Raw genomic sequence first — 230,686 nt, 5'->3', positions numbered from 1 at the left:
CCGCTCCAGCGCCTCGCGCAGCTCCGCCTCCGCCAGCTGCTTCCGCTCCAGCTCCGCACGCAGCTCCGCCTCCGCCAGCTGCTTTCGCTCCAGCTCCTCGCGCAGCTCCGCCTCCGCCAGCTGCTTCAGCTCCAGCTCCTCGCGCAGCTCCGCTTCCGCCAGCTGCTTCAGCTCCAGCTCCTCGCGCAGCTCCGCCTCCGCCGACTGCTTCCGCTCCAGCGCCTCGCGCAGCTCCGCCTCCGCCAGCTGCTTCCGCTCCAGCTCCGCACGCAGCTCCGCCTCCGCCGACTGCTTCCGCTCCAGCTCCTCGCGCAGCTCCGCTTCCGCCGACTGCTTCCGCTCCAGCTCCTCGCGCAGCTCCGCTTCCGCCGACTGCTTCCGCTCCATTTCCGCACGCAGCTCCGCCTCCGCCAGCTGCTTCAGCTCCAGCTCCGCACGCAGCTCCGCTTCCGCCGACTGCTTCCGCTCCAGCTCCGCACGCAGCTCCGCCTCCGCCGACTGCTTCCGCTCCAGCTCCGCATGCAGCTCCGCCTCCGCCGACTGCTTCCGCTCCAGCTCCTCGCGCCATTCGCTTTCGGTCGCCTGCAGCAGCTCCAGCATCTCCAGCGTCTCGCGCTCCGACGCCTCGCGCTTCGCTAGCTGCTCGCGAAGCTCCGCTTCCGCCGCATGCCGGCGCTCGAGCTGCTGCCGAAGCGATAGCTCGCTCGCTTCCCGCTCCGCCAGCCGGGCTTTCCAAGCCTGCTCGGCGGCCTGCTGCTGCTCCAGCAGATCGGTCAGCTCCAGCTCCTTGAACGCCAGCTGATCCAGCTGCTCCGTATAGCTCTTCTCCGCTTCTTCGGCAAGCGCGATCCGCTCCGCGAGCGTGCGCTCCACCTCTTGCTGGCGCTCCGCCCAGCGCTTGCGCTCCTCCGCGAACTGCTCCGCTTGATCGGCCGCATCGCTCAGCTGCTCGATATAAGCCTGCTGCTCCTGCTGCAGCTGAGCGACGGAAGAACGGAGCGACTCTTCCTGCTCCAGCGCTTGGGAAATTTGCTCGTCCGCCAGCGCGAGCCGGTTCTCGAACGACTCCCTCGCCGCCGCAGCGTTCAGTTTCATCTCCTCGATTAAAGTCTCCAGCCGTACTCGTTCGTTCTCCCAGCCTTCGGCGTCCGACTTGCTGGCCTGCTCCAGCAGCTCAAGCTCCCTCTTCAGGAAGCCTTCTCTCTCGAGCGAAGCCAGCTCCAGCTCCGCCCGTTCGGCAGCCTTCTCTTCAATCCATGCCTGCTCCCGAAGCTCCCAGCTTTGTTGCCACTCTTGTTCGCGCTTCTCCCACTTCGCCTGCCATTCGCTCTCCAGCCTGCTCCGGGCTTCGTCCTTCTCGCCGGACAGCTTGCCCAGCGCGGCCTCGAGCTCCGTTGCGTGTTCGGCAACAAGAGCTTCCTTGCCGGCTATGTATTCGGCCGCCAGCAGCTCGAGCTCGGCGGCATGCTCCGCTACGAGCTGCTCCATCTCCGCCATATAGTGAAGGGAGAGCTTCTCCTTCTCCTCCGCAATGGCTGCCGTTAGCCGTTCGCGCTCCGCGTCGGCATCCGCCGCCAGTTGATCGCGCTCCGCAACCAGAGCCGCAATCGCCGAGTCCCGCTCCGCTACCAGCTCTGCAATCGCTTTGTCGCGCTCCTGCTCCAGCTTCGCAAGCTCCGTCTCAAGCCTGCTTTTCAGCTGAACGAGCTCCGTCTTCTTCTCCTGCGCCAGCTCTTCCCGCAGCCGCTCCGTCTCCCGTTCATGTTCCAGACGAGCTTCTCGCAGCTGTTCCTCCGCGCCCCGAGCCGCTTCCTCCGCTTCCGCCAGCAGCGCCTGGAAGCTCTCGTCAGCCTCGGCCAGCCGCTCCTCGAGCTGCTTCTCGGAACGCTCGCGCAGGTCGCGCAGCGACGCTTCCGCCTCAAGCTTCGTCTGCTGGAGCGTTTCGGAGAGCTCCTCGTAACGCCGCTTCTCGGCTTCGAGCTGCTGCTTGATTTCGATCGAGCGCGCTTCTTCCTCCTGAAGCCTCGCGATATCGCGGCGGAGACGGAATACATCCTCCGTTGTCTGCATGGCGCACAGCACCGCAAGCTTCTGGTTATCGAGCCGCGGATTCGCCTTCGCGAGCTTCTTCATGTTTTCGTCTATCGAGCTGGCCACCCGCCTCATATACTCGATGTTGGAATGACCTTTAATCTTATATTGAATGCCATATATGTCAACGGTTACAACGGTTTGTTCGCTATCCATCCAGTCATATCCTCCTATCGTCCAAGTTGCCGCCTCCTTCTCGCATCCGCGCCCGGGAACCCTTGTCCCTATGCCCTTCACGCGCGAAAAAAGCCGCATCGACGTTCGCTAGGAACTAATTCGATGCGGCTCCTTATGTTTCCTGCCTACTTACGCAATTCCGCGCCAAAAGATTGCTCGAGCTGCTGAACGACTTGGCCGTGCAGCGCGGTCACTTCTTCGTCCGTCAACGTGCGCTCCGCATGGCGGTAGACAAGGGAGATCGCGACGCTCTTCTTGCCCGCTCCGAGACGCTCGCCCGTATATACGTCGAATACGCGAACCGACTCAAGCAGCTCCCCTGCCGTCTTCCAAGCCGTGTCCGTCAAGCTTCCCGCTGCGACCGCGGAGTCGACGACGACGGCGATATCCCGCTCCATGGCCGGATACTTCGGGAGGGCCTTATATTCAATGACGCTGCTCGCTTCATCGTAAAGCTCATCCAGCCCGAGCTCGATCAGATAAGTGTCGGCCATATCCCACTCGACTTGCAGGGCGGGGTGCAGCTGTCCGACATAGCCGATAACGACCGCGCCGTGCGGCGTTCCAAGCGTAACGGATGCCGTTCTCCCTGGATGGAAATGCTCCGGCTGCGCCGCCGCGTAAGAAATCTTCGCGGTTAGGCCGAGCGCTTCGGCAATCGTCTCGACGATGCCTTTGGCGTCGTAGAAATCGTAGGCGACGGCTTTGGTATTCCAGCCGGCAGACGTCTTGTTGCCCGTGAGCAGCGCCGCGAAGCGATGCTTCTCCTGAGGCAGACGGGTCAGCTGCTCCTCGTCGGTATGGAACACGCTGCCGATTTCGAACATCGCCGCGGACTCGTTTTTGCGGTTGCGGTTGTAGACGGCCGTCTCGATCAGCTGCGCGATGAGCGTCGTGCGAAGCACGCTGCGCTCCTCGCTCATCGGCATCGCCAGGCGCACGGCCTTCACATTGCCCGTAAGCGCCGGGAACAACGACGTTCTCGCCGGGCTCGTGAAGGAATAGCTGATCACTTCATGCAGACCGGAGTCCGTCAGACGCTTGCGAAGCTCGCGGCGAATCGCCTGCTCCTTCGTGAGCGCTCCCGGAATGACGTCGCCGTGGATAAGCGTCGTCGGGATATTGTCGTAGCCGTGCAGGCGGGCGACTTCCTCGATCAGATCAACCGCGCGCGTAATGTCGCCGCGGCGCGTCGGTACGTCAACGACGAATTCGTCGTTCTCGTGCACGACGTAAGGGAATTGCAGGCGTCCGAAGATCGCTCGGACTTCCAGGCTGGAGAGATCCGTGCCCAGGTAGCCGTTGACGCGCTCCAGCGTTACCGATACCCGCTTCGGCTCCGCGGTGCCAGTCACCGCTTCCACGATGCCTTCCGTCGCAAGACCGTTCGCCAATTCCGCGATCAGCTTCGCCGCGCGGTTAAGCGCCGGAATGACGTTCGACGGATCCACTTCCTTCTCGAAGCGAATGCTGGACTCGGAGCGGAGTCCGAGCTGACGGGAGGTTTTGCGGACCGTGCCCCCGTCGAATTTAGCCGATTCGAGCAGGATGTTCACGGTCGACTCCGTCACTTCCGTGCTTGCGCCGCCCATAACGCCGGCAAGCGCGATCGGCTCGCTGCCGTCCGTAATGACGAGCATATGAGGCTCGAGCTTGCGCTCTTGATCGTCAAGCGTCACGATCGTCTCGCCTTCCTTGGCCATCCGGACCACAATACGGCCGCCCGGCACCTTGTCGGCGTCGAACGCGTGCAGCGGCTGTCCGTACTCCAGCATGACGAAGTTCGTCACGTCGACCACGTTGTTGATCGGGCGCACGCCGGCCGCGATAAGCCGGTTCTGCAGCCATTGCGGCGAAGGGCCGATCTTCACGTCCTTGATGTAGCGGGCGGAGTAATGCAGGCATTGTTCCTTCGCCTGAATCTCCACCGATACGTGATCCGCCGTCTTGTCGACCGTATGATGCACGGACTCGCTAGGGCGTTTCACCTCGCGTCCCGTCAGAGCGCCAACCTCGTAAGCGACGCCGAGCATGCTTAGGCAATCGGAACGGTTCGGCGTCAGGTCAAGCTCGAGCACCTCGTCCTCAATGCCGAGAACCGCGGCGATCGGCGTGCCGACCGGCGTTGCTTCCGGCAGCACGAGAATGCCTTCCTGCTGCTCCTTGGACAGCAGCTTGTCGTTCAAGCCAAGCTCCTTTGCGGAGCAGATCATGCCCTGCGATTCGACGCCGCGCAGCTTCGCGCGCTTGATTTTGAAATCGTCAGGAAGAACCGCGCCGATGACGGCAACGGGCACCTTCTGGCCGGCGTCCACGTTTTTCGCTCCGCATACGATCTGAAGCTCCTCGCCCGTGCCTACGTCGACCTTGCACACGTTCAGCTTATCGGCATCGGGATGCTTCTCCTTCGATTTCACATAGCCGACCACGACGCCCGTCACGCCTTTATTGCGCGACTCCACGCCGTCGATCTCGATGCCGCCGCGGGTCATAAGCTCCGCCAGCTCTTCGGCCGCGAGGCCGCTGAGCTCGATATATTCATTCAACCATTGATAGGATACCTTCATCTCTTCTCGTCCCTTCTCTCTATCGTCACATTCTCGCGAATTGGCCCAGGAAGCGCAGATCGTTCGTGTAGAAATGGCGGATGTCGTCGATGCCGTATTTGAGCAAAGCGATCCGCTCGACGCCCATGCCGAACGCGAAGCCGGTTACTTCCTCCGGATCGTAGCCGCCCATCTCGAGCACGCGAGGATGGACCATGCCGCAGCCGAGAATTTCGAGCCAGCCCGTCTGCTTGCACATCCGGCAGCCATGGCCGCCGCATTGCACGCACGTGACGTCAACCTCGGCGCTCGGCTCGGTGAACGGGAAGAAGCTTGGGCGAAGCCGAATTTGCGCCTGGGCGCCGAACATTTGCTGAACGAATTGCAGCAGCGTGCCCTTCAGGTCGCTCATCCGGATGCCTTTGCCGATGACAAGGCCTTCGATTTGATTGAACTGGAACGAGTGGGTCGCGTCGTCGTCGTCTCTCCGGTATACCTTGCCCGGGCAGATGACCTTCACTGGCGTCATTCCTTCCTTAGCCTTCATGGTGCGGACCTGAACGGGGGACGTATGCGTCCTCATCAGAATGTCTTCCGTTACGTAGAAGGAGTCCTGCATGTCGCGGGCCGGATGGTTCTTCGGCAGGTTCAGCGCTTCGAAGTTGTAGTAGTCCGTCTCGACCTCGGGACCTTCCGCGATGGAATAGCCGAGCCCTACGAAAATATCTTCAATCTCCTGAGCGACCTTGTTCAGCGGATGCAACGCGCCGGTCGGCAGCTTCTTGCCCGGCAGCGTCACGTCGATCGTCTCGGCGAGCAGACGGTTGTTCGTTTCGGCTTGCTGGAACGCAGCCGCCTTCTCCTCGATGACGGCTTCGATCGCCCCGCGCACGTCGTTCGCCACTTGGCCGATAATCGGACGCTCCTCGGCGCTAAGGCCGCCCATGCCGCGAAGAATTTCCGTCAAGGCGCCCTTTTTGCCCAAATATTTGACGCGCAGATCGTTCAGCGCCTGCGGCGACTCCACGCCCTGCAGCTCCTGCAGCGCTTCGCCGCGTAGTTCCTCCAGTCTTTCTTTCACATTCATCGCCTCCAAAATAATGTCTTCCAAAACACAAAAAAGGCTCTTCCTCCCCGAAGGGACGGAAGAACCGTGGTACCACCCTAATTTCAACCGCGCGGACAACCATCGTCTACGCGATCCTTAAGTCCCGGTAACGGCGGGAACCGTGTCACCCTACTTGCTCCGGGCCGTCGGGCCAAGGAGGTTCAGGAGCATGCTCCGGAGCGAATTCGGCAGTCCGGATTCAAGCAAGAACGCTCTCAATCTGCGGCGTTCTCTCCCTGTGCGATCGGATCTCTGCTTACTGTTCTCCATCGTTGCTTGTCGCAATATGTCTCAAACATTATTCCTATTATATGCAATGCGGTCCTCAGATGCAATACATGGCAATGGACTAGGCTAAGCCCCGACTGCTTAACGTTAGCTGTCGATTCTCATCATCATCTCTTCCAGCAGGCGGATCCGCGCGAAGGAAGCGCGGAGAAGGCCGATGCCGATTTCCGGATACAGCCGCACGAGCCTCGATACGTCATCGCCCGACAGCCGAAGCACCTTCGTGTCTCCGAGCAAGGATTGAGCCGTGACCGTCGAAGGCGTTCCGTCGAGCGCGGAGGTGACGCCGCAGACATCTCCAGGGCCGAGCACGCCTATCGTGCCCTCCCAGCCGGCGGCGGATACGCTCGTCAGCTCGATGTTTCCGTCCACGATAACGTACATGGAGGAATGAGGCTCGCCTCTGCGCAGCAGCGCTTCTTCGTCGGAAACGTTCTCCTCCGAAGCCACGTTGGCGATCAGACCGAGCTCCTCCAGAGACAGATCCGCAAAGTACGGAACCTGCTTTAGAAATACGACCTTATTCAATCGGCTCATCATAAGCCCCTCGTTCGACATGCTGCCGTTCCCTCCATTCTCGCTAAGCGCGGCCATGGCCATCTCGCGCCACCAATCATCGCTCTCTCGCAGTGCTTCCATCAGCTTTGCCTTCGCGTCAGCTTCCGCCAAACCGCCGACGACAGCATCGGAACGCTCGATGAAAGCCGCGATCGCTTGCGATAATCTCCGGTCGCCAAAGCCTTCCGCCAATACTTCCTGGGCGTTGCTGCGCGCCTCTTCGTCGCCCGATTCGATAGCCGTCCGAATATGGATGACCGCGTTTTCGTCCCCAAGCCTGGACTGAATGCTCCATAGGCCTCCGAACAAGGACCGGCGCGCCTCCTCCCAGCGCATGGACGCGAGCTGCGCCAGCTCCTCCCTTCCGAGCGCGCGCAGCGCTTCGGAATAAGCCGCGGCTTGCTCGAGCGCGGACAGGCGGGCAACGCCATCCGCCGCAAGGACCTCGCGCACCTCTTCCTCCTCCATCAGCATGGACAGCGAATGAACCGCTGCGCCAAAGTGTTTGGGCGACGCTTGCGGCAAGCTCTCCGTGAGAGGCTGGACGGCAGCCGGTCCGATATCGATGAACGCTTGCGTCGATACCGCCAGCATCTCCTCGTCCATAAACGCCAGTCCGTCGATCAGCACCGGCACAAGATCGGCGTGTCCGAGCCGGCCAAGACTCTCCGTCGCCGCCACTCTCGCCGCGGGGTGCAGGTCGCCGAGCATGTCCATGAGCTGCGGGATATACGCGTCCAGCTTTAAGTCCGCCACGACGCGGCACATATAAACCGCGGTCTCTCCCCCAACGCTCAAGATCCGTTCGATCACCTCGGCGCAAGCTTTGTAGCTCTGCTCGCGGTGAAACGAATACATCGCCTTAACGGCTTCGGCGACGACGCCGGGGTGCCGGTCAAGAAGCTTCTGGCGCAGGAAGAAGAACGCTTGCTCCTCCAGATGCTTCATCCGGGCAATCGCCTTCACCCCTTCCGCCCGCAGCTCGTCGTCGGGGTCCTCCAGGAAGCTAGCCACCTTCACGAGCGCCTGAAGATCGGCATGCTCCAAGTTCATCGCCTTGAGCGCTTCGATCCGTATCCGGTAATGGTCGTCATCCAGGAGCGGCAGCAGGTCGGGCAGATCCTTCGGATTCTGGAGGGGCCCGATAATTTGAAGCGCGATTTCTTTGGCCGAGGAAGACGGATGCTTCAGCATGCGCCTTGCCTCCGCCAGCGCGGCGCCGTTCCTGCCGATCTCCTCCATCGATTCGGCCATGTCCGCCGCGCTCATCGTGCTGACGCTGCGAACGAGCTCCCTTATGTACAAGCGGCGGCCGTACCAGGCTAGAGCGAGCAGGAAGCCCGCTCCGATCAATCCGATGAGCGACAGAATCGTCCAGGAAACGCCGAATCCGGCGTGCATGAACTGGAGACCCGCCCCAATGAGAATGCCGGCCGACGCCGCGATGCCTTGAGCTGCATACCGGTAGCTGTCCCGCTGCGCGAGCGGCAGCGTTTTAAAGAACAATTGGTAAGACGGCTCCGCGGTATAGTACAGCAGCAAATACAGCAGCATGTACCCGGCCGATACAATCGGCAGCGCGGCGGCGCCGTCGATGAACAGGACCGCCCCCGCAAACGACAGCACATATACGCCTGCAATCATCGTCAGCATATGGCTGGCTCCCAGCCTGGCCATCAGCTTCCCGGACACTAGCTGGAGCAAGAACGCGAGCACGAACAGGACAGTCGTCACGAGACCGAAAAAACGGCTGAACTGTTGCTCGGTTGCGTAGCTGGTTTTCGCCACGTTCAGAAACTCGTATTCCATGAGGAAGTACAAGCCCGGCATAAACGTCATGAGCAGAATGACGGTCAGCAGGAACGGCGAGCTCAGCGCCTGCTTGAATACCTTGCCCGCCGACGCTTCCTCATCCTGCGGCTTGGAGACTGAGGTAGTCAGCTTGAGCGACAGCGGCACCAGATAGGCCGAGATGACTTTTCTGTAGTTCGGCCAGGCGGCGAGCAGCAGCGCGCAGCCGGCTGCGTAGATCGCTTCCGGACCGAAAGCCAGGCTGATCAGCTGAGCCAGCAGGCCCGCCGCGACGCCGCCGAGCGTCGCCGAGCCGACGAACACCGGCATTAGCCGCTTGGCTTGCTGCGTCGGACATGCGTCGATCGCGAGACTCCACAGCAGAATCGTCTGCTGCCGGACGACGAAGCTCGACGCGATGAACAGCACCGGGTAGAACCAACGGATGTCCGCCCCCGCGATGGCGAATGCGATCAGCGCGGCCGCGCAGCCCGCAACGATGCCGATCAGCATGCCGTACATGACGCGCATCAGCTTGGGCTTCGGCAGCTTGGCCGCGAGCCAGGCGAGGAGCCATGCCTCCAGAGGCAGAATGATAGCTTCCGCCGCGTAGACATAGGGCAAATATTCGCTTCCGAAGCGCTGGTTGAACAACGTCATGAAGCTGTTATAGTTGAGCATCTCCGCGATGCCGCATACAAAAAAAACAGGTGCCATCAGGAGCAGCTTGCGCTGATCCTCCGGACGGGCACCTACTAAACGTAATATGGCATTCATAGTTTTATTTTTAAACCAGCTTACGATAATAGATTAACCGGTCTTCTCCTTCGTAATAATAATCCGGAATTCGGCCGATCAGCGTAAATCCCTGGCGCTCGAACATGCCTTGAATCGTCTTGTACTCCGGCAAATCGCAGCTGCATCCCTCGATATATCTGGCCTTAACCTCGGCCAAGTAACGGTACATCTCCTCCAGGAACCCGGCCGCGACGCCAAGCTTGCGGTAGTCGCGGTGAACGACAAGATATTCCCAGCGGTAGCCGCCCGTCTGCTGCTCGTTCTCCCCCATGACGTTGATTCCGATCACTTTGCCTTCCTCGTTCCGCGCGTACCAGAAGATGAATTCTCCGTCCGCCGCACGGAAGGGTAGCTCGCGGAAGTGCCGGAGCTCGCCGGGCGTATATCTCGTATCGTCGAAGGATTGGTCCGACATCATGAACGCGGAGACCTCCTCGGCATCCCTTCGCTCCGTCAGTCGTTCGATTTGATATTGCTTGACCAGCATGCTGCTTCTCTCCTTCATTATGTCATACGGCCAGCGTGCCGTTCCAGCCCTCCGACGAGCCGCTTTGGTAATATTCGTCGCATAGATAGAAATAGAGCTTGGCGGCTTTATCGAACCGATTGATTTTGATCACTTCGATGAACGTTTCCCTGGCGTCGAAGAACCGGCCTTCCTGGCAGAGCTCGATTCCTCTCTCGAACATCGCTTTCGTCCGATCCTTCAGCTGCCTCTCGTTGTCCGAGTCTCCCTCGTACACGTCGATAAGCTCCAGCGACTCTTCTTTGCCGCCGAACCCGATTCGTCCAAGATAACGGTGGCGAATTCGCTCCGGAGCGCGAAGCTGATCGAAGAACGACTTGGTGACTAAGATTGACGCGCCCATCGTCTCGGACAATCGCTCCAGAGCCGCGGTAACGTTCACGTCGTCCGATATGACGTTGCCTTCCATCCGTTGTTCTTCTCCGACGATGCCGAGCATGAGCGGGCCTTTATGAAGGGCCATCCCCAAATCGACCGGCGCGTATCCGGCCGCGCGCAAACTCTCGTTGTAGCCGACCAGCTCTCTTCGGATCGCGATGGCGGCGCGAATCGCGTCTTCGGCTCTTCTCGGGAACAACGCCATGAAGCCGGCTCCCAAATATTTGCTAATGAGTCCCTCTTCCGTTCGCACATAAGGACTGAACCGCTTCAGGAAGCCGTTCATGAAGTCGAAGTTTTGCTTCGGCGACAGCTGCTTGGAGAGCTGATTGAAGGAGCGGATGTTCGATACCATCACGGACATGTTGCCCTGCACTTGATCGCCGAGGTGAACCTCGGTTATTCCTTTTTTGCCGAGATACTTGAATATTTGCTGCGGCACGAACCGATGGGACGCTTCGCTGAACGTCGTTATATCCTTAATATAAGTCCGGATATGCTGGGCCATGAGGTTGAATTGCTCGCCCAAGTCGCCGACCTCGTCCTGCGACCGAATATGGACGCGAACGTCCCAGTTGCCGCTTGCCATCTCCATGACGCTGCGGCGCAGCTTGCGCAGCGATCGCAGGAGCCAGAAGGTGACGGCAAGCACCAGCGCAAGAATGATAAGGCTGATCAGGCCGATGTTCCGAAGAATGCTCTTGTATATCGTCTCGTTGGATTGATGAAGCACGTTCAGGTCCCTGCCCGTCTCGTAGACGCCGACGATCTCGCCGCCCGAATCGTAGATCGGCCCGATCGCGTACAACCATTTGCCGGTCGCGTCCTCCCATCGGTCTGAATACACTTCTCCGAAATCCGTTACGCGCACGCTTCCTTCGTTCGGCGGGTACGGCTTGAACATATTGACCCCGTCGTCATCGTCCATCATGACAAAAAATTCGCCGTTCTCGTATTTGTACAGCGTGCTGTACAGGCCTGACCGGACGGAAGGATCTTCGTTCTCGAACAGGAAATTCATCTTCGCTTGTATGGCGCGGTAATCTTCATTCATGTAATCTTCGGGAGACCCAAGCCTCTTCAGCTGATCTCCGTCGATCAACGCTTCCCCGTTGCGGGCGAGCAGCGTCAGCTGCCTCTGCATCTCGTCCTCCATGCGCGCGGAGAAGCTGTCGTAGATGAAATTCGAGAGCATGAACATCGAGATCACGAGAATCGGCACGATCGCGAACACCTGCTTGAAAAATAAAGAGATCCTCCTGCGCAGAGCATGCACGTAGAAGATGTGCAGCAAGAAGGCGACAGTCGCGGTAAGCAGCGCCGCCGCCGACCATACCATCCATCCCATGCGGTAGTCGGCTGCCCGGTATGAAAGCTTGGACGCGACCCTGGCGCTGTCTCCGTGCACGATGACAACCCGGTCGTCGAGCACGAGGTGCATGCCCCCGTCCGGACCAAGCGTCATATCCATCAGCTCCAGATACTCGGCGCCGTCCGATTTGACCGACAGCTCTTCCTCCGACAGCTCCGTTCTTAAGTCGCCGTAATCCGCGGCCTTGAAGCTGACCACCGCGTTCACGAGACGGTCGATGAAGTAGATCCGCCCGTCATGCAGAGCCAGCGATTCGGGGAAGTTGCGGTTCGTCCGGTCCGTTCCTTCCAGCGGATACGCTTTCTCGCTGGTTCCGTCCTGCAGAACGTGATAGATCGAGCCCCGTTTCGTCGAGTAGTAAATTTGTCCCGGCTCGTAGCCGGTAATTTCGGACAAATACCGGTTCTCGGGCAGCTTGAACCGGAATACCTCCTCCGGCTGTCCTCCGCTTAGCGCGATTCGGAACAAGCCGACGCTCGACTGCTCGTCAATATAGTAGTAGACATGCTCCCCGGCTGTCTGAAGCCCCTTCATTTGACCGACTCGCATATTGCTCCCGCTTCCCTGGAAGGCATACAGCAGGATGCCTTCTTCCGATTCGGGAGCGTATCGGTATAGACGCTCTTCAACAACGTATAATCCGTAATCGTCGAGCACCGTATCCAGCGCGACGACCGATCCGTCGGCCGCGGCGGCCACCTCCGTGAAGCCGTGGCTGCTGCCCTCTTCGACGGGCGCTTCCGTATGGCTGATCTCCACGTTCGCCTCGTCGAACTGTACGAGCTCCCGCCTCGAATCGGCGATCGCGACCAATCGGCCCTCCGCGTTCGACGCGGCTTTGGACAGGTAGCTCAGCGGCCGTTCCTTCTCGTACGGCGGCGTGGACAGCGCCTCGTGATTCGCATAGACAAACCATCCAAGCACGGCCGAGACGGCCAGAAGGAACATAACTAACGGGATCTTTCGCATGAACACCATCGCTTTCCGATTGCATGAATTTTCTATTTCTATAGTACTACATGTTCTTTCGATTATCACTCTTTTCTATTACAAGAAATATCGAATCGTAGCCGTTTCTGTAGGTTTTTGTTGTAGCCCGGGAGGGGCATATAGTACTATGATTAATAGCATATATTACTAGATTGGGAGAGGCGTCTTTTCGTCGGCTGCCCACGGAAAGGATCGTTATGGGACAACTTGTATGCGGCGGAGCCACTATGCAGTGCTCGTTCGGAGTGGCGCCAAGCACGCTGAACGTGCTGCCCGCGAACGGCGTCGTGACCTCGCTTCCGATTGCCAATATTATGGACAACAAGCCGTTGGTCAACATATTGCCGTTCGGCATGTGCAACTCCATGGCCAACCCCGTCGTTGCCGCGGCTACCGCTGCCAAGCTCGGCGTATTCACTCCTCAGCCTTGCGTTCCCGCCGTCGCCGCGCCTTGGGCCCCGGGTTCTCCTACCGTGCTCGTCGCGAACATGCCCGCCTTGAACAACTCATCCAAATGCATGTGCAATTGGGGCGGCGTCATCAGCATCGTGTACCCCGGTCAAGTAACGATACAGGTGCCTTGATATGATCGAACAACTGCTTAAGCCGATCTTCAAGCCGATCCAGCGCATAATTATAAGACCGATCAAGCGGGCCAAGACGCTGCCCAAACGTCTGCTCGTCATGCTTCGCAAGTTTTTGGTATCCGCCATTTTCAGCCCGCTGCGATCCTTGGACAATTACGTGCGGATCGGCAGCTATTATATCGCCAAGAAGCTGATCGCCTTAACCATCGTGCTGTCGCTCATCATTGTTTATTTCGGATTTGTTAACCCGCCCGGCTTCATCGACAAGCTATTTGGGCGAACGCCTCAGCTTGCGGCTGCCGAGGCTGCGGCCAGCGGATTTACCGGCATTGCCGACATTCGGAATTCCGACGGCAGCCTGTTGTACGAGGGCGGCATTGCGGACGGGCTGTATTCGGGTGAAGGCAAGCTGTATTACCCGAACGGCAAGCTGCGGTACAAGGGCGCCTTCGACAAAGGCTTTATGACGGGAGCCGGAGAGCTGTGGAACGAGGAAGGAATGCTGCTGTACCGCGGCGAGTTCGCGAACGACGCTTATAACGGAGCGGGCATTCTGTTCCATCCGGACGGCGCGACGAAAAAATACGAAGGCGCGTTTCTCGCAGGATTGTTCGAGGGCGCGGGGACACTGTACGCGGAGGACGGCAGCGCGCTTTATACCGGTGCGTTCGTACAAGGTCTCTATAACGGAGATGGCAGGCTGAAAGACAGCCAGGGAAATCCGGTCTACGAAGGAGCGTTCAGCTCCGGCATCTACGAGGGAGCCGGCAAGCTGTTCCATTCGGATGGCACGGTCAGCTACGAAGGCGGGTTCTCCGCCGGCAAGAGATCCGGCGCGGGCAAGGAGCTGTATCCGAACGGCTTCGTCCGGTATGAAGGCGAGTTTCTGCTTGATCGATATCATGGCGCGGGCTCGTTATATGGTGAAGACGGGAAGCTTGCCTATGCGGGTTCGTTCCTGAGCGGCGCAAAGAGCGGATCGGGCGAAGAATATACGAGCACCGGAGCTGTCCGGTATTCGGGACAATTCGAGAACGGCAGCTATCAGGGGATCGGCACGTTAAACGATGCGGACGGCGCGCCGGCTTACAAAGGCTTTTTCCGCGGCGGCGGCATTTGGGCCGAGGGCTTTCTAAGTCTGTCCCTGGCCAAGCTGCAGGAGACGCTGGGCGCGGCCGACCCTCCCGCTGCGCCGGAGGAGCCGATTGACCTGGAGCTGCCGGCCGTCGAAGCGCCGGTAGGCGAAGAGCCTGCCGCCGGTACTGACGGAGGCACGTCGAACGAAGGCGGAGGCTCATCTAACAACGCAGCGGCTCCAAGCGATGCCAGCGTGAACGAAGCGGCAAGCTCCGAGGGAGCATCCGGGGACAAGGGAGAGGTCCAAGCTTTGTCGGATTCTTCCGCGATTGATGAAGCCGGCGACCAGAGCGCGGCGGTTGAAGCTGGCACGAATGGGGACGCGCCAGAATCGGCTTCGGATGCACAGTCCGCCGCTGCCGCGGTCGACGAAGCGTCAGCCAACGACTTACCGGCCGATGAGTCATCGCTTCCATCCACCATGCAGTTAACCTACGGCTCCTATCAAATGTCGTTCAGCTTGACCGTGGATCCGGACAATCCGGAGGCCTATTACGTAGACAAGCTGGCGACCTGGAATACGGTCGTCATGCAGCAAACCTACAAACGTTTGACCGACGCCAACACCGTCTTCGTCCGGGAAGCGCTTGATAACGGCCGCACGAGCGTCGCATGCAAAGTCGGCAATACGCTGCTCACCTTCACATTTAACAAAGACAAGCCGGTGCGCCTCGAGATGAGCGTCATTCCGGACGAAACGGCTTAAGAAACAAAAGGGCTGCCCCAGTCATTTTGACCTTTGGGACAGCCCTTTTTCTCATCTTTTCAAAAGGATAGTTGAATGAGTAAGGACATTCATATTGTTGCAGGAACTCCAGAGTTGTATCTACTCTTACAACTGTGCAGCCGCCCTCTTCGCACTAAGTGCCTCGCCTCTCGCCCCATTAACGATCTGTCGTTTCGGTAAAGCAGTCGCGGGCACTTGGCGATGCAACATCGATCCGTCGTGTCGTTACCGGAGTTGCAGAAGTGTGCGATGGCGCAATAGCGATCCGTCATGTCGTTATCCGAGTTGCAGAGGTGTACGATGGCGCAATAGCGATCTGTCGTGTCGTTACCGGAGAGGCAGCGGCGTGCGTTGGCGCAATAACGATCCCTCGTGGCGTTATCGCGCCAATTGCCAGGCTCCGGCCGGTGCATGCAATGCGCATTCATACGGTTTATGAATGCATCGCCATAGTGTCAAAAAAGTGCCGGTTCAGGAGCTCATCCTGAACCGGCACTTCCCTATCTCGTGTTAATCTTCCAGCGACGACGCCGCTTCCGCCAGCTCGTTCTCGTAGCTGTCGTTCATGGCCGCCTGAGGCGCGGCGCCGAGGCTTTTGAACGCCCACCAGCGAACGGCGATGACGGACGCGGAAGACTCGCCGTCGTCCCGCAGCTTCATGCCGATCCGGAACGTGCCCTTCTCCGGATACACGATCGTCCCGAGCGTCACGTTCGGAATATCCGGCTCGAATTCCGTTCCCTTGAACACGTCGCTTTGGCCGTAGTATACCTTCTTCTTCGTGCCCGTGCCTGCCGAAGCGCCGGACTCGTCGGCTTCCTCCAGCCCGACGACGATCGAAACCTGACCTTCGCCGAGGCCGTGCGAGATTTCGTCCGACACGTAGTTTTTCTTGCCGCGGGAGAAGAAGAAGCCCCCCGACTTGCCGATCGATTCGAGCGCGACCTCCATCGTGCCTGTCGCGATCTCGTCGTACAAATGCTGCGGACGCGGAATGCCCAGCTTGAAATCGAATTCGTTGCGCTCCGGATGATATTTCACGTCGAGCGTCGGCTTCGCGTCGTACTCCAGGTCATGCGCTTCCGAGCTCGCATAGAACTGATGGGACGCCCCGTTTCCGCCCTTGCTGAGCAGGCGTTGAAGAAGGGACGTATTCTCGATGTATTCGCCGAACGGCATCCGGTCGACTTTCTCGATCATGTAGGTCGGCCCCATCTGCAGCAGGCTGATCTTGGCGAGGCATATGCTCTGGTCCGCAGAGCCTTCCACGGCTTGCTCCAGGCTGCGGTTGTGCCAGTCCTCGAGAATACGCTCGGCAACCGGCATCTCCACCACTTCGATGCTATGCTTCGCGCTGAAATCGATCGGGATCGCCGTATCGCCGATCGTCAGCTTAGCCTGCCTGGCCGGTATGGCCAGCTCGGCGTAGCCGCCTGCGGCAAGAGGCGCCTTCAGCTGGTATGTCAATTCGTATTCGGTATCCTGCGAGTCTCCAGGCTCTGCGAACGAGACGGCTCCATCGGTTTCACCCACGTAGGTGAAGCCTTTCGCATCAATGCTATAGTCGAAGGCGATCCTCGGCGTCTGAAGCGTTTTCTCCACGACCAGCTTCACGTCCACGACTTCCCCGGGGTTTACGTATTTCGGCATGCGCTGGGTAATTCTGACGTTATCGTTCTCGAATATCGTCACGACGCTCTCCATAAGCCGGACGAATTCGAAGGAAGAAGGCGCCGGCGCTTTCTCGTTCACGAACAGCCTGTACGATTCCAGCAGGCGGTTATATTCGCTCACCTCGTCGGAGCGCACGGATGAATTGCCGACGGAGTGGACAGGCTCTTTGCCTTTCTCGTCGTACGCTACGCAGAGATAAACGTTTTTCTTGTATTCGTTGTTCGTAAAGCCCTCAATCATGGACAGCTTCATCGTTACAGGAGCCGGAATAACGATTTCCCGTCCGATGTAATCGATCGCGACGCCCATCTCGACGGACACCGTCTTGTCGTCGACCGCGACGACCGACATGCCGGACAGTACGCCGCTGCCGAACATCAGCCGGTTCAGAAGCCTTCTTTTGTCGTTAAAATACTTCTGCTCGGATTCGAAATCGCGAACCGTCAGCAGCTTGCCATAGAAATAGCGGTTCCTCTCGAACGGGTAAAGCCTCGATTTCTTCACAACTACCACCCCTAATCTCGTAATGGAGCAAGCGCTGCTCCTTATCCTATCCGGTCATCCTGCCCGGTTACTCCAGCTCGGAATCCAGCTCCAGCCGCGTATGGACATCCATCCGCTTCTCCATGCCTACGTCGACGATAAGCGTATCGTTCGGCATGCTTCGGTCCGCGTTCAACGTCAGAATAGACGGCTCCGTCAGTACCGTATTAATGCCCAAATACGTATGTAAGTCCAAGTACATCCACGGCTGCAGCTGGACCAGCTTCGCCTCCGTGTAGGCAGGCTTCTGTTCCTCGAGCAGCTCCTCGATCACGACCCGCTGCTTCTCGGACGGAGCCTGCTCCGGTCTCAGCAGCACGGTGAAGGAATAAGGGTTATCGCCGTAAAGCTGCTCCATCAGCGTTCGAAGCTCCGCGTTGTCTCTCATTGCTTTCGTCTGAAACTGCTCCACGATGATAGGCTCCATCCCCGTGTACGTTTCGATCGTCTGGAGCATCCCGCGCTTCGTGCCGCGGTAGCGGTATAAATCATGCGCCGCATGAATGAACGCGCGGACTTGCTCGTCCGTCCAGGAGTCGTCGGCGGCCAGCCCCAGCCATGTCGCAAGCCACCTCAGATGCTCGCCTTCGGCTCGATGGGGATCGATGAATCGGCTCAAGTCGCCGATTTCCGTCTCCAGCTCGGAGAAAAGGGTCCCGAACATGGAGAGGTACCGTTCCAGGAAGTCCCGGCTCTCTTCATCCTCTTGATAGACCGCCGGCAAATAATTCAAATAAGTTTCCCGGGGAAAATACAGCCTTATCCTCTCGATGCTTGGCGTATGGCGTTCGGTGCCGATCCATTCAATCATGAGCCACAGATAACGGCCCTTGGCGCCTATGAACAAAGCATCCTTCGGATTCAGGATCGGAGCCGACCAGTTCGCCGATAGAGCCGCTAGCTTCCGTTTGAGCGAAACGCCTGCGTCTTCGATCCAATCGTCGAGCTTCCGGTACGTTCCTTCGATGACCGCATGGTCGTTATCGCTGCTGAAATACGAAAACCGAAGCTGCGTTCCTTCGGGGATGAAGCCGTCCAAAGTCAGCTTGTGCCACACCGTGCCGGTCTCGGTGCTGTCGAAAGCCCGGGACAGCCAAATGCCTTCCGGAACCCCCGTCTCCTCCATCCGCACCGTCTGCGGCTGCAGGTTCAGCAGCGTAATCGTCTCTCGTTCGCCGCTCAGGATATACAGCCGATCGGAGGCATCCGCGAGCAGCTGGTCGCATCCGCCCCGATAGCTCGTAATTTCGCCGAGCAGGCGGCCGCTCCGATCCAGCGTCAAGATGAACCGATCGTCTTCTTCGTCCTGGTCAAGCTCCGAGGCATCTCCCAGGTAGAGGGTCCCCCCGCTGTCCAGACACAAGCCGGAGTACGGCTTCGAAGGCAACCCGCCTGCCTGAATCGCTTCTCCGTTCCGCTGCATTGCGATAAGCCTGGCGAAGATCGAGTCGAATACGTGTATGTCTCCGTCCTTCGACACGGCAAGGAAATAGGCCCGGTTCAGATGTCTCAGCCTCACCCGTACGGGCTGGCGAAGGAGCGGATGCTTATGCACCCGGGACAGCTGGCCGCCGGCCGTGAATTGAAGGACGGCGAGGCTGCCTCCTTCGGGAATGGCGTCTCCCTCGTCCCCTGTCTCCGTATCGAGAGGCGTTAGAACATAAACCGACCTGTCGTCCGCCGCAACCGCCAGCGGATGGAAGGGCAGGCCGTCGATCGTCGCCCCATGCCTGGACCACATCGTCTGTCCGTTCCCCGCGTGAAAGGCGGACAATGCACCGTCCGGGTCCGCTGCGTACAGAATGGAATCCGATGCGGCCAGCCGTGTTCCATTCCCGAACAGGCCATGTCCTTGCGGGAACATCCGCTTATAATCCGCGCCCCTCCAATCATAGCTCCACAGATCGGCCCTTTCGTCGAGAAGATAGATACGTTCCCGGCCCGCGATCGCCATCTCCTTCACCTTCGACATGCCTTCCAGCTTATTCAATTCCAGTGTGGCGGCGATGCCGTACCTGCGCTCTCTGCGAATGCTGAAGCCGCTTAGCTCCGCAGACAGGTTATAAGCCGCCCCCTTGCTCCATTCCTTGTCGCCGCAAACGGTAAAATATGGACTATGCTCTCTCAGTCGGATACCTCCTTCCCATTCGTGAATGGATTTCTTCTATAGCCGCGTTCTGCTAATAAGCTCGATTTCGTGTTCGCCCGAGTAAACTAGACCGTGGGGCGGCAGCTGGATATCGCCGCCGGCGGTTTTCTTCGCCTGGGCGCCGTCCGCGTCCAACCACAAATCCTGCACGAAGACGACGCCGCTTGCTTTCGTGAGCGCATTGTAAATATCGCCTTTGTACACCGTCCGGCCGAACTCCCAGCCTTCTCTGCCGTCCCTGCCCCCCAACGGGCGAAGCAGCTCCTTCAGCAGCTCGGCAAGCTTCCGGCTGTCGTCCGCGTACTGAGGCTCGACGACGATGGCCGCATGAACGGTGATTCTCACGTACAAAGGCGGAATGACGTGCAATTCCGTGGCGATGAGCCGCCGCGAATCCAGATGATGTTGGACCGTGCGCAGGAATCCCGGACTCGGGGATGGCGTCTCCGTATGTCCGTAAGGCACGACCACGACGGAAATTTGCCCGTGCGCCTTCTCCCTCGGATAGTCCGATAGACCGGGTTTATAGAGAGGAATCGCCTTCACTCTCGCCACCTCTACGCCTGGCGTTTCCTTTGCGAGAATCTCGTAATCCTCTTCGGTAACGGCGCGGAACGTTTGCTTCAGCTCCATCTGCGCCCGGAGCAGCGTTTCCTGCAGCGTCTCGGCTTCGGACCCTCCGTGCGCGTAGAACGGATTGGATACGGCAACCGAAGCCGTGCGACCAGCCTTGCTTGCCCATTCCCGGATAAGTCCCGGCTTCACGTTCCCTCTCGCTCCGCCGCCGAGCTCGCATGCGATCAAGCCGATATTGGCGTCCGGGCTAGCTTCCGGTATAGCACCCTTCTCGCCGTTGCCGAACAGAATGACCCGTTTCTCCGGCATGTAGACGTAATGGCGGTCATAGGGGCCCGACCGGTCGAAATCCTCGACCGCGCTCCAATCCTCCCATCGGAGAGTGCCGTCGCGCTCTCGTCTAGCGACCTGCAGCCCCAAAGCCGTTTTCTTCCGGCAGGCCAAATCGTACGCCTCCACGGCTTGATTCGGCAGCCCGTTGCCGCTTCCTATGGCGCTGTAACGGTAAAATCCGGGAACGCTCGCGATGAGCCTCACTCGGGTACCCGGGGCAAGCGGCGGATCATCGGGGACGGACGCTAGCTTCACCGAGACCCCGTCGCCTCCCGGCCTCCGTTCGACTTCGAACTGGCCAAGAGGCAGCTCGGTCCAGCCTTGTTCGCCGCCGCCGATCTGTACCCGCATCTCCCCGTGCATAGCCAGATACGTATCGAGCACGAAGCTTTGTCCCGGCTCCCCCGTCGTTTCATATTCCATATATTCGCATAACGTATCCCGCTGGCTGGCCATGACGGTATGGAGCATAAGCCCGCTGATTCGAGGCGGCAGCTCGTAGCCGCCCTCCTCGATCGTGCAGCTGATCCAATATCTCGGCTTGTCGGCTGCCGGATGAACGACGACGCTCCTCATCGGCGCCCCAATCCGGAAGGCGAACGAGCCGCTAGTCGAGAAGTGGGCCGTCTCGTCTCTGACGACCTGAAGCGGCATCCACGAAGCCTTCGCCGCTTGCTCGTCCCAGCAATAAGCCTTCCACGACAGCCTGGCGGAAGGAATAAGCGACGCTAACTCGCCCTCTTCCGCCGCATCGTAAACATCGCGCAGCGACTCGTCATGCTTCAGCAGCTTGAACGTTAACGTAGCAAGCTCTCCCGGCTCCAGCTCCCGATCGAAGGATATGTACAGGCGCGCGCCGCGCTTCGCATCCGTTCCGAAAGGTTGGAAGGCTACATGAAGATGATCGCTCCATGCGGTTACGTCGTTCGCTTCCCGCTCGGTCCTGCAGATGATCCGGTCCAGAGCAAGCGGGTGAAGCCGTATCGAACGCTCCGTCTCGAACATCTGGTCCTCCGCCATCAGCTTGGTCCCTCGCGGAATATGAATGGCTTCCGTCACGCCGGAAAATTGGACGAGCGTGCGGGCCGATTCCGTATCGCGCGGCGCTACGCCAAGCAGATCCAGAAACTTGCGCTTATTGCGGTCCGGCACTCTGCTGATGTAGTAGCGCTGCATTTCCGTGAGCCACGCCAGCATTTCGAGCATCGTCATGCCGGGATCATGCGCGTTCTCGTCGGTCCACTCCGGCATGCGCTTCGGTATTATTTTGCGGGATTGCTGAACAATTTCCGCATACGTGCGGTCGTCCAGCGGCAATCTTGGGAGCATGATACCCCTCCTTCCTTCCGGATTTTAAGGATGCGGCGCGGGAATGGCCGTTATTTGATGGGTGCCGCTTATGACAAGCCCGTTCAACACCTCGCCCATGCGGGCGGGATCCCATTCCGCGCGGATGCCGTTTTCGATTTTGACGACGTGCACGTACAGTCTCTCGATATAGAGCAGGCCGCGGACGGCATGTAACTGCGAATGAAGAAGAGACAGATGGAGCGGCTCGCCGATCTCCCAGCCTTGTCCGTCCGTATTGCCGGACATGAAATTCAGAAACTGACGCAGCCTAAGCTCGCATGCCTTCTCGAGAGGCACCAGCCCAAGCGCCGACTCGGCCGCGACCGTCGCGTGAACGGATACCTCCAGATAAGCCGGCTCAATGACGCGAATCGCGCCGCCGACCGTAAGCAGGCTCGAAGCGCTTCTGTGCAGCTCGTCCTCGACGATTCGGCGTACTTCCGGGAATTCGGCCGCATGCTCGAGCCCGCCGTCCGTACAAGCCACGATGGTCATGAATCCGGGCGATTTCTCCAGCTGGCCGTTCCGATTGCTCAAGCATTTCACTTTCGCAATGCCCGGATGCGCCTCTCGCGCGATCCATTCGGCGTCTCTCGCCGTCACGGCGCGGCCGCGATGCTTGAGCTGCTGCGGCCCCCTGCGAAGCACAGCCTCCAGCGTCTCCGTATGGCTGCCTCCTACGGAAGGCTTCGGGTTGCTTACGCCGCTTATGAACGCGACCGGGCGCTGCATGCCCGTAATCTGGCCCGCCTCGACGCGGCCGGATGCGCCCGCCGTCAGCTTGAAGGAGATCCTGGCCATGCCGTCCCGTTCCCCGGAAGGCGCGCGCCCCCTTGTGCCATCTCCGAACTGCAGCAAGCCTCCCGCATGATCCGGACAATAATGACGGTCATTTGGCCCGGATTCCAGAAGCGAGGCGACGGGCTCCCATCTCACCCAGAAACGGAGTATATTCCCTTCGCCGTCTCTAACCGCCTCGTAACGCGACGGATTTGCTTCCATGAGATCGTGACATTCGGCAGTCGTGTGCAGCTCTCGCTCGTCGATCCATACCGTTTCCCCGGTGAACGCCGACGGGGTAATCGTCAAGAGACCGTTCTCCGGTATCACCCTCTCAAGCTCCACGCTCGCCTGCTGACTGACGGCGACCGCGTTCATATACAGACTGCCCGCGATCGGATGGTTCGGGTAAGCTTCGCTTAACCGCCGGTCGCGATTCACGACGCGTATCCAATATCTCTCGTGGCCGAACAGCCGGACCGGCACCATCGTCGCCGGTCCGGCCCACATCCAGTCCCCGCTTACGCCGAAGCCGCTCGTGCCGTCGGTCACCTTCAGCGGCGTCCAGGCGAACCGTCCGTTCTCCCAGCATAAGGCCTCCCATTCGAGCCATACGCCGTCCTGCTCCGCCGCGTAGCGCTGCAGAAGCTCGATATGCAGCCGGAGCGGACCCTTCGCCGGCGGGCTGTCGAACCCCAGATACGTGGACGGGTCGTCCGACGGGATCGGCTCGAATGGCTTGAATACGGATATGCCCTCCGATGCCGACAAGCTTCTATCCCGGTTATCCGCGTTATTTCTCGTGAAGACGTTGTCAGGCTCGAAGACGACCTGAGAGCTCGTCGCGTAGGACAATTTCGGATTCGCGAGCCAAGGAGACATATACTGAACGACGGGAGCGATGATCGGATCCGTCTGGATGACCCGGGCTCGAATCCAATATTGATAGGTACCGTTCACGAAGGTTTGCGTCATGTCATCCGGACATTGAAAGCTTATGGCGAACGATCTCGGGTGCTCCTCGGGCAGATCAGCGAAGAACTCCCCGTATTGCTCCCCGCCGGGAAGCGCGTTCCAGTTGCTGCCGTTCCAATATTCCCATAACACCTGCCTGATTCGAACGCGCGGCGGATCCTTCTCTTCGAATTCGTACGTCCGCATCAGCATCTTCCACTTGATCTCGGGATCGGGCGCCATGCGCAGCCGATTGCCCTTGGCGATCGCCGAGAACGTCAGCTCCAGCTTGCTCCGGCGCTTGCTGAACGCTTCCTCGCAGGACAGATAGAAAACGGAATACGGGACAAAATGTTCGCCGAACGGATAGAAGCCCTCCGGCATTAATTCGAGATCATTGAAGTAGAGCCCGTCCGGTTTAATCCGCTCCGAGTCGCCTGCGACGTCATGCGAGGCGCGAAGACGGATTTTGTCCATCTCGAGATGCCTCTTCAGCAGAGGCGATGCCTCTCCCGGCACGCTCTTCAGCGAGCATTTGATCCATCTGCCCTCGACTCCTTCGTGCTCCGTGAGCTCCAGCTTCCCCGCGATGCTCTTGTGCAGAATGATCGTATTGCCTGCAGCCGTAACGCTCTGGAACGGAAGCCACCTGCCTCCGGACGAGTATTGCCATTCCACGGCCGCCGAAGCAAGCGAAGCCGCGAGCTCGGGCTCCGAATATTTTTTTTCGGCGTGATGAACGTTTAGGAAGATCCGGCATGGCCGGTCCGTCAGCAGCTGATCGTCATGCCGCACGAACAAAGCATGCTCCTGCTCGTTGGGCATCGACGTCGTGTCGAAGAAAGGAATCGGGGCGGCCGCGCCGGCTTCCAGCCTATCGGCATAGGAGCGCGCGGCCGTCACGATTTCGTCGGTGACGGGATTCGCGTTCACGATCTCCATGAGCCTGGCGGGCGTTGCCGCAAGCGGCTCCTCCGTCTCGAACAAGAGCGGGTCGCCTCCGCTTGGGTTCGGAGCCGTGAGCGTGAATCCTTGCGGGATGTATACGGGCGCCGATGCCCCTTCGCTAAGCTTGAATACGACATTCGCTCTCGACGGACGGGGCGGCTTCAGCTTGACCTCGATCAGATCCAGGAAGGACAGCAAGTGATTCATCGGCGCGCCGTTCAGCCGCTGCACCGTATCCTCGAGCATCTCGCCCGCGATATAGGCGAGACTTGCCCCCGCGTCCGACTGCTCCAAGGAGAACCGCCATTCCGGCGTATAATGCGGAGCCAACTGTTTGAATTTGTCCATATACGTGGACAAGCTGTTTGTATTGATCTTCGGAGGCCTCACATCGCCCCTGCCACTGCCCGCTTGATTCATGATCGCTGCTCGCTCCCGTTATTTCGTGCCTTCCTCGAGATAGAAAGGATAGACCTGGTTGAACAAATTGTTGGTCGACCGGACCGCATACGTGACGTGAAGCCATACCTTGCCGTTCATGGACGGATCCGGCTTCGCCGTCACCTCCACGTCCTTGACTCTCGGCTCCCATTCGCGAATCGCGTTTTTCACTTCGCTGGCCATCAGCCGCAAAGACATGTCATCCATGGTGCCGAACACAAAGCCCCGCAAGTCGCAGCCGAAATCCGGCCTCATGAGGCGCTCGCCCTTCGGCGTGCGGATAATGATGCGGATAGCTTCCTCGATGTCCTCTTCCCCTTCCGACATCCGGATTCGGCCGGTCGTTTTGTCTACTTGGACGGGAAACTTCCATCCTCTGCCCAGAAAAGGCGCCGACATGACTTCACCCCTCTCGCGCGTTAATTGATTTTGACCAATGATCCTTTAAGCGAGATCAGCCCGTTCGACTTCAGCTCCATCATGCCGTTCGACTGCAGCGTCATGGAAGCCGACGCTTCTACCTTGACCTCCGTCCCTTTGATGGAGATGGTCTTCTGCCCGGTTATCGTGGCGTCTCCCGTTTTGGAGAGCTCGATCGAAGCGCCGGAAGCGGCCTTGACTGTCACTTTGCCGCCCGTCTCGTCCAGCGTCAGGGTCTGAAGCGTATCGGAAGTGGCCAGCTTGATCGTCTTATCCTTGTCGGAGATCGTCAGCGAATGGCCTTTGGTCGTCTTCACCGTTACGGTGCCTTCGCCGTTTTTGTCGTCGAACGTAATTTCGTGGCCGCTTCGCGTTTTGATTTTGCGGATGTCGTTTTTGTCGTTGCCCGCCGGCGGCATCTCCTTGGCGTTCCACAAGGAGCCGATGACGACGGGCTGATCGAATCGACCCATCAGGAAGGCGACCAACACTTCGTCATTCACCTCGGGGATAAACAGCGTGCCCATATCCTTGCCGCTCATGAGCGTCGCGATCCGGATCCAGTCCGTCTGCAGCGTGTCGTCGCGCTGCAGAAACTTCACCTTCACGCGGCCCTTCTTCTCGGGATCCTTGTTGTCGGTAACGACCGCGTTCCATACGCCCGACAGCTGCTCGGACTGCATGGAGCGATGATGATGGTCGAAGAAGCCGGGATAGTTCGGTCTCATATTTTATTCCCCTCCGCTTCGAATGACGTGATATAGCCTTCTTCCGCATCCAACCGATGGATGACCTTAACGAGCAGAAGCTGCTGGTCGAATGTCGCTGCGCCGATTCCCGTTATTTTGATCATGTCGCCTGCCTTGAGCTCCGGAACGCCCGTACACGAGCCGCTCCCGCGAACAAGGTCTCTCGCCGACCGGGAGAGCAAGGCTTTGGCCAGATTTTTGGCTTCATCCTGCGAATCCGCTTGCGTGTACACGATTTCCGTTTTCTTCGGCGTCAGAGCGGTCACATGGCTCGGGCCCGTCTTGCCGCCGCCGCTCCCTATCGCTTCGACCGTCGTCGACTCCCCGACGATGGCTTCCTTCTTATCGGTGTCGTAGCCCATCACCTTGACCGCGCCGATCTGTCCGGAGATGTCCGCCTGCAAGCTGAAGTGCCTGATGCTTTGGCCGTAATGCAGCAGCAAGGTCGGCTCGCCCGACGTGTTGATTTTCTGGAAGATCAGCTTGGCCCCCTGAACGTAAAAGCGGTAATCATGGTCATTCGCCAGGGACTGCACGAAATGATAATCGCTGACGCCGATTTGCTCGATGACCTTCTTCTGGATCACCGTATCGTCAACGGTAGCGCTCAGCGAGTAATCGCCCGCGATTTCCCGCACGACGTCGCTGGCCTTCGCTTTCGTCCACACCTTGGAATGGGCGGATTTCATCATGAGGATGGATTTGTCCATGGCCGTCACGATTGCATAGGGGCTTCCTTCGGCCGGGTATTCGATCGTATAACCCGTCACGATGCCCTCGAATACCAATCCCTTCTTATCGGCATACCCCATCTTCACCTGGAGATTGCCTCCTAGCTTAATGGTGCTGCCGATCCACTTAACCTCGGGCGGGTTCCATTCGAATATATTGATCAGGCAGATTCTCGCGATATCCGCTTCCGAATACGTGGACTGCTCGACTTCGACCCAGCCGATCGCCATTTGACCGGCGGAAGACGTGCCGTCGAACAGCAGCTCGCATTCCGGCGCGTTAAAGCCGTTGTATTTCGATTCCAGATCGGTATATTTTTGCGGCACCTGGGTCACTCCAATCTAGGAATCGTCAAGTTTCTTCCCGCCGCCAGCAACCTTGGATTATCGATGCCGTTGGCCTCCGCGATCGCGCGCCAGGCGCCCGGGTCCTCGTACTCCTCCGCGGCGATCGTCCAGAGCTGATCCCCCTGCTTAACCGTCTTGCGCTTCGTCCGGTCGGCGGATTGTCTCGGAATTTCCTGATACTGCTCTTTCATCGTCTGCGTGCTTTTCATTTCGATCCCTAAGCTCGCTCTAACCGGCTCTCCCGTCTCGAGAAACATCGTAAACCTCTGGCTGACGCTCGTCATGACGCCCTTAAAATCCAGAGATCCCCAAATGAATCGGCAAGAAGGAGGGGCATGAAGATCAGGGTCGACGTCAATGATGCTCACGACCTTCGAGGTATACGTGCGCACGTCGATTCCTTCCTCGTAGGAGTCGAAGAACAGATTAAGCGACAAGGTCGTCGTGTCGCCGCGAACAAACTGGAAGATCGGCGTCTGCAAGCCCGGCACCTCGTTCTCGGCATACTGATTGCCGACCTTCAGCTCGTAATCCGAAGGGTTGAATAACACGTCGAACACCTCCGTCTCGGTGCTCCGGTAGACCCAAAATTGCGCTTTGCTTAATGCCATCTCCATTCGGCCTCCTTTAGCCAGGCGACTGCCGCGCCGACATTCAATACCCTCTTCTCCGCTGCTCCAGCTTCATCTTGCGTTCCAGCGCCCTGTACACTTTGTCGGCGATGGCCTCGGGATTCAGCTGCGGCAGCTTCGCGATCATCTGCTGCAGCTTCTCGGGATCGAGCTCGCGCGGCGCTTCCACCTTCACCTCGCGCGTCTCCCGAGGCTGCGCGGCCGCTTGCGCCCGATGATGCATAAGCCCCGTCGGAGCGGAACGGTTCCACGCGGCGCTATCCGCAGCTCCCGCGAGCAGTGACTGCGCCTGCAGCATCGCTTCATGCGAAGCAGCCGAAGCGCTTCGGCTAGCCGACCCGTAATGAAGCTGCGCCGCCTGCACTGCGATGCTGCCAGGAATCGCTCCGTTTTGGTCCGCTGGTTCCGACGTACGACGTTGTTCTATAAAGGAACGCGCACCGGAGACAAGCGGCCGATGCCCAAGTCCCGGCATCGAACCTGCTGCCGTCTGACGCTGAACGAGCGGCGCGCTTATCGCACGCGACTTGGTCAGTCCACGGACAGGCGCGCCTGCTCCCGATAGCCCCGTTTCATTACGTTCGACAAAGCCCCGCCGCTGATGCAGAAGCTGGCCTCTCTCGTTCTCGGCAGTCTGCCGTGAAGAAAGCGGCTGCTCCCGGCCTTCAGGGCGTGACCGTTCGCCCCCTTCGCTTGCAGCGCCGCTCCATGCAGCACTGCCCGCCATATTCCCCGTTGTTATCATCGTGGCGCGTCTCTTGACGAGACCGACCATCGCCGGCGCCTTCGCCGGTTTGGAGCGTTTCTCCATGATGCCTGTCGTAAGCGAAAGCCTCCGTCCGCCAATTCCGCTTAAGCTTCTTGCTCCTCTCAGCACCAGCAGCCCTTCCAGGTTGCTTGCCGCTTGAATAGACGCCATCTTGTCGGACTTGCTTGGTGAGCCGGTTCCCTTGCGCTCCATCGCGGCGTTCAATGACTGGGGAATCACTTGCCGGACAGTGGCGGAAGTTTGACGAATGTCTGAATTGCCGCCCGTCTCGCCCCATTCCAGAGCTGCCTCGTCTATGCCTAACGCTGCTTTTCTCCAAATCAGACGCGCTGACTCGAAGCCTCTGCCTCTCAGCGATACTCTCGGCGCCGGCTGAATATCCGTTCCCCCCCGAACGGGAATCGATCGGCCGCGCCGCTCTTGTTTGTCTCCCGCACTCTCTGCCCGGCGGCTGTCGGAGCCTGGCATAACAGCTGCGGAGTCATCTATTATTTGTCGTGGCACAAGCCGTTTCGCGGCAATCGCCAGCCGTCCGGAAGAATGTCCGGCCTCCTGCTTGAAACGTTCCAAGAGGCTGCCGTTCATGACGTTCGTTCTCCAAGCCGGCAGTCTGCCGGCAAGACCCGAATTCCGCTTCACGATAAGATTGCCGTTTAACGCGGGCTTTCGTTCCTTCTTTGCTTCGTGTCGGGCGAATGAGGATTCATAGGAATGTGCTTCTTTTATCGTTCCGGCGAAAGACTCAGGAGCGCTTCCCTTCCGGCTAACATTCATGTTGGCCGATATATTGTCAGGCGCTGTAACCCCCTCTCCCGCCCCCTGCTCACGGCTGCCAGGGCTCTGACGGTCGTCGCGCCATTGGCGGGACTCCTCTATCGTAACGCCGCGCGTTCGCTCAGCCTCCGACCGATGCAGAGTCGGCTCCGCCTGAGGCCGCGTCGTTCCGGGCGGCCATTCAAGCTTCGTTTCTTTCCGGTGCTGCAAGATCGCGGCAGACCGGCGTTTCGCGGCGCGTCCGTTCGTTCTGTCTGCCTGATCCGATGGGCTCCTCCCGTCCCGTTCCGCATCCCATGGGCCGGCGCTTAGCTGACCGGCCGTCACGGCGCGGCCCTTAAACCGATGGACCGAGCTCGACTGCCATAGCGACGCCGTCTGCCAGGTCGCTGCCCAGCGCTCATGACGTCTTCCGCCTTCTGCTTCAGACGAGGCCGGGCTGGCCTGCGCCCTTCCGTCGATGACGTAACGGTCCGCTCCCGTCCTTGGACGTGACGCACTGTCTGCCCGCGAGAGTCTCTCCTCCGCTTGCTCGATCGATCGCCCGGCTGCTGCCGAATGCTCCGTTCCCGACTTCCGGCGGATCGCCATATCCTCCACCGGCTGGCCGGCGGGCGTCGGCTCGCGGTAAGCCGTTATCGGCTTTCCTTCGAGCAGGCCTGAAGAAGCAGCCTTCGCTTCACGACGCCGAAGCACCAGGCTGCCATACGTTCTTGCAGCTTTTGACCGCTGCACAACCGACGCTTTCCTTGGTGCTTCAGCGTAAGCCTCTTCTCCCGCTTCGGTGGGAGCTTCCAGAGTATCCTTATCCTGCGTTGCAGCCGTTTTTGGCGCATTCGCCGTCCGCATCGTCTCCGCCGCTTTGCGTTTATGCTCAGATCCGGTCGCTTCCGCTTTGCGTGCATGCTCCGATCGCGTTGCTCCGACATTGCTTGCTTGCTCCGATCGCGGAGCCGTCCCGGTCGCATCCGCGAGCGCGGCCAGACCATCAGCCGCGAGCCGCCGCGCCGCGTGGGCCAGCCTGCCGATCAAGCTGTCCGCGGATCGCTCGCGCGAGAATGACTTGCTTGTTGCCGCCGCAGCTTCCCCTGCCATTCTCGCTGTCCTCGTTCCCCTATGCGCCTTCGCGCTTGACGTATACTCGAGCACCAGCGGCTTCAATCTGATTCTGCTTCCTGTTTCTTTATGCGGCCGGGCCGCGTCTATATGGTTATCTTCTTGTCCGGAGCGGCGATTCTTTGGAAGCGCCGCGCCCAAGCTTGAAGGTTCTATTCGTTGTTCATTGGGCCTAACCCCTTGTTGTTTGACCGGCTCCAACAGCCGTTCCTGCAAACCTGCATGCTGGGTATTCCGCTTAACCAAATGTTGAATCTGCTCGATCGATGCCTCGGCAAGCCGCTTTCCGGCTTGTCCCGGCTGATTGTTGCGGCTGGATGAATCCACCCGATATTCCGACTTCTCCATCGATTCCGCTATGCGGACCGGTTCGGTAACCGCAAGCTCGATCGATCTTCTCTGCGCGTCCATAATATGAACGACATCTCGCAGCACGATCTTTTCCCGTTCTACCCTGACTAGCTCCCGAACGATGACCGGATGGTCAGTCCGCTCCTCGCGCGGCGGCTCCGGCCTTGTCGGCTTGTTAGGCAAAGGCTGCTCCTTGGGGGCCGTAACCTGTACGTTCACGCGATGATTGACGATGGACGGCGACGACTGGCGGCTGGCGTGCACCATACGGATCGCGCCCAACGCGCTCGGGCCTTTGCCGGACTTATACTTGTTCCATATGCCTCCGGCGAACGATTGCACGGAGACCGGCTCCGGCTTGTGCGTTCGGCCGGGCGACGCGCCTCGCTTCTCCACTCGCGCAGCCTCCCCCGCTTGCCTTCGTTATTTGTTATACCAAGTGAGGCCCGTATGGACGATTTCTACCGCTTCCACCGCCACCTCGTTCGATTGAGCCTGAAGATGCGGTCCAATCCACTTTACCGGGTAAGCATTATAGAAATTCCAGCGTCCCAGCTCTTTGCCATCCGTCTGCTGCAGCACGATCGCGCCCGACTTTCGCGCAATCGGACCTTCCATCGAGCTTGCGTACCAATTCCACAGCACCGGCGATTTCATCATGCCGCGACGCAGCTGTATATTGGGATACCGGATACCCTTCGGGAGCTTGTGAACGTAGCCGTTCAGTCCGCCCTCGCGGTACTCCTCCACTTCCGTCTCGGCTTCGATTCCCGTTACCTCCGAGAAGCCCGCGACGTAGATGCCGTCCAGCTCGACCCAGAAGTGAAAGGAGCTGGCAAGCCTGCGATGGGGCGCCGGCCCCTGACCGCCTATGACTACCATAACGTTACGTCACCTCTTCCCGAAAACGTCGAATACGTTATGCGATTTATCCGTATCGTCGTTCATTTTGCGGTTTATTTTTGAAATTTCGTCGCACCAGCGTCTGCGCTCCGCATGCTCCATGTTCATGATGTCGTCGTGACTCCAGTGGAAATAGTAGGCGATGAAGCCGGCTTCCTCGTACAACCGATCTGCGGGGTACGTTAGTAGCGGGCCTCCGTTAAGGACAAAAAATCGACGGCCACCTCATGCTCGTGATCGCACTTCGGACATACCGCGGCGACCCTCGGCGCTTCGAGGTCGTTAATCTGGCGGTATAAATTTTGCAAATAGGCCAGATCCGCCGTAAACAGCTTCTCGACCAGCCTCGTGTCGATATGCTTCAGATCTCCCAGCCTTGTCACGACCCGGGCCATCAGAATAACGGTCAGATAGCTGGGGTTCGATTGGACGCGGGGATCCTTCATCGGCAATATTTCGTCGGCGGCCGTTGCCAGCCTCATCGTTCCGCGGCGATGCAAATTCCCGTGCTCGTCCACGTAGCCGCGCGGCAGTTCAAAATCGTATTCCGTTTGGAACGCCATTCTTCATCACTCCATTGCCTAAGATGTTGGTGCAGTACGAGAAAACCTCTACCCTCGGCCGCTTCCGTAATGAGCGACCGCGGTATAGAGGCAAGGTTTAATCGCCGTCAGCAATTGGTTCCATCAAGCACGGAAAACAAGAGCGAAGCCAACCTCAGCCGTCGGCCATTTGCCCTTGTTTTCCGGATGGGTCCCGAGGCGCGCGCCTAGGAGGCGAGGCATCAGGACCCTGCAGCTTATCATTATGCCGTTCGTGTCAGACCTTCATGGGCAAATTCCAGCAGCTCGAGAGCTACCTCGTTGCCTACGCCGTTGAAGGAAGGCGCGGAATATTTAACCGGCCATGCTTCAATAACCTGCCAAGTCGCGACATCATTGCCTTCTTCGTCAAGCGCGATGATCGTAATCGTCTTGCGCTCGATCGTGCCCTCCACGCATTCCTGCAGCCACTCGTACAGCTCCATGGAATCGGTTGTGCCCCATTTCAGCGTAATGTTGCCGTACTTGGTCAGTCCAGGAAGCTTGCGCGGCGTCGTCAATTCGTTGCCTTCGCGGTACTCGATGACGTTAACCGACGCTTCGAAGCCCGTTACCTCGCTGAAACCGGCCTGTTCAAGACCTTCCACTTCTACGCGAAACCTATAATTGCGATATGGATCGTTGCGATCTCCAGCCATGGCTATCCCCTTCCGTTATCCGTTATCAATCGTTATTCCGAGCCGGTCTTCTGCGTAATTCTGAAGATGACGAACTCTGCCGGCTTCACCGGAGCTACGCCGATCTCGCAGATCAGACGGCCGTTGTCGATGTCGTCCTGCGTCATGGTGGAGCGGCCGATATTAATGTAGAACGCTTCGGACGGACTGCTGCCCGCGAGCGCGCCGTCGCGCCACACGCGCGTCAGGAACGCGTCGATCGTGCGTTGGACGCGGGCCCACAGCTGCTCCGTGTTCGGCTCGAATACGACCCAGTTCGACCCGTTCTTGATCGAGCCCTCCAGGAAGATGAACAGGCGGCGCACGTTAATGTATTTCCAGAGCGTATTGGACGAGCAAGTGCGGGCTCCCCATACGCGAATGCCCTGACCGGTGAAAGCGCGGATCAAGTTAACGCCAGCCGGATTCAGAATATCCTGTTCGCCGTTGTTGTACTGCACGTCCAAACCGACTACGCCGCGCAGCGTTTCGTTGGCGGGAGCCTTCTGCACGCCTCTCGTCGTATCCGATCTGGAGTAGATGCCGGCGATCGTGCCGGACGGCGGAATGAAGATGTTGCGCTTGTCCAGCGGATCGAACACTTGCAGCCATGGATTGTACAGCGCGCAATAGCTGGAATCGAACAGCTCGCGATGCGCCAGCACGTCCTGGACCTTCGTCGCCTCGCGCGGCAGATCGAGAATCGCGAAGCGGCTGCCGAGCGTCTCGCAATGCGCGACGAGCGACAACTGCACGTTCGGATCCGTCACGCCCGGGATCGCCATAATGCTCACCACGTCGTTGTCGATGAAAGACTGGATTCCCGTTCTTTGGCCCGGTCCCTCGTCTACCCCGATAAAGTCGGCGGCGGACAGGCTGGCCGCCGAACCGTCGCTGCCGCCCGACAACGCGAAGGATGCGCCGTTTGCGGCGATGCGCGCGAACGGAGCTTCCGCCCCCGCGGCTTGGCTTTGCACGGTCAAATCGATTAGGCTGGACTTGCCGATCAGCTTCTCGATGTAGTTAGGAGATTCAGGGTTGAGCGAAGCTTTCTCGTAGACTTCAACTTCATTGCCGTAGGCGACTTGCAGCGTGAATTCGCTGGTCTGAAGCACCTTAGCCGGAACCAGGTTCGTGTCCACAACCTCTCCGGACAGCGCTTCGGACAATTCGATTACGCCGTCATGAACGGATACGACAGTGCCGTACTGCTCGGAGGAGCCGTCCGTGAACAAGACCACGTCGCCCGGGTAGAAGCCGGAAGCGTTCTTGACCCGGTAACGCTTGCCGTCCAGCGCTTCGTAGATCGGCGTCTTGGCTTTGCTCGAAGGAGCGGCGGTCAGACGAATCTGATTGCCCCATGCTCCCGGGTTTTTCGCGCTGACCGAAAGTACGGCCTGATCGTCTCCGCTTTGCGCGGCTTTGGCATCCTCGGGCGCCACGCGCATGACATAACAGCGCGAACCTCCGTTTGCGAAAAACTGGTTAACCGCGTAAGCCAGGTAGCGATACGTTCCGAAAGCGTTTTCGGACAAATATGATCCGAATACTCTCCCGAAGTCGGCCGGGTTCGTAATCAGAACGGGCAGCCCCGCGACGGGCCCCCTTGCGGCAAGGCCGATAAATCCGGCCGTGCTCGTGCTTACTCCTTCAAGCGGCTTGGCGCCGCTTTCGAATTCTTCCACGTAGACGCCCGGCGATAAATACTCAGCCATGTGTGATCTCCTCTCTGAAACTAAATATGTATTAGGTGACATCGGGCTACGATAGTCCCGCGTCAGCCCCAAGACCGGAACCAAATGAACGCCGCGAGGGCATGGCCGAGCAGGCCGATTACCGGGGTCGGATCTCCTGCATGCGAATTCCGCAAGCATCGCCGTTCCTATTTATAGCAATCTCGTTTCCTATTATATCTTGAATATGTACACCTGACTACGAGACTTAGACATAAATTTTCAGTTATTCGACTTTTTTCTACATTCGCGGAAACCGCCGCCGCTTTACCGTCTCATGAGGCAAAGCACCGCGATATCGTCCGACTGGGGAGCGCCGTCCGCGAACATAAAGACGTCCATGAGCAAGGCGTCGATAATTTCCGCGCTGGAATACCCTTTGGTCTGCGACAGGAACGTCTGCAGGCGGCCCGCCGAATATTGCTCCTGGGCGGCGTTCTCCGCCTCGGTAATGCCGTCCGTGTAGACGACGAGCCGGTCGCCCTTCTCCAGCATCACCGTCTGATCGTGGTAAGCGAATTCCGGGAACGAGCCCAGCGGAATGCCCTTCTTCAGCTTGATCGGCAGCACGCCGCCGTCCGCTTTGACGACATAAGGCGTACAATGGCCGCCGTCGCTCAGCACGACTTCCCCGGTATCGATATGGAGCACGCCGCAGACGATCGTCGCGAACAATTGCGCGTTATCCGCGCACAGCTCGTCGTTCACCTTCTCCAGCAGCTCGCCCGGAGACAGCTCCGGCCCCATCTTTCCTTTGATAAGCGACAGCGTCATCGCCATGAACAGCGCAGCGGGAATGCCCTTATCGGATACGTCGCCAAGCGTGAAGAAGAGATGACTGTCATCGATTTTAAAAAAATTATAAAAGTCGCCGCCGACCTCCTTGGCCGACCGGAGCAGCGCGCAGACGTCGAACGGCTCGTTGGCCGAAGGCATCGTCGTCGGAAGAAAGCTCAGCTGTATGCTTCCCGCGATTTGCAGCTCGCTCTCGAGACGCTCCTTGAGCGCCGTCGCCGAATGCAGCTCGCCGACGGAACGCTCGAGCGCTTCGAACAGCATGGCATTATCCACCGCAAGCGCCAGCGGTTCCGCGAATCTAGCTAGCAGCTCCCGGTCCGCCGGGCTGAATGCCGCCCCATCCCGCTTACCGCCGACTTGCAGCACGCCCAGCCTCCGTCCCCGCGCCTCAATGGGAACCGCGAGCGCATCTCCGTTTCCGGCTAAGCCGTCATATCCGCCTTCGTCGCTCCCCGGCCCCAAGCGGATCGTTGCTCCGCCGGCCCTAACGAGCTGCTTCGCCGACGTCTCCGCCGATTCCAGCAGCTCTGCCTGTTTTAGCGAGGCATGCGCCTTGGTCGCATGCTCGAACAATTGCTCGGCCCGCTTAAGCCTAACGGCAAGTCTCCGATTGCGCAAGGCCGTGTACACCGCCAATCCCAAGCCTGCGGCCCCTACAATTAACGCGATTTCTGACAAGATGGGTCACGCCTTTCCGAATGTTAGGAGCTAGAGCGATTACGCCTCCGCTTGCAGCTTCTCGAGCGCTTCTTCCTTCGTGGACACGATGTCCAGGATTGTTGTAAAGCCCGACATTTCGAACACGTCGTATACCTGCTCCGTCAAGGAAGCGCACACCATTCTGCCCTTGGACGCGCGCAGCTTCTTAGCCGCCACGAGAATGACCCTGAGCCCTGCGCTGCTTATGTATTGAAGATTGCCGAAGTCGAACAGGAACCGCTGTTTGCCTTCCGACAACAGCTGTAAAAACGCGGTTTCCGCCACCGTCGCGTTGCCCCCGTCCAGCCTGCCCTCCAGCGGAATGATTGTAATTCCGTCTTGCTCCGTTGCCTGTATATTCATCTATGAACCTCCTGCTTCCTATTCCAATTAAGATAGTTGTTCCGCTCGCCTCGCTAGAATCGCTTGATCATGCGAACGCGATTCATGCCGCCCGCATGCTCGTATTGCACATCATCCATAATCTTCTGGACAAAAAAAATACCGAGCCCGCCAATAGGACGCTCCTCCAAATCCATGTCCAGCAAGGATAGAGGGTCATTGTCCGTCTCCAGCGGATTAAACGGCACGCCTCCGTCGCTGACGGAAATTTCCACGCTGTCCGACGTGGCCCGAACATCAACCTCGATTACATGCTCGCCGCCCTCCGGATATGCGTAATGAACAATATTGACGACAAGCTCTTCGCAAGCCAGCATCAAATTCATGACGGAACGGCCTGGCCACCCGAGGTCGGCTCCAAGCGCCTCAAGCCCCTCATTCAGGCGCGGGAGCTCGTCTATCCGATTATAAAGCCTTATTGCGCGCGCAATTGTGAATTGCGGATCATCCGACATTGACTACCCTCCGATATACTGACCGATTACTTCTTCGTAAGCGTCACCTTATTAGTTCTACGCATAGACAAACGATCCTGCCGTTTTTGTCGAATAAAACTTTATTATTCGTCATTTTTCGCGCACGGCATAGGCCGGAAGTGAGGATAACTTGCCACCCGCCAGAGGCCACAAAGCTTCGGTTGCCCGCTCTCCGTCGCGCGTTTCGACGCGCAGCTCGCCCTCGGCGGGCATCCTTCCGCGAAACGGCAGCACGATCCAGCCATCCGAGTCGCTGACGGCAGCGGCAGCCGGCGACAATAAAGCATGCCGCTTCCAACGGCCTTCGACGGGCCTGTCCAGACGAAGCCGGTATTGGCCTTCGCTCTCATAGGGATAAACCCGGAACCGTTCGACGGCGGTTCCGCTTTTGTCGCGGATCGCAATCAGGTCGCCGCTCTTCACGGTAGCGCCAGCCGGCAAATAACGAAGCTCCATGCTTCCTGGCGGCACTTCATCGTCCAAAATCCGTCCTCTTGCGGCCTGTTCGCCGTCGGCATAGGCGACGACCTCTACGCCGGACAACGGCCTTCCTTCCGCATCCGTCAGTCTGCGAACGATTCCGGTCGCGGAAGCGGCGGGCGAATACCGCCGTCCCGGCAGCAGGAAGAGGTCGACGACGGGGCTGCCCGCAGGCAATTCCGATAGATCAATCCGGCGGGAGCAGAATAAGTAGACATCGGATTCGACGGTCACCTCGCAGGCCTCGCCCTTCAAATCCATGAACGCCCAGCCGCCGTCCGATGTCCGAAGCGGCTTGATCCGGTCGTTCTCCCGAAGCTTGACCCGCAGCGCCGAACCGGACGCCGGAAGGCCGGTCCATACATCCAGAGTCCGAACCACCAGCGAGACGCGAGATACCATTGTAGATTCGATCATGCTCCAGCCCCCTATTCCTTCTCGCGCAGCGTAATGCGTCTCTCCACCACGCGCGAAGCGGGCTTGACGCGGCTCGATTCAAGCAGCAGGGGACCGATTCGGTACGCCAGCGAAAGCTTGTACGGAGCATCCCCGAACTGCCATAGGCGCATCATGTCCTCCATGCCGTAATTCAGAGGGGCTACGCGAAGCTCGCCGCTCTCGGCCAGCGAGCCTTCCAGATACGGCCCCCGCACGATGCTGTTGTCATATAGAATCTGGGCTGCCTTGCCGAGCAATCGATGCTCGTCCAGCGTCCGGGTAAGAATATCCGCATTGGAGTGAGCCGTAATCAGGCATTCCAAATCAATTGCACGGGGCGGGTATCGGAGAACGTCGCCCTCCAGCTTCATGTCCGTCCGTCTAGCTTCGTTATTCTCACGAACGGAGCAGACATAGAGGGAAATGAGCAGATCCCCCTTGTCCGCGGGGCTTGCCATCCCGATCAGCTCCGGCCGCGTCACCGGATCCGGCGTCATCTGCTCGCGCAGCAGCTTAAGCAGGCTTGCCCCCGCATCCGCGATGATGGTGTAGTTTCCCATTTCCTTTCACCTCCAGCCGAACAACCCCGCAGTCTCCCCGCCGGCATCGTCGGTCTATTTGTAAGGCCTGGCTCTCAAAAAAAATCCGTCATCTAATCTCCATAAGGCGCGAAGGCTTCCCGCATCGGAATTTTTCCGAGCTTCTGCAGCTCCGCCCTTGCCGCCCGAACCATATGGGACATCCCGATCGGCCTCCGCTCGCCCGCCGCGAGAAAGGCGGCCGCGAGCACAATGTTCTTGATATGGCCGCCGGACGCTTCGACGCGCTGCGCCAGGAACGGAAGATCAAGATCCTCGTCGAGCGGCGCGCCGGCCGGCAGCAGCGAACGAAATATCCGAACCCTGTCCTCGGCGTCGGGAAACGGAAACTTCACGATGATGCTCATCCGCCGCAGAAGCGCTTCATCCAAATTCTGCATCAGATTGGTCGCCAGAATCGTAACGCCGTCATAACCTTCGATCAGTTGCAGCAAATAAGCCGCTTCCATGTTCGCGTAGCGGTCATGCGCGTCCTTCACCTCCGTCCGCTTGCCGAACAGCGCGTCTCCTTCGTCGAAGAACAGAATCGCGCCGCTTTGCCGGGCCTCATCGAACAGCTCGCGCAGCCTCTGCTCCGTCTCGCCGATATACTTGCTCACGATTCGCGACAGGTCGACCCGGTACAGCTCGAGTCCTAGCTCTCCTGCGACAACCTCCGCCGCCATCGTCTTGCCCGTTCCGGGCGGACCGGCAAACAGCATATGCACGCCGGTTCCATAGGAAAGCTTGCCGCCGAATCCCCACTGGCCGAGTACCGTCTCCCGGTGCACGTAGCGGCTGCACGCTTCCCGGATCGTCTCCAGCGAGTCGGCCGGAATGATGAGATCGGACCAGCCTCTGCGGGCCTCGATGCGATCGGCGTGCCGCGCCAAGCGGTGGCGGAATTGGCCGCGGGCGGCCGCCGCCAGCTCCTCCCGGCGGGGCAGCCCGTCGCCGCGTTCCGCCGCAAGCACTAACGCCTGGCGCCACGCGGACGCGATCTGTCCCGGAGTGTGGGAGAACCGGGACGCAAGCTCGGACGCGAGCTCGTTATAATCCGGCGCTCCCGGGCTATTCGCGGCTTCGCCGAGCTCCGAGGCGTGGCTGCGCCAAAGCCCGGCTCGCGCCTCCGCTCCGGGCGGCGGCACCTCGCCGCTCCAATACGCGGCGCGATCGGGGAGCGGCAGCTCGCTCCCGCTTCTCCGTTCGAGCCCCGACCAGCCTATTAGAGGCCGCCGCGCAGATTCCGCGTACGCCTGCAGCGAGGACAGAAGCACCTCCCTGGGCAGCCGCTCCTTCCATAAGCCATCCTCTTCCGCGAACGCTATCGCGGCATCCGTTAATAGCGCCTCCCGGACGATGCTATCCATCTTGCCGCGCAGAAGCTCCGCTTCGGAGGGCAGCGCGGCCAGCGATACCATGAGCAGCCGCTGGCCGCGTCCAGCGGCGAGGCGGTGCAGGCACGACCGCTTGCCGCCTCCCCGCGCTCCCCACAAGCCGACGACCGGGACGCTTCCGGAAGGCCACCCGTCCAGAGCCTGCTTCATTCGGCTGTCCGCTCCAGCCGCCCCTTCCCCTTCGGGCTCCGGCGCCTCATGCGGCTCCCGCGACTCTACTACCCCTAACAACCGGCCATCCAGCGCTTCGGTTTCGAGCAGGAAGCTGACGACGCGCTCATCCAGCCGAAGCGGCGTTCTGAGCCCTTGGGCAGCCATTCCCTCGCCCGGCGGCCGAAGCAGCCAGCGGCGAAGCGAGCCTCCTTCGCCGAGCAGTCTGCGGCCAAGCTGCCGATCCGCCTCCGCGTCTCCCAGCAGCCGAAGCGCCAAATCCACCGTTGGCGCTTTCACCGTGGCGTCGTCGTTCAGATAAGCGAACCATTTCTCGTATTTGCGATCCCATTCCGCGGCCAGGCACAGCACCACGCACCGGTATTCCCATACCGTCAGCCGCATCGACTCGGCAAGCCTCATAAGCGGCGGCCCCATGCCTGCGGCGGCCCGTGTGCCGATCCGCTCCTCCGTTTCCCTCCGGAATGCCGTATAGGCTATCCAGGCGCGAGCCATCTGCTCATCCGGTGCGGCTGCTCCCGAATCTAGCAGCTCCTCTCTACTGACATACATTCCCTTGAATGCCGCCAGCGGGTCGGCTAACGGATCATCGCCTCCGGCCCCGAGCAGCGTCTGCAGCCCTGCGTCCAGCCAAATGAGCTCGTCAAGCAAATGCTCCGCGCTCCCATATTCGCCGAACGCCCCGTCCATTGCAGCCGACTTTTGCTTTTTCGCCGCGTTCGACCGAGTTTCCCGTTCCTTCATCATCGTCCCTCTTCCGCCGTTCGTCTGCCGCCGCAGCTCTCGTTTCTATTATTTGCATTATATCATATGCCTCGCCCGATCGAGATAAATAGACAACGTTCGACAGCAAATATTTCCGACGGTCGACCCGCTCCGCAAGGATCGCAAAAAAAGAGACATCCGCCCTCTTATGGGACGAATGTCTTTTCCAGCCCGCTTCATCATCGTCAGCGGAATTATAGTCCTTGCTCCAGCGCATAACGAGTAAGCTGAACCCTGTTATCCAAATGCAGCTTCTGCAAAATATTTTTTAAGTGGTTTTTCACCGTATGCTCGGACAACACCAACGAGGCCGCGATTTCCCGGTTGCTGGCTCCCGTCGCGACAAGCCGCAGCACTTCCTTCTCCCGCTCCGTTAGGGGAGTTGCCGAACGCGCCGGCCGGCTGCCGTTCGGGGCTTTGGCAGCGGGCGAAGCGGATGGCCCCTTCTCATTCCCGGCGGCGAATTCCTGAAGCAGCCGGAACGCGAGCTCCTTCGACATCGGCGCCTCGTCATCCGCTACTTCGCGCAAATATTGAAGCCAGGAGGAAGGATCCAAATTTTTGAGCAGGTACCCCTGCGCCCCCCGCTTGATCGCTTCGAACAAATGCGTGATGTCGTCGGAGACCGTCACCATGACGATCTTGAGCTCGGGAAGCAGCAGCTTGAGGCGGTACGTCGCTTCAAGCCCGCCCATCCCCGGCATCCGGATATCCATCAGCACCAGATCCGGACGGAGCTCGGCTGCCCGCCCGATCGCCTCTTCCCCGCTCGCCGCCTCTCCCACGACCGCGAACATGCCGTCCATTGACAAAATTTCGCGCATGCCTTCCCTGCCGTGCGGATGATCGTCTACGATCAACACCCGCACCTGCTCATCGCGTGAGGCCATGGTCATCCTCCTTTTCCCGTCACTTCGATCATGAGCCCGCCGAGCTCTCCCCGTCTGGCCGCGAAGGTCCAGCCCATCGCTCCCGCTCGCTCGCGCATCATCTTGACGCCGTATTTGCCGGCTCTCTCCAGCGCCTCCGCAGTCGCGCCGCGCCCGTCATCTTCTATGCTGCAGCGAAAGCCGGAAGCCGCTCCTTCTTCCGGAGTTTCGGCGCGGAGAACGACCCTGCTGGCCCCGGAATGCTTCTGCACGTTCATGAACGCCTCCCGTATAATAGCCAGCAGCTCGACCTTCTGCCTGCTTGTCATCGCCCCGTCGTTCAGCTTGGACTCCACCGATACCGCGATTCCGTATCCTCGCTCCAGCTCCTCGGCCTGCTCCAGCACGCTTTGCAGCCACGGGGAATTCGCTGCCGGAGGCGGGCTTTGGAGCGCGGCGATCGACTGCCGCACATCCTCGTATACGTGGCGGACGGTATGCCGAACGCTATCCATCGCGCGGCTGGCGTCTTCCGGCGACTCCGCGCGGTCCAGCTTATTCAGCTTCACCGAAAGCATGAACAGCGATTGCGAGATGCCGTCATGCAGCTCTCTCGCCAGCTGCGTCCGCTCCTCGAACGCCGCTTCCGTCACCTGCTTGCGCTTCAGCGCTTCCTGCAGCGACTCCAGCCTCGCGAACAAGCCTCGCACGAGCGTTAACGTGACCGCGAACACGAATGCCGGCGCCAGCCAGTTGCCCAGCTCCATCGAGACATAAGGCAGCAGGAACGCGTGCCGGACATATTCCCAGATTCCGATGACGGCGGTCGGAATCCATAAGATCAGCCATTTCAGCCACTTGTACGACATGAGAATACGCCTCCTAGCGATCTTGAAGCGGCGTTAATTCGAGAACGCGATGTCTCTAGCCAGCTTCGTGCCGTCCGCTTCCGTAATTTCCAGCTTTGCCGTCCACTCGCCCGGACGCGGCAGCTTGACGTCTTCGGCGCCAAACGTATAAGCCAGAAACCCCGGGAAAGCGAAGCCTTCCTCGAGCTTGACCGGGGCAAGCGGCACGACGATCGCCGCTTGCTCCGGATTGTCCGCGGATACAATCACAAGCGAGACCGCCTGCGGCTTGCCGCTGTCTTCGGGCAGCCATAACGAAAGCGCGACTTCGTTCGGCCCAGGCGCGTTCGGCGACAGATTAAGCGTGAAATGGAGCTCCTCGCCCATCTGATGCTGATTGAACGGCTCGCCTCCCGGCACGGGACTGACCGACGTTAAGATGCCGGCAATGACGATAATGACCGCCATCAGCAGACCGTCCAGCTTCAGCATCAGCCCTCTGGGCAGCTCCCTCCGCTTGGCCCGCGCCCGCAGCGAAGCGCCAAGCGCAATGACCAGAAGGACGAGCGCCGCCTTGGCGAGCAGCAGCTTCCCCCAGCCGGTATAGATCAAGTACAGCGGAGTCGGGATGAGGAAGCATGTCATGACGATGCCGCTCGCGGCGAGCGCCGCAATGGTCATCCAAGCGATTCCCGCGAACTTCTCCGCGAATCGGCCCGCTTCCTTCCTATCGGCGCGCCAGAATAGCAGCAAGATCATGACTCCGCCCGCCCAGACGGCCGCGCTGACAAGGTGGATGAAATCGAAAACGATGGCAGCCGCGGATTGATGGACGGCCGAGACGTGACCGCCGAAGCTCTCCGCCGCAAGCAGCAGTACCGCCCATATCGTCTTCATCCCGTCGTTCAGCCGAATGACGGCGAACCCGATGGCGGAGAGCAGTATCAAAGCGAGCCAGGTTTGGCCCGACGACGTCTCCGCGAACAATCGAAGCCACTCTTTCCCTCCGCCTCTTAGCTCGCTGACCATATGGTTGGAATGAATGAATACATAGAGAATTACAGCGACGATTAATCCCTTGACGAACGAACCGTTCCACTTTCGCAGGAGGGCCTTCTGTCCTTCTCCTTGTTCGCCCCCTTGTACCAGTCCTTGCAGCAGCGCCGCCCCCGCCGTCAGCAGCAGCATGACGTAGTAGGCGATTTTTACGGCGATCAGCAACGCGTTTTTGATGGTGTCTTTGACCGCCTCTTGTCCTGTTCCAGTCGAAGCGTGTTCATGCGCGGCGAATGCAGCATTCATCTCCCCCGTCTGCGCGCTCGCATCCATGCCTATGAATAACGTCGCGACCGCGAGCAGCAGGAATAACGCCAAAGCTCGCCGGTTTACGATTTGTTGTACCATTATATTCTTTCCCTTCCTTCTCCGGTGCTCGAATTTAGTTTACTAGACGCCGGGCAAAAGAACAATGAACCGCCTTTCGCGGCAGGCCCGGCGGAAGAGTCCGCCGAGAGGAGAAGCAAGGGCGGGCGGCAAAAAGGGCACCGTCTCAAGCTCGCGCTTTCGACCGGTGCCCCTTCGTTCCTTATCCGCTTTTCCTTGCCCAATAATCCGGCCAATACGAGTCCTCGATCGCCGGATACCCCCGGTCCGACTCCCATACGTACACCCATCCTTGCACGCCGGGTTTCCGGATGTCTCTCGCCCAGACGCGATCGTATTCATTGTTCTCCTCGATGCCCGCGAACTCTTCCAGAATGTCCATCGCCGCAAGTCCCGCGCGGCCAACCGTTATCCACTGCCCTCGAATCGTTCCGGTCCCGCGCAGCGTATCGCGCCGGTCCCTGACAGCCGCGGGATACGGTCCGTAATCGACCAACCGGCCTTCGATTTCCCCCGGCTCATAGCTTGTCACATAAGACGATACGACATGATGATTGCTGTGTCCCGGCAGCAGCGAGCCATAAATAAATACCCGAATGTCTGACATCGTACGCCTCCTGTTCGATGATGAATGCCCGTTTTTTTGAAATGTTAACTTTCCTAACATTATCGCCGATTTCGAAGGGATAGGCAAGATATGGTACAATCGAACGGAGCACGATTGAATCGACAAGGAGGTTGTTTATCCATGGCAAGTCAAACCGGAGCTATTGTTCAACAATCCCTCAATGCGCTTATGGACGATTCCTCGTTCCTGCCTCAGCTGCAAGACCAGCGCAGGGCGCAAGCCTTCCAATCGCTTGCCGCCATTCTATCGACTCCGAACAAGGTGCATAAAGCGTTTCTTCGCATCGCGCTCGAGAACGGCAGCGTCGTTCGGATTCCCGCGTTCCGCATCCAGCATAACGATGCGCTCGGGCCGTACAAGGGCGGCATTCGATTCCACGAATCCGTGAACGAAGAAGAAGTCACCAATCTCGCGGCTCTCATGACGCTGAAGAACGCGCTGCACGAGGTTCCGTTCGGCGGAGGCAAGGGTGGCGTCGTCATTAACCCGCGAGGCTACTCCGAGAAGGAGCTCTACCAAATTTGCAAGAAGTACGTGCAATACTTCGCCGACGTCCTCGGTCCCGACAAGGATATTCCCGCCCCGGACATGGGCACGGGCGAGCGGGAGATGGACTGGATGATGGCGGAATACAAGAGTATTCACCCCGGCTCCCCTTACCTAGGCAGCTTCACGGGCAAAAGCATTATCAGCGGCGGCTCCTTGGGCCGCAGGGAAGCGACGGGCAAAGGGGTATACTTCTCGTTCCGCTACCTCATGCACGACTTCCTGCGCGACAACAAAGGCTGGCTGGCCGGCAGCTCGAACGTATTCGCCGCCACCGCCCTTGCGCATGCCGACAAGCCTCTGACCATTGCGGTCCAGGGCTTCGGCAACGTCGGCTCCGTCACGGCTATGGAGGCTTACAAATGCTCCGCCATCCGCGGCAAAGTCGTGGCCGTCAGCGACCGAAGCGTAACGCTGTATAACGAGGAAGGGCTCGACATACCGGCGCTCATCGCTTACGCCAGCGCAAACCGGGGCGATCTGCCCGCCACGGAGGCCGCATTGACGGCATGCGGCGCGAGAGCCCAAATTATGGACAGGGAAGCCGTTCTCTATCTGAACGTCAACGTACTGTTCCTGGCGGCGCTGGAGGATCAGATTCGCAAGGACAACGTCGAACAGGTCAAAGCGAGCATCATCATCGAAGGCGCGAACGCCCCGATCACGGGGGAAGCGGACGAAGAGCTCGCCGCCAAAGGCACCGTTATCATTCCCGATATTCTGGCCAACGCCGGAGGCGTCATCGTTTCTTATTTCGAGTGGCTTCAGGGCAGGGAAACGCAGTTTTATTCGGAAGAGGAAATTTATAAGCAGCTGTACGCCAAAATGCAAAAAACGATGAACAGCATTCTGCCGGCTTACTTCGGGGACCCGCTCCCGCTCCGGCAAAATTGCTTCGTTCATGCGGTCATGAAGCTGTCTTCCGTGCTTTACAGGCAAGGCAAGCTATATTGACGCTTTTAGCGGCGCTGCTGCCATTCGCGCCAGGGGAGGTGGAAGGAAATGGACATGGAGACGATCGGGCTCCGAAGCATTACGATAAACAATGACGAGCATCGATTCCGCGCGCTCGGCTTCCGCAAAGCGGATCTCGTCATCGTCACGCAGTACGGCGACAAGCTGTGGTACATCGATGCGGAAGGCATCGACGATGCCGCGCTGCTGGCTTCGTTCGGGCAAAGCGAAGACCTTAGGGTCGAGCTTCTCGCGACGGCCGAGTCCGGTGAGACGTGGACGGGAATCGGGTATTTGCACCCGAACGAGAGGAATAGCGCGGCGGCGATCCGCGGCGAAGGTCCGTTGACTCAAGCCTAACCGAATAATGGCAAAAGGCGCTTGCCGGGCCGCAGTTTGTCTGCGGATGCGGCAAGCGCCTTCTCGTATTATTATTATTTGGAAATTTCCGGAGTCGTCAGGCGATCGTAGAAGTCGACCGCTTTGTCCTTATCCTCCGATGCGCGAAGCGCCATTGCCGAGCGAGGATGCTCGTCGAGAATGCCGGTAATCATGTAAGGAATGATGTAGCCCCACTCTTCCTTCTCGCGAAGCGGAATCATGTATTTCTCGATCATGTCCAGAACCGGGCGCAGGTTGTACTTCGGATTCTTCAGCTCGGATACGAGCAGCTCCGTGTTGCAGTTGCCCGCCGCCCGGCCCATGCCGTACACGGAAGCGTCCAGAAGCTCTACGCCCTTGTTCGCCGCGAGCAGCGTGTTGGCGAACGCCAGCTGCAGGTTGTTGTGCGCGTGAATGCCAAGCCGCTTGTTCGGCAGGTGATGCTGGAACTTGTCCACCAGGTAGCTGAAGTCATCCGGCTTCAGGCTGCCGTAGGAGTCTACGATGTAGACCACGTCTACGACGCTTTCGCTGATCTGCTGGAACGCCTCGATCAATTGGTTCTCCATGACGTTCGACAGCGCCATAATATTCAGCGTTGTCTCGTATCCGCGGTCGTGGAACACCTGCACCAGCTCGAGCGCCTTGTCCACGTCTTGGATATAGCAAGCGACGCGGATCAGGTCGAGCAAGCTCTCGCTGCGCGGCAGAATGTCGTTCTCGTCGACTCGGCCGATGTCTACCAGAGCGGACAGCTTCGTATTGCCTTTGTTCGGAATGACTTTGCGCAGGAAGTCGTCGTTCAGGAAACGCCATGGGCCCGCGCTTTCGGCCCCTTTAAGAAGCTTAGGCGAATTCTTGTAGCCGATCTCCATATAGTCGACGCCAGCTTCGTTCAAGCTATTATAAAGGTGCTGGACAAACTCGACGCTGAAATCCCAGTTATTGACGAGTCCGCCGTCACGTATTGTACAATCGACTATCTTGCAATGACTAGTTTTCGAATGCATGTTTGCTGCTCCTTTGATTTGAACATGAGTTCATCAGTTTAGTTTTATCTACCATCATACTTGAAAAACCGCGGGAACGCAAAGCAATATTGTCGGTTTTTGGATATTTAGGTCAACCGCTCGTACACCCACCCATTCAGCCATTTACAAACGGATGCTTTAGCGCTAAAATATTATGTAAACATTATCGCTTAATTTTTCCTTTTTGGAAAAAGCGGGGGAACCAAAGCGAGCCCGGAGCCGCGAAGTGCGGCAGCCGAACGTTCGCAAGGGGTGAATCCGGGGATTTGTACCCCCGGTAGGGTCTACTCTCTAGCCCGAATCCGACAGCTAACCTCGTATGCGGACAAAGGAGAGATGTCTTATGTTGTCATTATCCCTGCAAGATTCCTCATTCCCTTCGGAACAGCCCCAGTACTTGAGCGTTACCCGCATCGAAGTTTTCGTCATTCCCGCGCTTGCCGTAGACTCGGCCGGCTACCGCGTCTGCCTGCGAGTGACCAGCGACCTCGGCTACGGCTGGAGCGAGCATTTCGTCAGCGATAGCGAACCCAGCCTTCAGCTCGACCGTTGGAGCCCGCTGCTGCGAGGCTTTATCGGACGATTCCCGTTCGCTGCCCTGACGTCGCAGCTCGCCGGGCAAATCGACCAATCCATCAACCCGGAGAAGCGAGCGTTCCGTCTCGTGACGGATGCCGTTCAGCAGCTTCAGAACGAGGCTTTGGAGAGAGCGGGCGTGACGTCTGATAAGGCGCCTTCCGAAGAGTCCGTTCTTCAGCAGAGAGCCGTCGCTTATTTGTCGGTAGACTAGCAGGAATTTATAGTTACGCGCACACAGAACCGCCTCGGACTCGTCTCGAGGCGGTTCTGTTCGTTATGCAGCGAGCCGCGTCACTTCGCGGCGGTATCCAGCTTCTCCAAGGCTCGCAGCAGAATCGTGACGATCTCCGCGCGGGTCGCTTTGTCGTCCGGGACGAACCGATTGCCGCTCATTCCTTGGATAAGGCCGGCCTTAAACGCGGCCGCAATGTAAGGCTTCGACCATGACGGGATGTCCTCGTCATCCGTGAACGGCGTGTTCTCTCCTTCGTACTGGGTTGTATCCAAGCCTAGAGCGCGAACCAGCATAACCGTCATTTCCGTGCGGCTCACTTGATTCATCGGGCGGAAGGTGCCGTCCTCATAGCCTCCGACCACCTTCTCCTCCGCTAACAGAGCAACAAATGAGCGGGCCCAAGAAGGAATATCGTCCTGGTCCGGGAAGCTCGCCGTCCCCGCGGCCTCTTCCTCCAAACCAAGCGCCTTGCCCAGCATGACCGCGAACTCCGCCCTCGTCGCGTTGTTGTCCGGGCGGAAGGTGCCGTCGCCATAACCTGCGATGAATCCAAGACGCACGGCTTTGCCGATCGACTCGAGCGCCCAATGCCCGGCTACGTCAGTATGCTTGACCGGTGGCTTTTCTTCCCCGGCTCCGCCGTCCTCGTCATCCGGCTTTTCCGGTTTTGGATCCGGACCCGGATTAGGGTTCGGCGTGAGCGGCGGAACATAATCGTCCTCGGCCCGCTTCGCCTTCAGGTCCAACTGTGTAAGCAGCGGATCATGGTCGCTCACCCGCCCTTGCGAACGGTCGAAATCGGCATTGATGTGCACGATGTCGATCCTCGCGTGCTTAGCCAGCTTTTTGTTCACGAGAATATGGTCCAGCGTCTGGGAATTGCCTTGATAGATGTAGGAATAGCGTTCGTTAACCGGAAGCGCATCGACCAAATTCTCCATGATGCTGCCTTTGGTCAAGTCCAGCGTGCGGGAGAATTGGAAGTCGTTCAAGTCGCCCAGCACGACGACGTTGGCTTTTTTGTTCTTCTGCAGGATGCTTGAAGCAAAATCGTGAACGATCTTCGCGATTTTATGCCTCTGCGCCTCGCTGCCGAGCGTCTCCGGAAGCGGTTGTACGGCGCCGTAAGGCGCCTCGTCCCCGCCTTTGGAATTGAAATGGTTCGCGATGACTACCACTCGATCGCCCTTGAATTCGAACTCCGCGGCAAGCGGCTTGCGGGATGCCTCGAACGCTTCGTTGGTCGGATCGATCCGTCCCGGATTAAGCGTAAGTCCCTTCGCGCCGTACTCGACGCCCGTGACGGCGTCTCCCTTGCCGCCTTCCGCTACGACAAGCTTCACGCGCTCGGGGTTATACAGATAACCTGCCCGGATGTTGCCGCCGGGCTCTCCGCCGTCCTTGCCGTCCTCGGGCGCGATATCCGTGTACAGGTAAGTTGGCCCGTTCTGCTCCTCGATCGCCTTGATGAGGGCTTCGTAGCTGTCTTTCGCGTCTGTCGTGCCGTCATCTGCCGATCCGTTGTTGTCCTGCACTTCGATCAGCGCCACGATATCCGGGGATTTCAGGTTATCGACGATCGACGCGGCGATCCTTTCCTTCCTTAACGTCTCGGAGCTGCTCGGATTGTTCCAGAAATTCTCGATATTGAAGGAAGCGATCGTCAGCTTGTCTTCTGCGGGCGTTACCGATGCCGCTTCCCTCTCATTGCCGCTCTGCTCGACATCCGGCAAAGCTTCCGGCATGATTTTATAATTGCTGTAATCATAGGACAGGACGCCGATAATCGGAGCCGTGAATTTGTCCCCGGTTTTCACTTTGGCGGACGGTTCCTTGGCGATCAGGATCCGCTGAGGATTCAGATCCACCCCCGTCAGGATAACGCCTCCCGCCTCCGTCGTTTCCGTTCCCATCGCGTGGCCGGGCACCACCGGAATTTCATAGTTGAACGGTCCGACGATTCGGGCATCGTTCACCTGCAGACGCATGCCTTCCAGACTTTCGTAGAAGTCCAGCGAGTCCTGGTCCGGATCGAACGTCGCCTTGCCGTCATTGTCAATGACGGTGAGCGGCTGCACTCGATCTTCTCCGATGACGATCGGCGCGGGCAGCGCCTGCTCGCGTTGATCGACCGTGACCGAGGTCGCGGAGATGCGCGTCGTGAATAAATCTTTGGCGTCCGCGTAGCCTTCCTCCTTCGCTTCCTGCACCGTCCCGCCAACCGTGACGAGATCGCCGACCGAGACGATGACGGCCGCAGCCGGCGCGATCAGAATGCCCTCCGACGTCGCGTCCAAGTCATCCCACTCGGCTTCCGGAGCCTGAATAAACCAACTGCCGTCCGGACGACGCATCGTGACGACCCCTTGTACGCCGCTCACCAAATGCCCCTCGTAAGGCGATACATGGCTCGCTCCTTGAATATCGTGAATTTCCAGCTCGTCGTACGTTTCCTGGACGGTGTAGCCGAATTCGAACACGTCGCTGATCTCCCCGTCTTTCGCGACGATGGCTTTGACGACCGTATTTTCGCTAATAATAATCGGCGTTGTGTATAGCTGCCCCGCTTCCGCAGTCGGCTCGCTTCCGCCCGTCGTGTAATAGATCGCGCCGCCGCTTGCCGGCGTCGTCAGCGTTACGGCCGTCCCCTTCTGAACGAATGACGTGGGAGACGGCGATGCTTTCACCGATAATCTGCGTTCGATGACGTCATATTCGGAGCGCGGCACGAGCATGTAGTTGTTGAACGAATACGTGACGACGCCGCGTACGGCTTCATACGTTTTGCCCGTCTCGAGCAGCGGAGATTTGATCAGCATCGTGCCGCCTTCGCCGTCCGATACGGTAAACTCGTTGTACGCGTTCGAAGCTCCGGCCGTCACATTGCCCGCTTCGACGTATTCGCCTTCGAACGCTTCTCCGTTCTCCTTGCCAAGCGAGGCTGCCGTTATCGGCATAGGCTCCGGAACTCCCGCATTGGGCTCAATCACCGATACGCCGGCCGTTTCGACCTCTAATTCTGCTAGGCCAAAATATTGCAGGGTCTTACCCGAAGCCCGAATGCGGTCGCCGACGGATGCCTCCAGATTGGCGCCGCGCACGATGATACCAGCTGTATCATCTTGAACGTAGAGATTGTTTTTGCCGCCGCTTGTTTCTTTGTGCGTCACTATACCTTCGATGATAGCCGCCGTTCCGTCAGCCAATACGCGGGCATCCAATATCGGCATGATGGAATCCGCTATGAACGCGAAGGCTTGAACCGGGCTGTCGGTCAGCCCGTTTTTGGTTGCGTAGGCTTCAATGACGGCATCCTGCATGATCGCGATGGGTCCTTTGTATAAGGAGTATTCGCCGGCCGGCTGGATTCGGTAATAAATGGCGGCATCCGGCGTCGCGGTCGACAGCGTAACCTCGGTGCCTAGGACCACCGCTCCGGGCGCAGGGCTCGAAGTAACGGCCTCGACCGCGCTCCCGTACGAGGAGTTTCGAGGGTCCGGCGCTCCAACGGCAAAATCGCTCTTATTGTTATTCGTATCGAGTCCTCTTCCCGCTCCGGACAGCACGAGGCGTATCGCCGCCGTCGAGTTGCTCAAGACAGGCGTCGCCTCGCTCTCGGCCTCGTTCGCGGAGCCGAAGCCGACGAGATCGACGACCTCAGAGCTTGCGTTAATCAGACGCACCTTGCCGTTCGTCGCGCCCATTGTAAGCGTTCCAATCGCGTCCGGCGTCGGCAGATCGGCAGTGCCTCCCGACCCAGCCGCCTGCTGCAGCAGATAGTAGCCGCCGGCAGGTATCGTTCCCGTCAACGCATGAATATTGGAGCCGCTCGTCGGCCAGGACGCTGCCGTTGCCGAAGCATACTGCACCTGCCATCCGTCAAGCGATATGGCCTCATCCGTCGGGTTGTACAGCTCGATAAAATCATTTTTCCAGGTTGCGCCGTTGTTTCCTCCGCCTCCGTACACCTGAGAAATGACGACGTTGCTGTTGTCCGTCGCTGCCCGGGCTGCGGGAGCCGATCCGCCAGTCGTAGTCCCGACCGCCAACAAAGCGGCCAGCATCGCGCTTGTCCATCTTCCGGATGTTCTCCATCTGTTCATATCCTTGTTCTCCCTTCTCTCTTACCCTATCGATTGGAAGTATGGTCCATGGATGTGAATAGTAGACTATCAAACCGATGTAAACGGCGCATCAACCTAACCTATCATTTATGTAAAGAACGCTGACCTATTTGAAAGACAAAAACAGCCCTGCCAGAGCAGGACTGTTCGAGTTGTGTCGGTTATTGGCGGATCTCATGCGCAGTCTCGGACAGCCGCGCCTCCAGCTCCTCCTCGCATGATTCGCGGAAGGTGTCGGAGTAGCCAAGGAGCCCGGACATGGCATGGATGACGGGCGATTTCCACCTCTTCACCCACTCGATATCGAAGAAGAGCGCGCCGGTCCGGCGAATGAAAAAGTCTACGGGCCGCAGCGCCATCTCTTTATCAATCGCATAGACGAGGGTTGCGTACACGTCGGCAGGCAGGCCAAGCCGCTTCGCCTCCTCCGCGCTCTCCTGGGCAAGCCGGATGATCTGATCCGCGTTCGAGCCGTAACGATGCGCGATCGTCTTGGCTTCCTGCGGCGTGAGCCCCGACTTCGTTCCCTGCTCCGTGCTCCGGCGCAGGAATTCCGGCCAGCTGGCCGAGCCTCCCACTTCACCGCCCGAGATCGGAAGATGCTTGGTGACGCAAGGCTTATACGGACCGTGGCCTTCGGCATGAAGGTCCTTCACGATCCCGTTCACAACGTTCTCCGCCATCTTGCGGTAACCCGTCAGCTTCCCTCCGGCGATCGTAATTAAGCCCGAAGCGGAGCGGAAAATCTCGTCCCGGCGCGATACCTCGGATGCGGACTTGCCTTCTTCGTAGATAAGAGGCCGCAGTCCCGCATAGCTCGATTCCACATCCTGAGCCTTCAGCTTCAGGCTTGGGAACATCCCGTTCACCGCGTCAAGCACGTAATCCCGATCCGCATCGGTCATGGCCGGATTCATCAAGTCGCCGTCGTAATCGGTATCCGTCGTGCCTGCGTATGTTTTCCCGTCGCGCGGAATGGCGAAGATCATTCTGCCGTCCGGCGTGTCGAAGTATACGGCCTGATGAAGCGGAAACCGCGACTGATCGAACACCAGGTGCACGCCTTTGGTCAAACGAAGCGTCTTCCCTTGCCGCGAGCGGTCGAGCTCCCGCAAGGAATCCACCCATGGGCCTGCCGCGTTCACGATTTTTTTGGCGCGGATAAGCAGCTTCTCGCCCGTCACCGCATCCACGGCGGTAACGCCCGTCAGCTTGCCGTCTTCGTAATGGAACTGCTCCGCCTTCACGTAGTTAGCGGCCGCGACGCCAAGCTCCGCCGCTTTCTTCAGCACTTCGAGCGTCAATCTCGCGTCGTCCGTCCGGTACTCGACATAATAGCCGCCGCCGAGCAAGCCTTCCCGCTTCAGCAGCGGCTCCTTCGCGGCGGCTTCGTCCGCCGAAAGCATGCTGCGGCGCTCTCCCCGCTTCACGCCGGCCAAATAATCGTAAAGCTTAAGTCCAAGCGACGTGGAGAACGGACCGAACGTCCCTCCCTTGTACAGAGGCAGGAGCATCCATTCCGGCGTCGTGACATGCGGCCCGTTCTCGTAGACGACGGCGCGTTCCTTGCCTACCTCGGCAACCATCTTCACCTCGAATTGCTTCAAATAGCGGAGTCCGCCGTGCACCAGCTTGGTCGAACGGCTGGATGTGCCTCCGGCGAAGTCCTGCATTTCGATCAGCGCCGTGCGCATCCCCCTCGTCGTGGCGTCGAGCGCGATGCCCGCGCCGGTAATGCCTCCCCCGATGATAAGCACGTCATATTCGACGGCGGTCAATCGCTCGAGCAGGGCCTTCCTGTTATCTTGTCTTGCCGAGAATTGTAATGTCATGGTTGTATACCCTCCGTAAGGGACGGCTGGTTCCGAGAAAAAAAGAATCCCCATCAGCCCGGCGCGATTAAACGCCGGACTAATGGGGATTCTCCGAAACTCCGTCCCGTTATTAACTTGTTCCCAGTATAACATGCCGCTCCCGAAAAAGGAACCTAAGATTGCTGGCTTTATTTGAAAGCGATTGCCGCCCGTACCGCCTTTTTCCAGCCTTCGTACAGATCGTCTCGCTGCTTCGCGGACATCTTCGGCTCGAATCTGCGCTCCGACTGCCAACGCTCGCGGATATCGTCGCGGCTCTCCCAATAATCCGTCGCGAGACCTGCCAAATAAGCGGCTCCGAGCGCGGTCGTTTCATTCGTAAGTGGCCTTTCCACCACGGTGCCGATCAGATCGCTCTGAAACTGCATCAGGAATTCGTTGTAAACCGCGCCTCCGTCGACCCGCAGCGACTTCAGCTCGAGACCGGCATCCTCCTTCATCGCGTTCAGCACGTCGTTGCTCTGATAAGCAAGCGATTCAAGCGTCGCCCGTATGAGATGCTCCTTCTGCGTGCCCCGTGTCAGTCCGAACACCGCGCCTCTAACGTCGCTGTCCCAATAAGGAGTGCCTAGACCTACGAAAGCGGGCACGACATAGACGCCCTCCGATGACTCTACCTTGGTCGCGTAGGTCTCGCTCTCGGCTGCCGATTCGATAAGACGGAGACCGTCCCGAAGCCATTGCAAGGCGGAGCCCGCGACGAACACGCTGCCTTCGAGCGCGTATTCCACTTTGCCGTTCAAGCCCCAGGCTATGGTCGTTAACAAGCCGTGATTCGATTCGATGGCTTTGGAGCCGGTATTCATCAGCATGAAGCAGCCGGTGCCGTACGTGTTTTTGGCCATGCCCTCTTCGAAGCAGGCTTGGCCGAACAAGGCGGCCTGCTGGTCGCCGGCAATGCCCGCAATCGGGATGCGGTTGCCGTAGAAATGATGCGGAACCGTATACCCGTAAATTTCGGAAGAAGATTTGACGGCGGGCAGCATCGCGGCCGGCACGTCCAGCATTTGCAGAAGCTTCTCATCCCAGCGAAGCTCGTGGATATTGAACATCAGCGTTCTGGAAGCGTTGGAGTAGTCCGTTACATGCGCCTCTCCGCCGGTCATCTTCCAGACGAGCCACGTGTCGATCGTACCGAACAGCAGATCGCCGCTCATGGCGAGCTCCCTGGCTCCGTCCACATGATCAAGCAGCCACTTTACCTTCGTGCCGGAGAAATACGGATCGATCAGCAGTCCCGTCTTCTCCCGGACGAGCGGCTCATAGCCGTCTTGCCGGAGCTGCTCGCAGATATCCGCCGACTGGCGGGATTGCCATACAACCGCATTATAGACCGGCAAGCCGGTTCGCCGATTCCAGACAACGGCGGTCTCGCGCTGATTCGTAATGCCGATCGCCTTGATCTGCTCCGGCCGGATCCCGGACTCCTTCAACGCGGAGGAGATGACTCCAAGCACGGATAACCAGATCTCGTTCGGGTCATGCTCAACCCAGCCCGGATTCGGGAAAAGCTGCTTGAGTTCCTGCTGAGCCTTGCCGCGGACCGATCCATCGCGGTCATAAAGGATGGCTCTTGTGCTCGATGTTCCCTGATCAATGGATAGAATGTACGTTTCCTCCAAGTTCTATCCTCTCCTTTCTGTCCGTTCGTATTTCGCCCACAGCTCGCGCTTCGACGTCGTAACGGCTGATGCGCCCGCCGCCAGTGCATTCTCGACATCCTCGGCCGTGCGGATCAGTCCGCCCGCGAATACGGGAATATCCGCGCGTTTAAGCACTTCCCCGATCATATGGGGAATGACGCCCGGCAGCACTTCTATATAATCCGGCTTCGTGCGTTCAAGCAAAACATAGCTTTTCTCCAGCGCGATCGTATCGAGCAGGAACAATCGCTGGATCGCGATTAATCCGTTCTGCTTCGTCTTCTGGATGACGCTCGCTCTCGTGGAGATGACGCCGGCCGGTCTTATGATTTGGCACAAATATTCCGCGGCCGCCTCGTCGTTTTTGAGCCCGCTGATCAGATCGGCGTGAAGAAGCAGCTTCTTGCCGTGCGCCCTTGCCATATCCGCAAGCGTCTGAAGCGAAGCGACATGGCTGTCAAGCAGCACGACATATTCGAAAGACGTGCCCATCAGCTTCTCGAAATCCTTGATTTTGCGAGCGGCCGGCAGAATGGATTGACGGAACGTCGTCATGGTAACCCCCCAATATGCGCAAAAGAACACAACAATCCTATTGACGAATAGGTGCCGTGTTCTCCGAATCTCCACACAATATTAACTTGTAACGAATATAAAGGGATTATGGGCGCTTGTCAAGGGCTAGGACCCCGTCGAGCGGTAATGCCGGACCCCGAACCTCCAGATCAGGAGGCATGGCACGAGAAACAACGCTCCCCCGAGCGTAAAGAGCATCGGCAGCAGCTCGCTGCCCTCCCTCTTGTCAAGCAGGTACATGAGCGGCAAATAGCTGACGCAGCCGAACGGGATGATGAAGGTGAAAAAACGCGTCACCCATTTCTCATAGATGTTAAGCGGATACTGCGCCATCTCCCGCCCTCCGTCCGTGAACACATTCGCCACCTCGAGAGCCTGAATCGTCCAGAAGCAGAACGTCGCGGCCAGAATGAAGATGCCGGTAAAAATAAACACGCCGTTCGCGATCATGAGAGCTAGCGTCAGCAGCTTCGGGAAGGTCCATACCGCCGGCAAATTGGCGAGCGACCAGACCAGCACGAACGAGCTTTGGAGCAGGCGTCCGATCCTCGTAAACTCGAACTTGGAGCCGAGCACTTGCAGCGCCGTGCTTCTCGGCCTGACGAGCAGCCGGTCGAAGTCGCCTCTGCCCACGAGCGAAGAGAACGCGTCGAAGCCCCGGGCGAAGCATTCGCTGAGCGAGAAGGACAGATGAATGACGGCGAAGCAGAGCGCCACCTCGAAGAAGCTCCAGCCCTGCAGCTGCCCGAACCGGTCGAACATGAGGTACAAGCCGCCGAATACCATGAACGGGATAAAAAACTGCCCGACGCTCATCAGCCAGAACGAAGCGCGGTACTGCATTTGTGACTTCAAGTGGATGTTTAAATATTTGAAATAAAGTCGCATGTTTCGGTTACCCTCCTTGAACCACGACGGCTCGCAGCGCCCTGCGCATCAGCCATTGTCCGGCGATGACGAGGATAGCCAGCCATAGCAGTTGAATCGCGATGCCCCACGCCGCCTCCGTTACCGGAATATGTCCGGAATAGACGCGGAACGGGAAGTCCGCCGTCCATCGGAACGGCAGCGCGTATGCGATGCTCTGCAGCCACTGCGGCATGAGAGGCACCGGGATGACCATGCCCGCCAGAAATTCGCCCGCGACCGAAATCATCAGAATGGAGCCGATCGGGGACATCGTCCAGAACACCGAGATGTAAATGAGCATGGAGATGGACACGATGACGAGCAAACCGAGCAGCAGCGTGACCAGGAAGAGAAAGAAAGAAGCCCAAGACGGGGGCGCGCTCATCCGATAAGGCTCGGGGAGCAGGAACGTAATGAACAGAATCGGAAAGCAGCGTAGAACCGCGCTTGCCACCCGCTGGGCCATCAGCTTGGAATACCAATGCGGATACAAGCCCATCGGCCTGCACAGCTCGTAGGCGATATTGCCGCTCGTTATGAGGTCGAACAGCTCCTGGTCGCGGAACCATAACATAATGAAGGAAAGGAACACCTGCTGCAGCCATACATATGTAATCAAGTCCTGCAAGGAAATGGGCTCGCCGCCCGAGCTGCCGGAGTAGAATGCCGCGAAGATCATAATGAAGACGAAACCGAAGAAAAGCTGAGTGGCCATGCCCGCGAGCGCCGCCGCCCTGTACTGCATGCCATTGACGAACCGGAGCCGCCAAATCGAGACGTAGGCCTTCATATTTGATGCTCCTCGTACAGCTCGACGATCATCTCGTCGAGGTCCTTGGACGTAACCGCGATATCGACGATCTCGACCTTCTCGGACAATCGCGACACGATATCCGCCAGCACGATCTGCTCCGTATCGAAGCTGTACACGGCCCGCTCCTGCGTCCAGTCCATGAGCGTCGCGCCTTGAATATCGATCGGACCGGAATCCCCCCGGTAATCGACCGTGACCGTCCTGCCGGTTCCGAATCGGCCGCGAAGCTCCTCGAGCGAGCCGTCGTAGAGCAGAGCCCCTTTGCCGATCATGAGCAGGCGGCTGGCCAGTGCTTCGATATCGCTCATGTCATGCGTCGTCAGAATGACGGTGACGCCCTGCTCCTTGTTCAGCGTCTTGATGAAGTTCCGGACCGCCAGCTTGCTGACGGCGTCGAGTCCGATCGTCGGCTCGTCGAGGAACAGGAGCTTCGGACTATGCAGCAACGATGCCGCGATTTCGCAGCGCATCCGCTGCCCAAGACTCAATTGTCTGACCGGCATTTGCAAGATTTTCTCGAGATCGAGCATGTCGGTGAGCATCGCTACGTTTTGCTTGTACTTGGCATCCGGAATTTTGTAAATATCCCTCAGCAGCTCGAACGAGTCGAGCACCGGCACATCCCACCATAGCTGAGACCTCTGCCCGAACACGACGCCGATGTGCCTCACGTAGTCCGTCCGGTCCTTCCACGGCGTATAGCCCATCACGGAGCAGCTGCCGCCGTCCGGCACCAGAATGCCGCTCATGATTTTGATCGTGGTCGATTTTCCCGCGCCGTTCGGCCCGATGTACCCGACGATCTCGCCTTCGCCGATGGAGAACGAAATATCCTTCAGCGCCTCCACTACCGTGTGTTTTCGGACGAACAACGCTTTGGCCGCTTCCTTAAGCCCGGCCGTTCTTGTCGCCACCTTGAAGCTTTTCCCGATTCCTTCCAGCCGAATCCAATCCTTGTTCCGACTCATTTGCTATAAGTCCTCCTGTACGAATTCCGCCCGTTTCGCAGCGTGCAGAGCGCGAACCTCCGACCTCTTACCGTACTTTGCTAAAAATAGCGGGAAAAAGAATATACACGATTTGGAAGGAAAAGTATAGCGTTTTTTATAAAACAAGAGACAGCCCGCATGGGGCTGCCTCTTGAGAAGAATTCTTTACATACGCCGTTCGAAAGGTCACTCCGTCGGACATTGAGTAGAATTGTCCGCGAAGCAAACCGGCTGGCTAGCGATCATTCGAGCCGATACGCCGGACACGGCAGTTCCGAGCGTCAAACAAACAACCAGAATGGCTAACACGGCGGCTTTACCTTTTTTCATCATAATCACGCTCCTCAATGAATCTATACTAAGATTATAAGGAGCCGAACGTTCCCCGGTAAGGATGAAATTTTTTCACCCCTCAACAGGTTACTTGCCAAGCGTCACGTTAAACAGCTGATCCACCGACACGATCTGCTCCTCCGTATCCGTATACGTCAGGCGTACCGTATCCCCTTCTTTCATGAAGGGGGCGTAAATAATAGCCTGCGGGTTCGCCATGAACACTTTGTCGCTTCCCTCGAGAAGGATTTGAATCAGCGTAATGTTCTCCACGGTCATTTCGCCGAGGCGCAGCACCTTGCCGGTTATCTCCTTCTTGTCGGCGGCATCGGTAGGCGCGTCGTTCGTGCTGTTCTTGCTAGCGGCCATGCGTACCTTGTAGCTGTTGAACGCGTTCTGCTTCGTGTCGCCGTAAGCGACGATTTGCGTATTCCGCGCGTTCACGATGGCGATTTTCCTTAAGACCCCCTTGGTGTCGATAACCGGGATATACCAAGCTTCCTCGCCGTAAATGTTGTACAGAATGGAGTTCGTCCCCGTCCAAGCATCCTTGAGGAACGTGTTGTTCACGGCTTCGATCGCGGCCTTGCCGTCGGACATCCCCTTCGTGCCGGTATAATACGTATATTCGCCGGTGCGGCCGTTCATCAGCGTATAACCGACCATGGAATTGGTTCCGCGCGTCGTATGATCCGTGAACCAATACATCTCCTTATCCGGACCGAACAACCCGATTACTTCTTCGTCGGTATCCCACTCGGTCACTTGGTAGATATCCTTCTTGCCGAACAGCGTGTTCCACCAGCCATGCTTGTACTTGGCATGCCACTGGTTGTAATCGAAGGCCACTTCCGCGGGAACCGCAAAATCAACGAAATCCGGCAGCTCGTTTAGGCCGTATTTGGTCATTTCCCCCGTCACGGCGTCTACGATAATCGCGCCGTCCAGCTCGAAGCCGCCCCGGAAATTCCGGTAATGACCGTACGATACGATCCAATACGGCTTCTCGTTCTCGTCGGGCTCGAAGCCCGCGAACCGCAATATATCCCTCGGATATTCGCTCCGAACCTTCCGCATCAGGTCATGGCCGAAAAAAGCGGAAGGCGAATAAACGAAGCTATCCTGGTCGACGAATGTCGCCGGTCGGTCTTTATCCTCCGCGCTGACCTTAATAAATCCCGGCAGCGACTTGGCATTCCATGATTCGAAGAGCCCCTTGTATTCGATCGGCGCGAGCCAAAATTCCTCGGAGCCGATCTTCTGCCTGGTCAGCTCGCCAAGCTGGTAATACGAAGCTTTCGGAATGCCGCCGATGAGCTTATCCGCCACGTAGCCCGCCGTTTCCTTCGGAACGGTGGGAATATGCTGAATATCGGTTGCCGCGATTTTGTCGGACGTTTCCTTCGCCTCCACGATCCGGTACAGCTCATCCTTGACGAACAGCGGGTAGAGGAGGGCGAGAGCGATCCATCCGGCCAACACGATAGCCGCAACGCCAAAGCCGAGCCTTACGCCAGCGGCAGGGCCACCAGCCTTCTTACTCTCGTCCTTCGGACGGTTCTTGCCGGTCCGACCCGCTCTTCCCGTCATCATGACGGCCAGATCCGCCGCAAGAACAAGCGGATAGATGAAGCCCAGCTGCATGATGACCGCGCTGACCGTCTCGTCCATGAGCTGCAAGTAACCGACGATGACGCCGCCGTAGACGAAAGCAAAGACCAGCTTGACGATCTGCCAGACGATATGCCGCTTCGACCAGAATGTAGGCGTCAGCAGCAGCGAGGCGGCAGAGAATACAAGAAACCAGAATAACATACCATATCCCTCCAGGAGCTAGTTTTACCTGTTCTGAAGCATCTGTTAGGAGTATAACGTATAGTCCGCCGAAAGGTTCCATACGAAATAAACCCAGCGGCGCTTTATGCCGCTGGGTTTTGCTTTGCCCGTCTATCGAACCAGCCAACCGCCGTCTACGGCAAGAATATGGCCGTTCATGTAATCCGAAGCCGCGGACGCGAGGAATACCGCCGGACCAATCAGGTCCTCGGAAGTCCCCCAGCGTCCAGCCGGGATACGCTGCAGAATCTGCGTGCTGCGAACCGGATCCTCGCGAAGCGCTTCGGTGTTGTCCGTGCTCATGTAACCCGGAGCGATTGCGTTCACCTGCAGTCCTTTGGACGCCCACTCGCTTGCCAGCGCCTTCGTCAAGCCGGCAACGGCATGCTTGCTGGACGTGTAGCCCGGCACGTTAATGCCGCCTTGGAAGCTAAGCATGGACGCGATGTTGATGATTTTGCCGTAGCCTTGCTCGATCATATGCCGTCCCGCCAGTTGGCTTAGCACGTAGACGGAATTGAGATTCACGTCCAGCACGTCCTGCCAATCCTCGTAGCTGTGATCGGCTGCCGGCGTGCGGCGGATAATGCCCGCGTTGTTGACGAGGATATCGAGCCCGCCCAATCCTTCGATCGTCTTCTGCACGATCGCCGGAAGCTGGGCGCGGTCGCCAACATCCGCCTGAATCGTAATCGCCTTGCGGCCCATCGCTTCGATGCGGGCCGCCGTCTTGTCCGCAGGCGTGCGGTTCGTGACAAGCGCGACGTCCGCGCCCGCTTCCGCCAAGCCGAGGGCGATCGCTTCGCCGAGCCCGCGTCCCGCTCCCGTTACGATGGCGCGTTTGCCCGCGAGGTCAAATAGTCCCATGTCTACACCTTCCCCTTGCCGCGCCTGCCGCCCTTCGGCAGCGGCGCTTTCATGATTCGCAGCCCCGTGGCCGCGTATTTATTCTCAACCTCGGGCGAAATGCCTTCGTCCGTAATAATGCTGAACGTTTCGTCTAATGTGCCGTACGTAATAAGCGCGCCCTTATCGAACTTGCTATGATCGGAGAGAATGTACACCTGCTTGGCGTTGTCCATGTACAGCCGCTTCAGCTTGGCGAGCTCCTCCGTGAAGATCGTCAGCCCGTATTCCAAATGAATGCCGGTCGTCGACAGGAACAGCTTGTGCACATTGAGCCGGTTGATCCATTCCTGCGATTCCCCGCCGATCAATAAGTTATTGTGGCGGTAACCGCCCGGCACCACCAGGCGGATCGCGTCCTTCATCGTCAGCTCGCGAATGATCAGCAGATCGTTCGTCAGCACCGTCAGCGGCATGTTCGGCAGCAGCTTGGCCAGCTCGAGAGTGGAGCTGCCGGCATCGAGCGCGATGATGTCGTTCGGCTCGATGCACGTGAGCGCGAGCTCCGCGATCGCTGCCTTCTCCTGCTGATGCTTCGCGTTCGGTATCTGCAGAGGGAGCAAGCTGTCCTCGCCCCCCTGCTCCAATACCGCGCCGCCATGCGTCCGCCTCAGCAGTCCTTTCTCCTCGAGCTTCTCCAGATCTTCACGAACCGTCTTCTCGGTGACCTGGAACTGCTCGCTCAGCTCCGAAACCTTGACGGCGCCATTCTGCTCGAGCTTCTCTAAAATATACCGGTGTCTCTCGGCCGCCAGCATCCGGCGTCCCCCCTCCACGAAATCTTCATGGAGCCATTCTACTTCAGTTCGCTGGCCTTCACAACATCCATATCCGTGAACGTGTAGTTCTCGCCGGCCATCGACCAGCAGAACGTGTAGTTGCTCGTGCCCACGCCGGAGTGGATCGACCATGGCGGCGAGATGATCGCTTGCTCGTTCGCGACGACCAGATGTCTCGTCTCCGAAGGCTCGCCCATCATATGGAAGACGCGCGTCTCGTCGGCCATGTCGAAGTACAGATAAGCTTCCATGCGGCGGTCATGAACGTGCGAAGGCATCGTGTTCCATACGCTTCCCGCCTGCAGGCTCGTTACGCCAAGCATCAGCTGGCAGCTTTGGATGCCGTCGGCGTGAATGTATTTGTACAGGACGCGCTCGTTCGACGTCTCTTGGGCGCCCAGATGCGTCGGATTCGCTTCTTCTCTCGTCATCTTGCGGGTCGGCAGCTCGGCATGAGCTAGCGCGGAGCAGAAATACAGCTTCGCCGGGTTCGCGGAATCCTTGCTCGCAAGCTTTACTTCGCGTTTGCCTTTGCCAACGTACAGCACGTCGAGCTTATCCAGCTCGTAAGCTTCGCCGTCAACGGTAATGATCGCCGGACCTCCGATGCTCAGGAAGCCGATCTCGCGGCGCTCGAGGAAATAATCCGTTCTCAGCGTATCGGCCGCTTCCAGCGCCAGCTCTTCCTTGACCGGCTGTGCGCCGCCTACGACCATGCGGTCATAATGCGTGTATACCATCTTGATTTGGCCTTCTTCGAATAGCGTAGGAATCAGAAATTCCTGGCGCAGGCGAGCCGTATCGTATTGTTTGACATCCGTTGGGTTAGTCGTGTGACGTACTTCCATAATGAATAGCCTCCTTATTATTGAGAGAAATGTCTTTCCGTATGAGTTCGTTTGTTTATGTTCGATTACACTATACCACACATTTTCGAACTTAAAAAGAACAAAACGAAACAAACTTGCTAGACGCCCCGCCCTATACTACAATTTCGGAAGTAATGCTTCCCATGAAAGGGGCTTTCCAGCTTATGTCCATCCGGCTCCGCCTGCTGTTCTCCTTTGCATCCGTCGTCATCGTCTCCATCGTCCTGTTCCTGGCGGCGGCCTACTTGCTGTCAGTCGCCGTAACCGGCGATGCTCGCAGCTTCGGCAGCTTCTACCGCATTCACTATGCGATCCACCCTCTGTCCGAAGAAGAAGAAAACATCTTTCTGGAGCTAAAATATTTGGCCAAACACGATCCCGAGCGGCTGCTGGACGAGAACCTCCTTCAGGATTTCGATCTTCAGCTGAAAATGGTTCAGTCCGGTCTGATCGTCAGACGGAACGACAACATCGTCTATGCAACTCCCACTCTCCGAGAGGAGGCCGCCTTCGGGGATATGCCGGCTTACGAAATGGGGAACTACTCGATCCGCAATACGATGAATCTCGGCAGCCGTTTTTTCTCTTACGCCAAGTTCGACTTCTACTTCTCGGAGTCAGGCCGCGAGAACGAGAAGGGGAGCGTATTCGTCCTTCGCGAGCGAAGTCCTTTCGCCCAGCTCGTGCGAACGCTCCTGCCGATCCTTATCGCGGTATTCCTTGTCATCCTGCTCCTGACGGGGCTGCTTCTGTACCGGTATGTCACCCGAACGATCGTGAAGCCGCTCGACCGTCTTAGACGGTCGGCCGAAGGGATCAAGGAAGGCGATCTCTCCATCAAGCTGGAACCCTCATCGAACGACGAAGTCGGCCAGCTGGTCATGAGCTTCGAGGACATGCGCGGCAAGCTCGAGCAATCGGTTCAGCTGCAGCTCCGCTACGAAGAGAACCGCAAGCAGCTGCTGTCCAATATTTCGCATGACCTCCGCACGCCGATTACGACGATCAAAGGATATGCAGAGGGTATCCGGGACGGCTTGACCGATACGAAAGAGAAGCTCGACCGCTACGTCGGCGCCATCCATACGAGAGCGTCGGATTTGGAGAAGCTCGTAGGCGAGCTGCTTTATTATTCGAAGCTGGATATGAACAAGGAGCCCTATTCGTTCGAGCAAGTCGAGCTGTATGGTTTCCTGCACGCGGCCGTCGGCGAAATGGCGATCGAGCTCGAGCAGCTCGGGGTGAAGGTGCATTGGGAAGAGCGGTCCTCGGCCCCCGCTTACGCCATGGCAGACCGGGAGAAGCTAAGACGGGTCGTGTCCAATCTGCTGGGCAATTGCTTGAAGTACATGCCGAGAACGCAAGACGAGAAACGGATCGACATCGGCTTAACCGAAGAGCCGGACGGCTTCTTCGCCGTTCGGATCAGCGACAACGGTCACGGCATTCCGGACGAGGCGCTGCCGCATATATTCGAACGCTTCTACCGCGCGGAACCGTCCAGAAGCATGGCGGCCGGCGGCAGCGGCCTCGGGCTCGCCATCGCCAAGCAAATCATCGAAGGGCATGGCGGCGCGATCCGGGCGGAAAGCTCGGTTAGCCAAGGCACGACGATTTGTTTTACGCTCCAATCATTCGAAGACCATCGGCAGAGGCAGGTAGGTAACGAACCATGAAACGAATTCTTATCATCGAAGACGATCCCTATATCGCGGAGCTGGAGCGCGACTACTTCCAGCTGCACGACTACGATGCGAAAATATGCCTTGACGGAGGCGAAGGACTTCAAGAGGAGCTTGGCGGCGAATACGACCTCGTCATCGTCGACTTGCAGCTGCCTGGCGTAGACGGCTTCGAGTTATGCAAGCGAATCCGCGAGAAGCTGGATCTGCCGATCCTCATCGTCTCCGCCAAGAAAGAAGAAATCGATAAAATCCGGGGCTTCGGACTCGGAGCGGACGATTTCGTGACCAAGCCGTTCAGCCCGAACGAGCTCGTCGCCAGGGCGAAGGCCCACTTATCCCGCTACGAACGGTATATGGGCGGAAGGAAGACGGAGACCGAGCTGCTGAACATCCGAGAGCTGTCCATCTCCAAATCGGCGAGGCGCGTCTATGTCCGCGGCCAAGAGATATCGTTGACCGCCAAGGAATTCGACGTCCTCCTCTTCCTGGCCGCCCATCCTAATCGCGTGTTCAGCAAGGAAGAGCTGTTCGAACGGAATTGGGGCATGGATTCGAACGGCGACATCGCGACGGTAACCGTGCATATCTCCCGGATTCGCGAGAAGATCGAAGCGGATCCGTCGAATCCGCAGTTCATTGAAACGGTGTGGGGCGCCGGTTACCGTTTTTCCGTCTGACCGAGCTTTCAGGATTGTTTGCAGTCTGTTTAGAAAATGTTTATATTCTCTTATCTCCTCCTTTAGAGTCGTAGCCTATCATAGGTTTCAGGAACAACGACAAACCGTGAGAGGAAGATGAACATGAACAGAACGAAGCGGAGAATGCAGACGGCGGCGCTCGCCGCGTTGATCGGCGGAGGAGCTCTGCTGCCATTCCAGGCGCAAGCGGCATCGCTGGCTCCGGTCGCGAACATCGAGGCATCGGCGGCGACCAATAGAAGCGTGCAGTACGGGGAAGCGGTTAATCGCCTCATCGGGCAAGGCGTGCTGCAGGGCTATGAAGACGGACAGATTCGTCCGGACAAACCCGTGAAGAACGCGGAATTGCTGAAAATGGTGCTGCTCGCTCTAGACTTGGAAGCGGACGGCGAAGAAGGCGCGCAATGGTACGATCGTTATGTCGCCGCGGCCGCGCGGCACGGACTCATCGCCGAATCGGACAAGCTGGCCCCGAATGCCGCGGCCAACAGCGCGGATATGACGGCCTTCGTCGCCAAAGCGCTGCAGCGCGACGTCAAATCCGTCCGGCATTGGATGGATCAGCTCGCGATCGACGGCAGGACGGTCACGCGCGGGGACGCGGCGATGCTGCTCGTCCATTCGCAAGCGGCCATCCGTTCGGCGGATGCCAAGATCGTTTCGGTGAAAGCGCTGAATAACATTACGCTGGAAGTTACATTCGACTCTCCGATGACGATAGAGGATGAAACGACGGCGGCCGCTAACGAGAATTTCGCCTTCGACGGAGGCTTGAGACTTGTGAATCAACCGCGTCTGAAGACGGGAGCAATCGCCACTTATATTGTGCCGGTCGTGACGATGACGGAGCAGAACTATAAGCTGAGCTACAAAGGCGCGGAGCAGCTCGACGTGGCGTCAAGCAGCGAGAAGCTTCAATTAAACGAAGCCCGCCAAGTAACCGCCGACACGTTCGAGGTGGACTCCTTCCGTGCTGACGGCGTCATCGATTACGGCTACTTGATCTCCGCATACTCGGGTGGCAGAGGCGCGAACGCGGTCGTCTTGGGCGAAGACAACACGCTGGATGGCAAGCCGATGCAAATCATTTCGTCCCTCGCTTCCAGACAGGCTGTCCTGACGCCTGAGGGAGGCCAGCCGATTACGGTCTCCTATGTCGGCTTTACGCAATCGACCGACGGCAAGCAAGAGCCGAAATTCCGCCTGCCGCAAGGCCAGACCCTTCAGCCCGGCGTCAAATATACGGTTTCGGCCGATTGGTTCGAGGCGAGAAGCGCCAGCTTCGTAGCGGCAGCCGTCGATCCGCTCGTCATCGCGGCGGCGGAGGCCGTGAACGAAACCACGTTGAACGTATCGCTAAGCGCCGACCCGGGCGACGAGCTATTCGCTTACCGCTCCGTCAAGCTGGAAGGCTCGGACGGCACCAGCTTAACGGCCCAATACAAAGTCCAGACCCGCAAAGGCGAAACGGGCGTATTCGAAATTCAAAACGGCGGCAAGCTGCTGACCGGAGTCACATATAAGCTCCTTCCGGCCGGAGCTTGGGCGACGTCCCCGGAAATAACGATCTCTTTATAGGCACAATCCCTCCATCCTCGGCTTACTATGAGGATGGAGGGATTTTTTTGTTCGTGATCCTTCTAAGAAATTTCATCATTCGTTTATTGAATATAAATTCGTATTGTTGTATATTTATACAGTATTATACGAATTGATCGGAGGGATCCGTTGTGAGTTTTCCTGTTTCTACCGGTGACACCGCGCTCGAAATCGAGCAATCCGCTTCCAATAGAACGGCCGAGCTGCTGAACGCGGCCAAAAAACATATCCTCTTCACCGCCAATCGTCCCGACATCGTCATGGCGAGCGGCGAAGGCATGATGCTCTACGACACCGAAGGCCAAGCCTACCTCGACTTTATCGGCGGCTGGGCGGTGAACAGCCTCGGCCATTCGCCCGCAGCGCTTCGAGACGCGCTCGCGAAGCAAGCCGCCACGCTCGTGCATGCGAGCCCCGGCTTCTACAACGAACCGCAGGCGGAATTCGCAGAGCTGCTCTGCAGCGTCAGCGGCATGGATAAAGCATTCTTTACCAGCACGGGCGCGGAAGCGAACGAAAGCGCGGTGAAGCTGGCGCGCAAGCACGGCGCGCTTCATCTGGACGGCGCCTACGAAATCATTACGCTGAAGAACGGCTTCCACGGCCGCACGCTTGCCATGATGTCCGCAACCGGCAAAGCGCACTGGGAGCCGCTGTTCGCTCCTAAGGTTAACGGCTTCATGCACGTGCCGATCAACGATCTCGACGCTTGCTTCGCCGCGGTAACGAACAATACCTGCGCCATTATGGTGGAGCTCGTTCAAGGAGAAGGCGGCGTTCATGAACTAAGCGAGGCTTATCTGTACGGTCTTCGCAAAATATGCGATATGTACGGCATTCTGCTCATCTTCGACGAAGTGCAGACCGGCCTCGGCCGGACTGGCAAGCTGTTCGCGTTCCAGCATTACGGCATCCAGCCCGATATTCTGACGCTCGGCAAAGGGATCGGCGCCGGCTTCCCGCTCTCCGCCATGCTGACCAAGGAGAAATACGACCTGTTCCAGCCCGGAGACCAAGGCGGCACGTATACGGGGCAGCCGCTCGGCATGGCGGCCGGTCTTGCGGTGCTGCGAGAGCTGCTGGGGCGCGACCTGACGGCAAGCGCCGATGTTCAAGGCCGCTATTTGAAGAGCAAGCTGGAGGAGCTTGCGGAAGAGCTTCCGGTCGCGAACATCCGCGGCAAAGGCTTGCTGCTTGCCTTCGACGTGCCGGAAGGTCTTGCGCCTAAGCTTTCGGCGGCGTGCATGGCCGAAGGCCTTCTCGTGAACGCTCCGAACGCGACGACGATTCGCCTCATGCCGGCTCTGATCGTCGAGCAAGGGCATATCGATGAAATGGCCGCCATTTTCGGCCGCGTTTTCCGCAATATTTTAAAGCATGTTGGATAAGCCGCTCCGCATACGTTATGGAGAATTGTAACGCGTGTGCGGCAGGAGGGCTTGCGCTTGTTGAAACGACGACGGATGGCCGCTAGAGGGGAAGCCTTCGCGGTTTATATCATACCTGCGTGGAAGTGGAAGGAATTTATCGCTTTCGAACTAATCGGAGGAACCGCCTTTTACCTCATCGGCAAAATCATGACGCATTCCGAATGGTTCAGCGTCGCGATTAACATGGCGGGACCGCAGATGCTGAAATATACGTTTGCGGCTTTTCGCCCTTAAGAAAACGCCTGCCCGGAATAATCGATTCCCGGGCAGGCGTTTTCTCCTTCTGGCCATGACTTGCCAAATTAGTCCATTATCTTCGACGTCCAGCAGACCGAAGCTTGCAGAAGACTCCGGAATGTCCCGTCCGCCAGTCCGTCCTCGCGATGCGCCGGCGTCAGGCAGCATACCCGGCCGGCTCCGCTCGCGTGTCGCCAGCCCGCGATCGAGCTGCCGTCGACGGATTCCGACCGCAGGAATACATCCGTCTCGGCCTCGCGGCACTCCACGAAGTAATGCTCATCCATCAGCTCGAAAGCTTCCGCGGCCAGTCCAGGGCTGCCCGCCGGCGTGTAACGGACAAGCTGATGCTCGGATGGGTGGGACAGGAAGTATCCTTTCAGCATCGCCGCATATTCGCCTTCCTCAGGATAGGATGCGAGACCCGAATGCCAAGCCAGCCATCCGCCACCGCCTTCTACGTAACGGACGATGTCCGCCGCATGCTTCCCGGTCATCCATACCTTGTCATGCATGCGTTCCGGATCCGTCCGATTCTCCGCGAACAACACGGCGGCTGCCGGCTTCTCCCTTAATCCGGCCACGAACTCCTCCGTATCGCCGGCAAACCGAAGCTCGACGCTCCCGTCCGCGATCGATACGGCTAAAGCCCCTTCAAGCGCGGCTTTCGCCCATTCCGCTTTATGATAGAAATCTCCCACATATGCCCATATAAGGTGTTTGCCCATTGTTCCACCCTTCCTTTGTCCACGTCCTCTACAACTCCATCGGGTTCCCAATACGATCGATAAACCAAGCTCCGCCCGGCGGCGTAAGCTTCCGCTCCGTCAAATCCATGATGCTGCGGGCCGCTTCGGCCGCGTCGCCGGTCGCCTGCTGCCCGCCCATGTCCGTCCGGATCCAGCCGGGATGAACCGCGTACACGACGCAGCCTGTCTTCGCGAGGTCCGAACGGAGCTGCGCCGTGAACATATTCAGGGCGGCCTTCGTCAACGCATACGAATAATCGCCCGCGTACGCTCTCGCCATGCTCCCCGATTCCGAGCTGATATTGAGAACGGCCTGCTGACTGCCTTTGCGCAATAACGGCAGGAAATGCTTCATTACCATCATCGGCCCGTACAAATTCGTCCGAACCGACTGCTCGACCTGACGCATATCGAGCTCTTCCAGCTTCTCCCCCCGCCCGAGCAGGATCGCCGCGTTATTGATAACCGCATCCAGCGCGCCGGTCTTCTCCCGGACGAACGCGCTCGCTTCCTCGATGCTGTGTTCATCCGTCACGTCGAGAAGAAGCGGAATGACCTTCTCCGGAAATTGCTTCAGCAAGGCCGCCAGCTTCTCTGGGACCTTCGACGTATCCCGAACGCCCGCCCATACACGATGTCCCCTCTTAACCGCCTCGGCCGTCAGCTCGTAACCTAATCCGCGACCTGCGCCCGTTATCAATAATTCCATCATGACGCCTCCTGTTGATTCCTGTTTATTTATCGTTCTCGAGCAGCTCGAGCATGACCTTAAGCGGCTCGAACGAGTCCATGTACGCGTATCTTCCGCCCGTGTATTCGCCCTTCTGCACCAGCTTCATCCCTTGGCCCTCCATGAGAGCGATCTTCTCCTTCATGCCTTCGATGACGAGCGCGATATGATGGACGCCTTCGCCATGCTTGTCCAAATGCTCTCTCCACGTGCTGGGCTGATGATCCGGCTCGATAAGCTCCAGCTGCAGGGAACCCATATCGAAAAATGCCAGCTTCGCGCGCGCCTCCGTCGATTCTCCCCTTAACTGCGTCTGCGCTTTATCCGCTGTGTCCGTCCAGAACCATGCCGGTTTGTCGATCCCGAAGAAGTCCGCGTAAGCGGCGGATACCTTCTCGATATCGTGCACCAATAACCCGATTTGCGTAATCGTCTTCGTTCCGAGCAGTCCTTTGTCCATGTTCGTCAGCCAGCTCCCTCTAATCGAATGTATCGAATATGATCCAGCGCCCTTATACTAGCACTGCCCCATGGTTCCGCGCAAACGGATCCATGGGGCACCGCCTTCCTATTATCCTTCTATCCGCAGCGCGTCGCGCTGGGCAATAAGCGACAGCTCCGCGGCTTTGAACGCATGCTCCTGCGTCATCGCGTGTTCCGTGCCGTTCAGGCAATCCAGTATCAATTGTCCGAAGAACGGGAAACCGACCTTGCCTTGCAGCCTCATATGCTGCTCGCCGACACCGTTAACCAAATACAACTGGTCGCCTTCCCGTTCCCGGGCGATGTCGATGTATTTGCGAAGCTCGATATAGCCTTCCGTCCCCATAATCAGCATACGGCCGTCGCCCCAGGTGCCAAGACCGTTTGGGGTCAGCCAGTCGACCCGCAGGTAACCCGTCGCGCCGTTCTCGCCAACCAGCGTCATATCGCCGAAGTCTTCCAGCTCCGGATAATCCTTGTTCGCGTAGTTCGCCACCTTGCTGCTCAGCACCTTGGCATCCTTATTCCCCGTAAAATAAAGAAACTGCTCTACCTGATGGGAAGCGATGTCGCATAGAATGCCGCCGTACTTGTCCTTCTCGAAAAACCAGGAAGGACGCGACGGCGCGTTGAGGCGATGCGGACCGAGGCCGAGCACCTGGACAACCCGTCCGATGGCGCCCGCCTGAATCAGCTCGCCCGCGCGCACGGCGCTCTCCACATGCAGCCGCTCGCTGTAATACACGGCGTACTTCTTGCCGGTCTCGGCTGCCGCGGCTCTGGCTTCCTCCAGCTGCTCCAGCGTCGTGAACGGCGCCTTATCCGTAAAATAATGCTTGCCGCTCCGCATGACCTGAACGCCAAGCGGTCCGCGCAAGGACGGGATGGCGGCCGCTGCCACCAGCTGCACCTCCGGATCTTCCAGAATCTGTTCCGGAGAGGCAGCGGCGCTAACGCCCGGATATTTGCCGACGAAGGCTTCAACCTTCGCCGGATCGGCGTCGTACACCCACTTCAGCTCGGCTCCCGCCTCGATCAGGCCGTTGCACATGCCGTAGATATGACCGTGATCCAGGTTCATCGCGGCGATCACGAACCCGCCCGGTTCCACGACGCGGCGAGATTGCCCTTCCGGCGCGTAATTCATACCGTCCGCTTTGCTCATGCCGTTACCTCGTCTTCCTTGCGGTACGAGGAATTGGCGATTCTCTCCTGAAGCTTCTCGTAATAAAGCTCCTCGTCGATCGGAAGCTCGACCCAATCGTCATTCCAAGTCGATAGGAGCATCGCGTTGGATAACATCAAGCCTTTGATGCCTTCTTCTCCCGGCGCAATCAGCTGCTCGCCGTGAAGGATAGCGTTGACCCAGTTTTGCGTGATGCCTTTGTGATCGGGATTCGTCCCATGCACGGGGATTTCGCATTTCCAGCATTCGGGCTGACCGAAGCCGCCTTTGTACGTTGCGTTGAATTCGCGCTCGGACACGCGGTTTCGCCAGAACGTCAGCTTGTTGTCCTCGATGACCACCTTGCCGTTGTCGCCGCTGATCTCGAGACGGTTCGTGCCGGGCGCTTCTCCGGTCGTCGTGACGAATACGCCGGTCGCTCCGTTCTCGTACTCCACGAACGCCGTGACATCGTCTTCCACCTCGATGTTCCGGTGTTTGCCGAAGTAGCAGAAGGCTCGGACGCGCTTAGGCATCATGCTGATCGTCCATTGCCATAGATCCAGCTGATGCGGGTCTTGGTTGAGCAGCACGCCGCCGCCTTCGCCCGCCCAAGTCGCGCGCCAAGTCCCGGAATCGTAGTAGCTTTGGGACCGATACCAATTCGTGATGATCCAGTTCGTTCTCCTGATCTCGCCCAGCTCCCCGCTGTCGACAAGATCCTTCAGCTTCTGGTAGAGCGGGTTCGTCCGCTGATTGTACATCATGCTGAACTTAACATCCGTGCGCGCCGCCGCCTCGTTCATCTCGCGCACCTGCTTCGTGTAGACGCCGGCCGGCTTCTCGACCAGCACGTGCAGCCCTCTCTCGAAGCATGCAATCGCAAGCTCCGGATGCGAATAGTGAGGCGTCGCGATCAATACGCCGTCCACGAGACCGGAATCCATCAGCTCATACGGATCGGAGTACAAGGCAACGCCTTCCCCCGCGTTCTCCTTCGCCCAATCCAGGCCGGCCGGCGCGCTGTCGCTGACCGCCGTCAGCTTGACGCCCTTCACCTCGCCCTTCTTCAAATATCCGATATGTCCTTTTCCCATATTGCCTAGTCCGATAATGCCGAGCCGAACGATATTCATCCATCTCTCCCTCTCGTGAAGAATGTAGGTTCCCACTTCATAGCTGTATCGTAGCATGTCTGCCGCCCCTCGCGCTTCTTTCGCATTAGCCGAAATCACCTTTTATTTGACTCTGGTTGGTGTATAATGAGGGTACAAACGAGGGGGGAACCGCATGAATGCGAACCATCAGTTCAAAGCTCCTTTTACAATAGGGACGGCAAGCAGCTACCGCGATTATTTCCCGTACCATACGCATTCCCATTACGAGATCTATTATTTCCGCGGCGGCAAGGCCAACTATTTGATCAATGACCGCATTTACGTGCTTGAACCCGGCGATTTGCTCCTCATGCACGGGATGACCCTGCACAAGGCGCATGCCGATCCGGAGGTAGCCTACCACAGAACAATCGTGCATTTCGATCCGCATTACTTCCAACAGCAAATCCAGCCCGCATACTGCGACGATCTGCTGGCACCGTTCCGCATGCTGCACAATGTGCGGCTTCAGCTGCGCGGCGAAGAGCAGCAAGAGATCGAATCATCCCTGTCCAAAATGGAAGCGCTGTATAATAAACAATCGCCGATAGCGCTGCAGAGATTCCATGCCTTGTTCCTCGATCTGATGCTTCAGATCCGGGAGCTCTGCGAGCAGCCTCTCCAGGCGATGCCCGCATTCCCTTCCTCCAAGGAGCGCCATGTGCAATCGGTTATCTCGGACCTGGAGGCTCATTACAGCGAAGACATTACGCTGGAGCACCTGCAAAGCCGGCTTCATCTTAGCAAATATTATTTGGCAAAGACATTTAAGGAAATTACCGGCATGACCATCTTTCAATTTCTGATGCACCGCCGGATTTACGAAGCGAAGCTTCAACTCATTCAAACAACCAAAAGCATAACCGATATCGGCTACGAGTCCGGGTTCAAGCATCCCTCGCACTTCAGCCGCGCGTTCAAGGAGCACACGGAGCTGACTCCCGAGCAATACCGCAAGCGTCATCAGCTTGGACAGCCCGGTCGTCATTCGGCAAAGGAAGCGTAATCTCGACGATCGTCCCACGTACCTCTCCCCTGCGGATATGCAGCGTGCCTTGATGCGTCTCGATAATTCGGGTACTGACCATGAGCCCGAGCCCCGTTCCCTTTTCTTTGGTCGTGACGAACGGCTCCCCGAGTCTGCGGATAATCTCCTCCGGCATGCCGGGGCCTTCGTCCTGGATGCTAATTTGCAATTGCGGACCTGCGATATAAGCGGCCTCCCTAACCTGAATCGTCACGCGGCCTCCATCAGGCATCGCTTCGATCGCGTTTTTGATGATGTTCAGCAATACCTGCTTGAGCTGGTTTTCGTTGCAATAGACGGCTGGCAGCCCCTCCTGGATCCGGCACTCGATTTCGACGTTCAGCAGCGTGGCCTGCGTCTCCAGCACGGATAATACGCTTTGCAGTATTCCTCCGAACTCCAGATGTCGGAACGGCGTCCAATGCGGCTTGGCCAGCGTCATGAACTCGTTAACGATCAGATTGATCCGGTCCAGCTCTCCAGCCATAATATCGAAGTAAGCGGAGTCGTCTTTATACTTCGCGCGCAGCAATTGCGTAAAGCCTTTCAGCGCCGTCAGAGGATTGCGAATTTCGTGAGCAACGCCTGCAGCCAGCTGGCCGATAACGGACAGCTTCTCCGACCGGAGCATTCGTTCCTCCGATCGCTTGCGCTCCGTCAAATCCCGGATGATGCTCAGGACCACGCTTTTGCCCATATAATGATCAATCCGGATATTCGATCCCTCTACCTCCAGAATCCGGTCTTCGGCCAATACCACCCGTGCCTCCCGGAAAAAAGCCGGCTCGTCCATCGCGTAAGTCCGGTTTAATGCATTCCTCACTCTATCCCGATCATCCTCATGTATGTATTCGTAAATATTCCGTCCGATGAGATGCGTTTCATCCGGCGCTCCAATCAATTCCAATGCGTACCGGTTGACGTAGAGAAGCTCCCCCTCGTATGTAATGAATAGCGGCTCCGGAATATAGCGAAGCATGCGTTGGTACAGCTTGGCGTTCTGCAGAAGAATTTGCTCCTTCTCGCGCTTCTGCGTCACTTCTTGGATCGTTCCGAGGAGCGCCTCTCCGCCGTTAAACACGATGGGAGTGAAATTCCCCTCCAATTGCAGCAACCCGCCATCCTTCCGTTTTCCCTTAATCTTGAATAGAAACTGCTTCCGGTCGGTCAGGGATGTTGAACGTTTCGGATGCTCCTGTACATAAAGATCCTTTTCGTAGACGAAATCGGTAAGCTTCATCCCTCTCAGCTCTTCCTGGCGATAGCCGAACATACTCAGCAAATAAGGATTGGCGTACACGATTTCATCATTCTGCTCGACAAATACGCCGGCTACGACGTTTTCCATCAATGACTTGTAGAGAACATCCTTTTCCGTTAACGTCTCCTCGACGCGAATCCATGGCGACATGTCCCGGATGATGAGCTGTACCGAACGCTTGCCGTCATACACGATCGGTATGGAACGTACCTCGGCCGTAATCAATTGCCCATCCAGACGAATGATCTTTCTGTAGGTAGGCTGGGAGGCTTTGCCGTATTCGATAAATTTTCTGATCTTGTCACTGGTCACCATGTCTAGATAATCCTCATGGACGAAATCGAGCAGCGGTCTTCCTTCCACTTCCATGCGGTCTGAAGCCCCAAGCAATTTTAGAGCTGCTTCGTTGGCAAATAGGATTTGATGGTCCGAATAGACGACTACGCCATCCGGCAAGCAATGTACGAGACTTTCGTATCTTTCTCTGCTTTCGCGCAACAATTGCTCTTGAACCGTCTCATTCATTTCATATCCTCCCAAAGTGCGACTATTAAGTTTTATATATCTCTTCCACGGAGTCCGTTTCTCTTCCTGCTCTTCTGCCAGAAGACTACAAAAAAAGCGGTCTAATCCGAAGATTAGACCGCGGCATCGCGCGTGGGTATATCCGTGTATGATTAGCCTTGAAGCAGCAGCTGCTCCGGATCCTCCAGCATTTCTTTCACCGCGACGAGGAATCGAACCGCTTCGCTTCCGTCTACGATACGGTGATCGTAGGAAAGCGCGATGTACATCATCGGACGGTTCTCCATGCGCGTCTCGTCGATGGCAACCGGGCGGACTTGGATCTTGTGCATGCCCAGGATGCCGACTTGAGGCGTATTCAGGATCGGAGTGGAAAGCAGCGAGCCGAATACCCCGCCGTTCGTAATCGTGAAGCTGCCGCCTTGCAGATCGCTAAGCGAAAGCGTGTTGGCGCGAGCCTTCTTAGCCAGGTCCACGATGCTCTTCTCGATTTCGGCAAAGCCCAGACGGTCCGCGTCGCGAACGACAGGAACGACGAGCCCTTCCTTCGCGGAAACCGCGATGCCGATATCGTAGAACTTCTTCACGACGATGTCTTCTCCGTCGATCTCCGCATTCAGCAGCGGGAATTGCTTAAGCGCCCCGACTACGGCTTTGGTGAAGAAGGACATAAAGCCGAGATTCACTTCGTTCTTGTCGAAGAACGATTGCTTGCGGCGCTTGCGCAGATCGAGGATCGCCGTCATGTCGACCTCGTTGAACGTCGTCAGCATGGCAGCCGTACGCTGCGCTTCGACTAGACGATTCGCGATCGTCGCGCGGCGGCGCGACATGCGCTTGCGTTCGACCGGCTTGCCGCCCGTGCTCGCGCTGGCCGCCGGAGCGGATGGAGCTGGAGCAGCAGGCGCGGGAGCCGCTGCCGGAGCAGGAGCTTGTACGCCGTGCGAACGAACGTCATCCGGATAGATGCGTCCGATGCTGTCTTTGCCTTGCACTTGCGTCAGGTCGATGCCTTGCTCGCGAGCGAGCTTGCGCGCTGCCGGAGAGGCGTTAACCGAAGCCGCGGACGAAGCAACCGCTACGGCTGCCGGTGCCGGTACCGCCGCCGCAGGAGCCGTGGCGGCTGGCGTTTCAGCCGCTTTCGGAGCTTCCGCAGCCGGCGCAGGCGCTGCTGCCGGAGCGCCGGAGGAGGCGCCGATCGAACCGATCGCCTCGCCTACCAGCACAACCTCGCCGTCTTTTTTTGCGATGCTGGATACAACGCCGCTGCTGTCGGCGCTGATTTCGATGTTTACTTTATCCGTTTCAAGCTCCAGAAGGACGTCGCCTTGATTGACGGTGTCGCCTTCCTTCACGAACCACTTCGTAATCGTTCCTTCGGAGATGGATTCTCCCAATTCCGGTACAATAATATCTGCCATTTGTTGCTACCCCCTTACCAAACTCGATTCGAATGGCTGGCCATTCAAAGCGGAAGAAATAATCGCTTGCTGCTCTGCTGCATGAATTTCCTGATGTCCCGTCGCCGTGCTCGCGCGGTCCGGACGTCCGATGTAACGAACGTTCACCTTGCCCGGAGCAAGCTCGCGCAGGCGAGGCTCCATATAGAACCACGAGCCTTGGTTTTTCGGCTCTTCTTGTACCCATACGATCTCTTCCAGCTTAGGGAACTGGCTGATCACGCGCTCAAGCTCCGCTTGCGGCAGCGGATACAGCTGTTCCACGTGAGCTACCCGCAGCCAAGCGTAATCCCCTTCATTGCCGGAAGACATCGCTTCAGCCAGATCGACCATCACTTTGCCCGATCCCAGAAGGAGGCGTTTTACTTTTTCTTTGGCCGCTTTCGGCTCCGTGAAGCTGAACTGCGGAAGAACCGGCTTGAACGAACCCTCGCTGAACTCGACGCCATGCGACGCGACGCGCGGGTTGCGGAGCAAGCTCTTCGGCGCCATCAGAACAAGCGGACGAACATTGTCGCCCTTCAGCATCGCCGCCTGCTTACGCAGCAGGTGGAAATATTGCGCCGATGTGGTCAAGTTCGCGACCGTCCAGTTGTTGTCGGCGGACAGCTGAAGGAAACGCTCCAAGCGGGCGCTGGAGTGCTCTGGTCCTTGGCCTTCGTAGCCATGCGGCAGCAAAATCACGATGCCCGACTTCTGAGACCATTTCGCGCGGCCTGCCGACATGAATTGGTCGAAGATAACCTGCGCGACGTTAGCGAAATCGCCGAACTGCGCTTCCCAGATCACGAATGTCTCTGGAGCAAACACGTTGTAGCCATATTCGAAAGCAAGCACCGCGGTCTCGGACAACGGGCTGTTATGCACCGCGAACGACGCTTTCGCCTGCGGGAACATATGAAGCGGCGTGAACTTCTGCCCTGTCGCGTTATCATTAAGCATAATATGGCGATGCGCGAACGTGCCGCGCTCGGAGTCCTGGCCGCTCAGGCGGATCGGCGTGCCGTCGGCTAGAATCGTGGCGAAGGCGAGTGCCTCCGCATGCGCCCAATCCAGCTTCTCCCCATCGTTCAGGCTGTTTGCGCGGCGTTGCAGAATACGCTGCAGCTTCGAATATTCCGTGAATCCTTCCGGACGATTAAGAAGCTCCAGGTTAATTTCCTTCAGCGTCTCAAGAGGCACGGCCGTAGCCACGTCCTCCGGCACGATGACGCCCGTCTCCTGCGTCACTTGCACGTGCGGCTTGCCTTCGTTCGCCTTCATGGCGTCGTAGCCGGCTTGCAGCGCGTTCGCCGTCTTCTCGCGAAGCTGCTCCACTTGCTCGTCCGAAATCGCCTTCTGATCCTTCAGCATGTTCGCGTACAGCGTCGCGACCGTCGGATGATTGCGCACTTTCGAATAGACAAGCGGTTGAGTCGCATCCGGATCGTCCATCTCGTTATGGCCGTAACGGCGATAACCGATCAAATCGATGACGAAGCCTTTCTGGTAGCGGAGGCGATACTCCGCCGCGAGTCTTACGGCTGCCAGGCACGCTTCCGGATCGTCCGCGTTCACGTGAACGATCGGCAGATCGAAGCCTTTGGCCAAGTCGCTGGCGTAGTAAGTCGAACGGGAATCCACGCTGTTCGTCGTGAAGCCCAGACGGTTGTTCGCGATAATATGAAGCGTACCGCCATTGCGGTAGCCTTGCAGATTGTTGAAGTTAAGCGTCTCGGCCACGATGCCTTCGCCGATAAACGCCGCGTCGCCGTGTACGCATACGGTAACCGCGTTGTGAAGGTCCTGCTCGGGGAAGCCCGGTTTGGTCCGGTCCTCTTGCGCCGCGCGGGTGAATCCTTCGACTACAGGATTAACGAATTCCAAGTGGCTCGGGTTGTTCGCCAGCGTCACTCTGGCGCGAACGGTCTCGCCTTCGGTGAAAGCGCGGTCCGCTCCCAAGTGATATTTCACGTCGCCCGACCAGCCATAGTTAATGCCGATCGACCCTTCCGAAGGAACCACTTCCTTGTTCGGAGAATGATGGAATTCGGAGAAGATCTTCTCGTAAGGCTTGCCCAGCACGTGAGTAAGCACGTTCAAGCGTCCGCGATGCGCCATGCCGATCAGAATTTCGTGGGCGCCGTCATGCGCGACCGCGCGGATAATCTCGTCCAGAACCGGCACCAGCATGTCGACGCCTTCGATCGAGAATCGTTTCTGACCGACGAACGTCTTGTGAATGAAGCTCTCGAACTGCTCTACTTGCATTAGACGTTCGAGCAGCGCCTCCTTCTCTCTCGCGGAGAGCGGCGCAGGGAACGATCCCGATTCCGCTTGCTTATGGAGCCAGACGCGCTCGTTCTCGTCGTGAATGTGCGTAAATTCGTAAGCGGCCGAACGGGTGTAAATTTCTCTGAGCCGCACGATGGCTTCCAAGCCGTTGGAGATGTTGGCCGGCGCGTTATCCCAAATCAGGGACGCGGGAATGGACGCCAGGTCTTCCTTCGTCAAGCCGAACGTTTCAGGCTCCAGCAGCTTCGTGTCCGCCGTCTGGCTGATGCCTAGAGGATTGATATCCGCGCCCAAATGGCCGTACCTGCGAATGTTCAGCATGAGCTGATGCGCGGCAACGACCTTCTTAAGCATATTGCTGTCAATCGGACCGCTCGTTACAGCCGATGGAACGGCGCCGGCGCTTGCTGCCGGTGAGGCGGCAGCAGTCGAAACGGCTGCTGTGGAGGGCGGCGCTCCCCACTGTTGAAACATTTCGCGAACCGATGCTTCAACGGCATTCGGATCGTTCAGGAACAGTTCGTATTGCTCCTGCACATAACCAAGATTGGGACCATAGTAGCTTTTCCAAGGCGAAGAGTTGCGCTCATCATGGATGCTCATTGCAGAAAATTCCACCCTCTCTATTCATAACCATCCTAGTGTTAGACATGGCGGACGATTCCATGCATCTTCCGCCGTCTCCTTCCCTTTCAAGCGAAAAAGAAGAAGCCGTAACGCTACTATTCATGCAATAGCGTAGCTTCTTCATATTTTAGTACAATAACTGCCGGTCAACCATAATCTTATTGGCATCGGTTTCATGCATTTCAAGCATAAATAACGGTTATTGGCATGGGAATGCGTGATGAATCGATTGCCATTCCTCTCTATTGTTCCCGTTTTTGTCCCCGATGAACCTCTTTCCCCTTCGATTCATGAAAGAAATCCCCCGCCCTTGAAGGGCGGTCCGCGTGATGCTTGCGGAACAAGCTCCGTCCGAAAGCGCTATTGTCCCGCCGTCAGTTCAATAAGCGTGCGAACCATGACGCCCGTCGCCCATTTAGGTTCGTAGCCGCGGTTCGCCTCGAGCCACGCCGTGCCGCCGATGTCCAGATGCACCCATGGCAGGCCCTCCGTGAAGTGGCCGATGAACATGCCGGCTTTGCTGGCCGCCGCATACCGGCTTCCTCCATTCTTCAGATCGGCCGCGTCGCTGCGCAGATCCTTCATGAATTCCGGATATGCGGGCAGCTGCCATATCCGTTCGCCTGCCCGCTCCGAAGCCCGCAGCACGTCCGTCATAAGCGCGTCGTTATTCGTGACCGCTCCCGTCGCTTCGTAACCAAGGGCGATCATGACGGCGCCCGTTAACGTCGCCACGTCGATCAGCTTCGTTGCGCCTCTGCGGATGGCGGCGGTTATTCCGTCGGCAAGCACGACCCGCCCTTCCGCGTCGGTGTTCACGATCTCGACCGTATACCCGCTCATCGTTTGAATGACGTCGCCCGGCTTGAACGCTCGGCTTCCCGGCATATTCTCGGCGGCTGGAATGACGACGACCGCGTTCACTTCCGCCTTCAGCTCCGCCATCGCGCGCAGCGCGCCCAGCACGGCGGCCGCTCCGGCCATATCGGAGATCATCTCTTCCATCCCGAGACCTTTCTTCAGCGAGATGCCTCCCGTATCGAAGGTAATCCCTTTTCCGATCAATCCCCATACGTCCGGCGAGGAAGGAGCTCCTTTATAATGCAAGACGATCATGCGGGGAGGATTCACGCTGCCCTGCCCGACTGCCAGCAGACCGCCCATTCCCTGCTCGGCGGCCGTCCATTCGTCGATGACCTCGATCTCCAGATCATATTCCGACGCCAGCTCCTCCGCGTGGAACGCAAGCCGCTCGGGCGTCAGATCGTTGCCGGGAAGATTCGTCAAATCCCTTGCGTAAGCGACGGCTTCCGCAAGCACTTTGCCCCTTGCGGTCCCTCTCTCCCAAGCGGCTTGCTCGTCCGGTGATGACAGGAGGCTGTCAACCGGTCTATAGGATACCTCGCTCAGGACGAAACGTTCTTTGTTCTCCCGCTTCTGCGGCTTGCGGTCATGAAGCGCCATCAGCATGCCTTCGGTTAAGGCTTGGGCGACGATCTCGACGCCTGCCCCTTGCAGCTCCGCTCCAAAAGCCGCCGGGCTCAAAAGAAGCTCAATATGGGCGGCCCGCACCCCGCGCGCGGCCTTGGCCGCCGCGGCGGCGGCCAGCCGCAAGCCTTCGGCTCCTCTGCCAGAGGCGTACCCGGCAAATATAACATACGGAGACTTGATCAAACCCAGAGTCGGGATCACTTCCGTCTGTCCGGATTTGCCCGTGAACAAGCCTTTCGCAAATGCCCGGCGAAGCTGCTCGTCGATGCCCGGCTCGACGATCGCACCGGTTCCTTTTAATTCGTCCTCCGTTATGTAACGAATGATGGCTTCGGGCGCTTCCCCGTTATTGGTCGGTTTCCATCCGAATGTCGTTTCCATTATCGATTCCCGCCTTCCTTTACATGCAAAAAAACCGGGACGCTTGGTCCCGATTCGATTCTATACGTGCGTATTCAAAAAGTCCAGTTTTCAGCGAACGTTCGTTTATACCGCCAATGGCAAATAGATGCTGAACTCCGTCCCGCTGCCTACCTGGCTGTCCACGCGGATCGTCCCGCCATGATTCCGAATGATTCGGTAGCTGACGGACAGGCCAAGCCCGGTTCCTTCCTGCTTCGTGGTGAAGAAAGGATCGAACAGCCTGCTCATCGTAGACTTGTCCATTCCTTTGCCGTTATCCTTAATGATGATCTGAACATACTGCCCGTCGTTGCTGAGCAGGATATCGATTCGGCCTCTTCGTTCGTTCTGCACCTCCTCGACGGCGTCGAGCGAGTTTTTGAGCAGATTCAGAATTACTTGCTTGACTTGCTTGATATCAATCGACACCTTCGCTTCGGCTTGACAGGATTCTACCGATATTTCGCAATTCCGCAGAAGCGACTCGCTTTCCGTCAGCATGACGACCTCGCGAATGAGATGGTCGATGGACGTTGCCTGCTTCATGGGCGCCGAAGGCTTCGAGGAGTTAAGAAATTCGTAAATAATGTCGTTCGCCCTGTCGATCTCCGTCAGGATGATCCTCGCGTATTCTTCTTTGCCGACATCAAGCAGATAGGGTCTCAGCAGCTGAATGAAGCCGCGGATGCTGGTGAGCGGATTGCGTATTTCGTGCGCGATCGCCGCCGCGATCTTCCCGAGCATCGCCAGTTTGTCGTTCTGAAGGGCGCTTTGTTCGATCTGCTTGTACTCCGATACGTCCTTCACGCTGAATAGGAAATCTCCTTCCAGATCGTCGCCGTACGTAACGGTGGCAAGCAAATGCTTGCCGTCCTTGTGTTGAAATTCGTAATATCGGCTTCTCTTCAGGAACATCTCCCGGTAGAGCCGAAGAATCGTCCTTTTTGTGCTGATCTTGAGGTCGCGGTGAAGCAAAATTTCGCGAATGTTGCAGCCTACCAGCGTTTTTCTCGGTATATCGAGGAGCTTCGCCATCTGCACGTTGATAAAAGAGAGAATGCCGTCGCTGTCGAATAATGCGATTCCGCTGTCCATGTGCTGCAGGACGTTTTCATACTTATTCTTCACTCTTTCGAAGGAACGGTCGGACCGCGGCATCAGCTCTCGAATCCGAACTGACTTCTCCGCCGAATCGGGCTGCTGATCGCGGCTCGTTATCATCAGCTCCGTCAAAAAAATATAGGAGCGATGATAAATCTTCGGGACTTCCTTCATATCTACGCTTGCGGCCAACTCTTGCACGCATTCTTCATGAACGGCTAAAATTTCTTCCTGATTGAATTCATAAAATTGTTTGCCCAGCTCATTCGCATGATGAAGCGATGCCTCCTTGCCACCCCGGATATACTCGGCAAGCGCCGGGAAATAACGCTTTCGAATGGCTTGCATCTATTACCCTCCCCGGCAAAGCTATCAATATCAAAAATTGCTGCCTATGCTTACCACTTATCATAGGATTTGCTTACAAAGAATGTCAATCGGAAATCCTGTCGAATTATGCGTATCGAATGACGTTGCGAAAACGCTTAAGCGACCGCGGTCCTAATCCCGATCGCGGCCGGTGTTTTTACGGTCTTTATTCCTATCATTGTCGCTATCGTCGTTTCGATCATCGTCGTCTTCGTCTTCCTCGTCATCTTCGTCTTCTTCGTCATCGTCGTCGCGGTATTTGTTTTTGTTAGAATCCCAGCGATCGTCATCGCGTCCACCGTTCCAGCCGTTCCAACCGCTCCAATCGTTCCAATCCTCCCAGGAGGCATTGTCGCCCCTAACGTTGTCCTTCCCTTTGCCAAGGTCGTCATCGTCACGGTCATTGTCGCTGTCGTCGTCATCACGATCGCTGGTTTTGCCTTTGTTGGCATTGTTTTTTTGCCCGTTATTTTTTTTGCCGTTGTTCTGCTGCTGTCCGTTTTTACGATCAACGTCTTCTTCGTCTTTATCCTTATCGTCATCTTCTTTGCCGCCCTTTTCTTTGTTACCGTTCTTGGACGGCTTAGGCGAAGAAGTTGGCTTAGACGCCGGTTTAGCCGACGGCTTGACAGCTGCTTCGGCAGACGGCGCCGTCGACGCGCTTGGTTTGGCGTTTGCGCCGGTCTGCGCCTCCGCTTTTTTCTTTTCTTTCTCCTTGTGCTCCTTGGCGAGCAGCTCTTGGAGCTTCTTCTTAGTCGAAGCGTCGTCCTCCGTTTCCGCTTCTACAAGGCTCTGCACGCCTCCGACCGGCTGTGTCCATACATCGATCGGCTTCTCTTTCAGCTCGGCCAAGTCGCCTTCGTACCCTTCATCCTTCGCCATCAGGTAGACGGCCATCTTACCGGACGATACGCCGTTCGCGTCCGCTTCCTCCCGTATCTCCTCCGGCACGGACAACGTTGTAATCGTGACGTCCTGCACTTCGGATGCATGGTCGGCCAGCCATTGCTGCAGTTTTTGGTCGAGCTTGCTCTTCAGCAACTCTTCGAATTCCGCCTCGAACGACTGGTCGCCTGCCAGCAGAATGCCCGCGATGAGAATTTCCTTGTGAGGCGCGTCCAAATAATGCGAGTCTCTTGCTTCCTCCAGAATGGCGGCGGCAACCGCCTCCACGTCTTTTCCTTTGTACGAAATACTTTCGATAATCCGGGCGCCGTCTTCATTGAGCGCTCTAAGCTGACGGACGCGTTCTTTGGCGTCAACGCCGATCTCAACGCTTGGATTAATGTCCATTGTCAAATAAGCGACAACGGAATTGGACGCTTGGAACGCGTATGCGAGTCCGGAAATGATCAGCAGACAAAGCATAGCCGCCGCCCCCGCGTAGGAATAGATCCTGCGGCTTAACGGGCTTCTTCGCCTCTGTACGACCTCCTCCGCGAATACAACCTCTTCCCCGACCCGAGGCGAGCCATCCAGCGGAGCGCGAAGAAATTGGCCGTCCGGCGTCATGACGACGGCATGGCTTTTATGAATGCTCATTACGATCCCTCGCTTCATCTCATCACCTCCTTCTTCTTCGTGTGCTGCTCGCTGCCAAGCGTTAAATAATCTTGCATATAGGGATAGGTCCCCGAGCGGATGATCGCAATCGCGATAATATACTTTCGATTGCGCTCAAGCGTCTTGCGCGAGACGCCGCACGTCTCCACCAGCTCCTTGATCGGCAGCTTCTGCGTAAGCCTGAGACTCTCCATCAAGCGATTGTCTTCCGCGAGAGTCGCGGATATATTCATTAACATCGCCCTTGAATCGGCATGCTTGGGCGAATGCTCGACAAGCTCCAGGAACGTGATGCCGTACAGCTCGAGCTCGAGATTCAGCTCCTCGATTTCCGAGCGCCGCTCCGACTCGCTGCCCGCCGAATCGTAGGCCTGAAGGGCCTGCTTCGTTTCGATCACGTTAAAGACGGTACCGTCATCGCTCTCCGAATCGTAAGAACTATATGGGACGGTCTGAAGATGTCTTTGTTCTTTTCGGGCATGATCAATAAGCCGACGTTGGATGACGGTTTTCGCGAATCCGAGGAACGATGAGCCCGCCGCGCTGTCGTACTGATTGATCGCTTCGTTGAACGCAACCAGCGCGATGCTGAATTCATCATCAGCGGATGGATCGATATACCGTCTGCAAAATCTGCTTGCCACCTTTGCTATGTATGGTGAATACTCGGCGATGAACTGCTCTCTCAGCATCTCTTCGCCTTGTCTTATTCTCGCGATATACTGCTCCGGTCCCAGCTTGAGCTCCGGGCTAGAGGGAACCGATTTCCGCAGGAAACGCTTCATTAGGATCAGCAACAACCGCTCCACCTCGCTACTATAAGTTTCGACTCCCCGCTGCGCGTTTGTGGGGGTATCATGAAGATTTTTTAATAATATTTCATCCGCAAAAAAAGAAAGCCTCCGCGAGGGAGGCGTCGTGCATATCCGCTTCGTTTAAACCGATGACCGCCGCAGCTGGAGCTTGTTCCGCCGGCTGTTCAAGGCGATCAAGCGTTTCTTGAGCGTCGCTTGCCATTCCGAATCGTCAATGCTTCGAGCAAAGCTGAGCAGATCGAGCGACATGTCAATCTGGCTGCGTACGACATCAATAGGCTCCTCATCCTCATGATTGACACAATTCTCCAGCAGCGCTCTTTCGTCTTGGTCCACGTAATCCTCGTAATCGACCTCGGCCGCGCCGTCTCCATGGGCGTATTCGGCGAGAATATCGTATTCCTGCTGAGCCAAATAATGCACATCAACGCGATGGCACACCGGACAGAAGGTTATCGGAACATTGTGAATATGCGTCCGATAATACTTTAACGTTCCTTTGGTTCCAATCATGCTGGCTCCGCAGCAAAAGCTCATCGCGACACGCTCCCTTACGCAGATTGCTACGCTCCTGGTATCGTGGAACACGTCCACGTTAAAGACGGTCTCAGATATTATGTATTCGGTCAACAGGCCCGAAATTCCTTCATTTCATCCCCATATGAGAGTTTCCTCATGTTGGGATCGGGGCAATCGCGGCCGAACAAAACAAAAACATGCCCGCCATCCGAAGATGGGGGCATGCCCGGTACAGCTGCATATTATTTCGTCATTGCCGCAACGATCAGATCGCCCATCGCGGACGTGCCGATCGCCTTGCTCTTGTCTACCGCGATATCGCCTGTGCGGTGTCCGGCATCCAGGACGTTCTTCACGGCGTCTTCGATCGACTTCGCGGCTTCGTGGTAGCCGAATGTCAGGCGGAACATCAGCGCGACGGACAGAATGGTCGCGATCGGATTCGAGATGCCTTGGCCAGCGATGTCAGGCGCCGAACCGTGTACCGGCTCATACAGACCGAAGCTGCCTTCGCCGAGCGATGCGGAGGACAACATGCCGATCGAACCCGTCAGCATGGCCGCTTCGTCGCTTAGGATGTCTCCGAACATGTTCTCCGTCACGATAACGTCGAAGCTCGAAGGGCGGCGGAGCAATTGCATCGCGCAGTTGTCGACCAGCACATGCTCGAGTTCCACTTCCGGATATTCCACGGCGATCCGGTTGACGACTTCGCGCCACAGGCGGGATGTCTCAAGCACGTTCGCTTTGTCCACGGAAGCCAGACGTTTGCTGCGAGTCATCGCGATGTCGAACGCTTGGCGAACGATACGCTCAACCTCTTGCACGTTGTATACGCATGTATCGACGGCTTCTTCGCCGTTCGCGCCTTCGCGGCGGAATTTCTCGCCGAAATAGATGCCGCCCGTCAGCTCGCGCACGACGATCAGATCCGTGCCTTCCAGCACCTCGGGCTTAAGCGTCGACGCATCCTTCAGGCAGTCGAATACGTTGGCCGGACGAATGTTGGAGAAGAGGCCTAGAGCCTTGCGAATACCGAGCAAGCCTGTCTCCGGGCGAAGCTCCTTCGAGTTGTTGTCCCATTTCGGCCCGCCCACGGCGCCAAGAAGAACGGCGTCCGCGGATTTGCAGAGGTCAAGCGTTTCCTGCGGGAGGGGCGTACCTTTCTCGTCGATCGCGATCCCGCCGAACAAGGCGTGCTCCGTCTCGAATTGATAGCCGAACAGCTCCTCGGTTTTTTTCAGTACCTTCAATGCTTCCCCGACTACCTCCGGGCCGATTCCGTCTCCGCCCAGTACGGCGATTTTTTTTACTTCTGCCATCTTATTTCAACTCTCCTCTATATCATTCTCAGTCTATTATCATTTGTACCACAAATGAGAAGTGAACACAAAGATATAAAATCTATTAGCTTTATAGGAACGATCTATAGGAAGAGGAAGCTTTTTCGGAATTCACTGATTTTCGCAACTTGCAGAGCGTTCGAATCGTTTAAACATATGGCTGCCAAGCCGGCATGAAGCTGCAACCTGGAAAGAGGTATCCGAATGACATTCCATTTTCTAAATCACATAGGAGAACGCAATAAGGCGCGGCTCCTGTTTTTTGCTTACTTTGTACTCTTGCTCGCAACCGAGCATCATTTTTCCTTTATGCTGTTCAACCTCTTCTTGGCCTACGCGTCGTTGGAAATCTGCTTCCTGCTGCCGTTGTTCCAGGCCAAAAAAACGTCGGAGCTGCCGGCCAGCCTTCTCGTGCACACGCTGTTTCTCCTGATGTCGCCGAACGTCTTCTATATCGTTACGGATCTAATTCATCTCAATGCATTCCCGTTCCGGTACACGTCGGGACTTCAGGTGAAGGAATGGTGGCATTTTATGATCTTGTGACGGGAGTGCTTCTTTCCATCTTCTACTACACCCTTATGGTGAAGCAGCTTCGAAGACTATGGCTGCGGAGCAGGTGGAGACGATTCGCCGGACCGCTAATGCTTGCGTTTATCGTGCTGGGCAGCATCGGCATTTATATCGGTCGATTCCTCCGATTCCATTCCGTCCACTTCTTCACGGAGCCTCTCCAGCTGCTAGAGAGGTTTGTGTCCTCCTTAAACCGCGACTCCCTTCTGTTCATCGGCTGGATGACGCTTCTGCAGCTGCTTCTCGTATGGGTATTCGCGCCGAGGCCGGCGGATGAAGGAGGAAAGCCATGACCGAGCTTACGTTCGATGCGATTACCATCACTATGCTGCTCTCGATGATGGCGGGCTTTCAGTTGTTTATGGCGTTTGTTCTTTATCGCTTGGAACGTTCGGCGGTTTGGGCATTGTTGGCCCTTCTATTCCCTCTTGGTCTGAACGTGCTTCTGTATCAAGCCGTGAAGCTCGACATTTCGGCCGGTCCTGATTTTGAAGGGCTGACGGATAGGCGGAGGAGGCTTTGGCGCGGCGTCTATTTGTTCCTGTTGCTGCAATATATGGCGCTGTTCGGGCTCTTGGGCTGGTTTTTGTCCCCTGTCGGATAACGTAATCATTTCCGAAAATAAAAACACGCCGAAAGCGCGGCGCCATGAACACATGACGATCGCGCGCCCTTCGGCGTGTTTTTGATTTTAAATCAAGCTCATCTTATCCCGGCGGCCCGGCGATTTGCGCTTGTCGATGAGTCTGTTCACCGCATCGATGTACGCTCTCGCGCTCGCTTCGAGAATATCCGTGCTCAGGCCTCGGCCCTGCGCCGACACCTCATCCTGCTTCAGAACGACGTGCACTTCGCCAAGCGCGTCCTTGCCTTGCGAGACGGACTTGATGGAGTAATCCTCCAGCTCGACCGCTTCCTTCGTCGCGAGATCGATCGCGTTGTAGATCGCGTCGACGGAGCCGTTGCCCTCCGCCGTCTCTTCGCGAGTCTCGCCTTCCGCCGTACGCACGCGGACGGTTGCATTCGGCGTCGATTGGTTGCCGTAGCTCACCTGGATCGTCTCCAGCGTGAACACCTCTGGCGTGTCAATCAGCTTCTCTTCGAGCAGCGCGCGAATATCCTCGTCGCTGACCGCTTTCTTGCGGTCGGCCAAATCCTTGAACTTGGCGAACGCCGCGTTCACCGCCTCGTCCTCCAGCTCGTAGCCGAGGTCGATCAGCTTCTCGCGGAACGCGTGGCGTCCGGAGTGCTTGCCGAGCACCAGCTTGGATTCCTTGAGGCCGATCGTATCCGGGGAGATGATCTCGTACGTCGTCTTCTCCTTCAGCATGCCGTCCTGGTGAATGCCGGACTCGTGCGCGAACGCGTTGGCGCCGACAATCGCTTTGTTGCCCGGCACGACCATGCCTGTCAGCTTGCTGACAAGGCGGCTCGTCTTCGCGATTTCCTTCAGGTTGAGCGTCGTCTGCGCGCCGAAGAAATCCGGACGCGTCGCGAGCGCCATCGCCACTTCTTCGATCGCCGTGTTGCCCGCGCGTTCGCCGATGCCGTTGATGGTGCCTTCGACTTGATCCGCTCCGTTCAAGATCGCGGCCAGAGCATTCGCCGTCGCCATGCCGAGATCGTCGTGGCAGTGCGCGCTAAGCTGGATCTTCTCGATATTCGGCACATTCTCCTTAAGCGTCTTGAAGATGTTGCCGAACTCCTGCGGGTTCATATAGCCGACCGTATCCGGAATGTTAACGACCGTCGCGCCCGCCTTGATCGCCATGTCCGTCACCTGGCACAGGAAATCCAGCTCGGTACGGCCCGCGTCTTCCGGCGAAAACTCGATTTTGTCGAAATACTGCTTCGCGTAACGGATTGCGCGGTCGGCCGCTTCCAGCACCTGCTCCTTCTCCATCCGCAGCTTATGCTTGCGGTGAATCGGGCTCGTCGCCAGGAAGAGGTGGATGCAAGGATCCTGCGCGCCCTTCAGCGCTTCGCGCACGGCGTCGATATCCTGCTCGCGAGAGCGGGACAAGCCGATAACCGTCGCGTTCTTCACCGCGCGGGCAACCGCGTTCACCGCGGCCAGGTCGCCCGGCGATGCGGCTGGAAAGCCGGCTTCGATGCGGTCCACGCCGAGCTTCTCGAGCTGCAGCGCGATCTCGACCTTCTCCTTCGTATTCAGGTTTACGCCAGGAGATTGCTCGCCGTCACGAAGCGTTGTATCGAAGATATAAATTTTCCGCATGTTGCACTTTACCTCCGTGAACAGAATCATCCCGATACCGCGCGAAGCTTGGCATGCCGACGCCGCTTACGCTTGCCGGCATGCGCTCCGGTGGACCGGGATTGGGTTGATCCTTCTAGGTTATTTCTAACGGCTGGCCGTTATTACTTCTTGATCCAGTGCATCAGCTCGCGAAGCTGTTTGCCTGTTTCCTCGATCGGATGAGCAGCTTCATTGCGGCGAGTAGCCGTCAGCATAGCGCGGCCGGATTTGTTCTCGAGGATGAAGTCGCGCGCGAAACGGCCGGATTGGATATCTTCCAGAACGCGTTTCATTTCTTTTTTCGTTTCTTCGGTTACGATACGAGGACCCGTTACATAGTCGCCGTATTCCGCCGTGTTGGAGATGGAGTCGCGCATTGTAGCCAGACCGCCTTCGTACATCAGGTCAACGATCAGCTTCAGCTCGTGCAAGCACTCGAAGTAAGCCATCTCTGGTGCGTAGCCTGCTTCAACCAACGTTTCGAAGCCTGCTTTAACCAGCGCGGAAGCGCCGCCGCAAAGAACAGCTTGCTCGCCGAACAGGTCTGTTTCGGTCTCTTCTTTGAAAGAAGTTTCGATAACGCCCGCACGAGTACAGCCGATACCTTTTGCATAAGCAAGACCGATAGCTTTCGCATTGCCTGTAGCGTCTTGATGGATCGCGATCAAGCCAGGAACGCCGAAGCCTTCTTGGTACGTACGGCGAACCATGTGACCCGGCGATTTCGGAGCGACCAGGAATACGTCCTTGTCCGCGCTTGGAACGATTTGGCCGAAGTGAACGTTGAAGCCGTGGGAGAACATGATTGCCGCGCCTTGCTTCAGGTTCGGTTCGATTTCTTCATGGTAGACTTGAGCTTGCGTCTCGTCCGGAAGCAGGATTTGAACAACGTCAGCCAGCTTCGTTGCTTCCGCTACCGTCAATACTTCAAATCCGTCTTTTTTAGCCACGTCGGCGGATTTGCCCGGGCGAAGACCGATAATAACTTTCAGGCCGCTGTCGCGAAGGTTTTGCGCTTGCGCGTGACCTTGGCTTCCGTAACCGATAACCGCGATTGTTTTGCCTGCCAGTACGCCTTGGTCGGCGTCTTTTTCGTAGTACAATGTAACTGCCATGAGATGATTGCCTCCTTTTATTTAACCCTTTTGAGCGGGTGTTTAAGCGGAGAACCGCGGTATCTAGCGGGTTTCTCCTCTTAAACTCCCGCTCAAAGCGGGATTTGAAACCGTTGATGAATAATTACAGCTTATTGCTTCACGTTACCGCGGTTAAGCGCGGTAACACCAGTGCGCGAAAGCTCGCGGATGCCATAAGGCTTAAGAAGCTCGACCATCGCGTCAATCTTCTCCGTATCGCCCACGACTTGCACCATCAGCGATTGCGTGCCGATGTCGACGACCGCCGCCCGGAACGTCTCGACGACGCCGAGAATTTCGGGTCTTGCCGACGGCTCCGCATGCACCTTGATCAAAGCCAGCTCTCTCGCGACCATCGGGTTCGCGCTCAGATCGACGACCTTGATGACATCGATCAGCTTGTACAGCTGCTTCGTGATTTGCTCCAGCGTATGATCATCGCCCGTAGTGACGATGACCATACGCGAGAGGCCTTGCTCCTCGCTAGTTCCTACCGTAATACTCTCGATATTGAAGCCGCGGCGTCCGAACAAGCCGGATACGCGCTGCAGAACGCCGGGCTGGTCATTCACGATTACTGCGATCGTATGCTTCTTCATTCCGCATCCCCCATGATCATTTGATCGATGGTTCTGCCTTGCGCAACCATCGGATAAACGTTCTCGTCACGGCGCACCACGAATTCGACGACGGCCGGACCAGGATGACGGAGCGCTTCCTCCCATGCGGAGCGCGCTTCTTCTTTGTTCGAAGCGCGGAAGCCTTTGACGCCGTACGCCTCCGCCAGCTTGACGAAGTCCGGGCTGCCCGCAAGATCGATATGGCTGAACCGATTCTCGTGGATCAGCTCCTGCCATTGTCTAACCATGCCGAGCACCTGATTGTTCAGGATGACAACCTTAACCGGGATATTATTGATGGCGCAGATCGCAAGCTCCTGAGCGCACATCTGCATGCCGCCGTCTCCGTTGATGGATACGACGACGCGGTCGGGATTCGCCATCTGGGCGCCGATCGCCGACGGGAAACCGAAGCCCATCGTACCGAGACCGCCGGAGGTAACCCACGAACGCGGCTTGTTGAACGGATAATATTGCGCCGCCCACATCTGATGCTGGCCGACGTCCGTCGTCACGATCGCGTCTCCGTTCGTCGTTTCGTGGATCATCTCCACGACCCATTGCGGCTTCAGCTCGACATCGGAATCCACATAAGTGAACGGATATTGCGCCTTCGATTGCTGGATGCCCGCTCTCCATTCGTCCGCTTGATCCGCGCGTACCGCGAGCTTATTCGCAAGCGTCAGAACGGTCTTCACGTCGCCGACGATCGGAATGTCCGTCGGCACGTTCTTGCCGATTTCCGCGGGATCGATGTCGATGTGGACGATCTTGGCATGAGGAGCAAAGCCGGCCAGCTTGCCCGTTACCCGGTCATCGAACCTTGCGCCGATATTGATCAGCAGATCCGCCGACTGGATCGACATGTTCGCCGTGTAGGTTCCGTGCATGCCCGGCATGCCGATCCACAGATCGTTGCCGCTTGGGAATCCGCCAAGTCCAAGCAGCGTCGTCGTGATCGGAATTTGCGTCTTCGTCACGAATTCGAGCAGCTCTTCATGCGCTCCAGAGTAGACGACGCCGCCGCCCGCTAGAATAAGAGGCTTCTTCGCTTCGGCGATCGCCTTGATCATTTTATCTACTTGCAGCTTATTCGGATTAACCGTCGGGTTATAGCCCCGCAGGCTTACTTCCGTTACCGGCTTGAACAGCGTCTTCGCGGCCGACACGTCCTTCGGAATGTCGATCAGCACCGGTCCTTTGCGGCCCGTATTCGCGATATGGAACGCTTCATGGATAATGCGCGGCAAATCCTCGACATTGCGAACGAGATAGCTGTGCTTCGTGATCGGCATCGTAATGCCCGTAATGTCCGCCTCTTGGAAGGCGTCCGTTCCGATCAGGGTCGACATGACGTTGCCCGTAATGACGACGAGCGGTACCGAATCCATGTAAGCCGTGGCGATGCCGGTCACCAGGTTCGTAGCCCCCGGTCCCGAAGTCGCGATACAAACGCCTACCTTGCCGCTGGCGCGAGCATAACCGTCGGCTGCGTGAATTGCGCCTTGCTCGTGCCTTGTCAGCAAGTGGTTGAAGTCCGGATTCCCGTGCATGGCATCGTATATATACAAGACCGCGCCGCCCGGATATCCGAATACGCAATCCACGCCCTCCAGTAGAAGGCTGCGCAGCAAGATCTCCGAGCCCGAAATCACTTCAGGCTTCGAGAGCCTCTCGATGAGTTCCTCTTTAGACTTTAATGTTGCACTTTGCGTTGCCATCAGTCATCCTCCTCTCAAGAAAAACAAAAAAACCTCTCGTCCCTCAGCAATAAGCTGATAGGGACGAAAGGTTACGCTTCCGTGGTACCACCCAAATTCGTTGTCTATCTCCCGATAAACAACCTCCATAGGTTAGAACGCTGTGCACATTCCGACGTTCTACCATGGCACTTTAACGCTTGCCCTGCGATACTCCCTAATACGCAACGGATGTTGCTTTTCAGGAGGATAGCTCCGAGGTGAGCTCGTAGAAAAGGGGTTTTGGCGTCGGTTGCAGCTAATCCGCACGCTCTCTGAACAAAAGAGCCCTTAACACTTCGTCCTCATCATTGCCGATTGATATGACTTTTCATTATTATATGCCGATTCTGACAGTTCGTCAAGAACCATGAGAAATCCTCTACCGAGTCCTTTTTCCGGCCCGCCTCGCGGCAGCCGCACCTCCGCAAGCCGCGAACATATACTATTGTAGCCTAATGCAGGCAATATCATGCAGCGCGTCTTGGCGATTGCGGCGCGCAGAATGGAGTGGATGCCATGATTCGCGCACGCAAGCCTTCGGATGACTCCGAGCTAGTCCGGCTTATCCGCACGGAATTGATTCCCCTCTCCCATACCGCCCGCCCGCTGGACGCCCATATGATCCGCGAGCTGCCGAAACGGTTTCGGCGCGGCGTTACCTATGTCGCGACCCGGACCAAACAAGGCCCTCCCGTCGCTTTCGTCCATTTTCACGCGCTGGGTGAGCAGCTGTATATCGATATGCTCGTTACTCACCCCGAGCATCGCGGACAAAGCTGGGGGAGAACCTTGATGGCCTATGCCGAAGCCTTCGGCAGAAAACATAAGTGCGATGTGTCCCGGTTGTTCGTCGATCGGAGCAATCCCGGGGGTCATCGCTTCTACAACAAGCTAGGCTACTTAACCGTCCGTTACATTCACGAGCTGCAATGCTACGAGATGCTTAAGCCGCTCGTCTAAGCGGTCTCGTCCGTTCTTGCTTAATAACCGTTAAAATAACCGCCTGGATATCCGCCGTTCGGGCCATATCCCCCGTATCCTCCTCCGTAACCGCAGCCTCCGCACGTCGGTACTCCGCAGCCGCAGCCGCCGTAACCTCCGCCCCAGCCTCCGCCCCAGAAGGGCAGCGTGCCGATCGCGAGCAGATCGAACAGGACGAGCGGCAAGATCCAGAAGCTCGTTTTTGCCTTTTTGCCCTTCGATCTTTTGTTCGATGCCAAATACAATCGGTCGCCGCGAACCTTGACCAGCTTGCCGGTTACCACCGAACCGTCCCTACGCATAGCATAGATGGATTTGCCGACCAGTTTCCTTGCTTGCGACCTGGAAACATTACGCATGCCAAATCCCTCCTTTCCCGTTATTCTTCAGTGTATTCGGGAACGGAGCGGCCTGCTTGTATGTTTGTCCTCGGTTGCGTTAACCAGGATTGAACGCAAAGAAGCCCCGCTTCCGTCAAAATTACGCGACGGAGCAGGGCTTCTATAACGCCATTTAAGCGTTGATTTTTTGTTTGGCTACGCCAGCCAGGGAGTTGAACGATGCGATGTCGTTAACAGCCAGATCAGCAAGCATCTTGCGGTTTACTTCTACGCCCGCAAGCTTCAGGCCGTGCATGAATTTGCTGTAGGACAGGCCGTTTACGCGAGCTGCCGCGTTGATACGAACGATCCACAGTCTGCGAATGTCGCGTTTTTTGTTGCGACGGTCGCGGTAAGCGTACATCAGGGATTTGCCGACTTGCTCCTTCGCTGTTTTAAACAGACGGTGTTTCGAACCGAAGTAACCTTTAGCCAGCTTTAGAATTCTTTTACGACGACGAGCGCGGACGAAGCCGCCTTTAACTCTTGCCATGAGTGGAAACCTCCTGTAGTTTGAATATTATCGATTTCGATCGTTATTATTTCAGGTTGGAAAGACCTTGTTGCAAACGGCGCACGTCGCCAGCTGCCATAAGCGGTTGACCCGCAAGCACGCGTTTTTGACGTCCGGATTTATGCGAAAGCAAGTGGTTTCTGTACGCTTTGTAGCGTTTCACTTTACCCGTACCGGTAATTTTGAAGCGGTCTTTCAGACTGCTGTGCGTTTTCATCTTAGGCATGTCAGTTATCCTCCTTAATGGTGTTCCAGCTGTTAGCTGTTGGATTTCGGTGCCAAAATCATAATCATGCTCCGGCCTTCCAGCTTGGGAGCGCGCTCGACATTGCATATTTCGGCAACCTCTTTGGACAGGCGTTCCAAGATTCGTTGGCCGATCGCCGCATGGGTGATCTCGCGGCCGCGGAAACGGACGGAAGCCTTCACTTTGTCGCCTTCATTCAGGAATTTCACGACGTTGCGGAATTTCACCTGATAGTCATGCTCCTCGATGTTGGCGCGGAACCACACTTCCTTCAGATCGACGATCTTCTGGTTCTTGCGTGCTTCCTTCTCCTTCTTCTGCTGCTCGTAGCGGAACTTGCCGTAGTCCATGATGCGGCAAACCGGCGGTTTGGCCGTCGGCGCAACGTTCACCAGATCCATGTTAGCCTCGGCTGCGAGCTGCAGCGCTTCGCGAAGCGGCTTAATGCCGATTTGCTCTCCTTCCGCGCCTACCAAGCGTACTTCTCTGGCCCGGATTTCATCGTTAATTTGATGTTCTCTGCTAATAACGTGCCACCTCCAAAATGGTTTACGAACTCTTTCATGCAAACAAAAAAATGCGGGTTCGCTCGAACCCGCATCTCATAACCGTACCTTGACGTTGCCCATGCCGCTCTCTAGTGAAGAACGGACAGCATACCCAATCGATTACCGCGAACCAGTCAGCAAAGCCGAAAGGTGAGAAGCGGGCGCTTCTGCTTGTGCGAATATGTTCATTACTGAGTTACTATAGCACACCGAAATTAACCATGTCAACAGCGGACCTTAGAAATTATTTACTTTGCACTTCTTCGATCCGGACGACGCGCGTATGCTGCGTATGGCTCCAAGTCTTGTTGTTCTGCGTGAAGAACGCGTAGAACGTAATCGGCAGCCAGGACACGAGGAAAAACGGAAGCGTCAGCAGATGCGCGTACATTTTCCAATTCCGGACCTTCTCCACCGCCATGGCGAGCGGGAATTGCAGCACTGTGGCGGTCACCGCGATCGCGATCAGCCACCATGGCAGGAAGCTGTACACCGAATGAATGACGTCCGGCGCCGGCAGCGCCATGTCGATCCACATAACAGCCGTCAGCAGGAGGCTGATCAGCGTGTTGTAAACCCCCACCGCATAGATCGCGGCATCGAATTTCACCAGATTGCGTTCTTTGATGCTTGCCCACAGCAGCGGGAAGAAATAGTTGCGCGCCACGTTGAAGTGGCCTTGCATCCAGCGCAGACGCTGTCTGGCGGACGCGCGGAACGTAACGGGCTTCTCGTCGTACACCTTGGCGTCGTAATTGAGGATAGGGTAGATGCCGCGCTTCACGCAGCGCATGGAGAATTCCAAATCCTCGACCAGGCTTGTCGCGCCCCAGCCGATCTCCTTCAGGAGATTCGTCTCGAAGCACATCCCGGTGCCGCCCAGGAAGTTGCTCATCTTCAAGTTCGTGCGGGAAAGCTGCCACAAGCGGTTGCAGTACCAGTACGTGATCGCGTATGCGGCCGTAATCCAGGAATCGTCCGGATTCTTCGTATCCAGGTAACCTTGGATAACTTGATGGCCTTCGCACAAGTCGTCGTTCATCAGCTGCAGGAAATCCGGATTGACCAGATTATCGGCGTCGAACATGACGACCGCGTCGTATTGGCGCGGCATGCTCCACAGCTCCTTCAGCATCCACTCGATGGCGTAGCCTTTGCCGCGAAGATGGTAGTTCTGGCGAACGCAGGCGTGCACGCCCATGCTCCGCGCGATTTCAGCGGTTCCGTCCGTGCAGTTGTCGCAGATGACGAATACGTCGTATAGTTCTTTCGGATAATCCAGCTTTTTCAAATTTTCGATTAGTGCGCCAACAACCTGCTCCTCGTTGTGCGCGGCTACCAGGACGGCGAACGATTTGCTTGGCGCATGCCGCTTCCTGCTCTTATTTTTCAGGAATCCGAACAGGGAAAGCGAGAATTGATACACCGCGATAGACGCCATCACAACCTGAGTGGCAATAAACAATACTGTAAAAAACATTCGGCATTACCCCCTAAAACCCCTGATTTTGTGTGCCTGCTCATTTTCTATGTTTGGGACGGCAGGCTTTCTTTAGTAGCGATTCATGTAATTAATGACTTTCTGATTTTCCACTGAACCCTCCATTTTTGTCAAAATGGGAATAGAGCTTAATTAGGCTCAATTCTGGCAGAAAAACGCTTGCATGGGAATGTAGGACTCACTTCCCCTCCGTTTGCTCCGCATCCTTCTTATTCTCAACCAATTTCTGCGTTTTTAGCACGAATGTCCTCCATATTACGGCAACTATTAAATTTAATTAATGTGCTGCTCCGGTAATCGGGGATATTCGCGCCCAGCCGTCAATACGACCGTTCTGCACTGCTCAAGGAGCTTGTCGAAAATAGCCTCCCATGATCGGGACATGGCGAATTCATGAGCATTCCGGCCCATGGCAAGACGTAATTCCTCATCCAGGTGCAGGCGCTCCAGCGCCGAGGCGAACGCTTCCGGATCGCCCGGCTGCCGCTTGAAGCCGGTCACGCCCTCCCGAATCGTCTCCCGAACGCCACCCGCGTCCGCTCCGATCACGGGCGTGCCGCATGCCATCGCCTCGAGCACCACGTTGCCGAACGTCTCCGTCGGAGACGGGAACAGCAGCACGTCGGCCGAAGCGTACCAGCGCTGCAGCTCCTGCGGAGCCAGAAAGCCGATGAATCTCGCGTCGACTCCCTCTTTCTCGCATAACGACTTCAGCGAATCGGCGGATGGTCCTTCCCCCGCAATGACGAGAACGGCGTCCGGATTGGACGAACGCCGGAATTTCGCGAAAGCATGGACGGCCGTCTCTACGTCTTTCTCCGGAGCCAGCCTCCCGGCGAAAAAAACGAGAAACGAATCCGGATCTATGCCGGATCGAGACAGGAGCTCCTTGCGGTCGACCAGAGGATGGAAAACGCCGGCATCTACGCCTCTGCTCCATATTTGCAGCTTCGAGGCATCCCATCCCCTGCCCGCCAAATCCTCCAGCGTATTCGCCGACGGGACGAATATCGACCGGCAGTCCCGGTGGAACCACTCCATATATCTCCATAACAGCTTTTCCATCCATTGCAAATTGTAAAACGGCAAATATTGATCAAAGTTGGTGTGGTAGGAAGCGATGAGCGGAATGTTGAACTTGCGCGCGGCTCGTATGCCGCAAAGGCCGAGGTTGAATGGGGTAGCGACATGGATCAGATGGGGATTGAACGCGGCGATGGACTTTCTTATATGAAGAAGATTGGGGACGGCTAACCGGCATTCGGGATAGAGGAAAAACGGAAAGCTGGCAAATCGTTCGACGGAATGAAGAGAGGCTGCCCGGCTCTCCTCCGCCGAAGGCTCTGGCGCGAAAACCTTGCAGCAAACGCCATGCCGCTCCAGGTAATTCGTCCACCTCTTCAGCGTCCGGGCTACGCCGTTCACATCCGGGACATACGTATCCGTAAAGATAGCCACTCTCATCTACACTCGCCTCCGTATGGCTCGCGCTGCATGCAAAGCACGCCGAGCGTGTTTTCTTCACTGTACTCGGCGTATGTTTTCTTCGGATTAAGAGGGTATGAACGAATCGTTAATATGAAATTCGTACGGCGTTAACGCTGCGACAATACTTATCGGCTACAATGGACAGCAAGAGGTCAGTCAAGCATCTTTGGACAGCGAGGATGACGCGGTGTGGAGAGAATGCTCGGATGGATTGGATGGATGAGGTTAAGAGAGCGGAGGATGCTCATTTGGGCGAATCGCAGGCCATCCGGCGGACGCCTGCTCATGGCGCTCGATCGCTGGCTGAGCACGGTAACGCATATGGGCGGCGCCACGTTTACGCTCGCCGCCGCCATACTCATCGCTCTGCTTGCGCCCGCTCCATGGAGTGCCGCGGGCTGGCAAAGTCTCGCAGCCGTGGCCATCAGCCATATTCCCGTCGCGATCGTGAAGAGGAAGCTGAAGCGGCTGCGTCCTTATCAGGCCCTACCCGACGTGAACACTTGTCCGAAGCCGCTGTCAGACTCCTCCTTCCCTTCCGGCCATACGACGGCCATCTTCGCATGGGTCGTTCCTTTGCTTATGGCCGGCAGTCCGTGGACGTTCGCTATAGCGCCGGCGGCGATCCTTATCGCCTTCTCGGTTGCGTGGTCCAGGATGTACCTGGGCTTGCATTATCCGTCCGACGTTGCGGCCGGCGCCGTGATCGGCACCGCGACGGCGATTGCCGTTCATGCGTTCTGGCCGGAGAACATCCCGTTCCTCTAGGCGCGGACGCGAATTAAATTAGTCTTCCGAATCGTCTTGCTCCAGGCTTGCGGCGGCTTCCGCCCGCAGGCTTTCTTGTTTCCGCGCGCGATGCTGTCTCAGCGCTTCCTCGCCGATGACGACCTCTACGCGGTGGATCGGCTGGCCTTTCTCCATGAATTTGGTCTCGTATTCGGTGAACACCAGATCCTCGCGCGGCCCGTCCTTATGCAGGTTAAGCGAGATATTCCGCATGACGAGCTCCATGTCCGCGAAGCTGTTCAGCGAAAATTCGAACAGGGATTGGGAGTCCGTTTTAAAATGAATTTCGCCGTTCTCGTTCAATATTTCCTTATATTTAGAGACGAACCGTTCATGGGTAAGCCTGCGGCGGGCATGCTTGCTCTTCGGCCAAGGATCGCTGAAGTTCAAGTAGACGCGCTCGAGCTCTCCGGGAGCGAACATCGTTTCGATGCCTTCGATATTAGCTCGCAGCAGCGCCAAGTTAGGCGGGGCGTCGACGCCTTTCTCCTCCCAGGCCAAGCGGGCCTTCTCGCTCGCGCGTCTGAGAAGCTCGTCGTACATATCAACGCCGATAAAGTTAATATGGGGGTTCCGCACGCTCATTTGGCTGATGAAACGCCCTTTGCCCATTCCCAGCTCCACATAAATCGGGTTATCGTTGCCGAAGAACGCTTTCCAATTGCCGCGGTGAGGCGTCGCGTCCAGCACGACAAGCTCCGGCTGACTCTCCAGGTTTTCCCTGATTCCTTTTCTTCCTCTCAAACGCATATGCTATTTCTCCTTCACGGTCATTCACGAGATGTAAGTCAGTCCTTATTTTGCCCAACTCTGCCTTCGTTGTAAAGCGTTTTTGGCTGCCGGTTCCCCGTCTATCGCGGGAGGCATAGGAAAAGAGGCATTCCGACCGGTCGCGTGCGGACCGTCGAAATGCCCCGGCGGCATTTCTCTATGGACTTATGTGGCGTCTGCCTTAGTTCAGGAACTGATACGAAATGGATGTGTTCTGCTTGCCATCCTGCGCGCTTGTGTCCGCAAGAACCATGTTCAGCTTCTTGCGAGCGGAAACCTTGACGTCGTGGTTGGAGTGAAAGTGGACGCCTGCAAGCGCCATCAATTCTTTCACCGTCAGCTCAACCGTTACTTTCTCATCGCCATTTGGAATTTTTGTCAGATTCATCTCACATCACCTCGTCGGTTTATGTTTTAAAAAATACCAATTCGTCGACTTTTCATGTGTGCGGTTTCAAATAGGCTATGTCAGGTTTTTTTGTTGATTTGTCGCACTTTTAATATAACACATGATGTTAGGTTTTTCAAGCCCAATCTTCGGTTTCGGCTCCCTGATTACCAGTTTTCCCAGAATCCGAACAATCATGCGCGGGTCACGGGACAAAACGTGGCTTTTCGCTGATTTTTCCGATAAAATGTAGGGTGAACGTCAACATGGAAGGGTAAAAACATGATTCCAACAATTACCGGGCATCCGACGCTTTGGGGCGATAAAAGATTTCATACCTGGAACTACGAAATGCGGGAGCAATTCGGCTGCAAAGTATTTAAAGTAACGCTGGATGCCGGCTTCACCTGTCCCAACCGCGACGGCACCCTCGCCAAAGGCGGGTGCACCTTCTGCAGCGCGCGCGGCTCCGGCGATTTCGCCGGGAGCAGACGGGACGATCTTGTCACGCAATTCAATAAGATCCGTGACCGTCAGCATCGGAAATGGCCGGAAGCCGCCTACATCGGCTATTTCCAGGCTTATACGAATACATACGCTCCCGTGGAGGAGCTGCGGGACTATTACGAGGTTATTCTTCGTCAGCCGGGCGTTGTCGGCCTTTCGATCGCGACGAGGCCGGACTGCCTACCCGACGATGTCGTCGACTATCTGGCGGAGCTGAACGAAAGAACGTACCTGTGGGTCGAGTTGGGCTTGCAGACCGTGCACGAAACGACGTCCGAGCTCATTAACCGGGCGCATGACACCGAATGTTACCGCGATGCCGTAAGAAGGCTGCGGGAGCGAGGCATTCGGGTTTGCGCGCACATTATATACGGGCTGCCGCAGGAGACGCACGAGATGATGCTGGAGACGTGCCGGTCGGTTGCGGGAATGGACGTGCAGGGCATTAAGATCCACCTGCTCCACCTGATGCGCAAGACGCCGATGGTCAAGCAGTACGAAGCCGGCCTGCTGCGATTCCTAGAGCGTGACGAATATATCAAGCTGGTCGTCGATTCGCTCGAAATATTGCCGCCCGCGATGATCGTCCACCGGTTGACCGGCGACGCGCCGAAGGAGCTGCTGATCGGACCGATGTGGAGCATGGACAAATGGCCGGTGCTTAACGGCATCGATCAAGAGCTGCGGCGCCGCGATACGTGGCAAGGCAAGCTTTGGAAGCCGGAGGTGTAACGAAATGGGATTCTTATCCGTACTTAGCATGGCGCACAAATGGATCGCGGAACGGGCTGGCCGCGGCGATATCGTCGTCGACGCGACGGCCGGAGGCGGAGTCGACACGCTGGCTCTGGCCGAGCTGGTGGGGCCTGGCGGAAGGGTCCATGCTTTCGATATCCAGCAGCAGGCGCTTGACCGTACCCGGGAACGCTTAACCGCTGCAGGCGCTCTCGATCGGGTCCGCCTTCATCTGCTGGACCATGCCAGGATGAGCGAAGCGGTCGAAGTCGATAGCCGCGGCCGGATCTCCGCCGTCATGTTCAATCTGGGCTATCTGCCCGGCGGCGATACGGAAGTCATCACGAAGCCTTCAACGACAATAGAGGCGCTGGGAGCGGCTCTGTCCCTGCTGAAGCCAGGCGGTATCATCACGTGCGTGCTATATCCCGGTCACTCCGGCGGAGACGCGGAGGCCGTTGCGGTAGAAGCATGGGCTGCCGGACTGCCACAGACCGAAGGGCAAGCCGTGTTATATCGGCAGCCGCAGCGGAGCGCCGCTCCCTATTTGATCGCCGTCGAGAAAAGAAAAAGCCAGTAGCGAAATGTTCAGAAGGCAACACGCGCAAGCTCTTATATACATCAGTAGATTCGGAGAGGAGAAACGAAATCATGGCAGTCAAAAAATTAGAGCATCTCGGCATCATGGTTCGAGACATCGGGACATCCATCGCATTCTATACGGAGGTGCTTGGACTCGAGCATAAGTACACCATGACGCACACGAACGGCGTCATCCAGCTGGCCTTCCTCGCTTTTCCCGGCCACGAAGAGACGGAGCTGGAGCTGATTCAAGGGTATAACGCGGAGCTGCCTGCCGAGGGCAAAGTGCACCATGCCGCGTTTACGGTAGACGACGTCGAGGCCGAGTTCGCGCGTTTGAAGGCACTGCCGCAGGTGGAGCTGAAGGACGAGGAGATTACGACGCTGCCGAACGGCGCCCGTTACTTCTTCTTCTACGGACCGGACGGCGAGCTGCTTGAGCTGTTCCAGCCCGGAACTCCAGGGAGCGCGAAATAAGCTTCATACTAACGCTCGTTTTATCCAAAAAAAAGCTATTCCTCGAATACCGGGACCGGTCTCGAGGAATAGCTTTTCTTTCTTTTAATCGCTCTATTGTTTCGTCGTAACGCCTGCTTCTTCCGGCGTCAGCGTTAGGAAGAACGGCCGCGGCTTCGGCTTGCTGCCGCTTTGGTCGATCGCGTACAGCATAACCAAGAGCGTATGCCGTTCTTTCGCAATCTCCCCCGTCTCCAAATAATGACGCAGGTCGAACGGCAGCTTCTCGATGACCGCATGCTTATGGAGCTCCCGCTCGCCAAGTCCAAGCTCGGCGAATTCGGCAGATGCCTCCGCCGGCGAGTCGGAAAGCTTCTTCATCCAGCCGGCCCATTCCGGCTTATCCATCGTAAACTCCCACCACGTCTTGCGCGGTTTGTAGTTATGATTCAGGAAGTAGTCGTACTGCATGAGCCCGAGCACGACCTCGAGATCAAGCGCCGAGCCTGCCGTTTCGTCGTCCTTCGCCGCTTGCAGGAACGCCCACAGCCTGGAGAATAGATCCTCCAGCTGATGGCCGATCTTCTGCCAGCCGCGTCCCTCCCAATAGTCTCCGAACTGCTGGAAGAAATCGAAAGGCGAGCTGAACACCGTATCGACCAAATACAGAATCGTATGGTCCATCCGGTGCGCGTTCCAATATTTCTCCAGCACGTCTTCGACGCGCTTGATGCGCACGATGTCCCCGAACGGCATCAGATCGTTGCCCAGCATCTCGTAAGGCGCCCGATCCATATAGATGTAGCCCCATTTCTCCGCGTCCCGCCTGAGCCCGGTTCCGCGCAGCATCTTCAGGAAGCCGAGCTGCAGCTCCTCGGGACGGAGGGCGAACACGTCGTTGAAGGTGCCTCTGAACGTATCGTAGTTCTCGAGCGGCAGTCCGGCGATGAGGTCGAGATGCTGATCGATCTTGCCGGAATCCTTCACTTTCGTTACCGTCCGGACGAGCTTGTTCCAATTCTGGCGGCGCTGCACGGCAAGATTCGTCGGATCGTTGGTCGACTGTACCCCGATCTCGAAGCGGAAGATGCCGGGCGGCGCGTGCTCGGCCAAGTAATCCAGCACCTCCGGCCGCATGATGTCCGCCGTAATCTCGAATTGGAACACGCAGCCCCGGTGGTTCTCGATGAGGAACTGGAATATTTCGAGGGCGTAATCCCGTTTGATATTGAAGGTGCGGTCGACGAACTTGATCAGCTTGGCCCCGTTGTCGATCAGATACAGGATATCGGATTTGGTCCGCTCCATATCGAAATACCGAACGCCGACCTCGATGCTGGAGAGGCAGAACTGGCAGCTGAACGGACAGCCTCGGCTCGTCTCGAAATAGACGACCCGGCTGCCGAGCTGCGGGATATCTTCCTGGAACCGGTGCGGCGACGGCAGCTCGTTTAGGTTCAGCTTCGGCCTAGGCGGAGTGATCAGAGTCTCGGACTTGCCATCCCGAACCTTCCGGTACGCGATGCCGAACACCATATGGAATTTGCCGTCTCCTTCGATTTCGGTGAGCAGATGGTGGAAGGTCTCTTCGCCCTCGCCCACGACGATGAAATCGACTTCGGGCAGACGTTCCATCCAATGATCGGTGTCGTAGCTCACCTCGGGCCCGCCGAGCACGATCTTCAGCTCCGGTTTTATTTTGCGCAGCATGTTGACGACCGTGATCGTCTCTTCGATGTTCCAAATATAGCAGGAGAAGCCGACCACGTCGGGATTTCTGGAGAAAAGATCGGACGCGATGTTCATGGCCGGATCCTTGATCGTATATTCGGCGATTTCTATATCGAATTGATGCTCGCTATAGGCTTTCAGACAGCGCAAAGCGAGCGAAGTATGGATGAACTTGGCGTTAAGGGTAGATAACACGACTTTCATGAAGGGAACCTCTTTCTTGTAATGGCCTATGGACTGCTTCCTATTGTAACGGACTTCGAAGGCAAAAAAAAGTAGCGCCCCCGCTTAAAGCAAGCAGACCGGGCGCCACACTCTATTAAAATCTCGTTTCGATATAAAGTTGATCGTTCAGCTGCATATCGATGACCGGGTACCGAACCCGCCATTTGCCGTTGCCGATCGACGTCACTTCGTCCGGCGCGAGATTGCGCGGACGGAAGCTGTAATCCCGTTCGAACGAGATCTGAACTTGAATCTGCTCGTCCGGCAGCATGCGGTGAAGCTCCGTCGCCAGGTTGACCGCCCATAAGCGCAGCTCTCCGGCCGTCGCTTCGCCGTAATACATGTAGTAGAGCGGGTCGATGTTAGCCGTGAGCACGAGCCAGCCTTCCGCATCGCGCTTCGCTTCCCAGTCCGTAAATTCAACCATCCCTTGGAGAGTCTGCACGAGGCCGAACTCCTCTTCCATCAAGTCCCGGATATCCTCCAGCGGAGCGCCGGCCAGCGTCTCCGGAAGCGAAGGCGTCAGGAATTCGGCTTCTTCCACCATTTCGTCCGTAACGGAATCGAACAGCATAGCCGCCTGGAACGCCTGGATCGCGAAGTTCAAATCCGCGTAGGAGCCGTCTATTCCCGCGTATGTAATGCCGATCAGCTCGCCGTATTCATTGAACAATGCGCCGCCGGAGCTGCCGTGATCCGTCTGCGCGTTGGTTTGAATATAGCTGATGCCGCCGTCATACCCCGTATTGCTGATCAAGCCCGTGGATACGGTATTCTGTACCCCGAGAGGGCTGCCGATCGCGTAGACGCGGTCTCCTTTGCGGGCCTGGTAGCCGTAGCTGAGCTCGACCGGCTCGAGATCCATCGGCTCGGACGTGCGGATGATAGCCAGATCGGCAATCTCGTTAACCGCAACAACGCCCTCAACTTCGATTTCGTCGTAATAGATGGATTGAACCGTCGCCGACGTTGCGTCCTCGATGACATGGAAGTTCGTAAGCACCAGATCCTCGCCGATGACGATTCCGCTGCCGAGAGCCCGGTTCGTCATGATCATGACGACGCTGCCGTCATACAGATCGACGATATCGGTTGCGGTCAGCTTCTCGCCCGGAGCCTCGTAAGGCTGCTCTTCTTCGTATTGCTCGTATTCTTGATAGTACCAGCTTTTGACATGGATTTTCGATGTCTCGGCATCCCACTCGACGTCCGCTTCCAGCTCCTCCGCCACGAAACGCAAGGGGATGTACGGGATATTGTTTTTAATGACGGCTGCCGCATCCATCTTGCGCGTCGCTCCGTTCACGATCGCTTCTTTTTTGCCGATCGCCATCGTCAGCGTCGTACCGCCGTCGCGAATAATGATGGTGTTCGTTTTCTTCTCCAGCACGTACGTCACATCAAGCGGATCTAGCAGATCCGACATCGGAACTAGCGCGATGCCGTTTTCTTTTGCTATCGGTCCGGACAGCTTGATCTGCGCGCCGTCTACCCATAGCTGAATATGCTCCGTCTTCACCGCCGCCGCGCTCGCGGCGGATACCGTCTGGGCGCTTTGTCCGGACAGCGGAGACAGCATGAGCCCCGCGGCAAGCACGGAGCATATCATGGCTTTATACCAATTACTTTTCATCCAATTTCCTCCACATTCTCCCATAATCACCATAGATAAAGTTCTCTACAATCCTACCATTACAAATCTATCTTTGTCTATGAGAACCGTCCCGGAATCTGTGAGAAAAGTACTAGAGAGGAATGACTTCGATTTCCGACTACGCCCGCTTTCCTTCCTTCCGAATGCAGAGGAGGCTGAGAACAAAAAAAGCCCGAGACGCATCGCGTCCCAGGCTCTCCCGTTCCTACTCGCCTGCCGGCGGCGTAAACGATCTTCCCGCGAATTCGGTATCCAGCATATAGAAGGCGTTGCTGTCTTTATCGATCCGCTTCAGCTTGTTAATAATGCTGTCAAACAGCGCCTCTTCTTCCACCTGCTCGTCGATGAACCACTTCAAGAAGTTGATCGTCGCGTGCTCGCGGTCGTTCATGGCAAGGTCGGACAGCTTGTAGAATCTTTCCGTGTTCTGCTGCTCGTGCTTGTACCCCTGCTCGAAGGCGTGAAGCACCGAGTCGTATTCGTTGTTCGGCTCAGGCAAAGCATCCAGCGTCGCGCGGCGTCCGCGGTCGTTCAGGAACTTGTATATTTTCATCGCGTGGAACCGTTCTTCTTCCGCCTGCACGATAAAGAAATTGGCGAATCCGTCCAAGCTGTCCGCGGAGCAGTAGGCCGCCATCGCAAGATAGACGTGCGCGGAATAAAACTCGAAATTCATTTGTTCGTTTAACGCTTTAGCCAATGCATCATTCATCTAGGCGCACCTCGCTTTTCCAATTTAGATTTATTCTAGCATAAAAATAAGAGGCGGCAAATGCCGCCTCGCCTATATTTCCCAACCAATGAGTTATCCAATCATTTTCTTAAGGCGCTTGTAGAGCAAATCCGGAGATGGCGCGCTGATGCATTTCGATTTGACGACGACGAAGCATTCCAGCTTGCAGGTTTTGCAATTGCCGAGGCAATCGCTTTTCTTCCCTTTGATATCGGGATACTTCTCCTTCATCGCTTTGTACAGCGACTTGGAGCCGTTCTTGAGATTGCGTTTGCAATACTTAATTTTCTTCACGTTCGTCACCCCGCGCCAAGGCCTGTTGATTATGTTTCTCAACATGATGATAATCATTATCATTGTCGTTGTCAAGGCGCTTAAAGCATTAAACGAATCGAGGCATGTACGGTCTGACAGACAGGTTGCCGCGGTTTGCCATGCTCCATACAAAAAGCCGCCCCTATGAGCGGCCCTTGTCTATTATTTCGTTTGAAGAAGCTCGATGCCTTTCTGGAGCTGCGTATCTTCGCTCTCCAGCTTATCTCTCAGCAGCTCCAGCAGACGGTAGCCGGTTCGGTCGTCGAACTCGCCTGTCGCCTCCAGCTTCTCGGCAGCCTGGAATGCCTTCAACGCCGCTTCCGTCGATTCGTCGAATATGCCATCGGCCTCGATCGGTCCGTAGCCCAGCTCGCGAAGCATCGTCTGCAAGGTGACGACATTCTCGCCATAGCTGCCCAGCTTCATCTCGGCGCCCGTTGCAAGCGGGCGAATGCTCGCGTATGCCGGGAGCTTCACCTCGTAATCCGGCTTGACGCCCACCTCGTTGATCCAAGTCCCCCCTGGCGTCTTCCACTGAGCTTCTGTAATGCTGAGCACGGAGCCGTCCGGGAACGCCCGGAAAGCTTGCACGACGCCCTTCCCGTAGGTCGTCTCGCCGACGACGGATGCGCCGGCTGATTCCTTAAGCGCCGCTGTCATCACCTCGCTGGCGCTGGCCGATTGACCGTTCACGAGAACAACGATCGGAATGTCCCAGCTTTCTTTTTGCCGGGACATAAAGCTGACCGTCTGCCGTTCGTTCTTGTAGACGACGTCAAGAATTTTCCGGTTCTTCGGCACCAGAATATTGGCGATATCCAGCGTCGAGGTCAGCAGCCCTCCGGGATTGGAGCGCATATCCAGAAGCAGGCCTTCAAGCGGTCCTTCCTTCTGCAGCTTCTCGAGCTCCGCCTTGAATTCCTCGGCCGTCTTCTCGGCGAATCGGCTTATCGTTACGTGGCCGATCCCGTCTTCCAGGCGCTCGGACGTCACGGTATGCACCGGTATCGCGGCGCGCTTCATCGTAATCTCAAGAGGCTCGTCCTCGCTCGCCCTCTGAATGCGCAGCGTAACGGAGGTCCCCTCTTCCCCGCGCACTAGTCCCAGAAGCTCGTCGAACGGCTTCCCGGCGATCTCTACGCCGTCCACGGCGAGTATCGTATCGCCCGCAAGCACTCCGCCGCGCTCCGCGGGCGTATCCTTAATTACCGACGTAATGACGAACTGCCCTTCTTCCTGGCGCATATTCGCCCCGATCCCGAAAAATTCGCCTTCGTAGGACTGGGTATACGCCTCGCCCGCCTCGCCTACCAAATAATGCGAATAGGGATCCTTGAGCGAAGCGACCATGCCCTGAGCCGCGCCATTGATGAGATCACCGGGGTCGGCTCCGTTCAGGTAATCGTTCATTATTTTTTTGTAGGAGGCGTTCAATTGCTTAAATTCAGGCTCCTTCAGAATGGGGTATCTCATGCCGGATGACATCATGCCAAGCACGTAGCCTGCCCCAAGCAGCAGGATAACCGCGATGACATACATAAAACCGGATTTCCGTCTATCGGGCGTTTCATAATGACGATCGTTCATCTCATAATCTCCTTGTATGAATGCTGGATTTTCGCTACAATCATCCTTATTGCGTAGCACCGAACCGGCGAGAGGAGCTGTACCGAAAGCATGTATAAATTGATTGCAATCGACGTAGACGACACGCTGCTGAACGACGAGCTGGCCGTAACCGAAGGAACAAGACAAGCGATGGCCGCCGCTATTGCTAGCGGAGTTACGGTAACGCTGGCGACAGGACGCATGTTCGCATCCGCGCGGCAGATTGCCAAAGGCATTAACCTTAATGTACCTATTATCACGTATCAAGGGGCGCTCGTCAAAACGCTGCTTGACGGGCAAGTGCTGTACGAGCGTTCCGTCCCGACAGATGCTGCCAGACAAGTCTACGCTTATTGCGAGGCGAACGGCCTTCATCTGCAATTGTACGTTGACGACGAGCTCTACGGGACAGAGGACAACGAGCGCATTCGGGCTTACTCCAGGCAATCCAATATTCCGTATCGCATCGAGCCCGACTTCTCCAAGCTGATCGACCTGCCCATGAACAAATTGCTGATGATCGACGAGCCCGGCCGTCTTGACGAAGTGGCCGTAGAGCTGCAGGCGCTTGTCGGCGATCGCGTTCATATTACGAAGTCGAAGGCCCACTACCTTGAAATCATGCACAAAGAAGGCACCAAAGGCCATGCGCTGCAATATTTGGCGGAGCATATCGGCTGCACGATGGAGCAAACCATTGCGATCGGCGACGCGTGGAACGACCGCGAGATGATTCAGGCCGCCGGTCTGGGCGTCGCGATGGGCAATGCCGTCCCCGCTTTGAAGGAGCTGGCCGATTACGTCACGCTGTCGAACAACGAGGACGGCGTCAAGCAAGTCATCGAGAAGTTCGTATTGAACGCACAGCCTGGTCTATAGAACGGAATGCAAGCAAGGGAGGCTCCGCCGATGCCGGACCGATGCCCTATCTGCGGCGGCAGTAATGATTGCGGCGCGGTCAAAAGCAACCAGCCGGCCGATTGCTGGTGCTTCCATACGAAGATACCACGGCAGCTGTTGGAGCGCATACCGCCTAGCGAACGCGGCAAACGATGCGTTTGCCGCTCATGCGCCGAATCGTCATACATGTCCCGCGAAGAATAAAGAAGGAGGGCGCCATCATTAGGGCGACCCTCCTTTTTACTATGCCGATATTAAGATACGGCCTTGCAATCCCGCTTGCATTCGCCGCTGCTGCAGCCTTGATAATTGCCCGTAAAGTCCAGGCGATGGTCAAGCACCTTGAAGCCGTACTCACGCTCCAGACGCTCCTCCAGCTCCGTGAGCCAGTCCTCCTTGATCTCCTCAAGCGCCCCGCATTTCTGGCAGATGAGATGATGATGCATATGCTCATGGTCTTCTCCGCGCAGATCGAACCGGGCCACGCCGTCTCCGAAGTTCATCTTGGCGACGATCTGAAGATCCGCGAGCAGCTCGAGCGTACGGTAAACCGTTGCGAGCCCGATCTCGGGAAACTTCTCCTTCACGAGCATGTACACATCCTCGGCGCTGAGATGGTCCTGCTCGTTCTCCAGCAGCACCCGCACGATGATCTCGCGCTGGGTCGTCAGCTTATATCCGTTTTCCATTAAGCTTCGTTTAATTTTTTCGATTTCCGTCGTTACGTTCATGCTTTGGCACCTCCGTGTCCATGGATGCTTATATCTATGTGGGTATACGAGTGTCGGCATTTCCAAATTAGAATTATTCTAATCTAATCGTAGTCGATTTTGCTCCAGAAAGCAACCGTCAAATCTGCTTTCATACAATTCGCCTTTCTCGCCCGATTCCCTTCTTCCAGGACGAAAAAAAGAAGCATCCGCATCATTGATGCGAATGCTCCCGGAAACGATAAGCTTAAATCCCTGCAAGCACCTGGTACCAAACGCCTTTCTTGGCATACAGGTTGGCGCGCACTTCCTTCCAGCCGCCCAGGTAGGAAATATCGAATAAGCCCTCCGGCTGGATGAATTGCCCGTCCGTCTCGGCGGCAACGGTTTGCTCCACGGCACGGAATCCATGCTTGACGAACAAGCGCTGGGCATCCGGACTATGCAAATAATCAATAAACGCTTCCGCAACCTCCCGCGTACCGTGACGGTCCACGTTCTTGTCGACGACGGCAGCCGGATTCTCGATCAGAATCGTGTGCTCAGGTACGACGATATCGTAATCGACGCCTTTCTGGATGCGGGCTAGAAGCTCGTTCTCGTAAGTGACGATGACATCGCCGACCCCATATTCGAACGCGGCCATGGACGCCCTTCCGCTCTTGTCGAGCGATTCCACGTTCGCGTGAACGGCTTCTAGGAACGACTTCGCGAATTCGGGCGACTTCTCCCCCGTCTCTTCCTCCGAGAGCTTCAGACCGGCCCCGTAGATCGCGTTAATATCCCACTGGGCGCCTCCGGAAGTCTTAGGGTTCGGATAAAGCACCTTCACGCCTTCCCGCGTCAGATCTTCCCAACCCTTGATCCCAAGCGGATTGCCCGGCCTTGTGCCGAGCACGACGATCGAACGGGTGATCATCCCGTCCTCGCCAGTCTCCCTCCAATTGTGCGAGATGAAGCCCGCGTCCTCGATTTTATCGAGATCGCCTTCCATCGCAAGCACCGCGACATCCGCTTCGAAGCCGCCCGCAATCGCTCTAGCTTGCGTCCCGGACGCCTCGTACGACTCCTGGAACGTAACCCGCTGTCCGGTCTTCTGAAGCCAGTAATCCTGAAACTTCGGTAGCAGCTCGCCGAAGGCGTCCTTCACGACCGAATAAGCCCCGATAACGAGCGTAACGTCGCCCTCTTGCACGGTCTGCCCGTCGTTGTTCGCGGGTTCGCTCCCGCTGCAGCCCGCAGCCGCGAATAGAAGCAGGAATGCAAGCGCAAGCGGCACCATTCGTTTGGCTGTGGCTGGAATACGTATCATCATGACAACACTCTCTTTGCGAAAAGTTTGTTAAAGTGCGTGTTCGCAACCTCTTAAATATGAATCGGCATCGGATCGACCTTCAGAGGGTTCTCCATAATCCAGCTGTCGCTGTCATTGAACAAGTAAGCCCGGTGCAGCAGGACGCTGACGTTTTCTCCGGGATGCAGAACGTCCTTCTCGAGCGAACGGTACGTGATCAGCTTCGTATCGCCTACCATCAGTTCGACCATCCACTCGCTGCCGCGGAAATGGACATGCTTCACGGTTGCGGGCATCGTTGCGGATGCGAGTTTGATCTCGCCCGGCTTGCCGAGCTCGATGTATTCCGGACGGATCAAAGCCTTTGTCTCCGGATGGACGGCCGCGCTCTCGAAGCCTCTCAGCGAAGAGATGTTGTCGATGAACGACGACTCGCCGATAAAGCTGGCGACGAACGGCGTCTCCGGATTTTTGTAAATATCCCACGGGCTGCCCTTCTGTTCGAGACGGCCTTTGCTGATAATCATAATTTCGTCCGCCACTTCGATCGCTTCATCCTGGTCATGGGTAACGAAGATCGACGTAATGCCCACGCGTTCGATCATCTCCTTAAGCCAAGTCCGAAGCTCCGTACGGATTTTCGCGTCGATCGCCGCGAATGGCTCGTCGAGCAGCAGCAGCTGCGGCTCCGGCGCCAGCGCTCTGGCGAACGCCACGCGTTGGCGTTGACCGCCGGAGAGCTGATGCGGGTAACGGTGCTCGAAGCCCTTAAGTCCCGTCAATTCGACCAGGTACATGACCCGCTCGCGGATTTGCTCCTTCGGCATCTTCTTCACCTTAAGACCGAACGCCACGTTATCGAATACCGTCATATGTTTGAAGAGCGCATAGTTCTGGAACACGAACCCGATGCCTCTTTCCTGCGGGGGGAGGTCGTTCACTCGTTTTCCGTGGAAAACGATGTCGCCCGACGATGGAGCCTCAAGTCCCGCCAGCATCCGCAGGATGGAGGTTTTGCCGCCGCCGCTCGGACCGAGCAGCCCGATAAGCTTGCCTTTCTCGATATCGAAGCTGACATCCTTAACCGCATGGAAGTCGCCGAAGTTTTTGTTCAAATTGCGGACCTCGATATGCATCCTAATGCACTTCCTTTCGTTTCTTCGCCCATTCCATCAGAAGCAGCAGGCCTACGGAGAATGCCGCCAGCACAAGAGCAATGCCGTTCGCGGCTACCACGTTGAAGTTCTCGACGTCCTGGTAGACGAGCGTGGTCGCCGTCTGCGTCTTGTTCATTATGTTGCCCGAAACGACGAGAACCGCGCCAAATTCCCCCAATGACCGCGCCACCGTCAGCACGACGCCGTATATGACGCCCCACCGGATGGAAGGCCACGTGACTTTCCAGAACGTATACCATGAATATGCGCCTAAGGTCGAAGCTGCTTCTTCTTGCTGCGCTCCGATTTCTTGGAGCACCGGCATGACTTCCCGGACCATAATCGGGAACGTCACGAACAGCGTCGCGAGAATCATGCCGGGCAGCGCGTATACGATTTTCAGGCCGGCATCCTCGAACAAAGCGCCGATGACCGTATTCGGCCCGAGAATCAGAACGATCATTAAGCCTCCGATGACCGGAGATACGGCGAACGGCAGATCGACGATACTGTTCAGAAGCCTCTTCAGCTTCGGTCCGAGCCACTGCGCCCGCACGAGATAGAGCGCCAGCATAACGCCGAACAGCGTGTTAATAAGCGTAACGACGACAACGATGATCCCTGTCATCATGAGAGCGTGGAGCGATTGAGGTCTAGTCAATGCATCCATGAACCCCTGAAGACCATCCTCCCACGCCCCGGTGAAAATCTTGATCAGCGGAGCGATCAACAATATGCCGAATACGATATACGTCAGCGTAATCCATAATCTTCTCATTATGCGCCGGTCCTCCTTGCTTGCAGGAGGTTGACGATCCATAGGATGAGGAAGGATAATGTCAACAGCACGACGGACACGGCCGCCGCTCCTTGCGGGTTATTGCTTTCGATTTCGCCGAAAATGAAAACCGACGCTACAAGCGTCTTGCCGGGAATATTGCCGGCAACGAGCACTACCGCTCCGAATTCGGCCAGCCCCCTTGAGAAGGCGAGCATCGCGCCGCTAAGTATGCCGGGAAGCATCGTCGGGAAGATGACGACAAAAAACGTTTTCGCTTTGGAGGCGCCTAGAGTATAAGCGGCTTCCTCCTCCGATTTGTCCAGCTCCTCGAGGAGCGGCTGTATCGCCCGGATGACGAACGGGAATGTCACGAAGAGCATCGCCACGACGATTGCCGGCTCATGGAACACGATTTCGATGCCGGCGGACTGCGCCAGCGAACCAATGAGGCTGTTCGGCCCCAGCAGCAGCAATATCAGAAGGCCGCCTACTGCAGTCGGGAGCGCGAACGGAAGATCAACTAGACTGTTCAGCAAGCTCCGCCCGGGAAATTTATAACGAATAAGCACCCAGCCGATCATTGTGCCGAGAAAAATATTAAGGATCGTCGCGATGGCCGCCAGCTTCAGCGTCAGCAGCACGGCCTTCCACGCGAGCGGGTCAGTAACGCTTTCCCAGAACACGCCCCACCCAAGCGAGAACGACTGCGTATAAATCCCTAAAATCGGCAATACAATTAAACAGATAAAATAAAGCATAATGGCGGTTCGAAACCCGAAGCTCCAACTTTTCCCCCGAAACCATGCATTCACTGTGACTTAACCTCCAGACCATCGGCGCGTGCCGTAGGTGTTGCAACTCGTTTAATTACATAATTCCTATTAACTTACTAGGTATTAATAATGTAGCATTCACCCAAGAAGGAAGTCAATGGTTAAATAACAAAAATATTCGGGATTTATTCGTTTCCCTTATAAATGGGAAGCTGCCCGGAAAGCGCGCAAAAGAGCCGGTACTTCCGAACCGGCTCTTCCTGTGCACCCTTGCTTATTCCCCCGCGATGAAATAGCGGGCTTCGCCAATCTCGATCAACGCTTGGCCCTGCGTCACATCGGTCATCCACGCGACGAAGGCGTCGGCTTCCGGCTCCTCAGGCAGGCACAGAACCGTCACGTTATCCGTAAATTCCGTGCCGCCAAGCTTCGTGCCTCTTCCCCGCCATTCGTTCTCCAGCTTGCCGTACCAGGTGTAGTCGACCGTGATGCGCACTTCTCGATGAAGAACCATCTCGATTTCGTCCGCCGCCTCGATTCCGGCTACCGCCCCGTCCGTATAGGCGCGGACAAGTCCCCCGGCGCCAAGCATGATGCCCCCGAAGTAGCGGGTGACCACTACGGCGACGTTTTTGAGTCCTTTGTTCTTAATGACCTCGAGAATCGGCTTCCCCGCCGTCCCGCTTGGCTCGCCGTCATCGGACGCTTTCTGGAATTGGTCGCGCTCTCCGACGACGTAAGCCGAGCAATTATGCGTGGCGGCCCGGTGCAGCCGTTTGATCTCATCGATGAAAGCAACCGCTTCATCCTCGGATTCCACTGGCTTCGCATGGCCGATAAAACGTGATTTTTTAATGACGATTTCTTTGTTCGCTTCGGTTCTTACCGTCTTGTATCGGTTCAACATACGCGAATTACAGGCGCGCTTCCAGCTCCGCTTTCTCCTTCTCGTAGCCAGGCTTGCCGAGCAGGGCGAACATGTTCTTCTTGTACGCTTCAACGCCCGGCTGGTCGAATGGATTAACGCCCAGCAGGTAGCCGCTGATGCCGCATGCTTTCTCGAAGAAGTAGACAAGATAGCCAAACGTGTACGGCGTCATGTCCGCGATGTTCACGATCAAGTTCGGAACTTGGCCGTCCGTATGGGCAAGCAAAGTGCCTTCGAACGCTTTTTTATTGACGAAATCCATCGTTTTGCCCGTCAGGAAGTTAAGACCGTCCAGATCGTCGGCATCGTGCTGAATCGTAATATGCTCCGCCACTTCGCCCACTTGAATGACCGTCTCGAAGATGTTGCGGTTGCCTTCCTGAATGAATTGACCCATCGAGTGCAGATCCGTGGAGAAATCGACGGACGCCGGATAGATGCCTTTGTAGTCTTTGCCTTCGCTCTCGCCGAACAGCTGCTTCCACCATTCCGATACGAAGTGCAGGTTCGGCTCGTAGTTGACGAGAATTTCGGTTACTTTGCCTTTGCGGTACAGCGCGTTGCGCGCAGCCGCGTATTGGTAGGCTTCGTTCTCCGCCAGGTTCGGGTTGCCGTATTCCACGGAAGCGTCGGCCGCGCCCTTCATCATGGCGTCGATGTCGATGCCCGCCACCGCGATTGGCAGCAAGCCTACAGCCGTCAGCACGGAGTAGCGGCCGCCCACGTCGTCCGGAATAACAAACGACTCGTAACCCTCTTCGTTCGACAGCTTCTTCAGCGCGCCTTTTTCTTTGTCCGTCGTTGCGTAAATGCGTTTGCGAGCTTCTTCCTTGCCGTATTTCTTCTCCAGCTCTGCGCGGAACACGCGGAACGCGATAGCCGGCTCCGTCGTTGTACCGGATTTGGAGATGACGTTGATCGACCAGTCTCTGCCCTCGAGGAGCTGCAGCAGATGCGTAACGTAAGTCGAGCTGATGTTGTTGCCCGCGAAGAACACCTGAGGCGTCTTGCGCTGTTCCTTCGTCTGCACGTTATAGAAGGAATTCGACAGCATCTCGATCGCCGCGCGAGCTCCGAGGTAGGAACCGCCGATGCCGATTACGATGAGCACCTCGGAATCGGATTGAATCTTCTGAGCCGCCTGCTTGATGCGGGCGAACTCTTCCTTGTCGTAGTTGTTCGGCAGGTCGATCCAGCCGAGATAATCCGAGCCCGCTCCCGAACCGTTATGTAATTGATCGTGCGCGGCGCGCACTTGATTCGTCAAGTAGTCGATTTCGTGTTGTCCAACGAAGGTCAAAGCCTTGCTGTAGTCGAACTTTACCGTTTTGCTCATGAATTCTTCTCTCCTTAAATACCAATGTTTATTTAAAAGAATATCGGATTTGCTAGGGGAACACAAGCAACCAGGCTATCGGAAATTGCGATTCAGGATATAGACCGAGTTTATACCCTAGACGTCGGGCAATCGATGAGACCATTGGCCGGTTACGAATAGTACGGCGAAATCATGAGGTAGACGACGACCCCCGTCAAGCTGACATACAGCCAAATCGGCATCGTCCAGCGGGCGATCCTCCTGTGCTTGTCCACTTGATTCGCAAGACCTCTGGCAAGCGACAGGAGGGCCAGCGGCACGACGACGATCGCCAGAAGGATATGCGTGATCAGCACGAAGAAATAAATGCCTCTTAGGATCCCTTCCCCGCCGTATGGCGTCGATTCGGTCAGATAATGATAGGTGACGTAGGACAACAGGAACAATGTCGTCGTCACGAACGCCATCAGAATAAACGCGCGGTGCATGCGCACATTCTTCTTCACTATCGCAAAGAGGGCGACTAGCAGCGCTATAAACGTAAAGCTGTTGAAAATCGCGTTAAGCAGCGGAAGCACTTTGACGTCGAAGCCGACTTCGCCGTTGTACGCGGGGAGAAAAAACAAAATCGCGACCAGCGCAACGATCACGACCGTCAGAACGGCGACGATGGGCGTGTAGTTTTTTTCTTTCACTTCGGGAAACCCTCCTACGGTTTTGAACTGGCCAGCGAAGTCGCCTGCCTAAACCTACTCTATCCGATTTCCCCATGCCGGCACAATGCGATAGCCCCCGCGAATGTCACAAAAAACCGACTTTTTCACCGTCGAAGGCCTGACTACACGCAAAGGGCCGCATCGCCTGGACGATGCAGCCCTCTTCCCTACTCGTAAATGTACGAGCAGCAGTAGTCCGTCACTTCCGCCACCTGAAGCTTGAACTTCGTGTTGGCCGGAACCTTGAACTCGCCTTCGCCTTGAATGTGCAGCCACTCGGTTTCACCCGGGAGCAGCACCTTCAGGTCGCCGCCTAAAATCTCCATGATTTCGAGGCAGTCCGTCCCGAACTCGTATTCGCCCGGCAGCATGATGCCCAGCGTTTTTTTGGTTCCGTCGGCGAACAGCACCGCGCGGCTTGTTACTTTCCCGTCGAAGTAGACGTTGGCTTTCTTCACGACGGTTACATTCTCGAATTGCGACATGATGGAATTGCTCCTTTATAAATGGAATATATGATCCAGATGCCGCGGATTACAGCAAAGCTTTTACTTTGCTGACGACATTCTCGACTGTGAAGCCGTACTCCTTGATGACGCGGTCGCCAGGCGCGGACGCGCCGAAACGATCGATGGCGAGAATATCGCCTTGATCGCCCGTGTAACGCTCCCAGCCGAACGGATGAGCCATCTCGATGGCCAGACGCGCTTTGACGTCAGGGAGGATAACGGATTGTTTGTACTCTTTGGATTGTTTCTCGAACAGATCCATGCTCGGCATGCTGATGACGCGAACCTGAATGCCCTCTTCGGCAAGTGCTTTCTGAGCCGCTACCGCCAGCTGCACCTCCGAGCCCGTCGCGATAATTTGCGCTTGAGGCTTGCCGTTTGCCGCATCGGAGATAACGTAAGCGCCTTTGCTAACGTTATCGCGAGCGCCGCTCACCGTACCTTCGAGAATCGGAAGGTTCTGACGGGTCAGCACAAGCGCAACCGGATTCGATTTGTTCTGAAGCGCGTAAGCCCATGCCGCGGATGTCTCGTTGCCGTCCGCCGGGCGGATCACCGTCAGACCTGGGATGATGCGAATCGAAGCCAGCTGCTCGATCGGCTCGTGAGTCGGGCCGTCCTCGCCTACCGCGATGCTGTCATGGGTAAGAACGTATACGACCGGCTGGCCCATCAAAGCGGCCAAACGGATAGCCGGACGCAGGTAATCTGTGAACACGAAGAACGTTCCGCCGAATACCTTGATGCCGGAATGCAGGCTGATGCCGTTCATCGCGGCAGCCATGCCGAACTCGCGCACGCCGAAATAAATGTTGCGGCCGTCGTAGCTGCCCGGTTTGAACTGCGCGAGGCCTTTAAGATGCGTCATCGTGGAGCTCTCGAGGTCGGCGGAGCCGCCGGCCAGGTTCGGCACGTTTTTCGCGAGGCCGTTCAGAGCGTTACCGGAAGCGACGCGAGTGGAGAGCGGCTTATCTTCGGCCGTGTAAGCCGGAAGATCGGCATCCCAGCCTTCAGGAAGATCGCCGGCGATCGCCAGCTCGAATTGCTTCGCAAGCTCCGGATGCGCTGCTTTGTACGATGCGAACAAAGCGTCCCATTCCGCGTTTGCTTTCCCGCCTTGGTTCTTCACTTCAGCGAAATTCGCGCGGACCTCGTCCGGTACATGGAATTGATGCTCCTCGGACCAGCCGTAGAATTGCTTCGTCAGCTTCGTCTCTTCGGTGCCCAGCGGCGAACCGTGCGGACCGGCGTGACCGCCTTTGCCGCCTTTGTTCGGGCTGCCGTAGCCGATGACCGTTTTCACTTCGATCAGAGTCGGCTTCGAAAGCTCTGCTTGCGCTTCGGCAATCGCTTTCGACAGGGCGTCCAGATCATTGCCGTCTTCGACGCGAAGCACTTGCCAGCCATAGCCTTCGAAACGCTTCTGAACCGTCTCGGAGTAGGAGAGGCTCAGCTCGCCGTCGAGGGAGATATCATTGGAGTCGTATAGAACAACCAGCTTGCCGAGGCCGAGATGGCCCGCGAGGGAAGCAGCCTCGTGGGAGATGCCTTCCATCAGGTCGCCGTCTCCGCAGATGGAATATGTAAAGTGGTTGATAATATCGAAGCCTTCTTTGTTATAAACGGCCGCGAGATGAGCTTCGGCCATTGCCATGCCGACAGCCATGGCCACGCCCTGACCGAGCGGACCGGTCGTCGCGTCTACGCCAGCCGTATGTCCGAACTCAGGATGACCAGGCGTGAGGGAACCCCATTGGCGGAAGTTCTGCAGCTCTTCGATCGGCAGATCGTACCCCGACAGATGAAGCAGGCTGTATAGAAGCATCGAGCCGTGTCCTGCGGACAGCACGAAGCGGTCGCGGTTAATCCACTCCGGATTGGCCGGGTTATGCTTCATGTTTTTGGCGAACAGCTGGTAGCCCATCGGAGCGGCGCCCATCGGCATGCCCGGATGGCCGGATTTCGCTTTCTCGATCGCATCGATCGCAAGCGTGCGGATCGTGTCTATCGAAAGCTGGTCAATCGTTTTTTGCGGTACAGTCATTTCTTCTCCTCCTGTAATCTTCTGTTCATATCTATGACTCGGTAAAGCGTTGAATTAGCTTCAAATATTGTATCATTCGGCATTAATTGAAAACAACCGTCTTGTTCTGGTGAACGAGCACCCGGTCCTCGATATGCCATTTGACCGCCCGAGCGAGAACGACGCGCTCGATCGTACGTCCGATTCGCTTCAGATCCTCCACGTTATCCCGATGGCTGACGCGCTGAACGTCCTGCTCGATAATCGGTCCGCCGTCCAGCTCCTCCGTCACATAGTGGGCCGTCGCTCCGATAATTTTCACGCCGCGGTTGTATGCCTGAGCATACGGCTTGCCCCCGACGAACGCCGGCAGGAAGGAGTGATGGATATTGATGATCCGGTTCGGGAACTGCTCGATGAACTTCGGCGAAATAATCTGCATGTACCGGGCAAGCACGATAAGGTCTGCCTTGTCTCCCACAACCTCCATTTGCTTGCGCTCCGCTTCGGCCTTCGTGTCGGGCGTCACCGGGATGTGGTGGTACGGGATACCGAACGACTCGACGAGCTGGCGCATGTCGGGATGATTGCTGATGACCATGGCAATATCCGCGTCGAGGTCTCCCGCCTGCCACTGCCACAGCAGCTCGAGCAGGCAATGGTCTTCCTTGGATACGAAGACGGCGAGACGTTTCTTGCGGCTGGCCCGGAAAATGTGCCACTTCATCTCGAAGCGGTCCGACACGCGGGAGAAATCCTCCACGAGGACGGGAAGCTCCTTCTCCAGGTCGTTCAACACGAATTCGAACCGGATGAAGAACATGCCTCCTTCCGGGTCCATCGTATATTGATCCGACTGCACGATGTTCGCTCCGTGCTCGTATAGGAAATGCGATACCGCCGCAACGATGCCGGGCCGGTCCGGGCATGAAATCAATATGCGGGCGCGTCCGCTCTTGCTAGCCGCCTCGCCCGTCTGAAGCGATTGATTCGTATTCGATGACATGTGACCAATCTTCCTTTTCTATTAGTTGATAAAAGGCGGAAGCAGCCGCGGCTATACGCGCGCGAACAGCTCCTTGCCCGCGAACCAGGCCGTCAGACGCTGGTTCACCTGCTCCTCCGACAGCTCGGAGGACAATGCGCTTTCCGCCATTATTAAATCATACAGACGCTCCATCGGTTCGCGAGGATCCGCTTTCTTAGCCTTGGCATCGTTCTTCAGCAGCGTCCACGTATCTAACACGAAGCTGCGCGGGTCGATGTCCTGCTTCGAGAAGAAGGAATGAAGGCGGTCGACGTCCTCCAGGAAGCCTTCTCCGAACCGGTTTTTCACGTCACCGCGCAAAAGCGCGATTTCAACCTCATACATCGGTCTCTCCGTTTTGTCGTTTTTACCGATCCATGGCGTCTCGAGAATGAACGGGCGGCCTTTCAGCGCCTCGTGGTTCACGATATTCGAAATCGCGGCCTGTCCCAGCCATCCCGCTCCGACCGGCGCGTGGCGGTCCTTCCCCGCTCCCTTCGGATTCTTGCTGTCGTTAATATGGACGACGGCTACGCGGTCCAGGCCGACTATGCGGTCGAATTGCTCCAGCACGCCGTCTAGATCGCCTACGATATCGTAGCCCGCATCGTGCATGTGGCACGTATCCATGCAAACCGTCAATCTCTCGTTGCTCTGCACCTTGTCGATGATCGCGGCGATCTCTTCGAAGCTCCGGCCGATCTCCGTGCCTTTGCCGGCCATCGTCTCGAGCGCGATGTTGACCTTCGTGCCGCTCGTGCCCGCAAGCACTTCGTTCAAGCCCTCCGCGATGCGCGCGATGCCGTATTCCGCGTCTTTGTCGGTATAAGCGCCGGGATGCAGCACGATGTTGCGTACGCCTATGTAGTCCGTGCGTCGGATTTCCTCCTGCAGGAAATTAACGGCCAGCTCGAACGTATCCTCCTTGTAAGAGCCGAGGTTGATGATGTATGGCGCATGGACGACGATTTCGCCGATACCCGCCTTCGCCATAAGCTCTTTGCCTTCTTCAATATATAACGTGTCGATCGGTTTGCGCCGCGTGTTCTGCGGTGCTCCGGTGTAGATCATGAACGTGCTCGAGCCGTAAGAAATGGCTTCATTTGCGGCCGTTTGAAGACCTTTGTCCGAAAATGATACATGGGAACCTATTTTCAACATGCTTATTTACGCCCCTTTCGGTTGATCAAACCTTATTTTACAAGGAATGTCGAAATAAATCTAGGAATACGGTATAATTCATTATTGAGGTGACAGACAGTTATGAACGCAGCGCCGAATTGGTTCATGTATTTCATCGTTTTCTGGGCCGTAGTCATGGTCGTTGCCATGTCGATAGGCGGCTTCTTCATGTTCAGAAAGTTTCTGAAGGTGCTTCCCATGCGCGATGGCAAGTCTAAGCTCGACTGGCAGAACTACTGGGTGGAGCGCAGCCGCAGCATGTGGGGCGACGAAGCCAAGCAGTTTCTGGACGAGCTCGTATCGCCGGTGCCGACCGCGTTCCGGGATATCGCCAAACATTCCATAGCCGCCAAGATCGGGCAGGTTGCCATCGAGCATGGCGCGACTTCCGTCACGAGGGAGCACTGCATCGAAGGATACATTCGGGCGACGCCCAAACGCGATTATCGCAGCCTTGTGAGCTTCCTTGATAAGAAAGGAATCGATTACGCCCCCTATCAGCATCTGCTGAACAAATAGACAGAGCTGCCCGCCGGCAGCTCTGTCTAACTTTTTTTTGCAACCTAGTAGCTAGGGTATTCGTTTAACTTTACAGGAGGTGGATCAACTATGAAGAAACTAACGAGGAAAAACAACAAAGCCGCAGCCGCCGGAGCCCTGCTCCTAGCCATTATGTTGACCGCGACCGCTTGCGGCGCGGGTGCCGATCAGCCGAGCGGCAACGAGCAACAAGGAAGCGCGTCGCCGACTAACGAAGCCGGCAATCAGTTGCCGGAAGAAACCGGCGTGATCGATCCCGAAGCGCCAACGAACGACGAAACGAATAATAGCGCAGCCGAGCCGAATGAAGAATCCGACAACGACGGCGCGGAACAAACCGAAAGCCAGCCGATCGGCGCGGAGGGTGTGTATACGGGCCAGATCGACTCCCATTCGATCGAAATCGTGACGGACGGCGTTGCCGCCGCTTATCAAATACCGGAAGATCTGACTGCCGTCATCGAGACTTTGCCGGCGGACGCCGAAGTGAAATTCGAATATACCGAGAAAGCAATCGAAGGAGAAGAAGCGGTCAAGCAGCTTTGGCTCACGAAGATTGAAGCGGTAAAATAATAAGGGAGAGATGAAGCCATGCGGATAGCTGTTGCCGGCGGAACGGGGTTTATCGGGAAGGCGCTGACCGACGCCCTCGTCGCAAGAGGCGACGAGGTATGGATTATAACTCGGGGTAGCGCCGCGAGTAAGCCTGGTCGCCATCACCTCGTGAAGACCGTGACGTGGCAGCAGCTTGCGCATGAGCCGCAGCTCCTCGAAGGTATCGACGGCATCGTCAACCTGGCCGGAGAAAGCATCAACCAACGATGGACGCCCGCAGCCAAACAGCGGATCCTTCATTCCAGGCTATGGGCGGCCGAACAAATCGGACAGTTGGTTCGCTCCCTGCGGGTCAAACCTTCCGTCGTCGTTAACGCGTCCGGCATCTCCGCTTACGGGATATCCGAAACCGAGCTATTCGACGAAGACAGCAAGGTGAACGTAACCGATTACCTCTCGGAGGTCGTGCGGGCATGGGAGAAGGCCGCGGACGCCATCCCCGCCGACCGGCTGGTCAAGCTTCGGATTGGACTCGTGCTGGACCGTAGGGGCGGCGCGTTCCCGCTTATGCTGCTGCCTTACCGTCTGTTCGGCGGAGGAAGGGTCGGATCCGGCAGGCAAGGGCTGTCGTGGATACATATTGCCGACATGGTCGGCCTCATCCTATTCTGCTTGGAGAACAGCGAAATTCGCGGGCCTGTTAACGCATCCGCGCCGGAGCCCGTCAGCAACGACCAATTCGGAAGAGCGGTCGGTCGCGCGTTCGGGAAGCCGCATTGGTTCCCCGTCCCGGCCTCGCTGATGCGATTGCTCTTCAGCGAGATGTCTACCTTGCTGCTCGACGGGCAGCGGGCCATGCCGAAGCGGGCGCTTGAGCACGGCTATAACTTTCGTTATCCGACGCTCGAGGACGCTTTGCGGCAGCTCGCTCGACCGACGTCTTAACCCGTTTGAAGCTCGTACAACGGTCCCTTATCGCCGGCAAGCTGAATGCGATCTCCGGATTCCAGCTTGTAGGTTTTATAAGGGACCATTAATTTGCCATTAAGCAAGCTGCCGTTCCTCGAGCCAAGATCCTTGGCATGATGCTCGGCGCCGATCCGCTCGATTTCCAGATGCAGCCTGGAAATCCCTTCGGCGTTTTCCGTATAGCTTACTCCGTCTCCGGAGCGGCCGATTTTGAAAACCTCCCCATCCAGAGCAATCTCCTCTTCCTGTCCATTCCACTTTCTGCAGAGCCGAATCGAACGACGCTTATCGCTTAACAAGGCAGTCTCCTCTTCGCTTTTTGCTTCCCTAGTTTCCCTTGCTTCAAGCACGGCCGTCTGAGCCGGACTATTCGCCTGCTCCGCTCGCGGCGGCGACACCGAGTAACTGCCCATCGAGGTAGTTGTGCCATGAGGAATGATGGCCTCGTCACGGCCGTAGGCCGCCCTCCACTTTTTTTGCGCGGCTGGAAGCGGCTCCGAATAAGGCTCCAGCGTATCGTCGTGCGCCGCCATCTCCCTTCTCTCCATAAGTAACGACGCGGATTTGCGCATGTAGAGCAACAGTCCCGCGGCTATTACAAGGGTCACGGCCGAGCAGATCAGAAGATTTTCTTTGGACGGGGAAGCGGCGTACAAGAACCGCCACGCGCACGCCGCGGCAATGACCGCGGCGGCGATCGCCGCCCATGTGCGACGCCGAGTTCCTTCGTTCCCGAACTCCGGCTCATCCTCATCAAGCTCGAGCTCCGCGTTCCGATGCCTGAGCGTCTCTTCGGCAGACATCTTCTTGGGCTGTTCGATCGGCGGGTGATAGACGGATTCGGATTGTCCTTCTTCTTTATTTGCCGTTCTCCCGTAAGTCTCGTCAACGTCGACGTCAACGGCCGGAGGCAAACCGCCCGCAATCAGCTCCAAGAGCGTATCTCTTAAATCCGAAAGCGGGGAACGGCTTTGGTTCAGAAGCTGAACAATCCGCTTCAGGCCTGCGCCATCGATGGTCTCGATGTAAGTCGTCCACCGGACGGCAAGCGCCAGCAGGCTTTCGGCGGAAGACAAAGCATTCGCTCCGGGATGCTTCAGCGGCATATAAGCGATTCGAATGTCGGTTAACCGCTCTCCCATAAACAAGAGCTGCTCGTTCAAGAGGCAGCCCTCCGGTCTCAGCATATAATCCTTGCATTCCAGAATCGCGTCCGTCACGGTCAGCAGCAAGCCATAATACTGCTCCATCGACAGAGGTTCTTGCTGCAGACGATGAACCAGCATCTTCGTCCCGGACAGCGAATAACGGAACGTCACTTTGCCGTCCACCTCGTACCAATCCATCGGCAGCAAGTAAGGAACTTGCTGGGCGCTTAAAACTTGCAGCTCCAGCTCGTCCAGTTCGCTTCTATCCATCCCGCTCTCTTTGTCGATCATCATCTCGTGACCGCGGTTCATCGCAAAATCGATGCGAAACTGCTGCATGTGTCTCCCACTCTCCTTTCGGTTCATTGATGGCTAGGCCATCCATAAGGTAAACGCCGCAGGCGCGACGGCCAGCATAAAAGGGAAGCTCTTGCCGGATCGGGCCCAGCTGAACCACCGGCTATTCAAGAGAGCTCCTCTCAGGATCATGACGGAACGCAGCCCTTCGATCATATTCCGGACAATCCCGCGATGGAACAGCAGCATCACAACTCCGATAGCGCCGGCGTAAAGAATGGCGTAGAGCATAAGCTGCATAACCGCCGCGGCCCCGAGCCAAGCGCCTAGTCCGCCGAACAGCTTCACGTCGCCTGCTCCGATCCCGCCCAGCGCATAAAGAATGAGCAGCGGCAGGAAGCCTGCCGCCGCCCCGCCGATCGACCAAAGCCAGCCTTCCCCTTCTGTTCCGGCGAGAAGCCCTTGGTATAGTAATCCCGTTACAAACGCGCTCCCCGTAAGCCAGTTCGGTATCGTCTGCCTGATTAAATCCGATATGAACGCAATCAGCAGAAGTACGAACGCGGCCGATGCAACAACCATTTTCTCATTCCTCTCCAGACCGTACATCCGGCTTTTTCTCGACTACAAAATGTTTGGACACGCTGCCTTTGCGTCCGCTCCCCTCCACTTCCAGCTCCCATATGCCGGGCGTCGTATTGCCTGACACGTGCCAGGTCCATTGCACATATCCCTGATCGTCGGCAGCCGCTTCGCCCAGATGCTTCGCTTTGCTGGCACCGCTCTTATATGTGACGCTAAGGGAGACGCGGGCACCGGGCTCCGTCTTGACGACAACGGTCGCTTTCTGGCCGGGTCTTAGCGGGTTCGGCGAGATGGATACGATCTGAAGCTGGAGCGTATTCTCTCCGCTCTCCGCTTCTGAGCCGTAGGCGGCCGGCGCGGCGTCGCTTACCCAGACACGCTCATAAGCCTGCTCTCGAAGCACGATCGGCCTCCCGAGGAACGGAATCCGAAACGGATATTCGTATTCCAGCGCTATGGCGATATAAGGCTCTTCTTTGTCCTTCAGATCCGGCAAAGAGATATACGAGAGGCGAATCCTCTCGGGCTTCAGCACATAATCATTGGCGTATTGCCGCACGAACGGTTCGATGACGCCTCTTCCCAGCTCGGTGGCGGCCAGGTTCTGCAGCGGCCGCCAATCCCCCCGAAGAGCGGACGAGACGAACTCGCCGGCCGGATCGGGAAGCCATTCCGCCGCGTCTGCCGCAACCTCGCTCCATCCCGGCAGCGGGACAGGCAGGTTCGGCGTGACGGCCGCTCCTGCCGCAGCCTGCAGCTGCTGCTGCGCAAGCTCGACGGGATACATATGCGCGGCGATTTGACGGGCGCTCTGGGAAGCCGTCGCATGCAGCGCCATCTGCGCCATGCATAACGAGATAATGACCGAGAACGCGGCAAGCAAAAATAATAGAAGTGGCATAACGAGAGCCGCTTCCAGCAAAATCGATCCTTTGCGCTCATAGGTAAAAGCGGCAATCGATCGCTTAGTAGGACCATCCCACGGTTTGCGTCGTTTCATAGCGGCTGCCGATTACCTTTCCCTGAAGCAAGTCGAGCCGCCCCAGCATACTCATGATCCCCGGCAAAAACCAAAGCTTCATGGAAACCTTTGCTTCCGCGGTTACGCCGACCGGCACGGAGGATAGCTGCAGTCCGGTATTTTGTTCGATGACGGCTATCATCCGCCCTAGCCTCTGCTCCTCGTCTCCGCGATGCATCATAATGAAAAGGCGCAAATAATCGAGATAGGTCAGTTCAACTTTGATGTACTTCGAAAGCGGTGCCGATCCCTTCTCCGCAAACGAAAGCATATCTTCCATCGTTTTCTCGAGACCGTATAGAATGGCAGCAGATAAAACGAGAAGCGGATGCCCCAGCGCCCGGCTTTCAATGAGGCCTTCCATTGTCCGGACCGCCAGGCGAACGGAGAACAGCTCGCCGTAAGCGGCAATTAAATTGCCCATAGGATCGTGGAAGCCGTAAAGGACGTATTCCAGCTCTTGATTGTGGAATGAAGCGGTCTGCGAAACGCCGTCCACATCTCCGTTCGCGAGCAATCCGCGAAGCTGCTGCGGCTCGAAATAGGAATACCGGCCCGCCGCGTATTCTCCGAAATAATAAGCATCGCGCCCCTGAAGCAGCATGTCGGACATACCGGCGAACATTCCGTCCATGCGGGTCGCCGATTGCTCCGCCGCCGCGCTCGCATCCTCCGGATGGTTTAACTTATACGCTTCGGAAGCGGAAGCCGCATGTTGATTGAACAGAAGGTTTTGCTCGAAACGGGTGCGTGCCTGATCGAATATCGCCTGATGATCGGGCCGCGCGGGGACGCCTGCCAGGCCTTGGAGCATGCGGTTCGCTTCGGTCCACTTCGACGCGGTCTGCCGCTTCTGCTCGGCGAGCTTGGACTTGAACGAGACATCGAGCACGCTGTCCCTGCGATCCTTCAGCACTTGGCCCGGCAGCGAGTAGAGCTGCTCGTACTTCTGCAGCGCCTTGCCAATCTCCGCGACGGAGAGAAGCAGCGATGCCTGGGCCAATGAATTCGGCGCCGACATCGCTCCCGACCAGCGGCCCAGCAGCTGCTCGATCTCGCTGGTGACCGCCGTGCCGTTGGTACCTTGCTCGAGCAGCTCGGCCTTGTAGCCCGCGAACCATTCGGCGGTCCGCAGCAGCTTATCGCCGCTCTTCCGAATTTCTTCCAGCTCCTTGGCCGTGCTGTCCGGCATGGCGTAATCGCCGGAGCCAGGCGCTTTGGCATTCGCGACGTTGCCGTAACCAGCTCCGGAAGCCGTGTCTGCTTGCGCAATAATGAGCTTCATCTGCCCATTAATCCGTTCCGCCTCTTCCACCTTCTGCGAAGCCTCCGTTAACAGCTCTGCATGCTTCAGCTCGAGCTTATTGCTGCCGCTCCGCAGTTCCTTCGTCAAATCCGCGACCTCCCGTTCATAGGCCGCAATCTCTTCGCCATACAACGCTTCCCCGCCCTCCGGAACCGAAGCGTCATGCTCGGCTTGCGCTGCATATTGCCCATATCCCTCTGCAAGGGCCGCGGACGTGCCGCTCCCGCTACCGCTGAGGGCGCGTCCTGCCGGAACCAACGCAAGAGCCTCGCTGTCGATAAGAATCTGAACCGCCTGTTCCTGCAGCCGAACCGCCTTCTCCAGCAGGTCCTCCCTCCGCTCGTACAGCTTGCGCAGCTGCTCGAGGGTTTGGATCGCATTCGAGCTTTCCCGGAGCGCTTGCGACATAGGCGTAAATTTGGCGACCAGCTCCAAAGTAAAGTCGATTGGCGCCTTATATTTCATATCTTCGAGCACTTGCCTGGCGAAGACGTCATGCTCCCCAAGCGTAGAGGCCGTAAGCAGCTTGGACGAATCCAATGTCGACGCAACCAGCTCCATACCTTCGTCCGAGCCGAATGGACGACTGCCGACGCTCGCCTTCATGACCTCCGAGAAGATCTCGCTCCCGTCCGTCCCTCCTCTGCCGAATAAGCCGTACCTTTCGAATAGCCACGAGTCGTACGCGGACAATACGGATCGCACGCCCGCGCGAGCCGCATTCTCCGACATCAGCTGGAAAGCCGCGATTCGGGCGTAGTCGATCAATACGGAGAAAAACAATAACAGCGCGGAGAGAATAACGACCGCAAAAACCGTTACCGCCCCGTCTTCTTTGATTAGGATTTTCGCCATTCGTATCGTTCTCACGCCCCCTCCCATTTATTGCGCCTGCTGTCCGATAGAGGACAGCACCTCGCCCGCCCTGCTCCGTGCCGTCGTCTTGCCCATCGGATAATTCGCGAACTTCGTCGTGTAATAGCGAACAAGCGCAACGCTTCGAACGAACTCTACCGGTTCTACGATTATTCCCCTGCCAGCAGCCGCCGGCTCCCCCCTAATCCAGCTCGTCTCCCAGGGCATAACCTCGAGCGGATGGCGCAGCTTGACTTCAATGTACGTCTCCAGACCGCTGATAGCGTATGCCGCGGATCCGTTATAAGGCAGCTGGGCCGAAGCCATCCATTCGGATGCCGAAATGAGCTTGCTCCTGGGCCCGCTGGATACGCCGCCCGTTTCCTGCGAGCTCGCGTTCTCGACTGCTCCGCCGGAACCCGTCGTCTCGCCCGGCCAATCTATGCGGCTTCCCTCGTCCGTCTTATTCATTCCGAACAAGCTGGCAAGCGCGCCATCCGATCCGAATCTCCGGTACAAATCATCGTAGCGCGGGCCTGTCAGCATGCCGCTCACCGGCTCTCTATTGCTGTTATCCCAGCTGAAAGCGGCCCGTTCCGACGTGACCGACGCGGCATAGAACACGACGGCTTTCTGGTAGAGATACATGCCGACGAACAGAAACGCCAGCACCATGGCCAACAGCGCCGGGAATACCAAGGCGCTCTCCAGCGTAAAACTGCCTCTCTCATCCGCGCCCCACACCCGCGCTAAGCGGCCGCCGTTACTCAAATATTTGCCTCGCGTCGCTGTCCGCCTTATCGAGCACGTCCTGCACCAGCGCGACAATCCAATCCTTGAACAACAAAGCGATAATAATGACCACCGCTACGATAAGAATGACCTCGAGCGTTCCGATCCCTTCTTCCTTGCGCCAAAAGCTTTTGAAGTGATTTACCATACTTTTCATCGATCCACAGCTCCTTATCAAATAATAGAATCACGACATCATAAGAACGGCCGGCGCCGCTACCAAAATCATCAAAATAAACATAATGCCTACGAGAGGGAAAACGAGCTTCGACGACGCCTCTTCTCCTTTGGTTCGCGCGATTTCCTTGCGTTTCTCCCACAAGGAATAAGACAGCTCCCTCACGGAAAGAACGAATTGCTCGCCCCCCTTCCTATAATTGAGAAGCATCACAGTCGTGAAGATGGAAGCTTCTTGAACCGCGCAGCTTCGGTTGAACTGCTCAATCGCCCCGCTGAACGACTGACCGTTCCTCATAGCCGCGACGGCTGCCTGCCACTCCCGATCCAGCGGGTGATTCGAGCCTTCCTTCCCCTCCAGGCAACGGATGAACGCGCCCTGAACCGTCTCCCCTGCACCGACGAGCAGCATAAGCTTGCTCATCCGGTCCGGCATTGCGGCGATAATCGCTTGTTTCCGCTGCTTCACTCGCTTCCCCGCATCCGAATAGCCGCGAAAAGCCAAGCCCGCGAAAGCCAAGCCCCCGGCGGCAAGCAGCGGGAGCTCTCCGCTTACCCAGGAAAGCCAAGCGCAGCCGGCCATCGCCAAGTAGCCCATTCCGAGTCCGGCAGCGGCCTCTTGCTTCGTTCGGTCCATCGTCCATCTGTCGCCCCGCAGAATGATCAACCTCGTATGATAGCCATTTAGAAACAAGCCCGGAGACTCCCATCTGGCCGCATATTCGATCACTTTCAGAAAAGGAGCCTCCAACAACAACGCCTTCCAATCAAAGTGTCCGGCTTTACTCCCCTTGCTCGTTATCAAACGCGCGTGCTTCCATAGAGCCGAAACGCCAACGAGATAAACAAATCCGGCCGTCCATCCCGCCGCGACGAGGAGGCTGATCACGAAAGCTCCTCCTTTCCCCATTTTGAGAATGGCTAGATATCGATCCGCATGATGCGATCCATGAGCCAGAAGCATCCCAGCAGCAGAACAAACAAAAAGGTGAGAAGCGCATACCCCAGCCCGCTGTACAACGGAGCCATATAGTCCGGCGCCGCGAATCCCAGAAAACCCAGAAACACAAACGGGACTGCCATCATAATTCGCGACTCCAGCCGCTTCTGCGCAAGCAGAATCTTGATCTCCCCTTCAACCGTCAGCTTGTCTCCGATAATCGTCGAAGTCCGCTTCATCACTTCCAATAGATCGCCGCCCGAGCGTTTGCAGGTCGTCAGCGCGTCCACGAACTGTGTCATTTCGTCAATCCGCGACCTTTCGTCCAGATCCCGAAGCGCCAGCTCCAGGGGGTCGAAATTGTCGAGGCGATGGCAAATGATCTGGAACTCCTTCAGCATATCGGCGCCGGAGTCCGAGTACAGCAGCTTCATATCCTCGAGAACTCCCCGAAACGAATTTTCCAGCGACCTTCCCGCCGCAAGCGAGGAGGTAAGGGAATACAAGGCTTCCTTGAACTGCAGCTTCAATCGGCTTCTACGGCGTTCAAGCAGGGCTTGCCGTCTCCACCTCGGGGTAAGCAGCCCCAGAACGGCTGCCGCTAGCGATATAGCAGCGGACTGATAAATCAAATAAAATGCCGCGTATATAACGACGGAGCCTGCGGCTGCAGCGAATGCGAGCTCCCTTCCGCTAAGCGTATATTCCGTATACCGGACGAGCCTGCTTCGGGACGGCCGTTGGGCAAGCATGCCTTCCCACCCGCTCCAAACCGCCGCTCTCCTCCATAAGGCAGCTCGTCCGCCTGTCGGCTTACCCCGCCCTGCCATCCGGCACCTCCTTGCCGGCCATACGGAGCTTATCCGTATTCCGCAAAGAATGGCCGGTTCTCTCCAAAGCTCCCGCGATACGGCCGCTCCGCCCCCCTTCCTCCCGGAAAACGAAGAGCGGAGAGAGCTGCACCTCACCGTTCTCTACACCCAGCACCTCGGATATTTCGGAGACCTTGCGGGTACGGTCCCGGAATCGGGACAAGTGAACCATAATATCGATGGCGGAGCCTATTTGCCCTCGAATTACCGGAAGCGGCAGCTCGGCCCCGCTCAGCACCATCGTCTCGAGCCGGCTTATCATATCCCTGCAGCTGTTGGCATGGCCGGTCGATATCGAGCCGTCATGTCCGGTATTCATCGCCTGCAGCATGTCGAGCGCCTCCGCGCCGCGCACCTCGCCGACGATGATCCGGTTCGGCCTCATCCTCAGGGACGCCCGAATTAAATCGCGAATCGTAATTTCGCCTTTCCCTTCCGTGTTCGCGTTCCTCGTCTCCATGGACACGAGGTTAGGAACCGAGTTGATTCGGAGCTCGGCCGAATCCTCGATCGTCACGATCCGCTCATCCGATGGAATGAATTGGGACAACGCGTTCAGGAATGTCGTTTTCCCCGTGCCCGTCCCGCCGCTAATAAAAATGTTATATTTAGCCTCCACTATGCCCCTTAGAAAGTGAACCGCCTCTTCCGTCAAAGCTCCCAGCTTAATCAGCTGATCCATGGTCATCGGCTCTCCCGGAAATTTACGAATCGTCACGCATGGCCCCTTAAGGGCGACGGGGGGAAGAACGACATGGACGCGCGAGCCGTCTTTCAGCCTGGCATCGACGATTGGCGACGATTCGTTCACCACTCTGTTGACGCTCGAGACGATCGACTGAATGAGATCCTCCAGCCTCTCCCGGCTCTCGAACGCACCGGGCATTCTCGCCATTACGCCGTGCCGCTCGACGAACAGCTCCATGTGGCTGTTGATCATGATTTCGCTAACGTCCGGATCATCCATGAGCGGCTGCAGGAGGTCGAGCCCCCGGAAGGAATGGAACAGCCTCTTCACGAGCTTCACCTTCTCCGACACCGTAATGGGATGGGATTCGCACCACTCGAATACAACCTGTTCGGTCTTCTCCATCAGCTCCTCATCCGACAACGAGCCTCCGAAGTCGATGCCGGAACGGATCCTGCCCCGCAGCTCGTATACCAGCTCATCCGACGGCATGCGCAGCTTCCCTCTCTCCTAGAGCATAGGTATACAGCTGATCCACCGCGGCGCGGTAAGAGGAGGAGGACAAGAGCGGATGATGCTCTCCCCTTCGCCATTCCGGAGCATCGGGGAGAGGCACGGGCGCATGCGCGACTCCGAAAGCTGTCTGCGCTTTCTCCCTGTTCCCCTCTGAGCGGTTGCGGACGATAAGCGACCGAGCCATGATGGCCGAGAAGCGTTCGCCCCACTTCTGCTGGCCGAATCGCAGCAAAGACGACTGCTTCGCGGCGCATGACGGTTCGTCGTTTACGACCCATAAATTCCGGTCCGCGTAAGCCAGCAGAGCAGCGTGCAGCTCAGTCATGTTCTCGTCCAGATCGACAATGACAAGATCGTATTGACCGCCGCCTGCGATGGCTTCCACGATTGCGATCGCGTCATCCGCCTCCAGAGACAGCCTGTCTTCGGCGTTGCGGAATCCTGCGATATAGTCGCACTTGAGTAGAGGATGATATCTCCTTCTCCCCGCGATCCACTTCGTACTATCAGGCTCCCCCGTCTTCAGCTCGTATAAGAGCTCCGACAATCCGTCGCCAAGCTCACCAGCCGGTTCAAGCGCATGAAGCCAGAGTCCCGACGTGTCCCAGCGCTCCATATTCAAATAAAAGGTTTTCTGGCCTCTCGCTGCCGCCGCATTCGACAAATGGAGTGCCAGCGTTGTTTTCCCCACGCCCCCGGTTGCGGAATGAATCGTCACGATTCGCGTCCCGGCTCCTTCCGAACGCGGGGGCGAATCGCCCATCCGTCCGCTCAGCCTGCCGAACTGCTCCGCCAGTCCTTTAAGAAGCACGGGGAGCGCCTGAAACTGCATCAGCTCGGCATCCCCGCCGCCTTCGCCGGGCTTGCTTACGAGAGCCACGGACGGAACGGCGGACAGCTCCGGCCGAAGCTCCCTCAGAAGCTCCGATTCCGCTGCAATTAAGTCGATGGCGTATCCCTGCTTCGCGTATTGCTTGCATGCGCCGGGATGCGTAAACGCCGCTACCTGCCATCGCTCGCCAAATGCACTGCCGCGGATGTAATCCGCCAATCTTCTTGTATACTCCTTCTCCTTGGCCACTACCGCCAATTGAAATCGCTTCAGAACGACTCCTCCCCTCGAAGTCCGCACGCAAAAAAAGCACCGCCAAGGCGCAGCAAGCTGCTGCCTTAACGGTGCTTCCGTGGTTTTGTATGAACTTGCTATAGAATTTACCATAGCCCGGAGACATTCGTCAACCACTCTTAGTGAAAATACAAGCTAATTTCCCGCGCCGCGTTTTCGTCCGAATCGGAGCCGTGGATGATATTGCTTGCTACATCCGTGGCATAGTCGCCCCGGATGGTACCCGCCGATGCATCCGTCGGATTGGTTGCCCCAATGAGGGAACGAGCATTTTGAACGGCGTCCTTGCCCTCGAGAACCATCGCGAATACCGGCCCCGAGGTAATAAAATCAACCAGCTCTCCGAAAAAAGGCTTCGTGTTCAAATGCTCGTAATGCACCTCCGCCAGCTTTCGGTCCAGCTTTGTCAGCTTGGCGTCCACGATTTTAAAGCCCTTTTCTTCAAATCTCGCGACGATTTTACCGACTAGACCACGCTCTACGCCATCTGGTTTGACCATAACAAACGTTTTATCCATAGTTGTGACCCCTCCATCTCTATATGGTATTGCCAATTATTTACTCAACCATTCAATGATAATGCCTGCCGTTTCTTCTATCGCGCGATTCGTTACATCGATGACCGGACAATTCAAGGCGGCCATAACGGAGGAAGCGTAATCCAGCTCCTCTCTAATTCTATCCTGGCTGGCATACTGCGCGGAAGCGGGCAGTCCCAGCGCCTTGAGCCTCTCGGTCCGAATCTCAAGCAGATGCTCCGGCTGCATCGTAAGCCCCACGATCAGCCGGCCGGCCTCCTGCCTGAGCAGCTCCTCCGGCGGATTGACCTCCGGCATGAGCGGCAGGTTCGCCGTCTTAATTCCTTTGTGAGACAAGAATACGCTAAGCGGCGTCTTGGACGTGCGGGATACGCCGATTAACACAACCTGCGCTTGGACGAGCCCTCTCGCGTCCTTTCCGTCGTCGTATTTCACCGCGAATTCGATCGCTTCGATCCTGCGATGGTACGCTTCGTCGATTGAATGCAGAAGCCCCGGCTCCCTTCGCGGGAAGCTGCCGAACGTATCGACGAACGCCTGCATCATCGGGCCCATCACATCGACGGCACGGACGCCTCTCTTCACCGACTCCTCGCGCATCAGCTCGCGAAGCTCCGGCTGAACCAAGGTGTAGCTGATGAACCCGCCCGTTTTGGCCGCTTCCTTGACGATTTTGACGATTTCGTCTTCCGTTCGGAGATGGCCGTAACGTTTAATTCTCACCTGTTCGGACGAAAATTGACGAAGCGTAGCCTTAGCTACCGCCTCCGCCGTTTCCCCTACGGCGTCCGAGCAGACGTATATCGTTTGTTGAGTTGTCATTCCGGTTCCCCCAGTTCCCGAGCTGTCGCAATATCCGATAATAGGGCGATCAGGTTCGACTTCGACACCCATCCCGCGACGACGGGATTTTGCGATGAATCCGCGGACGGCATAAGAACCGGAAGACAGTCGACTTGATGCTGCGACATCTTCCGAATGGCATCCATCACCGTTTCGTCCGGCGCAAGCGTCACGATATTAGGATAACGCGTCATCACCATACTGACCGGGATAGAGGCCGCGCCCGCGTTCCCTAACGTAATTTTCAGCAGATCCTTCGGCGTCACGATTCCGGCGAAACGCTTATCCTCGTTCACGACGAGCAGCGTGTCCGCATTCTCCATGAACAAAGTGATGACCGCGTCATGAACGGACAACGAATCCGGGATATTGACCGGTACCCCCTGTACTTCGCGCACCTTCATGCTGTTGAAGCGCTGCAGCGGCTCATGGCTCGCGCGGAACGTATTTCCGAGGAAATATCCGACCTTCGGTTTGGCATCCAGCATGCCCAGCATGACCAGCAACGACAAATCCGAACGCAATGTCGGACGGCTTACGCCCAAATATTCCGCGAGCTGTTCTCCCGTCACCGGGGCATGTTTCTTCACCAGCTCAATAAGCTCCAATTGTCTGGATGAAAGCTGTATGATTGTCCCCTCTTTTCTTATATGAGTCACAATTCTAGTTAATAGGAAGATATCTCCTTAAGTAACATATCATAATTGTAATTATTGTACAATATATTGCTGAATTATCGCATAACGATATATAAAAAAAGCCTGAACGCGACTTCTGTCGCATTCAGGCCTACGAGCCTTACTATTTTTCTTCCGTCATCTCCAAGAACAGCCGCACATCCTCCGCCGTCAGCGAGACGGCATCCCGCCAGAACGATTGCTCCTCGAGGTTGACGCCTAGATGCTTCTCCGCCAGCTTCTCCACCGTAAGCCTGCCCGTGTCCCGCAGCAGGGCCACGTATTTCGGCGCGAATGAGGCGCCTTCCTCCAACGCTCTCGCATACAGTCCCGCGCTGAACAAATAACCGAAGGTATAAGGGAAGTTATAGAATGGAACATCCGTCAAATAAAAATGCATTTTGGAAGCCCAGAAGTGCGGGTGCGCCTCCCCGAGTGCGTCCTTGAACGCCTCGCGCTGCGCTCTTTCCATCAGCTCGTTCAATTCGCTAACCGTCACAAGCCCTTCCTTGCGGCGCTCGTAGAACCGTTTCTCGAACAGCAACCGGGCGTGAATGTTCATGAAAAACGCGACCGAGCGCTGGATTTTGTCTTCCAGCAAGCCGAGCTTCTCGTCTTCCTCCTTCGCGGCCTTCATCGCCCTGTCGGACACGATCATCTCCGCGAAGGTCGATGCCGTCTCCGCCACGTTCATCGCATACTCTTGGGCCAATCCGGGAAGATCATTCATGACGTGCTGGTGGTAGGCATGCCCAAGCTCATGAGCCAGAGTCGAGATATTGCTGGCCGTACCGGAATACGTCATAAAGATCCGGGTTTGGCCTCTCTTCGGGAATGACGTGCAGAAGCCTCCCGGTCGCTTGCCGTCCCGGTCTTCGGCTTCGATCCAGCCATCCCGGAACGCCATTTCCGCGAAATCAGCCATCGCAGGGTCGAATGCACGGAATTGCTCCGCGATGAACCTTGCTCCTTCATCGTAGCTCACGGTTCTCGTGGCGGATCCGATTGGTGCGTCGACATCGTGCCAATCCAGCTTTTCGATGCCTAATAGCTTGGCTTTACGCTCCAAATAAGGCAGCAGCGCCTTCTTGCCTTCGTCGATCGCGTCCCACATGGCATTCAGCGTCGCTTCGCTCATGCGGTTGATTTGGAGCGGCTCCTGCAGTACGGAGCTCCAGCCCCGGTTCTCGTACAGCTTAAGACGGAAGCCCGCAATCCGGTTCAGCGTGTCCGCGCTGAGATCGGCCACCGATCCCCACACGCGCTCCCACTCCGCGAATGCAGCTTGCCGAACCGAACGGTCGCTGTCCGAGAGACGGTTTGCCATCTGACCGGCTGATAGCAGCCTCTCCTCCCCGTCCGCACCCGGCGCCCGGAACTTCGCGCCCGACACGATGAGATTGTAGAGCTCTCCCCAGCCATGGTAGCCGTCGATCGCAAGATCTCCGGCGAGCGCCTCCAGCTCGGGAGCCAGCTTCAGCTTGGCGTGCTCTCTTCTCTCATTTAAGTTGAAGGAGATCTCCGCCAGCTGCTCGTCTCGGAGCATGCCGCTCCAAGCATCGTCCCCGATGTCTCTCAGGATATGATCGAACCGCGTCATCGCCGCAAAAAATTTTGCCGATATATTTTGCACCCGGTTGTTTAATCCGATCGCTTCCAGATCGCGAACGTTCTGCGCAATCAGACATTCGACGAACGATTGCGACTGCCTTAAGCTGAGGAGCACCTGCTGCGACAACGCCGTCATCCGCTTCACGCTGATAAGAGACGAAGCTTCTTCTCCAGCAAGCAACGAGTAAAGCTCCGCGATGCCCGACTCCATTCCGGCAAGCTCTTCCGCAAATTGTTCCGAGCCCGCTCCACCCGGGTAAATCGCATCCAAATTCCATTTCATCGGGTATTGACTCATTCGTCATACGCCTCCATTCCATTCATGTAAATGCCGATATGTATACCGAAAACAAAGATGAAAAAAACCGAGCAGCCTCCGCAAAGCATTTGCGCAGTTCCCACTCGGCAGTGTATAACTTTATTATATCCATATAGGAGGCCTTGCACCATGTCCAAACCGTTGCAAATATCGCCCGAAACCGCCATCAAGCTTTCGGAGCAGCTGAATATCCCTCTCGAGCATCTGATGCACATGCCGAAGCACATTCTGCTTCAGAAGCTGGCTGAGCTTGCCAAAAAAGAAGCGGAAGCGTCCTCGGAGAAACCGGAATGATGCTCCCGTTCGAGAACGCCTGGCCTTATGAACTCATCATGGGCGACATCTATGTCGCGAGCTGCCCGTTCTGCAGCGCGGAGAACGTGCTGCTTAACTTAAAGCCGTCCGAGCTGCCGGACATTCATGACGGCAAAAAAAGACTTCTGGTCTTCCCCTGCTGCCACGGCCGGGTAACGGTCATCGATGCCGATCAAGACTACCTTCTGACGGATAGCCCGCTCGCCAAACGAAAACGTTAAACGCCGGTGCCGCTTGGCATCCGGCGTTTGCTCCGTTTAGGCGTTAGCTCGCCTCCGTTACCGCGGAGTGGCTGCGCCGCTTCTCTTCCGCCTCTTCGCGAATCAACTGCCATTGCTCTCTGCAAGCCCGAATCATGGCCGCGTCCATGATCTTCTTGTCGTTCACGACGCGCGAGAACCACTTGATAGCGTCGTTATTCTCCCCGATCCTGCGGTGCAGCTCCCCGATGAGAAACATGAGCTTTGCGTTGTTAAGCGAGACGCCTTCCGTCTCGAATACCTTTATGTAGGCGTCCAACGCATATTTCAAGAAACGCTGTTCCTCCGTCTCATTGCTCTCATAACGGTACAGCCATGCGATATGGTGAAGAATGCCGGCAATGACGCGGTCAGAGGCTCCGGTCGCCTGCGCCGTGAGCAGCGCGAGCTTATAAGTCACCATCGCCTGCTTCGCCGTTCTGGGGCCGCCATAGTCCTGTCCCTTCCAATTAACCCCGATGCGCTCGAAATAGCTTTGCTTCTGCATGTCGTTCAATTTCTCAAGACCGTTCTCGGTCGACGCGAAACCGCAACCCGGGCATACGCGAACCACGTAGAAATCCGGATTGATGCCATTGTTATAGTGACCGCAAAAGTCGGAGTCGACAGATGAAGCTCTCTTGAAACTCGGGCGTACTCTTGTTGTCTGAAATGTCGTTTCACAGCATATGCATACGATCTTCGACTCGTATAGCGGTTCCATAACCTTCACGTCTCCTATTCGGTCGTATTAATGAAATGGTGTGCGGGTCCCGATAATCGGTCCAATACAATCTCGCGAAGCTCCTTCTCAAGACCTACCTCTTCAAGCGCCCTGCTCATGCAATCGAGCCAGGCTTCGGCCCGCTCGGGCGTAATCGGGAAGGGCAGATGCCGCGCCCTCATCATAGGGTGGCCATGTTGATCGGAATATAGGCTGGGACCGCCAAAAAACTGAGTAAGGAACTGGTATTGCTTCTCTATAACGGGATCGATATCAGCGGGAAACAATGGGCCTAACAACGGATGCTTCTGAACCTTCGGGTAGAAGGATTCGACTATAGACCTAATCGCTTCGGCTCCCCCCATCGCTCCATAAAGGCTTATATTCCTATTTATCATCATTTCCATCTCCATTGTGTAGGTATTTAGTATTATATCATAACTTTATCATGAATGGGTCTATTTGAACAAAAAAAATAGCCCGTATGCGCAGCACACGGGCGTTGTTGATGGTCAAATATCCGCTGGGTTTAAGCTTCGTATTCCTCTTCGTTCGGAGCCGAGATGGACTCCTTGATGACGTAGACAAAAGCGCAGACCAAAATGCCGGCGATAATACTCATACTCATCACTCCAACCGTTTAAGAATGATTCTATTGTACCATAAACCAATGCGAAATCCAGCTTTTTTGGAAACGTTTTCTTTGTAAATATTTCAAGCATTATGAGAATCCTGTGATGGATGTCCCTCCCCTGACATATAAGTAGGAATAGAGCCTGTACACGTATTCCGCAGACCGCCATATCAAGGGAGGCCTCCGATGCTTCGAACGATAGTCCATCCATTGTCAATTACAGCACTTGTTGCTTTCATTATTGCCGTTCTGATGGCTATATATCCCACCGAGACGCTGCATTCTTCGCTCCGGGGATTATCCATCTGGTGGGAAGTTCTTTTTCCTGCTTTGTTTCCTTTTTTCGTGATTTCCGAGCTGCTGCTTGGATTCGGCATCGTGCATTTTTTCGGGAAGCTGCTCGATCCGTTGATGCGCCCCCTGTTCCGGCTTCCCGGCATTGGAGGGTTCGTCGTTACAATGGGTTATATATCGGGTTATCCCGTCGGAGCCAGACTAACGGCACAATTATGGGCCCAGAGACTGATCAATCGAACGGAAGGGGAGCGGCTGGTCGCGTTCACGACGACCTCCGATCCCATCTTCCTTATTGGCGCGGTATCCGTAGGCTTCTTCCAGAATGCGGCCGTCGCTCCAATCTTGGCCGCCGCTCATTACGGCGGCGGACTCGTAATCGGGCTGCTGATGCGCTATCATGACCGCGGCAAGGAAGTCCCTACAGATGTATTACCCCAAAAGACCAATGATCAACCGGATCCTGCGCAAGAGAAAGGCAGAGTGCGCCGAAGCAGGCTATCGGTTGCCCTTAAGGCGATGCATGAAGCGCGGCTGCTGGACGGCCGCGGGCTCGGCACGCTGCTTCAGGACTCCGTACAATCCGCTCTGCGGCTTATGATCGTCGTAGGGGGACTCGTCGTATTCTTCTCCGTCGTGATGGAGATGCTGACGCATGCCGGTCTTGTGGAAGCTCTATCGGAGGCGCTTCGTCTTCTCTTCACTCTTATCGGCCTGCCTGCTCCTCTCGCCGACGCGACCATCTACGGCATATTCGAGGTTACTCTTGGGGCAAGAGCCGCAGGCACCGCAGGCACGGGCCTCATGCACCAGGTAGCCATCGCGGCTTGGGTGCTCTCCTGGGGAGGATTGTCCGTCCACGCGCAAGTCGCGAGCTTGCTGAGCCGGACGGACCTGCGTTACAAGCCGTTCTTGCTGGCGAGGCTCGCGCACGGTTTGATCGCCGTCGCTCTGGTCTATGCGCTTTGGGGATGGCTGGCGCCGTAATGTCCAAATCCCGCCATTCATTGAATTCGAGGCCATTTTCCGATATAGTCAGAGGTATGACCGTATTGATCGGAAGGAGAATGTTGACATTGAAGTACGCCGTAATCGACAGGGGCGACGAGCGCTCCAAAACGCTTGCCCAGCAGTTTCATGACCTAGCCGCAGAACGGGGATTTGTCCGCCATGAATCCCGTCCCGACATGGTCATCTCCATCGGCGGCGACGGCACGCTTCTGCAGGCCTTTCACCAATATGTCGACTGTATCTCCGATGTCTCGTTCGTCGGGATCCACACCGGCCATCTCGGGTTTTATGCGGATTGGAACGCGGACGAGCTGGAAGAATTGGTCCGCCACATGGCCGAAGAAACGCCGCGCATGGTCCGTTATCCGCTTGCCCAGATCGAGGTGGAGACCAGCACCGAGACGCTGCACTACTTGGCTTTGAACGAATTTACGCTAAAGGGCGTCGACGGCACATTGGTCGCCCAGATTAACATTAACGACGAGCTGTTCGAGATGTTCCGCGGAGACGGCATCGTCATTTCCACTCCCTCGGGCAGTACGGCCTATAACAAAAGCTTGGGGGGCGCAATCGTACATCCTTCCATCGAATCGCTGCAAATCGCGGAGATCGCATCTATTAACAATCGCGTGTTCCGAACGCTGGGCTCTTCCGTGCTGCTGCCGAAGCACCATCATTGCGATATTATTTCGAAGAAGGAGCAGCGGATCCAGCTCAGCATCGATCACCTCAATATTACGTATACAGACATCCGTTCGATTCGCTGCAGCGTCGCGTCCCGTAAGGTAAGCTTCGCCCGTCACCGTCCGTTCCCGTTCTGGGAACGCGTCCGCGAGGCGTTCCTCGGCTACGACGTACGTTAACTTGTTCGGGTAACAACGCAAAGACGCCGGATCGCTCTTCTTAAGAGCGTCCGGCGTCTTTGTTGTTCGAATGCGGCCGATTCGGATCCGATGAGCCGGCCGATTCATTGCTGGACGGCTTCATCGGCTTCTTGCCTTTCTGATCGCCGCCTCCGCGGTGTTTGTTCTTGAAGTGATGCTCCCGGCGTCTTCCGCCTTGCCCCTGTCCTTGCCCTTGCGCTTGCTCGGAACCGGCATTCTGCTGCTGGCCTTGCCCCGAGCTCTGGCCGGCTTGAGCCTGGTTTTCGTTCCGGCCTCCGGAGCGTCCCCTGTTGTCGCTTCTCTGATGCTGGCGGTATCGATTCTGCAGCGGACGATGTTCCTTCGGAGCGGCTTTTGGCGCCTCGGATGCGGAAGCCGTCTCCGCGGCGGATGCGACGGCTGCGGATTCCACCGCCGCCCGCAGATCATAGCCTTCCAGACGAACCGCGTCATCCCCATACTCCGCGTCTAGATCCAGATCGTCTTCATTCATTTCCGCGCGGCCGCCGCTCTTCTTCTCTAGAATGAAATAGGCGCATCCGAAATTGCAGTACTCGTTAATATAGTCCGAAGCGGCGGAATACACGCTGTCTTTGGTCGCTTTCTGATGATTATCGCGGAAGAAGCCCTTCAGTCGCAGCTGGTTGTAGCCCCAATCGCCGATGATGTAATCATATCGCTCCAGTACCTCGCTGTACCGGTTGCGGAAGGCTTCGGGATTCCAGCCGTTTCTATTCTCATGGATAAGCTCGTACGATTTGCCGCCAATATGAATCAAAGCCATGGATACACCTCATTTCCTCGCGTCGGCTGGTTATTTGGCGCCGGCGCTTGCGCAGGAGCCCGACGAATCCGTTCCATAGTAATCTGGAGCAATCGCGACCTCTTCCGCGGCCATCGCCGCATGCGCGGAATCCGTCTGCTCGTGCGCATGGTAAGAGCTTCGAACAAGCGGTCCCGATTCCACGTGGCGGAAGCCGCGCTTCTTGCCTTCTTCTTTCAGCGCCTTGAACTCGTCCGGATGAACGTAACGTTCGATCCGCATATGCTTCGGCGTAGGTTGCAAGTATTGGCCAAGCGTCAGAATATTGCAGTCTACCGCGCGAAGGTCATCCATCGCTTGCAGAATTTCATCCCACTCTTCTCCAACGCCAAGCATGATGCTGGATTTCGTAGGAATTTTCGGTTTCATCTCTTTGGCCCGGCGGAGCAGCTCCAGGGATCGTTTGTATTTCGCTTTCGCGCGGACGCGGTCGGACAAACGCTCAACCGTCTCGATATTATGGTTCAGAATATCCGGATTCGCGTCCATGACGACCTGCAGGGCATCCCAATTCCCCATGAAGTCCGGAATGAGCACTTCCACGCGGCAGAATGGCAGCCGCTTGCGAATGGCCCGGATCGTGGCCGCGAAGATCGAAGCGCCTCCGTCTTTCAGATCATCGCGGGCAACGGACGTTACAACGCAGTGCTGCAGACCCATTTGCTCCGCGGCTTCCGCCACGCGCTCCGGCTCCGCCGTGTCCAGCTCCGTCGGCATCCCTGTCTTGACCGCGCAGAAGCGGCACGCGCGCGTACAGATGTCGCCCAGGATCATGAATGTGGCGGTCCGATTCGACCAGCATTCGTAAATATTAGGACAACGCGCTTCCTCGCAGACGGTATGCAGCGTCTTCCCGCGCATCATTTCTTTAATCTCGGCATAGTTGCCGTCAGTTGTTAATTTTATGCGAAGCCAGTCCGGCTTTTGAAGCTTCTCGCGTTGTTTCATTCCACATTCCCTGCTTTCACGTTCAGTTATAAGTTTACGGCATTGCCAACATTATAACATGACTATTGCCCAAAAAGTAATGACAAGCCGAGCGGAATACGCCATAATCCATAGTTTATCGGAATATGATCCATCGCATATTGAGATGCGTATGGCTGCTTTGAGTATATTGCACCTGCCCAACCGAGGAACGGTTTCCCAAATCGGACGCAGCTCCGCTGGATATTTTTCGTTCTTTTGTAAATCCTACCTCTATGTCCGTCATGCTTCTGAAAGGGTGAGACGATTGAAGGTATGGATGAAGGCGGTGGCCGCGGCGACGGCTTTGTCGCTTATAATAAGCCCGGCGGGGCCCAAGACGGCCCATGCCCGCGCCGCGAACGAGAAGGCTGCCCGGCTCGAAGCGACGGCAGACGCTCAGGCTCAAGCGGCGAATCCGCTTGACGCAAGAAGGGAATTGTACGACAACATCAGCACCGTCACGGGTGTCGAGTGGTACTGGGTCGCGGCAGTCGACCAATACGAGAGGACCATTACGAAAGCGCGGCCCAAAGCGCGGCAGCTTCTTGGGCAGACGGTCGGCGTGTTCATCGAGCCCGAGCGCTGGGCGGGCGAGCTGAACCCCGATAGCGAAGACACCCAGCCCGTATCGATCGGGTGGTTCAATGGGATCGGCCGGGACGGGGACGGCAACGGATTTGCGGAGCGTACTAGCGATTTCGACCTGCTGTACTCGCTCGTCACGTTCGCTTCCGTGCAGGGAACAAACGACGTGCGGTTCCCGATCGGGCTGTGGGAGTATTACCGTAACGGCCGAGCCGTCCAGCGCATCGAGCAGTTCGCCAAGATGTACAAGCACTACGGTAAGCTGGATTTGTTCGAGCATGCTTTTCCTGTTCCCATAGGCTCAACCTACTCCTACAAGGATACATGGGGAGATAAGCGCGGCTGGGGCGGCAGACGCGTTCATGAAGGGACCGATATATTCGCGGGGCATGGCACCCCGGTTCGCAGCACATGCTATGGCGTTATCGAGATCAAAGGCTGGAACAAATACGGCGGCTGGCGCATCGGCATTCGAGACCTGAACAACCATTACCACTATTACGCCCATCTGTCCGGCTTCGACAAGAAGCTGAGCGTGGGCGATATCGTCGAGCCGGGCCAAGTAGTCGGCTGGGTCGGATCCTCCGGCTACGGCAAGCCGGGGACGAGCGGCAAGTTCCCGCCGCATCTGCATTACGGCATTTACAGCGACCGCGGCCTCATCGAATGGGCCTTCGATCCCTACCCCCATCTGCGCAGATGGGAGCAGCAGGAGCGCAAGCGGCTGCGTTCCAAGCGCTGACGCGGCGACGCTTGCCGCCTCTACCAAAAATCCCGAGCAATCCAGGCCACAAGGCCTGAACGCTGCGGGATTTTTGGTTTATTCCGTCTGCATCTCGAAAACCTTATCGTCGAAGCCCTCCGGTGCTCCGGGATCCGGCGCAATCTCCGTTCCTTCCTCCGAACTCTCTCCCGGACTCGTCGTCACGCCGGATCCCCCGGGGGACAGAGGAACCGAAATGTTAGGCGCTTCCGGCGCATTCTCGCCAACAGGCTTGCCGCTGCTGTCGTAGTAATACATCGGCACATCGCCGACGACCATCAGGTAAGAAATCGGAATTTCCGTCTCGACGAGCTCCGGCTCCGAATCGAACGGGATGATGATCGACACTTCGGCAACCACTTTAATGTATACCTCGACAAGCACCATATTGATCGCGGCATTCCGCTCCCGCGTGTTCAGTTCAACCTTCACCGCGCCTACCGGCTCGAACTTAACCGGCACCCTCGGGCCGAACGATGAAATAATCGCGCTGTTCAGCGCATGGCCAATCGGAATATGCTCCGGGATGTCTTTGATTTCGCTGAACGTATTTTGCACCGTTTCGATCGTCTCCGACGTGATGCTCATATGCTCGGCGTAATTGAGCATGAAGCCGGATATTTTGCCGTCGCCGTTCATCTTCCAGTCGATCAGCTTCTCGGATTCGGACTTGCGGGCGACTTGCTCCGATATCGCTTTGTTGATCGCCTGCGTCGCGACCTGCTTCACCCTGACCCTCGCGATGTTCATGAGCGGCTCCTTCAAATTGCTTTCAATAAAAATAAACGACGGCACGAAAAACAGGAGCATGCAGACAAGCATGATCAACAGAAGGTTGCGTTTGCGCATTTTCCTCCTCGGCCGCGGTTCGTTAGGTTTGGAGCCCCAGGAGGAGACCTGCGCCTTCCTCGGACCGCCGAAATTGAAGGAGAAGAGCGGCCCTCTCCTTCGCCAGCCTCCGCCTGATTTCGCTGCAGCGGGCCTCGTCCCCCAGCCGCCGCCTGCCGATGTACTTCGGCTCGCGCCCGAGCCCCACTTCACGCCCGTGTTCCTCGTGGCTGAAGACTTCGGCCTGCCGCTTCCCCAGCTGATGGTCTTCGTCCTTCGAAAGGAGCCCCAGCTTCTCGCCGGACGGAACCGCCAGCCTTTCCTTCCCCATCTCGCCATGTGATCCCTCCCATCCGCTCGTCCTTTCGCAATAATTGCGTGTTCAAAAAGTCTGGTTTTCAGCACCGAGAAGATTGGATGAAACTAGGAAATGAGGAGCGCAGCGTAGTGGAAGCTACGTGAGCACCGGAAGTTCCGGTTGAATTCAATATTCGATGTCGAGCAAACTTCCTGGTATACCTCGTGATCAAAACCGGACTTTTTGAACAACCTCTATATCATTCTTATGACGGGATGGGACAAAAAAGAAGGCCTGCCTACAAGGCAAGCCTCCCTCTACATTATCCGACCAACGATTTGATATAAGCGATATTGTCGCGAAGCAGCGTCTCCGTCGGCGCCGAGCCGCTGAAATCCTCGAAGCTGAGCCAGCCGTCGTAGCCAATTTCCTTCAGCGCGGCGATCACCGTCGGCCAATGCACGGCGCCTTCTCTGAGCGGTCCCCATGCCGAGCGCCAGACCGGCGCGTGGTCAGCGCTGTCGGTTGCCGGCACCGACGCGTCCGTACGCTGCCAAACAGCGTTTTTCACATGGACATGGCCGAGGTACGGCCCTAGTATTTCCAGACCCATCTTGTACTGCTCGAAGCCTTCGTGCACCATGTTGCCCGGGTCGTAAATGACGCCGATCCGATTCGGGTCGAAGCCGTCGACCAGCCGCCGCGCAGCCGAAGCGCTGGACGCGATATTGCCGTGATGCACCTCGATCATTGCCTTGACGCCATGCTCCGCGCTCAGCTTCTCCGCCTCTTGTAGGTAGCTTCTCGCTTCCGCGAATAAAGCGTCGTACGGGCGGCTTCGGTCGTAATTCGGCACGCCGATGCGGATGGAAGGAGCACCGAGCTGCTTCGCCGCTTTCATCGCCCGTTCCGTAGCGGCCAAATCGCCGCAGCCGATATAGGAAGCGAGGTTAGGCGCCTCGAGACCAGCCGCGTCCATGAGCGCGCGAATTCCCGCCAGCTCTTCTTCCGTAGAATCCGCCGGCACCGTAGATAGGTTGTTGCCCCAGAAAGAAGGCTGCTCGTTCTTTTTGCTTGGATCATTATTCGTAAAGCGCCATTCCACGCCTTGGTAACCGTATTCCTTCAGCAGCTGCGCCGTGCGCTCCAGCGAGCAGTCCGGCGTCATCACCGTAAATATCGCGTATTTCATCATTCCATCTCCTTTGCCCGTTTGTCCTCATCTTACCACGGGCATCGGCGACAATCTTGGATGCGCTTTGCCTGTTGTCGTCCTCCAATTGACTGTGGTTGTTCTATATGCCGATTTGCGCTAGACTAGAGGGCAGTATGGCCTGTAAGCAGCCAAATTGACCAGGAGGAGGAGCGCCGACATGTCGATAAATCGCCGCTTGATGACCGATACCGACTTTCAAGAAGCTTTGGACCGCTGTACCCGCATTCGCGTATTCCAGGACAATCAGATCGTCGACGCCAGCTCCGTCATCGTACGCTTCGACGACCGGACCGTCGTCACGCAATCCAGCGTCAGCGACCTGATGTACCACAAACGGGCGGAATGCGAGTTTTTTGATTTGCGGAAAAAGTAGATCGCTTAACGCCGCTTTGCGCAGCGTTCCGGAGCAGCCGCGGCCGATTGGGCCGCGGCTGCTTTAGCGTTGTCCGAGGTTTCGGTTTCTTGCCGCTAACGGCACGCGACATCGTTATTGAACAAGCCAGCTACTCTTCTGGACGCGTAACGACACAATGTATCGTTATCGCTCCCATTCGCGGCCCCCACGCGCCAATAACCACACGTGGCATCGTTACGGAACAAGCTAGCTACTCTTCTGAACGCGAAACGATTTGCGGTGTCGCTTTCAATCCCATTCGCGGCCCCTACGCGCCAATAACCACACGTGGCATCGTTACGGGACAAGCTAGCTACTCTTCTTGATGCGTAACGACATGCGGTATCGCTATCGCTTCCATTCGCCGTTCGCGCGTAGGTTGCCCGCGCTTACCGCCGTAACCAAGCTAATCCTCCGGCAGCTGCCGTACCCGCAAATCGCGGGTCATGAGCAGCTTCGGGTACAGCATGCTGAGGAGCATGCTGGTCATCGCGGCCGATGCGGCATGCGAGAAGAGGATCAGGATCTGGTAGCGGACCGCCTCTACGGGGTCCGCGCCAGCGATGATCATCCCCGTCATCATGCCCGGAAGCTGGACAAGCCCGACGGTCTTCAAGCTGTCGATCGTCGGGATGAGACTGAACTTCACGGCCCGCTTCAGCGCGCCCTGCAGCGCTTGCCCCGTCGAGGCGCCGAGCGCCAGCAGCGTCTCGATCTCGCCGCGCGACGACGCCAGCTCGCGCCGGACCGACGTCGTGAACAAACCCGCGACCACCATTGCGTTGCCGATCGTCATGCCGCTGAGCGGAATGATATATTGCGGCGTCGGCTCGATGAGCCCCAGCCCGAGCAGGAACAGCATCATGAACGCTTCCATCGAAGCGATCGTCAGGGCAATGCGCCAAAAGACGCCGCTCATCCCTTTGCCGCGCTTCGCCGCGTTCCACGACGCGACCGCGATCATCACCCCGATAATGGCGACAATAAACCCGATATGATCCGTCTCGAACACGTAGTGTAGCACATAGCCGATCGCAAGAAGCTGGACTGCCGCGCGGATGCAGCTGATCGCGATGCTTCGCTCCAGATCGAGCTTCTTCCAATAAGAGACGAACATCGTAATAAAAACAAAAACAAGCGTAAAGCTCAGCGCCAAGAGCGTCATCGCGCCACCCCGCTCTCTGTGATCCGTCCGCCCGCCAAGGTCCAATGCACAGGCGCCACCCGATGGGCTTGCTCCGGCTGGTGCGTCACCCAGATGAGCGTAGTTCCTTCGGAGCGATGCCGTTCCAGGAGCAGCTCCTCCACGTAACGGCTATTCTCTTCGTCCAAAGAAGCGGTCACCTCGTCCAGCAGCAGAACCTGCGGTCTCAGCAGCAACGAGCGAACAAGCGCCAGCCGCTGCTTCTCGCCGCCGGAGAGCTCCGTCGCCTGCTTAGCACCAGGCATCCCGCCGAGCCCGCAACGCTCCATCAGCTCCGACGCGAGCCGCTCCTCGTAGGTCGCCCCATGAAGACGGCTGACCGTACGCAAATTAAAGTCGACCGTGCCCGGCAGCATAACGGCTTGCTGAGCTACATAGCTGACATCCATCCTCCACTCCCGAATATCCGATTGCCGGAACGATTGCCCGTTCAGCCGCACATCCCCCTCGTCAATCGTCTCCAAGCAGGCCAGCATACGAAGGAGCGTACTTTTCCCTTGCCCGGAAGCTCCCATCACGGCAATGCTTGCCGGCTCGCGGATGACCGCCGATAGACCGTGAAACAAAGTCCGAAGACCGCCCGCTTCATCGGTAGCGATCCGCTTCCCTAAACCCTCGATTTCCAATAAAGCAGCCAAATCCTCAATCACCTACAGTTTCTATTTTCATCTAAAATTGAACATACCGCTTATCCCCCAGGAATGCAACGCGTGATGTTCAGCTCGCGCTCCTAATTGATTAATCCCCTCTCCGCATCAACAACAAAAAACGGCCCCCGCCGTCTTTCCCGGCAGGGGCTCCAAAGCGACAATAACCGCGCATCTCAATACACTTCAAGCTCCGACACCTGCGCGGCCGGCCAGGCGCTGTTCGACGTAATGGTGACGCGAACGTGCCGGACTTCGGCCGCATCGTCCAACACGATCTCAATCCGGTTATCCGATTGCGGATCGTACGTGTAAGGAGCGGCAGTCTTCAAGGACGTAAACGTCGTACCGTCCGCGCTCCCAAACACTTCGATGTCTTGTACGCGCCGCTCCCACGCATCCTGCGGAGGCAGCCGCAGCACGACCTTGCGAACCGGCTTCTCCTCGTCGAGATCGACCGTGAGCGACTGCGGAAACTTTTTGGCCGTGCTCTCCCAATACGTGAAAGGATCGCCGTCGACCGTCAGCTTCGGATCGAACGCTTTATCCGTCATAGACGTCCCGACGACAGGCTGACCGAGCGCCATATTCACCTCCAGTTTCACCTTCTCGAACGTCTCTGTAGCCATACTTGGCTCCTCGGAGCGGGCCAATTCGACGTAAGCCACCTTCTGCTCCTTAACCAACGCGACATAGTCGAACAAAACGTACTCGCCCTCCTCGGTTACCCGGAGATCCGCAAGCTTCTCCCCGTCCGCTCGATGAACCGAAGCAACCGCATGCTTCCAGCCTTCGCCTTTCTTCACCTTGAGCGTCGTATCGGAGCCGATCGGCTGATAGATCCGTACCGCATCTCCCGCACGCGCTTCGACCAGGAGATGATCGCCCGGATCCAGCACGAGCCCGTTATAGCGGGAGTAGTTGCCCGCCCGGACGCCGCCTTCCTTATTTCTAACATCGAAGCCTCCCGGGGACAAAGCAAACTCGCTATTCAGCTCGTAAGTACCTGTCTTATCCCAATTCGCCGTGACCGTATGCGTGCCGAAGTCCGTCCGGGTCACCGACTCCGTCACCTGCTCGAAGTCCGTCACGAGCCGATCGACGTAATCCGCAAGCACGTATTGCTGGAAGACGCCAACCGCGTCCACCCACGGACTACTTACCCCGTTGTAGAAATCCGCGCTAAGGTTGTAACCCATCGCGAGATTCCAACGCAGCATATCCAGGTCGTCCGTCATCGTCTCGCTTGCTAGATTGTGATGATAGAACATCACCTTATCCCGCATGAGCAGGCCCGACAACGGATAATAGTCCGTGTAAGAAGCGGTGTTCTTTCTGTAGCCGAGCAGATCCCACAAGTACGTCGAGCCCATGAATCCTACCGAATCGTCCGCAAGCACGTCCGTGCCGTCCTCGATGTACATGCGGTGTTCCGCCGCCGCGAAGTAGTCTCTTACGCCTTGGAAATACGAGGTCGAAGGATCCGTCCCATCCGACAACGTCGCATTGAACACGTACGGCGAATTGCGAATGCCCCATTGATCCTCGAAAATACCGTCGAAGCCGCCTTCCTCCAGCAGCCTGCGATGCTCCTCCGCCGTCCGCTCCCGGAAGAAAGGATGGCCGGTATTCACGACGTACCCGGAATGCGCCCCGTAATCCTCCTGCATCAACGCCTCGTTTTCCTTCTTCACCACTATGTCTTCCATCGTCGTGCCGGACGGCAAATTCGCGAGCGTCGGCGAATTCACGCCCCACCAGCTCATATTCGTATACGGAACGACGATATTCCCCTTCGAACGCGCGTTGTCAACGAAGGCGCGGAACGCCGCATCCCCGCCCCATGCCGCGTCGGGCGGCATAAAGTTCGGGTAGTTCTCGTCATGGCCGCCGGTCTGGAAGCCGACCAGATGGATCATGCCGTTGTAGTTCATCTCATTTATATAATCGCTCGTCAACCGATCCCAGCTCGCATCCTTAATCGCCGAGATGTCCGTCTTGTACAGCGGCATCCCGAAATACTTCTTTGCTTCATCCCCGAGCTTCTCGTCCAGCGAGCGATATTCGTCGATGCCGTTCAGCTCGCGGTAGCTCAAGATCGATTCCTTATAATCGCCGCCGACCTCCAGCACGACCGTCGGACTCTCCCATTTCTGCTCGGCCTCGATCCACGTGCGGTAATTGTGGACGAACGACGTTTTGCCGGCGTCGTTAATCTGATGCTTGTAGCCAAGCTCGGTCAGCGGCGTCTTGCCGCCGTCCAGGTCGTACATCGCAAGCGAGCCCGCATCCGTGCGCATCGCCAGATAAGAGGCGAACATGACTCCCGGATATTGATCGGCGAACGAGTTGCTCTCTTGGAAGAAAGCTTGCTTCAGCTTCGCGCCCGGCAGCATCGGGAGAATGGCATCCTGCACCGCGTCCTGCTCAACCTTCAGCTCGTACGGGAACCGGAACGTCTTCACCGTCTGCCCCGTACCGTTCGCCAGCACCGCGCTCATCTCGATTCGTTTGCCGTCCCCGAATCGGACGTCGACGTCCACCTCGAGCGGTCCGCCATAATGCAGCCGCAGCAAGCCGTCGCGTCCCGACCAGTCGTAGGAGAAGCTCTTCGAATCCACGCTCTGCACGGAAGAATCATCCCCCAGAACCGCCAGCCACAAAGCTTCGTTGCCAAGGGTCAAGCTTCTATCCATTCCCTTCTCCTTCATATAAGCGATGCCGCCGTTCCCCGAATCGAACGCCATCTCGTACCCGTCATGGCTGACCACCAGCAGCCCCTGTTCCTCCAGCACCTTCATCTCGGCCTTGCCCCCCGAACCAAACACGATCCACAAGATCGCGGCGCAGCCAACCAATAACGCAACAGCGGCTCCGGCCCCGAGCATTCCCCGCTTTGCCATCTCCCCACCCCTCCTTGTATACGGAAACGGGGCCGCCCGCGTAGATGCACCATCTACAAACGGACAACCCCGCTCTGCTTATCCTATGGTTGAATCGTATCGTAGAACTTCTCCTGCACGAGCTTCGCCGTCATATCGAGCTGGGCTTTGATGTCCACGCCTTCCTTGGAGAACACTTCCTGGATGACGTTCGTCATCGCGCCGTAATAATCTTGCGTGTTGAACTGCGATTCCGGTTTGCCGTCGATCAAGCCGAGCGTCTCTTGGCCGTATTGGTAGACGTTGTCGTGCTTTCCGAACAGCTCCGTCACCTTTGCGCCGTATTCGGAATCGGATTTAAAATATTGCAGAACGGCCGGCACGTAGAACTTGTTGTCCGCTTTGCGCGCTTGAATGTTCTGCTCCAGCGACTCCAAGCCTTTGTCGGAGAAATAATCGAACGTCGCGTAACGGAACGCGATTTCCTGCTCGTCTTTCGTCGCGTTCGGGTTGATGACGAGGAAGTCGCCGCCGAGCACGCCGTAATGCTTGCCGCCTTTCTCGTAGGCCGGGATCGGATAGACAAGAATGTCGTCAGGCGACATGCCCCCTTGGTTCAGGCCTTGATCGACAGGACCGTCCGGACCCGCGATAACCATGGCCGTTCTGCTTTGCGCGAACGCGCTGACCGCGTCGCCCCAGCCGAGTGCCCAATCAAGCGGAATCGCGTTTGCTTCCCATTTCAGCTGGTTGTAGTACTCCATCGCCTTCACGCCCGCGTCCGAGTTGAACGTAGCCGTTACTTTGCCGCCGTCCACGCTTTGAATGTCGCCGCCAGCCGTGAACAGGAAGTTAGTCCAGTTCCAGCCGGCCTCGTTGCCTTTGCCCATCGGCGCGATGCCGGAGATGCCGGCGTCCGGATCGGATACCGCCTTGGCGGTATTCAACATGTCTTCCCAAGTCCAGTCGAATGGAGGAATCGCGATGCCTTTTTCATCCAGCATTTTTTTGTTCACCGCGACGCCGGTCGGGTAGCCGCGCTGCGCGATGCCGTATACTTTGCCGTCCACCGTGAACAGGTCCTGCAGGACGGGGTTCATTTGGTCCTTGAATTCATAATTGTTGAACAGCTCGGTAATGTCGGCCGCCCAGCCCTTCTCCGCCAGAAACTTGCCCTCGGAAGCGTACGTGTTGAACAGCGTCGGCGCTTCGTTCGCGCCCATCTTGATGCCGATCTCGTTCGGGTTATATTGCCAATCGCTTTTGATCACCTCAACGTTCGGGAACACCTCGTTGAAGCGTTTGATCTTGTCGTCCTCCAGCGCTCGGTCCTCTACGCGGTCCGGCGTCGGATAATAGATGCTGATCGATACCTTCTTCTGCGTAATGTCTTCTTCGGCGGGCGGGGCGCCCACGTCGTTCGAAGGCGCGGCGCTTGGATCCGAGCCCGGCTTGTTCGCGTTATTGCCGCCGTTGTTGCCGCTGCAGGCGGCGAGCAGGAGCGTCAGCGACATGACCAGAGCCATCATCATGGAAAACTTGCGCATTTCGTTTATCCCCTTTTCGTCTCAAATTTGCTTACACGCTCATCATAATGGAGGCGCCGCCGCTAGAGCGATGTGCAGTTCTATTCGGATCATGTGCAGATTTACGTTTTATAATCGCACACATAATTCCAGATACGGATCTTTTTATCCTTTTACCCCGCCTAAATGAAGGCCTCTTAAAATGAACTTCTGGAAAAATAAGAAAATAATAACCGGTGGAATCAAAACAATCGTCAATATCGCGAAACGTATATTCAAATCCAGCCGGCGCGCGTTCAAGACGAAATCCCGGATCGCCGCCGACAGCGGCTTGTTCTCTTGGCTTAAGATGAAGCTTGGCCAGAACCAGTCGTTCCAGGCCGTCGCGAACACGAAGATCGACAGCGTCGCGAAGATCGGGATGGACAGCGGGAAGGCGATTTGGAAGAAGCTCCGCGCCTCCGAAGCGCCGTCGATGCGCGCCGATTCGAAGATTTCCACATGAATACCGTCCATAAACGATTTCAGCAGCAGCAAGAAAAACGCGTTGGCCCCCGCAGGCAGCCAGATGGCGGCAAACGAGCCCATGAGGCCCAAATCCTTCAGGTTGATGAAATTCGGGATCATGTATGTCGTCGCCGGAATGAACAACGTCATCAGGAAATAATAGTAAATGCCCGACTTGAACGGAATCGTCATCTTCGACAGCGCGTAAGACGCAAGACCCAGCACGAGCACGGTGACGACCATGTTGCCCGCGAAAATCATCATCGTGTTTTTGAAATACAACGGCAAGTCGATATAGTTCCACGCTTCCTTGTAGTTCTCGAAATGCCATTCCTTCGGCAGGAAGGTCGGCGGGAACGAGTTCACTTCCTTGTTCGCCTTCAGTCCGTTCAGCAATGAGATCAGAATCGGATACACCATGCAGCACATCATCAGCAGAATGACAAGATTCATGAGGTAATACAGCCATCTCGTCGCCGGTTTCTTCAGATCGTAGTTGGATAGAATGCCCCGATCCATCGTCTTCATGACTCTACTCCCCCTCTATTGTTGATCCGGAATTGAATGATCGCTAGAATGCTGAGGGCGAAGAACATGAGGACGCCGAGCGCCGAGGCGACGCCGTAATCCTGCCGGACGAACGCGTATCGAACGATCAGGAGCGCATAGGTAAGCGTAGCATTGTTCGGCCCCCCGTCGAGCATCGCGTATTGCGTCTGGAACCCTTGCGAGGTCGCGATCAGCTGCAGCATGAGCATAAGCAGAATTTGCCCCCGGATCGCGGGCAAGGTGATATGCCGAATACGCTGCCAGACGCCCGCGCCGTCGATCTCCGCGGCTTCGTACCACTCGCGCGGCACGCTGAGCACGGCGGCCAGATAGATGAGCATCGCCGAGCCGAAGCTTTGCCAGGTTTCCATTATGACGATCGAGATCATCGACCAGGCTCGGTCGACCATAAAGCTGATCTGGCCGATGCCGAGGCTCTTCAGCACCGCGTTGATCGGCCCGACGGGATCGTATAGCCAGCGCCAGACGCCGTACAGCACGACGAACGGAACGACGTAAGGCAGATAAGCCGCCACGCGCGCGAAGCCCTGGAATCTGCGCATCTCCGAGATGGAGACGGCGAACAGGATCGGCACCCAGAACCCGATGACGAGCGCTAGTCCCATGTAATAAAGCGTATTTTTGACGGAAACCAGAACGTCGGCGTCCTGGAATACCGTCTTGTAATTGGCAAGGCCGACAAAGCTGTCCCCTTTGACAAAGTCTATCGTGTAGAAGCTGCTCATGACGCCCTTGAAAATAGGCAGCCACAGGAACAGCGTGAAGATCGCGATGGCAGGCAGGAGGAACAAGTACCCCCACATATACCTCTTGATCTTGCCCGAACGCTGCGTCTGTGGCTTCGATTGACTGATCGGAACAGCCGTTGATTGCTCCATATTGCGGTCCCTCATTCCTTTAGGTGATTACTCCTAATTGTAGGGAAGGAGGGCTTCGGTGAACATGTGCGTATCTATCCGGATGATAGGCGATATTACTTCTTCATCTCGCTGGGACTCATGCCGAAATATTTTTTGAATATTTTGCTGAAATGCTCCGGCGATTCGTAGCCGACCATCTCGGATATTTCGTACCTTCTCAAATCCGTGTTCAGAATAAGGCGTTTGCTCTCCTCCATGCGCAGCTTGATGACGTATTCCCATAGATTGCAGCCCGTGTTCTTCTTGAACAGGTAGCTGAGATAATTCGGGCTGACATGGTTCTTCTGAGCGACTTCGTTCAAGGTCAACCCCTTCTGCGCATAGTTCTGCTGGATGTACTGCCTCGACCGCTCGACGATCATATTGTTCTGCTCGGCGATCTCGTCGTCGGTCGGCTCTTCCTCGGACATCGTCCCCCACTTGAAATCCCCGTAGTAGAACACGTAGTGGTCCTTGAACTCGCGGCTCCACCGGATCGCCTTGTCGGCTTGCGTGTGCACTTCGCCGAGAAATTCGCCGCCCTTCAGAATTTGGCTGATGCCGACGACGCAGGACAGACCAAGAAATTTGCGCACGTTGAAATGAAGGCTTCTGCCGATCATCTCCAGCTGATTCACCTTGTCGACGCTGGTATCGCCGTAGCGCTTCTCGTCCCACTGAATGACGATACAGATCGTATGGCCGGTATCATAAAACGATTCGTAATCCCATTCCTTGTCCAGCAACTCGCTGGCGATATTCAGCGCCGCGTACTGCAGCAGACGGCCGTCCTTCTCCGAGACGGCGCGCCCGTCTTCGGCAAGGCCCAGCTTCATCTTAATGACGGCGTAATACGGTCCCTTCAGCTCGATTCCGAATCGCCTTCTCAGCTCGCCGAGAACAGACTCCCGCTCCCCGTTCGCCGCGACGAGCAGGCGATGCAGAAGCGCCGTCCGGTCCTGCTGCGGCTCCCGCATCCGGAAGTGCTCCCGCAGCTCGGACATCAGCTCCTCCTGATCGCGGACGCCCTTATCCATATGCAGCAGCACATGCCTTACCGAGCTGAGGAACTGCTCGCTGTTCAGCGGCTTGATGAGGTAATCCCTCGCGCCGAACCGAATGGCGAGCTGCGCGTATTGGAACGTCTCGTGAGCCGATATGATGATGACCTGCACCCACGGCTTGATGATCTTCGCCTGCTGCATGAGCTCGATGCCGCTCATCGAACCCATCTGAATATCGGTAACGAGCAGATCGATGTCCTCCATCCGGAGATAGTCGAGCGCCTCGTAGCCGCTGTGCGCGTTGTAGATGTGCCCGATGTTAATGCCCGAGGTGGACAGCAGCCGGGTTAAGCCTTCGCATATAAGCGGTTCATCGTCCACGATTAGTATGTTATACATGGGAATCATCCTCTCTTGCCCGCGGTTCTAGGGTGCGGGAGCTTCGTAAGTGGCAGGGAACACGATGACGGCGGCCGTGCCGCCCTCTTCGCGCCTGCGGTAGCCGAGGCCGAACGGAATGCCGAAGTGGAGCCGGATCCGCTGGTGAATATTGCGGATGCCGTAGCCGAGCGAATGATCCGCCTTCTCCTCGTTCAGCAGCCGGTCAATGGCGGCCAGATCCGCCTGCTTGTAGCCGTTATCCTCCACGGCGATCGTAACGCGTTCGCCTTCAAGCGCCGCGGAGATCCGAATCTCCCCGTCCTCGCCCATCAGCTTAACGCCGTGGATGATCGCGTTTTCGATCAGCGGCTGCAGCGATATTTTCGGAATAAGCACCTGCTTCGCCGCTTCGGGAATATGCCACTGCACCTTGAATTCGTAGGAATACCTCTTCTGTTGCAGGTTGACGTACGCCTGCGCATGCTCGAGCTCCTCCTCCAGGCGGATCAGCTCGCGCCCGCGGCTGAGGCCGATCTTCATGAGCTTGGACAGCTCCTTGATCATCTCCGCCGATTCGGAGTTGCCCTCGAGCGTGCTCTTCCAATAGATGCTCTCGAGCGTGTTGTACAGCAAGTGCGGATTGATCTGCTGGTAGAGCAGCTGCAGCTGGGATTCCTTCGCTTTCAGATCCATATTGTATTTGTAATGAATGAGCGCATTCAGCCTGCGGGCCATGTCGTAGAGAGCGGACATCAGCACGCCGACCTCGTCGTGCCTGCGCCTCCCCGGCGTCTCGGGCACGAGCTTGCCCGGCTCGTAGGATCGGACGAACTGCGCCAGCTTCTGGAGCGGAGTCATGAGCGAACGCCAGAAATAAAGCAGGAATACGCAGCCTAGCAGCATGTAAGCGATGGTGATGAGCTGGATGATCCGCTTCAGCTCGTTCTGCTGCTTCAGCAGCGAATCGACCGGAATTTGATAGACCAGCCGCTGATCCAGCTGACGGTTATTGCTCGAGATGTAGATGAAGTCCTCCGTAATGAGATGCGTCGTGCCGATCGATTCGGGCTCGAGCGCGTTCAACTCCGCCGGCAGCTCGGCGGTCTTGCCGTTCAGGGCGGAATCCGTCGCGCTCAGGATACGTCCCGACCAGTCCGTGAACATCATGAGATGGCCTTCCGGCAGGGTAACAGAACGAAACGACTCCTGAATCTTCATATCCAGCTTCGTCGCTACGAGCACGCCGATCATGCGGGTTCCGAGCTTCACGTCGTTGACCGCCCGTATGTAAGCGAGGGTCTGGATGCGGGACAGCCCGACGTTGGTTTCGATAATGTCCATGTAGCCGCTGCCCTTCATGCTGACGGCTTCGTCGAACCAGACCGGCTTGTTATGATCGGAGAAGAAATAAACGCCCGTCTGCAATACCTGGCGTTTCGGCGCAAAAAAATATAAATCTTCCGGATCGTAAATATAGAGCGAATAATAGACGGCTTCGCCGCCGTTCAGCGGAATGGAGTTATTCGCGAGCAAATTGTCCACGCTGTCGTATTTCCTGACCCGCTCGATGACGGTATCCTTAACGCTTGGCACAAGCTGCTGGGTGATCGGGTTCTGGATGAAGGTCGTCGTAATTTTGTTGACGGTATCGATATCGCGGTTGATCAGCGCGTGGTTTTGCTTGATCAGCTCGACGTAGGCGTTCGTGACGTGATTTTTCAGCAGCTTCTCCGCCTGGTAGTTGCCGTACCAGTGGAGCAGGAAGACGGGGCTGACCATGACCAGGAACAAGAGAATCAGCTGCTGCTTCATATTGAGCTTCGTTAAAGGGTTGAACATCATGCGAGGTACGCACCTCCAGGTCGCCGCGGTCGTCTAATCGTCCAGTCCGATAGTCCTAAGGACCAACCGCCTTACCAGTACTATAGCAAAAAAACAGCGCTTACAGTGTAGCTATTTCTACGGGGTTGAAAGCCGCCGTCCGCGCCTATCGTAGAAATGCGCATAATCGGCGGCCAAATTATCCACTATGTTTATCCACAACCGCAAAAGGTTACGGATTTTTGCATTTGCAAGCATTCAAATCATTGTTCAATGTGCAATATTACGTAGAATACATAAAGAAAAAAACCTGTCTAGTGTTGACTAATCAAGGTAATTAAGCGATTTGCAATTACGATTTGTTGTTGTCCACTTTAGTTTGTGGCTTACTCTTCAGTGGTCAGGTGGAGCGTATGTTCCTCCTGGTCTGTAACCGTATGCCCCTCCCTACTTGTAGAAACTATGGAGTTGAGATAATGGATTTCATGAAACTATATCTATAGTAAAATGTGTGTTTAAAGCGAGGGTATAGTCGATAGAAATTGATGGGATGCCAAGAGGATGAACTTAAAATGTGATTTTTCAAGAAACAACTGGAAGTGATTGTGATGTAATGAACCAAACTGTGAGTTATGGGAATGTAAATTGGAATGGTCAAGCTTGGACATATGCGACTAATGGAATAACATATTATGCAGCTGTTCAAATGAATAGATATTATACAGATGGAAAAGCGAGAAGCTGGATTAGAGGGGTAGCTTCACATGAAGTTGGACATGTACTTGGGTTAGATGATTACAATAGTGATCCAAATGTTGTTATGTGTCAAGCAGGTTCTGGTCGAACCGTCACGAGTCCACAAGCAGATGATATTGCGGGTGTAAATGATTTATATGATTTTTAAGGAGGATATACTAATTGAACAAGTTTAATTTAAAGACTACAACATACTTACTTATTACTCTCTGTCTAATTATTATCGTAGCACTGTTTCTGGTGTCACAAATAAGTACCAAAAAGGTTTCGAGAATTGATGTATCTGGCGATTTGTCGATAATATACAATAGTGTTTCTGAAATGGAAGAAGACGCAGATTTAATAGTAGAAGTTGAAGTGGATAATCCTAATTCTTTCATGTATTATAATGCAGCATTTACTTTATCTACTGCGAAAATAAAAAAGGTTCATAAGGGTGATTTGGCATTAAAAGAAATAAACCTACTAGAAACAGGAGGAATTGTTCAAAATAAAGAGTTTATTTTTGAACAAAATCCTGTTTCAAAGAAAAAGGATAGATTATTGTTATACTTACAGAAGTATATTGGTCCAATTCATAATGATGCTTACGTAATCTTAGGTGCATATCAAGGGAAGTTTAAAATGCTTGATGATAAAATTATACCTCCAAATAACACTTCAGTAGCTTTAAAATCAATAAATGATAAAGAGGATCTTAGGTTGAAGTAATTGAAGAAGGTAAAGAACAAATTTAGACAATGTTCTGTTTTTAATGCACAGGCATTGTCTAAATTATTTATTGATAATCTAGTAGGATTGAACCTATGAAATGACCTAAATTTATAATATAAAGGATACATGCACAAGTTGAATTCTTATCTGAACAACTGCATTATATGAATACTTTTTTCATCAAAATGAATACATTTATGAATTGGAGGTGCTGGGATGGCTAATGTTTTTTTAAAAGTATTTTGTATGCTACAATTAATATTTCTTGTTGCTTGTAACAATGTAGATCTAGCAGAAAAAAATATAAATGAAGCCACGACTGAAGAATCGATTCACAAAGATATTAGAGAAACCGCATGGAATCAACTATCGTCTAAGGATCAGAAGAAAATAGCTGGAACATGGAAAAATGCTACAGTAGCAGAAGTGAAATTAACCGAATCAATGATGACTTTAATTGAAGATAAATCTTATGAAGGGAAAGAAGTATATTTAATTGATTTCCCAACAACGAGCATGGCTGAGCCCAATAATATGATCGTTTACATTGATAAATATACTTTTAAGTATATTGGTCATGGTCCAGTAGATTAATAAATCAATATCGACAAAAACGTCGGGCGAAAATGATAGAATTTAATCCGTATTTCATTGTTGAAACAGTCCCCTGAAGTGGACCTTTGTCAAGATAGCGACACAAATTTTATCGTTTTGCTGCAATGACGTAATAAAAGTGTTCGAATTCACTTAGAGTTAAATACTGAATAGAGAATCCGTAAAACTCTAAGCATCACTTCTACCACATGTTACTAATTATGATAAAAACATCTATACAAGCTATTCATACTTCCTACAAAGCATGAAACCACCACCGCTCACGTTCCATGGTCTACATCCATACCACCGAGACTCGGCTCTCTCTTGCCACTTTCGGGTCTTTTGGACGATGCAGCAGGATTCACTTCATGTTACAGCCTGCTGATTTGCACGCACTCCTTAGGGTGTTACTTCGTCGCAGGGTTTCAATCCTTAGTATTTCTCTACTAGTTGCCTGTCAGCTACGAGGTGACTTAGTTCTTACCTCGACCTGGACTTTCCGCGGGTTCGGCAGGGTACTGGGGACTTGAGAGCGCTCCGTCTTGGCCAACTCCGTCGCCGCGATCCACTCCGTGCCCTCCAGCTTCATCTCCCACTCAGGGGGAGGCATGACATCGCTGATAATGATATCGACCTCGCTCCAGTCGGCGATTTTGCAGAAGCGGTTCTCCCCTATTTTCGAATGGTCGGCTAGCACGATGGTCTGGCTCGACTGTCTCATGAAGGCGCGGGACAGCAGTCCCCGATTATCGTCGTAGCTGGTTACGCCGAGGTCGGCATGAATGCCGTCCGCCACGAGAAACGCCTTATCGGCGTGGAACGTCTCCGAGAAATGCCGGGCGAGAGAGCCGGATGTGCGGTAATGCGTGGCGTTGATCCGGCCGCCGACGAAGACGATGTCGCCATCGCACATGCCTTTGTTCTTGTAATCGATGAGCAGCGTAAGCGCCGGAACCGACACCACGATGACCGTAATTCCGGACTTGCCGAGCAGAAATTCGATCAATTGCAGCGTCGTCGTCCCGTCGTCGAGAATGATGACGTCCTTATCCTGCACCAGCTCGGCGGCGGCGCGACCGATGCGCCGCTTCTCGTCCATGCGTAGCACCTTCCGTTTGAATTTGGATGGTTCTTCCCTATCGAACGTCATTTTTACCGCTCCGCCATAGACGCGCTTCAGCTTGTTCTCAGACTCCAGCTCTTCCAAATACCGGCGCACCGACTCCGTCGATACGTCCAGCTTGGCGGCCAGCTCCGGCGTGCGAATCTTGCCTTGAAACCGGAGCAGGTTCAATATAATTTGTTTTCCTTCTTCGCCGTTTTCGTTGGTTTTGGTTGTTTCTTTTGCATAATAAGAAGACCAAACCGATGCAAGAGGATCCTTCCCCTGCTTCATTCGATCTTCTCTTCTTTCCTTATTCTAAAAATTGAAGAATCGTCCGCTGGAACGCCTCCGGCTGCTCGTGATTCACGCCATGCCCGGCATTCGAAATCCGTTCGTAACGGAATCGGCCTGCATCCAGCACGTCCGAAAATGCCTTCCTCGTTATTCGGCTGTGCTCGCCGATCAGGAACAACAGCTTATCCCTGATGCCCTGGCCTTGCGATTCTTCAAAAGGGACCAGCTCGTGCGGGAACATGGCGTTTGCGTTGTGGGTCTTCATAAGCAGAACGAGATGACGGGCCAGCGGCTCGTGTTTCTCCCATACGTCGGACGACGGGGAGCTCAGCTTTCTCACGATCCTTAACATGCTGCGCTCCGTCGGAAACAATATTTCGGGGAACATCATTCCCATCGTTCGAAGCATCGCTTTCAGAGGGCTCGTCACGATGCCTCCTTCGATACAGACGACCTTATTGACCCGCTCGGGATGCACAGTCGCATAGCGGAACGCCATGTAAGCTCCGTTCGATACGCCGGCAAGGCTGATACGCTCATAATCAAAGCTCCGGATTACCTCATCGAGCCATTCCGTTTGAAGGAACTCGCCTTTTTTGTAACGATCACCAGGCACGCTTTTCCCCGGTCCGCCTAACGTGTCGATCGCGATGCAGTAATAACGGGTCGACAACTCCTTCATGTTCAGCGCCCACATGACCGCCGAGTTGTCGCCTACACCGTGGAGCAGGAACAACGGCGGATGCTGCGGGCTGCCCGCGATGCAGCAGTGCGTTATCCCGTACCGGGTCATGACGCTTCGTTGTTCGGCTTCGACGCCCCAGCTGGCGATGATTTCGTCATAGGATGCAAGTACGCGGCGGCGGGCTTGATCGGATTTAAAAACTCGGATCATCGTCATCTCCCCTTATCCGTTTTTTCGCAGCAGCCGCAGCACGACCTCCGCCGTTGGGAACGGAAGCGGCATCGTCGTCTGCAACCGGGCAAGACCTACCCCTTGCACCATCGAGAAGTACGCAAGAGCCAGCATGAGCGGGTCTCCTTGGACCACGTCCCCTTCGTTCTGGCCTTCAATAATTAGAGGAATAAAGGCCTCAATCGGCTCCGCCTGTCTTTCCTTCGAAATTCGTTTCGCTTCGTCCGGTATGGCGTCTGTCGCGCTCGATAGCAGAAGCATAAGCCGCCAATGCTGCATCGCGAGGCTGTCCGGCGAGAGAAAGGCTTCCGTCAGCCATCCGATTCGCTCAATCGCCGTTCCGCGAAGCTGTGCCGCATAACGAACCGCCCGTCCTGCGCCGCCCGATGCCAACGCCGCAATTCTCGTAAAAATGTCTTCCTTCGACTTAAAATACGTGTAGACGTAGCCTTGACTAAAGCCTGCGCTTTGCGCGATGTCCTTAATCTTGGTCCCGACGAAGCCTTTGCGCGAGAACACTTCGACGGCATGCAGCATGATTTGCCGCTCGCCGTTGCTGAAGGAGCTTTGCTCGAAGCCGGATTGAAACGCCTGCATTAGCTGCTCGCTTTGCGCGGAAATGGAAATCACCCGCCTCTCCAGATATTTGAATGAACGTTCATTCAAATAATACCAATTTTTATCAATTCGGGCAATGGTAAAGGCACGATTTCCCGACTTGTGGTAGAATGGAACGAAGTCTTTCTAACAGGCTATACCATGATTCGCAAGGAGAGTTTAAATCTAGCATGACGAATATGTTGAAATCAGAACAGAACGAAATACTTGAAGCGTTCGAAAACTGGCAGACGGATATTGATAAATCGGAAGCGAAGTGGGAGGAAAAACGATTCAAAGCGATTGAGCCTTCCATCACGCTGGCGGAAGGGTTGTCCAGACTGACGAAGGACGATCTGACCGTAATTCGGACGAATTTGGGAATCAAAGGCGTTAGCGGCTTGAAGAAGGACGCGCTGATCGAGGTGCTCGCGAATGGTATTCTGGAGCAGGCTCCTCTCCATTTCGACCGGCTGGAAGAGCGCCGCTACCGTTTTACGTCGAATCTGGTCAAGGATAACGGCGTCGCATCTCTCGAGAAGCAGCCGGTTAACCCTTACTTATACAGCGATTTCGTGGATTTGGGCATCGTCTATACGGGCAAGATCGACGGAGAAAAGTCGTTGGTCATGCCGGCCGAGCTAATAGAGGCATTCAAAGCTCATGACACCGCAAGCTATCGCGCCATTATGGAACGAAATACGGAGTGGTGCAAGCTGGCTCAAGGCTTGCTTTATTATTACGGCGCGCTGAATACGGAAGATTTCGTCAAGCTTTTTCGGAAGTATGTCGGCGAGCATGACAGCTCCGATACGGCATCCATTGTCGTTATGTATTCGGATCTATATGAGTATTACGTAGAAGACGGCATCTTCCGATATCTGTCCGTCTCCGACGAGAAAGAAATTTGGGACGAGCACAAGCTTCGTCCAAGCCTCGATTATTATCCTTTCTCGAAGGAACAACTGCTCCAGGCGGGCGAATTGGGATTCGTTGACCGTAATCAGGCCTACAGAGCGTTCTCCGCTTTTCTCGCCGCTCAATTCGATATGTCCCCTGAGGAAGCTGGTTATATCGCGGACAATTGCGTCAACGGCATTCAGGCAGGCGCGGCCATGCAAGACATCATCGACGAGCTCGGAGAAGTAATTGAGCTTGAACAACGGATTATGGAGCGCCTCATGGGCGTGTTGATCCCGCTCATGAACCAGACGCGTAAGTGGCATTTGAAGGGATACTCCCCGGACGAATTCGCCAGAACAACCCAAGTCGGTCCTCTTGCCGCTCCTCCGGCTCGCGCCGCAGCTGATTCGAACGTGATCAGCTTCCCAGCCGGTAAGAAGGTCGGCAGGAACGATCCCTGCCCGTGCGGCAGCGGGAAAAAGTACAAGAAGTGCTGTGGGGGCTAGCAGATCGTATGCTGCCGCTACTGTGCTGCAAGAGTGATTTTCACTCCTGGGTCAAGTCGTTCAACTTGACCTAGGAAAAGGGGACATCCTTCCATCATATTAGGAAGGATGTCCCCTTATTGTTCTAGCGGGCTTAACTATTCATTAGGGCTGCAGCACAAGAAAAATCCTGTAAAGCACGGCCGCGGCCTGCGCTCTGGTCGATATGCCTTCCGGCGCAAAACGGTTATCGCCCATTCCGTTCAAGAGTCCCATATGCTGCATAACGACTACCGCCTCGATGGCATAATCCGCCATATCGGCTCTATCCGCGAACTGGATTTCCGCAGCCGGAGCACTCCATTCCAGCCCCATTGCTTTGGAAGCCCGGTACAGCATAACCGCCATGTCCTGCCTGCTGATGCTTTCGCCTGCACCGAACGTGCCGTCTTCTTTCCCGTTCACGATTCCAAGCTGTTCGGCAGCCGCCACCGCTTCGTAATACCAGCCACCCTTCTCCACGTCGGAGAACGTCGTTACCGCTCCTGGATCGTGCAGACCGAACAGGTTCACGAGCATTGTAATGAATTGCTCTCTCGTCACCTGCCCGTTCGGATCGAATAGCTCCTCGCCTACGCCGTTCAACACCTCTCTTGCCGCCAACGCCTCGATTGACTCCCTTGCCCACTCGGCATCGCGCAAATCATGGAACGATTTGCCGGCAAAGGCTGGGAAGTATTTGCTGAAGTGCTCCGGACGGAACGTCACGGTGCCCGTCGCCGGGTCATACTTCGCGTTCCGGACCACTTCGAGCTCCCCGTTATGCGACAAGTAATACACGACCACCTGATTCCCCTTTTCTCCCGGCTTCAGCGTGTATGGCACTTCTACGGTTACTTCATTGCCTTCGAACGAGGTTATCTTGACGCCGTCGAGCGTCAGTTCGAAGTCATAGATAACCGCGTTATCCCTCACTTTCTGCTGCTGCTCTGGAGACAATGAGGAATGCTCCACTTGGTTCACCGAGAACCGCAGACGGGCCGCTTTCTTGGCTTCGCCTTTTGTAAAGAACTTCCTGTCTAGTGAAACCTTAACCCCGACGCCATTTATGGAAACGGTTTTCAGCTTGTCGCCCGCCGCGCTGCGAAGCTGCTCGATCGGAAGGTCAAGCTCGAGCTTACTTGCACCTGCATCGTTCTTCAAGATGATGCTGAGCGTGCCGCCGCTCAGCTCATCGAGCGCATCCTGGATATGGGCCGAATCCAGCTTGACCGACGCAACCGACGCAACCCCTTCCTTATTCGGCGCAGCCTCTACCGTGATCATGGAGTCGGTAATGACGGGTTGGCTTCCGGCATCCGGCACGGTCGGTGAGTCTCCGCCATTGCCATTGCCATTGCCATTGCCATTCCCGTTGCCATCTCCGCCTCCGTTTCCGGAGCTCCGGACCAGACCGTCAACGGCCGTTCGCAGGGCTGCCAAAGCTTCCGCGGCTTCCTGCGCCGTCGCTTCCGCCTTATCACGGACGGCGATCGCCGCCGCGAGCGCTTGCTGGAGAGCCATCCAGCTTGCAGCGGTATAATCGGTTGCCGTAAGCGCCTCCGCCTCGGTAATGGCCGCCTTCAACTCGGCGAGATCAACCGGCGGGGCCGCCGCGCCGGCGTACACTTGCACCTCGACGAGTCCGCTTCCCCAGCCGTTGCTGAGCGCGTTATTGTTGACGCGCCTTACTTCGTTCACTTTCAGCTTCACGTATCGGTAGCTGCCGCTCAGCTTATCCGAGTTGAATCCAGCCCACATGTTATCGTTTTTGTCTACCAGCAGCGTCCAATTCTCGTTATCGACGGAACCGAAAATTTCATATTTATGGTACATCTCCGAACCGTTATACAAACGGTAAGCGACGTCTATACGCGACAGGTCGAGCGCTTCTCCCAAATCGATCGTATATTCGTAAGGGCCGACCAGACCGCCGAAGAAATGGGTCGTATCGCCCGACGTTCTCAAGTTATACGCGATGCCGTCGTTCGCTTTCTCGATGCCGGTCACCGCGTCGTTATTCGTGATGACGGCCGGTTTGCCCTGCGATACAAGCTCCAGCCGAGGGAACTGCACGCTGCCCGTCGACGCGTTCAGCTTCCACCCCGTCGTATACGCGATCGAAGCCGTCTTCTCCGCGGAATCGAACGTCATCGGCAGCCAGACGTAACGCGAATCGGAGAGCTGGCTGGACCGCCATCTGTCGCCCATGTACACATACGTTTTGGTTCCGTCCGCATTGGTCAGCTTCATAATGTTGGTCGGCTGACTGTAGAACGTGCTGTTATTCCCGAAGGCATATTTCTCTAGAATCAAACCGTTCTCCTTGACGGGCGTCCAGCCGTGAGGATCGGTGAGATCGGCCGTATAGCTGATCGTCCCCTGATTCGGCAGCCAGCCGGATTGGCCCGAGGAAGCCATATAATAGCCGTCCTCCCCTCGCACGACGGCCGGCGCTTCGCGGCCAACGTCTTCATAGAAGCTGTAGGATTCGAAATCCTCCGCTTTCGTCTCCGCTGCGCTGAACTCGTAGGTGGTGAAGTCGACGTCCGTATATTCGTCGTTCAGACGATGGACCCGCATGGAATGGCCTTCCGCCGACACCAGGTAGGCCGCCCCGTCATCGTCCATGAATACCGTAAAGTCGCGCGACGTATACCCCATTTGCGTCACGTCGCCTTGCGTGTCCGCCGGAACGCCGACCTTAACCCCGCTTGTTTTGTAATATTCGGAATCGAGGAATATCCCGTTTTCGCTGCGCCAGTTGCGCAGGGTGCCGCCCGGCCGCCAGTGTCCGAGGAACGTATACGGGCCTGCCGGATGATCGGCGATCGCGACCGCGACTTGACTGCTCGCATAGCTGCCTGCCGTTTCCCAATGGCCCCAAAGCACGTATTTTTTTGTTTTCTCGTTGTACAGCAGCTTAGGACGCTCCCACTTATTGTCCAAGAGGCCGTATTCGGCTCCCGGCACGGTCTCCGTAAATTGGTCGATAATATCCCCTTCGTACGTCCAGTTGACCAAATCGCGGGAGGCGTACAGCGTTACCGCATGGAAAGCGGCTCGGTTATGAATCTTGTTTTCTCCCACCCAATAATAAATCGGCTTGCCGTCTTCGGCGGTTTGCTGCAGGAATCCGCCGCCGTGGGCTTGGATCGGATTGCCTTCGGTATCGTACCACGTTTCTCCGACCGGCACGCCTGCGGATGAGTAGTCCACTACTTTCTCCGGATGAACGGTCAACGCCCATTTGAAGGCTTCATCGATTTGCAGGACTGCCCGATCAACCTTCCATTGCGTGGCGGCTTCGTCGGCGAGCACGGCGGCTGCATGATCAAGCGCGCGCGTCACGCTCTTCCACGTCGCGTTCGCGTAGTCGCCCTTTTCCGTATCCTTCTTCTCGTCGTATTTGGCCTGCAGCGCCGATTTATCGATTGTAGGCGTACCGTAAACCGCAAGCTCGATAATGCCGTCGGCCCAAGCCGCGCCTTGACCGTTGTGCACATTGATGATGCCCGTGACGCTTAAGCGAATATATCGGTAGGCGCCGGTATCCGAAATCGGATTCGTCACAAAGCCGGAGACGTTGTTCTCCGAACCGTCGGCAAGCAGAGTCCAGCTCTGATTGTCCGCGCTGCCTTCCAATGTATAACGGTAGACCGTGTCCGATCCGTTCACGATTCTAGTGGTCAGGTTGATCTCGGTCAGGCTTGCCGATTGCTCCAGATCCATGACCATGTTATAGCTGGAGGTGCTGTGCTGAACTCTCGGCGAGGAGGCCAGGTCCGCCCCGTCCGTTACCGCAGCAGCATCCAGTCCCTGAGAGTCGGTCACCTTCTTGCCCAGGGAGAGCAGCTCGCCGGATTGAACGGGGATCATTCCCTGCACCGGATCCAAATCAAGCTGATGGAACCAGTCGGCCGTCGCCACTCCGTTGTGGAAAGCCATAGGGAACAAACGAGCATAGGTGCCCATTGGATCCTTATAATTGGCGGCATACTGCGCTCCCCAGTGAAAGCCGTTTTCGGCGAAGGCTACACGCCCATTCAACCCCGTCCATTTCCCAATCCCGTTAGCCTGGGTCGCGAAGGTCGAGCCGTTGCCGATCGGCCTCAGAGGCGTCCATTCTCCGTCCAAGGAATCGGCGGAGGCATATTCCGCCTGGCTTGGATACCAGCCATTGGCGGTAGAGCCGAAGAAGTAATATCGCCCGCCGACCTTCACGACTGCCGGGGATTCCTTATGCTTGCCCACGAATGCCGTGTTCACAAGCTCCGCCGGCTGCTCCCAAGCCGCGTTCAGCTTCACGATTCCGATATCGCTGTTGGTTCGGGTCGCAAACAAGATGTAGGCCGTATGATCGTCGTCAACGAACAGCGACATGTCTCGCGAATCCATGTCGTAAGGACGTCCTCTGAAGGTCGCCGCAAAGTCGTTGCCACCAGGAGTCGCCGATCCGATAAAGACCGCCGCCCTCGTATAGCCGCCGCTCGCTTCTTCGTGCGCGGTAAAGACGATTTTCCCGGTGACTGGATTCAGTTTGTAGCCTTCCATCTCCACCCGCATGTCCTCGAAAGAACCAAGCAGGCGGTCGTTGCCGTAAGCGAGTCCGTCCGTTCCGGTCAACTCGTAGATGCTGGTCGTGACTATCCCCGTAGCGTCATCCTTCACCGCCCGGTAAACGTAATGGTACCAAGTGCCGCCGACTTGTACGCCGTAAGGATTGCCCTGTCCCAAACTATCCGCTCCGTTATAGTTGTCCTTCTTCTTCGTAACGGCCGAAGGATCATAGGAGAAGGTGCTCGCCGCATTCGTCTCGGCAGCCGCAATCTGCGCGCCGCCTTTGAACGCCTTCACCGTGTACGCGTAGCTCTGGCCGACCTCCAGCCCGTATTCGTCCACGGTGTCGCCGGTTGTCCGGCTAACGAGCGTATCCCCGCGATACACCTCGTAATAGTCCGCCGTCGCAATGACGGGCCAGGAGATTTTGGCGTTATTGACGGTTGATTGGTCCTTCAAACGGAATACGTTCGCGGTAGCCGCCCACTCGCTGCCGTAATAGTCGACGGAGACGATCTCGCTGCTGTTCCCGTTAGGGGCGATAGCCGCCGCTTTGACTGTTACGCCTCCCTTTACTGTGAACGGCCCCGTATAAGACGTGCTTTGCAGCGTAGGGTCCGAGCCGTCGGTCGTATAATAAATGAAAGAGTTCCCCGCCGGATGAGAGATAGTAACCGGCGTATAGATTTGTCCCGCGGCGGGCGAGATCACCGGCGGAATGTTCGTCACCCGATAGTCGTTCAGATCCTCGAGAGAGAGCGCCCTGTTAAACATTTTGAAATTATCGATCAAGCCCTCGTAATATTCGCCGGAGCCCCAGTTTCCTTTGCCGATCTGGAGAATGCCGCCCGATGCGGACAGAATGTCGGTTAACGCGTGGCTGCTGGCCACGGTCGACACGAGCTCTCCGTCGATATATAGCTTGGTGTCCCCGCTCGCGATAACGACGTCCACATGCTTCCATTCCGCGCCGCCGCCGGCTTGCAGAGCCTCCGGACGTGCGCCGCTATTGTTATAGCGTTCCACTGTTATTCCGTTTGTCTTGTCCAAAATCCCCACATAGCGCTCGTTCAAATATGTCTGAGCCGAGGCGTCCGGAGCCGCGAAGAACGACCAGCCGCTGCCGCCGCTCGGCTTGCTGTCGTAAGAAATCGTCAGCTCGTTCAGTCCTGCAAGAAGCGGAGTCGTCCCGTCCTGCTTCGTCACCTGAAGCCAGAAGCCGCTGCCGAGACGGGCCGCTTTCCCGTTGCCTTCGAAGGAATCCGCGTAAGCTGCGCTCCCTTGAACGGACGCTTTCGCTCCTGCCCCCGCGAGTCCGCTTGCCGGGTGATCGAAATTGAAGTCGGCGATGAGATCATCCCCCGCGTCGAGCGGCGGCACGATAACCGTGAAGGACTGACTGAACGCGAACCAATTCAGCGTAAGGGTAACCTGCTTCGCGCTTGTTCCTTCGGCGGGACGAGTAACCGCGCCAGTGGCCGGATCGATTACGGCGGGATCGCTGGAGCTCCAGCTTATATTCGGATCCCGCAGGAGGGTCATATTCCCGCGAATTTCCATCCCATCGGTCAATGGCTTCGCAGCCAGCAGGTCGTTCCACGCAAACCCGCGAATTTCCTCCGCGAAAGCAGCCGCGGCGCTCTCCCCGATGGCGTCGTTAAAGATTCGTACATCCCTATAGTGGGAATCCAAATTGGAGAACGTTGCGATCGTGCGGTTGAGCCGGAATTGCCCGTTGCCGATTTCGTCCGCTCCGATCCCGTTCGAGGCGACTTCCGCCGCTTTGACGCCGTCCACCCAGACGATGAGCTTGCCGGTGCCCTCCACCCCGTCGAGCGCAATCGTATAGCTATGCCACATATCGGCCGCCGGCGCCGGGAAAGAAGCAACGACGGCATCCGCCCCGTTTCGTTTGAGCACGACGGCGGCAGTGCCGCTGCCATAATACGGACGCAGCGTTAGATTATTATTGTTATCCGCCCCGTAGGAGAATAGGGTATTCTGATTGCTGGTTGAACGCGTCTGCATTCCGTTCAGCTTGATCGCGAGGGAGAACGATATTTTGTCTCCCGTTATGACCGCTCCGGGATTGATGCCTGCAATATGACCATTGTTCGCGTTGCCCGGATTCACCAATGAAACGTAGTCCGCGCGCCAGACCGGATCGCTGCCGCTCAACAGCTGACTCGCGTTCAGCTTATTCGCGTATTGATACGCGCTGTTCAGCGGATAATGCGCCACCGTGACGCTTTCCAGTGAGGCCGGCTCCTCCGACTGCTCCGGATTCGTCTGCTCCGGCTCCGACTGCTCCGGATTCATCTGCTCTGGCTCCGCTTGCTCCGGATTCGTTTGCTCCGGCTCCGGCTGCTCCGGATCATGAGCGATCGTGTCCGCCGGCTCGTAATCGGCCGCCTCCCCCGCTACGCTTTCCGCCGCGTTCGCATATTGCAGCGGAGTAAATCCGCTGAAGCTTAGACACAAGACAAGAAGGATCGCCAGCTGCTTATGCAGCCTGTTCCATCGTCCCCAATTCATAATCGCTTCCCCTTCCGTCCTTAGGCTATAAAGCGCTTTCAATTGCTTGATAAGATCGGCCGGCCAGGATCACCTCCCGACCGGCCGCTCTATTCGTGCTATAGCAGCAACGAGTTACCCCCGCTCCGCCAGATAAGCGAGCCACTGCTTCTTATACGCTTCCTGCACCTTGTCGAGCCCCGCCTGCTTCGCCTTCTCCATGAAGGTCGCGAGACCCGCTTCGACGTCGGCTACCTGACCGGCCATGAGCGGGAACAGGTATTGCTTCTCGACCTGCTCGAGCGCGGCTCTCTCCGCCTGATACTCCGTGTAGTCCTCCGCGAAGCCGGTGTAGATGTCGGGCTTCTGAACTTTATCCAGCTCGGAGAAGATCTTCTCGACGTTATCGTAGCTTGGCTCGAACAGCATGAATTCGGGATTGCGCCATGCCCAGCCGTTCATCGCCTCGCGCACGAAGCCGTTCGAGTTGGCGTCGCCGACCATTTTGTAATAGCCGTTCTCGACCGTATAGTTAACGCCCTCGAAGCCGTATTGCGTCAGCAGATTGTATCGTTTGTCCGTTACCATCTTCTCGTAGAAGGCAAGCGCGCGCTCGGCGTTTTTGCTGTTCTTCGGAATGGCGAAGCCGTTGTGGATCGGATGCACCGGCGTCGCGAAGCCGTTCGTCAGACCGAATGGATGATAGCCGAGATCCCAGTCCGGATGCACCGATTTCATTTTGTTCAGCGTGCTGTTGTAGCGCGTCGGGTTGTCGCCGAGCATCGCCGCCGCCGTGCCGTTCGCCAGCTTATCTTGGCTGCCTTCGGTTTCGTTCAGCTCGTTCTTGGAGAAGTAGCCGTTGTCCGCCCAGCGCTTGAACGTCTTCAGATCCTCGAGATGCTCCGGCGAGCCCCAGTAGGACGTGATGTTAGCCGGATCCTCGTAAGGCGCGATCATGCCGTACGACATCGGACCGACAACCTTGCGATAGAACTCGAGATACGCGTCGGACAGCGCCATATCGATGCCCGCTCCGATCGCGATCGGCTGAATCGTCGGCTCGTTCTGCTTGATGCCCGCCAGATACTCCTCCAGCGTCTTGATGTCGACCGGCTTCGGCAGGTTATATTTCGCGCGCAGATCCTCGCGCCAGACGAAGCCGTTCGTCACGTACTCCTTGTACGTGGCGGGAACCGTGTAGATGTGGCCGTCGATCTTGACCGCGTCCCACATGTCCTGCGGCACGAATTCATACAGCTTCGGAGCAGCCTGCGGCAGCAGCTCCTCCAGCGGGAGGAAAGCGCCTTTCTTCGAATATTGCTGATACTGCGTCCACTCCGCGGTGAAGATCAGATCGACGTCCTGACCCGTCGAGAGGAGCAGCTTATATTTCTGATCCCAATCGGTCCATGTCGTATAGTTGAACTTGACGGTCGCGTTCAAATCCTCGAGCGCCATCTTGTTGATCTCCGCCTCGATCTTCGGCAGATCCTTCGGCGCGTTGCCCAGCATATAGAACTGCAGCTCCACCTTCTTCGACGTATCGATGCCCGTAGGCTCCTCCGTCGCCGCCGCGCTGGCGGACGGCGAAGCCGAATCGCCCGGCTCCGCGGTGCTTCCCCCATTGTTGCCGCCGTTGTTGTTGCCCGAGCAGGCTGCGAGCAAGGTTAGCGCCAATACGAATACCAGCATGAGACAAGCCATTTTTTTCGATTTCCCGATCATGCGAATCCTCCCTTTTATCCCCATTTATTTATGTTAGCATGCCGCTAGGGCAAGTTCTAACCTTTTACCGCGCCAATCGTAAGCCCCTTCACAAAATAACGCTGAATGAACGGGTACAGCAGCAGAATCGGTCCCGTCACGACGATGGCCATCGCCATCTTCATCGATTCGGACGGTATGCCCTCCGACAGGACGACTCCCGCTCCGGCGCCGATGCTGTTGACGAACATCGACGTGTTGATGATGTTGTAGAGGTAGAACTGGAGCTGGTACTTGGCCGCGTCGTTGATGAACAAGGCGGAGGAGAACCAGTCGTTCCAGTAATGAAGCGCAAGAAACAGTCCGACGGTCGCGAGACCGGGAATAGCTAGAGGCAGCACGACCCGGTAATAGATCGTGAAATCGTTCGCCCCGTCGATCTTCGCCGATTCGACGACCTCGTCGGGAATGGCGGAGTTAATGAAGCTCCGCATCAGAATAATGAGAAACGGCGACATCAGGGACGGCCAGATGAGCGCGTACATCGAGTCGGTAAACTTCATGTAATTCGTGATCAGCATGTAATAGGGAACGAGTCCACCCCCGAACAGCGTCGTGAAATAAATCAGGAACGAGAACAGGTTGCGGTATTTGAAGTCCCTCCGCTGCAGCACGTAACCGGCCATCGTCATCAGAAGCAATCCGACCGCCGTTCCGGCTATCGTCGCAAACGTCGTCACGCCATAGGCGCGCAGCACGTCGCCGGGAACCCGGAAGATGATCTCGTAGCCTTCGAGCGAGAACTTAGGCGGAATGAAGCCGTAGCCTTCCTGAAGGATCGATTCGTTGCTGGAGAATGACGCCGACAGGATCAAGATGAACGGCAGGATGCAAGCGAGGCTGCCCGCAAGCACAACGGTGTAGGCCAGCAGTCGAAACCATTTGGTGGCGCTGTCTTCCCTTATTTTCACAATCGATGACCTCCTAGAATAACGCGTAATCCTTGTTGATCCGGCGAATGACGGCATTGACGATCATAATGAGCGTAAAGCCGAATATGGATTGATAGACTCCCGCGGCCGTCGCCATCCCCATATCGAACGTCACTCGAAGCGAGCGGTACACGTACGTATCGAGAATGTCCGTCGTGCTGTAGAGCAGGCCGTTGTTGCCGACCATCTGGTAGAACAGGTCGAATTGGCCCTTCATGATGCTTCCAAGCGCGAACAGCAGCAGGATGACGAACGTCGTCTTCAGCATCGGAACCGTAATATGCCAAGCCCGCTGGAAGATGTTCGCCCCGTCGATTTTGGCCGCCTCGTAATACTCCTCGCTGATGCCCGTAATCGAAGCCAAGTAGATGACCATGCTGTAGCCGAAGTTTTTCCATAGGTAGAACAGGATGATGAACAGGATCCAGAGCTTCGGCTTGCTGTAGACGTCGACCGGCTCCGCTCCGAATTGCTGCAGCACCGTATTCAGCACCCCCTGCTCATAGTTGAACAGATTAAATACGATGACGCTCAGGATGACGAAGGATACGAAATAAGGCAGGAACAGGACGGACTGCGTCACCTTCTTGAACCATTTCCCTTTTATCTCGCTGAGCAGCACCGCCACCGTAATGGACAGCACGTTCACGAGCACGAGAAACGCGATGTTGTAGCCGATCGTGTTGAGAGTCAGCTCCGTCAGCTTGCCGGACTTCCATAGAAACTCGAAGTTTTGAAGCCCGACGAAATCCATTTTGAACAAATTGTAATTGAAGTCGAACTGCACGAACGCGTAGTAGATGCCGATCATGGGAAGGTAATTGTTGATCAGGAAGTACAGCAGCGTGGGCAGGAGCATCAATAGCAGAATGCGGTTTTTGTAAAGCTCTTTGACGACTCCGTTTTTTCGTAGCATGGCGACTCATCTCCCTCCTCCGGTTGATGTTGGAATGTTGCTTGATGAGCCTAACTATAGTGGAGGAGCCGCTGACAAAAAAGTGAAAATCCCGTTCACCTCTGAACGAATCGGACATTCGGGACATGAACGATTGTGACATTGCTGCACCGCGGCTTCGAGCCCCCGGCATCCGCGAAAACACGGAAGAAACGCAAAGAAATCCACGATTTTCAGATTTGTTCATACGCGGATGCGCAAATTTGTTCAAACAACCGTCTATGCTCCTATGTTGTAATCGCTTCCGCGAGGCTATAATGGAACTCATCAGCATGGACTTCAATCGGGTTCACATTCGGGGGAGGCGATCGGGGTTGCGTTTTTTTTCCATCAGGCAGAACGGCAAATTGTACATTCGGTTATTGCTCGGCATCACGGTCAGCGTCTCGCTGTTTCTTATGGTAAGCTCCTTCGTATACTTCTTTGCCTTCTCCCGCATCCTTCAGGAGAAAGCGTTCGAATCGGATCTCCGCAACCTGCAGCAGACAAGCCGAACCGTGGCCAAGACGACGGAAAGCGCGCAGACGGTTTCCTTCCAAATCTATCGGAACAGCTCCATCGCCAAAATATTGTATTACAGCGAGCCGAACGCCTTCGACGTGCAGGCCGCCATGATCGATCTCGGTAACTACCTGTCGTCGATGCCGTTCATCCATTCCATCTATGTGTACAATTCGGCGCAGGAGCGTTATTATATAGCGGCCCAGAACGGGCAACGCGGCATTATCGGCGAAGACGAGCTCATGGACGCCTCGATCGCCTCGATTCTTGAAGACTACCAGCAATACCGGCCTTTCGCTCCCATCCCGCGGACGATCATGGCCTCCGAACGCTTCCCGGAGGAGACGGCCGTCTACACCTACTTGTGCTACGACGCTATCGGCTTGGAGCAGCAGATCAACTCCGCCGTCATTGTCAACGTGTCGGCCGAGTGGATCAACCGCGAGCTGGGGAGCAACGGCGGCGGCCGCACCTTCCTGATCGACGATCGGAACGCGATTCTGTCCGTCGACGACTTGCAGTCGTCCGGGCTGGACACGGAGGACGCCGCAATCATCCATGCCTCCGCTCAGAAGGAGGAGTCCGGCTTCCGGATCGCCGAGCTGCAGGGAGTCCGCACGCTTCTCTCCCGCACGTCCCCCGATCAATACGGCTGGCAGTACGTCCGCATGACGCCGTACGAGGAGATCGTGAAGGAGACGAAGGAGCTTCGGGCAAAAACGCTGCAGATCGCTTCGCTCATCTTGGCGATCGGCCTTCTGCTCTCCTGGCTGCTGTCCCGGTACCTGTACGCGCCGATTAACCAGATCGAATCAAGAGTCGCCGATCTTGAATCGGAGAGACGGAATACGAGCTACGCGATCCGGCAGAATGCTTTGCTGAAGCTGATTCAGATTCAGGATTTCAATCCGCAGGTGCAGCTGGAGAAGCTGAAGCGCATAGGGATCTCCTTCGACTTCACGAAGCCTTACCGGCTTGCGTTCATGAGGCTGGACCGCTTCAAAGAAAGCGAGTCTCTGCAATCGAAGGATCTGGTCACCTTCAAGTTCGCCATCATGAACATCGCGACGGAGATCAGCTCCAGGCAGTACGGCGTCGACGCCGTAGACCTAGGCGATGACGGCATTCTTCTGCTGCTCAACGTCCCCGAGCACGCATCTTCGGAGCTGGCGCCGATCGGGGACATGCTCGCCGAAATCCAGAACGCTTGCCAGGAATATATCCGAATGGGGCTGACGATTGCCGTGACGCCTCCCTCGAGCCGGCCCGAAGAGCTGCATGCCTTATACAAGCAAGTCAAGGAGGCGACGCTTCATCGTTTCTTCCGCGGCCGCGCATGCATCGTGGAGACGGATGAGCTTCAGCTCGAGCCCGTTACGAAATACGCGTTCCCCGTCGCCAAGGAAAAGCGGATGCTGGATGCTTTAATGTCGGGCAAAACAGACGAAGCCAAGCTGCAATTCGACGATATTCTAAGCGGCACGTCATCCTATCCGATCGCGGTCGCCGCGTCCGCCTCCGCCCATCTTGCCGTCTCTCTCGGCAACATGCTCGCGGAAATCGAACGCAACGGACTAACCCGCTTCGGTTCGCCGCTTCGGCTGACGCCGCCAAGGTTCGAAGACTATGAAACGCTGGAAGAAATGACGGACGGCTATTACCGGTTTTTCGATGAGCTCAAGGATACGCTGGTCGCCAAGCGCAGCAGCAGGCAAGAGGATCTTATTCTCCGGATAACCGAGATGATCGACACCCGCTTCGCGGATCCCAATCTCAGCTTGAACTTCATCGCCGAGCAGCTCGACATGTCGACCTATCATATTAGCCGCATCTACCGCCAGCAGACGCTCACGACGATCGTCGACATGATCAATCAGGTCCGTATCGGCAAAGCGAAGGAGCTGCTCGGCAGCACCGAGCTGTCGGTAGCGGAAATCGCCGAGCAGACCGGCTACACCAGCAGCTCGTACCTCCATCGCATCTTCAAAAAGCTGAACGGCGTCACGCCGGCCGAATATCGCAGCGCCCATTCCGCCAAGCAGCAGCCCGGAGGGTAGCGCGGTTATCGCAGCCAACAGAAAAGGCTTACGCGTGAGCGTAAGCCTTTTTCGATTGGGCAGCGTATCGCCTGCTAGCCTTCTATTGCTCAGCGAACGTTGCGTCGCTCTTCTCCGTCGCCGTGCTGATCGGATCGATTCGCAGAATATTGTTCGAGTGCCTGATGTACCGGGTCGGGAAGTTATACGACCGGAAGGAAGCTTTGCCGCCGTCCGCAAGACCGGCTACTTTGTAGAAGGTGGCGTCGGCCGCGAAGGTGGAGCCGGAGCCCGATTGCGCTTGGAGCACGTAATTGTAATGCCTCAAGTAGACCGAAGGATTGCTTTTCAGAACAAAAGAGACGCCTGCGGGATCCGCGAGTCCGGGGACCATGATCCATTCGGAGTTAGCCGCCGTCGGATTGTCGACGATTTTGGCCGCCCCGCCGTCGTTCGCGATGTACCTCGTCGGGAAGTTATGCGACTGCCATCTTGCCGCGTCCGCCTGCTGACCGTACACCTTCACCTCCCATATTCTCGGCGTATACCAATTGCCGGGATTGTTCCACAAGTCTGCGTTGACCATGTTGATACGGACATAACGCGCATGCGCGGAGAATGTATCCGAGGTGAAGCCGTATGTCGTATTCCCCGTGCGATCCAATGCGACCGACCAGTTCACGTTGTCCGTGCTCGTCTCGATTCGATACTGGTAGAAGCCTTCGGAGCCCTTCATCATCCACCAGGAGATTTGCACATTGTTGATCTGCTGCACCGAACCGAGATCGACCTTCCACCAATGCGGCCAGGTGACGCTTGTTCCGACCCACTCCGTCTGATAGCTGCCGTCATTCGCGAAGCCGGCGGGATTCGCGGCCAGCGCCGATTGCGCCGTAGCCGGCTTGCCTTGCGACAGCAGCGTGCCGTTCGATACGCCCGATACCGCCCCTGTAGCCGCGTCGATGCTGATCTGGTCGTAATAATCCATCGCTGCCGTCGTTCCGTTCAGCGTAAGCGGGAGCCAGACGTAACGGGAATCGCCGAGCGCGCCCGGGTTCCAACGATCGCCGACATAGATGTAATTGGTCGCGCCGCTGCCTTGGACCGTAAGGATGAAGGCGGATTGCGAATAAAACGTGGACGAATTGCCCAGCGGCTGCAGCGCGGACCATGGTCCGTTCAAGCTGGTTGCGGTTGAGTACATCGCCTGGTTCGGATACCAGCCCGATGCTCCGGATGTAATTAAATAATAGATGGACCCCTTCTTCACGATGGCCGGCGCCTCGCGATGATCGCCTTCATAGATCATGTTCAGCTCGGCGTCGATGCCGAGATAATCGGACGTGAGCCTATAAATCCGCAAATTGTAGTTATTGTCCGAGGAGGAGATGAGATACGCGGTTCCGTCCGTATCCTTGAAGATCGTCATATCCCGGGATTCGTTGTTGTTCGGCCGGAAGCTGCCGTGATACGTGAACGGACCGGTCGGCGTCGACGACGTCGCGACAGCCACTCTGGCGAGGGAATAGTCGCTGCCGTTCTCGTAATGCCCCCACAGCACGTATTTGCCCGTCGATTCGTTGTAGATGACCTTCGGCCTCTCGATTTTGGCGCTTTGCAGCTCGGAATGGGACGCCTGCGTCAAAGCATAGCTTTGCCATGTCCAATTTTTCAAATCCGTCGAAGAATAGACAGTTACCGCTTTAAAGTTTGCGCTATTGTGGATCTTATCTTCGCCGTACCAATAGTAGGTGGAGCCTACTTTGAGGATCGAGCCGGCATGCGCCTGAAGCGACGCGTTATTGACATCCTTCCATGGCGTTCCGTTCGTAAGGGTCTGAGGCGCCGCTTCGGCGGGCGCGGGCGATCCGGCTAGGCATAGAGCAACGGCCAGCATGCCTGCCAACATGGATTTAAATAATTTGCTCATCATAAACCTCGCTTTCGTTGAGATTTGGTATACGACATTCCAGAACTGCTGCCGCATCCTCCTTCCTTCCATTTTCATGAAAGCCTTCGCTTTCGGTTTATATGTAACACGGCTAGAGCTTGCGTTAAAAGTGAACAATGCTTGCATGATTGAACATTTCTTCCGTCTACGGTTGAACTTTTCGGCTGCCCTTCCATATTCCTGCTAACCAATAGCAGCGGCCCCCTTACGGTAAGGGAGCCGCTGCTATAGCTACGGTTATTTGGCATCCGCCTTGCGCGCCGTCCAAAGCTTCTTATCCTTAGCAGGATCGGCTTGTTCGTTCCTCCCCGCATTCTGCACAAAGTCGATAGTGAGCGATGACACGACGACGGTTAAGAGAGAATATGCGATTCGGTCCAGCGGAATATAGGAAAGCGATAACAGCAGCACCGTCAAATCGGTCGCTAGATAGGCTATCGACAATCTGACGCGCGATACTTTAGATAGGATTAGAGCCAACGCGTCGTCGCCTCCGCTGGAGCCGCCTTGCCTCACGACCAAGCCAACGCCGATCCCTATGAACAGGCCTCCGAGCGGCGCCGCGATCCATGGATAGGAGGAGATTTGGCTGAGCATCGGGGGAATCCGCTCCCACACCTGCAAGAAACCGGCCAACCAAATGGAGGCCACAATAGAAATTTTAATAAAGGATTTGCCCAGGAACCGGAACGCCAATAGATAACAAATCAGATCGAGGAATAACGATAGAACGGATGGCGAAAGCCCAAGCCAGTGATTCAGCAGAAGCGTTAATCCCAGCACGCCGCCTTCCGTCAGATCAGCCTGCTGATGGACGTTCACTAGACCGAACGAAATAAAGGCGGAGCCCAAAGCAATCCATGCGAGCTTGGCGGGAGCAATCGCGAGATGAGTGAACCATTTGAACTTTTGAAACATACAATCAAAACCTTTCATGATGTCGGCAAGCCTGCCTTTTGTATATACAGGCTAAACCTTGGTACAATGCTAAGGTCAAGAGCCATATTATACATGCGGGGCAGGTTCGAATCGTCATGAAGGATTCTTTTAAGATTAATGAAATTTCCAAGCTGTATGGAATCGGGCCCGATTCCTTGCGGTATTACGAGAAGCTGGGGGTGCTGAAGCCAAGGCGGGACACGAACGGCTACCGGCTTTATGGCCTTCAAGACCTGTACAAGCTGAATATTATCCGCGATTTACGAAGCCTGGACTTCTCCATGCAGCAGATCAAGGAATACTTAGACAATCAGAACGTCGGCAATACGATCGATCGGCTGCTCGAAGAGCAGAGGGTCATAGAGCGCCAGCTCGAGAAGCTTCAGGCCAAGCAGCGCATTATTCAAGGCCGTATTCGGGTTCTTACCGAAGCGGCGCATATTCAAGACGGCGTCATCACGGTTAAGGCGCTGTCCGACCGGCCTTGTCTTCAGCTTAAGACGCTTATTACGCGGGATGAAGAAATGGATCTGGCGATCAAGAGACTGCATCGGAAGCATGAACACAGGCTCGACGACTTCGGAAATCTGCTGATCGGGGCCTTCGTGTCGGTAGAGGATTTGCGCAAGGGAGTCAAAGACGTCTTTCATTCCGTCTTCTTTATTATGGAGAACGGGACGAAGGAATATGACTTCCTTCTTCCCGCCGGACAGTACCTCTCTCTCTATTACCGCGGAGACTACAGGCAGAGCTCCGACCGGATCCGCGAGGTATTGGCATTTGCCTCGGAACACGGGTATCGCGTGGCGGGAGGCCCCTTCGAAATCTACGAGGTAGATAACCGGGATACGATGAAGAGCGAGGAGTTTCTGACCGAAATCCAAGTAAGAGTAGAAGTCGTCCCTTCTTCATGACAAAAAAGACCCCCGAGCCGCGCTCGAAAGTCTCTCCCTTCTACTCGATCGTTACCTTGGCTTTGGCCGTGTTCCCCGCAGGATCCAGTTTCCAGCCCGGCGTCGCAAAAAACGGCGTGCCGTCCGGCTTCCACAACACGCGTTGGACGCGGGCATGGCGGTTCGGATCGTAGAGCGGCTCGCCTTCGATTTCTTTGTACGGCCGCGAATGATACACAAGCAGGTCGGCGGAGCCGTCCTCGGACACCGTAAAGCTGTTATGTCCCGGCCCGTATTCGGAGGCGGCCTCGCTGCTTGCGAATACAGGCTCCCTGGACTTACTCCACGAGGCCGGATCCAGCAAATCGCTTGCGTCGTCCGCCGTCAGCAGGCCCATGCAGTAGCGGTGGTCCGTCCCGCTGGCGGAGTAGGCCATGAACACCTTGCCGTTCCGCTTCAGCACGGCGGGACCTTCGTTCACCCGGTGCAGCTGGATCTCCCAGTCATATTCCGGCGCCGAGATCTTCACGGGCTCGGTCGCTATCGACCATGGCGAATCCATCCTCGCGATATAGAGACAGGATTCCTCGATAATCTGGGCCCAAGCCAAATATCTGCGTCCCCGGTGTTCGAAGGTGGTCGCGTCCAGCGAGAAGCTTTCGACCGGCAGCTCGATCCTGCCCTTCTCCGTCCAAGTCCCCGTTAACGGATTTTCGTCCTCGCATTCCAGCACATACGGACGAATCGCCCACTTGTTCTCGGCCGTCCCCGCCGCGAAATAGATATACCACTTGCCATCGATGTAATGAAGCTCCGGCGCCCAGATGTGGTTGCCCATCTCGCCCGTCTCATGCTTCGTCCAGATGACCGTCTCCTCCGCTTCCGACAGTCCGGCGACCGTCCGGGATCGCCTCAGCGCCAATCGATCGTACTCCGGCACGGATCCGGTGAAATAATAATAGCCGTCCGTATGCTTATAGACGTGAGGATCGGCGCGATTCGGAACAAGAGGATTCGGATATTCGTCGGCAATAATGGCACCTTCTACCGTAAAAGTTCCCGCCCTCCCTAGAAGAGACGGTTCAACCGGCTCCCATTCGACGGGGTACTTCTCCATTAGGCCGCCTTCCAGCTCGACCTCTACAAGCTTCGGCAGGTTTAAGGCTTCTCCGGCCTTCAGACGGATTTCGCATGCTTTCATACTTGTTGTTCTCATGATCGTTCCCGCACCTCCTCTATTCAATACCTCTATTTAACTACACTCACTGAGTTCATTCAACAGTTAATTTATCTTCTCTAGATTAGTATATTTATAAATCCAATATAGATAAAAAAAGAACCTAAGCTGCTAAGCTCGGTTCTTCTCATAGTAATACCGGACCAAAATATCCTGGTCGTAATGACCGAATCCCTTCCCGAACAGAGTAAGCCCGCCTCGCCCCCGAACGGCATCCTCCGGTCTCATGCTGAAGGTCCAGTACGTCGTATCCAACTGCAAATCATGAATGCGGACATCCGATATGCGCTCCCCGTCGATGAACGTTCCTTTTTCGTTGATGCGCAGCGCCTTCAGCACGCCATATTGATTGACGTCCGAATGCCACCACTCCGGGGTGAGCCTTCCTTTCTTATCGCCGAAATCGCCGGGGCTCGTCCAAATGCCCAAGGGCTTATGGTTAAGGGAAAAACAAATGTCCGAGGGCCAATTTTCGTTAAACTTGGGCGCCTCCGAGCTCAGCTCCATGGATATTTCGATTTCGACCAGCTTCTGATCGTTCAGCAAGTAGTTGGGCACTTTATATTCGACAAACCCGCGGGCAAACCATAGAATGCCGGCATTCACCCGCTCCGGATCCATGAAGCATGCCGGATTATCGTATTGGCCGATCATCTTCGTCGTTGTTGCGATGCCGCAGGTGGGCCACGCTTCATAATCCGTATAATGGCCGACCGGAACGGCTATCTCGTGATAGGACTTGGCGGCCCCGATATCCGGCGACAGTTTAATTTGCGCGTATTCTTGCTTGACGTAACAAAATTTGTAGGTGCCTCCGTTTACCCGTTTCATACGGCTTCCCACGATTCCCGCTTGCTCAAGCTTGTTCACATGGCTGCTTACAATGGCATTGCTCAGGTAAAGCTCGCCCGCTAGCTCTTTGATGTGCATCTCTTTCCGAAAGAGCAGGTCGATAATTTTGAGCCGGGCTTCGCTTGCCAGTGCTTCATACACCTTCAGCGAAGCGGCATCCGTTGTTAACTGCATAGTCTCATCCTTATATAGAATTAGTAATTTAACGAATCCTAAAACATTATCTTGTTCTCATATCGTCATTATGGTACATATGAAATAAGAAATCAATAATATGAATTCGCTATTTAATGAATCCTATATCATGGAGGGTGTTTTTTCATGACCACTTTAAAATCCAACATGCTTATCGACAAGAGCTTCACCGTGTCCGCCGTCGATCCCCGGCTATACGGCTCCTTTATCGAACACCTCGGCCGCGCCGTATACGGAGGCATTTATGATCCGGGGCATCCTACGGCCGACGAGAACGGCTTCCGGAAGGACGCCATCGAAGCGATCAAAGCGCTTAACGTTCCGATTATCCGTTATCCGGGCGGAAACTTCGTGTCGGGCTACAACTGGGAAGACGGCGTAGGGCCGAAGGCGGAGCGCAAGCGTCAATTGGAGCTCGCGTGGTGGACGACGGAGACGAATGCGGTGGGCACGAACGAGTTTGCGGATTGGGCCAAGCTTGTCGGCACCGAAGTGATGATGGCCGTTAATCTGGGGACTAGGGGCATCGACGCTGCCAGAAATTTGGTGGAATACTGCAACCATCCTTCGGGCTCCTACTGGAGCGACCTGCGGATCTCTCACGGCTACCAGGAGCCGCATCGCTTCAAAACCTGGTGTCTTGGCAACGAGATGGACGGTCCGTGGCAGATTGGCGCCAAAACCGCGGTCGAATACGGACGCCTTGCCAATGAAACGGCCAAAGCGATGAAGTGGGTCGATCCGTCGATCGAGCTTGTTGCATGCGGCAGCTCCAGCAGCGGCATGAGCACCTTCGCCGAATGGGAAGCGACCGTGCTTGATTTATGCTACGACAATGTCGATTACCTGTCCCTGCATACCTACTACAATAATAACAACAACGATACGCCTAACTTCCTGGCGAAATCGCTGGATATGGACCAATTCATTCATAGCGTCGCCTCGATCTGCGACTACGTCAAGGCGAAGAAGCGCAGCAAGAAGAAGCTGATGCTGTCGCTGGATGAATGGAACGTGTGGAACTCCATCGGAACGAGCCGCGCCGAAGAGCGCTGGCAGGTCGCTCCTCCAGAATTCGAGGACGTGTATACGCATGAAGACGCGCTGGCCGTCGGCTGCTTCCTCATTACGCTGCTTAGGCATGCCGATCGTGTGAAGATGGCGTGCATCGCTCAGCTGATTAACGTCATTGCGCCGATCATGACCGAAACGAACGGCGCTCTATGGCTGCAGACGACCTATTACCCTTTCCTGCACGCCTCCAATTACGGCAGAGGGACCGTGCTGCAATCCATTGTGTCCTCTGACAAATACGATTCGAAGGACTTTACGGACGTTCCTTATCTGGAAGCGACCAGCGTCTATAACGAGGAGCAAGGCATCGTGACGATCTTTGCGGTCAACAGGCATCTCGAGGATCAAATGGAGCTGAGCGTAGATATCCGTTCCTTCGGCGATGCCAGGTTGATCGAGCATATCGTGATGGAGAGCGACGATTTGAAAGCCGTTAATACCAAATCGAACCCGCGGAACGTCGTTCCGCATGCCGGCGGCCAAACCAGCGTGGACAACGGCACGGTTCAGGCGATGCTGAGCAAAGCGTCGTGGAACGTGATTCGCCTGCAGACAACCAAAGGGTAAATAAGCAAGGGACACTTCATAACGAAGTGTCCCTCTTTGCGTTCTTTCTATATAGTTACGTTAGAAAAAGGAAGCCGCCACGGAGTAACCGACGATCAGCAGCAGCAGCACCGTAATGTGGTTCAGAGAGAAGATGAACATCGAACGCGCCCACTTGTCCTCCTGCTTCCGGCGATATCCGTAGATGCTCAGGACCAGCCAGCCCAAGCTCAGAAGCGCATTCGCCACGGCGATGTAAGGATTGAACGACCAGAATAAGAAGCCGCTGAGGAACAACGCCACCAAATACACGTTCATTTGCACGTAGGTTCTATGCATTCCCTTGACGACCGGCAGCATCGGAATGTTAGCCGCCCGGTACTCCTCCATGCGGCGAATTGCGATCGCGTAGAAGTGCGGCATCTGCCAAATGACCATTAACAGGAACAACGCGATGATTTCGGAACGCCAAATATCGGACGAGATCGCGGCCCAGCCGATGAGCGGAGGCATGGCCCCCGACAAGCTTCCAACCTCCGTATTATAGATCGTTCTGCGCTTCGTCCACATGGTATAAGGCACGACGTAGAGGAACAGCCCCAGAAAGCCGAATAACGCGGAAAGCGGCGAAGCGAGATACAACGAGACAAGCCCTCCGAGCGCGATCCAGATTCCGATGAACAGCCCGCTTCCGATGCCAACCATTCCGGTTGCGGTCGGTCTTTCCTTCGTCCGTTCCATTATCCCGTCTATATCGCGATCGTACAAATTATTGAACACGCCGGCCGCACCGATGACCATGGCGGATCCGATTAAGGCAAGCGCGATATTTCCAATTTTATCGAGGAACGACAAGTCATGAACGAACATCGCCATGCTGAGACCGGCGATCATCGCGATAAGGTTCGATTTGACTATGCCAATCTTTATGATGTCGAAGACGACCTTCGTGACGGAGGTCGGTACTCGTTCGATACTAACCGCAGAACTTTGCATCCCCATAACGACAACACTCCTTCTACCTGTCTTTCTTCTATATAGGTTACCACAAAGCGCCGCCGATGTACCGTTTCCTCGCCCAACCCTCAAGATTCCGTCAAAAAACTGTGTCGCTTTCGTGAAATCCGTCGAGTCATGATCCTATTTTTTGCTAAGAGATCAGTTTTAATCCTACGGCGGCAGCCAGCACCATCGCGATAAACAGCAATCGGCGCCATTCCTTGGATTCGCCGAAGAAGAACATGCCGACGAGCGCGCCGCCTACTGTCCCGATCCCCGTCCATATCGCATAGGCCGTGCCCATTGGAAGACTTCTCATGGCATAGCTCAAGCACAAAAAGCTGAGAATAATTCCCCCCGAGAAGAGCAGATACGCCTTAACGTTATTATCGCGTTTGATCCGATTCATTCCGAGCACGCCCACGACCTCGAACAAGCCGGCGAATAGTAACGATACCCAAGCCATTATTCCGTAACCTCCTTCGTCTCGGACTTACCGCCGACCAATTTCAATCCGAGCACGCCGGCGAGCAGCAAGGCGATCAATAGGAGCTTCTCCCATTTCACCGGCTCGTCGAACAAGATCATCTCGGCGAGCACCGTTCCAGCGGTCCCGAGACCGGTGAATACCGCGTAGACCGTGCCAACGGGCAACTTCGCGGAGGCGGTAATGATTAAGAAAAAGGATATGATAACGGCCGCGCCCGTCCCTGCCCACGTCATTACATCATGGGCGTGCTTGAAGCCAATGACCCACGCGACTTCAAACACCGCGCCAACAAAAATGTACAGCCAACTACGATTCATATCTGTCTATTCTCCTCTAGATGTTAGTACGCACGCCGCGCCAAAACACATGCCAAGCCGCTTCAAGTCTTCGGAGCAAATGGTCTTGATCGCCGTAGAGCATCTCCACGAATATGCTGTCCAGAACCGCCATATAGGCCCCTGTCGCATGTTCAACCGATACGTCGGCATGGATGAATCCGTCTTCCTTAGCGGATAGGAACAGCGCTTTAGCCACCTCGGCCATCTTATCGATATAGAACAAGCTAAGGGTCATCGATTCTTGCTGCAGATGGACGGGAGGGAAAAAGGACATTCGCAAAAAAAACTTGGTGTCCTCATCCTTTTCGTACCGTTCCTTGTACCCGACCAGAAAACCAAACAGCTGCTCCTCCAATGACGAACCACGGCTAGGCTTTAAAAACTCCTCGACAAAGCGCAGCTCTCTCGTCGCCGCATCCTTGTAAACAGCCATAAATAATTCATCTTTGCCTTTGAAATGATTATAAATAGAAGGCTTCCTAATCCCTACTTCAGCGGCGATATCCGCAAGCGAAGCGCCCTCGAATCCGTTTCTCGCGAAATGGCACAGCGCGACCTTCATTATTTTTTGTCCAGTCATTGGAGCTCCTCCCATCACTAACTACCGGTCGTTAGTTGACTAACGATTGTTAGTCTAGCACATAATGAGTTAGGATTCAATTATTTTTTGCTCCTCTAAATAAAAAAACCGTCCGGAGCACATTGCGCCGAACGGTTCTTCCTCTTCCCCTCTTGCCCTAACCGTTAATAAACTCCAAATAGCGGAGCAGCCGCTTGATCATCGTTGCGCTCTGCGCGCGCGTGGCCTCTGCTGCGGCGTCGAAGATCTGCTCCCGCGTACCCGAGATTAGACCTAATCCGACAGCTTGGGCGGCAGCTTCCTTCGCCCACGCCGAGATCTCGCCGCTGTCGTTGAACGACTCTAACGTCGACTGGTCCGCCTCCGCCGTTTTGCCGCCGAGCTGAATGGCACGCATAATCATAACGGCCATCTGCTCGCGCGTAATGGTCTGATCCGGCAGGAATTTGCCATCCGCATAACCGGTAACGAGGCCGGCGTTTTGCGCTGCGCCGACTGCGCCATAATACCACGCCGAAGAATGGACATCGTTGAACGGCTGCACAGGCCCCTGCTCAACCAATCCGAGCGCGCGCGCCAGGAGCGCGGCAAATTGAGCTCGCGTGATGCTCTCGTCGGGCGCAAACGTATCATTCCCTATCCCTTTGACGATCCATTTGCTCGCCAGCAGCTCAACATCCGCTTCCGCCCAATGCTTCTCCATATCGGCAAAGCTTACCCGGTTTTCGATGACGGCATAAATGCTGTTATGCGGCGAATGAATGGCCATAACAGGCGAGCCGTTCCTGCTCGTCAGCACGGAAGGCACATAATGAATGCTTCCGTCCGGGCCGTACCATACGCCCGTTACCGAATTAGGATCGACTTCTCCTTCCAATGCAATCGTCCTCTCCACGTAAGCGCCGCCGAATTCCGACATCACCTCTCCGTCGACTTCCAGCATGAAATCGATAGGCGATTGGCTGATGAGCTTAGCTCCCTGCTTCGTGACGTCCCTGCCGATTTGGCTGGCCGTCTTCTCATCCGTCTTCGCGATCGTAATCGTAACGACGGCGCCTTCCCGGTAATTTTTTAATAACCCGACAGGAAATACATAACTCGCTCCGTCTACGACGATTTCAACTTTGGCCGACGGCTGTCTTGCAGCCAAATCCGCAAGCGCCCCGGCAGGCAGTTCAACCTGGACGATCGGCTCCGAACCCGTAATCGCGATCGTCTTCACCGGATTCGGATCGGAAGCGAAAGCTTCCGTCAATTTCGCGGCATCGAAGGTGACATTTACGATGTCGCGGCCATCTTCGCTTCTTCCCTTCGACACGTCCGCACCTGCGTCGAGCCCCCCGATCAAGATCGGCTGCGTTCCCGTATCAGGGGAGGATTCGATAATCGGATCCGGTGACCCCACCCAGATGACCGACCATTTGGCATACAGGGTGAGATCCGCCTTAATAGCTGTAGTGAAGCTAAAAGGGGTTGTCAGGCCTCTATCCGTATACCACCCGCCAAACGCATAGCCTCCCCGAACAGGCGCTGCGGGCTCTGCAGCCGCCGTGTTGTAATTCACCGTCTGGCTGCTTACTGCCGAACCTCCGTTGCTGTCGAAGGTTACGGAATAGGAATGAATCGTCCACTTGGCATACAGGGTGAGATCGTTCGTCACGGACGAATCAAACGTATATAGGGTGCTCAGTTCGCTGTCTCCGTACCAGCCGCCAAACGTATATCCTTCCCGAACCGGCTCGTCCGGCTCCAAGGCTCTCCCGTTATGCAGCACCGTCTGGCTGCTTGTTTCCGAGCCCCCGTCGCTGTCGAAGGCAACGGTATACGAGTTAAGCGTCCACTTGGCATAGAGCGTAAGATCTTTCGTAACGGCCGAGTCAAACAGATAAGGAATGCTCAGCTCGCTGTTCTCATACCAGCCGTCGAGCGTATAGCCCTCCCGGGTCGGTGCGGCTGGCCGGACTGCCTCGGCGTTATAGTTTACGGTTTGACTATCTATAGCTGAACCGCCGTTACTATTAAACGTGACGACATATTGGTTAATCAGCCATTTGGCGTATAACGTGCGATTCCCCGTGACGCCCGCAGCAAAGCTATATTGCCCCGTCAGATCGCGGTCCCCATACCATCCGGCGAACGTATAGCCTTCCCGGATTGGCGCGGTTGGCTCAACGGCTGTTCCGTTATGCGGCACCGTCTGACTGGCTACATCCGAACCCCCGTTGCTGTCGAAGGCAACGGTATATGTGTTGACCGTCCATTTGGCATAAAGGATCATGCTTCTCTTTACTGCGGTATCAAAGTTATACAGCCTCGTCAGGTTGCTATCCGTATACCAGCCCCCGAACGTGCGCCCTTCCCATTGCGGTACAACAGGCTCTGCCGCTCTGCTGTTGTACGTCACCGTTTGGCTGTCCACTGCCGGTCCGCCGTTGCTGTCGAATCCAATCGTGTATTCGTCAATGGTCCATTTCGCGAATACCGTGCGATTCTCGGTTACAAGGGAGGCAAAGCTATATAACGTCTTGAGACCGCTATCCGCGTACCATCCTCCGAACGTATAACCTTCCATAACCGGAGCTTCAGGCTCGGCGGCCGTTCCGTTATGCTCAACCGTCTGGCTGCCGACTAACGGCCCCCCGTTCGATTGGAAGCTGACCGAATACTGGTTAATGTTCCATTTCGCATAAAGAACCGTGTCTATCTTAACCCCTGTCTCAAAGTCGAAACGCTTCGTCAAGTTAATGTCCGTATACCAGCCTCCGAACGTATACCCTTCTTTGGCCGGCGCTGCCGGCTCAGTTCCCTTGGCATCATATTCTACCGTCTCGCTGGCCACGGCCGAGCCGCCGTTGCTGTCGAAGCTCAATGTCTTCGGCAAATAAACGGCAAAGTTGACTACCTTCCGATTTCCCGCTTGGTCGGTTACAACCAGCGTATGCATCCCATCGTTGTTAACGGCAGCCCCGTTCGCGAACGAAACGCCGCCGAGCGTGGCCGAGCCTTCGTTAAAGCTGATGGTGGGACTTGTCCGATAAACGGCTCCTTCACTGACTCCCGTTACGACAGGCGCCGTCTTATCGATCGTAAAAGAAACGGTGTTCTGCCGCGTACCGAAGGGAGACGTGACGACCAGTTCATACGTCCCTTCTTCGCTAACCTGCGTTCCGCTTGTAATCGATACTTCGTTTAATTTCCCCGTCCCCTCCGGGAAGGACAACGTCACGGCGTCTTTGTATACCCCTTCGTTCATAACGCCGGTTATGACCGGAACCTGTTCTTTGACCGTTAAGTACACGGCAGCTTTATCGCTGCTGCTGCGGGAGTTGTTGCTGGCAATGTAGGTGAAGCTGTCTGACCCTAAATAATTGGCATGCGGAGTATACGTAAACGATCCATCCGCGCGAAAGACGACTGTGCCATGCGCGGGAGGATCCACAAGCTTGGCCGTTATTGCCCTCTCATCATTCGAAATGACGCCTGGCGCCGAAACCGCTAAGGGTTGATTAATGATTACATTATAGCTATCTTCTACTGGAATGGGGGTCGAATTGCCTTCCATGCTGGGAAAAATTCCTCTATCTTGAATATGATACTGAATTTCCGCGCCCCCAAAAGCCTCTAAATTAGGTAGCGCGTAGTTCTGCATGCCATTTCCACCATAAGTCGTACCCAACAAAGAAAAGAGTGCTGTGTTAGTCTGAAGTTCCACGAGCTCTCCGTTTGCACGTTTAATGCCCTTAGATGATGCATCGAATGGGAATAAGGTCAATTCCGCTAAATATTCCTCGCCAGTCCCGCTCGCTCCGATAGAAGTCCCTGTCGTGGAAACATAATAATTGACCCCTTCGATAAGCGGATCGATCTGCGGCAAATTGAAGGTGTCGTTATCCCCTCCAAAAGTGCTGCCCATAAGATTAAATAGTTCTGGAAACTCGGATTTGGTCAGTGCGCTATGATCCGCCAGTCTCGTTCCGACCGGAGCGAAGGTATAAGGCAATATTCTGATTTCTCCAAGCATTGAATAATTGCTAAACGGATCTTCTCGCCCTGGAAAAATGCCTTGCGTTGCAATGTAATATCCCATGCCATTAACCGGTTCAAGTCCCCGCAAATCCGGCAGGGCAAAAGTGCTCTTCCCGTCCCCCCCGAACCGGTCCCCCAGCAGCGAGTACATCGCCGTGTTCTGGCTAAGCGACAGCTTCTGCCCGGCGCAGTACACCCAGCCCGGCGGTGCGAACTGGAATGGGAACAACCTGATCTCGCCGAGCAAAGGTTCGGGCAAAGGCTCCTCTCCCGCAGCATCTGCCTTTTCCGGGGCGATGCCGCCGGCGATTGAACCAAATACGATCAGGAAGGCCAACCCCAATCTCAACCATCTGCTTTCCGTTCTAAATTTCAATTTCAAACTCATTCATCTCCCTTAACTATCGATATTCAGAACCGCCGCCCCAAAGCTCTCTACCGCCCGTGTGAGCCGAATGGGCATGCTCCTCCACTTCAACAAGCTCCATGCGTCCTGGTTCCTCGGTATGATGCCAGACATAACCTTCAGGCGTATCCCCGTTATGTATGTCTTCCATTTGATCCGCCGTAAAGGTTGCCGCTAATGCCGGATCATTCGCAATGTCGTTGGCTAATTGATCGTTTAAATAGGAAAACTGAACATCATCGGTTTGCAGATACATGCTCTCAGGGAGTTCATAGGCGTACACCTCATTAAAGTCAGGGAAAACACCTTCGACCCATTGTCCATCGGTCAGCTGGATTGTTTTCGTTTCATAAGGCACACCCGTTTCCGGGTGCTCCGTACCCACTAGATCGGAGTTTATCGTATCTATGACTTGAACATCCGTTGGTGCATCCGCGTTCACGGTATCCACATCGGTTGGAGCTTCTGCGGCATCGGCAACACCACCAACGCCATCCACACCATCCACCACTTCGAATATTCCGACAGCCAACACGCTGACGGCCGCAACCATTCCAATCTTTTTTGCGCCCTCTTTGACCTGATCCATGTTCCCGTCTTTTATGCCCACCGCTACATTTTTACCGTTCTCATAGACATAGCCAATGCCTTGACCAACGCCTTTCGCCGTGGTTACAACCGCATCGCCAAGCTCGGAGAAGCCTTGGTTTACCTTGTGCTCATCCTTCTGGAAGAGTCCTATGCCGACATCAACGGTACCGCTAGCGACCTTCCCAAGAAGCTCCCCCGTTTTTGCCGTTGCCCGCTCTGCGCCATCCCCGATTTCCTTTATCGTCTGGCTATTGGTGATCTCCCCTACGACCCGAACGGACCCGCCGATTACTTTGCCTGTTACTTTTCCGGCCAATGATCCTAATTCATTTAAAAATCCCATGTAGATGCTCTCCGTTTCATTCCTTCCTATGTATAGTAAATATTCTAAAAGAAAATATAGAATTTTGATAGTCTTTAGAACTAAGACTTTAGAAGGGTGTGCATGAGAAAAAGACTGGAACCATGGTTGGGTCATTCGACAACCAAGTTCCAGCCTTCTATTTAAACCAACCGCTGCCGCATCGCCTCGAACAGCAGAACCGTCGTCGCCATCGCCACATTCAGCGATTCCGCCCGTCCCGCCATCGGAATGATGACGGATTCGTCGACGAGGCCTCGAACCTCTTCTGACAAGCCGACCGATTCGCTGCCCATGAGCAGCCAAGTCGATTGCTTCCAGTCATAGCCGTAGCAGCTGTGGTCGGCCTGCAGACTTGTCCCGATAAGTTTGGCTCCGCCCTCTCTCGCCAGCGGAAGCAGCTCCATCAAACCCTCCTGCACGATCGGCAGGTGGAAGAGCGAGCCCATCGTCGAGCGGACGGTCTTCGGATTGTACAGATCCACGCAGCCTTTGCCAAGAACGACCGCGTCCGCGCCCGCCGCATCCGCGGAGCGGATGATCGTACCCAGATTTCCGGGATCCCGGACCCCGTCCAAAGCCACGACCAGTCGGCCCTCTCCGAACAGCCTCTCCCGTGGCATCTCGGGCTTATTTACGATGGCGAATACCGGCGGCGGCGTGTCCGTCCCGGTGCATTTGCCCATGACGGCCTTCGAAGCGGCGATCCATTCCGTTCGATCGAGAGCCCCGTTACGCAGCGATTCCAGCTCGGCCGGAACGCCCCGCTCCGAGTCGTATACGACTTGGGAAACAACAACACCCGCTTCAGCCGCTTCTTGGATCAAATGAACGCCTTCCACGATAAATCGGTTTTCCCGATCCCTGTATTTTTTGTCGAGGAGGGAAGACCAGCCCTTCACCCGGTCATTCTGCGGCGACCCTATGTAGAGATCGTTGGATTCCATACTCATATGTTTTACGTACCCGACCTTCCGTTATTCATCTTCTTCCCATAAGTATAGCATAAGGACGGAGCGGATGGCCTCCATCGTTCTCGGGCATAGTAATGAAGCAAAATGTCCATATCGCGGGAGGTATCCTCATTGCAAACGATCGATCTTAGACAAGCCATTATTATGCGCGTCAACGGCAATACGAAGGAAGAGCTCAAAGATGTCATCGCGGATTCGATCGACAGCGACGAGCGGGCATTGCCGGGACTCGGCGTCCTCTTCGAGATGATCTGGAAGGAAGCCGGCCAGAACGAACAGACCTACATGGTCGATTCCTTGTACCGTCACCTCCATCAGCAGAACGCGGCCGTCGCGAATCCTTCGCCATCCTAATCCTTCTGTCCCCCGAACAAAGCAAACAACCGCAGGCGTATGCCTGCGGCGTTCCTCTTTCCGTTACTCCTCCTTAGGAAGAAACTTGTAAATGTCGCCCGATTCGAAGGAATCAATCAGCTTATCCAGCCAACGGTAATACTTGAGCGCGTCTTCGATTTTTGCTTTATCGCTTTCGAGCACTTTCACATATTCCGCCTCTTCGGCGCTGCTTTCTATATAACCATCAATTTCCTTGAGACTGCGGGCGAGAACGTTCATGTTCTGCTCGACGGCTTTCCTCCATTTAATCGAAAAGAAATCGGCGAAGTTCTGATGCCAATCCGGCACGACCTCGTACAAATCCTTCCGCGAGCCCTTTCCCCACACCTTATTAATCATTTTTAGGTCGTGAAGCGTTCGCATGCCGGTGCTCATCGACGTCTTGCTCATGCCCATCGTCTGGCTCATCTCGTCCAGCGTGACCGGCTCCTGATTGAAATACATATTCCCGTATAAATGACCTATGGACAGCGTTATGCCATAGAGATCCATGTTTTTGCCGATCGATTCTATCACTCTTCTTCTTGTCTGTAGCAGCTTTGTTCGCTGCTCCTCCGTCAATCCTGCAAGCTCGTCCATTATGTCCCTCCCATCCAGAAAACCAAGTCCATCCCTACGTAATATCGTTATTGAAGCATATGGACATGGAAATGTAAAGAAAATGAATCGGGCGAAAAAGGGAGTTATCAGGAGTATTCCGTCCGTAAAGTACGTAAAGTTAAAACTGTACGTACGATATAGACTGTCAGCCTCTTTGACCATTCCAAACGTATCCATTTACACTGGGGAAGTCGAAAAGATCGGCTAGAAGGCTAGAGAGGGGGCACAACCAAATGGCCATTATAGAAGCAAAAAAACTAACGAAGATATTCGGCCATGATCCAAAACGGGCCTTTCCATTACTGGAGAAGGGCTGGACCAAGGAAAAGATTTTCACCGAAACAAAGCTAACCGTCGGTGTCAATCAAGCCAGCTTCTCCATCGAGGAGGGCCAAATCTTCGTCATAATGGGCCTGTCGGGCAGCGGTAAATCCACGCTCGTCCGCTTGCTGAACCGGCTGATTGAACCGACCTCGGGGCAGCTGCTGTTCAGCGGACAGGATGTTATGAAGATGAACCAAGCGGAGCTTAGACAGTTCAGGCGCCGGAATATCGGCATGGTGTTCCAGAAGTTCGCGCTGTTCCCGCATCGCACGGTTATTCAGAATGTGGAATACGGGCTGGAAATCCAAGGCGTGGAGAAGAAAAAGCGGCGCGAGATGGCAATGGAATCGCTGGAGCTCGTCGGCCTGAAGGGCTGGGCGGACAGCTATCCCGATCAGCTGAGCGGCGGGATGCAGCAACGCGTCGGTCTGGCGCGCGGACTCGCGAACGAACCCGACATCCTGCTGATGGACGAAGCGTTCAGCGCGCTAGATCCGCTGATCCGCAAGGATATGCAGGACGAACTCTTGCAGCTTCAAGCCAAGATGAAGAAGACGATCGTCTTCATTACGCACGATCTGGACGAAGCGCTTCGCATCGGCGATCAAATCGCGATTATGAAGGACGGAAGCATCGCGCAGATCGGCTCGCCGGAAGAAATTCTGATCCAGCCGGCCAACAAATACGTGGAACGGTTCGTCGAGGACGTCGATCTGTCCAAAGTGCTGACGGCTGCCCACGCGATGGACAAAGCGGAGACGATTACGCCGGACAAAGGCCCGCGCGTCGCGCTTCAATTCATGAAGGAACGAGGAGTTTCGAGCTTGTACGTCGTCGACAAAGCCATGAAGCTGCTCGGCTTGGTCTCGGCGGAGGACGCGTCTAAGGCCGTGAAAGAAAATCTCAAGCTAGAAGACGTCATGCTTCGCGAAGTGCCGGTCACCGTACCGGAGGCGCTGCTGAACGAATTGTTCGAGCTGATGGCGGGCTCTCGCTTGCCCGTTGCCGTCACCGACGAGAACGGCCGATTGCACGGCGTCGTAATCAAAGGCGCCGTACTTGCGGCGCTGGCCGGCAACTCGAATTCGGCCCTGGGGGGTGACACGTATGAATCTGCCTAAAATTCCGCTTGCGGACTGGATCGAATCCGGCGAGGACTGGTTGACGGACAACCTGGAACCTCTGTTCGATTTCATCAGTCTGCTCATAGGCGGCACCGTGGACGGCATTCATTTCGTGCTGGAGTGGCTTCCTCCGCTGGCGGTTATCGCACTGTTCACGGCGATCGCTTGGCTGATCGGCAGATGGAAGCTGGGCGTTTTCACCGCCGTCGGCCTGCTGCTCATCGACAATTTGCAGCTGTGGGACGAGACGATGCAGACGCTGGCGCTCGTGCTGACGGCAGCCTTTATCTCCATTATCATCGGCATACCGCTTGGCATCTTATGCGCGCGCCATAATAGGCTGCGAGACCTCGTGACGCCGGTTCTCGATTTTATGCAGACGATGCCCGCATTCGTCTACCTGCTTCCGGCGATCTCGTTCTTCAGCCTCGGCGTCGTACCTGGCGTGATCTCGTCTATTATTTTCGCGATTCCGCCGACGATCCGGCTGACGAATCTAGGCATCCGCCAAGTACCGGCCGAGCTGGTCGAAGCGGCGGACGCCTTCGGCTCCACGCCGAGCCAGAAGCTGGTCAAGCTTCAGCTTCCGATCGCCCTGCCAACCATCATGGCCGGAGTGAACCAGACGATCATGCTTTCCTTATCGATGATCGTCATCGCCTCGATGGTCGGCGCGCAAGGCGTAGGCGCTACCGTACTGCGGGCCGTTACCCAGATCAAGACCGGTACCGGCTTCGAGGCGGGGCTCGCCATCGTCATCTTGGCGATCATTCTGGACCGCTTGACCCAACAGGTTACAAAGCGTTCCAAGACCCATTCCTCATAATTAAACCTAGGAGAGTGAAACGTACCATGAAAAATTTCAGTTTATTCGTAACCGCCATTATGATTCTATCCATTCTCGCGGGCTGCTCCTCGAATAACGGCGGCAATGAAGGAAGCAGCGACAGCAAGGCAGACGCCAAAAAAGAAATCAAGCTTGCTTATGTCGCGTGGGATTCCGAAATCGCAAGCACGCATGTCGTGAAGGAAGTGCTCGAGACGAAGCTTGGCTACACGGTCGAGATGCTTCAGGTTGACGCGGGTCCGATGTGGGCGGGCATCGCCGACGGAAGCGCGGACGCGATGGTTGCCGCATGGCTGCCGACGACGCACGAAACGTATTTGAAAGAAAATGAAGGCAAGCTGGAGGATCTCGGTCCGAACCTCGACGGTACGAAGCTCGGTCTTGTTGTGCCGTCTTACATGACGATTAACAGCATAGAAGACCTTGCAGGCGATGTCGGCGACAGCGTGAAGCACACGATTACCGGCATCGAGCCGGGCGCCGGCCTCATGATGAAGACGGAAGCCGTATTGGAAGAGTACGGACTGAAGGAGAACTGGACGCTGCTGGAAAGCTCCTCCGCCGCTATGGCTCAAGAGCTTCAGAAGGCTTACGACAATCAAGAGCCGATCGTCGTAACGGGCTGGACGCCGCACTGGAAGTTCGCGAAGATGGATCTGAAATATCTTGAGGATCCGAAGGGCGTCTACGGGGAAGACGAGCAGATCCATACCGTTGTCCGCCAAGGACTGAAGGATGATCAACCGGAAGCTTACGCGTTCCTCGACGCGTTCAACTGGACGCCGGACGACATGGCCGATGTCATGATTCAAATCGTCGAAGGCGCCGAGCCGGAAGAAGCGGCCAAAGCATGGGTCGAAGAGAATGCCGACAAGGTCGACGCTTGGCTGAAGTAATGACTAATCAAAATGGAACGGCACGGGAAAAAGCCCCGTGCCGTTTTTTTGACCACTGATTTCCAGTAGTATTCCTATCATATTGAGCTCGAGTACATTTCCTGCTGCGCCCGAAGCTGATTCCGATAGACGAATTTGGAAATCGTAATGCTGATTTCATATAAGAGGAATAACGGAACGATGACGATGATGTCGGACAAAATATCCGGCGGAGTAATCGTAACGGCGACGATCACAAGTACAAAATAGGCAAGCTTACGCGCTTTGGCCAGACGGACGGGATTGAGTACGCCAAGCTTCGTCAAAAACATAACGATCGCCGGCATTTCGAACAGCAGGCCGAACGGCACGGTCATATGGATCATGAACGTAAAATATTTTTGCGCCGTATACATCATTTCAAACGATCCAGACGCCATCCGATTCATGAAATGCAGCACCATCGGGAACAAAATGAAATAACCGAAGCAGATGCCGGCCGCGAACAAGACGCTGATGCCCGGGATGAACAGCAGCGTGGCCCGCTTCGTGGCGTCCGGCATCGCGGGAGTAACGAACTTCCAGATCTGATACGCGGCGACCGGAAGCGTAATGGCGATAGCCACTACCCCGGCGATCATCATATAGACCCAGATGACGTCGGAAGGGCCTAGCAGCACCAGCTTCTTCTCCATGTCGCGCACGAGCCATTCGTAAATCTCTTCCACGTACAGGAAAGCGGCAGCCATCGCGACCAAGAAGGAGACAAGCGTCCGGATCAGCCTTGTCCGCATTTCCTCCAAATGACCGATTAAGCTTTGATCGTTCGGATTTTTCATCTTACTTTCCCGCGGCAGCCGCAGCTTTTTTTGTCGCTTCCTATTCCCCTTGCTTAGCTTCTTCCTCGCCGTTCACGAGCCCCCGCGTAGCCCCCTTGAATTCGCTCAGCGTTCTGCCGAAGGCGCGGCCCAGCTCGGGCAGCTTGGAAGGTCCGAATATAATAAGCGCGATAATTAGAATTAACACCAAACCGCCAATTCCGATATTGCCAAATGGCATACCAAACACTCCTTTAATTAGCTCAATTTAAAGCCGCTGATTGCTACGACTGCACAGCGCGCCTTGTTGTCGCCCGGACGGTGCGGCCATTTGCTCGTCGGATTGCTGAGGTCCGTCGTATTCTCGCCCGGATGCTGAACCGACAGGAACAGCGTCTGCTCGTCCGGCGTGAAGAACGGTCCGGTCAGCTCGCTTTCCACCGGTCCGGAGGCGAACTGCAGAGCAACCGCCTTATCCGGCCCGCTTGTCGGGATGACGAACAGGCCGTTGTTCATAAACGATTTGTGGACGCCTTTATTTTGGCTGCTGCTCGAAATGTCCGTAACGACCCATAGATGCCCGTTCGAGTCGAACGCCAGGTTATCCGGAGAGCTGAAGCCGGACTGGCGGCCGCCTGCGGCAAAAATTTCAAAATCGAATTCGAGCGCGCCCAAATCGCTTTTCGTTTCGAAAATGCGCGTAATATGCCCGTGAATGTTGCCATGGTTGTCATTGTTCGTATGGCAGATGAACACCGTATTGTCGAACGGGGAAATTTCGATATCCTCCGGACGATCGGTCGGCGTTCCGCCTACCAGCAATGCGGCTTCCTGGCAATAAGTGACGACATCTCCCTGCGTTTTGAATTTCTTTTGCAGGTCCGGCTTGTCCTGGATCGCCTTCGATACGGCTTCCAGCGTTACAGGCATCCACTTGCCGGTCTTCAGATTGGCTACATACAGCGTTCCGTCCTCCAGCAGAGCGGAATTGGCGCGGCCTTTCAGCTTGTCGTATTTTCCATTGCTGATGAATTTGTAGACGCATGCGTCCTTCTTGTCGTCGCCCATATAGACCACGACGCGTCCGTCTTTGGCAAGACCCATCGCCGTGTTCTCGTGATTGAAGCGGCCCAGCGCCGTATGCTTTTTCAAATACGATTTGTCGAATGGATCCACCTCGATGACCCAGCCGTAATGCGTGTCCGGAAGCTTGGAAGCGGCAGCCGTTTCCGCGAAATTTTCTTCGCAGGACAGAACCGTGTTCCACAGCGTCACGCCGCCCGAGCAGTTCGCGAACGTGCCTTGCGCCGTCGTTGCGCCGCCGAGCGCCGAACCGCCTTTTGCGGGACCGGTAATTTCGAATTTGGTGTAGCCGTTGATGCGGCGCGCGTACGGCGAAGTCGTGTCCATCTTCCATACGCCGTTATCGTCTCTGTACACCTCAATAACGGACATGCCTTGGTAGTATAGGTTCTTGTGAAGCTGGTCGGCCGTCATCTTGCCATCCTTCACCGGACCGATCGAGAATATCGTGCTGTATTCATGGTTATTAACGAGAAGTCCTCTCGTGTTCGAACCCTTGATAGGAAAATAAGCGTTATAATCGCAGCCTGAGCCGAATTTTTCGCCTGCTTGGTTAATGACATCGTCGAACGCCGCAACGACGTCGTATTTAAAGTTTTTCGGCAAAACCAGCTTGTCCGCCTTGGTGGGCTCGATCGGCTCGAAATAGCCGCTTACCCGGTTCGTGCCGAATCCGAAAAGATGGTCGGCCGTCGCCGAGGCGGCGGAAGCTTTGCCGTTCAGAGCGCCAAGTCCCGCCGAAGCCGTAGCCAACGCAGCAGCTCCTGTGCCTAAGTAAGATAAAAACGTTTTACGATCCATCGATTTATTCAACTTTTTCACTCCTCGAATGAATTTGCTCTACAAGGACAAGCATAAGGAGTTAATGTTAAATCTCCATTACCTTCAATTGAAATATTTGTAAATGCGAGAAGCGTTCTCAATTAGGTGCAGCAGAGAGGAATCGCCTTAAGCGAGTATTGGCGGCATCCTAGATTAGGGAAAACTCTTATGTAAAAAAGACCGTACGTCGGGATATCACCCTAACGTACGGTCATTAATTCGGCTCAACTAGTCCAGACAGAACGGCTGCAGTCCGAGCGGCAATGGCGCCGGACGCTCGCATGTGCTCTTCATGGCGTAGTGTACGCCCTGCTCGGACGCGTCATGGAATCCGTGCATGGCTTCAAGCACATGATAAGCCAGCTCGCCGTTCGCGCGGTGCTTACGTCCGGTTTGGATTGCTTTGGCCATGTCCGCCGCGCCGACGCCCCGAGCGTTCTCCGAGTAACCGTACGCAAGAGGAATCGTCGACCATTCTCTGGAGCCCGCTCTGCAGACGCGGATTTCGCCGCCGAAGTTGTTCGGATCCGGCACCTGCAAGGTGCCGTGGCTGCCGTAAACCTCGATGCGGGGCAGCACCGAACCGCCTTTGGTATCAAAACTCGTCAGAATCGTGCCTATCGCCCCCGAAGCGAAATCCATGACGCCCGCGATGTGCGTCGGTACCTCGACCTGTACCTTCTGGCCGGCTTTCGGCTGGCTCGTAATCGTCCGTTCGGGGAAGGAGATGCGCGCCGAACCCGTCACGCGCGTCATCGGTCCAAGCATCGCCACAAGCGCGGTCAAGTAATACGGCCCCATATCGAACATCGGACCTCCGCCTACTTGGTAGTAGAACTCCGGCGCCGGATGCCAGCTCTCGTGTCCGCCGCTCATCATGAATGCCGTCGCGCCGATTGGCGTTCCGATCCAGCCGTCTTCGATCAGCTTGATGGACGTTTGGATGCCGCCGCCGAGGAACGTATCCGGCGCGCTGCCGACGTACAGCCCTTTTTTGACCGCCAGCGCCAGCACCTCCTGGGCTTCCTCACGCTGCACGGCGAACGGCTTCTCCACGTACACGTGCTTGCCCGCTTCTAGCGCCCGCAGGTTGACCGAAGCATGGGCTTGCGGAATCGTTAGGTTGATGATCATGTCGATATCCGGATCCGCCAGCAGCTCGTCGACCGAGCAGCCCTTCACTCCGTATTGCTCGCCGCGTGCTTTCGCCCGTTCCACGTCCAGATCGGCGCATGCCACGACCTGCATGGCGTCGAATTTGCTTCCATTCTCGAAATAGATTCCGCTAATATTGCCTGTGCCGATAATGCCAGCTTTAATTTTCTCCACGTTCCGTCCCCGCTCCCTCGCTAATCGATACGAATCGAATGTATGATTACAATTGATTGTCTTGCATGCCGGTATATACGGCTTCGCCGCTTGCTGCTGCTTTGGATGCGATCGCTTTGCCTTCCGCGCACCAGAGGAACCCGCGAAGCGTAAGCTCTCTTACGACCGGGATATCCATAATGTTCGCCTGATGCCCTAGCGAAGTATAATAAACCCGGCCGAGTCCCCAGCGTTTCGTGTAGATGACCGGCATATCGACAGGCTTGTTCGCGGAATGCGGACCCGGCGCCACCGGGAACCGCGTCGTCGCCAGTACTTCAACCGCCGGATCGACATGAAGGTAATACTGCTCGGTGCTTACCTCGAAGTCCTCGATGCCCTCCGTCAGCGAGCTGGACGAATTGCTGATGTTCACCGTGTAGCGGACGCCGTCGTTGCCCGGATGCGCGACCCACTGGCTGCCCGTCATGAACTGCCAGTCCACGTTCTCGCGGAACGCGTCGCACATGCCGCCGTGGCTGCCGGCCAATCCGACGCCGCTTTGTACCGCCGCCGATATGTTGTTGACCAATCCTTGCTCGATTTTGCCCATCGTCCACAAAGGGATGATCAGATCGAGAGACTTCAGCTTCTCGACGTCCGCGAATGCCTCAAGCTTGTCGGATACCTCTACCTCGAACCCTTCGGCCTCCAGCTGCCCGCGGAAGATCGCGGCAACCTCCTCCGGCTGATGGCCCAGCCAGCCGCCCCATACTATTAATGCTTTTCTCATTCTGTTCCCGCCCTTCTATAATTTAAAGCTCGCTAATCGCGACCCATCTCCGCTCTTCGATTGAACGATCCACGGCCTCGAGCACTTCCTGGCATTTCACGCCGTCTACGAAGTTCGGCACTGGCTGGCGGTCCTCTTCGAGCGCCCGCATCAGCTCCAGCACCTCGTGCGTGAACGTATGCTCATAGCCGATCGTGTGGCCGGCAGGCCACCATGCATCCATGTAAGCGTGCGAGGCATCCGTCGCCAGCACCCGGCGGAAGCCCTGAACGTCCTCGGCGTCATCCGTAAAATAAACCTGAAGCTCGTTCATCCGTTCGAAGTCGAACTTGATGCTGCCTTTGCTTCCGTTGATCTCGAAGCCGTTCGTGCAGCGATGGCCCGCGGCGAATCTCGTCGCTTCGATCGTGCCCATGGCGCCGTTCTCGAAGCGAGCCAGGAACGCCGTCGCGTCGTCGACCGTCACATCGCCCATCTCCTCGCTGCCGCCGCCCTTGGCGCTCAGTCCCGTCATCGCCGCCGCGACCGGACGACGCTTCACGAATGTTTCGCTCATGCCGATCACCTCGCGGAATTCGCCGACCAGGAACCGGGCCATGTCAATGACATGCGCGCCGAGATCGCCGTGGGAGCCGGAGCCCGCGATCTCCTTCTGCAGCCTCCATACGAGCGGGAAGGACGGATCCAGAATCCAGTCCTGCAGGAAGACGCCGCGGAAGTGGTGAATCTCTCCGATTCTTCCTTCGGAAATGAGCTTCTTCGCCAGCTGCACCGCCGGCGCGAACCGATAGTTGAAGCCGACCATATGCTTGACGCCCGCTTTCTCCGCTTCCTCCAGCATTTCGCGGGAGTCCGCCAGCGTCAGCGCAAGCGGCTTCTCGCAGAACAGATGCTTGCCTGCGCGGGCCGCGGCGATCGCAATCTCCTTGTGGGCGTCGCTTGGCGCGTTAATGTCGACGACGTCGACGTCGTCGCGCTGCACGAGCTCGCGCCAATCCGTAACGGAGCTCTCCCAGCCGAACTGGGCTCTTGCTTGCTCGAGTCCCTTCGGATCGCGTCCGCAGATGACCTTCATCTCCGGCTTCGCCGCGTCCGGGAAGAACATGGGCACCGCGCGGTAAGCGTTGCTGTGGGCTTTCCCCATAAATTTATAACCAACCATGCCGATATTGATTTTTTTCATGCCTTGACTCCGCCTTTCGTTCAGAATGTGGACGTTTCCCTAGCGAGAAAACGAATCGGGAGCAGACTATCTTCCTGCTGTCCGTCCGCTTCCTTCCGTTCTTCCTTCAACAGCTTCTCCGCCGCCAGCCTTCCCATCTCGTAGAATGGCACCTCGACCGTCGAGAGGGTCGGACTAATAATGCGTGAGCCGTCGGAATTGTCATAGCCGACCAGCCCATAACGCTCGCCCGGCTCGATCCCGAGCTCCTTCAAGCCTTGCATGAGACCGATCGCCATCCGGTCGTTGGCCGCGAACACGGCATCCACTTCGCCGCTCCGGATTCGCTCGCCAATGAGCTCCGCCTGCTCATAACCGCTTTTGCGGCTATAGTTGCCGACGAATACGAGCTCCTCCCGGTAGCCGATGCCGCTCTCGCGAAGCGCCGTCCGGTAGCCGGCCAGCCGGTCCCGGCTGCTCGAATATTCCGCCGGTCCGTTCAAGAAGGCGACGCTGCGCCTGCCGCTTGCGATCAAGTGGCGCACCGCCTCGCGGCTGCCTGCCGCATGATCGGCATCGACCGTCATGAACGACGTCCCGTCGAACCGCTGATTCACGAGGCAGAACGGGTGTCCCTCCGCCTGCAGCTGCTCGAGCGCGGCTCTCTCTTCCGGGACGTCTCTCGCTCCAAGCACGATGCAGGCGTCGATCTTCTGCGTGCGGAACAGCATCGAGTAATCTTTGGCATCGCTTGGCTCGCGGAAGATGAGGAGAAGGTTGTAGCCGGAGCGGTTGGCCGCCTCCCCGATGCCGCTTAATATTTCGGAGAAATAATAGGTGGAGAACAGATGAACCTTCGGCACGAAGGGCAGAATCACCCCGATGTTTCCGCTCTTCTTGCGGGCGAGCTGCTGCGCCAATGCATTCGGCACATAGCCGACCTGCTCGGCTGCCTGCAGCACGCGCTCGCGCGTCTCCTCCTTCATCGGCCCGACGTTGTTGAACACCCGGGAGACGGTCGCCTCCGACACGCCGGCAAGCCTTGCAACCTCTTTCCTGCTAATAGCGATGGCCTCCTATTATGTCGTAATATCTAGTAATGTACACGCGTACATTATGGCATGAAACCGTTTTAGAGTCAATGCGCATTTCGTCCTTCCCTGCACGCATGATTCTCTCTCCTGTCTTTGGAAATAGTTCAGAGCTTTGCCGGGAAAGCTAGACGAGGGTATTCAAGCTGGGAAGGAGAGGATGAAAATGCAAATCGAGCCGTTTGCTTTGGAGAAGTGGCAAAACAAACATGGCAAACAAGCGAGATTTAATCTCGCAGACACATGCGCCGATTGCATGACGCTCGAGAAGCTGCTATCGCTGGGGAGCGCTTCGCATGAAGGGCAGCTGGCCGAGCTGCTGGAGCTGAAGCTGACGTATGGTGAAATTCAGGGCTCTCCGGAGCTGCGCCGGCTTGTAGCGAAGCGTTACGCCGGATTAACCGCGGATGGCATCATCATGATGAACGGGGCTGCCGCGGCCAACGCTCTCGTCATGCATACCTTGCTTGTGCCGGGCGACCGGGTCGTCTCGTTCCATCCGACCTATCAACAGCTTCACGCTTTCCCGACATCCCTGGGCGCCGAGGTCGTACTCGTTCCGCTGCGTCCGAAGAACCGCTTTCAGCCCGATATGGAGGAGCTCCGGCGCGCCGTGACGCCAAGGACGAAGCTGATCCTTCTCAATAATCCGAACAATCCGACGGGCACGCTGCTGGACAAGCCCATGCTCGATTCTATCGTAGCGATTGCCCGAAGCTGCGGCGCCTATATCCTCAGCGACGAGATCTGCATGGACTTGCCGGCGGATGAACGATCCGATTCCATATCGTCCATTGCCGATCTGTACGAAAGAGGAATCGCAACGTCCAGTCTTTCCAAAGCCATGTCGCTTGCCGCTCTGCGAATCGGATGGATAGCCTGCCATGACCGGGATATCATTAGCCAATGCATGAAGATGCGCGATTATACGACGATCGGCTGCGGCGCGCTGACGGACCGGCTGGCCGCCATGGCGCTGGCGCGGCATGACTCCATACTTGCGCACAGCCGGCAGCTGCTGCGGACCAATCTCGATCTTCTGAAGAAATGGTCGGCCGAAGAAGAGACGATTTCGTTCATTCCGCCGCAAGGAGGGACCTCCGCCTTGCTGAGGCTTCCGTCCATTGAAGGATCGGAAGCTTACTGCAAGCAGCTGCTAACCGAGACTGGAGTACTGTTGGTGCCGGGTTCGTGTTTCGGGCTGGAAGGCTACGTGCGCATCGGCTGCGCCATGAATCCGGATGTTTTGCGGCAGGGACTCGAGCGAATCAGCGATTTCCAAGAAAAAAACTCCAGCACCGCCGGTGCTGGAGTTCCGTAATCTATATTTCCTTGCGAACGTCCCCTTATGAAGCGTTAGGGAGCTCCGCTGCCGGTTCTGCAGCCGGTTCTGCAGCCTCTTCGCTTGCTTCCGCTCCGCCTTCCGCATTCTGGGCGAGCGAAGCATAAATGATGTCCGTCGGCGTTGTTAAGCTCGTATACAGAATCGCCGCTTCTTCCGCCCGCGTGAGAGCTTCCTTGGAACGGTAGTCCACAGAGCCGTCCGCTTCCGGCTGAATTTCCGGTCCGAACAGCTGCAATGCGATCATCATCTGTACCGCCTCCACGGCCCATTCGTCCGTCTCGCCGGCCAGCGCGATATCGCTGTACGCTTCCGCCGGATATTGCGCGGCGATCAGGCGATAGATCATAACGGCAGCTTCTTGGCGGGTAATCGGTTTATCCGGATAGAAGTTGCCTTTACCGTTTCCTTTGACCATGCCGATCGTATGCGCGAGCTGGATGTACGGAGCCGCGGAATGTCCCTCCAGATCGGCGAACGCGGGCTGCGCAGATTCGACCCCCGTCATGTTGAGCAGAGACAACAGATTTTGAACGTATTCGCCTCTTGTCACCGTTTGATCCGGATTGAAGTCGGCATCGCCATTATTCTCTAGGTAGCCAAGAGATTGCAGCGCGTAAATATAAGACGCGTAAGGATGATCTTCGCCGACGTCGGCGAAGCCTTGCGCTTGCTCGCCTTTCTTGGCGTAGCCCATCGGATTCAAGTAGGGCTCTTTCATATACAGCACGTTCCCCTCGTCATCCAGCTTAAAGCCGGTGAATTGGTTCGTCATGCTGTCCACGAACAGGTTATCATCTACTTGCTTTAATGCTCTTGGTCCGATATAGGAATCGGAAATGACAAGATCCCCTTCGCCCTCCGTTCCGATCGACGAAACGATCATGTCGATACGAAGATCGGAGTAATGACCAACAAACTTAGCCAGCTCATCTTCCTTCGCCTCGAATGCCTCCATCGCGACCGGAGCCGCGTATTGCGGGAAGAACGTCGAAATAAACTGCGCGTACAGGCCGTTACGCAAGATGCCCTGCTGGTTATACGTTACGAATACGCCCGTGTTCTGCTCTGGAATGAGGAACATATAAGAGCTGGTGCCGAGCAAGTCTCCGCCCTTCGTAATGATCTTGGAGCTGCTGCCCGCTCCGGGCAGCTGGAACGGTGCTTCGAAGCCATAAGTCGTGTCCGGCAGAAGCGGATGGATTTCCGAGCGGTACTCCTCCATGGAGGCAACCGTCTGCTCCGACAGGATACGGTTCGATCCAGCCGCTCCCCCGTTCAGGAACGCGATCATGAACTTCCCGATATCTTCCGCCGTGCTGAGCATCCCGCCTTGCGGCATGACCGTAGGAGCTACGGCATAAGGCTCCATCTTCTCGTGAGCTGCCGTATATTCGACGGCCAGCTTGTCCTTTAGCTTCCCTGTCAACAGGAAGTCGCTGTTCTCCATGCCAAGCGGTTCGAAAATATGATCCGCCATATATTCCTCGTACGGCTGGCCGCTCGCGTTCTGAACGACGAGGCCGAGAAGCATGGAAGCGAAATTATCGTACATATAGACGCTGCCCGGCTCGCGGACGACCGGCGGCATGTTCTCTCTTACGTAATCGTCGATTTCTACGACTCTCTCGAAGTCCGGGCTTAAATCCTCCGGCTTCGGATCACGAATTTCAAAGCCCGTCGTATGCGTAAGCAGATGCTCGATCGTCACCGGCTTATCAAAGGGGTTATCGAAGTCCAGGTCCTTTATGTACTTCGTGAAATCATCCTGAAGCCCGATCTTGCCTTGCTCGACCAGCTGCATGGCAGCGGCTGCCGCGAAAGTCTTCGATACCGAAGCGATACGGAAGACGGTGGATTCGGGATCGACAGCCACTTCGTTCTCCTTGTCGGCGTAGCCATATCCCTTCTGGGCGAGCACTTGACCGTCCTTCACGACGACGGCCGATGCTCCGACGTACTGGGCTTTCGCTTCTTCCGAACCGAAGAAGCCATCCAAGAACGCGGTCGCGCTGGCCGCGTCAAGAGTCTTGCCTTTCGCGGCGTCGGCTGTTGTTGCGGCCGATGCCTGGATAGCCGGTGTCAGCAAAGCGAGGGAAAGTACGGCGGCTGTGATCGTTTTCGCCCATCTAGGTGCGGTTAAGACGAATAGCGGTTTCAAACGTTCGTTCACTCCATTTCTTTTTTATGTAGACACTCTCCTATATACGCTTTGCTAGATTAATAGTTTCAATTTATTCCATAAAAATAGAAGCAGCTGGAAACCCATCTACGGGGTTACCGCTGCTTCTTGCTTTGTTCTTCTCACTTAATAGGTAACGCCTGCCGCCTTCTGAACGGCATCCTTAATGAGCATGTACACGTCGCCGTTCGTCAGCTTCGCCTGATCTTCGATCGTCTGGAGCGACGCTTGCGTCAATACTCCCTCTGCCGTCAGCCGCTCCAGCGAACCAGCCGGTTCCGCATCGCCGTACAAGGCAAGGGCGATCGTATAAGCTGCCTGCTCCAGAGTGAGAGGAATCGTCTTCTTGTCTTCCTCCGACATGCCTTCGGTCGCGGCGGAAGCGAGGTGCGGAATCGCCTCTTTATGCACCTTCGTTACGCCGGCCATGTTCTGGAACATGCGCTGCGGATTCGACGGTTCGTCGAGCGCGAAGTCGTTGCTGTAGCCGCCTTGCGCGATGGCCATGCTGGCTGCCGCTTTCATTCCTACGTACTGCGGGTGGCTCATGAACGCGTAAGGCTCTGTTGCCGGCGGGTTCAGATCCATGCCCTGCTCCGTCAGCTTCGCCTGCAGCTTCTTGATGAGCGTCTCGGAAGCGCCGAGCTCCCGCAGCGTTACGTTCTCGTCCATCGCAATCTTCACGGCTGCTCCCGCCGCTTGCCCCGTCGCCATGCCGAGCGGCACGACGCGCGCGCTGCCGTGCGGCAGCGTATCGAAGCTGGCGGAACGTCCGACGACCAGCAGACCGTCAACGTCCTGCGGGACCAGCGCACGGAACGGCACGCCGTACTTCACCGGATCCATCAGCACGGCGCCGGTATTGGTTGGCGACGTGCTCTGGATATCGACCGGATAGGAGCCGTAAGCGATATCGTCGTAGTGCGGCGTCTGCTCCAGCAAATCGACGACCGAAAGTCGGTATTCCCCGATCAAATGCCGCGTTTCGCGCACGTATAGCTCCGTCGCGATATCGCCGAGCTCAACCGGCTCCAACGCTGGGTAGATCTTCTTCATATAATCCAGCATCAACGGGATCTCTTTACGAGCGATCTCATAAGCTTCCTCGACAGAAGCTTGATCGAACGGATCAACGTCGAAGATCTGAACCGCGTTGACCAGCATCGACTCATCATTCAAGCGCCCCAGGTTCGGGCCTCTCGTCCGAATACGGTCTGGATTGGTCGATACGTACTGCCACATTTCCTTGAACCCCCACGCGCTGTGCTCATTTGCGTCGGTAAGGGGATCATCGTCTCCGTTTCTAAGGGTATCCGTAATGTCCTTCCACACTTCCGGCGTCACGCCCGTAAGCTTGTAGACCGGCGTAACGGCCATCAATGTTTCGTTATCGCCGATATCTTCACGGCCGAATGTGAACGGAGCGCCTGCGGCAGCGGCAAAGTCCGCGTCCTGCGTCGCATCGATAACCGCGCTTGCGGAGACGTCGACCGATGTTCCGTCACCCATCGACAGCTTGGCGCCATTGACGGCGATCGTGCCGTCCGCCGCTTCTTCGACGATCGGATCGATTTTCTCGAGGCCCATTCGGACTTCCAGGTTTTCTTCGGCCTCCACCATGCTGTGGAACGCGTTGGCCGCAGTCGTAATATCGAAGGAATCGCCTTCGATTTGGTCGAACCATTCCTTGAACAAGCCCTTGTTATAATAATCCTTGCTGCCCGATATCCAGTTCATATCCAGGCTGTTCAGCCAGCCGACCGTAAACAAGCCGCCCAATATTTCGCGGTTTCTGCTTTCCACGAGGAGAGTCTTCAGGCCGTTGCGCGATGCCGACACGGCAGCCATCACGCCTTCCGGATCCGTGCCAACAACGATGACGTCATACTGCTCCTTCGGTACTTCGACCTGAGGAACCTCTGTTATGGAGGTCGGCGACGGCAGCGGATCCCCCGCGGACGATTGTCCCGGTTTTCCTTGCCAGAATACGGCAGCCAGCGCGACCAAAGCGATTGCGATAATGCCTGTCGGTATCAGCAGTTTCCATGTACGAGTTTTCATGATTCCTATCCATGCGCTCCTTTACGTATAGCCATTCTATCTTTCTATCAATCAACAGTGCCTCTACTAGTCTACCAAAAGTAACGACTTTTTTCGTTACGAAGTTGCTATTTTCCCGAAAAAGATTTTGCCATCGACAAAAAATCGCCTCAAAGAGAACAAAAAACCTCCGGCGGCAATAGCCGCTGGAGGCTGAAGGTATTAAGGAGCCGTCTCCAAAAACTTGGACGTCGGATTTTTGTCCATAGCCGTTCTCATCGCGTATTCGTTCTCGAACAAGGCGACGTAATTGCCCTTCTTGTCCTTGACGAGCGTCGAATTGATGCGGAACTTGGACGGATCAATCTTCTCGTCGACGATCCATCTCGCGAATTGGAACGACATCCGGTGCAGCTGGATGTCCACGCCGTATTCGGCCTTCATCCGATGCTCGAATACTTCGAACTGCAGATGGCCGACGACGCCGAGAATCGTCTCGTCGAAGCTTCCCGTGGAGTAGAACACTTGAATCGTGCCCTCTTCGGTCAGCTGGTCCAGACCTTTCTGATATTGCTTATGCTTCAGCGCGTTCTTGACCGTTACCTTCGAGAAGATCTCCGGCGAGAACGTCGGAAGCTCGTCGAATTCGACCTCCGAGCCCTGCGACAGCGAATCGCCGATCCGGAAGATGCCGGGATCGAACAAGCCGATGATGTCGCCTGGATACGCCATCTGCACGATATCGCGGTCCTGCGCCAGAAATTGCTGCGGCTGGGACAGCTTGATCTCCTTCTTGTTGCGGACATGCTTGACGGCCATGCCGCGCTCGAACCGGCCGGAGCAGATCCGTAGGAACGCGATGCGGTCGCGATGCGCCGGGTTCATGTTCGCTTGGATCTTGAACACGTAGCCGCTGAACTTCTCGTTCGTCGGCTCGACCGGTCCCGCCGTGCTATTGCGCGACGTCGGCTTCGGAGCCAGCTGCAGGAAGTTCTCAAGGAACGTCTGCACGCCGAAGTTGTTCACGGCGCTTCCGAAGAAGATCGGCGTCAGCTCGCCCGCGCGCACCTTGTCGTAGTCGAACGGATCGCCGGCCACGTCAAGCAGCTCCAGCTCGGAGATCAGCTGATCGGTCAGGAAATCGCCGGCCATCTCGCGGATGATGCCGTCGTTGTAGTCGTCTACCTTGCGTACTTCGATCGTCGAATGGTCATTGCCCTGGAATAGCTCGACCTGGTTCTTCATCCGGTCGTAGACGCCGCATAGCTCGCGGCCCATGCCGATCGGCCAGTTCATCGGCACGGAACGGATGCCGAGCACCTGCTCGAGCTCTTCCATCAGCTCGAACGGACTTTTCCCTTCCCGGTCGAGCTTGTTGATGAACGTGAAGATCGGAATGCCCCGCTTGCGGCAAACCTGGAACAGCTTGATCGTCTGCGCCTCGACGCCCTTCGCGACGTCGATCAGCATGACCGCGCTGTCCGCCGCGGTCAGCGTGCGGTACGTATCCTCGGAGAAGTCTTGGTGACCCGGCGTATCCAATATGTTGACGCGGTGTCCCGAATAATCGAACTGCATGACGGAGGACGTAACGGAGATGCCCCGCTGCTTCTCGATCTCCATCCAGTCCGAAGTCGCATGGCGGCTTGCCTTGCGCGCTTTAACGGATCCGGCCTCCCGGATGGCGCCCCCGAACAGGAGCAGCTTCTCGGTCAGGGTCGTTTTGCCGGCGTCAGGGTGGGAGATAATCGCGAACGTGCGTCTCTTGTCCACCTCTTGTTTGATTTCATCGCTTAATGATTGACTCATGCGTGCCTTCCCTTCGTTCGTTACAGATATAGAATAATGCGGAAACGGGACAAAAGCCTGCACGCTGCAGGCTTTTATCAAATGAACGTCTATATCATTGTACCTTATTTTCCGCTGTTCGTAATCCAGATGACGTTGTCTTCTTCCTGACCGTTCACCGGCCACCAGTGGAAGCCTTCTTCGTCAAGCAGCTTGCTCGCTTCCTTCGGCCCCCAAGAGCCTGCCGGGTAGAAGCTCAGATCGCTTCTGTCTTCACGCCAAGCCTGCGCGATTCGGTCGACGAACTCCCATGCGTGGGACACTTCGTCCCACCGGGTGAAATAAGTAGAATCGCCGCGCGCCGCGTCATGGATCAGCCGCTCGTAAGCCTCCGGCGTGTTGATGCCGATTTGGCAGCTTTGGCAAAATTCCATCGATACCGGCTGAACCGCGTTATCGGACCCAGGCTTTTTGGCGTTGATCTTGATGTAGATGCCTTCCATGGGATTAACGCGAATAACGAGCAGGTTCGGAGCCAAGTCGTGCTTCTGCGCGAACAGCACGTTCTGCGGCATCGATTTGAATTCGACGACGACCTCCGTCGTCTTCACCGGCAGCCGCTTGCCCGTCCGAATATAGAACGGGACGCCTGCCCAGCGGAAGTTATCGACGAATACCTTCGCCGCGAAATACGTCTCCGTCATCGATTCCGGATCGACGGAGTCTTCCTCGCGATAGCCCGGAAGCTCCTTGCTGCCGACCGTTCCCGCCGTATATTGGCCGCGCACGACGTTTTTGCGCACTTCCTCGCTGGAAGCGTACCCTCTTAGCGAACGGAGCACCTTCACCTTCTCGTCGCGAATATCTTCGCCGTGAAGACGGCTCGGCGGCTCCATGGCAATCATCGTCAGCATCTGAAGCATATGGTTTTGGCCCATGTCGCGCAGCGCGCCGGATTTGTCGTAATACCCGCCGCGTTCCTCGACGCCGACCGTCTCGGATAACGTAATCTGCACGTTGGCGATATGGTTATTGTTCCACAACGGCTCAAAAAATGCGTTCGCGAATCGGATAACCTGGATGTTCTGCACCATTTCCTTGCCCAGGTAGTGGTCGATGCGGAAAATCTCTTCTTCCTTGAATACTTGATTCAGCTGCTCGTTCAGCTTCTGCGCGGACGGCAGATCATAGCCGAACGGCTTCTCGATCACGAGACGATGCCAGCCCGGCGATTCAAGCATGCCGCCGTCCCGAAGGTTGAACGACACCGGTCCGAACAAGGAAGGCGCCAGCGCCAAATAGAACAGACGGTTACCTGGAATGTTGAATTTCTTGTCGAGCTCCGTGGATAAAGCATTTAATTCGCGGAATCCGTTTACGTCGTTGATATCGAGCGACATGTAGACGAAATGCTCCGCGAACCGGTTCCACAGCTCCGCCTCGTTTGCCTTGTACCGGCAGAACTCGTTAATGGATTCGTACAAATCCGAGCGGAATTGGTCGTTCGTCCGGGGACGGCGGGCCAAACCGACGACCGCGAAATTCTCGGAGAGCTTGCCTTCTTTATATAAACTGAATAATGCCGGGAACAGCTTGCGGCGGGCGAGATCGCCCGTCGCGCCGAACAGGTAGTAGACGGCGCCTTCCGGCGAAACGGTTTCAAGCGAGATATTGTCAGTCATACGCCTCATTCTTTCTCAGGAATTTTTTAGGTTCTCTCAAGATTTACATGTTATGTAGTTTAGCATATTCAGGGTTAATAAGCCATTGAGCCCGTCATAAAAAATACTAATTAAACCTGCAACTTCTTCTGATTACTGCTCATGCTCGCCGTCTTCCTGAGCATCCGCGAAGACCGATCCGAACTCTCCGGTCAGCAGCGGTACGCCCACCGTAATCTCGGCTTCGTCCCGCTCCGTGTTCGGATGGACGGCAATTTGCATGTTCGCGCTCCGGCCGTTCCCCATCGGCTGCGATAACCGGAGTATGGCCGACCGGAGAGTCAGGCTGGTCGTCCTTCCATCGTCATAGCGCTCGACCTCCTTGCCTTGCGCAAGCCGTTCGATTCGGCGGCCGGCTTCTTCCGAAGCCGCGTAACCATGCGTTTTGATGCTTGGCTGCAGATCCGGCGTCACGGCCTCAAGCAGCTCCGCGACAGCGGCTGCAGAGGCATCCAGCTCCTTCAGCGTCAACCCGCTTCCGCCCTTCCGGTCGAGCAGGACCATCAGAACCTCGCCTTCCTCCGTCTGCTCCGCCCGATGAACCGAGATTCTCGCTCCGCCGTAAGCCGGAACCTCGCCGTGAACGGATAGCCCGCCGTTCGTTACGGTTTTGACGAGCTCGCGCCCCTTATCGTCCCGGAAGATTGTATCGACCAGCTCGTCGAAAGCCTTGGCGTTATTTGTCTCCAGCCTCCATCTCAAGTGCCAATCGGAAGCTTCGGCTCCGCCGTTTAAGGCCGCATCGGTCCATTCCCATAGCTTGCCCAGATCATGCGACATGCCGCTATGCGCCGATTCCGATTCCGGTTTGTTCATCAGCAGCGCGGCTACGATGAGCAGCAGAAGCAGAACGAGCGCTCCCGCCACGCTAACGCGCTGCTTCCTCGGCGAGGAGCCGCGCCGCTTCGGGACCGTTGTCCCGCTCCATCCCTTATTCTCCGGCATATACATTCGTCTCGCCCTCCGTTCGGTATGGATACACGTTCGCCCAGCCTTATGAATACACTGATTGCAATTCGAATGCAGGGGGTAATATCGATATGGAACAAATCTATCCGCTTCGGGAGGACGTTATCTCCCGTTTTACCGGCGCGCTCGTGTGCGTCATCTACAAAAACGGCTTTCGGCAAATCGCCATTCTGAACGGCTGCCGAGGAGGCTATATCGAGCTAGGCGAGAATCCGTTCGATCGGCGAATGAGACCTTTCTGGCATGCCGATCCTTCGCTTGAGAAATCGAACGCAGAGCCAGAGACGGCCAAGACATCTGAACCAGCCAAAAAAACAGCGTCCCGCAAAGGCAAATCCGTAAAAGCCGCATCGCGGCAAAATAAGCCGTCCCCTACTAATTACGCTGCTTCGCCCCGGAATCCTGCCTTATCCGCATCGTCCGAAGCGTCCGCGTCAACGCAAAAAATCGCCCTGGACGACATCCTTTTTCTGGTTCACCTCACCTAGCTCGCACGGAGCGACAGAAAGGGCCTCACGTGGAGTGGGCCGTCTATTCGTTCGAGCCGAATCGCCAGGTTCATACGGCGCGTTTCGCCAGTCTTTTTGCAGCGGATGAGCTAATCTTTTTCTATTATGAACAAAGTTTAATAAAGGGGAGAGCCATCATGATCGGTTATACCCGCTCCATCCGCGGCATTGAGAGGTCGGCAGCGTACGCAAGAACGCATCCCGTCAATCGTTACGCCGCCTACCGGCTAACATCGTTCGAACGGACGGCCCCCGTGCCGCAGCAGTGGAGCTTGGACATTTATCAAAAATCATCGGAGAGCGTATACGTTTGGCTGAAGACAGCCGGCGAAGGCCAGAAGCTTCTCGCGGATCTGATGTCGCAGCTAGGAAGAAACGGAGGGGTCGGCAGCAAAGACCAATTGAACGCAAGCGTTCAAACGCTCGTAGAGGCGCTCAATCGATGGGAAGGCGTATATCGGGGGTATGAGCGGTTACTAAGACCGGAAATTTGGGAAGCGTTGGAGCTGGCGATGAGGCATCCTGGGATGGAGGGGCTTGGTATCGTACGCCGTGAGCCGGCGGAGTCCGTCAATACGGAAGCATTCGAGCGGGAATCGGCGTTCGGGAAGGATCCCGGCTACGCCCAAACGGAATCGCTGCGAAGACAGCTGCTCGGCTCGGAGGGTCTGCTCATGAGCTTGAAACGCGCCTTGTCTTACGCGGAGCAGTTTCCTCCAATCCGTCTGCTGCAGCTGCCGTTCGCCACAGCCTACCCGTATGCCATGTATTACGGCGGAGCGCAAGCCTACCTCCCGCTCCCGCCTCGCGGCACGATCATGAATAAATACGTTTGAGCAGAAGAACCTTCACCAGCTCGCCAGCCGCCGCTCCGCGCGAGCCTGACGGTATTACGGCCAGACCGTCCGATTCGGCGAGGGACGCCATCATGCTGGATTTGCCGAACGCTAACACATCCGCATGCACGCGGCCGTCCTTACCGAAACGAAGCTTCGACCGGACGTAGCGCGTATGGGGGCTTCCTTTGCCGAAGTCCGCGCCGAGAACCGCTGTCACGGAAGCCGGGACGGGAGACGGCTCGCGCTGCATCGCGCGAATCGAGGGTCCCGCGAACAGCTCGAAGCCAACGAAGCAGGCGCCGGGATTTCCGGACAACGCAAGGACAAGCCTCCCATTGATCAGCGCCGCGGAGGTCGGGCTTCCCGGCCTCATGGAGACGCGGTTGAACAGCAGCATGCACTCCCCTTGTTGCTGCGCCTGCACCCATTGCGTATTCACAGCTGAACCCTTCTCCAAAGGCGAATCTGCTTCCAAGGACGAACTCTCCGAGGAAGAACGAATCTCGAAAGTTGAATGACTTGCCAAGGATGAATGACTTTCGAAAGACCACTGACTCGCCAAAGACGTGGCTTCCGCCGCACCTTCCTCCGGCTCCTTCCACTCGTCAAGCTCCCGCAGCAATTCGGCCATCGCGTCGTAATCGCCTACGGACACGCCGCCCGTCGTAATGATTAGGTCGGCTTCCGATGCCGCATCCGCCAAAGCCTTGCGTACCGCCCCCGGCTCGTCCGGCAGAGTCCCGCATAGCAGCGGCTCCCCTCCGCTCTGACGAACGAGCGCCGCGATCATGGCGCTGTTGCTGTCGCGGATTCGCCCCGGCGCAAGCGGCGCCTCGACGGGCAAGAGCTCGCTCCCCGTCGCGAACACCGCCACGCGCGGGCGCTTGTACACCGGCACGGCGGCATAGCCGAACGTGCCGAGCAGCGCGACATGGCCCGGCGTCAGCAGCGCGCCGGCCTCCGCGATCAGGCTCCCGTGGCGGAATTCCTCGCCTCGTGGCGCCACGTTCTGGCCGGGGCTCGCGACGGCTTTCACCAGCACCGCCGCCTCGCCCCCGGCCGAGGCCTCCGCGGTCTGCTCGAGCATCACGACCGCGTCGGCCCCCTCGGGCATGGCCGCGCCGGTCATGATGCGCGCGGCCGTGCCCGGCTTCACGGTCGCGAGGGCGAGCTCGCCCGCCGCGACCGCTTGCGTGACGCGCAGCGTCGCCGGGGCCTGCGGCGACGCCAGCGCCGTATCTGCCGCGCGCACGGCGTAGCCGTCGAGCCCCGCGCGCGCGAAGGGCGGCCAGTCGCTCGTGGCGCGCAGCGACTCCGCGAGCCGGCGGCCGCCGCATTCCGCAAGCGGCGTCAGCTCGCTTGCGGCTCTACCCGCAGCGGCAAGCACGCGCCGCTGCGCCTCGCTCACCTGCAGGGCGCGGCGGTTCCAGCGCCCGTCCCTTTTATTTTCTCCCGTTTCCGAATCGAACCCCACTTCTCTCTCCCCCACTCGCGCAACAACCATAACCATATTTTGACCTATTGTATCACAGGCCCGGCAGGGGGGAAGTGATATTTTTCATATCCCGCGCATTCATGGAAACAAGCGATTATGCTACACTAGCTTACATCACCATTAGCGTTTCCTAAGGAGGAGCCTTTCCATGCGCGCGAAGCTGATCATCCAATTCGTCGGATACAAAAACACCGGCAAAACCACATGGGTTTGCCGGATGACGGAAGCCTTTAAACAAGCCGGATATAAAGTCGGAACGGTGAAACATGACGCCCACGATTTCCAGATGGACAAGCCTGGTACGGACACTTGGAAGCATCAAGAAGCCGGCGCGGACGTTACCGCTATTTCCTCGTCTGAACGCACCGCCATCATCAAACGCAGACCGGACCCGCTAGATTCGCTGATTGCTTCCATAGAACGCGATGTAGACATCATTCTTGTCGAAGGCTTCAAGACGGCCCCGTATCCCAAGATCGTCTGCGCGAAGGAAGTCGGACATCTCCGGCTGCTCGAGACGACAACCCGCCCCCTCGCTCTCGTCTGCTGGCCGGATCTGTGGACGGATCAAGACGCCTTGTCGTCCCTCGACCACGCACTGCCGAAATTCGCTTACGATGATTACGCCTCCGTGTTCCGGCTGATGCAGTCCTTGATAGACGCGCCCGAACTCGGCTAGCCTATTCGGCCAGTCCCTGACGATGCGCGTAGATGGCCGCCTGCGTCCGGTCCTCCACGTGAAGCTTGTTAAAGATGTTGGTGACATGGAACTTCACCGTCTTCACCCCGATAAACAACTCGTCGGCGATTTCCTGATTGGACTTGCCTTGCGCCACCCGAATCAGGACATCCATCTCCCTCTCGGTCAGATCGTCGTGGAGTCTTGCTTGCTCCTGCTGCTTCGGCGCGCGGAACCGGTTCATCATTTTGGCCGCGACCTGCGATTCCAGCACGGATTGACCGCGCGACGCCGCGCGGATCGCCTCGGCGATTTCGCTCGCCCTCGACGTCTTGAGCAAATAACTGAATGCCCCGGCTTCAATGACGGGATATATCTTGCTGTCGTCGATGAAGCTTGTGAGCACGATGACCTTGCAGTCCGGATGGGTCTCAAGCAGCTTGGCGGTCGTCTCGACGCCGTCCATCCCATCCATAACAAGATCCATCAGCACCACGTCCGGTTTGTAGGACTGCGCCAACCGGATGCCGTCCATGCCGTTGCTGGCCTCTCCTACCACTTCGATGCCTTCCTCCGTATCGAGCACGGCAGCCAGACCTATTCTGACCATTTCATGATCGTCGACTAATAGTACCTTAATCGGTTCCTCCAAGATTAACGCCTACTTTCCTGTATTCGTATAATGGCTTTTCAATTAAACGTTCACGGAATGCCCCTCCATCGGCACCCAGAGATGAATCGTTGTCCCTTCTCCCGGCTGCGAAATCATCTGCAGCGCTCCTCCCAGCTCATTCACCCGCTCCTCCATCGTGAGCAAGCCGTACGAGGTCTGCTTCTTCGCCTCCAGATCAAAACCGATCCCGCTGTCTTGCAACGTCATATGAACCTTGTTATCCAGCCGCATCAGGCGTATCCGCATGCTGTCGGCCTTCGAATGCCTAAGCGTGTTGGAGAGCGCTTCTTGGGCGATCCGGAACAAATGATCCTCGGCCTTCGGCAGCAGCACGATCGATTCGTCGACCTCAAGCACGATCTCCATGGGCACTTTCTGCTTGAGCTCTTCTACAAGCGCGGAGAGTGCCTGCCCCAGGCTTTTCCCTTCCAAATGCACCGGCCGCAAATGAAGCAGCAGCGCCCTCATCTCCGACTGGGCGACGGCCGCCATCTCTTCGATCAGCTGCACTTGGCGCTTAGCCCTCTCCCAATCTCGTTCGATCGTCCGGCTGACGGCCGTAGCGGTCATCGATATCGCGAACAACTGCTGGCTGACCGCATCGTGCAGCTCGCGGGCCAATCGCTGTCTTTCCTCTATAACGGCCGTGAACCTTACCTTCTCCGTCCAGCCCGGATCGTCCTGGCGATGCTCATCCTCGCCGTCCGCGCCCGGATCGTCGTGGCCAATCGTTACGGGATAATTCCGTTTGCGCTGCTGCTGTTCGCTTAGCTTCCTGATTGCTTCCTTGAGCTTGGAGTTTTGCAGGTAGCCGTTCACCGCAGCCGCCGCCAAGCTTGCTCCGACAAAGCCGAGTCCGATGACCGCCCATTTCCCTTGCAGCAGGAACAGCTCGATGACATCAAGTCCCTGCAGCAGAATGACAACCAAACAAACGATAATTAGCAGCCACAGGAACGTTTCGATAATATGACGACGGCGCGCTGCCTTGGCTTGCTCCGCTTTGGCCTGCTCTGCGCCTTTCTTGTCTTGCTCCGCTTGCATCCGCCTACAGCTCCCTTATGTAGCTGCTTATGACCTGATCCTCTTATACATAAGCAGAATTGTTCTTTCATTTCTTATAAAAAAGCCAAACGCATGAAAGAGCAGACCGATAATCGGTCCGCTGCCTCCATACGCTCGTCTAGGTTATTCCTTGTCGGCTGTGCTGGATGCCGTACCGTTCAGCTTGTTCTTCAGAGCTTCCAGCTGCTCATCCACTTTCATGCGCTTCTCGATATCGGAGGCGCTAATCGGCGTTGTGCCGCCTGTGCTGTACGAGTACGGACCGCGAGCGACTTGCGCTTCCGCTTCCAACTGCATAATTTTCTCTTCCATGCGGTAGAAGCCGCGGGAAGCCGTTCCGCTGTCGATCGTGTGGTTCGCGCTCAGCTGCGCCATTTGTTTTTGCGCTTTCGCTACTTGAGCGCGGGATGCCAGTTCGTTGCGCTTGTTGCGAAGCTGGTAGAACTCTTCCTTCATGCCGTGCAGCTGCTGCATCAGCTCGTCAGCCTGCGCTTTTGCTTGCGCATGAAGATCCGTGTATTCAACAACCTTCTGGTCGAAATATACCTTCTCCTCCAGCAGCTTGCGAGTCAGCTCTTCTTGACCAGCGCGCAGCGCCGCTTCCGCCTTTGATTCACGGTCAGCCGCATTGCGTACGGAGTCGTCCAAACGCTGCTTCATGCGGCGCTCGTTTGCCATTTGCTTCGCTACCGTTACTTCCGCTTGGTGGATTTCGGATTCCATGTCGCGAAGGTATTGGTTCAACATCACGACCGGATCTTCCATTTTGTCGAGTACCTCGTTAACAGATGCTTTCGTCATATCTTTCATTCTTTTGAAGATTCCCATAATATTATTCTCCCTTCTCCTGTTTCGCAAGTTTGGCTTTCAATTCTTCGATTTCGCGTCTAAGCGCTTTTTTCTCCAAGTCGTCCATCATGCTGTCGAACTGCGATCCTGCCGCCGGATCCTTAGCAAAGCCTGGATCCCAATTCTCCTGTGGTTTATTCGGGTAGGCCTGGAACGGACCTTGATTAAATCCGCCTTGTTGTCCGTATCCGCCGCTGTATCCATTACCGAAACCGTTCCCTGGTCCGTTGCCATATCCATAAGGTCCGAACGCGCCGTATACCGGCGGCTCCTTCGGCACGACCAAACCGGCGATGATATAGATGAAGATAACCATGCCGCTCGATAGAACGGTAATGACGATGAGCAGAATACGAAGCAGCGTCGCGTCGACGTTCAGCATTTCGCTTAAACCGCCGCATAGGCCGAGTATTTTTTTGTCCCGTCTAGAGCGATATAGTTTTCTCAAGACGACCAGCCCTCCTTCTGCAGCTTACGTTTTAGATCTTCGAGCTCGCGCTCGATTACGGATTTCACTGTATGGCCCACATTGTCGCCGAACTCTCTACCCATTCTGCGAACATCGCGCAGGCTTCTTGCTTCCTGCTCCAGGTCATTGATTTGATCTTCCATTCGGCGGAACATCGAGCCAGGCTGAGGACCGTTAACGCCGCCTTGGAATCGGTTGTTCAGGCGCTGCTGAAGTCTGATCGACTCCATACGGGCCGCATAATATTCGCGTTTATCGTATACCGTTTGGTATTCGCTTCTCATCTCGCGAAGCTGCTCTTCCAAGTCCAAGGTGTTCTGTTTGCTTTGCTCGTACAATTCGCGATATTGAGCTGAACGCTCCTCGCAGCTTGCTTTCTCGTGAAGAGCAATGCGCGCCATGTTTTCTTCGCCGGCTTTCAGCGCCGTCATGGCTTGCTGCTCACGCCGTTCCTTCTGAGCTTCCGCTTGCAGCCATTGCGCTCTCAAATGATTGCTATGGGCCGCATATTGCTGATGAAGCTTCTCCGCTTGAATAATCTCTTCCCTCGTCGTCCATAGAAACTGGTCGATCATGCGTACGGGATCTTCGGCTTTCTCAAGCCTTTCATTCAACGTTGCGACCGTAATGTCGCGGATCCGTCTTGCAATGCTCATCTATATATCCTCCCAACCATATTCTCTCTTCGCATCTTCAAACCGTTTAGTAGGTGCTTTTGCCCTTCTTGAACATCTGTACGCCGAACACGATCAGGCCGACCGCGAGCAGCAGCGTGAAGATGCCGCCAAGCTTGCCGAGTAATGCTATAGCACCAATCGCGATCAGGATACCACCGATAATCTTCTTATCGTTTTTCCACCCCAGCACCCCGAAGCCGATCAAGATTAACGGGAACAACAATCCGAAGATCCAACCCAAGTTAATGTTAAAAATGTTCAGTACCGCCAGCCCGCCTATGACGATTAGCAGGACGCCTAACGCCGTTTTTCCATTCATGTCCACTTCTCACTCCTCTCTTCTATTAGAAAATGCTCATTTTGTACATTGAGCTATGTGTAACGGCTCTTGCTTATGTACTTAGTATAGATCGTTCAAACCCTTGTTAAAACGGACTTTCGGCGGTTTTTGAACTGGACTTTGGTCGAGCGCCTACTCCGACCGCAGAAGCGGTTTTGGGTAAAAGTCCAGTTTTTGTGGGTTCAATCGGCCAATAGCCCATGTTAAGGTATAGCTATCAACCAGGAGGTGCATATACAACATGAAACAAAACATTTTCAAAAAAACCATCGTGGCTGGTATCGTGACTACAGCATTGTTAACGACAGGACTTGTTCCTTTTCATATAGATGGACAGAGTGGACATGCATATGCGGCAACAACAACATCGAAGTCTGCCAAGATTGAAGCAACCATTAAACTTGGCGGTAAATATATGGGCAAGCCTTACGAATTCGGTTCGAACCGCAGCACAACAACAACATTCGATTGCTCGGACTTCGTCAAGCATATCTACAAGCAAGCTGCCGGTGTCACAATCCCTGGATCGTCCGCAACACAGGCGGCATGGGTGAAGAAATATAAAGGCTCGACGGTGAAAACAAGCTGGTCAAGCCTAAAGCGCGGCGACCTCGTATTCTTTATGTCGTACAAAGGCTCCAAAGCTTCGAGCTACGCGAATATTACAAAGTCCAAACAAAAGGTTACGCATGTAGGCTTGTATTTGGGTAACGGTAAAATTCTGCATACCTACTCGAAGGCAAGCGGAGGTGTTCGTGTAGACTCTGTCAAAGGCACGCAATGGGAATACCGCATGATCTTCGGCGGCAGCGTATTGTAATGTAAAGCAATAGTAAGATTTGAAAGCGCCGAGGGAGCTACTGCTCTCCTCGGCGCTTTCTTTCGTTCCCCGCTTCACTGTGTATTGTACGGTGTATTCTGGCCCTCGTAATGATCAATTAAACTTTTAACCATAAATACTCCGACTCCTTGACTCATCATCTACCGACAATGGGAAATCATCGTAATCAACGCCGATTCAATTCTTTACGATTAGTTTGAATCCAATCATGCTCCCATATACAATATCCGTTCGATATTTCATTTCTAATGGCTGCAAGAAATGCCTTGTATGCTTGCTTTTGTCTTCATCATGGATCATGGTCAAAACTTCATCCAGCAGTTGTTGTAATCGATACAATCGTTTCTCCAGGGCGAATCCGTGCTTAGCATCTGCTCCGTATTCATGCTATGAGCCATTTCATATCGATGACATCCACATAATCCGAGATATGGTTTGTAGCTTCAGGTAAAAATTCCTCATCCATGTTCTGTTTAACGTAGGTTCAAACCTCATGGGATAACGCATGAGTGAAATCAAGCTTATGCTTGTACATATCCCCCAGTCTTCATCTGCATATGTACGAGGGAGAAGGAAGAACACCTAACGATCATTGTGTATATCTAACATGTATCGGGTAATGATGCAGTCATGTACGCAGACGTCAGCGGATCAACTTATCAACCGATTCATTAGCGATATCGTTATCACAAGAGTTAAATTATTGTTTTTAGTACAATTCTACGGGTAATCCCTAATACCTTCGTAAAACAAAAAAAACTCTTAAGATCCGATAATCGTCTCTTAAGAGTGTCTAATTCATGTGTGGTGCCGGTGAGAGGACTCGAACCTCCACGGTTTCCCTCACGATTTTGAGTCGCGCGCGTCTGCCATTCCGCCACACCGGCATTTACAACTAAAAATGGCGCGGCCTAAGAGATTCGAACTCCTGACCTTTTGATTCGTAGTCAAACGCTCTATCCAGCTGAGCTAAGGCCGCACACTATGGTTTTGTGGAGGCGCCACCCAGATTCGAACTGGGGGTAAAGCTTTTGCAGAGCTTTGCCTTACCGCTTGGCTATGGCGCCATGAATAATGGAGCGGAAGACGGGAATCGAACCCGCGACCCTCGCCTTGGCAAGGCGATGCTCTACCGCTGAGCCACTTCCGCAAAAAATGGCTGGGGATCTAGGATTCGAACCTAGGCATGACGGAGTCAAAGTCCGTTGCCTTACCGCTTGGCTAATCCCCAACATTTATGTTCTGTTTTATGGTGTTAATGGGGCGATCGATGGGACTTGAACCCACGAATGCCGGAGCCACAATCCGGTGCGTTAACCCCTTCGCCACGACCGCCATGCTACACCATATGAAATTGGCAGGGGCAGCAGGAATTGAACCCACACCAAAGGTTTTGGAGACCTTTGTTCTACCTTTAAACTATGCCCCTAAATGGTGGAGGATGATGGATTCGAACCACCGAACCCGAAGGAAGAGATTTACAGTCTCCCGCGTTTGGCCACTTCGCTAATCCTCCAAATGGTGCCGCCGAGAGGACTTGAACCCCCAACCTACTGATTACAAGTCAGTTGCTCTACCAATTGAGCTACAGCGGCATAAAAGTACTACTAGATTTAAATGGTGGCTCGGGACGGAATCGAACCGCCGACACGAGGATTTTCAGTCCTCTGCTCTACCAACTGAGCTACCGAGCCTAATGATGTTATAATGGCGGAGCTGACGGGATTCGAACCCGCGGTCTCCTGCGTGACAGGCAGGCATGTTAGGCCTCTACACCACAGCTCCACATTATATCTACCCGGAATGTCTCCGATGGTAATTGGTTGCGGGGGCAGGATTTGAACCTGCGGCCTTCGGGTTATGAGCCCGACGAGCTACCGAGCTGCTCCACCCCGCGTCATTAGCAATGCATCATGGTGGAGGATGACGGGATCGAACCGCCGACCCTCTGCTTGTAAGGCAGATGCTCTCCCAGCTGAGCTAATCCTCCATGAGCGACTTTCATATCATAACATAGGCTATTATATGATTGCAAGTCTTTTTTTGTTAAATTAGGAAATGGTGACCCGTAGGGGATTCGAACCCCTGTTACCTCCGTGAAAGGGAGGTGTCTTAACCCCTTGACCAACGGGCCTTACTGGCAGAGAGGAAGGGATTCGAACCCTCGATACGCGATTAACGTATACACGATTTCCAATCGTGCTCCTTCGACCACTCGGACACCTCTCTGTATGGCTCCCCGAACAGGACTCGAACCTGTGACAACTCGATTAACAGTCGAGTGCTCTACCAACTGAGCTATCAGGGAATGGAATATGCATTTTTCAAGGCTTGCGCCTTGAAAACTGGATACGAAAGTTTTAGCTGAATCTTTAGCTTGTTTAGGATAAGCCCTCGACCGATTAGTATTCGTCAGCTCCACACGTTGCCGTGCTTCCACCCCGAACCTATCAACCTCGTCGTCTTCAAGGGGTCTTACTAATTGGGAAATCTCATCTAGAGGGGGGCTTCACGCTTAGATGCTTTCAGCGCTTATCCCGTCCGTACTTGGCTACCCAGCGGTGCTCCTGGCGGAACAACTGGTACACCAGCGGTACGTCCATCCCGGTCCTCTCGTACTAAGGAC

Annotated in this window: 196 protein-coding genes, 16 tRNA genes, 1 rRNA gene, 1 pseudogene and 1 riboswitch (1 of these 215 cut by a window edge); of the genes and pseudogenes, 45 read left to right on the top strand and 169 right to left on the bottom strand. The window is 56.2% G+C overall.

The genetic code is table 11. The features are described 5' to 3' along the window. The 6 genes from NQZ67_RS01065 to NQZ67_RS01040 form a co-directional block, all read right to left on the bottom strand. A protein-coding gene (locus tag NQZ67_RS01065; protein ID WP_257441992.1) for a hypothetical protein crosses the window boundary here: on the bottom strand, positions 1–2,247 show its 5' portion. It extends 1,569 nt beyond the left edge of the window; 2,247 of the gene's 3,816 nt are visible here — the first part of the coding sequence; it begins with the start codon at positions 2,245–2,247; its stop codon lies off the left edge, out of view. 146 nt (positions 2,248–2,393) lie between these two features. Continuing rightward, entirely contained in the window at positions 2,394–4,835 is a 2,442-nt protein-coding gene (gene pheT, locus NQZ67_RS01060) for a phenylalanine--tRNA ligase subunit beta (RefSeq protein WP_257441991.1), read from the bottom strand. A gap of 25 nt (positions 4,836–4,860) precedes the next feature. Further along, positions 4,861–5,895, bottom strand: coding sequence for a phenylalanine--tRNA ligase subunit alpha (gene pheS / locus NQZ67_RS01055; RefSeq protein ID WP_257441990.1), 1,035 nt, complete (start codon positions 5,893–5,895; stop codon positions 4,861–4,863). Between the two features lie 402 nt (positions 5,896–6,297). Further along, a complete protein-coding gene (locus NQZ67_RS01050; RefSeq protein ID WP_257441989.1) occupies positions 6,298–9,336 on the bottom strand; it encodes a cyclic nucleotide-binding domain-containing protein in 3,039 nt (1,012 codons plus the stop codon). A 10-nt stretch (positions 9,337–9,346) separates the two neighbouring features. Then, positions 9,347–9,844 (bottom strand): GNAT family N-acetyltransferase, encoded by a 498-nt coding sequence (locus NQZ67_RS01045; RefSeq protein ID WP_257441988.1) that lies wholly within the window; start codon positions 9,842–9,844, stop codon positions 9,347–9,349. A gap of 22 nt (positions 9,845–9,866) precedes the next feature. Next, positions 9,867–12,602 carry a HAMP domain-containing protein gene (locus tag NQZ67_RS01040; protein ID WP_257441986.1) on the bottom strand — a complete coding sequence of 912 codons (2,736 nt, stop codon included), beginning with the start codon at positions 12,600–12,602 and terminating at the stop codon, positions 9,867–9,869. 218 nt (positions 12,603–12,820) lie between these two features. On the opposite strand from NQZ67_RS01040, the gene NQZ67_RS01035 reads away from it, so the two are divergent. Beyond that, on the top strand, positions 12,821–13,207 hold the full coding sequence (locus NQZ67_RS01035; protein WP_257441984.1) for a DUF4280 domain-containing protein: 387 nt from the start codon (positions 12,821–12,823) through the stop codon (positions 13,205–13,207). 1 nt (position 13,208) lies between these two features. Then, positions 13,209–15,053: a hypothetical protein gene (locus NQZ67_RS01030; protein WP_257441983.1), complete on the top strand. Its 1,845-nt coding sequence runs from the start codon at positions 13,209–13,211 to the stop codon at positions 15,051–15,053. Positions 15,054–15,584: 531 nt separating this feature from the next. Here NQZ67_RS01030 and NQZ67_RS01025 read toward each other — a convergent pair. The 24 genes from NQZ67_RS01025 to NQZ67_RS00915 all read right to left on the bottom strand — a co-directional run bounded on the left by NQZ67_RS01025 (position 15,585) and on the right by NQZ67_RS00915 (position 44,517). Continuing rightward, positions 15,585–17,252 carry a hypothetical protein gene (locus NQZ67_RS01025; protein WP_257441982.1) on the bottom strand — a complete coding sequence of 556 codons (1,668 nt, stop codon included), beginning with the start codon at positions 17,250–17,252 and terminating at the stop codon, positions 15,585–15,587. 67 nt (positions 17,253–17,319) lie between these two features. Then, positions 17,320–19,263 carry a phage tail protein gene (locus NQZ67_RS01020; RefSeq protein WP_257441981.1) on the bottom strand — a complete coding sequence of 648 codons (1,944 nt, stop codon included), beginning with the start codon at positions 19,261–19,263 and terminating at the stop codon, positions 17,320–17,322. A 192-nt stretch (positions 19,264–19,455) separates the two neighbouring features. Then, on the bottom strand, positions 19,456–21,678 hold the full coding sequence (locus NQZ67_RS01015) for a putative baseplate assembly protein (protein WP_257441980.1): 2,223 nt from the start codon (positions 21,676–21,678) through the stop codon (positions 19,456–19,458). 24 nt (positions 21,679–21,702) lie between these two features. After that, the gene (locus NQZ67_RS01010) at positions 21,703–24,801 is read right to left on the bottom strand and encodes a baseplate J/gp47 family protein (protein WP_257441979.1); all 3,099 of its coding nucleotides are present in this window, start codon (positions 24,799–24,801) and stop codon (positions 21,703–21,705) included. Positions 24,802–24,819: 18 nt separating this feature from the next. After that, positions 24,820–25,221: a GPW/gp25 family protein gene (locus NQZ67_RS01005; RefSeq protein WP_257441978.1), complete on the bottom strand. Its 402-nt coding sequence runs from the start codon at positions 25,219–25,221 to the stop codon at positions 24,820–24,822. Between the two features lie 20 nt (positions 25,222–25,241). Further along, complete coding sequence (locus tag NQZ67_RS01000; RefSeq protein WP_257441977.1) at positions 25,242–25,970, bottom strand: phage baseplate assembly protein V; 729 nt, start codon at positions 25,968–25,970, stop codon at positions 25,242–25,244. Beyond that, on the bottom strand, positions 25,967–27,049 hold the full coding sequence (locus NQZ67_RS00995; RefSeq protein ID WP_257441975.1) for a phage late control D family protein: 1,083 nt from the start codon (positions 27,047–27,049) through the stop codon (positions 25,967–25,969). Before NQZ67_RS00995 ends, NQZ67_RS01000 begins: the two co-directional genes overlap by 4 nt. Before the next feature lie 5 nt (positions 27,050–27,054). Next, on the bottom strand, positions 27,055–27,681 hold the full coding sequence (locus tag NQZ67_RS00990; protein WP_257441974.1) for a CIS tube protein: 627 nt from the start codon (positions 27,679–27,681) through the stop codon (positions 27,055–27,057). Positions 27,682–27,724: 43 nt separating this feature from the next. Next, on the bottom strand, positions 27,725–31,108 hold the full coding sequence (locus tag NQZ67_RS00985) for a hypothetical protein (RefSeq protein WP_257441973.1): 3,384 nt from the start codon (positions 31,106–31,108) through the stop codon (positions 27,725–27,727). 27 nt (positions 31,109–31,135) lie between these two features. Further along, entirely contained in the window at positions 31,136–31,594 is a 459-nt protein-coding gene (locus NQZ67_RS00980) for a phage tail protein (protein ID WP_257441972.1), read from the bottom strand. A gap of 9 nt (positions 31,595–31,603) precedes the next feature. Further along, positions 31,604–31,780: a DUF6760 family protein gene (locus NQZ67_RS30260; RefSeq protein WP_306812639.1), complete on the bottom strand. Its 177-nt coding sequence runs from the start codon at positions 31,778–31,780 to the stop codon at positions 31,604–31,606. A 17-nt stretch (positions 31,781–31,797) separates the two neighbouring features. After that, positions 31,798–32,178 carry a phage tail assembly protein gene (locus NQZ67_RS00975; protein ID WP_257441961.1) on the bottom strand — a complete coding sequence of 127 codons (381 nt, stop codon included), beginning with the start codon at positions 32,176–32,178 and terminating at the stop codon, positions 31,798–31,800. Between the two features lie 242 nt (positions 32,179–32,420). Continuing rightward, on the bottom strand, positions 32,421–32,855 hold the full coding sequence (locus NQZ67_RS00970) for a phage tail protein (protein ID WP_257441960.1): 435 nt from the start codon (positions 32,853–32,855) through the stop codon (positions 32,421–32,423). Between the two features lie 32 nt (positions 32,856–32,887). Then, on the bottom strand, positions 32,888–34,588 hold the full coding sequence (locus NQZ67_RS00965; RefSeq protein WP_257441958.1) for a phage tail sheath family protein: 1,701 nt from the start codon (positions 34,586–34,588) through the stop codon (positions 32,888–32,890). A gap of 285 nt (positions 34,589–34,873) precedes the next feature. Continuing rightward, a complete protein-coding gene (locus tag NQZ67_RS00960) occupies positions 34,874–36,082 on the bottom strand; it encodes a PP2C family protein-serine/threonine phosphatase (protein WP_257441957.1) in 1,209 nt (402 codons plus the stop codon). A 39-nt stretch (positions 36,083–36,121) separates the two neighbouring features. After that, positions 36,122–36,466 (bottom strand): STAS domain-containing protein, encoded by a 345-nt coding sequence (locus NQZ67_RS00955; protein ID WP_257441956.1) that lies wholly within the window; start codon positions 36,464–36,466, stop codon positions 36,122–36,124. Between the two features lie 53 nt (positions 36,467–36,519). Continuing rightward, on the bottom strand, positions 36,520–36,960 hold the full coding sequence (locus NQZ67_RS00950) for an ATP-binding protein (RefSeq protein ID WP_257441955.1): 441 nt from the start codon (positions 36,958–36,960) through the stop codon (positions 36,520–36,522). 111 nt (positions 36,961–37,071) lie between these two features. Further along, complete coding sequence (locus tag NQZ67_RS00945; protein ID WP_257441953.1) at positions 37,072–37,878, bottom strand: hypothetical protein; 807 nt, start codon at positions 37,876–37,878, stop codon at positions 37,072–37,074. Positions 37,879–37,889: 11 nt separating this feature from the next. Next, positions 37,890–38,459 (bottom strand): Pvc16 family protein, encoded by a 570-nt coding sequence (locus NQZ67_RS00940; protein ID WP_257441951.1) that lies wholly within the window; start codon positions 38,457–38,459, stop codon positions 37,890–37,892. 92 nt (positions 38,460–38,551) lie between these two features. After that, positions 38,552–40,792 (bottom strand): AAA family ATPase, encoded by a 2,241-nt coding sequence (locus tag NQZ67_RS00935; protein ID WP_257441949.1) that lies wholly within the window; start codon positions 40,790–40,792, stop codon positions 38,552–38,554. A 212-nt stretch (positions 40,793–41,004) separates the two neighbouring features. Then, positions 41,005–41,706, bottom strand: coding sequence for a response regulator (locus NQZ67_RS00930; RefSeq protein ID WP_371825251.1), 702 nt, complete (start codon positions 41,704–41,706; stop codon positions 41,005–41,007). Continuing rightward, positions 41,703–42,548 (bottom strand): sensor histidine kinase, encoded by an 846-nt coding sequence (locus NQZ67_RS00925; RefSeq protein ID WP_257441947.1) that lies wholly within the window; start codon positions 42,546–42,548, stop codon positions 41,703–41,705. The genes NQZ67_RS00930 and NQZ67_RS00925 overlap by 4 nt, the downstream gene beginning before the upstream one ends. A gap of 33 nt (positions 42,549–42,581) precedes the next feature. Further along, on the bottom strand, positions 42,582–43,931 hold the full coding sequence (locus tag NQZ67_RS00920) for a CopD family protein (RefSeq protein WP_257441945.1): 1,350 nt from the start codon (positions 43,929–43,931) through the stop codon (positions 42,582–42,584). A 181-nt stretch (positions 43,932–44,112) separates the two neighbouring features. Next, positions 44,113–44,517, bottom strand: coding sequence for a gamma-glutamylcyclotransferase family protein (locus NQZ67_RS00915; RefSeq protein WP_257441937.1), 405 nt, complete (start codon positions 44,515–44,517; stop codon positions 44,113–44,115). A gap of 141 nt (positions 44,518–44,658) precedes the next feature. Here NQZ67_RS00915 and NQZ67_RS00910 point away from each other — a divergent pair, with 141 nt between their 5' ends. Further along, on the top strand, positions 44,659–46,038 hold the full coding sequence (locus tag NQZ67_RS00910) for a Glu/Leu/Phe/Val family dehydrogenase (RefSeq protein WP_257441936.1): 1,380 nt from the start codon (positions 44,659–44,661) through the stop codon (positions 46,036–46,038). A gap of 48 nt (positions 46,039–46,086) precedes the next feature. Next, positions 46,087–46,398, top strand: coding sequence for an NADAR family protein (locus NQZ67_RS00905; RefSeq protein WP_257441935.1), 312 nt, complete (start codon positions 46,087–46,089; stop codon positions 46,396–46,398). 74 nt (positions 46,399–46,472) lie between these two features. Here NQZ67_RS00905 and NQZ67_RS00900 read toward each other — a convergent pair whose 3' ends face one another. Further along, on the bottom strand, positions 46,473–47,429 hold the full coding sequence (locus NQZ67_RS00900; protein ID WP_257441933.1) for an aldolase catalytic domain-containing protein: 957 nt from the start codon (positions 47,427–47,429) through the stop codon (positions 46,473–46,475). Positions 47,430–47,607: 178 nt separating this feature from the next. Next, positions 47,608–47,789, top strand: a riboswitch (cyclic di-AMP (ydaO/yuaA leader). 4 nt (positions 47,790–47,793) lie between these two features. Here NQZ67_RS00900 and NQZ67_RS00895 point away from each other — a divergent pair. Continuing rightward, the gene (locus NQZ67_RS00895; protein ID WP_257441930.1) at positions 47,794–48,240 is read left to right on the top strand and encodes a hypothetical protein; all 447 of its coding nucleotides are present in this window, start codon (positions 47,794–47,796) and stop codon (positions 48,238–48,240) included. An 80-nt stretch (positions 48,241–48,320) separates the two neighbouring features. On the opposite strand, the gene NQZ67_RS00890 is transcribed toward NQZ67_RS00895, so the two are convergent. The 12 genes from NQZ67_RS00890 to kduI all read right to left on the bottom strand — a co-directional run bounded on the left by NQZ67_RS00890 (position 48,321) and on the right by kduI (position 63,895). Then, on the bottom strand, positions 48,321–52,367 hold the full coding sequence (locus NQZ67_RS00890) for an S-layer homology domain-containing protein (RefSeq protein WP_257441928.1): 4,047 nt from the start codon (positions 52,365–52,367) through the stop codon (positions 48,321–48,323). Positions 52,368–52,549: 182 nt separating this feature from the next. Next, positions 52,550–54,220 carry a glycerol-3-phosphate dehydrogenase/oxidase gene (locus tag NQZ67_RS00885; RefSeq protein WP_306812638.1) on the bottom strand — a complete coding sequence of 557 codons (1,671 nt, stop codon included), beginning with the start codon at positions 54,218–54,220 and terminating at the stop codon, positions 52,550–52,552. A gap of 170 nt (positions 54,221–54,390) precedes the next feature. Next, positions 54,391–55,884: a glycerol kinase GlpK gene (gene glpK / locus NQZ67_RS00880; protein ID WP_257441926.1), complete on the bottom strand. Its 1,494-nt coding sequence runs from the start codon at positions 55,882–55,884 to the stop codon at positions 54,391–54,393. Between the two features lie 3 nt (positions 55,885–55,887). Continuing rightward, positions 55,888–56,460: a glycerol-3-phosphate responsive antiterminator gene (locus NQZ67_RS00875; protein WP_257441924.1), complete on the bottom strand. Its 573-nt coding sequence runs from the start codon at positions 56,458–56,460 to the stop codon at positions 55,888–55,890. 126 nt (positions 56,461–56,586) lie between these two features. Further along, positions 56,587–57,369, bottom strand: a complete 783-nt coding sequence (locus tag NQZ67_RS00870; protein ID WP_257441922.1) for an ABC transporter permease — start codon at positions 57,367–57,369, stop codon at positions 56,587–56,589. Between the two features lie 7 nt (positions 57,370–57,376). Beyond that, the gene (locus NQZ67_RS00865; RefSeq protein ID WP_257441920.1) at positions 57,377–58,180 is read right to left on the bottom strand and encodes an ABC transporter permease; all 804 of its coding nucleotides are present in this window, start codon (positions 58,178–58,180) and stop codon (positions 57,377–57,379) included. After that, positions 58,177–59,172 (bottom strand): ABC transporter ATP-binding protein, encoded by a 996-nt coding sequence (locus NQZ67_RS00860; RefSeq protein ID WP_257441912.1) that lies wholly within the window; start codon positions 59,170–59,172, stop codon positions 58,177–58,179. The genes NQZ67_RS00865 and NQZ67_RS00860 overlap by 4 nt, the downstream gene beginning before the upstream one ends. A 207-nt stretch (positions 59,173–59,379) precedes the next feature. Then, positions 59,380–59,526: a hypothetical protein gene (locus NQZ67_RS00855; protein WP_257441911.1), complete on the bottom strand. Its 147-nt coding sequence runs from the start codon at positions 59,524–59,526 to the stop codon at positions 59,380–59,382. A gap of 87 nt (positions 59,527–59,613) precedes the next feature. After that, entirely contained in the window at positions 59,614–61,341 is a 1,728-nt protein-coding gene (locus tag NQZ67_RS00850) for a hypothetical protein (protein WP_257441909.1), read from the bottom strand. A 132-nt stretch (positions 61,342–61,473) separates the two neighbouring features. After that, entirely contained in the window at positions 61,474–62,229 is a 756-nt protein-coding gene (gene kduD, locus NQZ67_RS00845) for a 2-dehydro-3-deoxy-D-gluconate 5-dehydrogenase KduD (protein ID WP_257441907.1), read from the bottom strand. A 2-nt stretch (positions 62,230–62,231) separates the two neighbouring features. Next, positions 62,232–63,026 (bottom strand): DeoR/GlpR family DNA-binding transcription regulator, encoded by a 795-nt coding sequence (locus NQZ67_RS00840; RefSeq protein ID WP_257441905.1) that lies wholly within the window; start codon positions 63,024–63,026, stop codon positions 62,232–62,234. Between the two features lie 38 nt (positions 63,027–63,064). Further along, complete coding sequence (gene kduI, locus NQZ67_RS00835) at positions 63,065–63,895, bottom strand: 5-dehydro-4-deoxy-D-glucuronate isomerase (protein ID WP_257441903.1); 831 nt, start codon at positions 63,893–63,895, stop codon at positions 63,065–63,067. A gap of 185 nt (positions 63,896–64,080) precedes the next feature. Between kduI and NQZ67_RS00830 the strand changes: the two genes are divergently transcribed. The 5 genes from NQZ67_RS00830 to NQZ67_RS00810 all read left to right on the top strand — a co-directional run bounded on the left by NQZ67_RS00830 (position 64,081) and on the right by NQZ67_RS00810 (position 69,562). After that, the gene (locus NQZ67_RS00830; protein ID WP_257441901.1) at positions 64,081–65,592 is read left to right on the top strand and encodes a sensor histidine kinase; all 1,512 of its coding nucleotides are present in this window, start codon (positions 64,081–64,083) and stop codon (positions 65,590–65,592) included. Continuing rightward, positions 65,589–66,278, top strand: a complete 690-nt coding sequence (locus tag NQZ67_RS00825) for a response regulator transcription factor (RefSeq protein ID WP_257441900.1) — start codon at positions 65,589–65,591, stop codon at positions 66,276–66,278. The genes NQZ67_RS00830 and NQZ67_RS00825 overlap by 4 nt, the downstream gene beginning before the upstream one ends. A gap of 123 nt (positions 66,279–66,401) precedes the next feature. After that, positions 66,402–67,877: an S-layer homology domain-containing protein gene (locus tag NQZ67_RS00820; RefSeq protein WP_257441899.1), complete on the top strand. Its 1,476-nt coding sequence runs from the start codon at positions 66,402–66,404 to the stop codon at positions 67,875–67,877. Between the two features lie 152 nt (positions 67,878–68,029). Beyond that, positions 68,030–69,286 (top strand): aspartate aminotransferase family protein, encoded by a 1,257-nt coding sequence (locus tag NQZ67_RS00815; RefSeq protein WP_257441897.1) that lies wholly within the window; start codon positions 68,030–68,032, stop codon positions 69,284–69,286. Positions 69,287–69,343: 57 nt separating this feature from the next. Then, positions 69,344–69,562 carry a hypothetical protein gene (locus NQZ67_RS00810; RefSeq protein ID WP_257441896.1) on the top strand — a complete coding sequence of 73 codons (219 nt, stop codon included), beginning with the start codon at positions 69,344–69,346 and terminating at the stop codon, positions 69,560–69,562. A 68-nt stretch (positions 69,563–69,630) separates the two neighbouring features. On the opposite strand, the gene NQZ67_RS00805 is transcribed toward NQZ67_RS00810, so the two are convergent. The 5 genes from NQZ67_RS00805 to NQZ67_RS00785 all read right to left on the bottom strand — a co-directional run bounded on the left by NQZ67_RS00805 (position 69,631) and on the right by NQZ67_RS00785 (position 73,828). Next, on the bottom strand, positions 69,631–70,293 hold the full coding sequence (locus NQZ67_RS00805; RefSeq protein ID WP_257441895.1) for a ThuA domain-containing protein: 663 nt from the start codon (positions 70,291–70,293) through the stop codon (positions 69,631–69,633). Between the two features lie 28 nt (positions 70,294–70,321). Beyond that, complete coding sequence (locus NQZ67_RS00800; RefSeq protein WP_257441894.1) at positions 70,322–71,023, bottom strand: SDR family oxidoreductase; 702 nt, start codon at positions 71,021–71,023, stop codon at positions 70,322–70,324. A 25-nt stretch (positions 71,024–71,048) separates the two neighbouring features. Then, positions 71,049–71,504, bottom strand: a complete 456-nt coding sequence (locus NQZ67_RS00795) for a VOC family protein (RefSeq protein ID WP_257441893.1) — start codon at positions 71,502–71,504, stop codon at positions 71,049–71,051. A 111-nt stretch (positions 71,505–71,615) separates the two neighbouring features. After that, the gene (locus NQZ67_RS00790; protein ID WP_257441891.1) at positions 71,616–72,692 is read right to left on the bottom strand and encodes a Gfo/Idh/MocA family protein; all 1,077 of its coding nucleotides are present in this window, start codon (positions 72,690–72,692) and stop codon (positions 71,616–71,618) included. Further along, positions 72,689–73,828: a Gfo/Idh/MocA family protein gene (locus tag NQZ67_RS00785; protein ID WP_257442396.1), complete on the bottom strand. Its 1,140-nt coding sequence runs from the start codon at positions 73,826–73,828 to the stop codon at positions 72,689–72,691. The genes NQZ67_RS00790 and NQZ67_RS00785 overlap by 4 nt, the downstream gene beginning before the upstream one ends. Before the next feature lie 154 nt (positions 73,829–73,982). On the opposite strand from NQZ67_RS00785, the gene NQZ67_RS00780 reads away from it, so the two are divergent. After that, the gene (locus NQZ67_RS00780) at positions 73,983–74,855 is read left to right on the top strand and encodes a helix-turn-helix transcriptional regulator (RefSeq protein WP_257441890.1); all 873 of its coding nucleotides are present in this window, start codon (positions 73,983–73,985) and stop codon (positions 74,853–74,855) included. On the opposite strand, the gene NQZ67_RS00775 is transcribed toward NQZ67_RS00780, so the two are convergent. The 9 genes from NQZ67_RS00775 to leuB form a co-directional block, all read right to left on the bottom strand. Beyond that, positions 74,767–76,662 (bottom strand): PAS domain-containing sensor histidine kinase, encoded by a 1,896-nt coding sequence (locus NQZ67_RS00775; protein WP_257441889.1) that lies wholly within the window; start codon positions 76,660–76,662, stop codon positions 74,767–74,769. The two genes, NQZ67_RS00780 and NQZ67_RS00775, sit on opposite strands and share 89 nt — an antisense overlap. Before the next feature lie 152 nt (positions 76,663–76,814). Then, on the bottom strand, positions 76,815–78,083 hold the full coding sequence (gene odhB, locus NQZ67_RS00770) for a 2-oxoglutarate dehydrogenase complex dihydrolipoyllysine-residue succinyltransferase (RefSeq protein ID WP_257441888.1): 1,269 nt from the start codon (positions 78,081–78,083) through the stop codon (positions 76,815–76,817). Positions 78,084–78,089: 6 nt separating this feature from the next. Then, on the bottom strand, positions 78,090–80,999 hold the full coding sequence (locus NQZ67_RS00765; protein WP_257441887.1) for a 2-oxoglutarate dehydrogenase E1 component: 2,910 nt from the start codon (positions 80,997–80,999) through the stop codon (positions 78,090–78,092). A gap of 384 nt (positions 81,000–81,383) precedes the next feature. Beyond that, positions 81,384–82,895, bottom strand: coding sequence for a leucyl aminopeptidase (locus NQZ67_RS00760; protein ID WP_257441886.1), 1,512 nt, complete (start codon positions 82,893–82,895; stop codon positions 81,384–81,386). A 105-nt stretch (positions 82,896–83,000) separates the two neighbouring features. Beyond that, positions 83,001–84,365 carry an ATP-binding protein gene (locus NQZ67_RS00755; RefSeq protein ID WP_257441885.1) on the bottom strand — a complete coding sequence of 455 codons (1,365 nt, stop codon included), beginning with the start codon at positions 84,363–84,365 and terminating at the stop codon, positions 83,001–83,003. Positions 84,366–84,518: 153 nt separating this feature from the next. Next, complete coding sequence (locus NQZ67_RS00750; RefSeq protein ID WP_257441884.1) at positions 84,519–85,946, bottom strand: anti-sigma factor domain-containing protein; 1,428 nt, start codon at positions 85,944–85,946, stop codon at positions 84,519–84,521. Continuing rightward, the gene (gene sigI, locus NQZ67_RS00745) at positions 85,943–86,746 is read right to left on the bottom strand and encodes an RNA polymerase sigma factor SigI (protein ID WP_306812637.1); all 804 of its coding nucleotides are present in this window, start codon (positions 86,744–86,746) and stop codon (positions 85,943–85,945) included. The genes NQZ67_RS00750 and sigI overlap by 4 nt, the downstream gene beginning before the upstream one ends. 138 nt (positions 86,747–86,884) lie before the next feature. Further along, positions 86,885–87,301 (bottom strand): hypothetical protein, encoded by a 417-nt coding sequence (locus NQZ67_RS00740; RefSeq protein ID WP_257441882.1) that lies wholly within the window; start codon positions 87,299–87,301, stop codon positions 86,885–86,887. Between the two features lie 224 nt (positions 87,302–87,525). Next, a complete protein-coding gene (gene leuB / locus NQZ67_RS00735) occupies positions 87,526–88,605 on the bottom strand; it encodes a 3-isopropylmalate dehydrogenase (RefSeq protein WP_257441881.1) in 1,080 nt (359 codons plus the stop codon). Between the two features lie 225 nt (positions 88,606–88,830). On the opposite strand from leuB, the pseudogene NQZ67_RS30545 reads away from it, so the two are divergent. Together NQZ67_RS30545 and NQZ67_RS00720 are read left to right on the top strand one after the other, a co-directional pair. Beyond that, positions 88,831–89,492, top strand: a pseudogene (locus tag NQZ67_RS30545) (DUF1361 domain-containing protein). Further along, positions 89,489–89,803 (top strand): hypothetical protein, encoded by a 315-nt coding sequence (locus tag NQZ67_RS00720; protein ID WP_257441878.1) that lies wholly within the window; start codon positions 89,489–89,491, stop codon positions 89,801–89,803. The pseudogene NQZ67_RS30545 and the gene NQZ67_RS00720 overlap by 4 nt, the downstream one beginning before the upstream one ends. Before the next feature lie 87 nt (positions 89,804–89,890). Here the strand turns inward: NQZ67_RS00720 and NQZ67_RS00715 are convergent, their stop codons facing one another. The 4 genes from NQZ67_RS00715 to ilvB form a co-directional block, all read right to left on the bottom strand. Next, positions 89,891–91,435, bottom strand: a complete 1,545-nt coding sequence (locus tag NQZ67_RS00715; protein WP_257441877.1) for a 2-isopropylmalate synthase — start codon at positions 91,433–91,435, stop codon at positions 89,891–89,893. Between the two features lie 143 nt (positions 91,436–91,578). Continuing rightward, positions 91,579–92,571, bottom strand: a complete 993-nt coding sequence (gene ilvC / locus NQZ67_RS00710; protein WP_257441876.1) for a ketol-acid reductoisomerase — start codon at positions 92,569–92,571, stop codon at positions 91,579–91,581. Positions 92,572–92,702: 131 nt separating this feature from the next. Continuing rightward, a complete protein-coding gene (ilvN, locus tag NQZ67_RS00705) occupies positions 92,703–93,191 on the bottom strand; it encodes an acetolactate synthase small subunit (protein ID WP_257441875.1) in 489 nt (162 codons plus the stop codon). Next, a complete protein-coding gene (gene ilvB / locus NQZ67_RS00700) occupies positions 93,188–94,933 on the bottom strand; it encodes a biosynthetic-type acetolactate synthase large subunit (protein WP_257441873.1) in 1,746 nt (581 codons plus the stop codon). Before ilvB ends, ilvN begins: the two co-directional genes overlap by 4 nt. Before the next feature lie 537 nt (positions 94,934–95,470). Between ilvB and NQZ67_RS00695 the strand changes: the two genes are divergently transcribed. Then, entirely contained in the window at positions 95,471–95,914 is a 444-nt protein-coding gene (locus tag NQZ67_RS00695) for a GNAT family N-acetyltransferase (RefSeq protein WP_257441872.1), read from the top strand. 20 nt (positions 95,915–95,934) lie between these two features. Here NQZ67_RS00695 and NQZ67_RS00690 read toward each other — a convergent pair whose 3' ends face one another. The 6 genes from NQZ67_RS00690 to NQZ67_RS00665 form a co-directional block, all read right to left on the bottom strand. After that, positions 95,935–96,294 (bottom strand): hypothetical protein, encoded by a 360-nt coding sequence (locus NQZ67_RS00690; protein ID WP_257441871.1) that lies wholly within the window; start codon positions 96,292–96,294, stop codon positions 95,935–95,937. A 154-nt stretch (positions 96,295–96,448) separates the two neighbouring features. Beyond that, a complete protein-coding gene (gene rplT / locus NQZ67_RS00685; protein ID WP_120108152.1) occupies positions 96,449–96,808 on the bottom strand; it encodes a 50S ribosomal protein L20 in 360 nt (119 codons plus the stop codon). A 46-nt stretch (positions 96,809–96,854) separates the two neighbouring features. Further along, on the bottom strand, positions 96,855–97,055 hold the full coding sequence (gene rpmI / locus NQZ67_RS00680) for a 50S ribosomal protein L35 (RefSeq protein WP_068682086.1): 201 nt from the start codon (positions 97,053–97,055) through the stop codon (positions 96,855–96,857). A gap of 32 nt (positions 97,056–97,087) precedes the next feature. Further along, positions 97,088–97,603 carry a translation initiation factor IF-3 gene (infC, locus tag NQZ67_RS00675; protein WP_371825255.1) on the bottom strand — a complete coding sequence of 172 codons (516 nt, stop codon included), beginning with the start codon at positions 97,601–97,603 and terminating at the stop codon, positions 97,088–97,090. 265 nt (positions 97,604–97,868) lie between these two features. Further along, complete coding sequence (locus tag NQZ67_RS00670; RefSeq protein WP_257441870.1) at positions 97,869–99,104, bottom strand: glycosyltransferase family 2 protein; 1,236 nt, start codon at positions 99,102–99,104, stop codon at positions 97,869–97,871. Between the two features lie 294 nt (positions 99,105–99,398). Beyond that, entirely contained in the window at positions 99,399–100,589 is a 1,191-nt protein-coding gene (locus tag NQZ67_RS00665) for a glycosyltransferase family 4 protein (RefSeq protein ID WP_257441869.1), read from the bottom strand. Between the two features lie 222 nt (positions 100,590–100,811). Here NQZ67_RS00665 and NQZ67_RS00660 point away from each other — a divergent pair, with 222 nt between their 5' ends. Continuing rightward, positions 100,812–101,381, top strand: coding sequence for a phosphatase PAP2 family protein (locus tag NQZ67_RS00660; RefSeq protein ID WP_257442392.1), 570 nt, complete (start codon positions 100,812–100,814; stop codon positions 101,379–101,381). An 18-nt stretch (positions 101,382–101,399) separates the two neighbouring features. Here NQZ67_RS00660 and trmB read toward each other — a convergent pair whose 3' ends face one another. Both trmB and NQZ67_RS00650 read right to left on the bottom strand, forming a co-directional pair. Continuing rightward, positions 101,400–102,152, bottom strand: a complete 753-nt coding sequence (trmB, locus tag NQZ67_RS00655; protein WP_257441868.1) for a tRNA (guanosine(46)-N7)-methyltransferase TrmB — start codon at positions 102,150–102,152, stop codon at positions 101,400–101,402. Between the two features lie 202 nt (positions 102,153–102,354). Beyond that, positions 102,355–102,561 carry a hypothetical protein gene (locus tag NQZ67_RS00650; protein WP_257441865.1) on the bottom strand — a complete coding sequence of 69 codons (207 nt, stop codon included), beginning with the start codon at positions 102,559–102,561 and terminating at the stop codon, positions 102,355–102,357. Positions 102,562–102,843: 282 nt separating this feature from the next. Here NQZ67_RS00650 and mnmL point away from each other — a divergent pair, with 282 nt between their 5' ends. The 3 genes from mnmL to NQZ67_RS00635 all read left to right on the top strand — a co-directional run bounded on the left by mnmL (position 102,844) and on the right by NQZ67_RS00635 (position 104,862). After that, positions 102,844–103,800, top strand: a complete 957-nt coding sequence (gene mnmL / locus NQZ67_RS00645) for a tRNA modification radical SAM protein MnmL/YtqA (protein ID WP_257441863.1) — start codon at positions 102,844–102,846, stop codon at positions 103,798–103,800. A 4-nt stretch (positions 103,801–103,804) separates the two neighbouring features. Then, on the top strand, positions 103,805–104,383 hold the full coding sequence (gene mnmM / locus NQZ67_RS00640; protein ID WP_257441862.1) for a tRNA 5-(aminomethyl)-2-thiouridylate-methyltransferase MnmM: 579 nt from the start codon (positions 103,805–103,807) through the stop codon (positions 104,381–104,383). Positions 104,384–104,454: 71 nt separating this feature from the next. After that, positions 104,455–104,862, top strand: a complete 408-nt coding sequence (locus NQZ67_RS00635) for a VOC family protein (RefSeq protein WP_257441861.1) — start codon at positions 104,455–104,457, stop codon at positions 104,860–104,862. A 93-nt stretch (positions 104,863–104,955) separates the two neighbouring features. On the opposite strand, the gene NQZ67_RS00630 is transcribed toward NQZ67_RS00635, so the two are convergent. The 5 genes from NQZ67_RS00630 to NQZ67_RS00610 all read right to left on the bottom strand — a co-directional run bounded on the left by NQZ67_RS00630 (position 104,956) and on the right by NQZ67_RS00610 (position 111,086). Next, entirely contained in the window at positions 104,956–106,776 is a 1,821-nt protein-coding gene (locus NQZ67_RS00630; protein WP_257441860.1) for a B12-binding domain-containing radical SAM protein, read from the bottom strand. A 115-nt stretch (positions 106,777–106,891) separates the two neighbouring features. Next, positions 106,892–108,430, bottom strand: coding sequence for a trypsin-like peptidase domain-containing protein (locus NQZ67_RS00625; RefSeq protein ID WP_257441859.1), 1,539 nt, complete (start codon positions 108,428–108,430; stop codon positions 106,892–106,894). A 226-nt stretch (positions 108,431–108,656) separates the two neighbouring features. Further along, positions 108,657–109,163: a ferritin gene (locus NQZ67_RS00620; RefSeq protein ID WP_257441858.1), complete on the bottom strand. Its 507-nt coding sequence runs from the start codon at positions 109,161–109,163 to the stop codon at positions 108,657–108,659. Between the two features lie 93 nt (positions 109,164–109,256). Beyond that, positions 109,257–109,478 (bottom strand): DUF1450 domain-containing protein, encoded by a 222-nt coding sequence (locus NQZ67_RS00615; protein ID WP_257441857.1) that lies wholly within the window; start codon positions 109,476–109,478, stop codon positions 109,257–109,259. Between the two features lie 183 nt (positions 109,479–109,661). Then, positions 109,662–111,086 carry a S41 family peptidase gene (locus tag NQZ67_RS00610; protein WP_257441856.1) on the bottom strand — a complete coding sequence of 475 codons (1,425 nt, stop codon included), beginning with the start codon at positions 111,084–111,086 and terminating at the stop codon, positions 109,662–109,664. 90 nt (positions 111,087–111,176) lie between these two features. Between NQZ67_RS00610 and NQZ67_RS00605 the strand changes: the two genes are divergently transcribed. Then, positions 111,177–111,986, top strand: a complete 810-nt coding sequence (locus NQZ67_RS00605; RefSeq protein WP_257441855.1) for a Cof-type HAD-IIB family hydrolase — start codon at positions 111,177–111,179, stop codon at positions 111,984–111,986. A 6-nt stretch (positions 111,987–111,992) separates the two neighbouring features. Continuing rightward, a complete protein-coding gene (locus NQZ67_RS30540) occupies positions 111,993–112,211 on the top strand; it encodes a cysteine-rich CWC family protein (protein WP_371825250.1) in 219 nt (72 codons plus the stop codon). 50 nt (positions 112,212–112,261) lie between these two features. Here the strand turns inward: NQZ67_RS30540 and fur are convergent, their stop codons facing one another. From fur to NQZ67_RS00545, 12 genes are all read right to left on the bottom strand, one after another. Then, positions 112,262–112,738, bottom strand: a complete 477-nt coding sequence (gene fur / locus NQZ67_RS00600) for a ferric iron uptake transcriptional regulator (protein WP_257441854.1) — start codon at positions 112,736–112,738, stop codon at positions 112,262–112,264. Between the two features lie 226 nt (positions 112,739–112,964). Then, positions 112,965–114,032: a sulfate ABC transporter substrate-binding protein gene (locus NQZ67_RS00595; RefSeq protein ID WP_257441853.1), complete on the bottom strand. Its 1,068-nt coding sequence runs from the start codon at positions 114,030–114,032 to the stop codon at positions 112,965–112,967. A gap of 50 nt (positions 114,033–114,082) precedes the next feature. Next, the gene (locus NQZ67_RS00590; protein ID WP_257441851.1) at positions 114,083–115,147 is read right to left on the bottom strand and encodes a sulfate/molybdate ABC transporter ATP-binding protein; all 1,065 of its coding nucleotides are present in this window, start codon (positions 115,145–115,147) and stop codon (positions 114,083–114,085) included. A gap of 1 nt (position 115,148) precedes the next feature. Next, entirely contained in the window at positions 115,149–115,946 is a 798-nt protein-coding gene (locus tag NQZ67_RS00585) for a sulfate ABC transporter permease subunit (protein WP_257441850.1), read from the bottom strand. Continuing rightward, positions 115,946–116,761, bottom strand: coding sequence for a sulfate ABC transporter permease subunit CysT (cysT, locus tag NQZ67_RS00580; RefSeq protein WP_257441849.1), 816 nt, complete (start codon positions 116,759–116,761; stop codon positions 115,946–115,948). Before cysT ends, NQZ67_RS00585 begins: the two co-directional genes overlap by 1 nt. 235 nt (positions 116,762–116,996) lie before the next feature. Then, a complete protein-coding gene (locus tag NQZ67_RS00575; RefSeq protein WP_257441848.1) occupies positions 116,997–117,629 on the bottom strand; it encodes a YigZ family protein in 633 nt (210 codons plus the stop codon). A gap of 7 nt (positions 117,630–117,636) precedes the next feature. Then, positions 117,637–118,986: a glucose-6-phosphate isomerase gene (locus NQZ67_RS00570; RefSeq protein WP_257441847.1), complete on the bottom strand. Its 1,350-nt coding sequence runs from the start codon at positions 118,984–118,986 to the stop codon at positions 117,637–117,639. A gap of 152 nt (positions 118,987–119,138) precedes the next feature. After that, entirely contained in the window at positions 119,139–119,663 is a 525-nt protein-coding gene (locus NQZ67_RS00565) for a DUF420 domain-containing protein (protein ID WP_257441846.1), read from the bottom strand. A 188-nt stretch (positions 119,664–119,851) separates the two neighbouring features. Next, positions 119,852–120,169, bottom strand: coding sequence for a pyrimidine/purine nucleoside phosphorylase (ppnP, locus tag NQZ67_RS00560; RefSeq protein WP_257441844.1), 318 nt, complete (start codon positions 120,167–120,169; stop codon positions 119,852–119,854). Positions 120,170–120,218: 49 nt separating this feature from the next. Then, the gene (tkt, locus tag NQZ67_RS00555; protein ID WP_257441843.1) at positions 120,219–122,237 is read right to left on the bottom strand and encodes a transketolase; all 2,019 of its coding nucleotides are present in this window, start codon (positions 122,235–122,237) and stop codon (positions 120,219–120,221) included. 82 nt (positions 122,238–122,319) lie between these two features. Further along, the gene (purU, locus tag NQZ67_RS00550; protein WP_257441842.1) at positions 122,320–123,222 is read right to left on the bottom strand and encodes a formyltetrahydrofolate deformylase; all 903 of its coding nucleotides are present in this window, start codon (positions 123,220–123,222) and stop codon (positions 122,320–122,322) included. Positions 123,223–123,273: 51 nt separating this feature from the next. After that, positions 123,274–124,404 carry a deoxyribonuclease IV gene (locus NQZ67_RS00545; RefSeq protein WP_257441841.1) on the bottom strand — a complete coding sequence of 377 codons (1,131 nt, stop codon included), beginning with the start codon at positions 124,402–124,404 and terminating at the stop codon, positions 123,274–123,276. Between the two features lie 102 nt (positions 124,405–124,506). Here NQZ67_RS00545 and NQZ67_RS00540 point away from each other — a divergent pair, with 102 nt between their 5' ends. The 3 genes from NQZ67_RS00540 (at position 124,507) to NQZ67_RS00530 (ending at position 126,465) form a co-directional block, all read left to right on the top strand. Beyond that, positions 124,507–124,944, top strand: a complete 438-nt coding sequence (locus tag NQZ67_RS00540; RefSeq protein WP_257441840.1) for a DUF2621 domain-containing protein — start codon at positions 124,507–124,509, stop codon at positions 124,942–124,944. A gap of 90 nt (positions 124,945–125,034) precedes the next feature. Next, entirely contained in the window at positions 125,035–125,538 is a 504-nt protein-coding gene (locus NQZ67_RS00535) for a LytA/YqiH family protein (protein ID WP_257441838.1), read from the top strand. An 18-nt stretch (positions 125,539–125,556) separates the two neighbouring features. After that, entirely contained in the window at positions 125,557–126,465 is a 909-nt protein-coding gene (locus tag NQZ67_RS00530) for a TIGR01777 family oxidoreductase (protein ID WP_257441837.1), read from the top strand. Here NQZ67_RS00530 and NQZ67_RS00525 read toward each other — a convergent pair. The 14 genes from NQZ67_RS00525 to NQZ67_RS00460 all read right to left on the bottom strand — a co-directional run bounded on the left by NQZ67_RS00525 (position 126,462) and on the right by NQZ67_RS00460 (position 140,780). Beyond that, on the bottom strand, positions 126,462–127,976 hold the full coding sequence (locus NQZ67_RS00525; RefSeq protein WP_257441836.1) for a DUF6382 domain-containing protein: 1,515 nt from the start codon (positions 127,974–127,976) through the stop codon (positions 126,462–126,464). The two genes, NQZ67_RS00530 and NQZ67_RS00525, sit on opposite strands and share 4 nt — an antisense overlap. A 33-nt stretch (positions 127,977–128,009) precedes the next feature. After that, positions 128,010–128,516, bottom strand: a complete 507-nt coding sequence (locus tag NQZ67_RS00520; protein ID WP_257441835.1) for an A24 family peptidase — start codon at positions 128,514–128,516, stop codon at positions 128,010–128,012. A gap of 4 nt (positions 128,517–128,520) precedes the next feature. Beyond that, positions 128,521–129,519, bottom strand: coding sequence for a TadE/TadG family type IV pilus assembly protein (locus tag NQZ67_RS00515; RefSeq protein ID WP_257441834.1), 999 nt, complete (start codon positions 129,517–129,519; stop codon positions 128,521–128,523). Further along, entirely contained in the window at positions 129,485–131,716 is a 2,232-nt protein-coding gene (locus tag NQZ67_RS00510) for a TadE/TadG family type IV pilus assembly protein (protein WP_257441833.1), read from the bottom strand. The genes NQZ67_RS00515 and NQZ67_RS00510 overlap by 35 nt, the downstream gene beginning before the upstream one ends. Positions 131,717–131,728: 12 nt before the next feature. Further along, positions 131,729–132,472, bottom strand: a complete 744-nt coding sequence (locus tag NQZ67_RS00505; RefSeq protein WP_257441832.1) for a TadE/TadG family type IV pilus assembly protein — start codon at positions 132,470–132,472, stop codon at positions 131,729–131,731. After that, entirely contained in the window at positions 132,465–132,650 is a 186-nt protein-coding gene (locus NQZ67_RS00500; RefSeq protein ID WP_257441831.1) for a Flp1 family type IVb pilin, read from the bottom strand. The genes NQZ67_RS00505 and NQZ67_RS00500 overlap by 8 nt, the downstream gene beginning before the upstream one ends. A 30-nt stretch (positions 132,651–132,680) precedes the next feature. After that, positions 132,681–133,559 carry a type II secretion system F family protein gene (locus tag NQZ67_RS30535; RefSeq protein WP_257441830.1) on the bottom strand — a complete coding sequence of 293 codons (879 nt, stop codon included), beginning with the start codon at positions 133,557–133,559 and terminating at the stop codon, positions 132,681–132,683. 32 nt (positions 133,560–133,591) lie between these two features. Next, the gene (locus NQZ67_RS00490) at positions 133,592–134,440 is read right to left on the bottom strand and encodes a type II secretion system F family protein (protein WP_257441828.1); all 849 of its coding nucleotides are present in this window, start codon (positions 134,438–134,440) and stop codon (positions 133,592–133,594) included. Then, entirely contained in the window at positions 134,424–135,662 is a 1,239-nt protein-coding gene (locus NQZ67_RS00485) for a TadA family conjugal transfer-associated ATPase (protein ID WP_257441827.1), read from the bottom strand. Before NQZ67_RS00485 ends, NQZ67_RS00490 begins: the two co-directional genes overlap by 17 nt. Then, positions 135,649–136,818 carry a P-loop NTPase family protein gene (locus tag NQZ67_RS00480; RefSeq protein WP_257441826.1) on the bottom strand — a complete coding sequence of 390 codons (1,170 nt, stop codon included), beginning with the start codon at positions 136,816–136,818 and terminating at the stop codon, positions 135,649–135,651. The genes NQZ67_RS00485 and NQZ67_RS00480 overlap by 14 nt, the downstream gene beginning before the upstream one ends. A gap of 113 nt (positions 136,819–136,931) precedes the next feature. Further along, positions 136,932–137,330 carry a nucleoside-diphosphate kinase gene (gene ndk, locus NQZ67_RS00475; protein ID WP_257441825.1) on the bottom strand — a complete coding sequence of 133 codons (399 nt, stop codon included), beginning with the start codon at positions 137,328–137,330 and terminating at the stop codon, positions 136,932–136,934. A 36-nt stretch (positions 137,331–137,366) separates the two neighbouring features. Continuing rightward, positions 137,367–138,173 carry a pyruvate, water dikinase regulatory protein gene (locus NQZ67_RS00470; protein ID WP_257441824.1) on the bottom strand — a complete coding sequence of 269 codons (807 nt, stop codon included), beginning with the start codon at positions 138,171–138,173 and terminating at the stop codon, positions 137,367–137,369. Continuing rightward, positions 138,170–138,853: a helix-turn-helix transcriptional regulator gene (locus NQZ67_RS00465; RefSeq protein ID WP_371825249.1), complete on the bottom strand. Its 684-nt coding sequence runs from the start codon at positions 138,851–138,853 to the stop codon at positions 138,170–138,172. The genes NQZ67_RS00470 and NQZ67_RS00465 overlap by 4 nt, the downstream gene beginning before the upstream one ends. A gap of 142 nt (positions 138,854–138,995) precedes the next feature. Next, positions 138,996–140,780, bottom strand: a complete 1,785-nt coding sequence (locus tag NQZ67_RS00460; RefSeq protein WP_257441823.1) for a M3 family oligoendopeptidase — start codon at positions 140,778–140,780, stop codon at positions 138,996–138,998. Between the two features lie 150 nt (positions 140,781–140,930). Between NQZ67_RS00460 and NQZ67_RS00455 the strand changes: the two genes are divergently transcribed. Both NQZ67_RS00455 and NQZ67_RS00450 read left to right on the top strand, forming a co-directional pair. Beyond that, positions 140,931–141,095 carry a YycC family protein gene (locus NQZ67_RS00455; RefSeq protein WP_257441821.1) on the top strand — a complete coding sequence of 55 codons (165 nt, stop codon included), beginning with the start codon at positions 140,931–140,933 and terminating at the stop codon, positions 141,093–141,095. Continuing rightward, complete coding sequence (locus tag NQZ67_RS00450; protein WP_257442388.1) at positions 141,095–141,337, top strand: hypothetical protein; 243 nt, start codon at positions 141,095–141,097, stop codon at positions 141,335–141,337. The genes NQZ67_RS00455 and NQZ67_RS00450 overlap by 1 nt, the downstream gene beginning before the upstream one ends. A gap of 43 nt (positions 141,338–141,380) precedes the next feature. Here the strand turns inward: NQZ67_RS00450 and NQZ67_RS00445 are convergent, their stop codons facing one another. Next, positions 141,381–142,079, bottom strand: coding sequence for a DUF2225 domain-containing protein (locus tag NQZ67_RS00445; RefSeq protein WP_257441820.1), 699 nt, complete (start codon positions 142,077–142,079; stop codon positions 141,381–141,383). A gap of 14 nt (positions 142,080–142,093) precedes the next feature. Beyond that, positions 142,094–142,480, bottom strand: a complete 387-nt coding sequence (locus NQZ67_RS00440; RefSeq protein WP_257441819.1) for a globin domain-containing protein — start codon at positions 142,478–142,480, stop codon at positions 142,094–142,096. A gap of 419 nt (positions 142,481–142,899) precedes the next feature. Here NQZ67_RS00440 and spoVV point away from each other — a divergent pair, with 419 nt between their 5' ends. Together spoVV and NQZ67_RS00430 are read left to right on the top strand one after the other, a co-directional pair. Beyond that, positions 142,900–143,994, top strand: coding sequence for a dipicolinic acid transporter SpoVV (gene spoVV / locus NQZ67_RS00435; RefSeq protein WP_257441818.1), 1,095 nt, complete (start codon positions 142,900–142,902; stop codon positions 143,992–143,994). A gap of 89 nt (positions 143,995–144,083) precedes the next feature. Further along, positions 144,084–144,881, top strand: a complete 798-nt coding sequence (locus NQZ67_RS00430; RefSeq protein ID WP_257441817.1) for an NAD kinase — start codon at positions 144,084–144,086, stop codon at positions 144,879–144,881. Positions 144,882–144,921: 40 nt separating this feature from the next. On the opposite strand, the gene NQZ67_RS00425 is transcribed toward NQZ67_RS00430, so the two are convergent. Further along, on the bottom strand, positions 144,922–145,686 hold the full coding sequence (locus NQZ67_RS00425; RefSeq protein WP_257441816.1) for a YutD family protein: 765 nt from the start codon (positions 145,684–145,686) through the stop codon (positions 144,922–144,924). Positions 145,687–145,716: 30 nt separating this feature from the next. Beyond that, on the bottom strand, positions 145,717–146,673 hold the full coding sequence (gene lipA, locus NQZ67_RS00420; RefSeq protein WP_257441815.1) for a lipoyl synthase: 957 nt from the start codon (positions 146,671–146,673) through the stop codon (positions 145,717–145,719). 298 nt (positions 146,674–146,971) lie between these two features. On the opposite strand from lipA, the gene NQZ67_RS00415 reads away from it, so the two are divergent. Then, positions 146,972–148,021 carry a M23 family metallopeptidase gene (locus NQZ67_RS00415; RefSeq protein ID WP_371825254.1) on the top strand — a complete coding sequence of 350 codons (1,050 nt, stop codon included), beginning with the start codon at positions 146,972–146,974 and terminating at the stop codon, positions 148,019–148,021. A gap of 78 nt (positions 148,022–148,099) precedes the next feature. On the opposite strand, the gene yunB is transcribed toward NQZ67_RS00415, so the two are convergent. Continuing rightward, entirely contained in the window at positions 148,100–149,209 is a 1,110-nt protein-coding gene (gene yunB / locus NQZ67_RS00410) for a sporulation protein YunB (RefSeq protein WP_257441812.1), read from the bottom strand. A 281-nt stretch (positions 149,210–149,490) separates the two neighbouring features. Beyond that, positions 149,491–150,360, bottom strand: coding sequence for a sugar phosphate isomerase/epimerase family protein (locus NQZ67_RS00405; RefSeq protein ID WP_257441809.1), 870 nt, complete (start codon positions 150,358–150,360; stop codon positions 149,491–149,493). A 181-nt stretch (positions 150,361–150,541) separates the two neighbouring features. Here NQZ67_RS00405 and NQZ67_RS00400 point away from each other — a divergent pair, with 181 nt between their 5' ends. Continuing rightward, complete coding sequence (locus NQZ67_RS00400; protein ID WP_257441806.1) at positions 150,542–150,757, top strand: hypothetical protein; 216 nt, start codon at positions 150,542–150,544, stop codon at positions 150,755–150,757. Positions 150,758–151,184: 427 nt separating this feature from the next. Here the strand turns inward: NQZ67_RS00400 and NQZ67_RS00395 are convergent, their stop codons facing one another. From NQZ67_RS00395 to NQZ67_RS00360, 8 genes are all read right to left on the bottom strand, one after another. Beyond that, positions 151,185–151,943 (bottom strand): ABC transporter permease, encoded by a 759-nt coding sequence (locus NQZ67_RS00395; RefSeq protein ID WP_257441805.1) that lies wholly within the window; start codon positions 151,941–151,943, stop codon positions 151,185–151,187. Beyond that, a complete protein-coding gene (locus NQZ67_RS00390; protein WP_257441804.1) occupies positions 151,940–152,620 on the bottom strand; it encodes an ABC transporter ATP-binding protein in 681 nt (226 codons plus the stop codon). The genes NQZ67_RS00395 and NQZ67_RS00390 overlap by 4 nt, the downstream gene beginning before the upstream one ends. Before the next feature lie 185 nt (positions 152,621–152,805). Then, on the bottom strand, positions 152,806–155,532 hold the full coding sequence (locus NQZ67_RS00385; protein WP_257441803.1) for a discoidin domain-containing protein: 2,727 nt from the start codon (positions 155,530–155,532) through the stop codon (positions 152,806–152,808). Between the two features lie 83 nt (positions 155,533–155,615). Further along, complete coding sequence (locus NQZ67_RS00380; RefSeq protein ID WP_257441802.1) at positions 155,616–157,058, bottom strand: ABC transporter substrate-binding protein; 1,443 nt, start codon at positions 157,056–157,058, stop codon at positions 155,616–155,618. 144 nt (positions 157,059–157,202) lie between these two features. Continuing rightward, positions 157,203–158,072, bottom strand: a complete 870-nt coding sequence (locus NQZ67_RS00375) for a carbohydrate ABC transporter permease (protein ID WP_257441801.1) — start codon at positions 158,070–158,072, stop codon at positions 157,203–157,205. After that, the gene (locus tag NQZ67_RS00370) at positions 158,069–158,992 is read right to left on the bottom strand and encodes a carbohydrate ABC transporter permease (protein ID WP_257441800.1); all 924 of its coding nucleotides are present in this window, start codon (positions 158,990–158,992) and stop codon (positions 158,069–158,071) included. Before NQZ67_RS00370 ends, NQZ67_RS00375 begins: the two co-directional genes overlap by 4 nt. A gap of 95 nt (positions 158,993–159,087) precedes the next feature. Continuing rightward, the gene (locus NQZ67_RS00365; RefSeq protein ID WP_257441799.1) at positions 159,088–160,416 is read right to left on the bottom strand and encodes a response regulator transcription factor; all 1,329 of its coding nucleotides are present in this window, start codon (positions 160,414–160,416) and stop codon (positions 159,088–159,090) included. Positions 160,417–160,443: 27 nt separating this feature from the next. After that, positions 160,444–162,240 carry a sensor histidine kinase gene (locus NQZ67_RS00360; RefSeq protein WP_257441798.1) on the bottom strand — a complete coding sequence of 599 codons (1,797 nt, stop codon included), beginning with the start codon at positions 162,238–162,240 and terminating at the stop codon, positions 160,444–160,446. Between the two features lie 553 nt (positions 162,241–162,793). Here NQZ67_RS00360 and NQZ67_RS00355 point away from each other — a divergent pair. The 3 genes from NQZ67_RS00355 (at position 162,794) to NQZ67_RS00345 (ending at position 164,283) form a co-directional block, all read left to right on the top strand. After that, positions 162,794–163,123, top strand: a complete 330-nt coding sequence (locus NQZ67_RS00355; RefSeq protein WP_257441797.1) for a matrixin family metalloprotease — start codon at positions 162,794–162,796, stop codon at positions 163,121–163,123. Positions 163,124–163,137: 14 nt separating this feature from the next. Beyond that, a complete protein-coding gene (locus NQZ67_RS00350; RefSeq protein WP_257441796.1) occupies positions 163,138–163,686 on the top strand; it encodes a hypothetical protein in 549 nt (182 codons plus the stop codon). A gap of 219 nt (positions 163,687–163,905) precedes the next feature. Next, on the top strand, positions 163,906–164,283 hold the full coding sequence (locus tag NQZ67_RS00345; protein ID WP_257441795.1) for a hypothetical protein: 378 nt from the start codon (positions 163,906–163,908) through the stop codon (positions 164,281–164,283). Between the two features lie 460 nt (positions 164,284–164,743). Here NQZ67_RS00345 and NQZ67_RS00340 read toward each other — a convergent pair whose 3' ends face one another. Genes NQZ67_RS00340 through NQZ67_RS00330 form a run of 3 tightly spaced genes read right to left on the bottom strand, consistent with a single transcriptional unit; the run spans position 164,744 to position 167,231 of the window. Next, positions 164,744–165,682 carry a DeoR/GlpR family DNA-binding transcription regulator gene (locus tag NQZ67_RS00340; RefSeq protein ID WP_257441794.1) on the bottom strand — a complete coding sequence of 313 codons (939 nt, stop codon included), beginning with the start codon at positions 165,680–165,682 and terminating at the stop codon, positions 164,744–164,746. A gap of 19 nt (positions 165,683–165,701) precedes the next feature. Beyond that, a complete protein-coding gene (locus NQZ67_RS00335; RefSeq protein ID WP_257441793.1) occupies positions 165,702–166,580 on the bottom strand; it encodes an alpha/beta fold hydrolase in 879 nt (292 codons plus the stop codon). Positions 166,581–166,592: 12 nt separating this feature from the next. Further along, entirely contained in the window at positions 166,593–167,231 is a 639-nt protein-coding gene (locus tag NQZ67_RS00330; protein ID WP_257441792.1) for a TetR/AcrR family transcriptional regulator, read from the bottom strand. Positions 167,232–167,389: 158 nt separating this feature from the next. Between NQZ67_RS00330 and NQZ67_RS00325 the strand changes: the two genes are divergently transcribed. Next, positions 167,390–168,607, top strand: a complete 1,218-nt coding sequence (locus NQZ67_RS00325; RefSeq protein WP_257441791.1) for a YecA family protein — start codon at positions 167,390–167,392, stop codon at positions 168,605–168,607. A gap of 144 nt (positions 168,608–168,751) precedes the next feature. Here the strand turns inward: NQZ67_RS00325 and NQZ67_RS00320 are convergent, their stop codons facing one another. The 4 genes from NQZ67_RS00320 to NQZ67_RS00305 all read right to left on the bottom strand — a co-directional run bounded on the left by NQZ67_RS00320 (position 168,752) and on the right by NQZ67_RS00305 (position 179,311). Beyond that, positions 168,752–175,720, bottom strand: coding sequence for an S-layer homology domain-containing protein (locus NQZ67_RS00320; protein ID WP_257441790.1), 6,969 nt, complete (start codon positions 175,718–175,720; stop codon positions 168,752–168,754). A 114-nt stretch (positions 175,721–175,834) separates the two neighbouring features. After that, positions 175,835–177,424, bottom strand: a complete 1,590-nt coding sequence (locus tag NQZ67_RS00315; protein ID WP_257441787.1) for an extracellular solute-binding protein — start codon at positions 177,422–177,424, stop codon at positions 175,835–175,837. A gap of 56 nt (positions 177,425–177,480) precedes the next feature. Then, entirely contained in the window at positions 177,481–178,374 is an 894-nt protein-coding gene (locus NQZ67_RS00310; RefSeq protein WP_257441786.1) for a carbohydrate ABC transporter permease, read from the bottom strand. A 13-nt stretch (positions 178,375–178,387) separates the two neighbouring features. Next, positions 178,388–179,311 carry an ABC transporter permease gene (locus tag NQZ67_RS00305; protein WP_257441785.1) on the bottom strand — a complete coding sequence of 308 codons (924 nt, stop codon included), beginning with the start codon at positions 179,309–179,311 and terminating at the stop codon, positions 178,388–178,390. 353 nt (positions 179,312–179,664) lie between these two features. Between NQZ67_RS00305 and NQZ67_RS00300 the strand changes: the two genes are divergently transcribed. After that, the gene (locus NQZ67_RS00300; RefSeq protein ID WP_257441783.1) at positions 179,665–181,908 is read left to right on the top strand and encodes an AraC family transcriptional regulator; all 2,244 of its coding nucleotides are present in this window, start codon (positions 179,665–179,667) and stop codon (positions 181,906–181,908) included. Positions 181,909–181,990: 82 nt separating this feature from the next. On the opposite strand, the gene NQZ67_RS00295 is transcribed toward NQZ67_RS00300, so the two are convergent. Next, positions 181,991–183,817, bottom strand: a complete 1,827-nt coding sequence (locus NQZ67_RS00295) for an AbfB domain-containing protein (RefSeq protein WP_257441782.1) — start codon at positions 183,815–183,817, stop codon at positions 181,991–181,993. A gap of 258 nt (positions 183,818–184,075) precedes the next feature. Next, on the bottom strand, positions 184,076–184,756 hold the full coding sequence (locus NQZ67_RS00290; protein WP_257441781.1) for a YitT family protein: 681 nt from the start codon (positions 184,754–184,756) through the stop codon (positions 184,076–184,078). 116 nt (positions 184,757–184,872) lie between these two features. Between NQZ67_RS00290 and NQZ67_RS00285 the strand changes: the two genes are divergently transcribed. Continuing rightward, on the top strand, positions 184,873–185,691 hold the full coding sequence (locus tag NQZ67_RS00285; protein WP_257441780.1) for a MerR family transcriptional regulator: 819 nt from the start codon (positions 184,873–184,875) through the stop codon (positions 185,689–185,691). Positions 185,692–185,731: 40 nt separating this feature from the next. Here the strand turns inward: NQZ67_RS00285 and NQZ67_RS00280 are convergent, their stop codons facing one another. Together NQZ67_RS00280 and NQZ67_RS00275 are read right to left on the bottom strand one after the other, a co-directional pair. Next, on the bottom strand, positions 185,732–186,886 hold the full coding sequence (locus tag NQZ67_RS00280) for a family 43 glycosylhydrolase (protein ID WP_257441779.1): 1,155 nt from the start codon (positions 186,884–186,886) through the stop codon (positions 185,732–185,734). A gap of 132 nt (positions 186,887–187,018) precedes the next feature. Beyond that, the gene (locus NQZ67_RS00275) at positions 187,019–187,933 is read right to left on the bottom strand and encodes an ArsR/SmtB family transcription factor (protein WP_257441778.1); all 915 of its coding nucleotides are present in this window, start codon (positions 187,931–187,933) and stop codon (positions 187,019–187,021) included. 147 nt (positions 187,934–188,080) lie between these two features. On the opposite strand from NQZ67_RS00275, the gene arfA reads away from it, so the two are divergent. Then, a complete protein-coding gene (gene arfA / locus NQZ67_RS00270; protein ID WP_257441777.1) occupies positions 188,081–189,595 on the top strand; it encodes an arabinosylfuranosidase ArfA in 1,515 nt (504 codons plus the stop codon). Positions 189,596–189,655: 60 nt separating this feature from the next. On the opposite strand, the gene cyoE is transcribed toward arfA, so the two are convergent. The 7 genes from cyoE to NQZ67_RS00235 all read right to left on the bottom strand — a co-directional run bounded on the left by cyoE (position 189,656) and on the right by NQZ67_RS00235 (position 198,318). Next, entirely contained in the window at positions 189,656–190,576 is a 921-nt protein-coding gene (cyoE, locus tag NQZ67_RS00265) for a heme o synthase (RefSeq protein ID WP_257441776.1), read from the bottom strand. Positions 190,577–190,724: 148 nt separating this feature from the next. Beyond that, on the bottom strand, positions 190,725–191,039 hold the full coding sequence (locus tag NQZ67_RS00260; RefSeq protein ID WP_257441774.1) for a DMT family transporter: 315 nt from the start codon (positions 191,037–191,039) through the stop codon (positions 190,725–190,727). Then, positions 191,039–191,380: a DMT family transporter gene (locus NQZ67_RS00255; RefSeq protein ID WP_257441773.1), complete on the bottom strand. Its 342-nt coding sequence runs from the start codon at positions 191,378–191,380 to the stop codon at positions 191,039–191,041. Before NQZ67_RS00255 ends, NQZ67_RS00260 begins: the two co-directional genes overlap by 1 nt. 16 nt (positions 191,381–191,396) lie before the next feature. Next, positions 191,397–191,981, bottom strand: coding sequence for a TetR/AcrR family transcriptional regulator (locus NQZ67_RS00250; RefSeq protein WP_257441772.1), 585 nt, complete (start codon positions 191,979–191,981; stop codon positions 191,397–191,399). 157 nt (positions 191,982–192,138) lie between these two features. Continuing rightward, positions 192,139–196,389, bottom strand: a complete 4,251-nt coding sequence (locus NQZ67_RS00245) for an InlB B-repeat-containing protein (RefSeq protein WP_257441770.1) — start codon at positions 196,387–196,389, stop codon at positions 192,139–192,141. Between the two features lie 19 nt (positions 196,390–196,408). After that, complete coding sequence (locus NQZ67_RS00240) at positions 196,409–197,347, bottom strand: HNH endonuclease (RefSeq protein ID WP_257441769.1); 939 nt, start codon at positions 197,345–197,347, stop codon at positions 196,409–196,411. Positions 197,348–197,508: 161 nt separating this feature from the next. Further along, positions 197,509–198,318: a TrmH family RNA methyltransferase gene (locus NQZ67_RS00235; RefSeq protein ID WP_257441768.1), complete on the bottom strand. Its 810-nt coding sequence runs from the start codon at positions 198,316–198,318 to the stop codon at positions 197,509–197,511. A gap of 132 nt (positions 198,319–198,450) precedes the next feature. Between NQZ67_RS00235 and sspI the strand changes: the two genes are divergently transcribed. Beyond that, on the top strand, positions 198,451–198,693 hold the full coding sequence (gene sspI, locus NQZ67_RS00230; protein ID WP_306812631.1) for a small acid-soluble spore protein SspI: 243 nt from the start codon (positions 198,451–198,453) through the stop codon (positions 198,691–198,693). A 63-nt stretch (positions 198,694–198,756) separates the two neighbouring features. Here sspI and NQZ67_RS00225 read toward each other — a convergent pair whose 3' ends face one another. After that, positions 198,757–199,314 (bottom strand): GbsR/MarR family transcriptional regulator, encoded by a 558-nt coding sequence (locus tag NQZ67_RS00225; RefSeq protein ID WP_257441766.1) that lies wholly within the window; start codon positions 199,312–199,314, stop codon positions 198,757–198,759. A gap of 254 nt (positions 199,315–199,568) precedes the next feature. Here NQZ67_RS00225 and NQZ67_RS00220 point away from each other — a divergent pair, with 254 nt between their 5' ends. From NQZ67_RS00220 to NQZ67_RS00210, 3 genes are read left to right on the top strand one after another with little or no spacing between them, the layout of a single operon-like run. Continuing rightward, entirely contained in the window at positions 199,569–200,780 is a 1,212-nt protein-coding gene (locus tag NQZ67_RS00220; RefSeq protein WP_257441765.1) for a quaternary amine ABC transporter ATP-binding protein, read from the top strand. After that, a complete protein-coding gene (locus NQZ67_RS00215; protein ID WP_257441764.1) occupies positions 200,767–201,609 on the top strand; it encodes an ABC transporter permease in 843 nt (280 codons plus the stop codon). The genes NQZ67_RS00220 and NQZ67_RS00215 overlap by 14 nt, the downstream gene beginning before the upstream one ends. Positions 201,610–201,635: 26 nt before the next feature. Beyond that, positions 201,636–202,526 (top strand): glycine betaine ABC transporter substrate-binding protein, encoded by an 891-nt coding sequence (locus tag NQZ67_RS00210; protein WP_257441763.1) that lies wholly within the window; start codon positions 201,636–201,638, stop codon positions 202,524–202,526. 77 nt (positions 202,527–202,603) lie between these two features. Here the strand turns inward: NQZ67_RS00210 and tatC are convergent, their stop codons facing one another. From tatC to NQZ67_RS00175, 7 genes are all read right to left on the bottom strand, one after another. Next, on the bottom strand, positions 202,604–203,344 hold the full coding sequence (gene tatC / locus NQZ67_RS00205) for a twin-arginine translocase subunit TatC (RefSeq protein ID WP_257441761.1): 741 nt from the start codon (positions 203,342–203,344) through the stop codon (positions 202,604–202,606). 40 nt (positions 203,345–203,384) lie between these two features. Further along, entirely contained in the window at positions 203,385–203,564 is a 180-nt protein-coding gene (tatA, locus tag NQZ67_RS00200; RefSeq protein ID WP_257441760.1) for a twin-arginine translocase TatA/TatE family subunit, read from the bottom strand. 17 nt (positions 203,565–203,581) lie between these two features. Then, entirely contained in the window at positions 203,582–205,207 is a 1,626-nt protein-coding gene (locus NQZ67_RS00195) for a PhoX family protein (protein ID WP_257442386.1), read from the bottom strand. Positions 205,208–205,456: 249 nt separating this feature from the next. Next, a complete protein-coding gene (locus NQZ67_RS00190; protein ID WP_257441759.1) occupies positions 205,457–206,557 on the bottom strand; it encodes a Gfo/Idh/MocA family protein in 1,101 nt (366 codons plus the stop codon). Positions 206,558–206,603: 46 nt separating this feature from the next. After that, entirely contained in the window at positions 206,604–207,329 is a 726-nt protein-coding gene (locus NQZ67_RS00185; protein WP_257441758.1) for a ThuA domain-containing protein, read from the bottom strand. A gap of 22 nt (positions 207,330–207,351) precedes the next feature. Continuing rightward, a complete protein-coding gene (locus NQZ67_RS00180) occupies positions 207,352–208,512 on the bottom strand; it encodes a Gfo/Idh/MocA family protein (RefSeq protein ID WP_257441757.1) in 1,161 nt (386 codons plus the stop codon). Positions 208,513–208,532: 20 nt separating this feature from the next. Beyond that, positions 208,533–209,561, bottom strand: coding sequence for a LacI family DNA-binding transcriptional regulator (locus NQZ67_RS00175; protein WP_257442385.1), 1,029 nt, complete (start codon positions 209,559–209,561; stop codon positions 208,533–208,535). A 181-nt stretch (positions 209,562–209,742) separates the two neighbouring features. On the opposite strand from NQZ67_RS00175, the gene NQZ67_RS00170 reads away from it, so the two are divergent. Continuing rightward, entirely contained in the window at positions 209,743–210,903 is a 1,161-nt protein-coding gene (locus tag NQZ67_RS00170; RefSeq protein WP_257441756.1) for an aminotransferase class I/II-fold pyridoxal phosphate-dependent enzyme, read from the top strand. A gap of 25 nt (positions 210,904–210,928) precedes the next feature. Here the strand turns inward: NQZ67_RS00170 and NQZ67_RS00165 are convergent, their stop codons facing one another. The 5 genes from NQZ67_RS00165 to NQZ67_RS00145 form a co-directional block, all read right to left on the bottom strand. Further along, positions 210,929–213,085 (bottom strand): serine hydrolase domain-containing protein, encoded by a 2,157-nt coding sequence (locus NQZ67_RS00165; protein WP_257441755.1) that lies wholly within the window; start codon positions 213,083–213,085, stop codon positions 210,929–210,931. A 147-nt stretch (positions 213,086–213,232) separates the two neighbouring features. Continuing rightward, entirely contained in the window at positions 213,233–215,167 is a 1,935-nt protein-coding gene (locus NQZ67_RS00160; RefSeq protein WP_257441754.1) for an FAD-dependent oxidoreductase, read from the bottom strand. 201 nt (positions 215,168–215,368) lie between these two features. Beyond that, positions 215,369–216,955 (bottom strand): peptide chain release factor 3, encoded by a 1,587-nt coding sequence (locus NQZ67_RS00155; RefSeq protein ID WP_257441753.1) that lies wholly within the window; start codon positions 216,953–216,955, stop codon positions 215,369–215,371. A 104-nt stretch (positions 216,956–217,059) separates the two neighbouring features. Continuing rightward, on the bottom strand, positions 217,060–218,616 hold the full coding sequence (gene zwf, locus NQZ67_RS00150; protein WP_257441752.1) for a glucose-6-phosphate dehydrogenase: 1,557 nt from the start codon (positions 218,614–218,616) through the stop codon (positions 217,060–217,062). Positions 218,617–218,748: 132 nt separating this feature from the next. Further along, positions 218,749–219,606: a YwmB family TATA-box binding protein gene (locus tag NQZ67_RS00145; protein WP_257441751.1), complete on the bottom strand. Its 858-nt coding sequence runs from the start codon at positions 219,604–219,606 to the stop codon at positions 218,749–218,751. An 89-nt stretch (positions 219,607–219,695) separates the two neighbouring features. Here NQZ67_RS00145 and NQZ67_RS00140 point away from each other — a divergent pair, with 89 nt between their 5' ends. Both NQZ67_RS00140 and NQZ67_RS00135 read left to right on the top strand, forming a co-directional pair. Beyond that, entirely contained in the window at positions 219,696–220,112 is a 417-nt protein-coding gene (locus NQZ67_RS00140; protein ID WP_257441749.1) for a hypothetical protein, read from the top strand. A 158-nt stretch (positions 220,113–220,270) separates the two neighbouring features. Beyond that, a complete protein-coding gene (locus NQZ67_RS00135) occupies positions 220,271–220,969 on the top strand; it encodes a hypothetical protein (protein WP_257441748.1) in 699 nt (232 codons plus the stop codon). Here the strand turns inward: NQZ67_RS00135 and NQZ67_RS00130 are convergent. Then, the gene (locus tag NQZ67_RS00130; RefSeq protein WP_257441747.1) at positions 220,950–222,446 is read right to left on the bottom strand and encodes a molybdopterin molybdotransferase MoeA; all 1,497 of its coding nucleotides are present in this window, start codon (positions 222,444–222,446) and stop codon (positions 220,950–220,952) included. The two genes, NQZ67_RS00135 and NQZ67_RS00130, sit on opposite strands and share 20 nt — an antisense overlap. A 169-nt stretch (positions 222,447–222,615) precedes the next feature. On the opposite strand from NQZ67_RS00130, the gene mobB reads away from it, so the two are divergent. After that, the gene (gene mobB, locus NQZ67_RS00125; protein WP_257441746.1) at positions 222,616–223,146 is read left to right on the top strand and encodes a molybdopterin-guanine dinucleotide biosynthesis protein B; all 531 of its coding nucleotides are present in this window, start codon (positions 222,616–222,618) and stop codon (positions 223,144–223,146) included. Between the two features lies 1 nt (position 223,147). On the opposite strand, the gene NQZ67_RS00120 is transcribed toward mobB, so the two are convergent. The 6 genes from NQZ67_RS00120 to NQZ67_RS00095 all read right to left on the bottom strand — a co-directional run bounded on the left by NQZ67_RS00120 (position 223,148) and on the right by NQZ67_RS00095 (position 227,198). After that, complete coding sequence (locus tag NQZ67_RS00120) at positions 223,148–223,801, bottom strand: response regulator (protein ID WP_503636293.1); 654 nt, start codon at positions 223,799–223,801, stop codon at positions 223,148–223,150. A gap of 39 nt (positions 223,802–223,840) precedes the next feature. Beyond that, positions 223,841–224,863, bottom strand: coding sequence for a sensor histidine kinase (locus NQZ67_RS00115; protein ID WP_257441744.1), 1,023 nt, complete (start codon positions 224,861–224,863; stop codon positions 223,841–223,843). Positions 224,864–225,007: 144 nt separating this feature from the next. After that, on the bottom strand, positions 225,008–225,712 hold the full coding sequence (locus NQZ67_RS00110) for a PspA/IM30 family protein (protein ID WP_257441743.1): 705 nt from the start codon (positions 225,710–225,712) through the stop codon (positions 225,008–225,010). A 4-nt stretch (positions 225,713–225,716) separates the two neighbouring features. Continuing rightward, entirely contained in the window at positions 225,717–226,181 is a 465-nt protein-coding gene (locus NQZ67_RS00105) for a PspC domain-containing protein (RefSeq protein ID WP_257441742.1), read from the bottom strand. Beyond that, a complete protein-coding gene (locus NQZ67_RS00100) occupies positions 226,178–226,858 on the bottom strand; it encodes a PspA/IM30 family protein (protein ID WP_257441741.1) in 681 nt (226 codons plus the stop codon). Before NQZ67_RS00100 ends, NQZ67_RS00105 begins: the two co-directional genes overlap by 4 nt. Positions 226,859–226,904: 46 nt before the next feature. After that, positions 226,905–227,198 carry a LiaF transmembrane domain-containing protein gene (locus NQZ67_RS00095; protein WP_257441740.1) on the bottom strand — a complete coding sequence of 98 codons (294 nt, stop codon included), beginning with the start codon at positions 227,196–227,198 and terminating at the stop codon, positions 226,905–226,907. Between the two features lie 262 nt (positions 227,199–227,460). Here NQZ67_RS00095 and NQZ67_RS00090 point away from each other — a divergent pair, with 262 nt between their 5' ends. Beyond that, positions 227,461–228,039, top strand: a complete 579-nt coding sequence (locus NQZ67_RS00090; RefSeq protein WP_306812630.1) for a C40 family peptidase — start codon at positions 227,461–227,463, stop codon at positions 228,037–228,039. Positions 228,040–228,865: 826 nt separating this feature from the next. Here NQZ67_RS00090 and NQZ67_RS00085 read toward each other — a convergent pair. The 17 genes from NQZ67_RS00085 to NQZ67_RS00005 form a co-directional block, all read right to left on the bottom strand. Further along, positions 228,866–228,947 (bottom strand) — tRNA-Leu (locus tag NQZ67_RS00085). A 15-nt stretch (positions 228,948–228,962) separates the two neighbouring features. Then, positions 228,963–229,039: transfer RNA gene (locus NQZ67_RS00080), tRNA-Arg, on the bottom strand. Positions 229,040–229,053: 14 nt separating this feature from the next. Beyond that, a tRNA-Cys gene (locus NQZ67_RS00075) sits at positions 229,054–229,127 on the bottom strand. 8 nt (positions 229,128–229,135) lie between these two features. Further along, positions 229,136–229,210 (bottom strand) — tRNA-Gly (locus NQZ67_RS00070). 6 nt (positions 229,211–229,216) lie between these two features. Continuing rightward, positions 229,217–229,291: transfer RNA gene (locus NQZ67_RS00065), tRNA-Gln, on the bottom strand. Between the two features lie 28 nt (positions 229,292–229,319). Next, positions 229,320–229,395, bottom strand: a tRNA-His gene (locus NQZ67_RS00060). 20 nt (positions 229,396–229,415) lie between these two features. Beyond that, positions 229,416–229,489: transfer RNA gene (locus NQZ67_RS00055), tRNA-Trp, on the bottom strand. A 3-nt stretch (positions 229,490–229,492) separates the two neighbouring features. After that, positions 229,493–229,576 (bottom strand) — tRNA-Tyr (locus NQZ67_RS00050). Between the two features lie 3 nt (positions 229,577–229,579). Further along, positions 229,580–229,655, bottom strand: a tRNA-Thr gene (locus tag NQZ67_RS00045). A 23-nt stretch (positions 229,656–229,678) separates the two neighbouring features. Continuing rightward, a tRNA-Phe gene (locus NQZ67_RS00040) sits at positions 229,679–229,754 on the bottom strand. A gap of 14 nt (positions 229,755–229,768) precedes the next feature. Further along, positions 229,769–229,845: transfer RNA gene (locus NQZ67_RS00035), tRNA-Asp, on the bottom strand. Positions 229,846–229,880: 35 nt separating this feature from the next. Next, positions 229,881–229,957, bottom strand: a tRNA-Met gene (locus NQZ67_RS00030). 17 nt (positions 229,958–229,974) lie between these two features. Next, a tRNA-Val gene (locus NQZ67_RS00025) sits at positions 229,975–230,050 on the bottom strand. A 69-nt stretch (positions 230,051–230,119) separates the two neighbouring features. Next, positions 230,120–230,194, bottom strand: a tRNA-Glu gene (locus NQZ67_RS00020). Between the two features lie 4 nt (positions 230,195–230,198). Next, positions 230,199–230,289, bottom strand: a tRNA-Ser gene (locus tag NQZ67_RS00015). Positions 230,290–230,292: 3 nt separating this feature from the next. Next, positions 230,293–230,368, bottom strand: a tRNA-Asn gene (locus tag NQZ67_RS00010). Positions 230,369–230,442: 74 nt separating this feature from the next. Next, positions 230,443–230,686 (bottom strand): 23S ribosomal RNA (locus tag NQZ67_RS00005); the annotation flags it as partial.

Origin of the sequence: Paenibacillus soyae (assembly GCF_024623455.1) — a bacterium.
In the GTDB taxonomy this organism is placed as follows: Bacteria; Bacillota; Bacilli; order Paenibacillales; family Paenibacillaceae; genus Pristimantibacillus; species Pristimantibacillus soyae.
This window is presented reverse-complemented; position numbering and strand designations above follow the sequence as displayed.

Coding starts and splice junctions, on each gene's coding strand:
- NQZ67_RS00520 (WP_257441835.1), bottom strand. CDS start 128,516: ATGGTTGTTGCATCGGCCGCGTTCGTACTTCTGCTGATTGCGTTCATA.
- NQZ67_RS00930 (WP_371825251.1), bottom strand. CDS start 41,706: ATGACCATGGCCTCACGCGATGAGCAGGTGCGGGTGTTGATCGTAGAC.
- NQZ67_RS00225 (WP_257441766.1), bottom strand. CDS start 199,314: ATGGACGAGCTTGCAGGATTGACGGAGGAGCAGCGAACAAAGCTGCTA.
- odhB (WP_257441888.1), bottom strand. CDS start 78,083: ATGGCAGATATTATTGTACCGGAATTGGGAGAATCCATCTCCGAAGGA.
- NQZ67_RS00170 (WP_257441756.1), top strand. CDS start 209,743: ATGAAAATGCAAATCGAGCCGTTTGCTTTGGAGAAGTGGCAAAACAAA.
- NQZ67_RS00405 (WP_257441809.1), bottom strand. CDS start 150,360: ATGAAATACGCGATATTTACGGTGATGACGCCGGACTGCTCGCTGGAG.
- NQZ67_RS00255 (WP_257441773.1), bottom strand. CDS start 191,380: ATGAATCGTAGTTGGCTGTACATTTTTGTTGGCGCGGTGTTTGAAGTC.
- NQZ67_RS00595 (WP_257441853.1), bottom strand. CDS start 114,032: ATGATGATACGTATTCCAGCCACAGCCAAACGAATGGTGCCGCTTGCG.
- NQZ67_RS00160 (WP_257441754.1), bottom strand. CDS start 215,167: ATGAAAACTCGTACATGGAAACTGCTGATACCGACAGGCATTATCGCA.
- NQZ67_RS00805 (WP_257441895.1), bottom strand. CDS start 70,293: ATGGGCAAACACCTTATATGGGCATATGTGGGAGATTTCTATCATAAA.
- tatC (WP_257441761.1), bottom strand. CDS start 203,344: ATGAAAAATCCGAACGATCAAAGCTTAATCGGTCATTTGGAGGAAATG.
- NQZ67_RS00690 (WP_257441871.1), bottom strand. CDS start 96,294: ATGCGTAATGTTTCCAGGTCGCAAGCAAGGAAACTGGTCGGCAAATCC.
- NQZ67_RS00185 (WP_257441758.1), bottom strand. CDS start 207,329: ATGAGAAAAGCATTAATAGTATGGGGCGGCTGGCTGGGCCATCAGCCG.
- NQZ67_RS00440 (WP_257441819.1), bottom strand. CDS start 142,480: ATGATGATAAATAGGAATATAAGCCTTTATGGAGCGATGGGGGGAGCC.
- NQZ67_RS00210 (WP_257441763.1), top strand. CDS start 201,636: ATGAAAAATTTCAGTTTATTCGTAACCGCCATTATGATTCTATCCATT.
- NQZ67_RS00620 (WP_257441858.1), bottom strand. CDS start 109,163: ATGAATGATGCATTGGCTAAAGCGTTAAACGAACAAATGAATTTCGAG.
- NQZ67_RS01045 (WP_257441988.1), bottom strand. CDS start 9,844: ATGCTGGTCAAGCAATATCAAATCGAACGACTGACGGAGCGAAGGGAT.
- NQZ67_RS00370 (WP_257441800.1), bottom strand. CDS start 158,992: ATGGAGCAATCAACGGCTGTTCCGATCAGTCAATCGAAGCCACAGACG.
- NQZ67_RS00755 (WP_257441885.1), bottom strand. CDS start 84,365: ATGCAAGCCATTCGAAAGCGTTATTTCCCGGCGCTTGCCGAGTATATC.
- NQZ67_RS00665 (WP_257441869.1), bottom strand. CDS start 100,589: ATGAGAGTGGCTATCTTTACGGATACGTATGTCCCGGATGTGAACGGC.
- yunB (WP_257441812.1), bottom strand. CDS start 149,209: ATGGCGAGATGGGGAAGGAAAGGCTGGCGGTTCCGTCCGGCGAGAAGC.
- NQZ67_RS00275 (WP_257441778.1), bottom strand. CDS start 187,933: ATGCAGTTAACAACGGATGCCGCTTCGCTGAAGGTGTATGAAGCACTG.
- NQZ67_RS00905 (WP_257441935.1), top strand. CDS start 46,087: ATGGACATGGAGACGATCGGGCTCCGAAGCATTACGATAAACAATGAC.
- spoVV (WP_257441818.1), top strand. CDS start 142,900: ATGCTTCGAACGATAGTCCATCCATTGTCAATTACAGCACTTGTTGCT.
- NQZ67_RS00945 (WP_257441953.1), bottom strand. CDS start 37,878: ATGATCGAATCTACAATGGTATCTCGCGTCTCGCTGGTGGTTCGGACT.
- NQZ67_RS00395 (WP_257441805.1), bottom strand. CDS start 151,943: ATGACGCTCTTGGCGCTGAGCTTTACGCTTGTTTTTGTTTTTATTACG.
- NQZ67_RS00870 (WP_257441922.1), bottom strand. CDS start 57,369: ATGCGACTTTATTTCAAATATTTAAACATCCACTTGAAGTCACAAATG.
- NQZ67_RS00470 (WP_257441824.1), bottom strand. CDS start 138,173: ATGACAACTCAACAAACGATATACGTCTGCTCGGACGCCGTAGGGGAA.
- NQZ67_RS01050 (WP_257441989.1), bottom strand. CDS start 9,336: ATGAATGCCATATTACGTTTAGTAGGTGCCCGTCCGGAGGATCAGCGC.
- NQZ67_RS00315 (WP_257441787.1), bottom strand. CDS start 177,424: ATGATCGGGAAATCGAAAAAAATGGCTTGTCTCATGCTGGTATTCGTA.
- NQZ67_RS00935 (WP_257441949.1), bottom strand. CDS start 40,792: ATGATGAAGGAACGGGAAACTCGGTCGAACGCGGCGAAAAAGCAAAAG.
- NQZ67_RS00110 (WP_257441743.1), bottom strand. CDS start 225,712: ATGGGAATCTTCAAAAGAATGAAAGATATGACGAAAGCATCTGTTAAC.
- NQZ67_RS00450 (WP_257442388.1), top strand. CDS start 141,095: ATGCTCCCGTTCGAGAACGCCTGGCCTTATGAACTCATCATGGGCGAC.
- NQZ67_RS00115 (WP_257441744.1), bottom strand. CDS start 224,863: ATGCAAGCGGAGCAAGACAAGAAAGGCGCAGAGCAGGCCAAAGCGGAG.
- NQZ67_RS01005 (WP_257441978.1), bottom strand. CDS start 25,221: ATGTCGGCGCCTTTTCTGGGCAGAGGATGGAAGTTTCCCGTCCAAGTA.
- mnmL (WP_257441863.1), top strand. CDS start 102,844: ATGATTCCAACAATTACCGGGCATCCGACGCTTTGGGGCGATAAAAGA.
- NQZ67_RS00320 (WP_257441790.1), bottom strand. CDS start 175,720: ATGAATTGGGGACGATGGAACAGGCTGCATAAGCAGCTGGCGATCCTT.
- NQZ67_RS00535 (WP_257441838.1), top strand. CDS start 125,035: ATGAAGAAACTAACGAGGAAAAACAACAAAGCCGCAGCCGCCGGAGCC.
- NQZ67_RS00525 (WP_257441836.1), bottom strand. CDS start 127,976: ATGCAGCAGTTTCGCATCGATTTTGCGATGAACCGCGGTCACGAGATG.
- NQZ67_RS00715 (WP_257441877.1), bottom strand. CDS start 91,435: ATGCGGAAAATTTATATCTTCGATACAACGCTTCGTGACGGCGAGCAA.
- NQZ67_RS00260 (WP_257441774.1), bottom strand. CDS start 191,039: ATGGCTTGGGTATCGTTACTATTCGCCGGCTTGTTCGAGGTCGTGGGC.
- NQZ67_RS01015 (WP_257441980.1), bottom strand. CDS start 21,678: ATGCTCCCAAGATTGCCGCTGGACGACCGCACGTATGCGGAAATTGTT.
- NQZ67_RS00400 (WP_257441806.1), top strand. CDS start 150,542: ATGTCGATAAATCGCCGCTTGATGACCGATACCGACTTTCAAGAAGCT.
- kduI (WP_257441903.1), bottom strand. CDS start 63,895: ATGGAAGTACGTCACACGACTAACCCAACGGATGTCAAACAATACGAT.
- NQZ67_RS00515 (WP_257441834.1), bottom strand. CDS start 129,519: ATGAAACGACGCAAACCGTGGGATGGTCCTACTAAGCGATCGATTGCC.
- NQZ67_RS00990 (WP_257441974.1), bottom strand. CDS start 27,681: ATGGCATTAAGCAAAGCGCAATTTTGGGTCTACCGGAGCACCGAGACG.
- tatA (WP_257441760.1), bottom strand. CDS start 203,564: ATGCCATTTGGCAATATCGGAATTGGCGGTTTGGTGTTAATTCTAATT.
- NQZ67_RS00855 (WP_257441911.1), bottom strand. CDS start 59,526: ATGATGAAAAAAGGTAAAGCCGCCGTGTTAGCCATTCTGGTTGTTTGT.
- NQZ67_RS00975 (WP_257441961.1), bottom strand. CDS start 32,178: ATGGCGTTCCAAACGGAATACGATTTTGAACTGCCGCGCGGCTACGTG.
- NQZ67_RS00865 (WP_257441920.1), bottom strand. CDS start 58,180: ATGAAGGCCTACGTCTCGATTTGGCGGCTCCGGTTCGTCAATGGCATG.
- rplT (WP_120108152.1), bottom strand. CDS start 96,808: ATGGCAAGAGTTAAAGGCGGCTTCGTCCGCGCTCGTCGTCGTAAAAGA.
- ilvB (WP_257441873.1), bottom strand. CDS start 94,933: ATGGCAACGCAAAGTGCAACATTAAAGTCTAAAGAGGAACTCATCGAG.
- NQZ67_RS00575 (WP_257441848.1), bottom strand. CDS start 117,629: ATGTTGAACCGATACAAGACGGTAAGAACCGAAGCGAACAAAGAAATC.
- purU (WP_257441842.1), bottom strand. CDS start 123,222: ATGTCATCGAATACGAATCAATCGCTTCAGACGGGCGAGGCGGCTAGC.
- NQZ67_RS00980 (WP_257441972.1), bottom strand. CDS start 31,594: ATGGTAGTCATAGGCGGTCAGGGGCCGGCGCCCCATCGCAGGCTTGCC.
- NQZ67_RS00345 (WP_257441795.1), top strand. CDS start 163,906: ATGGCTAATGTTTTTTTAAAAGTATTTTGTATGCTACAATTAATATTT.
- NQZ67_RS00135 (WP_257441748.1), top strand. CDS start 220,271: ATGATCGGTTATACCCGCTCCATCCGCGGCATTGAGAGGTCGGCAGCG.
- NQZ67_RS00955 (WP_257441956.1), bottom strand. CDS start 36,466: ATGAATATACAGGCAACGGAGCAAGACGGAATTACAATCATTCCGCTG.
- NQZ67_RS00890 (WP_257441928.1), bottom strand. CDS start 52,367: ATGAACAGATGGAGAACATCCGGAAGATGGACAAGCGCGATGCTGGCC.
- NQZ67_RS00630 (WP_257441860.1), bottom strand. CDS start 106,776: ATGAAAGTCGTGTTATCTACCCTTAACGCCAAGTTCATCCATACTTCG.
- NQZ67_RS00455 (WP_257441821.1), top strand. CDS start 140,931: ATGTCCAAACCGTTGCAAATATCGCCCGAAACCGCCATCAAGCTTTCG.
- NQZ67_RS00670 (WP_257441870.1), bottom strand. CDS start 99,104: ATGTTTTTTACAGTATTGTTTATTGCCACTCAGGTTGTGATGGCGTCT.
- rpmI (WP_068682086.1), bottom strand. CDS start 97,055: ATGCCTAAGATGAAAACGCACAGCAGTCTGAAAGACCGCTTCAAAATT.
- NQZ67_RS00780 (WP_257441890.1), top strand. CDS start 73,983: ATGAATGCGAACCATCAGTTCAAAGCTCCTTTTACAATAGGGACGGCA.
- NQZ67_RS01040 (WP_257441986.1), bottom strand. CDS start 12,602: ATGCGAAAGATCCCGTTAGTTATGTTCCTTCTGGCCGTCTCGGCCGTG.
- NQZ67_RS00940 (WP_257441951.1), bottom strand. CDS start 38,459: ATGGGAAACTACACCATCATCGCGGATGCGGGGGCAAGCCTGCTTAAG.
- NQZ67_RS00915 (WP_257441937.1), bottom strand. CDS start 44,517: ATGTCAGACATTCGGGTATTTATTTATGGCTCGCTGCTGCCGGGACAC.
- pheT (WP_257441991.1), bottom strand. CDS start 4,835: ATGAAGGTATCCTATCAATGGTTGAATGAATATATCGAGCTCAGCGGC.
- mobB (WP_257441746.1), top strand. CDS start 222,616: ATGCGCGCGAAGCTGATCATCCAATTCGTCGGATACAAAAACACCGGC.
- NQZ67_RS00650 (WP_257441865.1), bottom strand. CDS start 102,561: ATGAATCTGACAAAAATTCCAAATGGCGATGAGAAAGTAACGGTTGAG.
- NQZ67_RS00385 (WP_257441803.1), bottom strand. CDS start 155,532: ATGGCAAAGCGGGGAATGCTCGGGGCCGGAGCCGCTGTTGCGTTATTG.
- NQZ67_RS00660 (WP_257442392.1), top strand. CDS start 100,812: ATGCTCGGATGGATTGGATGGATGAGGTTAAGAGAGCGGAGGATGCTC.
- NQZ67_RS00635 (WP_257441861.1), top strand. CDS start 104,455: ATGGCAGTCAAAAAATTAGAGCATCTCGGCATCATGGTTCGAGACATC.
- NQZ67_RS01035 (WP_257441984.1), top strand. CDS start 12,821: ATGGGACAACTTGTATGCGGCGGAGCCACTATGCAGTGCTCGTTCGGA.
- trmB (WP_257441868.1), bottom strand. CDS start 102,152: ATGCGTTTGAGAGGAAGAAAAGGAATCAGGGAAAACCTGGAGAGTCAG.
- NQZ67_RS00850 (WP_257441909.1), bottom strand. CDS start 61,341: ATGTTATTCTGGTTTCTTGTATTCTCTGCCGCCTCGCTGCTGCTGACG.
- kduD (WP_257441907.1), bottom strand. CDS start 62,229: ATGGGACTATTTGACCTCGCGGGCAAACGCGCCATCGTAACGGGAGCG.
- NQZ67_RS00860 (WP_257441912.1), bottom strand. CDS start 59,172: ATGAGTCGGAACAAGGATTGGATTCGGCTGGAAGGAATCGGGAAAAGC.
- NQZ67_RS01020 (WP_257441981.1), bottom strand. CDS start 19,263: ATGTCGAAGGTGAAGGAGATGGCGATCGCGGGCCGGGAACGTATCTAT.
- NQZ67_RS00195 (WP_257442386.1), bottom strand. CDS start 205,207: ATGGATCGTAAAACGTTTTTATCTTACTTAGGCACAGGAGCTGCTGCG.
- NQZ67_RS00820 (WP_257441899.1), top strand. CDS start 66,402: ATGAACAGAACGAAGCGGAGAATGCAGACGGCGGCGCTCGCCGCGTTG.
- NQZ67_RS00280 (WP_257441779.1), bottom strand. CDS start 186,886: ATGAGAACAACAAGTATGAAAGCATGCGAAATCCGTCTGAAGGCCGGA.
- leuB (WP_257441881.1), bottom strand. CDS start 88,605: ATGGCAGAAGTAAAAAAAATCGCCGTACTGGGCGGAGACGGAATCGGC.
- NQZ67_RS00740 (WP_257441882.1), bottom strand. CDS start 87,301: ATGAGCTTTTGCTGCGGAGCCAGCATGATTGGAACCAAAGGAACGTTA.
- NQZ67_RS00720 (WP_257441878.1), top strand. CDS start 89,489: ATGACCGAGCTTACGTTCGATGCGATTACCATCACTATGCTGCTCTCG.
- NQZ67_RS00965 (WP_257441958.1), bottom strand. CDS start 34,588: ATGGCTGAGTATTTATCGCCGGGCGTCTACGTGGAAGAATTCGAAAGC.
- NQZ67_RS00750 (WP_257441884.1), bottom strand. CDS start 85,946: ATGAAGCGAGGGATCGTAATGAGCATTCATAAAAGCCATGCCGTCGTC.
- NQZ67_RS00500 (WP_257441831.1), bottom strand. CDS start 132,650: ATGAAAAGTATGGTAAATCACTTCAAAAGCTTTTGGCGCAAGGAAGAA.
- NQZ67_RS00295 (WP_257441782.1), bottom strand. CDS start 183,817: ATGAGCAAATTATTTAAATCCATGTTGGCAGGCATGCTGGCCGTTGCT.
- NQZ67_RS00445 (WP_257441820.1), bottom strand. CDS start 142,079: ATGGAACCGCTATACGAGTCGAAGATCGTATGCATATGCTGTGAAACG.
- NQZ67_RS00765 (WP_257441887.1), bottom strand. CDS start 80,999: ATGAGCATCCATGATGAGCGCAACTCTTCGCCTTGGAAAAGCTACTAT.
- NQZ67_RS30540 (WP_371825250.1), top strand. CDS start 111,993: ATGCAAGCAAGGGAGGCTCCGCCGATGCCGGACCGATGCCCTATCTGC.
- tkt (WP_257441843.1), bottom strand. CDS start 122,237: ATGACTGTACCGCAAAAAACGATTGACCAGCTTTCGATAGACACGATC.
- NQZ67_RS00325 (WP_257441791.1), top strand. CDS start 167,390: ATGACGAATATGTTGAAATCAGAACAGAACGAAATACTTGAAGCGTTC.
- lipA (WP_257441815.1), bottom strand. CDS start 146,673: ATGAAACAACGCGAGAAGCTTCAAAAGCCGGACTGGCTTCGCATAAAA.
- NQZ67_RS00250 (WP_257441772.1), bottom strand. CDS start 191,981: ATGACTGGACAAAAAATAATGAAGGTCGCGCTGTGCCATTTCGCGAGA.
- NQZ67_RS00950 (WP_257441955.1), bottom strand. CDS start 36,960: ATGTCGGATGATCCGCAATTCACAATTGCGCGCGCAATAAGGCTTTAT.
- NQZ67_RS00795 (WP_257441893.1), bottom strand. CDS start 71,504: ATGGACAAAGGACTGCTCGGAACGAAGACGATTACGCAAATCGGGTTA.
- NQZ67_RS00490 (WP_257441828.1), bottom strand. CDS start 134,440: ATGGCAGGGCGGGGTAAGCCGACAGGCGGACGAGCTGCCTTATGGAGG.
- NQZ67_RS00375 (WP_257441801.1), bottom strand. CDS start 158,072: ATGAAGACGATGGATCGGGGCATTCTATCCAACTACGATCTGAAGAAA.
- NQZ67_RS00760 (WP_257441886.1), bottom strand. CDS start 82,895: ATGGAAACGACATTCGGATGGAAACCGACCAATAACGGGGAAGCGCCC.
- NQZ67_RS00920 (WP_257441945.1), bottom strand. CDS start 43,931: ATGGTACAACAAATCGTAAACCGGCGAGCTTTGGCGTTATTCCTGCTG.
- NQZ67_RS00305 (WP_257441785.1), bottom strand. CDS start 179,311: ATGCTACGAAAAAACGGAGTCGTCAAAGAGCTTTACAAAAACCGCATT.
- NQZ67_RS00825 (WP_257441900.1), top strand. CDS start 65,589: ATGAAACGAATTCTTATCATCGAAGACGATCCCTATATCGCGGAGCTG.
- NQZ67_RS00540 (WP_257441840.1), top strand. CDS start 124,507: ATGAACGCAGCGCCGAATTGGTTCATGTATTTCATCGTTTTCTGGGCC.
- NQZ67_RS00590 (WP_257441851.1), bottom strand. CDS start 115,147: ATGCATATCGAGGTCCGCAATTTGAACAAAAACTTCGGCGACTTCCAT.
- NQZ67_RS00910 (WP_257441936.1), top strand. CDS start 44,659: ATGGCAAGTCAAACCGGAGCTATTGTTCAACAATCCCTCAATGCGCTT.
- NQZ67_RS00830 (WP_257441901.1), top strand. CDS start 64,081: ATGTCCATCCGGCTCCGCCTGCTGTTCTCCTTTGCATCCGTCGTCATC.
- zwf (WP_257441752.1), bottom strand. CDS start 218,616: ATGACTGACAATATCTCGCTTGAAACCGTTTCGCCGGAAGGCGCCGTC.
- NQZ67_RS00220 (WP_257441765.1), top strand. CDS start 199,569: ATGGCCATTATAGAAGCAAAAAAACTAACGAAGATATTCGGCCATGAT.
- NQZ67_RS00460 (WP_257441823.1), bottom strand. CDS start 140,780: ATGAGTCAATACCCGATGAAATGGAATTTGGATGCGATTTACCCGGGT.
- NQZ67_RS00180 (WP_257441757.1), bottom strand. CDS start 208,512: ATGAAAAAAATCAATATCGGCATGGTTGGTTATAAATTTATGGGGAAA.
- NQZ67_RS00840 (WP_257441905.1), bottom strand. CDS start 63,026: ATGCTGGCGGCCGAGAGACACCGGTATATTTTAGAGAAGCTCGAGCAG.
- NQZ67_RS00545 (WP_257441841.1), bottom strand. CDS start 124,404: ATGTTGAAAATAGGTTCCCATGTATCATTTTCGGACAAAGGTCTTCAA.
- NQZ67_RS00145 (WP_257441751.1), bottom strand. CDS start 219,606: ATGTATATGCCGGAGAATAAGGGATGGAGCGGGACAACGGTCCCGAAG.
- NQZ67_RS00900 (WP_257441933.1), bottom strand. CDS start 47,429: ATGCATTCGAAAACTAGTCATTGCAAGATAGTCGATTGTACAATACGT.
- cyoE (WP_257441776.1), bottom strand. CDS start 190,576: ATGGGGATGCAAAGTTCTGCGGTTAGTATCGAACGAGTACCGACCTCC.
- arfA (WP_257441777.1), top strand. CDS start 188,081: ATGACCACTTTAAAATCCAACATGCTTATCGACAAGAGCTTCACCGTG.
- NQZ67_RS00155 (WP_257441753.1), bottom strand. CDS start 216,955: ATGAGTCAATCATTAAGCGATGAAATCAAACAAGAGGTGGACAAGAGA.
- ilvC (WP_257441876.1), bottom strand. CDS start 92,571: ATGGCAGTTACATTGTACTACGAAAAAGACGCCGACCAAGGCGTACTG.
- NQZ67_RS00100 (WP_257441741.1), bottom strand. CDS start 226,858: ATGAGCATTGCAAGACGGATCCGCGACATTACGGTCGCAACGTTGAAT.
- NQZ67_RS00925 (WP_257441947.1), bottom strand. CDS start 42,548: ATGTCGTACAAGTGGCTGAAATGGCTGATCTTATGGATTCCGACCGCC.
- mnmM (WP_257441862.1), top strand. CDS start 103,805: ATGGGATTCTTATCCGTACTTAGCATGGCGCACAAATGGATCGCGGAA.
- NQZ67_RS00285 (WP_257441780.1), top strand. CDS start 184,873: ATGAAGGATTCTTTTAAGATTAATGAAATTTCCAAGCTGTATGGAATC.
- NQZ67_RS00970 (WP_257441960.1), bottom strand. CDS start 32,855: ATGGCTGGAGATCGCAACGATCCATATCGCAATTATAGGTTTCGCGTA.
- NQZ67_RS00235 (WP_257441768.1), bottom strand. CDS start 198,318: ATGAGTATGGAATCCAACGATCTCTACATAGGGTCGCCGCAGAATGAC.
- NQZ67_RS00095 (WP_257441740.1), bottom strand. CDS start 227,198: ATGAATGGAAAAACGGCGTTAGGCGTCCTGCTAATCGTCATAGGCGGG.
- NQZ67_RS00695 (WP_257441872.1), top strand. CDS start 95,471: ATGATTCGCGCACGCAAGCCTTCGGATGACTCCGAGCTAGTCCGGCTT.
- NQZ67_RS00415 (WP_371825254.1), top strand. CDS start 146,972: ATGAAGGCGGTGGCCGCGGCGACGGCTTTGTCGCTTATAATAAGCCCG.
- NQZ67_RS00625 (WP_257441859.1), bottom strand. CDS start 108,430: ATGAAAAGTAATTGGTATAAAGCCATGATATGCTCCGTGCTTGCCGCG.
- NQZ67_RS00610 (WP_257441856.1), bottom strand. CDS start 111,086: ATGAACGATCGTCATTATGAAACGCCCGATAGACGGAAATCCGGTTTT.
- NQZ67_RS00605 (WP_257441855.1), top strand. CDS start 111,177: ATGTATAAATTGATTGCAATCGACGTAGACGACACGCTGCTGAACGAC.
- fur (WP_257441854.1), bottom strand. CDS start 112,738: ATGAACGTAACGACGGAAATCGAAAAAATTAAACGAAGCTTAATGGAA.
- NQZ67_RS00360 (WP_257441798.1), bottom strand. CDS start 162,240: ATGATGTTCAACCCTTTAACGAAGCTCAATATGAAGCAGCAGCTGATT.
- NQZ67_RS01030 (WP_257441983.1), top strand. CDS start 13,209: ATGATCGAACAACTGCTTAAGCCGATCTTCAAGCCGATCCAGCGCATA.
- NQZ67_RS00875 (WP_257441924.1), bottom strand. CDS start 56,460: ATGACGACGTTCCGTCAATCCATTCTGCCGGCCGCTCGCAAAATCAAG.
- NQZ67_RS00530 (WP_257441837.1), top strand. CDS start 125,557: ATGCGGATAGCTGTTGCCGGCGGAACGGGGTTTATCGGGAAGGCGCTG.
- NQZ67_RS00240 (WP_257441769.1), bottom strand. CDS start 197,347: ATGGGATTTTTAAATGAATTAGGATCATTGGCCGGAAAAGTAACAGGC.
- NQZ67_RS00790 (WP_257441891.1), bottom strand. CDS start 72,692: ATGAGCAAAGCGGACGGTATGAATTACGCGCCGGAAGGGCAATCTCGC.
- NQZ67_RS00425 (WP_257441816.1), bottom strand. CDS start 145,686: ATGGCTTTGATTCATATTGGCGGCAAATCGTACGAGCTTATCCATGAG.
- NQZ67_RS01000 (WP_257441977.1), bottom strand. CDS start 25,970: ATGAGACCGAACTATCCCGGCTTCTTCGACCATCATCATCGCTCCATG.
- NQZ67_RS00885 (WP_306812638.1), bottom strand. CDS start 54,220: ATGACATTACAATTCTCGGCAAGACAAGATAACAGGAAGGCCCTGCTC.
- NQZ67_RS00340 (WP_257441794.1), bottom strand. CDS start 165,682: ATGAAGCAGGGGAAGGATCCTCTTGCATCGGTTTGGTCTTCTTATTAT.
- NQZ67_RS00290 (WP_257441781.1), bottom strand. CDS start 184,756: ATGTTTCAAAAGTTCAAATGGTTCACTCATCTCGCGATTGCTCCCGCC.
- NQZ67_RS00335 (WP_257441793.1), bottom strand. CDS start 166,580: ATGATCCGAGTTTTTAAATCCGATCAAGCCCGCCGCCGCGTACTTGCA.
- ppnP (WP_257441844.1), bottom strand. CDS start 120,169: ATGTCGCAATTCGAGAATGTAACCGTCGTGAAGAAAGCCAACGTCTAC.
- NQZ67_RS00585 (WP_257441850.1), bottom strand. CDS start 115,946: ATGAGAAGATTATGGATTACGCTGACGTATATCGTATTCGGCATATTG.
- NQZ67_RS00140 (WP_257441749.1), top strand. CDS start 219,696: ATGGAACAAATCTATCCGCTTCGGGAGGACGTTATCTCCCGTTTTACC.
- ilvN (WP_257441875.1), bottom strand. CDS start 93,191: ATGAAGAAGCATACGATCGCAGTAATCGTGAATGACCAGCCCGGCGTT.
- NQZ67_RS00215 (WP_257441764.1), top strand. CDS start 200,767: ATGAATCTGCCTAAAATTCCGCTTGCGGACTGGATCGAATCCGGCGAG.
- ndk (WP_257441825.1), bottom strand. CDS start 137,330: ATGGATAAAACGTTTGTTATGGTCAAACCAGATGGCGTAGAGCGTGGT.
- NQZ67_RS00380 (WP_257441802.1), bottom strand. CDS start 157,058: ATGCGCAAGTTTTCCATGATGATGGCTCTGGTCATGTCGCTGACGCTC.
- NQZ67_RS00570 (WP_257441847.1), bottom strand. CDS start 118,986: ATGAGCAAAACGGTAAAGTTCGACTACAGCAAGGCTTTGACCTTCGTT.
- NQZ67_RS00785 (WP_257442396.1), bottom strand. CDS start 73,828: ATGAATATCGTTCGGCTCGGCATTATCGGACTAGGCAATATGGGAAAA.
- NQZ67_RS00365 (WP_257441799.1), bottom strand. CDS start 160,416: ATGTATAACATACTAATCGTGGACGATGAACCGCTTATATGCGAAGGC.
- NQZ67_RS00895 (WP_257441930.1), top strand. CDS start 47,794: ATGTTGTCATTATCCCTGCAAGATTCCTCATTCCCTTCGGAACAGCCC.
- NQZ67_RS00775 (WP_257441889.1), bottom strand. CDS start 76,662: ATGAATGAGACGGTTCAAGAGCAATTGTTGCGCGAAAGCAGAGAAAGA.
- NQZ67_RS00800 (WP_257441894.1), bottom strand. CDS start 71,023: ATGGAATTATTGATAACGGGCGCAGGTCGCGGATTAGGTTACGAGCTG.
- NQZ67_RS01010 (WP_257441979.1), bottom strand. CDS start 24,801: ATGAATCAAGCGGGCAGTGGCAGGGGCGATGTGAGGCCTCCGAAGATC.
- NQZ67_RS00090 (WP_306812630.1), top strand. CDS start 227,461: ATGAAACAAAACATTTTCAAAAAAACCATCGTGGCTGGTATCGTGACT.
- NQZ67_RS00485 (WP_257441827.1), bottom strand. CDS start 135,662: ATGCCGTCGGATGAGCTGGTATACGAGCTGCGGGGCAGGATCCGTTCC.